The organism is Priestia sp. MDV22-iso46, from assembly GCF_058629175.1.
Window position 1 is genome coordinate 288,358 of record NZ_JBZVWT010000001.1, and the last position, 228,931, is coordinate 517,288.

The following is a 228,931-nucleotide window of genomic DNA, read 5'->3' on the forward strand; positions in this document are numbered from 1 at the left end:
TTTTTATCATCAATGATGCGATTTTTCATTAGAAACAATCGAAAGGAGGAAATGGATAATGAGGAATTCTTCAATAGGTACCTGCGAATCAATAGTAGTCATCATAAATCATGAAGGACGCATTGATACCGTATCTATCAATAATAAACAAACCAGTCACTTATCGTTGTTTCAAGAAAATATGTTATTTGAAGAAGTTCAGTGGAAAAAGGTCTTTACTGCTGCTCCAAGTGACTCTACTCAGTTATTAAGCACCTATGAGGGAAGAACCTTTCTGTTTACTCTTCACCTTGTCCAAGCGAACTCTTACATAAATCAAATCGTGACATTAGCGAATATATCTCAAAGCATGTTTAACCCTTATTCCAATGAAGAACAGCATAAAACTGATGAGTTGATTATGGAATCATCTGCTATGAAACGAATTGGTAAAATTATTGAAACAATTGCTCATGTAGGCTCCACTGTTCTTCTACTAGGTGAATCGGGAGTAGGCAAAAGTCAAATTGCTAAATTTATTCATAGTACTAGTACACGTTCAACGCAGCCTTTTATTTCTGTTAATTGTGGTGCTATTCCAGAGAGTTTAATCGAATCAGAGCTATTTGGGTATGAAGAAGGAACTTTTACAGGCGGAAAAAAAGGAGGAAAGGTCGGCTTATTTGAAGCTGCTCATAAGGGAACAATTTTTCTAGATGAAATTGCGGAATTTCCTTTAAACCTACAAGCAAAACTGCTAGGTGTTTTGCAAGAAAACGCGGTGCGAAAAGTAGGAAGTACAGAGGAAAAAAAAGTAGATGTACGAGTAATTGCTGCAACAAATAAAAATTTACAGGAGCTTGTTGAGAAAAAATTATTTCGTGAAGATTTGTTCTATAGGCTTAATGTCGTACCGCTCACTATTCCACCTCTTAGAGAGCGAGAAAAGGACATACATATCTTAATTGATCATTTTCTTTTTAAATATAATACAAAATATCATCTTCGAAAAGAAATTAATGATGAAGTAAAACAAGAGCTTATCCAATATAAATGGCCAGGAAACATAAGGGAATTGGAAAACACGATAGAAAGAATTGTCGTCACAAATATGACTGAAAAAGAAGTGCTAGAAGAAAAAAATATACGTGAAAACGGTTGGTCATTTTCTCCTAAAGCACCAATGTCTTTGAAAGAAGCTAAAAGACAAGTAGAAAAAGAATTAATTTTAAAAGCTTACGGTGAATACAAAAGTACTTACAAAGTAGCAGAAGTACTGCAGGTTGATCAGTCTACTATTTCAAAAAAATTAAAAGTATACAAAAAAGAAGGTTTTTAAAGAGGTGAAGGGATGCGTCAATTAAAAATTGCATTAGCCCAGCTTAGAAGCAATTTGCATGATAAAAATAAAAATTTAAAGAGAGTTTTTGGAACGATGGAAGCGGCTAAAGATCAAGGTGCGGATTTTGTGTTATTCCCTGAATTATTTTTGACTGGTTTTTTGTTAAATGAACAGGTGGAGGAATTAGCTGAATCAGTAGAAGGAGAATTAATCACGAAAGTTAAAAAATGTGCTAAAGAATTACAAATAGGAGTTATTCTTGGTTTTCCGGAAAGACACCACTTTAAAATATATAATTCCGCTGTATTTATTAATAAGAAAGGTGAGATAGTAGGAACTTATCGTAAAATTCACCTTTTTGATCATGAAAATTCATATTTTACTTCTGGAGATAGTATACCAGTCTTTGATACACCTCAAGGAAAGTTTGGAGTAATGATTACATATGATATGGAATTTCCTGAAGTGGCGCGAATTCTAGCATTAAAAGGAGCCGAAGTCGTCTTTGTTCTTTGTGCGAACATGATTCCTTACGAGCATCATCAGCACGTTTATTTGAGGTCAAGAGCTTTAGAAAATCATATTTTTATTGCAGCTGCTAATAAAGTTGGATTAGAAGATGACTATGTCTATTTTGGTGAAAGTGAAGTTATTAATCCTAATGGGCACTGTGTGTTTAAATCTCTTAATAATGAGGATCTTGCGATTGTTGACATAGACCTATCGTCTTCGGCAAGTTCAAAGGAAATTTTGAACTATTTAGATAATCGAAAGTCAGATTTATACAGAAGAGAAGGGTTATAAGAGCTCTTTATTAAAGAAAGCTGCTATTACTTTTTTACACCAACTAAGCGAGCAGTGTGGCTCGCGGAGCTTGCGTGAATGGTTTTCCCTATTTTTGTTGATGTTTGCACCCAATTCACTTCATCCGGATAATTCGTAATCACTCCGTCACTTTTTGTTTTCCACAAAAATGAAGCCGGAAGCCGCTTGGTTCCAGACCACGGTGATATTTTCATTCCGGCAGAATGGACTTGGTGGATGAGAGTAGGCGTTAGGATGTCATAGGACGGGTTAAAGTAAGTGGCAAAAGCGGCTAATTGCTGAATTGAGTTTGGGTTTGCATCTCGTTCTGAAGAAGTTAGTATGCCTATAGGAACATTTGGGAGAAGCTCATGCATTTTTTTCATGGATGAAACGTTAAAAGACTGAATGATAATGTGATCGAGCTGTCGCTTGTTGATTTCAAAAGCTACTTTTCTTTCAATTCCAGGATAAAGTTCCGGAGCTTTTAACTCTATCAATATACCGATTTTCCCTTGAAATTCATCTAACACTTGTGAAAGAGTTGGAATTTTTTCATTCGTAAAAGAATCGTCTTTCCAGCTTCCTGCGTCCAAGCGCTGAAGCTCAGCGTACGTTAATTCTCGAACGTGCCCGCTTCCGTTTGTCGTTCGGTCTACGGTACGGTCATGCATAATAACGAGTACACCGTCTTTGCTTTGCTGCACGTCAAGTTCAATGTAATCTGCATTCATTTCTAGCGCTTGGTGAAAAGCAGCCATTGTATTTTCAGGTGCGTAAGCAGAAGCTCCTCGGTGCGCAATGTTCGTAAGTTTTTCTTCCGTGCGTGCAAAAGCAGAAGAGGCGATTGAACAGCATAACAAGGCGACGGCGCTTAGACCAGCTAAATATTTTTTCATCACGTTTCTCTCCTATGCGTTGGTATAGAAATAGCGTAACGAAAAAATATGATGCTGATATAGCGAAAGTATGTAGAAAGCGTTGACATTTCGTAAAGAAAAATAGGGACTTTTTCCTGGTGATGTTTACAAAAAATGCGTAAAAGAATAGTGATTTTAATTAAATATTAAGGAAACAGCGCTATAATAAAAGGTGTAAAAAAAGAATAGGAATTTCTTAGAAAATAGTTGTATAATAGGTGAGTCAGTCAATGAAAGGAATGGAACATGGATATTCAGTACATACATACGTTTACGATGCAAACAAAAGAGGAGTGCCGGACGCTTCAGCAAAAGCTAAAAGCACAAATTGATTTAACATCACGCGTCAAAATGGCGCATATACATAACTGTGCTGGTGTTGATGTTGCGTATTGGGAAGAAAACGGCGTATCCTACGGAGCGTGCAGCATTGTAGTGGTTGATTATCAGACGAAAAACGTTGTGGAAAAAGTGCACAGTGTAGGAGAAGTAACGGTTCCTTATCTTCCTGGGTTTCTAGCTTTTCGAGAGCTTCCTTTAATACTTGAAGCGGCTAAAAAACTTCAAGTAGAGCCCGATGTGTTTTTATTTGATGGCAACGGATATTTGCACTATGAGCATATGGGAGTAGCCACACATGCTTCGTTTTTTCTCAATAAACCCACCGTTGGAATTGGGAAAAGCTATTTAAAGATCAAGGGATATGACTACGTTATGCCTGAAGATGCAGCAGGCGCTTATGAAGATATTGTGATTGATGGCGAAGTTTATGGTAGAGTAGTAAGGACAGCAAAAGGAGTAAAGCCTATTTTTCTGTCGTGCGGAAACTATATTGATTTGGACATGTCATATCAGCTCATGATGCATTTTATTTCCAAAGAAAGTAAGCTTCCGATTCCGGTGCGCCTAGCAGATCTGCATACGCATGAGCTGCGGAAAAGGTATCGGCAGTCAACGGGGAAGTAAGCTGTTCATAATGAGTTCATAGTTTCCTTTTATACTGATGGTTGGAATATAGTAGTAGTGTAAAATTATTAAAGAATGAGTAAGGTGATTAAAGGTGAGTTCATTTGTTGCGAGTATTTTAGATTTTCTAACGAGCCTTGGCTATCTAGGTATTGCGCTCGGTTTAATGATTGAAATCATTCCAAGTGAAATTGTACTAGCTTACGGAGGGTATATGATTTCTCAAGGTATGATTAGTTTTCCTGGAGCAGTCATTGCCGGAATTATTGGCGGAACGATTGCACAGTGGTTTTTATATTGGATTGGAGCCTACGGAGGACGTCCGTTTCTTCAAAAATACGGCAAGTACTTATTTATTCATGATAAGCATATTGATCTTGCGGAAAACTGGTTTAATAAATACGGCGCGGGCGTTGTTTTCTCTGCTCGTTTTGTCCCGGTTGTTCGACATGCAATTTCGATTCCTGCAGGTATTGCTAAAATGCCGTTTTGGAAATTTACGTCTTTAACCGTGTTAGCGATGATTCCTTGGTCGATTTTATTTATTTACTTAGGGGGAAAGCTAGGCGAGAACTGGGCGAACATTGAAGACGTAGCAAGCAAATATACGCTTCCGTTTGTAGTTGCGGCATTTGTTATTATTGTTCTTTATTTCGTATTCAAACGCACGCGTACAAAGCGCGTATAAGATCGTTTTTTGACTGAAAGCATGGCAAAAAGCCATGCTTTTTTTGCATGCGCAACCAGAAGCTCTTTTATTTGCTCATGACTTCTTCAAGTGCTATTATTTTTCATACGCACTAAAAAAGGAGACGATTTAACGTGGTACAAGAAATTGTATTAAATGATACGCCTATTCAAGTTTACAGCTATGAACAAGAGATTGTAAAAGGCAAAACGAAAATTTCAGTTGATTTTAAAGTAACAAGTGAGGAATATCATGCTATTACTACACTGTTATATAAAGGCACCTTTCATGTAAATGTCCCGGAAGAAGATCTGGATTTTCAAGGAACGATTCATCAGTACTCCACATCTTTTACAAATTTATATCAAAAAGGACAGGTAGGGGATTTTTCATTAAGTTTAATTGAAGTGAACGAATAAGGAGCAGATGCGTGATGAAAGTAAGTATACTCGACCAATCGCCCGTTTCATCCCATCAGACCCCAGCTGAAGCGTTAAAAGCATCAATGCAGCTGGCCAAGGCTGGTGACAAGCTTGGCTATGAACGCTACTGGATTGCAGAGCATCATGATTTGTCTGGACTTGCCTGTTCGGCTCCTGAAGTGATGCTTGGCTATATCGGCGCACAGACTAATACGATTCGAATTGGATCGGGAGCGGTGCTGCTGCCTCACTACAAGCCGTATAAAGTAGCGGAAACGTATAACATGCTGGCAACGCTGTTTCCAGGGCGCATTGATTTAGGAATTGGGCGCGCGCCGGGTGGATCGGCTGAAGCAACAAATGCGCTGTCGGATAATTTCTTGCAGCAAGTATTTAAAATGCCTGAACTTGTTGAAGAGCTTCTTCAGTTTTTAGACGATAAATTTCCGGCTGAACATGAATACGCAAAGCTTTCAGCTTCGCCGCTGCCGCCGGTCTCTCCCGAACCTTGGCTTCTTGGCACAAGTAAAAAAAGTGCTGAGCTCGCCGCTAGAAACGGAATGGCCTATACGTTTGGACAGTTTATGAGTGAACAAGACGGTTCAGCTATTATTGATCAGTACAAACAGGCATTTCAGCCAAGACAGGGCGGAGATCAGCCCTATGCGATTGTCACTGTATCGGTCATTTGCGCTGAAACAACCGAGCAAGCGCATCTCATCGCAACGAGCTCACTCGTATGGAAAATTCAGCAGGATAAAATGGAAGCAAAAGGCGTGCCTTCTATTGAAGAAGCGGCCAGCTATCCGCTTACAGAAGAAGAAGAGAAAAAAATCAAGAAAATGAAAGAAGCCATGATTATCGGAAATCCAGAAGAAGTACATGAGCGTCTTCAAGAAGTTCAAGCACGCTACGGAGCGGATGAACTCATGCTTGTGACCATTACGCACGATCCGGCTGACCGATTAAAATCATATGAGCTTATAGCAGAGAAATGCAAAAAATAAGAGCCGAATGTCGGCTCTTATTTTTTATGCCCGTAATAGCGTTCGTATAAGTGTTGAAATGCTTCTATGGCATGTAAAAAAGAAGCGGCGTCTTGGCGGTCTTCTATTAACCAGCACGTGGCTAGTACAGAATGAGCGTATCCCCACAGTAAGATTCGTTTTTTACTTACGTTTAGTTCTTTGACAAATATATTGATTCGATGGTCAATTGTCTCTGCCACGTTTGTCTTAGGCAGATGATTTAAAAGAAAAGGGACGATTTCGTACTCTTTTTCTCCAATTAACCCTTTTGGGTCAATTATTTTCCACGCTTCACCAGACTGTAAGATGTTATCATGATGCAAGTCGCCGTGAAGCAGAAAAAGCTGCTGAGAAGTGCGGTTTAATTCAGAGAAAACGGCTAGTGCATTCTGAAGCGTTTCAGAAGAAAGGAAATCAATACCGTTTGGATACATTTGTGTACACTCTCGAAGCTGTTTCTCTCTTTTAATGGCTGTTTCGATAGTGGAGTCTGAGTGCGGCATGCGCCATAGAGATTTCATGAGCCCAGCAGCGATTAACGCAGCTTCGTCTTTATTTGAGAAAGAGGAAAGCGGGCATCCGGGAGACAGCTTTTCGAGCAGTAAAATGCCTTTTTCAGCATCGCTGTCCACTATTTTTACCGTGTTCTCACCAGCTAGTGCTGTCAGTGCTTCTTGCTCATAAAGCAACTCTGAAGGCTCTACAAAAAATTTGACAACTAGTTCGCTTCCATCTGCTTTACGCGCAGGAGCAACAAAGTGGTAAGAAAGAGGGAAGTGAATGTGAATATTGATACGCCAGCGCTCTTCACAGTAGTGAATAAGCTGAGGAAAGTCAGCTAACCACTTTTGACCTTTATGAGAGTGAAGGTGAGTAACGGTGTCACAAAATGTTTGAGGCAGCGTATACATGCGTTTATCTCCTTTGTCGTTTCCAATTTTTTCTGATAAACTCATCATATACAGCCTACATAGAATCTGTAAAGAAAGAGGAGATCGTACACATGAAGAAAAAGAAGGTGAAATCTCCTTGGACTCTCGCGGGGTTTCCGATTTATATCATTGGATTTTCACTTTTACTTGCTGGAGGCGCACCGGAGTGGTTAGAGACAGTGAGTAAAATCATGATTGCTCTTGGAGTCATTTTGCTTATCATTACAGGAATTGATCTTAAAAAACGAAAAAAATCAGTACAAGCCTAAAAAACTGCCAAACGGCAGTTTTTTTATTTGAAGAAAGGGTAACAAGATAACTAGATAAAAATGTTGAATTATTATTCCGTTTGATGTATAAATATAATATAGAAAACAACGGTATTGAGAGGAGAATGAACGTGTCTTACGTAATAAAAAAAGAGGTTCCGTCATTTGAGCAGTTTGCTGCTTTGCATGAAGCGAGCGGATTACATAAAAGTAAAAAAGGCAATTATACAAAAGAACAGCTGTTTGAGGCTGCAGCCAACAGCTGGTTTAGAGTCGGTATTTATGACAATGAACAATTAATTGCATTCGGACGTATGATTTCAGACGGAATTTATCAAGCGCTTATTTGCGACGTGATGGTAGATCCCTCATACCAGAACAAAGGACTTGGAAAGCAAATTATTCAAGAGCTGTTGACGAAGTGCCAAGAAAGCGGAATTGAATCGATTCAGCTGTTTGCAGCAAAAGGAAAGCATCATTTTTATAAAAAATTAGGGTTTCAAGAAAGAGAAGAAGACGCGCCAGGTATGTCGCTTGTTATGTAAAAAAGCTCAGTGATCAATCATACTCACTGAGCTTTTTGTATTATGCCGTTTTTAAAACCGTACTTTTTTGGACTAAATTCCAAGCAACTTTTACTAAATAAACAACAAGCAAAACGTTCAGCATAGACGTAGCAAACATAGAAAATGGATAGGACGTGCTGTTTTGCATATTGCTGTCACCGTATAAAACAAAAAAAGTGTTCATGAAAATACTGATGCTAAATCCAAGGGATAAGTAAAGCAAGTTTTTGTCTTTTAAATAAATATAAGCGAGCAAAGCAAGCGCTGCTGCTGGAAATAAGTAGCGTTCATGCATGCTTGAAGCAAACGTAAATACCCCTGAAATTTGAATAAGCGCTGCAAGAGCGGCGTATTTAAAGCTGCGCCCTTTTATATAAATAAGCCATGAAAAAACAGTTGTCGCGACGATAAAAATAAGTCCCCACGTATGATAGCTGAAAAACAGCAGCGTTGCAGAGCTGTCTTTATAGTTTGCGCCTATTAAACTAAAGAAGTTATAGGCGTTAACAGAGGCATACGGGTATTCTCCAATGGTTGATGAAAATAAATCAATAATCCACGTTGGACTTTTTCCAATTGAAAAAGGCAATAAAATCGCTGCAGCAGTGAAAGCCGCCGTTAAAGCAATGCCGAAGAAATGTTTTACTTGCTTTAGGCGAATGAGTTCAAAAAACAAAATGGGCAGGATAATAATCGCCTGCGGCTTCATTAAGACCGCTGCTGTAAAAATAACGGCTGACGCGTAAATTCTTTTTTCCGTAATCATCACAATCGCTAGGACAATAAGCAAAGTGAAAAATGAATCGACTTGTCCCCAAAACGTTGAATTAACTAAAATGGCCGGATTAAATAAATACCCAATTGCTAACAGATATGCAAAAGAAGGTGCTAAGTATTTACGAGCTAAACGATAGAGTAAATAAGATGTGATGACATCTGCTAAAATAGGCGGGATTTTAATCAACAGCGAAAAATACTGCTGAAAATCCGGTAAACTGCCAACTTTCCCAACGATAAACAAGATATAAATATAAAACGGCGGATAATCGCTCCCGCTTTTAGCGTAGAAATTGGAAAAATGATTGGCCGCAACCGATGCCCAGTTTTTGAAAAGCGACGCATCCATATGAGAGCCTACCCACGGAATCAGCGCAATCCGGATAAATAGTCCAGTGCCAAGTAATGACCATAAAATAACGCGAGAATGCCCTATCGAATGATGCCATTTCTTTTTCTTTAATAATCCGTAAACGAAAGCTGCTGCTATAAAAAAGCCCACCGTATAAAGAGCTAGCGGTGTTTCATAGTCCTTATTAGCTCCTTGACTTCCGGCACCGTTATCCATAGATAGATTATGAAAAGGCGTTACGTGTTCTCCGGAATTGCTAGAGGAAGCGGGACCGTTTCCTGAAGGAAGACGATGATCCCTCGAATTATTATCAGGAGCAGATATACCATTAGTAATCTTTTTTAACTGATAACTTTCTTGAATCGAAAATAAATGTTCTTCTCCTTTGTAGTGTGATAGTGAAACGATACTGAAAACAAATGCTAAAAGAAAAGCTGCCGTTACGATAAAAGCCGTTCTTTTTTGTAGTATGTTCATATAAAATCCTCCGATGACAATGTATCGAATAAGTAGTAGTGTGTCTCCATACTATAAGGGGAGTTGGTGAAAATAAAGTGAAACTTCTTTAATAAAGAGCGGAAGCGAGAGCATAAAAAAACAAGGCCTTAGAAGACCTTGTTTTTTATATTGCTTATAGTACAGCATCAAACTTATTCACTTTCCACTGTGAACCAGATTTATAAAATGTAACGGTGCGTTTTACACTTCCTCCGTCAACCGTTGGAACCGTAAATTGATAAGAGCGAACATCGGCACGCTGATAAGTTAGTTTTACTTTTGCTTTGTTCCACTCTAGCATGCTGAATCCGTCACCGACAGGACGAGCAAGCTTTCCGTTATATGTGATGTAGCGATAATTTGTTAATCCTTTTTGAATAGCACTGTTTGTAAAAGTTTCAGATAAGTAGCTTACTAGTTTGCTTTTTGTATTAAAATCTTGACAAAGATATGAGTACTGAGTGCCTTTATAATTAAATGTTTTTTGAGTACATAAATTACCTTTAGATCCATGAAGTGCATTCCAGAAATGGTTGCTTGCGTTTGCTGCAATTTTTACCGCATTAGTCGTTGATAGATTTTGTGATGCTGCTTGAGCTGTAACTCCTGTGCTTAGTGAAAAGAAAAGAGCAAGTGATGCTAAGATTATTCCAATTTTTTTCATTTCCATTTCCCTCCTACTCATTCATTGAAATATATGTAACATTCATGCTGTTAATATTACAATTGTTACATTTATATTACAATACTTCTTTAAAGAAATAAAGAGTATTTCTTATATATGTTTGAATTATTCCCGTATTTTCTTAAATAAAACGTAGAATTAAAAGAAAACATATAAACAGTATGTCAATTATGTGTCACATATTTCGTCGCTTTCCAAGTTCGTATATAATAGGAATAAACCGACCACTATGCTGATGTAGATAAATAGGTCAGGCACAAAAGGAGAACGTAGACTAATGGGTGTTTCAGAAGTAACATCAGGAATTATTATTACCACTGCTGTAATTGCTATTGTGATTATTACAGTTGGTGTTTTGGCTACAATGATTGCGATTGCGAAGAAAGCAAATAAAAAGTAAGTATGTAGAGGAGAGTTAGTATAGTAACTAATTCTCTTTTTTTTGAAAAAAACCTATCGCTATTTTTATAATAAAAATGCATAAATAACGCGTGCATTATTCATAGAAAAAAGCAGGAAATTTACGTTTTGAAGCTAATAGATACATAAGGCAAGCTGCGCACTTTCATTACAAAAACAATGGAAGGGGTTCTAACAGACTTCAAGTGATATCGCCTATTTTATGTCATAATGAATGATATTCATTAACCCCGCACCTTAGACGCACTTTATAACCAAATAATGAGGAGAGTGGTTGAGTTGCAACGACAAAAAGTAGCAGTGAATGGAGAAAGGTTAAAAAATACGCTTGAACGATTTGCCGATTATGGACGAACACCTAATAACGGTGTAACCCGCTTAGCGCTGTCAGAAGAAGACCGCTTAGCACGAGACTATTTTTGTTCATGCTGCCGTGACCTTGGAATGGATATTAAAATTGACGATCTTGGATGTATTTACGCCACGCTTGAAGGACTAGAAGATAAGCCGCCTGTTGTGATTGGCTCACACATGGACAGCGTAAAAAAAGGCGGAAGGTTTGACGGAATCCTCGGTGTAGTTGCAGGATTAGAGTTAGTAAGAACGCTCGTTGAACATAATATTAAGCCGAAGGTGCCGATTACCATTGTTAACTTTACGAATGAAGAAGGAGCGCGTTTTGAGCCTTCTATGATGGCTTCAGGTATTTTATCGGGCAAATTTCAAAAAGACGTTATGATGAAGAAGACGGATGTTGACGGCGTGACGTTTGAGCAAGCTCTTCAATCATGCGGATATGAAGGCGATACGAGTAACCGCCTTACTGAAGCATCGGCATTTGTAGAATTACATATTGAGCAAGGGCCTATTTTAGAACGAGAAGCCAAATCAATCGGTGTAGTGGAGTGCGTGCTCGGCATGGTATGTTATGAAATTGAAGTTACCGGGGAGTCAGACCACGCCGGGACGACGCCGATGGATATGCGGAAAGATGCGCTTTTTGCAACCAATAATTTAATTGCTGAAGCTCGTCATGAGCTCGGCAGATTAGATTCAAATTTAGTCTATACAATGGGTCGTATGAACGTACTGCCTAATATTCATACCGTTATTCCAAATAAAGTTATTTTTTCGCTTGAAGCGAGACATACGGATGAAGACGTCATTGCGTCCGTGGAAAAGATCATTCAGTCACTGCCTGATCAAGCGGAGCTGTTAGAAGGCTGCGAAGTGCGGGTGACAAAGCTTTGGGGACGCGATACCGTATGGTTTGATAAAACCGTTTGCGATGAAGTGGAAGAATCCGTTCGTTCGCTTGGGTATTCCTACAAGCGAATGGTAAGCGGAGCTGGACATGACGCACAGTTTTTAGCTACCTATATTCCGACGGCTATGATTTTTATTCCGAGCGTAAACGGAAAAAGTCATTGTGAAGAAGAATTTACTCCTTGGGAAGAATGCGAAAAAGGTGTAAATGTACTTTTAGAGACGGTGATTAAGTTAGCTCAGAAGTAACGGAGCAAAAGAGTAAACCTGCGGAGGTTTGCTCTTTTTTAGTGCTTAGAAAGACTGCGAACTATCGCATTGAACTTTTGGTTTATTATGGCTACAATAAATGAGAAGCATGCGGATGGATGTGAAAGAAGGATGTGAAAAAAAGTGAGATGTTCTCACTTAAAGAAATGAAAATTACTATTATTATTGCAGATGATAATTCGTTTATTCGAGAAGGAATGAAAATTATATTAAATACATACGAGGAGTTCGACGTTGTCGCTACTTTAAAAGATGGTCAGGAAGCCGTTCAATATTGCAAAAACCATTCCGTCGATATTGCATTGTTAGATGTAAGAATGCCCGTTATGGACGGTGTAGAGGCTACAAAGCTTATTTCAGAGTTAACGAAAGCAAAGCCGCTTATTTTAACTACGTTTGATGATGATGAATATATTATTGATGCCGTAAAAAACGGAGCTAAAGGCTACTTGTTAAAAAATACAGAACCGGAGCGCATTCGAGACGCAATCAAAAGTGTATTCAACGGACATACGGTTCTTCAAGATGTTGTGCTTGATAAGATTAAATCAAGTTTAAACGCTGCAACTGAGCGTGAGTCAAAAGCGGATATGACACAGTTTACAGAGCGTGAAACGAGCATTATGACGCTTATTGCCAAGGGGCTTTCGAATAAAGAAATTTCTAAAACGCTTTTTATTTCAGAAGGTACCGTAGCAAACTATATTAGTTCGATTTTAAGTAAAACGGGACTTGAGCATCGCACTCAAATTGCTATTTATTATTTAACCGGTAAAGGGAAGTAGGGCTATGGAAGTCGGATTAATGATGACTAAGCTCATCCTTATACTGTTTTTGGCTATTACGTACATTCAGTTTAATTATGTACACTCGATTTCAGCTATTGTGTTAGCACTGCTTCTTTACAGCTGTGTTAATATTGCAGCGTCCATTGTGAAAAAGAGCGTCTTCAAGCGCATGTTTATTGTTATTTCAATTGTCCTTATTCTATATTGTGCGTATAAACTTCATCCTTTGTTTTTTCTTCTTTTGCCGCTAAACCTTTGTGAGCTTGTTGGAGAATCAGTCGTAAAAAAATGGATGGTGCTGCTGCTTGTTTTGCTCCCGATGCTGCTTCTTCCCTCTGACATTAGCGCGCTGTATGTGTTAGTCGCTGCGTTTACTTTCTTTATTTATACAGCAGCAGCTCTCTATCAAAAACGAACGATTAATTATGAGCAAAAAATTGATGAAATGAGAGTAAGTATGCAAAAGCTGCAAAAACACTTGAATGAAAATAAAGAGTATGTGAGGCAGTCTCAATATGCTTCAAAGTTAGAAGAGCGAAATCGATTATCGCAGGAAATTCATGATAAGATTGGTCATTCAATGACAGGAGCGCTTATTCAAATGGAGGCAGCAAAGCATGTGATGAAGCAAGACGAGGAAAAAGCGCTGTCTCTTCTTCAAAATGCGATTACGATTTCCAAAGAAGGTATTGAAGAAATTAGGTTAACGTTAAAAAGTATAAAGCCTCCCGCTGAGCAAATAGGAATCAGCCGGCTTAAATTATTTATTGGTGAGTTTGAGGCTAAGCATAGTATCGCAATGCCTCTTGTATACAAAGGTAATTTAGATCTTATCACGCCTCTTCAGTGGAAAATTATCCATGAAAATATAACGGAAGCTATTACAAATGCCTTAAAATATGCAGAAGCAACGATGATTGCCATTGAGCTTCATGTACTAAATAAAATGGTTAAAGTAGAAGTCAAAGACAATGGAAAAGGGGCTCACTTGTTTCAAAAAGGACTTGGCATAGCAGGGATGGAAGAGCGAGCCGCTTCCATTAACGGAACGGTGATCGTTGATGGGGCAAACGGGTTTTCTGTTACAACGCTGCTGCCGATAGGTGAGAAACTTCATACATAAATAATGAGATTTCTCATGGGAAAAAGGTGAACTTATGCACTGACGTAAGTTTGCCTTTTTTTCATAAAATAAGGATATACCAACACACTAGAGGTGAAATGATGAACGTATTATCAATTCAAAAACTAACAAAGAAATTTGGAGATTTTATTGCAGTAGATAATTTGTCTTTACAAGTAGAAGAAGGAGATATATTTGGGTTTTTAGGAACAAACGGAGCAGGAAAAAGCACAACGATTCATATGGTTGCTAGTCTGCTTCAAAGCAACAGCGGTGATATTGAAGTGCTAGGGAAAAATATAAAGAAACATCGAAATTTCGCAAAGATGAACATCGGGATCGTTCCGCAAGACTTAGCGATTTATGAAGATTTGACAGCATATGAAAATGTGAAGTTTTTTGCCGGACTTTACGGATTAAGAGGATCACTTCTTAACGAACGAGTGGAAGAAGCTTTAGCGTTTGTAGGGCTTTTAGATAAACAAAAGGCTTATCCGAAAAGCTTTTCAGGAGGTATGAAAAGAAGGTTAAATATCGCATGCGCAATTGCTCATCGCCCAAAGCTTATTATAATGGATGAACCGACGGTTGGTATTGATCCTCAGTCGCGAAACTATATTTTAACATCTGTAAAAAAGCTAAATGAAATGGGAAGCACAATCATTTATACAAGTCACTATATGGAAGAAGTAGAAGAGGTATGTACAAAGATTGCCATTATTGATCACGGCAAAATCATTGCGGAAGGAACAAAAGAGCAGCTAAAAGCGATTATCACCGATACAAAAGATATTTGGATTGAAGTAAAAGCAGCGGATGATATAGATTGCAGCGGTCTAAAAGAAATTCCGGGAGTAACAGCCGTTACGTATGAAGATGGAATCATTAAAATTAATTCAAATGCCGAAGTGAATAACTTAAACAAAGTCATTCAGTATTTAATGACGCATCATATCGAAATTAAAGCAGTCAAGGAACAAGCCCCAAATTTAGAGACGGTCTTCCTCACGTTGACAGGGCGCAGTCTAAGAGATTTATAAAAGAAAGGAGGAATAATGAATGAATATTATTGCAATTGCTTTGAAAGAAATGAAAAGTGATCTGCGAGATAAGCGTGCATTTATCTTTATGATTCTTTTTCCGCTAGCTCTTGTCCTTATTTTAGGAACAGCTTTGTCTCAAGCCTTTAATAATGACATGACGATAGATGACAGTTACGTTCTCTACAAAATGGACACAAGTAATGAAGAATATGCTGCCTTTAAGCAGTTTGCTGCAAACGCAGAAAAATCTGGCATTCACTTTAAAGCGTTGAAAAAAGATCAAGATGGAAAAAAAGAAGTAAAAGAGCAGCGCTATACAGCTTATGTAGAAGTGAAAGACCAAGGCATTCATCTCTACGGAAATGAAGAAAACAGCATTGAATTCAACATGGTCCAAGGTATGTTAAGCACCTTTGTTGATAAGTACAATGTGGCTATGGAAGTGGCCAAAGTAAATCCTCAGCAAGTGGATAATCTGCTCCGTGCGTCTAAGCATGACTATATTCAAGAAACATCTCTTCATTCTCAAAAACAGCCAAATTCAATAGACTACTACGCCATTTCAATGACAACTATGATTGTTTTGTACGGATCTATCTCAGCGAGTTATTTAATTAGAGGAGAGCGTATGCGAAATACGGCCAATCGATTAGTAGCCGCTCCGATTAAAACCGCTGAAATTTTTGTCGGGAAAATTTTAGGTACTGTTTTGGTTCACGCCATTTGTGTGTTAGTCGTCATTATGTCGACTAAATATTTTTTTGATGCCAACTGGGGAGATCATTTACTCCTAGTACTGCTGATGTTAGTATCTCAGATTCTTTTTGCCATTAGCTTTGGATTAGGAGTTAGCTACCTTACGAAGACAGAAGCGGCGTCAAGAGCAATTATTATGGTTGTTATTCAAGTGTCGTGTATTGTGGGAGGAACCTATTTTCAAAATGGATCTGGAGAGGGCTTCGTCAATGTATCACCTTTAACCTGGATGAATAATGGACTTATTAAATTGATTTATACAAATGATATCGGCGCTTCTCTTTCAGTTATTGGGTTGAATGTAGGCTTCTCTATTTTATTCTTGGGCATAGCAATTGTGCTTTTGAGAAAAAGAGAGGGGTTATAACATGAAAAATATCATGTGGCTTGTAACAAATATGCTAAGAAATATGCTGCTTAGAAACAAAAGGACGCTTGTGCTTGTTATTGGTTTGCCTATTGCAGGGGTTTTAATGTCCGTTCTTATTTATGGAAATGCAGGAGGGACTTGGGTGAATATCGGAGTTGTCAATCACGACTCAACGGATATTACAAAAGACACCGTTCAGTTTTTAAAAGGGCTGCACAAAACAAATGTTAAAATGCTCACGGACAAAGAAGTGGATCATGAGATTACGTCAAAGAAAGTTGATGCGGTTATTACCTTTGAAAAAGGGTTTTCTGACAGCGTCAAAGCGAACAAACCAGATCATATTACAATCACTTCAATAAAAGGAGCAGAAGTAACGAGCTTTATTAAGTCTTATTTATATCAATATATTGATAATGTTTCTGCGCTGAATCAAGCTGCTGAAGGCGACGATGCTGCGTTTAAACAAATGTATGAGAATTATCAAAAAGCGCCATTCCACGTCTCAACGCATGCCCTTGAAGACAAAGGAACCGATCAAAACATTGTCAAGCAGACAATTGGGTATTTAATTATGTTTATGCTTTTTTCTGCGGTGAATTTATCAGCTCTTATCACAAAAGAAAAAGAGCAGCGAACGTATTTTAGACTGTTAGCTTCGCCAGTTAGTGCAAGGCAATACGTGATATCCAATGTTATTACAAATATGATTTTATTAACTCTGCAAGTAATGATTACACTTGTTTGTATTACGACTCTTTTTCACGTAGATATGAACATTCCCGTATGGCAGCTGTTTTTCATTTTAGTTTTGTTTGGTCTAGTAGCCATCGGCTTGTCTCTTGTAATTATCGCTTTTACAGAAAGTTCAAAAGCAGCGAATGGTCTTCAGACGCTTATCATCACGCCAACTTGTTTACTGTCCGGCTGCTTTTTTCCGCCTGAATTTATGCCGGATGTGATGCAGAAAATAGCCGACTTTCTTCCTCAAACGTGGGTATTAAGTACGTTAAAAAGTGTTCAACAAGGAGCTGATTTAAGCAGCCTATGGTTAAATATCAGCATTTTACTAGCTTTTGCACTCGTTTTTTTCCTGCTGTCTATTTATAAATTAAATCGAAATAATACTGTTCAAAAGTTTATTTAAATGGTAAAGTCAGAGAATACCTCTGGCTTTTTTTGTAATTTTTAAAAAGTTACAAAAAAAGATTGAAAAATATAAGATGAAATTTTAGAATGAAAGAGGAAAGGGGTATACAAAAAGAGAATAAATAGGGGAGAAAAACGAAGTTCATGTTGGTTTTTTGCACAAATAAATGAAATCGCTTACATAAGTCAGCATGAAAATACGGAAGGAGAGATTGTCAGCGAGATAACAAAGGGGGAAAAACAGTGGCAATTTATGAATTACTTGTACCACGGACGGTTTTATATGGAGAAGGATCATTTTCTAAAATTGGGGAGCAGGCTGAACTGCTTGGCACAAAAGCATTGCTTATAAGTGATGACGTTATGGTGAAAGCAGGCAATGTAGAAACTTGCCGTCGTTACTTAGCCGAGACTGGCATGGACTGTGCCGTGTATACAGGCGTAAATTCAGAGCCGACAGATATTCATCTAGATGAGGCGCTTGCCATATGTAAAACGGAGCAGTGCGATGTGGTTATTGCCTTAGGGGGAGGCAGCTGTATCGATACTGGAAAAGCGGTTGCCATTATGATGACAAATGAAGGGCATCTACGAACGTATTTTCAAAATCAACAAGATTTTCAAGATAGTCCTCTTCCTTTGGTTGCCGTGCCTACGACTGCTGGAACAGGCTCAGAAGTGACTAAAGCGACGGTTATTACAGACACGGCGTACGATGTAAAAATGATGCTCGCAAGGCCTCAATTATTGCCTGATACAGCCATTGTTGATCCGTTATTAACTCTATCATGTCCGAAACACGTAACGGCAGCTACAGGAATTGATGCACTCAGTCATGCAATAGAAGCGTATTTGTCTAAAAAAGCACATCCTTTTACAGATTCACTTGCGCTTCAAGCAATTGAGTTAATCATGAAAAATATTCGTCTTGTGTACAGAAATGGAGAAAATGTTCAAGCAAGAAACGAAATGGCCTATGCTTCTATGCTGGCAGGAATGGCGTTTTCAAATTCATCTGTTGCTCTAGTGCACGGTATGTCAAGACCTATTGGCGCGCTATTCCATGTGCCCCACGGTATTTCTAATGCGATGCTCCTGCCTGCGGTTTTGGACTATACAAAAGAGGCTTCAATTGATCGTTTAGGTGAAATAGGACAAGCTCTTTTTCCGAACGTATCATATACAAAAAAAGAAGGAGCAGATGTGTTAATTGAAGCCATCAAGCAGCTTTGTATCGACTTAGAGATTCCTAATCTTCAATCGTGGGGCATTGATCGTCAGCTATTTTACGCGGCGGTTGAGAAAATGGCAGCGGATGCGATTCAAAGCGGAAGTCCTGCTAATCATCCGATCGTACCGACGGCAGAAGAAATTATTCAGCTTTATTACACGTGCTATGAATATGAGTTTGAGTCTGCACTTTATAAAAAATAAGATAAATTTAAGACAAATTGAATAAGGGATGAAAGGGGAAACGTTATGGATTTGCTGATTATTTTGCTGTCTCTGGGGCTTTTGATGCTGGTTGCTTACCGCGGATTTTCAGTTATTTTGTTTGCTCCACTTTGTGCGCTGCTAGCCGTTATTTTAACGGAACCAAGCTATGCACTCCCGTTTTTCTCAAACGTTTTTATGGAGAAAATGGTTGGGTTTATTAAAAACTACTTCCCTGTCTTTCTATTAGGAGCGGTTTTCGGGAAGATGGTTGAAATGTCTGGAGTCGCTGAGTCGATTGCGAAAACAATTGTTAAAGTCGTAGGGGCTAAACGTGCGATCTTGGCGATTGTTTTAATGGGAGCAATCTTAACCTACAGCGGCGTAAGTTTATTCGTTGTTGCGTTTGCAGTTTATCCGTTTGCGGCTAACTTATTCCGCGAAGCGAATATTCCAAAACGATTAGTACCGGGAACGATTGCATTAGGAGCTATTTCGTTTACCATGGATGCACTTCCAGGTACACCGCAGATTCAAAACGTTATTCCAACGACTTTTTTTAAAACAGACATCTATGCTGCTCCGACACTGGGGATTATCGGATCGGTTATTGTCTTTAGCTTAGGTCTTTGGTATTTAGAAAGCCGAAGCAAAAAAGCAAGAAAAGCTGGAGAAGGCTACTACGGATTTAATAATGAACTAGCGGCTGCTGCAGAGCTAGAAAAAGAGTCTGTACCTTCTACAGAACCTAAATATGAACCTAGCGTAGCAAGACAGATTCTTGCATTTGTTCCGCTCGTGCTTGTAGGGGTTGCAAACAAATTTTTTACTGTTTCTATTCCAAAGTGGTATCCAGATGGTTTTGATTTTGCCAAAATTGGCCTTGAAGCGTTCGGAAAAGTAGATTTAACCGCAGTTGTTGGTATTTGGTCAGTGGAATTGGCACTTGTTATTGGAATTATCACAACGATTGCGTATGACTGGAAGAGAGTGACCACCGGTTTCCAAGCGGGTCTTAACGCAAGTATTGGCGGAGCGCTTCTCGCTGCGATGAACACGGGAGCTGAGTATGGCTTTGGAGGCGTTATTTCATCTCTTCCTGGCTTTGTAACCGTTCGTGATGGTATTTCACATACCTTTACAAATCCGCTTGTCAATGGAGCCGTTACGACAAACATTTTAGCCGGTATTACAGGCTCTGCTTCTGGAGGTATGGGAATTGCGCTTAGTGCGATGGGAGATAAGTATGTAGAAGCTATTAATCAATACAACATTCCTCCTGAAGTTATGCACAGAGTTGTAGCGATGGCATCAGGCGGTATGGATACGCTTCCTCATAACGGAGCCGTTATTACCCTGCTCGCTATTACCGGGTTAACCCACAAGCAGTCTTACCGAGATATTTTTGCCATCACTGTTATAAAAACGCTTGCATGTTTCTTAATCATTGGAATCTACAGCTTAACTGGACTCGTATAACCAGTAAAGAGGTTGAGAAAAAAGTAGTTTCGTTGAAGAAAGATCCGAACGATGAATTGTTCGGATTTTTTTATTGTTGCAGTGATTTAGTTGTATATCAAGCTTTTGGCTATAAAACAGATTCTTTGACTTTCTAAACTGTAAGTATTATGATTACACTACTTTCTGCAATACTATATGCCGTTACATTAATTCTTAGCATGTTTATGAAGAAAGGAGAATGACTGTGAAGCTATTTGAAGGAAATTTAAAAGTAGGCGACTGGGTCAAAGGAAAGTCTCGCGACGGTGAACTTATATACGGATATATTAAAACGATTAATCCATCTAAAAAAGCAGCACTAATCAACGTTGTGAAAAGTGATGATGAAAAAATGGTCGGCACAACCATTGGCATGATGGATGAAAAAATAGAAAAGCTGCCCCTTCAAAAAACGGCGCACGAAGAGCAAATTCTTTCATTAATTGATCTCGCGCTGCTAACGAAAGACGAAGCTTGGTTTATTGAATTAACAGCTGAATTAAAAAGATTACAAGATAAAAAGCAAGGCTGACATTCCTAATAAGGAATGAAGGCCCTGCTTTTTTTATTATTCCTAGGGGGAAAAGCAGGAATGGAAAGCAGCTTGCGAGAAGAAGTAAATGACGACATTAAAAGAAAAGGTGATAAAAGATGAGTAAACGTGTCTTGATTTTAACAGGAGATGCCGTGGAGGCTTTAGAAGTTTTTTATCCGTATTATCGCTGTTTAGAAGAAGATATTCAGTGTACCATTGCTTCTCCAGTGAAAAAGAAGCTCCAAACGGTTGTTCATGATTTTCTTCCAGAAATGGAAACATTCACAGAAAAAACGGGATATAAAATTGATTCTCACGCTTCTGTAGATGAAGTGGATCCCGCTGATTTTGACGGACTTATTATTCCTGGAGGACGAGCGCCTGAATATATTCGAATGAACACAAAAGTTCAGGAAATTGCCGCTCATTTTTTAAAAGAAAACAAACCTTTAGGCGTTATTTGTCATGGTCAGCTCGTGTTAACGACGGTTAGAGAGTATCTGCAAGACAGAGAAGTGACAGCGTATCCTGCTTGCCGTCCGGAAGTAGAAGCGGCGGGTGCAGTATTTGTTGAACAGACGCTTCACGTAGACAGAAACTTAGTAACCGGACAAGCTTGGCCAGATTTACCTAAATTTATGAAAGAATTTTTTAACGTGCTAAAAAAAGCTGAAAAAGTGAACGCATAATAAAAAAGCGGGCTGAGAGAAAAGAATTCTTTCAGCTCTTTTAAATGATGATAGGTGAGGTGTAAACAACGTGCAGCTTGTGTCTGAACTTTCAAAGAAAATTATAAAAGAAGTGCAGCTTGTGATGAAAGAACATGTAATTGTAACAGATCCAAGTGGAATTATTATTGCGTCAACAGAAGAAAAACGGGTTGGTTTTTTTCACGAAGGCGCGTGGAACGTGATGCAAAGAAAGCAAAAATTATATATATCCAAAAAAGAAGCAGCGGATTTAAAAGGAGTTAAGCCTGGTATTAACTTGCCTATCAGTTATCAAGGAGAGATTATTGGGGTTATTGGCATTACAGGTACTCCAGAAGCCGTTGAGCCTTTTGCAGATATTATTCGAAGATTAACAGAGTTAATTATTCGCGAGGCATATTACATAGAAACAAAGGAATGGGAAAATAAAGGAGTGGAAGCTTTTTTTCGTGAATGGATTTATAGCCAGCAAGTAGATGCAGAATTTATTGAACGAGGTCATATTTTAGGAGTACAAGTAGACAGTGCTTATTGCTGCACGCTGTTTCAAATTGATTCATCTCTTTCGAAAAAGAAGCAGCAGCAGGTACAAGAAACAATTCGCTACTGGTTTGAAAGACATAAAGCTGACGGAGATTATATCGCAAACTGGGGATATGATCGTTTGCTTTTACTGAAAGAAGCGGTAGGTGAAAAGGCAAGGCAAGGATTTAAAGAAGAATTAAAAAAATGTCAGCAGTACATTCAAGCAAACAACCAAGTTATGATCACTATTGGTGTAGGAAAGCCAGCGGAGCAATTTAATTTGCATGCTTCATATGAAGAAGCGAAAAAAGCGCTTAAAGTGGCTTCAAAACGTCAAACCGTTATTTTTTATGAGGAGCTGCTGATGGACATGATTTTAGAAGACGTTTCTGAACCTGTAAAAAAGGAATTCTTGAGTCGAGTGCTTTCGTCCATTCAAAAAGAAAAAGAGCTTCTCGAAACGCTGAAATGCTATTTAGCCAACGATCAATCGTTAAAAAAAACGGCGTTTGATTTACATATTCATATCAATACGCTTCATTACCGCTTGAAGCAAATGAAAGAACTAACAGACATTGATCCAAAAAGCGTAAAAGGTATCACGCTTTTTCACCTTGCGCTGTCTCTATTAGAGTAAAGTGCGTCCTTCGTTAGATAAACATACAAAAAAAGAGTTTTTAAAGCACTTTTTTTTAGTTCTTTATCTATAGTCCCTCGTTGCTTCTGTAACTATAATAAGAGTAAGAGATACATATAAGGAGGAACGTTATGCTTAATGAACGAACAAAAGCAAAGCTCATTGAAGTTGTAGGATCAGCCAATTTTCAAGATAGCAGTGAAGCAAGACTCGTGTATTCCTATGACGCAACACCTAACTTTCAGTCGCTTCCTGATGCGGTTATTATGCCTGAAAACAAAGATCAAGTGAAAAGAATTTTAACGATATGCAACGAAGATCACGTGCCCATTGTTCCAAGAGGTTCAGGTACAAATTTAAGCGCAGGAACGTGTCCCACGCAAGGAGGAATTGTTCTTACCTTTAACCGAATGAATAAAATTTTAGAAGTTGATGAAGAAAATTTAACGGTTACCGTTCAGCCGGGTGTTATTACGTTAGATTTAATTAACGCTGTAGAGGCAAAAGGTTTATTTTATCCTCCTGATCCAAGCTCTATGAAAATATCAACCATCGGAGGAAACATCAATGAATGCTCAGGAGGATTACGAGGCTTAAAATATGGCGTGACAAAAGATTACGTTCTTGGTCTTGAAGTAGTTCTTGCAAACGGCGACTGCATTAAGACGGGAGGCAAGTTAGCTAAAGATGTAGCTGGATACGATTTAACGAACTTGTTTGTCGGTTCTGAAGGAACGCTTGGCGTTGTGACAGAGGCAATTTTAAAGCTCATTCCAATACCAGAAACAAAACAAACCTTGCTCGCACTGTTTGAAGACATGGATGCAGCTGCTAAGACCGTTTCAGCTATTATTGCACATAAAATTATTCCAGCTACGCTTGAATTTTTAGATCAGCCGACGTGTGAAGTAGTAGAAGATTTTGCACAAGTTGGCCTTCCAACAGATGTAAACGCTGTCTTGTTGATTGAACAAGATGGTCCGCCAGAAGTAGTGAAGCGCGATATTGAAATGATTTCACGCATCTGCACCGAAGGAAACGCTGTATCGGTAAAAGTAGCCGCTTCGCAAGCAGAAGCAGAAGCGTTAAGTACAGCAAGAAGATCAGCCCTTTCTGCTTTAGCACGGATGAAGCCAACGACGATTTTAGAAGACGCAACCGTCCCACGGTCTAAAATTAGTGAAATGGTCAAAGCGATTAATGAAATTGCTGTAACATATAACGTTAAGATCTGTACGTTTGGTCATGCGGGAGACGGAAATCTGCATCCGACTTGTTTAACAGATGCGCGTGACAAAGAAGAGCTTCACCGCGTCGAACAAGCTTTTGAAGCAATTTTTCATAAAGCCATTGAGCTTGGAGGAACGATTACAGGTGAACACGGAGTGGGAGAAATGAAAGCACCGTATTTGGCATTGAAGATGGGCGGAGAAGGAGTAGCTGCGATGAAAGCAATTAAGTATGCTTTGGACCCGCAAGGAATTATGAATCCAGGGAAAATTTTTGCTAAAGACACGAGAAAAAGAGTGGTGGTTCGTTCATGACGGCAACAAAAGACATTCAGCAAGCATTCAAAGAACGGTTAGATTATGACGAGTTAATGAATTGTATGAGATGCGGTTTTTGTTTGCCAAGCTGTCCGACGTATGGCCAAACGAATCAATATGAAGCAGCGTCACCGCGCGGGAGAATTGCTTTGATGAAAGGAGTGGTAGATGGGCTCATTGAACCTGATGAATCCGTTGAAAAGCAATTGAACCTTTGCCTTGGCTGCCGAGCGTGTGAGCCTGTTTGTCCTTCGGGTGTAAAGTACGGGCATTTACTAGAAGAAGCGCGTGATATTATTCAGCAGAAGAAACGACATAAATGGCCGGTAAAAGCGCTCAGGCATATGGTGTTTGAACAGCTTTTTCCGCATAAAGAACGATTAAAAAATGTACATTCTCTGCTTGCTTTCTATCAAAGAAGCGGCTTGCAAAAAGCTGTTCAAAAAACAAACATACTAAACGCCCTTCCTGGTAATCTAGCGCAAATGGAAAAAACGCTTCCGCCTGTGCCAACAAAAAAAGAAATGAAGAAACGGCCTTTTTTATTTGAAGCAGAAGGAACAAGAGAGCGTACGGTTGCTTTTTTTACAGGGTGTTTAATGGATACGATGTTTATGGAAACAAACAACGCCACGATTGTACTTTTACAAAAAGCGGGGTGTAAGGTCGTCATACCAGAGGTGCAGACATGCTGCGGCGCGCTGCATGCGCACGGAGGAGAAAAAGATCAGGCAAAGAAGTTAGCGAAGCAAAATATTATGGCGTTTGAATCCATTCAAGCGGATGATATTGTTCTTAATGCAGGAGGCTGCGGTGCGCTGTTGGTAGAATACGATCATTTATTAAAAGAGGAACCGGAATGGAAAGAAAGAGCAGCGGCTTTTTCTGCCAAAGTTAAAGATTTTTCAGAGATTTTATTGCAGCAGCAGTTTGTGGAAAAACAAAAGTTATCGCTGCCAAGTCAAATTATTACGTATCAAGACTCGTGTCATTTAAGAAACGTGATGAAAACATCCAGTGCACCGAGAAAACTGATCCAAGCGATTAACGGAACGGTGTTTAATGAAATGGAAAATGCGGATCATTGCTGCGGCTCAGCCGGTATTTATAACTTAACGGAACAAGAGATGTCTATGCAAATTTTAGATTACAAAATGGAAAAAGTGAAAGAAACGCATGCACATACGATTGTAACAGCGAACCCGGGCTGTCTCATTCAAATGAAGCTAGGGGTAGTCAGAGAAGGAGTAGAAGAAAGTGTAAGGGCCGTTCATCTTGCAGATTTACTTCTTGAAGCAGTAGAAAGCAAATAAAAAGGCCGGACACGTCCGGCCTTTTTATTATTTGAACAGCTGAGAAACAATTTCGTACGAACGAAGGCGAGCTTTGTGATCGTAAATTTGAGCGTTAATCATCAGTTCATCTGCTTCTGTTTCTTCAATAAACTGTTCAAGCTTGACTTTAATCGTCTCAGGGCTTCCGACAATAGAAGAGCCCAGCTGCTGTTGAAGAGAAGCTTTTTCAAAGTCAGTCCATAGTTCATCCATATTATCCACAGGAGCTTTTAGTTTACCCGGTGTGTTTCGAATTAAATTTAGAAACTGCTGCTGCATAGAAGTAGCCAAACGTTCAGCTTCTCTATCTGTATCAGCAGCGATTACGTTTACACCTAACATTGCATATGGTTTCTCTAAAACGTCGGACGGCTTAAAATAACGGCGATACATGTTAAGAGCTGTCATTGTATTATTAGGTGAGAAGTGACTTGCAAATGAAAATGGCAAGCCTAGCTGTGCAGAAAGCTGTGCGCTAAAACCGCTTGAGCCAAGCAGCCAAATCGGAATATTTAAACCTTGACCCGGAACAGCTTTGACGCGCATCTGACTTTCTGAAGCAGGTTTAAAGTACTCTTGCAGTTCAGCTAGCTGTTCTGGGAAGTCACTGCCGTCGCTTCTGCGGTCGCGTCGCAGTGCTTGTGCTGTCAGCTGATCTGTCCCTGGCGCTCTTCCTAAGCCTAAATCAATACGTCCTGGAAATAGTGATTCAAGCGTGCCAAAATGCTCAGCAATAACAAGCGGAGAATGGTTAGGAAGCATAATACCTCCAGACCCTACGCGAATATGTGACGTGCCTGCAGCTACATGACCAATCACAACAGATGTAGCGGAACTTGCGATACCTGTCATATTATGATGCTCAGCTAGCCAATAGCGGTTATACCCCCATTTTTCAGCGTGCTGAGCTAAATCTAATGTATTTCTAAGTGAGTCAGATACAGTGCCTCCTTCAACTACAGGAGAAAGATCTAATACGGAAATCGGAATATCTTTTAATGCTTTACTCATCAATTTCATCTTCTTTCTTTAAAGACTTCATAGGCCTTGTTATTTCAATGGAATACAAGTATTTTAACAATAATCTTTCGAGTTCCAAAATATTTTGCTTCGGTTATTTTTCTTTAAGTTATTGTTCTTTATTTACACAAGTTTTTAAGAAGCAAAAAGCCTGTATGGCATAAGGCAGAAGCCGCCTCTTTCTATAAAAAGCTGTCATATTTTATAGTAGAAGGGAGGATGAACATGGTTACTTTAAATGAACTAAAAAGCAAGCAGTACGATATGATATACAGTTTAGGCTATAACTGTTTTCCAGGGATATACATGAAAAAATATTTTTTGCGAAAACAAGCGGGCGTGATTGATTGGTGTATTAGCATTTCTCTTTCTCATGTCAATCAGCTGTTGAAAAATCGTTGTAAAGACTTATTTGTATATGAACACTTAACCTATATTAGTTCTTTCGGAGATGGTTCCACGCTTAGACTGCGTGATAAGATGTATCAAATTGATTCTGCTCATGATTTTCCGTCGTCTATTAATACAGAGAATAACTGGCTTTCATATAATGAAGTCAAAGAAAAATATGAACGGAGAACGGAGCGATTTTTAACGTCGATGGAGACCAGTTCTTGTATATTGTTTATTCGTATGGGTGGAACGTATGAAGAAGCGAAAGAATTAGAGCATATTTTAAAGGGAATGGTCAAGAACGATTTCTATATACTGCTGCTGACAAACAGTGAAAAAGAACTTTTATCCGCAGCTAACTGGGACTTGCCTTATACATGTGTCTTACATGCACCTATTTTTTCAATGGATGTGCTGCGCGATGATAAAGTATGGGAAGAGCTCTTAAGCGGGCTTGTTATAAAATAAAAGGAACTCTTTTTGTTTAATACGGGAATGAAAAAGCTCGTTTTTTTCATAGACTTTGTTATATCTGTGTATCAAAGGAGATGAAAAGATGGAGTCCAATGTGCGGAAGGCGATAAAAGAAATTGTATGGCTGCTGCTAGAACAAGACCAGCGCTGGAATGAGTATCTAGTACAGCTGGAGGATTTGAAAATACAAGTGGATTTGAATAGTTCCGCATATGAAGTTCTGAGAAAGATGACGGGTAATTACGAAGTGCTGCTTGAACATATGGATCTCATTCAGCAGTTTGAAAATCATTCTAAAAGTGAAACAGCGCTGAATGACTTAGTTACCATCGTTATGAAGCATTACTCATTAAAAAGTTCATAAGCCTGCTTTGTGCAGGTTTATGGAGTTTAAGCTCTCAATGGAATTCGGTAGAGATAATCGTTTATAATAAGTACATATGGTGATGAAAGGGTGATCGATATGGAAGAGAAACAAGAAATTGTACCCGTTCGTACAGAGGAAACAGCCAAATATTACTCGGAAGAAAAATTTTGGGACAAGCTTAAAAAGTTTGGTAAAAAAGCGGGAGCAAACGTTGTTTATGCCGTATTGCTTTTATACTACACGCTGCAAAAGCCTGATATTCCGCCAAAAGCAAAAGCAGTTATTATAGGAGCATTAGGTTACTTTATTCTTCCTCTAGATTTAATTCCAGACTTCGCAGCAGGAGTTGGATTTACAGATGATTTAGGAGCTCTAGGGCTTGCATTGATTCAAGTTGCCATGTACATTGATGAAGGTGTTAAACTGAAAGCAAAAGAAAAAATTAAAACGTGGTTTTCAGAAGAACACAATTTTTCCATTATTGATGCTAAAATAAAGTAACGTTATGATCGAAATGTAATTATTAAATAAAGTGAGCAAAAGAAGGTGATAGATGAATCATCTTCTTTTCAACCGTTAATATGTAGGTCTTTACGACTATATTAATCCGTTTTATGTAAAAAAAGCAGGATTAAAATATTTTTTTCATTAAAATTTTAATCAATGTAATTGAATAATTGCCCTACAAATGTTAAGTTAAAACATGTTCATAAATTCGTCACAGAAAGCAATATACAAATAAGTAAGATGGTTTGTAAAAACTTTGTGAAATTATGGAACTTTTTAACTGAGAGTTTCAAACTCTTAGAGATTCTTCCTCATCAATCAGAAGTAGCTTTCTTTCGTCACAAGATTAAGCATCTTTCATTTGAAGGTGTTTTTTTTCAGCCTAAGTAAGCCAACAACATGATTGTATGACAAGTTTTTACTAAGGTTGTATAGTTACTGTATTGTATGACAAGTTTTGTGTGATTTGATGTTAAATAAATGAACAGCTTCGAAGTAAATAAATGATTGCAGAAAAACAAAGTCCATGCGTTTTCATGAACCATTATACGTTACTTCATATTTGTAGAGATGTTTAGCAAAAGGGGAGATGAATGGCCTGACGTAAACAATATCCATAGACAAGCCTTAGAAGATAATTATCTTTCTAAGAAAGCAAATTTATATGATTGATTCTAATCTAAACAATGGAGTGTTCAAAAATGGAAATTAGTCAAATCTTTATTATTTTAACCCCAATCTTTTTTGTTATTTTGCTAGGTTATTTAGCAGGGTATTTTAAAAAGTTTGATGCAACAACATCCAAAGGGTTAAATACGCTTGTAACAAAATTTGCGTTACCTGCACATCTATTCGTTGGTATTACAACAACATCAAAACAAACGCTTATTGAAAAATGGCCGTTTTTACTAGCATTAGTTCTTGGTATTATTGGATTTTATGTTCTTTTCTTACTTGTTGCAAAATATGTATTTAAATACTCTTTAACAGGCGCGTCTATGTTTTCTTTAAACTCTACGCAGCCAACGTTTGCGTTTATGGGTATTCCAGTATTAGGTAGCTTGTTTGGCGCGGATGTAGTAGCAATTCCAATCGCAATTACTGGTATCGTAGTAAATGCGATGCTTGATCCTTTAGCAACTATTATTGGTACGGTTGGACAGCGTGAAAGAAGTGAAGGCGATTCAGAAGAAAGCTTATTTAAAGTAACGATTAAATCAATCTTACACGGTCTCTCTGAGCCGTTAGCCTGTGTTCCGTTAATCGCAGTAATATTAGTATTATGCGGCTTCCAAGCTCCAGATTTACTATCAAGCAGCTTAGATCAAATCGGTTCAATTACATCTGGTGCGGCTCTATTCGCAGTTGGGGTAACAATTGGTATCCGTAAAATTCAATTTAGCCCAGCGGCATTTGGTATTGCGATTTTAAAAGTGGCTATTCAGCCGCTTGTAATGTTAGGAATTGCAACAGCAATGGGTCTATCATCAGCTGACATCGTAAAATTAGTATTATTAGTAGCGTTCCCAGGTTCAGCTGTAGCAGCGATGATTTCAGTTCGCTTTGACAGCCTAGCTGGTGAAACAGCTTCAGCATTCGTACTTAGTGCCATTATGTCACTTGTTACATTACCGCTGTTAATTTCTTGGTTAATGTAGTCACATATATCAATATAAAATAAAAAAAGGCTTTGCTATTTTAGCAAAGTCTTTTTTTGTGCATTTATATTTAAAAAAGCTTTAAAAATTCTTGGGCGATTTTGGGAAGATAACTGTCGGTACGCCACGTAACTAAAGGCTCAATTACAAATGGATTATCTTCTATGTTTAAAATTTTAATATGTTCTAGTGAAAAAGAAGATAGCATCGAATAAGGAACAATGGCAGCACCAAGGCCACGACATACTAAATTAAGAAGCATCGCTGAATCATGGCATTCGCATAAAATGTTAGGTGTTATACCCATCTTTTCAAATTCCTTCACAATGCGATTATATATGCTTATTTCCCGGTTTGAGCGAAGAAGAATAAGAGGGAGAGAAGCAATTTCAGCGACTGAAATCTTTTCTTTTGCATAACCACTTTCTTTGGGAACGGCTACAACAAAAACATCTGGTGCAAGTGTTTTTGTTTTGACATGTTTATAAGGTAAGTCAGTAGTAGTGACTGCTACATCAATTTTTCCTTCCGTTAATAATTCGTTTAAGTGAGCTGGCTCGTTTTCATAGATATTAAATGTGCTGTTTGGATACTGTTTTTGAATAAGAGTTAGCTTATCGAGAACCGTTGATGCACAGTAGATTGTACATCCGATTTCAAGTTTTTCATTTGTTACGTTTTTACATTCCTGTACTTCCAATACTGATTTTTCGACCCTTTGCACAATTTCTTTCGCTCGTTTTAAAAAAAGCGCTCCTTCTACCGTTAACAATAAGCGCTTGTTATTATTTCGTTCAAAAAGCAAAAGGCCCAGCTCATTTTCGAGCTGTTTTAGCTGCCTGCTTAAAGGAGGCTGAGCCATATGCAGGCGCTTTGCTGCTTTGGTCACATTTAATTCTTCAGCTATGACAATAAAATAATGCAGCTGTCTTAATTCCACTGTATTCAACTCCATACTTTAAAGGTATTATTATATATTTTATCAATATTTTAATTGTATGGAAAATGAGTGTAAAGTTAAATGTGTAACCAAAGCAGAGAGGAGGAAGAGAAATGAAAATAGCTGTAGGAATCACAGGAGCCACGGGAGCTATTTTAGGTATTCGAATTTTAGAGCTTTTGAAGAAGGCTTCTGTTGAAACGCATTTAGTCATGTCGCCTTGGGCTCATGCCACAATTAAGCTGGAAACACCCTATAGCGTTCAGCAAGTAGAAGCGCTAGCAGATTATTGTTATTCATATCAAGACCAAGCAGCAAAAATTTCGAGCGGTTCTTTTCGCATAGATGGAATGATTGTTAGTCCTTGCAGCATGAAAACATTAGCATCTATTCGAATGGGACTAGCAGATAACTTAATAGCGAGAACAGCAGATGTGATGCTAAAAGAAAGAAAGCCACTGGTGCTACTTCCTCGAGAAACGCCTTTGAATACGATTCATTTAGAAAACATGCTGGATCTTTCAAAAATGGGAGCTATCCTCGTGCCTCCTATGCCGGCATTTTATAACAAGCCTGAGACGATTGAGGATATTGTCACCCATATTGCTGTTCGAACTTTAGATCAATTAGGAATTGAGCTTCCTGAGGCAAAAAGATGGAATGGAATTAAACATTTATCACAAGGAGGAAAATAAACATGGCTTATAAAGACTTTAGAGATTTCCTTAATACGCTACATAAAGAAGGGCAGCTACTGACGGTTACAGATGAAGTGCAGCCTGATCCAGATTTAGGTTCAGCAGGTCAAGCCATCAGTAATTTAGGAGACCAAACGCCGGGATTATTATTTACCAATATTTATGGGTACAACAATGCAAAGGTAGCTCTAAACGTAATGGGTTCCTGGTCAAATCACGCGTTAATGATGGGACTGCCTAAATCAACTCCTGTAAAAGAACAGTTCTTTGAGTTTGCTCGGAGATATGAAAAATTTCCTGTCAAAGTGAAAAGGGAAGAAACAGCGCCATTTCATGAGTGTGAAATTAAAGATGATATCAACTTATTCGACCTTTTGCCATTGTTTCGCTTAAATCAAGGAGACGGCGGCTATTATCTAGATAAAGCGTGCGTCATTTCTCGTGATCAGCATGATAAGGAGAATTTCGGCAAACAAAACGTGGGTATATATCGTATGCAGGTCAAAGGGAAAGATCGTCTAGGCATTCAGCCCGTGCCACAGCATGATATTGCCATTCACTTGAAACAAGCCGAAGAAAAAGGTGAAAACCTCCCTGTATCAATTGCTTTAGGATGTGAACCTGCGATTGTCACAGCAGCCGCTACGCCGCTTCATTACGATCAATCAGAATATGAAATGGCAGGAGCTATTCAAGGTGAGCCGTACAGAATTGTGAAGTCTCAGCTTTCTGATTTAGATGTACCGTGGGGAGCAGAAGTGATTTTAGAGGGAGAGATCTTAGCTGGTGAACGCGAGTATGAAGGTCCTTTTGGTGAATTTACAGGTCATTACTCCGGTGGCAGAAGCATGCCTGTTATCAAAATCAATCGCGTATACCATCGTAAAGATCCTATTTTTGAAAGTTTATATATCGGTATGCCTTGGACAGAAACAGATTATTTAATTGGAATCAATACAAGCGTTCCTTTATATCAGCAGCTAAAAGAAGCATATCCTGAAGAGATTGAAGCTGTGAACGCGATGTATACTCATGGTCTCGTTGCTATCGTTTCAACAAAAAGCCGATACGGAGGATTTGCTAAGGCTGTTGGTATGAGGGCATTGACTACGCCCCATGGATTAGGATATTGCAAGCTAGTTATTTTAGTAGATGAAGACGTGGATCCGTTTAATTTACCGCAAGTCATGTGGGCGCTATCAACAAAAATGCACCCAAAACATGATGTTATAACAGTGCCTAATCTTTCAGTTCTGCCACTTGATCCAGGATCTGAGCCGGCTGGTATTACAGATAAAATGATTTTGGATGCTACAACACCAGTTGCACCGGAAACAAGAGGCCACTATTCTCAGCCTTTAGATACACCACTTGAAACTGAAAAATGGGAAAAAATCTTAACGAATATGATGCAAAAATAAACAAGGAGGAATCGACATGCATACTTGTCCAAGATGTGAAACCAAACAAGCAAACGTAGTATCTAAATCACCAGTTGAAGGAGCCTGGGAAATTTACTTATGCGACGTGTGTTTGTTTACCTGGCGTTCTTCTGAACCTGAGACCATCACCAATCCTGAAAAATACCCTGGACCATTTAAAGTCAATCCAAAAGACGTACCGCTGGCAACGCACGTGCCTCCTGTGCCACCCCGATCTTAATAAGCAAAGGCGGTAAGTAAAATGAATAAAGCAGAGCTGCCAAAAGCCGTGCGCGTATTTTTAAATGGAAAAGACTTAGAAAGAAAACAGCGTGATGCGATGTTGCTATCTACAGTGACATCCGAGGGTTTTCCTCATGTAGCAATGATTAGCGCAGGAGAGCTGATAGCTATTAGCTCTTCACGCGTCAAGCTGTTAGTATGGAAAAATACAACATCTTCAAAAAACATGATACAGAATCATAAGGCAACCGTTACATTAGTTGTTGAAGGAAAAGCTTATTACATTAAATTTTTGCTAAAAAAAGAAGCTCCTGTGTTATCAGGCTATGAGTTATTTACGGGAGAAGTAGCCGCTGTTAAAGAAGATTACGCAAAATATGCAGTTTTAACATCAGGAATTCAATTTCAGCTTCATAATTCCAAAGAGGTACTGAGCCGCTGGAAGCAATCAATTGAGGCTGTTCTTTCTACTGAAAAAACCGATTCTTAAAAATAAGAATCGGTTTTTTAGCTGTAGTGAAATTTTTTCAAATAGCATGCTAGCTGAACTTTTAATAGGTGTTCACTGTTTGTAAATGATATGTTCATTTTTTCTTCAATTTTTTTCAACCGCTGATAGAGTGTATTAACATGAATATGAAGCTGCTTAGCTGTAAGTGAAGCAGAGCGGTTATTATCGAAATACGCTTCTAGCGTTTGCTCTAAAGGTTCGTCGTTTAAATGATTGTTCTTAAGAGGGAGAAATACTTCATCAATAAAGGTTTTTACTTCTTCTTTTGATTGATTAATAAATAGCCGGTTAATTCCTATTTCCTCATACAATATGCATCCATCTTGCTGCTGAGACAGAAGGTAAGAGATAGCTTTTTCAGCTTCACTATAACTTTTTCCTATTTGAGTAAAATGAGAATACCGACTTCCAATACCTATTTTTATATGACATTCATTGTAGTAACGCCATTTTGAGAGTAAATCTTCTAATTGTTTGATAATAGCACGGTGTTCTTCATGAGGATCAAGCGTAAATACAATGGTTACTTTGGTGTCGAATCCGAATACGACCGGTGCTTTTGAGCTGAAAACCGATTTGATGTCAGATACAAGGCGATGAAGGTGTAAGTTTAAGAGCTGCAGGTCCGCTTGTGAACGAATGGTAATGAGAGCGACTAGAATATGCTTTTTTGTATCAATGTTTAGCTCAGCTGCTTTTTGATACAGCAAAGTGGTGTCATAACACGATAAGTATTCACTAAATAATTCATGTGTTCGCTTGTAAAATAAATCAACTAACGTTTGTTTTTTCAGCATTTCTAATGCAATAACAGAGCTGCTTTGTTCGAGTGCCACTTGATCTAGGGAGGAAAGATCTCCTTGATTTGCCTGCATAATAAGTAACCCTAAGAGCGTGTCAATGCCGTGTATGGGGTGAATATACACACTGTGTGCCTCATTGTTTGCCTCAATAGTATAAAAACAAGGCTTTGTATGTGAAAGAAAATGTGTGTGAAATTCAGCTGTTTTTGTGTCTATATCAAAGAATTTCAAGAAGCCATAGGTCTTATTATCAACAAAATCTACAATGGTGACAGGAGATGTAACCATTCGGCGCAATTCGGTAAGTATTGGTTCAATTCCTTTACTTTGAAGTGAAACATTCATGAAGGTGCGATGAATTTGATCGCGACGTATTAAAAGTTCATTTTGTTTTTTTACATCTTCAAAAAGCGCTGAGTTTAAGAGAGCAATCGATACTTGATCGGAAAAGCTTTCTAACAATTCTTTATCCTCTTCATTTAAAAGAGGGGTTGTACCATTTTGATAAATAATGAGTACGCATACCGTCTGTTCTTCCATACAAATGGGGACAGAAATAATAGATTGAATGTTTGTAAACGTATAGGACTGATTAAGATAATGAATATTATCGTCAGTCATAGTAGAAGAATCGCGTAATATATCTTTTAAGTTCGTATACATATAGCTTTTATTATGCTGAAATGTCTTTCCGATAATTCCTTCGCCAACTTTCATTTTCATGTTTTGAATTTCATTGTTTGGCCCCCCGGACCAGGCGCGAGGCAAAAGAAATTGCGTGGAAGAATCAAACATCCACAGCACGCCCATATCCGTAACAGAAATAACTGAAAGAGCATTTTCAAGAATTCTTGTTAATAGATAATCTGAGTCTTGTAAAAGTGAGATTTCCTTAATGCTTTTCATAAGCACGTTTAAAATATGCTCATGCCGCTCTAGCTTTTTTTGCAGCATATAAGGAGAAAAGGTAGCTGATAGCTGTTTTATTTGTGGGGGTGTCCAGTCATGCTTAGCAAATATGCGAACAACAAACGCATAGCGGTTTGGAAAGGATAAGTAAATTTCCTCGAACTCTTCATATGCCGTATGCTTTTGAAAGGAATCACTGCCGTTATGTAGGCTAGTGGGAGGAGTGTAAGTCAGGGATGAGCATGAAGAACTGGAAAAAATCACGTTGAAATTTGCAGAATCAATACTTGCCCAAATCTGATAAGAACTGTTTTTAATAATAGATGTAAGATAACCTTTCATATTAGCTAATAAATCACTCACGTCAACAACCCCTTATAGACTACTTAATGTAAAAAAATACATAGTTATAGTTCTTATTATATAGAAATACACATTGAAAAAATAGTCAGAATTTTTTAATATTTATATAACGAATTAATTTGTTACAAAACATTACATTAAATGGAATAAAAAGGGGATGAGCGCATTTATGCTAGCAAGGTCAAACTGGAAATATGTCATTTTATTTTTATTATTTTTAGGCTGGTCGCTTGGAAACTTAGATCGTTTTATTATTAATTACGCTATTTTAGATATTTCAAAAGATTTACATCTTAATGCCTCTTCTACAGGCATCATTTTAAGCAGTTTCTTTGCAGGCTATGCACTGATGCAAATACCTGGGGGGTGGCTAGCAGACCGCTTTGGATTTAAAAAAGTCATTACAATTGCCGTGCTTTTATGGTCTTTGTTTACGGTGTTTACGGGAATGGCCTGGTCTTTTGCTTCTATTATTATCATTCGCTTTTTATTTGGTTTAGGGGAAGGGAGTTATTTTCCATCTGCATCAAAAGGAATCGCAGGGTGGTTTCCTCAGCAAGAACGCAGTAGAGCCATGTCCTTTTTGTTATCGTCAGGTACGATTATGGGCGTGGTTACACCGATTCTAGCGACGCAGTTGATGCAAACGATAAGCTGGAGAAGTATCTTTTATATCATAGGAGCCATCGGGCTCGTTATTACAGTTCTGTTTGTATTTTTATTAAAAGAAAAGCAGCAGGGAGAAAAAACAGAGACTTCTGCTATTCCAGCTAAGCAGATGACATTAAAAGAAATTGTCAAAACTCCGATGATTTGGAATTTATTTATTGCATACTTCAGTATCTACGCCATTAACTGGGGACTCATGTCGTGGATGCCTACATATCTAGCCGAAGTAAGACATCTGAATTTAACGGACATCGGTTTTCTTTCCGCTATCCCAGCATTTGTAGGTATTATCGGGATGTTTGTTAGCGGCTTTGTTTTAGACAAGCTTCCGGATGGAAAAGACAAGACGATAGCGGCGGTGTTTGGTTTACTGATGGGCGTTTTTCTTTGCTTAATGGCCATTTCACCTAGCGTAGGCATGTTTATCGTTTTTCAAAGTGCAGTCACCTTACTGTTTTCGTTTAATGTGATTTTAATCGCTTCAGCTCCTTTAAAAATGTTGCCTGAATCAGTGGTCGGTTCAGCAAATGGTTTTATTAATACAGGAGCTCAAGCAGCCGGCGTATTAACACCGATGCTCATTGGCTTTTTAGTACAATCGTTTGGGGGGGCGTATAATGCAGCATTTGCTTTATTAATTATCTGCGCTCTTGTCTGTGCTATTTCGTTGTTTTGGATTCGACCTGCAAAAGTGGTAGTGGAAACACAAAATGCTGTTAAATAATGAAGAAAAAAGGAGAGGGTTTCATGGATATTATTAAAGAAGTCGAACAACTTATTGAACAAAAGCGAAACGAGCTAACTCAAATCAGTGATCAAATATGGGAATATGCAGAAACGAGGTTTGAAGAGTATAAGTCGGCACAGCTGATTTGCGACATGTTAGAAAAAGAAGAGTTTACGCTTCGTACACATATTGCCAACCTTGAAACAGGTTTTATTGGAAGCTACGGGCACGGTTATCCGATCATCGCTATTCTGGGTGAGTACGATGCGCTTACCGGACTGAGTCAAAGAGATAAATGTGCAGTAGCAGATCCAGTCAAAAAAAACGGAAATGGCCATGGGTGTGGACATAACCTACTTGGTGTAGGCTCACTAGCAGCTGCACTTGCTGTCAAAGAATATTTAAAAGAAAAAAATGTTCCGGGGACCGTTCGATACTATGGATGTCCAGCCGAAGAAAGTGGTTACGGAAAGACGTATATGGTACGAGAAGGATTTTTTCAAGATGTAGACGTCGCGTTTTCATGGCATCCGGCTACCGTTAATGGTGTTATGCATACGTCATCGAATGCGGTTATGCAAGCAACTTTTAAATTTAAAGGAAGAAGCAGTCATGCAGCTGCTAGTCCTCATCTTGGCAGAAGCGCTTTAGACGCTGTAGAGTTGATGAATATTGGTGTGAATTATATGCGTGAACATATGATAGATGAAGCGCGCGTACACTATGCCATTACAAATAGCGGAGGCATCTCTCCTAATGTTGTTCAAGCAGAAGCGGAAGTGATGTACTTAATTCGTGCTCCGAAGCCATCTCAAGTAAAAGAACTTTATGAACGGGTTGTGAAAATTGCAAAGGGAGCGGCTTTAATGACTGAAACACAAATGGAACAGCAAATTCAAGGAGCCTGCGCTAACCTAATTCCAAATCAAACAATGGAGCAGCTGATGCATAAGCAAATGATGCAGATAAATTTGGCTGAAGTGAAACAAGAAGAAATAGCTTTTGCCAAAGCTATTTACGAGTCTACATCCGCTGAAGATAAAGAAGCAGCAAAAAAACAAGTGGGTTCACTGCTAGACAGAGCTTTAGCGGATCATCCAGTCTTCAACCAAATTGCTCCTATGTCTAAAAATGTTTCCTTCATGACAGGATCAACTGATGTCGCAGACGTTAGCTGGAATGTTCCAACTGCACAGTGCGTGACCGCAACGTGGGCTTATGCTACTCCGTTTCATACATGGCAAGCTGTTGCTCAAGGGAAAACGGAGTATGCCCATGATGCAATGTTATTGGCTGGAAAAGCCATCGCGGCTACGGCAATTGAAATGATAGAAAATCAAGAGCTGATTAGTCAAGCGAAACAAGAGCTGGAGGATAGGCTAGAAGGGGAAAGCTATGAATGTCTTGTGCCTTCGCATATACAGCCACCTAATTACTCAGAAAGTGAGGAGGAAGACTACAGCGTGGTATAAAAAACGAGGCGGGGAAAAACGTATTTTCGTGTAAGGAAGATCCGAACGATGAATCGTTCGGATTTTTTTATTGTTAGGTTGAACGCAGGTTTCATTTATCCCGTTTGTTCGTCTTTAGATTGGATCGATGCAGTTATGGCTCAATCTCTTTTTTTGTTTTCATTAAAAATAAATGGTTAAAAATATATCTCTTTGCTGAACCTAACCCTATCTAATTGTTTAGGAAAAGAGGTAAAAAAACATGAGAGCATATAAAGTAGAAAAAGATGGGTCAATTTCAACTTCACTAAAAGGAAAATCAGTTTTATCCACTTCTTATTTAAATAAAGGTTCTGCTTTTACTGAAGAAGAAAGAGAAAACCTTCATCTGCAGGGACTTCTTCCTCCAATGGTTTTAACATTAGAAGAACAGGTGAAGAGAGCATATGAGCAGTTCAAGAAAGCACCGAATGATCTTCAAAAAAATAATTCGTTGAATGATCTACATAACCGAAACGTCGTCTTATTTTATCGTTTATTAACCGATCATTTAAGTGAAATGCTTCCTATTATTTACACGCCTACTGTAGGTCAATCCATTCAAGAATACAGCCATGAATACCACCGTCCTGACGGACTATATTTATCTGTAAATGAAGCGGATCGATTAAGTGATGCGATTGAAAACTTAGGACTCGACAGCGAAGATATTGATTTGCTTGTTGTAACGGATTCAGAAAGTATTCTCGGCATCGGGGATTGGGGTGTAGGAGGGATAAATATTGCAGTTGGAAAGTTAGCGGTCTACACAGCTGCAGCAGGAATTGACCCAAGCCGCGTACTGCCTGTTGTTCTCGACATGGGGACCAATAACAAAAAGCTTCTTGAAGATCCTTTGTATTTAGGAAATCGTCATGAACGAGTAAAAGGAGAAGACTATAATCGTTTTATTGCTCAATTTGTAAAAGAAATAACGACCAAGTTTCCTAAAGCGCTTCTTCATTGGGAGGATCTTGGGAATATTAACGCGCGTCACATTATGAAAGAATACGGCGATAAAATTTTAACGTTTAATGATGATATTCAAGGAACGGGAGTAATTACTCTTGCAGCTGTTTTAACAGCGGTGCGTATTACAGGAACGCCTTTAAAAGATCAGAGGGTTGTTGTATTTGGACCGGGATCTGCTGGGATTGGGAATGCTGATCGTATTCATAGTGCGATGATGCTTGAAGGGCTGTCTGAAGAAGAAGCATATGATCGTTTTTGGGCATATGATTACAGAGGTCTGTTAACCGAAGATATGGAAGATTTAGCTCCTTTTCAACAGCCGTATGTTCGCCAAAATGAAGAGATTAAAGAATGGGAAAAAGACGATGAAAATAAAATTTCACTGTTGGAGCTTGTCAAGCAAGTGAAGCCAACGATTTTAATTGGAACGTCAGGCGTTACGGATGCTTTTACCGAAGAAGTTATTAAAGAAATGGCAAAGCATGTAGAGCGCCCGGTGATTATGCCGCTTTCAAACCCAACTAAACTTGCTGAAGCTGTTCCGGAAAATATTATAAAATGGACGGAAGGAAAAGCCCTTATTGCAACGGGAAGTCCATTTGAACCCGTTGAATATAACGGGCACACTTATGAAATCGGACAGGCTAATAATGCATTTGTGTTTCCGGGTCTTGGTTTAGGTGCAATTGTGGTTCGCGCTCAAAAGTTTACTGAATCTATGTTTGCAGAAGCAGCCAATGCAGTAGCGCGTATAGCAGAAACAGACACAAAAGGAGATACGCTTCTTCCCAACATTAAAGATCTTCAAAAAGTATCAAAGGCGGTTGCTGTAGCAGTTGCCGATGCTGCTGTAAAAGATAACGTAGCAACTGTTGCCGAGCAAAATGTAAATGAACTTGTAGAAGCAGCGGTATGGCAGCCTGTTTATAAACCGGTTAAGGCAAAAAATGAATGAGGTGAATGATAAATGAGCATAGGTCAAATTTTTCTCATTCTCGCGCCTATCTTTTTTGTCATTTTGCTTGGTTATTTAGCAGGGCACTTTAAAAAATTTGATAAGCAAACGTCTAAGGGGCTCAACACATTAGTAACGAAGTTTGCGCTTCCTGCACACCTATTTGTAGGTGTAACGACAACGCCAAGAAAAACACTCATAGACGAATGGCCGTTTTTAGTAGCGCTGATTTTAGGAATCGTCGGGTTTTATCTCATTATATTGCTCGTCGTGAAGTATGCAGGGAAGCATACGTTAACTGCCTCTTCTATGTTTGCCCTAAACTCAGCTCAGCCAACGTTTGCTTTTATGGGCATCCCAGTACTCGGAGGATTGTTCGGTGCAGGCGCAGTAGCGATTCCAATTGCCATAACAGGAATCGTGGTGAATGCGATTTTAGATCCGCTGGCAACGATTTTAGGAACCGTGGGACAACGGGGGCGAAAAGAAGGGGAAGAGAAAACAAGTTTATTTAAAGTAACGGTTCATTCCATTTTGCATGGTTTATCTGAGCCTTTGGCATGTGTACCGTTAATTGGGGTGATTTTAACGCTTTGCGGCTTTCAGTCACCTAAACTTTTACAGGATATGCTTGATCAAATCGGAAGTATCACATCGGGAGCGGCTTTGTTTGCGGTAGGAGTAACGATTGGAATTGGAAAAATTAACTTCAGTAAAGGCGCGCTTGGGATCGCTGTCTTAAAAGTGGCGGTTCAACCCATCGTTATGCTCGGAATTGCAGTATGGATAGGGCTGTCTTCAGATGAAGTGACAAAAGCTATTTTACTGGTAGCTTTTCCTGGGTCTGCTGTAGCTGCGATGATTGCTTTGCGGTTTGAAAGTTTGGAAAACGAAACCGCATCTGCTTTTGTCATTAGTGCTATTTTATCGTTGATTACGCTGCCGCTTCTTATTTCTTGGCTTATGTAAATAAAAAAACGAAAGAGGAGAATTCCTCTTTCGTTTTAAGACGGAGGATTAATAAGCTAATGCAAATAATCCTTTGATATGAGATAAGTAACGAACGTTACTTGCTTCTTTCATAAGTGATGCTGGTAAACCTTTTAATTGCGTTTTGTTTCCGCCGATTGTACCAATTGCATCTTTGCGTCCAAGACTTCCTAGTGTACCAGAGAAGACAGGAACGAATGATTCCATTGCTCCGCCGCGAATAGCTACTGCTAAGTTCACGCCTACAACTTCACCCATTTGCCAAGCTAATTGAGCAGTAGGTGGGTAAGGGCGACCTTCTGGACCCATTACAACCGCTGAGTCACCAGCAAGGAATACATCTTTATGAGATGTAGATTGTAAGAATTCATTTACAAGTGCACGACCACGGTTTACTTCGATACCTGAGTTAGCAACTACAGAGTTACCTTGAACTCCGCCAGTCCATACCATTGTTTTTGTTTCAATTTTGCTGCCGTCTTTAAGTTCAACAGTTGTAGCATCCATTTTTGTTACAGGTGTACCAGTAACAAATGTAACGCCACGTTTTGTTAAGCTTGATTGAGCGCGCTCTACTAATTCAGCAGGGAAGCCTGGAAGAACTGTAGGAGCTGCTTCTACACAGTATAGAGAAATTTCTTTTGGATCAACACCGTGTTTTAGACATAGGCTTGGCATTAAGTCAGCGTATTCACCAACAAGTTCGATACCTGTTAATCCGCCACCGCCAACTACGATTGTACCGTCAGCTTTATTTTTTGTTTTGCTGTATTCAGCGATACAAGCTTCTACGTGTGCACGTAAACGGTTTGCATCATTTACTGATTTAAGAACGAAGCTGTGCTCTTCTAAACCAGGGATACCGAAGTAAGCAGTTTCACTACCTAACGCTGTAACAAGGTAGTCGTAGCTTAATTTCGTACCATCTTCAAGAGATACTTCACGTTGATCTGGTGAGATTTCTTTTACCGTTGCAATTTTTAAATCAACGTTGTAGTTTTTAAGTAATTTATCAAGTGGTAAAGCTACCGCTTGTTCAGAAACGCCGCCTACAGCTAGACGGTGTAATTCTGTAATGATTTGGTGAGTAGCAAAACGGTTCACTACTGTAATTTTTGCTTCATCCGCACTTAGGTGTTGGCGAGCTGTCATTGCAGTTAATAAACCACCGTAACCGCCGCCTAAAATTAAAATATGTTTTGACATAGTCGATCCTCCGTCCACACTTTTTAATGAAAATTATTTTTGTTTTTCGTTTGTAATGTCTAAATACGCTTGTGCAAAGCGGAATAGTTTTTGAGCTTGTGGATCTTTAAGCATGCGTAATAAACCGAATAAACCGATTGAATTAGAAGCATTTGCTTCTGCACGATCGTTTGCTTCGATTGCAGTAGCTGCAAGACCTTTTACTGTTCCTTCTACTGGCTCGATAAATTCTTTTACTCCACCAAGTAGATCTTCTTTTAATACGTCGTCAGTTAATAATGATTGCGCAACGTCGTAAGTTTTTGTAAGCACCGTTACCATTTCAGATAATTTTGGTAAATTATCTACAAGAACAGTAAGAGCTTCTTGTACTTCAGGCTTTAACAATTGATCTAACACATCCGCTTGACCTTTGTTAACTGCCGCTTCTGTTTGTACAGCAGCATTTTCCTCTGCAGCTGATTTTTGAATAGTTGATTGAGACATGAAAAGTCCTCCTTTGCTGGATACTGTTGCATATGTAGTTCCTAGTTATCTGCTAGACTTTCAAACTACATTGTGAAGTTGTGAAATCTTGCACATAATTCTATTTTAATTTTAATACGAGATAAAATCAACTCATTTTGTTGAAAAAATAAGTGAAGAACCTCGTAACCCTTTGTTTAATAAAAGTTTATAAAAAATAAAGCGAATAAATTGCCTAGGTAAATAAAATTAAAATAGGGAACTAACATGATTCCTCTTCCTACGATAAAACAAATAACGTCATATTTCAACACATAGGAACTTAATATTCTATAAGTATTAAAAAGATAGGGCGCATTTACTATTTAAAGAGTTTTCAAAAAATTACATTGACTTACTATAGTGTTCTACATATAATCATAATATAACATCTTATGTAAGGAGATATAACATGGTTATAGTGGATGAACTTTATCATAATGTGGTCATTACATTGCCTCAATTAAAATTAATTGAATTTATAATGAAGTTAAAAGAAGCTAAAGCACAAGAAATAGAAGATATAAAAACGAAAATTAGTAAATACGAAGAGAAGAAACGTGCTGAAGAAGCTTGGTATCAATCACTATCACCGTTTCGTAAATTTTTTACCGGGCGTCCTTTAAGTCAGCATCAAGCGGTCGAGTATATGGTATACGTAAAGGAACGCTTTAAAAAAATTGATCACCTTAAAGCACAAATGCGAGAACTTCATGAAGTTCTTGAATTAATAAAAGCGGAAAATGAAGAAACAAGTGAAATTACGCTTTCGCCTGCTATTGTACAAGAAATAAAACGATTAAAAAGCAGTGGAGGCGTTGGGATATGAGTGTTAATGAACTAAGTTTAGGGATAAATACAACGTGGGTCGTGTTAACAGCGGCGATGATTTTGTTAATGGAAGGCGGCTTTGCCTTGCTAGAGGCAGGTTTTGTCCGCTATAAAAATAGCGTGAATATTATTATGAAAGTATTCGCTGATATTACAATAGGAACGCTTTGTTTCTATTTAATTGGTTTTGGATTAATGTACGGTGATGATTTAGGTGGAGTTGTCGGTAAAAGCGGTTTTGCGCTCTCAGGTAATTTATCGCACCTTGACATTCCAATTGGGCTTGAAACGTTTTGGCTGTTTCAATGTGCGTTTGTTATTGCGGTCATTTCTATCGTTTCTGGAGCGGTGGCAGAACGAATTAATTTCCGCGCATATCTTTTATATGCGATTTTGATGACTACATTTATTTATCCTATAGCTGGCCACTGGATTTGGGGAGGCGGATGGATTAGTAAGTTAGGGATGCTTGATTTTGCCGGTTCGGCAGTTATCCATGCTCTTGGCGGTTTTTCAGCTTTAGCAGCTGCAATAATGATTGGACCGAGAAAAGGGAAGTTCACGAAAAATGGAATTAGTTCTGTTTCTCTTCCAAGCAATTTGCCGCTTGCATCAGTGGGTGCTTTTTTATTATGGTTTGGATGGTTCGGGTTTAATGCAGGAAGTACGCTAAGTGCCACTGACGTTAGAATTGGTCACATTGCTATTGTCACAATGTTATCAGCAGCAGCAGGCGGAGCAGCTACTTTATTTTATACTTTATTTCGCTACAACCGTTCAGATGCACCTTCTGTAATAAATGGATCGCTTGCTGGACTGGTTGGCATTACGGCCGGGTGCGCTTTTGTTAACACACCATCTGCTATTTTTATTGGAGCTGTATCTGGCTTATTAATGATGGCAGCTACAAACTGGCTCGAAGCACGTCAAATCGACGATCCTGTAGGAGCTTTTCCTGTACACGCTGCTTCGGGAATATGGGGCACGTTGGCTGTGGGCTTGTTTTCTACAGACGGCGGTGTGTTTACAGGAGGAGGCTGGACGTTACTTGGCGTTCAACTTCTTGGGTTAATCGCTCTATGCGCTTGGGGATTTGTTACGACGTGGATAGGGTTAAAGGTTATTTCCTTGGTGGTTCCGCTTCGATCTACGGAAGAAGAAGAAGAAGTGGGCTTAGATATCAGCTACCACGGTATCATGGCAGCTCATCAAGCTCCTGAATTTATTGAATATGAAAACTACTATGCGGAAGTAAAAGAAAAAGCCGCAGATTCGTAATAAAAGGCCGCGCTTTATAACAAAAGGGCGGCCTTTTTATGTGGAAAAAAATAGATGTAAAATACTTGGTTTAAATGATTGAAAAGTCAGAATATTTGTGTTATATTATAAAAAAGCCAAGGAGTTGATTTCTTATGAAAAAGAATTTACTTAATTCACCGCAAAAATCCAACGGAAAGGTGCTTGATGCATTATTCGCTGAGATGATTTTAGACAAGGCGATTGCAGAATTTCGTAAAGCACAGCTAAAAGAAGAAATCGACCGCACGCTATTGATGAAAAATAAAGAAGAGTTTTTAAAACTCTCATCAGAACTTAAACAAATTTCTTAATTACTTACTATACTTCACACACCATCTATTTTTAGGTGGTGTGTTTTATTTTTGAGACCTACTAAAAGGGATTAATTAGTAATAATTATGAATATATTCCTATTTAAAACTTTATTTACATTAATTGTATTGACTTCTTTTATGGATTTTTTTAACATAAACAAGAATTAAAGAGGAGGGGTTTGATTGGGACATCTATTATTAGTAGATAGCTTGATTGCAGGTATTGTTTGCATTGTGTTAGGAATTTTATTTAGAGCTCATAAAACAAGCAAATTTTTGTATGGCATAGGGATTGTGTTTGGTCTTATTTTTGTCATCGGGACGGTCACTCATTCTCCATCTAATACAGAAACTTCATCAGTTACAGCTGAGAAAGTAGAAGCAAATCAAAAAGACAGTAAAGACACGTCAGAACTTAAAGCTCTCGTTACTAACGGAATGACAGATAAGGAATTTCAAAAAGAAAAAGAGAAAGCCGCTTTTCAACAGTCAGACTTAATTGCGTTAGGTAACGGAGAAGTCGGATATGTAATCAAAGCTGAAGACGGTTACGTTGTAGCTGATACGAATGGCGAAACCATTTCAAGCGTTGAAACGTTTAAAACGGCTGATGAAGTAGAACAGTATGAATTAAATGAAGTTAAAAAAGTACATAAAGATGTAAGAGCAGTTGATGCTCATTATACGGCTTCAGATTTAGAAAGCTTAGAAGATTTTGATCAAAAAATTAATGAAGTGCTGAAGCGCGTTAATCTTACAAAAAAGGAGTTTAATGAACTAAAATTAAAGGATGTTAAAACATTAACTTCTCATGAAATAGAAGTAATGAAGGCTATACGTGACTCTGTTTCTCCCCTTACAAAAGATACGCTGCTGCAAAAAACGATCCCTGCTAAAGATATTGAAAAGTATGTAGATGGATCTTATACAGCAGTGGGAGGATATGTAGCTAAAGCTGAAGATGTTCATGATATTACTTCGTACAAAGATTTTGTTGAAAGCTTACGTTTAGATTACACCGATGGTTCAGGCAAAAGGCCGTTTCCTGAAGAAGGATCGACGTACGGTGTAATCAAATTTAAATCGCAAGCGATAAGCCACGTTGATATTCCCTACGGAACTGTGTTCGGAGGAAAAACAACAGACGGACCTCCATGTACGCTTAATGGGTTTACAGGATCTCGAAACGGGGAAACCGTTCCAGAGTTCAAATTTGATAACTATTATCCACCAGCAAACGGAGCGGAACTATACCAAGTGGTAAATGGGGAAGAAGTACTTTTAGCTACCTATGTGGCAGAAGAGAAACGATTTGTACCAGCGGTTGCTAACCCAATGTAAAGGACTGGTTTTTTGTGATTCGAAAAGGTTTGTATGCAGCATATAATGAACGAGATTATGAATGTTATGAAACGGAAAACGGGTGTGTAAAGCTAATTAGCTATGATGAAGGCGATGTAGCAAATGGATTCATTCCATACAATGACACGACTTTTACAAAAGAAGTTCCTCGTGATGCTGTTGAAGAAGTGTTTTTTGTAGCTCCGTATGCTACTTATCAAAATGAAACGTTTGGTGTGTCAGATGCTTCTAATCATCGAGTGCTTTTGACCACATCTGAAAAAGAAAAAGCTGATAAATATCATTTTCAACGTACGGATAAATATCTATACGAAAAACATGTGTTAAGAGAAGAAGTGAAGTTAATGGAGAAAAAACTCCTTATTCATAAGACGCCATAATAAAAAGAGGATGCACTCGCATCCTCTTTTTATTTAATCAATTTTCTTGAAGTGTTTCTGTTCGTATTATCATTTGTACGAAGGAAGGTAATGCCAAGACCGATTAATCCTCCTACAATAGCAGGAACTACCCAGCCGAGACCCACTCCATACATAGGTAGAATCGATGTAAACAGATCGTTTACTGCCGCAATTTTGAATCCAGCAGCATTTAAGCCATCAAATAAACTAACGATAAACGTGAACAGAAGGCTTACTTGGTAAACTTCAGAACGGCCTTTAAATAAAGGATGTAAGAATGTTAAAGCAATTAACACAATAGCTAACGGATAAATAGCTGTTAAGACCGGAACCGAAATAGCGATTAATTCCGTTAAACCAAAGTTCGCTACAACGGCGCTGAATGCTGATAAAATAACAGCAATTAATTTATAAGAAACCCTTGGAAATAGCTTATGGAAGAAAGATGAACAAGATGTTACAAGACCTACACTTGTCGTTAAACAAGCAACGGTAATCATTAGACCTAAAAGAATTCCACCGTAAGAGCCAAAGTAGTAATTTGATACTTCAGCCAAAACCGTACCTCCGTTATCAAGACGTCCAAGCTCTGATACGCTTGAAGCACCCATATAGGACAATGCACTATAAATAAGAGCTAAAATAACGGCAGCGATAGCCGTAGCTTTTGCACAAATTGTGATAATTTGTCGGTTAGTTTTTGCTCCTTTTTCTTTAATTGCATTAATAATAATAATTCCAAAAACGAATGATGCTAGTGTATCCATTGTTAAGTAGCCTTCTTGGAAGCCTTTAAAAAATGCGTGTGTTGTATAAGCTTCGCTTGGTGCTTCAAATTTTCCAATTGGGTTCACGACGGCTACAACTACCAATATTCCAATAAACGTTAATTTAATAGGTGTTAAAACTTTTCCTACTAAATCGACAATTTTCGCAGGGTTTAGCGAAAAAAAGCAGGTAATAGTAAAGAAAATTACCGTGAAAATGATAAGGGGAAGGTGCCCTGAATTTTCTGATAAAAAAGGCTTAACGCCGATTTCGAACGAAACGCTTCCCGTTCTCGGCATCGCAAAAAGTGGTCCGATTGCCAAGTATAAAATTGTAGTAAAGATAATACCGAAAGCTGGATGTACGCGACTAGCTAAAGACTGCAGATCCTCTTTTCCGGAAAAACCAAATGCGAGAACACCTAGAAGAGGTAGACCTACACCCGTTACTAAAAATCCAGCGTTTGCTGACCAAATATTGCTTCCAGCAGACTGACCTAACATTGCAGGGAAGATTAAATTACCTGCGCCGAAGAATAGGGCAAAAAGCATAAAGCCAATAACCACTATAAATGAAAAAGGAACTTTGTTTGACACATTAAAACCTCCAAAATTATAAATGCTTTTTATTATCGTGTTGAATAATTAAAATTTTCAGAATTTTATATTCGAATAATAAAAATAAACATGTATCGTATTATACTAACCTAAAATGCATATTTCAATATAAAATTTTATTTTTTTAATTTATTCGCTGAAATAGCAAAAATAGAAAAATACTTAGCAAAAAAATCTCAATATACAACAATTATTTGATATGATAAAACAGAACCGTGGCTTTTAAAAATTCGCATGTGCGGCCTTACATCCTTTTAGTAAAGAACTGTTTACACAAGGTGCTTTAAGGATGTATATTTATACACGGTTCGCGGAACCGCATATGCTCGATGGATGAAAGTCAACTGTGCGAAAGGAGCAAGAAAGTGAAAAGGTTAGGTCTAGCAACTCAGATTCTAATTGGACTGATTTTAGGCGTAGCTGTAGGTGCTATTTTTTATGGAAGCGATACAGCTATTTCTATTTTACAGCCGGTTGGAGACATATTTATTCATTTAATTAAGATGATTGTCGTACCGATCGTGATTTCAGCATTAATCGTAGCGGTCGCAGGAGTAGGCGATATCAAAAAATTAGGTAAGCTTGGCGGAAAAACAATTCTTTATTTTGAAGTTGTTACAACCATTGCTATTGTAGTGGGGATTATTGCCGCGAACTTATTCCACCCTGGTGCAGGGGTTGATATGGGACATATTGAAAAAAGCGATATTTCTCAATATGAGGCAACGGCAAAAACGTCTGAAAGTACAGGGATTGCTCAAGAGCTTCTTCATATTGTTCCGACAAACGTCTTTCAATCGGTAGCAGAAGGCGATCTTTTACCAATCATTTTATTTTCCGTACTGTTTGGTGTAGGCGTAGCTTCGATTGGAGAGAGAGGAAAACCTGTTTTAGCCTTTTTTGAAGGCGTCTTGGATGCAATGTTTTGGGTAACTAATTTGGTGATGAAATTTGCTCCAGTAGGTGTATTTGCACTTATTGGTGTTAATATTATAAAGTTTGGTGTCGGATCACTTATTCCATTAGGAAAATTAGTGTTCGCCGTTTACTTCACCATGATTTTCTTTGTGCTTGTGGTTCTTGGGATTATTGCTAAAATGGCTGGAACAAGCATGTTTACGCTGATAAAAGTGTTAAAAGACGAGCTGCTTCTTGCTTTTACAACGGCAAGTTCAGAAGCCGTTTTACCATCTCTTATCAAAAAGATGGAAGACTTCGGTTGTTCTAAATCGGTTACATCGTTTGTTATTCCAACGGGCTACACGTTTAACTTAGATGGTTCAACCATTTATCAGGCGCTGGCATCGCTGTTTATTGCTCAAATGTACGGCATCGACCTTTCCATTATGGATCAAATTCAGCTCCTTCTTGTGCTAATGTTAACCTCAAAAGGAATGGCTGGTGTACCAGGGGCATCGTTTGTAGTTGTACTTGCTACACTTGAATCTATGGGCTTCCCTCTTGAAGGCATGGCATTTATTGCAGGAATTGACCGCATTCTTGATATGATGCGTACCACAGTTAACGTAGTAGGAAATGCTTTAGCTGCTATTGTAATGTCCAAGTCTGAAGGCGAGTTTGATAAGCAAAAATCATTAAATTACACAAATGAATTAAAGAAATCAAACATAGCTTAAAACAAAAAAGCCGGGCAGCTGCCCGGCTTTTTTGTTTGGAGCTGCCTGTTATCTTTTTTGAAACATATGGTAAAATAAAAGAAATGAGAGACAAAGGAAGTGTCATAATGACGGAAACTGTTCAGTTAATTAAAAAGCTTGTTTCGATTCCCAGTCCTTCTGGAAATACAGAAAAGGTAATTTCATTTGTCGAAGACTATGTAAAAGAGCTAAATATTCAAACGTATCGCAATCGAAAAGGAGGCTTAGTCGCTACTATTCCCGGTAAAGATACAGATCACCACCGCATGCTGACGGCTCATGTCGATACATTAGGTGCTATGGTAAAAGAAATCAAACCGAGTGGACGTCTGAAAATCGACCTGATTGGAGGGTTTCGCTACAATTCTATTGAAGGAGAATATTGTGAAATTGAAACTTCATCAGGAGAAGTATTTACAGGAACCATCCTTATGCATCAAACATCTGTTCATGTGTATAAAGATGCAGGGAAAGCTGAGCGGAATCAAGAAAATATAGAAATTCGACTGGATGAAAAAGTACATAGCGCAGAAGATATTCGCAGCCTTGGAATTGAAGTCGGCGACTTTGTTTCGTTTGATCCTCGTGTAGAAATAACAAAAAGCGGTTTTATTAAATCTCGTCATCTCGATGATAAAGCAAGCGTAGCTTTATTGCTTCAGCTCATGAAAACAATTCAAGAAGAACAGATCGAACTGCCATACACTACGCACTTTCTCATTTCAAATAATGAAGAAATTGGATACGGAGGAAATTCCAACATTACGCCTCAAACAGTAGAATACTTAGCGGTTGATATGGGTGCTATGGGAGATGGACAATCTACTGATGAATACACCGTGTCTATTTGTGTAAAAGATTCAAGCGGCCCATATCATTACGGTTTGAGAAGGCATTTGGTGGAGCTAGCTAAGCAGCATGATATTCAGTACAAATTAGATATTTATCCGTTTTACGGATCAGATGCTTCTGCTGCTATTCGTGCCGGACACGATATCGTACACGGCTTAATTGGTCCAGGAATTGATTCTTCTCATGCGTTTGAGAGAACGCATCAAGATTCATTGAATCATACGTATAAGCTTCTTTATTACTATGTGCAGTCGAACATGGTTCTGCTTTAAGAAAGGAATATTTAATTAATGTATTTTTATGCAAAATAAAGAACAGGACGGGATCGTGATGTCTGTCCTTTCCTAAAAATGAAGCCGGCTGTCCGGCTTCTTTTTTTAATAAATACTATATATTTTTTTACTGGTGAAGCAACAGTGGGTTAAAAAAGCACCTTTTTTAAAGAGGTACAATACTGCTTAAACCTTTTGTACATTGTGTTCATTTACAGAAGTTAAAATGTTTTTAAATTTTTAAAAGTTTCTTGTGACAAGTTTTGTAGAATGGGTTTTCAAAAGGAAATGGTTTCGGCATAATGTGGATATAGCGATCACTACAATAATCGGAGGCGAATCTTTTCATGTGGGTACTGACGGTATATGCTGGAAAAGAAATGAAAATGTTTGAATTTGAAACTGAAAAACAGGCGAGAGAAGCTTTTGCTAAAACAAATGGCTGTAAAGTTCTTTCAGAAGTTGTGTATTATAATGATCCTCATTTAACATTAGTAGCTATATAATGAAAAAACAAGAGCTGATTTTATGCTCTTGTTTTTTTATAGATACTTGTATCTTCCGAAAAGAATAGAGTTGAAATAAAAAAAAATGTACGCTATGATATGGTAGTTACTTCTATTATTCTGATAGTTTAAAAGGTTCATATATATCAAACAGCAACAGTAAAGATGCCAAGAAGGCTTAATAGGGAAACTGGTGAAATGCCAGTACTGTCCCCGCAACTGTAAGTGTGGACGAACGAGTATAACCACTGTGAAAAAATCACGGGAAGGTTCTCAAGTAGAATGATACACAAGTCAGGAGACCTGTCTTTATTGTGAAGTTTCTATTTCTCCGGGGAGCGGGAAGGGAGACGTTGGCTTAAAGTGGCATTCGTGTACACTCTTACTCTGACGTTTTACCCGCTCGCATATTAGCGAAGCGGGTTTTTCTCGTAGCGTAAAACTACATATCGTGCAAAAAAGGTGCGCAATGTTCACATTGCGTTAAATGGGAAGTCTGGTGTGAAGCCAGCGCGGTACCCGCCACTGTGAAGACGAGCTGATTGCATATGCCACTGTATTCGGGAAGGCGCAATCAAGTGATGAATCGAAGTCAGGAAGCCAGCCTTTTTCTAATGCGAAGCTTACCCTACGGGATATAGGTGGAAGTGCAAAAACTTAGTTTGAATTTTCTGCGCCTCTATCATTGATAGAGGCGCTTCTTTTAGTAAAGGAGCGAATGAGTGTGACGACGTGGAACTTAAATGGAACAAAACATCACGTATTGATTTGTAATGGAAGCAGCTGTATGAGAAAAGGTGGAGAAGAAGCCACGCAAGCTATTCGAAATAAAGTGACGGAACTGGATTTGGATGAAACGGTTCATACAACGCGTACGCGCTGTAACGGACGATGCAAAGATGCTCCTGTAGCTATCGTCTATCCTTCAGGAGATTGGTACAAGCAGGTCACTGAAACCGTGGCTCACCGGATTGTCAAAGAGCATTTAGCAGGAGGCTGCAGTATAAAGGAATCGCTTATTTATGAATGTGATCAAAATGGTTTCGTTTCTCCGGAAAATAGTGACTCCATAGAAGGAATTGACAAAGTAAAAAGTAACGCATAAAGGAGGAGCTAGCATGAAAGGTAAACTGTTAGTTATTGGATTTGGGCCAGGAAGCTTTGAACATATTACACAGCGAGCAAGAGAAGCCATTCAAGAAAGTGATATGATCATCGGTTATAAAACCTATGTGGAACTAATTCAAGGACTGTTAACGAATCAGCAAATTATTAGTACGGGAATGACCGAAGAAGTAAGCCGTGCACAAGAAGCTGTAAAGCAAGCTGAAGCGGGCAAAACCGTAGCTGTCATTTCAAGCGGAGATGCAGGAGTATACGGAATGGCAGGCCTTGTGTATGAAGTGTTGATTGAAAAAGGCTGGAAAAAAGAAACGGGCGTAGAGATGGAAGTAATTCCTGGCATTTCGGCTATTAATTCATGCGCATCTCTCCTTGGAGCGCCCGTGATGCACGATGCTTGTACGATTAGTTTAAGTGACCACCTTACGCCTTGGGAGCTAATCGAAAAAAGAATTGAAGCAGCTGCACAAGCAGATTTCGTAGTGGCTTTTTACAACCCAAAAAGCGGAAGACGAACAAGACAAATTGTTGAAGCGCAAAGGATTCTATTAAAGTACCGTTCCCCTGATACGCCTGTTGGTCTTGTTAAAAGCGCTTATCGTGACCGTGAAGAAGTCGTAATGACCAACTTAAAAGACATGTTAAACCATGAAATAGGCATGCTGACTACCGTTGTTGTCGGAAATTCATCTACATTCTTTTACGACGATTTAATGATTACACCGCGAGGATATCAGCGGAAATATACCCTCAACCAAACGGAGCAGCCGCTAAGACCGCATCAGCGACTTCGAAAAGAAGCAGAACCATGGGCTCTCGATCAAGAAGAGACTGTAAAGCAAACAGCTTCAGCTATTGAAGCAGTTCAGAACACAAGAGAAGAAAAAGCAACTTCACGAGCTCTTGCAGAAGAAGCGCTTCAAGCAATTTTAGGTGAATCCACTTCTGCGGTCGTACACCAGCCAATCGAGTCTATCTTTGAAGTAGCAGTTAGTCCAGGACTTGCAAATAAGAAATTCACGCCTGTTCAAATGACAACACTAGCGGAAGTTGTTGGTGAAAAAGGTACGATGGAGTATACACCTGACCATCAAATTAAACTGCAAATTCCAACGGCCCAGCCGGATATAATCATTGAAAAGCTCCAAGCAGCTTCCTTTTTATTATCTCCGGTCGGAGACGTGTTCACAATCAAAGCGTGTGATTTTTGCGATGGAGAAAAAAGCGATGCTATTCCACATACGGAAGAATTACAAAAGCGCCTCGGGGGAATGGACATGCCAAAAGAGCTGAAGCTTGGTATCAATGGATGCGGTATGGCTTGTTACGGCGCTGTTCAAGAAGATATCGGCATTGTCTATAGAAAAGGTGCGTTTGATTTATTTTTAGGAGCTAAAACGGTTGGACGCAATGCGCATTCAGGTCAAATTGTGGCGGAAGGCATAGCACCCGATGAAATTGTTGAAATAGTGGAGAACATTATCCATGAATATAAAGAAAAAGGTCATCCTAATGAGCGATTTCATAAATTCTTTAAGCGTGTGAAGAACGTTTATGGATTCGACTATCAAGATATAACACCAAAAATAAAAGTAGAACCAGCTCCGTGTGGAGATTAAAAAATAGGAGGACATTATATGAAATCAGTTTTATTTGTCGGTCATGGAAGCAGAGATCCTGAAGGGAACGATCAAATTCGGGAATTTATTTCGACTATGAAGCATGATTGGGACGCATCTATTTTAGTAGAAACGTGTTTTCTAGAATTTGAACGCCCAAATGTAAGTCAAGGCATTGATACATGTGTGGCAAAAGGAGCACAAGATGTAGTTGTAATTCCAATTATGCTTTTGCCTGCTGGACACTCTAAAATACATATTCCAGCGGCTATAGATGAAGCAAAGGAAAAATATCCACACGTAAACTTCGTATACGGACGTCCTATTGGCGTTCATGAAGAAGCCCTTGAAATTTTAAAAACGAGATTACAAGAATCAGGAGAGAATTTAGAAACTCCAGCTGAAGACACGGCTGTTATTGTCTTAGGGCGAGGAGGAAGTGATCCTGATGCAAACAGTGATTTATATAAAATTACGCGCCTTCTTTGGGAAAAAACAAATTATAAAATCGTCGAAACTTCTTTTATGGGCGTGACCGCACCACTGATTGATGAAGGCGTGGAGCGATGTTTGAAATTGGGCGCTAAAAAAGTGGTTATTCTCCCGTATTTCTTATTTACAGGAGTATTAATTAAGCGATTAGAAGAAATGGTGAAGCAGTATAAAATGCAGCATGAAAACATTGAGTTTAAGCTAGCCGGCTATTTCGGTTTTCACCCAAAACTGCAGACAATTTTAAAAGAACGTGCTGAAGAAGGATTAGAAGGTGAAGTGAAAATGAACTGCGATACGTGTCAATATCGCCTCGGCATTATGGAGCATATTGATCACCACCATCATCACGATCATGACCATGATCACGGACACCATCACCACGATCACCATCACGACCATCAACACCGTGAAGATAAGGTCGGCGAGCTAAAATGATTTTATTGTTAGCCGGAACTAGCGATGCACGTGCATTAGCCGTGCAAGTGAAAAAAGCAGGTCATGAGGTTACGGCAACGGTTGTAACCGAAAACGCAGCTATCGAATTACAGCGTGCAGAAGTGAAAGTGAAAATTGGACGTCTCACAAAAGAAGATATGACGGATTTTGTAAACGAACATCGTGTAAAAGCTATTGTGGATGCAAGTCATCCTTTTGCGGAAGAAGCATCTAAAAATGCTATCGGTGCGGCTGCTGAAACATCGATTCCTTACATACGCTATGAGCGGGCTTCGCAGGCTTTTACCTATGACAATATGACGATGGTTTCTACGTATGAAGAAGCAGCAGAAGTAGCAGCTGAGAAAAAAGGAGTTATTATGCTGACAACAGGCAGCAAGACGCTGCAGGTTTTTACAGAAAAGCTGCTTCCTCTTTCAGATGTACGGCTTGTTGCTCGTATGCTTCCAAGGCTGGATAATATGGAAAAGTGCCAGCAATTAGGATTTCCGCAAAAAAATATCATTGCTATTCAAGGGCCGTTTACAAAAGAGTTTGATCGAGCGCTGTATAAGCAATACGGAGTGACAGTCATGGTCACAAAAGAAAGCGGAAAAGTTGGATCTGTGGATGAAAAAGTGGAAGCAGCTAAAGAGTTAGGCTTAGATATTATTATGATTGGGCGACCGAAAATTGAGTATGGGACCGTGTATTCCACGTTTGAAGAAGTGGTTCATGCTTTAGTAAACCAAACTAGGAGTTGATTGAGATGGATTTTCGTACAGAATTTAAACCGTTAACTGTTCAGCCTCAGCAAATTGAAGGGAAAAGTTTTGAAATGATTACAGAAGAGCTTGGGCCTCATCCGTTTACAGACGAACAGTACCCAATTGTTCAGCGCGTAATTCATGCGTCTGCAGACTTTGAGCTTGGACGCAGCATGCTGTTTCATCCGGATGCGATTCAAGCAGGAATTAAAGCCATTCGCAGCGGCAAGCAAGTGGTTGCAGATGTACAAATGGTGCAAGTAGGAACAAACAAGCAGCGAATTGAAAAACACGGCGGTGAAATCAAAGTTTATATTTCAGATCCGGACGTAATGGAAGAAGCAAAGCGCTTAAATACAACGCGTGCAATTATTTCTATGCGAAAAGCCATCAAAGAAGCAGACGGAGGAATTTTTGCAATTGGGAACGCACCCACAGCTTTACTTGAATTAATTCGTTTGATTAAAGAAGGAGAAGCGAAGCCTGGGCTTGTTATTGGTCTGCCGGTAGGATTTGTTTCAGCAGCTGAATCTAAAGAAGAACTTGCAAAACTTGACGTGCCGTTTATTACAAACATCGGGCGAAAAGGCGGCAGTACGGTAACGGTTGCTGCATTAAATGCAATTTCAATTCTTGCAGATCAGGTGTAACGCATGAAGGAAGTACCAAAAGAACCTAAGAAACTCAGAGAAGGCTATACGACGGGCGCTTGTGCAACGGCAGCTACGAGAGCAGCTCTGCTTACGCTAATTTCAGGAGAAGTGCAAGATGAGTCAACGATTTACTTACCTGTCGGCCGCTTTGCTACATTTCATCTTGAAGAATGCGAGTACCGCACAAGCAGCGCTGTAGCTAGCATCATTAAAGATGCTGGAGACGATCCCGATGCCACGCACGGAGCGCTGATTATTTCTGAAGTTTCGTGGTGTAATGGTGCAGACATTATCATTGATGGAGGAGTGGGAGTAGGGCGTGTGACAAAGCCCGGCCTCCCAGTTCCTGTCGGTGAGGCAGCCATTAACCCTGTTCCAAGAAAGATGCTGAAAGAAACGGCTGAGCAGCTTCTAGCTGAATACAATATACAAAAAGGCGTTAAGATTGTCATCTCGGTTCCTGAAGGAGAAGAAATGGCGAAAAAGACATTAAATGCGCGTCTAGGTATTTTAGGAGGCATTTCGATACTGGGGACGCGGGGGATTGTCGTTCCGTTCTCAACAGCTGCTTATAAAGCAAGTATCGTGCAGGCCATCAGCGTTGCTAAAGCGAGTAATTGTGAGCACGTTGTCATTACGACAGGGGGCCGAAGCGAAAAGTATGGAATGAAACAGTTCCCTGAACTTCCGGAAGAAGCATTTATCGAAATGGGAGATTTTGTTGGATTTACTTTAAAACAATGTAAAAAGCAAGGAATGAAAAAAGTGTCGCTCGTAGGCATGATGGGAAAGTTTTCAAAAGTCGCGCAAGGCGTTATGATGGTTCATTCAAAAAGTGCACCCATTGATTTTAATTTTTTAGCAAAAGCGGCTTCTGAGTCAGGCGCTTCTGCTGAACTGGTAGAAGAAATAAAAGGTGCAAACACAGCTTCTCAAGTGGGAGATTTAATGACGCAAAGCGGTCATCATCAGTTTTTTGAAAAACTGTGCGAGTACTGCTGTTTATCAGCATTAAAGGAAGTAGGGGACGGAATCGATGTCGATACGTCTCTTTACACATTAAAAGGAGATTTTTTAGGACAGGCGGTGCAACATGGCAATTAAAATTATTGGAATTGGTGACGATGGGAAGTTAAGTTTGCTTCCTATGTATGAACAGTGGGTGTATGAAAGTGATGTGCTAATTGGAGGAAAGCGTCAACTGGATTTTTTTCAAGATTTCGAAGGAGAAAAAGTAGCGATTGAAGGGGGTCTTTCTCCTCTTGTTGAACGTTTAAAAAACGAAGAAGGAAATGCGGTTGTGTTAGCCTCAGGCGACCCGTTATTTTACGGAATTGGGAGCTATCTTTCTACGAAGCTAGACGTTGAAATATATCCTTATTTAAGTTCTATTCAGCTTGCATTCTCACGTCTAAAAGAGCGATGGCAAGACGCTTATTTTACAAGCGTGCACGGCAGAAGCATGAAGGGACTGGCTCAGCGAATTGACGGCTATAAAAAAGTGGCGATTTTAACCGATGAGCAAAATTCTCCTAGTGCTCTGGCAAACTACTTATTATCATTCGGCATGACAGAATACAAGATGTTTGTGGCAGAGAACCTAGGTGGAGAAACGGAGCGCTGTCAGCTGCTTTCGCTGGAAGAGGCGGCGAATCAACTCTTTTCTCCGCTTAATGTCGTGATATTAAAGCAGGTAGAAAAGAGCCCAGTCTGGCCTCTTGGAATAGAGGACGATGAATTTATTCAACGCAAGCCGGACAAAGGACTTATTACCAAAAAAGAAGTTCGTACACTTAGTATTAGCGCCCTGCAGCTAAAGAGAGACAGCGTCGTATGGGATATCGGAACATGTACGGGTTCAGTCGCAATTGAAGCGGCTAAAATTGCGCGTGAAGGACAAATTTTTGCCGTGGAAAAAAATGAAGCAGACTTAGAAAACTGCAGGGAAAATCTATCGAAATTTCGAGTAGACGCCCACACTGTGCACGGAAAAGCACCGGAAGGACTCAATGAGTTTGCTGATCCTGATGCGGTGTTTATTGGAGGTACAGCAGGAGGCATGGAAACAATTTTAGATGTTTGCTGCAGTCGATTAAATTCAGGAGGGCGCATCGTATTAAATGCCGTAACGATTGAAAATTTAGCAGAAGCGATGAAAGCTTTTAAAGAACGAGGCTTTGAGACTGCTGTTACCCTTGCACAAATTTCGAGAAGCAAGCCCATTTTACATTTAACGCGATTTGACGCTTTAAACCCCATTTATATTATTACAGCCAGAAGAGGAGAATGAATATGATTGGAACATTGTACGGACTTGGAGTTGGACCGGGAGATCCAGAACTTATTACAGTAAAAGCATTTCGTAAATTAAAAGAATCACCTGTTATTGCGTATCCTAAAAAGCAAAAAGGAAGCAAAAGCTATGCCCAAAAAATTATTGATGTCTATTTCAGTGCAAATGAAAAAGATATGCTTGGCCTTGTGTTTCCAATGACAAAAGATCCTGCTATTTTGGAAAGAAAATGGACCGAAACGGTAGAACGAGTATGGGAAAAGCTCGAGGAAGGAAAAGATGTAGCATTTGTCACAGAGGGCGACCCTATGCTTTACAGTACGTTTATTCACATGATGCGCCTGATGCAAGAACGTCACCCTGAAGCTCCGATTCAAGTAATTCCTGGTATTTCATCCATTAATGGAGCTGCATCTCGTTTAGGTATTCCGTTAGCAGACGGTGATGAACACGTAGCAATTGTTCCTGCTCGTGAAGATTATGAAACAATGAAAAAAGTATTAATGGAAAACGACTGCGTCATTTTTATTAAAGTGGCCAAAGTCATCGATTTTATGGTTGGTCTTTTAAAAGAGCTTGATCTGCTTGAAAAAGCGTCAGTGGTGACAAAAGTAACGTCAGATGAAGAAATTATCTGGAAAGCTTCAGAACTAGAAGGAGCCGATTTACAATACTTAACGCTAATGGTGGTGAGAAAATGAAGTTATACATAATCGGAGCTGGACCCGGAGATCCAGATTTAATTACCGTAAAAGGCTTAAAATTACTTCAGCAAGCAGATGTTGTCTTGTACGCTGACTCACTGGTAAGTCAAGAGCTAGTTGCTAAGTCTAAACCAGGAGCTGAAGTGTTAAAAACAGCGGGTATGCATTTAGAAGAAATGGTCGGTACGATGCTTGATCGCATGCGTGAAGGAAAAATGGTTGTAAGAGTTCATACCGGAGATCCTGCTATGTACGGAGCCATTATGGAACAAATGGTACTTTTAAAAAGAGAAGGCGTTGATATTGAAATCGTTCCGGGCGTCAGCTCCGTATTCGCTGCTGCAGCAGCGGCTGAGGCAGAATTAACCATTCCAGATTTGACTCAAACGGTTATTTTAACTCGTGCTGAAGGAAGAACGCCTGTGCCTGAGTTTGAAAAATTAACCGATTTAGCAAAACATAAATGTACGATTGCGTTATTTTTAAGCGCGACGCTCACAAAAAAAGTAATGAAAGAATTTATAAACGCCGGTTGGAGTGAGGATACGCCGATTGTAGTAGTCTATAAAGCAACGTGGCCAGATGAAAAAATTGTTCGCACAACGGTAAAAGACCTCGATGACGCTATGCGAACAAACGGCATTCGCAAGCAGGCGATGATTTTGGCAGGCTGGGCACTTGATCCACACATTCATGACAAAGATTATCGTTCAAAACTTTATGATAAAACATTTACCCATGGCTTTCGAAGAGGAGTGAAGTCGGAATGATTCAACTCCAAGAAGGAAGAAAAGCCCTCATTACACAGCGCGGGGATTATGCTGTCGTGGCCATCACGAAGCACGGCGTAGAAATTGCAAGAAATCTAGGCCGCACTTTTCAGCAGTCTGATGTGTATTACATGAGCAAGTTTGAAAAAGGAGACGAACAAGAGCAGAACATTCAGCTGTTTTCAGGAAGCGTTCGGATGCTTTTGCCTTCTCTTTTTGAATCATATAAAGGACTTATTATTATTATCTCACTGGGAGCAGTTGTACGTATGATTGCACCTATTTTAAAAGATAAGAAAACGGATCCTGCGGTTGTTGTCATTGATGATAAAGGCGAAAATGTCATCAGCGTGCTTTCAGGTCATATTGGAGGAGCAAATGAGCTTACGCGTGAAGTTGCGGCAGCTCTTGAAGCTCATCCTGTTATTACAACAGCATCCGATGTGCAAAAAACAATTCCGGTTGATTTATTTGGTAAGCGCTTTGGATGGGTGTGGGAATCAGCAGAAAAACTAACGCCTGTCAGCGCTTCTGTGGTGAATGAAGAAGAAATAGCAGTGGTTCAAGAATCAGGTGAAAAGAACTGGTGGCATTATGAGCACCCTGTTCCAGCTAACATTAAAACATATTCATCGATTCAGACAGCTCTTGAAGCATCGCCACATGCTGCTTTGGTCGTAACGCATCGCAATTTAAAAAAAGAGGAAGAAGCAATCTTAGAAAACGGTGTTCTTTACCGGCCAAAAGTATTAGCGATTGGGATGGGATGCAATCGAGGGACAAGTACAGCTGAAATTGAAACTGTTATTGAAAAAACGCTTGCTGAACTTCAGTTTTCAATGAAAAGTGTAAAAGCATTATGTACAATAGAGTTAAAGAAAGATGAAGAAGGGCTGTTAGAAGTGGCGTCTAAGTACGGCTGGGAGTTTGTCTATTATTCGCCCCAAGAGCTAAACAGCATAAGTATCCAACAGCCTTCAGATACTGTCTTTAAATATACAGGTGCATATGGCGTTAGTGAACCTGCTGCTATGTTATACAGCGGTGCTGATAAGCTTGAACTTGTGAAGAAAAAGTCAGGGAATGTAACCATTTCAGTGGCACTTATTCCATATGACTAAAGGAGAGAACAACATGTCAAACAGAAGACTCGTCATTGCCGGTACCGGAAGTGGCGTAGGGAAAACAACCCTTACAATCGGGCTGATGGCAGCATTAAGACAAGCCGGTTACAGAGTTCAAGGGTTTAAATGCGGACCCGATTATATTGATCCAACGTATCATACGGCTGTTACAGAACGAACGTCTCGAAATATAGACAGCTGGATGCTTGAACACGATATGGTTAGAGAAATTGTCGCTCGTACTAGTGAAGATGCTGATATTTCCATCATGGAAGGAGTTATGGGATTTTTCGATGGGAAAAATCCGTTAACGAATGAAGGAACAACAGCAGAAATCAGCTTAATCACCAATAGCCCTGTCCTTTTAGTTGTCAACTGTGCTAGTATGGCTAGAAGTGCAGCGGCGATTGTAAAAGGGTTTCAGCAATTTTTACCCGAAGCGAACATCGTCGGGGTGATTGCTAACCGGGTTGGAAGTGAAGGACATTATAAACTTGTTAAGGCAGCGATTGAGCAGGAATGTCATATCCCTGTAGTAGGCTACTTGAAAAGAAACGATGATCTTACGATTCCTGAACGTCACCTCGGGCTCATTCCGTCGATTGAACGAGGAGAGTTAACACCGTTTTTTGAACAGTTAGGAAAGCTTGTTCATGATACAATTGATATCGAAAAAGTATATGAACTGGCTTTAGCTCCTAAAATAGAAATTAATGATCCTATCTTTACAAAGCCGTCCGTACCTCAAGTGAAAATTGCTGTAGCGAGAGATGCGGCTTTTAACTTTTATTATGAAGAAAATTTCGAATTGTTAAAAGCTTACGGAGCAGAGCTTGTAGAATTTTCGCCTTTAAAAGGAGAAACGGTTCCGCAAGATGCTGACGGTCTTTATATAGGAGGCGGATTTCCAGAAGAATTTGCTGAAACGCTGGCTCAGCAAATCGACGTTAAAAATTCTGTTCGAGCAGCCATCCAAAAAGGAATTCCTACGCTTGCTGAGTGCGGAGGCTTTATGTTCTTAACAGATGCTATTGTCACAACAGATGATACATGCCATGAAATGGTGGGGCTTATTCCCGGACAAGTAAGAATGCAGACAAAATTAGCTGCTTTAGGATACCGAGAAGTGACGGGAAAGCCGGGGAATTTTTTATTTAAAGGCGATATACGAGCTAAAGGCCATGAATTTCATTATTCAACCTTTCATTCAGAGAAAGAGTTTTCGCCTGCCTATGATACAAAAGGGATGCGAGGAATGAAAGAAGAAGGCTATATGAACAATAATTTAATTGCCGGCTATACGCACTTTCATTTCGGCTCTTCTACGGAGATGGTAGAAAACTGGGTGGAACAGTGTAAAGCGGTAAAAAAAGAAAGAAGAGATGCCGTGTGACAGTTGGAAAAGTATATTTAGTAGGAGCCGGACCAGGAGATCCGAAGCTAATAACCGTATATGGAATGGAGTGTATTCAAGAAGCAGATGTTATTTTATATGACCGCTTAGCCAACGAACAGTTGTTAAACTATGCTAAAAAAGATGCGGAGCTTATTTTTTGCGGGAAATTACCGGGCAAGCACGGAGTCATCCAAGATCGTATCCACGAACTGCTTGTTGAAAAAGCACTTCAAGGAAAAGTAGTGACGCGCTTAAAAGGAGGCGATCCTTTTGTGTTTGGCCGCGGAGCAGAGGAAGCTGAAGTACTTGCTACTCAAGGAATTCCTTACGAAGTCGTTCCTGGTATCACCTCAGGAATTGCAGCTCCAGCTTATGCAGGAATTCCGGTTACCCATAGAGATCATGCCACTTCTTTTGCGATTGTAACGGGTCATGGAAGAGAAGAAAAAGGAAAAGATTATTTAAACTGGTCAGCGCTTGCTCAAGGAATAGATACAATTGCGTTTTATATGGGTGTTGGAAATTTACCTCATATATGCAAGCAGTTGATGGACCATGGACGAGATAAACATACGCCAGTAGCGCTTGTCCAATGGGGAACGACGAAGTATCAGCGCACCGTAACGGGAACGCTTGCCACAATCGAAGAAATAGCAAAAAAAGCAGAAATTGTTCATCCTGCCATCGTGCTTGTAGGTGAAGTAGTGACAATTAGAGAAAAAATAAAATGGTTCGAAGAAAGAGCGGAAAATATTCTGCTTTAATGTTAAAAGGAGGAGACAATATGACGATTATCTCACAGCTAAAAGAACGAAGAGCGGTACGAGATCATGAAGCACGTGAAGTGGAGCAAGAGAAAATCGAACAGCTGCTTGAAGCAGCGACGTGGGCTCCAAATGACCGAATGAGAGAGCCTTGGAGCTTTTATGTGATTCAAGGAGAAGCAAAAAAGAAGTATGAAGAACTGGCTGAAGTTTATTTAAAGGAGCGCTTTCCTACAAAGCCTCATTTAGTAGAAAGTTCGTTAAAAGCAGTAAAAAATACGCCTGTACATATCGTCGTAACAGCTGACATAGTTGAAGGAGACGAAGAAGCCACTGAAGACAACAAATATGCGGTTTCATGCGCGATTCATTCCATGTGGCTAGCAGCTAAAGAACTAGGTCTTGGATTCGTTTGGAGAACAAGAGGCGTTGGTCTTGTTCGAGACGAGAGGCTGTATGAGTTTATCGGCAAGCCTTCAGGTAAAGTCGTAGTAGGAAACGTATTTCTAGGCTATCCAAATGAAGAGTCTCTTACAAAAATGAAAGAGCCTGCTAGAACACCGTTTACAGAAAAAACAACATGGCTGTAAACTGAAATTCGAAGAAAAAGAGGTTTTTAGATTGAAAGACAAACGGGGTCTTACGTTAATTTATACCGGAGACGGTAAAGGAAAAACAACCGCTGCTTTAGGTCTTGCGTTGCGCGCTACGGGACGCGGACAAAAAGTATTAATGATTCAATTTATTAAATCTCCTCAGCGTACATATGGCGAAAAGCTGATGTTTGACAGAATAGGAATTGAAATGATTCAAACAGGAGTGGGCTTTACGTGGACAAAAACACCGCCTGAACATCGCGAAGCTTTGCAAAAAGCTTGGGCGCTAACGAAGGAAAAAGTCTTCTCGAACGAATATGATGTAGTTATTTTGGACGAGTTAAATAATGCACTGGCTATCGAGAAATTTCCTATTGATGATGTGCTACCGCTACACGAAGTAATTGACCTTATTCAAAAGCGCCCTGAGCATATGCATTTGGTCATTACCGGGCGTTCTGCCAAAAAAGAAGTGATGGATGCAGCAGATCTTGTGACGGAAATGAAGCCTCATAAACATTATTATGATGAAGGAATTCCTGCTGTAAAAGGAATTGAATTTTAAAAAGCCCTCAGTGAAGAGGGCTTTTTTTATTGAGCAGGGGCATCTACTTTTTCAGCTTGCCAGTAAAATTGGCTAATGACATCAGACAGTGCTTTTGCTGTGTTGGTTAATTCGTCAAAGTTATTATCAACTCCGCCCACTTCAATTAAAATCGCATTTTTAGAAACATCTTGATTATATACACCGTTACCGCTGGATTTGTTTTTGCCAATAACTCCGCGGCTTAACCCAGGATATTTCTTTTCAAGACCTTCATGAAGCGCTTTTGCCATCTTTAAGTTTTGTTCAAAGTTTTGATTTGCTTTCCCTAAAACAAACACAACTTTTGCATACGATTTATTGTTAATCTTAATAGTTGTATTATCTTTTCGAAGCGAATCTCGATGCAAATCGATAAAGTAAGTTAAATCTCTATTCTCAGTCATCGCCGTTTCAATTACTGTACGAGACATGGCATACGATTGGTTGGTGTTCCAACCTTTTTCTTTTAATTTCTGTCCAATATTGGTTTGATCTACTTCTGTTCCAATTCCCTGAGCCTCTAAATCTTTTCCTAGCATATTTGCGACTATATTAATATTGGTTTTGCTATCTACAGCTTTATTAGCATCTGGATCACCTTCAAGTCCTAACAGAGGCAAGTAAGATTCCCAGCTGTGCGTATGATAAATATAAAATACCTTTTTTCCGCCAGTTGTATTATTATTTGGAGCATTCGTACCATTGTTTTCTTTAGGTTGCTGAACTTTTGTAGTAGAATTTCTTTCTTTTAGCGTTTCATCTAACGGCGGTGCAGATTCTCTAGGGAAGTTTGTGAAATTTGTGCCTTCACCGGCGATGATAATATTGGAGTCATAAATACTGAATCCAGGAAGTTCTGAACCAAACAAGCTTCTGGCGTCTTCTGCTCGAATACTTGTTGATAACTCTAGCAGTGTAGAAGAAAGACCTGGAGGCGAGTAATTTTTATCAAAAGCCGTTGAAAAATGATGATTTTCCTGGCTCATCAAATAATAAAGGCTTTCTGCTTTATGCCTCGATAACGTTTGATAGACAATAGAAGAATTGAACTGTTCTTTAAATGCTGAGTAGCTCACTAGAACAATGATAGATGATGTCATTAAAACAATGGATAAAATAACAAGAACCATCTTATATGTTAACACTACAAAATTGGCGCGATTACTAGATTTCAATGGCGAAATCTCCTCTCTATGTCAGCATCAGGCTAATAGGTATGAAGGACTTTGCTAATCTAGTAATGATTATATGAATGGAGACTTCTAATTATGATAAGCATTTAATAGAGAAAGTAGTCTTCAAAATCAAAAAAGAAGAATCACGCGAGATATAATCTCATATTCTCCGTGATTCTTCTTCAAATAGACGTCGGATGGTTTCGCCTTTTGGAGTGAGGCTGAATCCTTTTTTCTCTTTTTTTAGCAGCTGATAGTTTTGTAATTCTTGTAAATATGTAACGATGCGCTTGCGCTTTACGGAACTTAACAATCCAAATGCGGGTATTTTATCGAGCTCTTTTTGACGAATGCTGTTAGTAGAAACACCTTCTAAAATTTGTACGTAACTCTGCTGAGTTTCCGTGTTCTTTAAGGTATCTATAAGTGTTAGTAACCGTAGCATTTGGTTTGAATCAAAAGTTATTTGACCGATTTTTAGCGGAGTCGAAAGCAGATCCTGACGCTGCTTATGAAGTTCATTTTCTATCTTAGCGCTTATTTCTGTCAGTTTCTTTTCTATTTCGTTTGGATTCATACAACATGTAAATTTGTTTGTTTCCTGCAGCAGGGTGACATCTGGAAAATTCCATTGTGAAAACCATTGAATGGAACCAACTTCGAGCTTTGCATTCGGTGTTTTTACTTGTAATACCTTTTGAATGAAGGAAAGAAAGGGATCGTTTTCCTGTAAAACTTGTCTTTGATTAAGTTGATAAGTGGTTAGGCTGCACAATTTGTCTTGGATTTCTTTGATGTGCACTTCATGATGCTTTAAAAGACTTTTCCATTTAAAAAAGACCAATAGTTTTTGAATCACTTCTTCATTTTCATCTATAATCTCTTCGAACTGCCGCTGAGTTGTAGCTAAGCGTTTCGCTGCTAGCACTACATTATACTCATCATCGAGTGAAATAGCATCATTTGCAACATCATATGTTACGGCGAGACCTCTGTTTTCTGAAGTTAAGCGAATGATCTCGTTTTCTCCGTGAACAGTTAATACCGTATCTTCCGTATTTGAAAATCCTCTCTCAAAGGCGGTGTAAGGAAGAGATCGAAAAGGTCTCATAATGATTTCAATCCGATTGCGCCAAAAAGCAATTTGCTCAGGGTTTTTCATAATAAAAAGCAAAGGTGATTTTTTTGATTGTTCAATTGCTTCAATCACATCTGCATTTCGATGATAAAGGGAAATGAGCGGATGTTTGAAGAAACACTTATTAATATGTTGAATCCATTCTTCTTTGGAAGAATCATGTATCCTAGCGCAAAACATGTAATCTTTCATAATACTTCCGAGGTAGTTTTCCAACTCATTTTTAGTTAAAACCGTAAAATCTTGAGAATAAAACTCATCATGATGAATAGGAATGCCGCGATTCTTATTATATTCTTTCCATAGAAATGAAGTTGGTTTCCAAAAGTGAGGATAAACGTCTTCATTTTTATCAATTGCGACGGGAAAACCGCCCCTATGACTTCCATATAAGAACGTTTGAAAAAGGACTATATCTTCTTGAGATAACTCATTCATTGCTCGCTCAAAGTAGTCATTTAAACGTCCAAGTAGCCCTTTAGTATGTTTACTTCCTACGGACCGAATCGATTTATTTTTGCGTCCGAGCGGAAGGAATGTTAAGTGGTTGTAAGCTGTAAAATCAACAGGCAAATTTTCTGGTAAAGTCATTTGTCTAACTCCTTTCATTTATTGAGTATTCTACCTATTAAAGAAGAGAAGAAAAAGTTTTAGTGTGTCTTGAATATAAGAGTTATTTTTTAAAATTTTCTGTTAATTAATCTGTAGAAATCAAGAAAAGGGATTCAAAGTAATTTTGAATGGGTATAGTAATAAAAATTTTGACACATATTATCGAATATATATGAATGTTGTCAAAAAAAACAACAAAAGTGATGATTCATCCAAAGGAGGAAGCTTATGGAGAATAAAGGTCCGTTTAAAAAGACGATATCCCTATTAGATTTAACATTGATTGGATTAGGGGCTATTTTTGGCTCCGCTTGGCTGTTTGCCGTTAGCAATGTCGCTACGCAAGCCGGTCCTGCAGGAAGTTTTTCTTGGGTTATTGGTGGAGTTATTATTTTATTAATAGGCCTTGTATACGCTGAGCTAGGGGCTGCCTTGCCTCGTACAGGAGGAATTATTCGATATCCTGTTTATTCACACGGTCATCTTGTAGGCTATATGATTTCATTTATTACTATTGTAGCGTACACTAGCCTAATCGCTATCGAAGTAACAGCTGTGAGACAGTATGTGGCCTACTGGTTTCCAGGTTTAACAAAATCTGGATCTGATTCACCGACGATATCTGGATGGATTCTACAATTTGTGTTGCTTTGCTTATTCTTTTTACTCAATTACTGGAGTGTAAAAGCATTTGCGAAATCGAATATTATTATTTCTATTTTTAAATATTTTGTGCCGCTTACAGTAATCGTAACGCTGGCATTTTATTTTAAGTCAGGAAACTTTACGATGGGAGAGTTTGCTCCCGGGGGGTTTGATGGTATCCAGGCCGCCATTGCCACAGGCGGGGTTATGTTTGCCTACTTAGGCCTTCATCCAATTGTATCGGTAGCTGGAGAGGTGAAAAATCCTCAGCGTAATATTCCAATTGCTCTTGTGATTTGTATCATTCTAGCAGCTCTCATTTATACTGCTCTACAAGTATTATTTATCGGAGCTATTCCATCTGACATAATTAAAGGCGGTTGGTCCGGCATTCAAGATAAATTCTCACTGCCATTTAAAGACATCGCTGTTGTTCTTGGTCTTGGGTGGCTAGCAACACTTGTTATTTTAGACGCCATTTTATCACCAGGTGGTAACGGTAATATTTTTATGAATACAACATCTAGACTTATCTATGCTTGGTCTCGTAACGGTACGCTATTTAAAACGTTTGCTCATGTGGATAAAAAAACAGGGATTCCTCGATCATCTCTATGGCTTTCATTAGGACTTTCGATTTTTTGGACACTGCCATTTCCTTCATGGAATGCACTCGTAAACGTATGCTCTGTTGCGCTTATTCTTTCTTACGCAATTGCACCAATTTCATCAGCGGCCTTTATGGTGAACGCAAAAGATTTGGAAAAGCCTTTTAAATTAAGAGGAATGAGTATAATTGGTCCATTATCCTTTATTTTTGCTTCCTTTATTGTCTACTGGTCAGGATGGAAGACTATTTCATGGCTGTTAACTTCTCAATTGGTTATGTTTGTTATATATTTGATTTTTGCTAAATATGTGCCTAAAAACGAAGTAAGTCTTCGTCAGCAGATTAAATCAACTTGGTGGTTAGTTGCTTATTATATCATCATGCTCTTTATTTCTTATATTGGTTCGTTCGGCGGAGGAAAGGGTTTGATCGATACGCCTGTAGACTTAATTATCATAGCGGTCGTATCTCTTGGGATTTATTATTGGGCTAAATATACGGGCCTTCCAAAAGCGCTTATTGATTACGATCACCATCCTGAACAGGAAGAAAAAGCACCTGTATAACCTGTAAAGCAGCGATATTCGCTGCTTTTTTCTATGTTATTTGAACATGAATTTCTAAAGTTTGTCGTATAATTTAGTAGGAAAGAAGGAATTAGCACATTATTGTTTAATTAATGTAATGTAACCGTTTTAAATCCAACGCTTGGAGGAAGAGTATGATTGAAAAAATAATAAATTCACTTCGAAAGCGGCTGTGGGAAAACAATAATGTTATAGAAGTGTGTAAAAATGAAGGAGAAGTATACAGAACCACTTGTACTTTTTTTGATGGAGTAAGCAAGAATCAACTGAATGTTTTTGAAGAAGAAATGCATGTATCACTTCCTGAAGACTACAAGCAGTTTTTGCAGCTAACAAATGGGTGTAATTTGTTCATTGATGCTGACAAAAAAATAGCAGGGAATCTTTATAGCTTAGAAGATGTAAGAGAAACAGCTTATAAAAGTCAGAGTCTCTATATGACAATTGGGTCTGTTGGAGAAGAAGAGATTATCATTGACTCCAAAAAATCAGCGCACTCTGCATATATAATAGTAAAAAAGCGGAACGCATCGTTTCAAGATGCACATGTATTACATATGAATTTTCAGAAATGGCTGGATTGTTTTATAGTGAGTCAAGGGAATTGTTTTTGGCACTGGAATGAGCTTTGTAATAAAGTTCATTCAACGGACAAAAAGACGACGGCTCAATAATATTATCTTCTCGAACTTAAAAGCAGAGCGTATAATCGTTCTGCTTTTTGTATAGTCATTATAAGCTAGAACAGCGCAGCGATTCTAAAAGGTTATGAGTATGATTGTATAGAAATTGTCTAATGTCTGAGTTGTTGATAAGTTTGGTCCTAAAGCATTAGTCACTCCAGGTCTTGTGCTCGTTATCCTATCTCTTGTACTTTTTAGTCAACTCGCTGCTTCTACGAGTGTAGCTTATGTTGTTGCGCTACACGTGATGATGTTGATTGGTACTTCTATGGTGACGATGCCTGCACAGACTACCGGGTTAAATCAGCTCCCTAAGCAGCTGTATCCTCATGGCACAGCAATAATGAATACATTACATCAAGTGTCCGGAGCAATTGGAACTGCGCTATTTGTCAGTATTATGTCTTCTGGAAAAGAGAGTTACGTAAAAGGGGTAAATGAACCAAATACAGCTTTAGCAAAAGTGAATGGACTGATTTCCGGATTGCAGCAAGCATTTTTTATTGCTACTATCGTTGGAGTGATTGCCCACGTCTTATCTTTTTTTCTAAAACGAACTCAAGCTCCAGAAAATTCTTCGACAGGATTTCCTATCAAATAAACGAGCACACTAGTGTGCCCGTTTATTTATATAGAAGGAAGACGTTCCCAACCGTATGCTTCGTCTTCAACTTTAGTTTCTCCAAACTGACTTGTGCGATTCAAGATTTTTTTGCCGCCTGATTTTTTATAAAACTGAACGGCTTTCTTATTTTTCTTCATAGCCCAAATAATCATAGACGTATATTGCTGATCAGCAAATTCTTTTACTGAATGAGAAAATAGAAGGTGACCAATTCCTTGGTTTTGCACTTCCTTGCAAACGTATAGCGCGTATATTTCAGCACGGGACAAATGAGGCTTACCTGCTGAAAAGCCGACAATCTTTCCTCGTTCATCGATAGCGAGCAAAATAAAATGAGAAGGCTCGGTAAGAAAAAGGGACCATTTTTCTGTACTTTGTTTATAAGATAAGCTTTTTAAATAAGCATCAGGTACTAATCCTTTTTATGTAATGCGCCAGCTGTCAACGTACAGACGGGCAACAGAAGGGATGTGAGAGGAAGTAGCTTTAATAATTTTCATTAAAAAATCTCCTTTTTAAAAATATTAAGGCATATAGTATACCTTTCAGCCTAAGAATATTATGAAAAATAGATCATAATTTTCCAGTAATTCATAAAATGGTAAAAAAGGTGGTGTTCATTCTCACTCTATCACGGTAAAGTGAGAATATACATTTGTTTTGTTGTTTTAATTTTTGCTATATGTATAATGTCTAACGATCTATTTGTTATTCACCTTTACTAGTCTATCAAATAGTTTTGTTAAAGCCAAAGGGGCATAGGGTAAGTAATGTCAATTCAGCTGCGTTTTATTTTAACGTATATCAGTATTGTGTTTGTCTTTATTATTTTGCTTTTTTTATCGGGCTTTCTCATTTTCTTCTCCATTACTGGAGACGCCGATTTTGTAAGAAAACTGTACAGTCACTCCTATGAGTATAAATTGTTAACGCCAGAAGAAGAAAATGCATTCTTAGATTTAAAGTTATTGAGTGAAGAAAAACCGGAGCAGCTGCTGCGGCCGGAGACGGTTAAAAAATATGAATTTGAAAATATTGATATTGTGATTCAAAAAAATACAGAGGTTGTATATGCTTCAGAATCCATTAAAGGAGAAAACCTCCGTAAATACTTGCCAAAGCATCAAAAAAGTAAAGGAAATCATTCGTATCAGCAGGACATGCTGCGCATAGGCAAGCAGTACTTTACATATATCAACCTTGATTTTCCTTTCTCGAATCAAGAAAAAGGAAGCATTTACGTTTTGCGAAAAATCAGCCCTTATGTAGGCATTATTAATCGAATTTTCCCTTTTTTAATCTTTCTACTATTAATTTTAGTAATTGTGATTATTGGATTTTTAAACTATCTTGTTTCAAGAAGCATTATTAAACCCATTCGTGAATTAAAAGGAGCGGCTGAAAAAATAAAACAAGGTGATCTTCACTTTGAGATCTCTGCTAATTCAAAGGATGAAATAGGCGAATTAACGCAAGCTTTTGAAGAAATGAGGCAAAAACTAAAATCTTCTGTTGAACTGCAAATTCAATATGAAGATAACCGAAAGCAGCTGCTTTCAAGTATTTCACACGATTTACGAACTCCTATTACTTCCATTGTAGGATATGTAGAAGGAATTCAAGATGGAGTAGCTAATACGCCAGATAAGCTTTCTAAATATTTGTTAACGATTTCAACGAAAGCAAAAGACATGAATGCGTTAATCGATGAGCTGTTTTTATTTTCTAAATTGGATTTGCACGAAATTCCATTTGTGTTTAAAAAACTTAATATTTCTGCATTTATGGAAAGTTATGTGCAAGAGCTTCAGTTTGAAATGAGCGAACATGATATTGATGTTTTATTTTCTAATGATTCTCTAACGACGCTGTATGCAAAGGCAGATGCTGAGCAGCTGCGAAGAGTTTTAATAAATTTAACAACCAACAGCATTAAATTTATGGATAAAGAAAGAAGAAGAATCGATATCGTTCTTTCTGCTACCGAAAGTGAACTCATTATTGAAGTGAAAGACAATGGCGCAGGGATTTCATCGGAAGCATTAGCGCATATTTTTGACCGGTTTTATCGAGCAGAACAGTCCCGCAATAGCAATACTGGAGGAAGTGGACTTGGACTGGCCATTGCAAAACAAATTGTTGAACGCCACGGGGGAGACATCTGGGCATTAAGTAAGCTTGGCGAAGGAACAAGTATTTTCTTTTCTTTGCAAAAAATGAATGAAAATGGTGATACACATGAAGAAGATATTGTTAATTGAAGATGAAGTAAGTATTGCTGAATTGCAAAGAGATTATTTAGAAATTAACGATTTTGAAATAGAGGTTCAATATAGCGGTGATAAGGGATTAGAAAAAGCGTTAAATGAACATTTTGATCTGGTTATTTTGGATATTATGCTCCCTAAAGTGAGCGGATTTGAAGTGTGTAAGCAAATTCGAGCTGCAAAAGATATTCCAATCATTTTAGTTTCAGCTAAAAAAGAAGAAATCGATAAAATTAGAGGGCTCGGGCTAGGTGCAGATGACTATATTACCAAGCCATTCAGCCCTGGGGAGCTGGTCGCAAGAGTCAAAGCGCATTTAGCGAGATATGAAAGACTCTCTGATAAGCAGGAAAAGCGTATGATTCTTATTCATGGCTTAGCGATTGACACGCTCGCTAGAAGAGTATTTGTCAATGATAAAGAAGTGTTTTTTACAGCGAAGGAATTCGATTTGCTGAAGTTTATCGTTTCTCATCCAAATCAAGTATTAAGTAAAGAACATCTATTTGAAAAAATTTGGGGATTTGATTCTTCAGGAGACATTTCAACCGTAACAGTTCACATTCGAAAACTAAGAGAAAAGTTAGAAGAAAACCCAGCAGATCCTCAGTACCTAGAAACGGTTTGGGGAGCAGGGTACCGGTTTAATATTTAAAAAAAGAGATCGGAACGATTAATCGTTCCGATCTCTTTTTTATTACGTAGTAACGATTCTATGACGAGCTTTAATCTTACTCACGGGAGGTTCGGAAGAAAATATATTTTTTTCACCGATTTTATCATATAGACCGGTTGACTTTAACATTTCTTTTGGCTGGTGCTGTAAGCCGGAAATAACGACTTGGCTATGCGAATCTTTCAAACGTTCGACCACCTTCGATAGTAAAGCTTCTCCAGATGTATCAATAAAGGATACTTGGCTCATTCGAAGCAATAAAACTTTTGGTTTCGCTTCAGCGATGTTATCAAAGGAATCTTCTAATACTTCAGCCGATCCAAAGAAAAGAGATCCTTGCATGGTATATTCCATCAATTCAGATTTGTGAGCGTTTTCAGATGTTTCCGCTAAAACCTTGGAAATCTTCAGTGATCCGCTCATTCGTTTCACGAACATGACAATAGCTAAAAGTAGACCCACGCCTACACCTGTTGTTAAATCGATTGAAACTGTTAATAAAAACGTAGCTACAAGTACAAATGAATCAGCCGACTTGGTTTTTAAAATATGCGCAAATTCTTTACGCTCACTCATATTCCAAGCCACAAACATTAAAATAGGTGCCATACTTGCCAGCGGAATGTTTGATGCATAAGGAGCAAGCATCACAAGGACCAATAAAACAACTAAGCCGTGTATGACTCCTGATAATGGAGAAGCTGCTCCGTTTTTGATATTGGTAGCTGTTCTGGCAATGGCACCAGTTGCTGGAATTCCTCCAAATAGCGAGGTAGCGATATTAGCAATTCCTTGGCCCACAAGCTCTTTATTGCTATTATGCTTGGTTTTGGCCATATTATCAGCAACAACAGCCGATAGTAAAGATTCAATACCTCCAAGCATCGCAATTACGCAGGCAGCTGGAAATAGCATCACGATGTTATCCCATGTTAAATCTGGGAAGCTAAAAGATGGTAGTTTACTCGGAATGGCACCGTAAGTAGAGCCAATCGTTGCAACTTTTCCTGGGAACAGTGTAATGGCTACAAGCGTGGAGACAAGAAGACCTAGAAGGGCACCGGGAATTTTAGGTAAAAACTTTGGCGTTGTAATCACGATAGCTAAACAAATAGCGGCTATGATGACGCTGTAAATGTTAATCGTTGCAATTTTTCGTAGTATTTCAATCATATTTAAATGAAATTCCTCATGTTTTGCAATTCCTTTTAATCCTAAAAAATTAGCGATCTGACCTGAGAAAATAATAATCGCAATTCCTGCTGTAAATCCAATCGTCACAGGGCGCGGAATAAACTTTATAAATTTCCCTAGCTTAAATATTCCGAGAAGCGTAATCATAATTCCAGCCATAAAGCCGGCAATAATGAGGTTCTCATAACCATATTGCATGACAACTCCAAGCAGCACCGGAACAAATGCACCTGTTGGACCTGCAATTTGAAATTTCGATCCGCCTAATATTGAAACCATAATCCCTGCGATAATGGTTGTATAAATCCCGTATTCAGGTCTTACACCAGAAGCGATGGCAAAGGCCATTGCTAAAGGAATAGCAACGACCCCAACAACCAAACCGGCGATAATGTCTTTTTGTAAATGCCGTGCTGAATAGCCTTGAAATCGGTTATCTTTTAGCATTCGATAAAATCCTCCTTCATGAGCTTACGGTTTCAGTTCGGTCTTGGGAATAGCCGTTTACAACAACGTCAAGCTTTCCTGTTGAAGGATGAATAACCATTCCAGAAACAAGCACGTCTTTTGGTAATAAAGGGTGATTTCGAATCATATCCACACTGTTTTCGACACTATCTTCTACACACTCAAACCCAGTCAGCCATGATTCTAAATCAATACCGGCATATTTTAGATTACGAATCTGTTCCATGCTAATCCCTCTTTGTTCAGCAGAGGCTAAAATAGCTTCAGCTTTCATGCCCGTCATTCCACATTCATGATGACCGATGACACATACTTCATCAGCTTGCAAAGCGTAGACGGCAACTAATATACTTCTCATGACGCTGCCAAAGGGATGGGAGATAACAGCTCCGGCATTTTTCACTATTTTTGCATCTCCATTTTTTAGCCCCATGGCTTTAGGAAGTAATTCTAACAAACGTGTATCCATACAAGTTAAGATCACTATTTTTTTGTTAGGAAATTTGGATGTTTGAAAAGCCTCAAATTGATTATTTGTTACAAATTTTTCATTAAACTTTAAAACTTCAGATAGACAAGTCATTGTTTTCCTCCTGCGTTATTTATTTTTAACTTATTTTTTAGTCTAAAGATAAGAGTTAAAAACGAACTAAATAAAATATTAAAATTTTCTTAAAATATTCAGAAAAAACTTATAAATAAATCAAATTTATATGCGTGAAATTATGTAAGCGTATTCTTTATTTGTTTTCACGAAAAATAGGAATTATATGTTAAAATGGTACAAAGTTGGAATTGTCTAAAAGAATGGTAGAGAGGAGGAAGGCAAAAGTGAAGGCTCTTATAGCAATAGGCATTATTTTCTGTTGTTTAGTAGGGTGCAGTTCTAATGCCCAAGTCACCAACGACAAAGAAATGGGGGAGAATATTCAGCAATCCTTTGAAAAAAAAGGTGTGAGCTCAGTGGATGTATCGAAGTTAAGTGATTTTAAATGGGAAAAAGGATATTTATTAACAAACAAAAGCAAGAAAGCCGACGTAGAAAAACTTGTAAACGCACCGGTTAGTGAAGAGGTGATGAAAAAAATATCTGCTGCTAATCAAATGCTTGTGTTTGTACACGAAGGAGAAGTTGTCCGCTATGTAGAACTAACCCAAGATTTCATAGCGCATGATAAAAACCAACTTGAATTTTCATCTGCTCATTCTGAACTAAAATTTAATAAAAAAAGGGAGGGCAAGCCTATAAAAGCAGGAGAAAAAACGTTAAGTTCAGAAGATGCTTTAACTGTAGAATCAATTATGAAACAAATTCAATGGAAAAAAGCTGATTACAGCGTCGCTCTTGATCCAGATGTACAGCTTACTTATGAAGGCGTCGTATACAATGTACGATTCACCGCCGAGAGTGCGGAACTTACTTCTAAAAGAAGAGGAGTATACGGCAAAGTAACAGGAGAAACAGCACAGCAGCTATATGACATATTGATGTAACCTATTGATTTATCAATAGGTTTTTTTGTGCACACATTTTTTAAATTTACATAAAATGTCTTTATATTATTGACATTAACGTTAACGTTAATCTATAATAGTAATATAGAATTAACGTTAACGTTAATGTTAAAGGGAGGTGAAGGGGAAATCATGTATCTAATCGATGACGTGACGAAAATGACCGGTTTGACCAAGCGGGCTCTTCGGTATTATGAAGAGATTGGACTCATTTTGCCCCCGCAGCGCACAAAAGGAAATGCACGGATTTATTCCGAAGAAGAGGTAAAAGAACTAAGAAAAGTAGCAGAAGCAAAAGAAGTTCTCGGTTTTTCTTTACAGGAGCTGCAGCAGTTTATGTCGCTCAAAAGAATGATTGAAGAAAGAAGTGAGCAGCAAGGATTATCAGCGAAAGAGATAACTAAAATAGAAAATTTACTGGAAAATCAAATCAAGATGATTGAATTTAAAGTGGTTAAAATGCAGGCATTTAAAACAGAATTAGAAGAAATGCGAGAATCTGCTATGAAAATACATGAAAAAACAAAAACAAAAGGAGAGATGAAAGAGTGGAAGGACAGCATTCAAATAACCGATTAGGTCAAATTATTACGGTAGTAGCTACTTTTTTAGCATTTATGGGAATCGGGGTAGTAGATCCGATTTTACCGGAGATTGCTAAGCAAATTGGAGCTTCTCATTGGCAAGTAGAAATGTTATTTACTTCCTATTTATTAATGATGGCTATTATGATGATTCCAGCAGGCATCTTAGCATCACGTGTAGGAGACAAGCGTTTGATGGTAACAGGACTTATCATTGTGACGATTTTTGCAGCCTTATGCGGGTTTTCTAACAATATTCCTCAGCTTTCCATTTTCCGAGCAGGATGGGGACTTGGTAATTCGTTTTTCTTTGCAACAGCTATGACGCTGCTTATTGCATTATCAGGTGAAGCAAAAAAAGCAGTAGGATTATATGAAGCTGCGATTGGTTTGGGAATGGCCGGAGGACCGCTTGTAGGAGGCGTGTTAGGAAATGCTTCTTGGAGATTGCCGTTTTTCGGTACAAGTGCTTTAATTTTTATCGCCTTTATTTTAGTATTAACGATTGTTAAACAGCCTACAAGCACTAAGCCTCGTAAAGCAGCGGGTTTTAAAGACATGGTTAAACTTTATAAATTAAAACCATTTACTCAAGGCGCTGTATCAGGCATGCTTTATTACTACGGATTTTTTACAGTGTTAGCTTATACGCCGCTTATTCTATCGATCGGAGCTCTTCAAATTGGCTTTGTTTTCTTTGGATGGGGATTATGTTTAGCTTATGGCTCAGCGGTTTTAGCACATCAGTTAGAAAAAAGATATCAGCCAAAACAAGTGTTACATGTTAGCTTAATTGTTTTTTCACTTATTTTAATTTGTTTATCTGCTTTTGATGCAACATGGTTGCGCATTGTTTTAATCATGGCAGCGGGTCTTGTATCAGGACTTAATAATGCATTATTTACGAGTCATGTAATGGAAGTATCTCCTTATGAACGAGGACTTACATCTGGAGGATATAATTTCTTAAGATGGTTAGGTGCAGCGTTTGCTCCTTTATTATCAGGAGTTATCGGCAATGCCGTAGCGCCTCAAGCTCCTTTTCTCGTAGCAGCGATTCTTGGGTTGCTAGCTTTTGTTATTATGGTTATAAAAGTAAAAACAACTTCTCAAACGAATGAAGCTGTATCTAAATAAACGTTGAAATAAAAGGCTTTTTCTTGTAAAAAGCCTTTTATTTTGTTTTATGTTATAATAGTAAAAACGTTTTTAATTATAAAAATGAAACTTTATACCAACTTGTACGTATACTTTATATGTACATAAATCTTTTTAGGAGCGTGATGCCCATGGCCACCTGTCAAAATTGTAATCATAAATGGAACTGGAGGACAACCTTTAAACAACTGTTAACATTTAGAAACGTTTTAGAATGCCCACACTGTGACAAACAACAGTATATCTCTGCAAAATCCCAAAAGCGATTATCAATCTACTCATTTGCACCCCTTATTATTTGGCTTATTCTCTCACTATTTGACTTTTCCTTTCCATCCATTGTTGTCGCGGAGCTTATTTTCTTCATAGCAGCGGTTATTATGATGCCACTTTCTTATGAAGTAAGCAGCGAAGAAGAACCCTTGTGGTAATAAAAAAACCTTCCGGTAAAACGGAAGGTTTTTTATGCGGCTTTACCGTCTAGCTGTTGTCCGTGATGGCGCTGATAATACACCCACCCAGCATTCAATAGTAGAAGAACACTGGTTGTTAAGAATACGTAAGGAATTCCTTTAGCTCCGGCAATTTGTCCGCCAATGACTGGACCGGCCAAATTCCCAAAGTATTGCGCTGTTTGATTATAGCCAAACATTTTACCTGTAATAGAGTCCGGCACAATTTTCTTCAAATAAGAATTAATAGAAGGTAATAATCCTCCCATTGCGAAACCGAGTAAAAAACGAAGTAAGAATAGCTGCCAAGTACTATGCACAAAGGCCTGCAAGCCGCAAATAATCGCTACGATAAGCAAGCATATTTGAAGCACATTTTGAGGACCCACGCGATCGCTGACTTTGCCAAGTTTTGATGCAGCTAAAATATTTGAAATTCCTGTTGCCGCCACGACAAAGCCTGAAATAAGGGCAAGGTGATCGGTATGAGTAGACAGTTGTTTTACATACAGTGTAACGATTGGCTGAATAGCCATAACCGCAAGCTGCAGCAAAAAAGTTGTAACAAATACACCAATCACGGCCTTTGAATTTTTAAGAGACAGTAACCCAATATTAGATTCTTTCGTCGTTTTCGCCGTCTCTTTTTTGTCTTCTTGAATTAAATTTACAATTAAAAAAGACAAAAACATAAATGCACCCGTCACGAAAAAGACGTGGCGTAGCCCGATTGTATCTCCTAAGTATCCGCCTACTAGCGGTCCTAATAAAGATCCTGATACAGCCCCTGTAGACAACGTACCTAATGCTTTACCGCTGTGCTCTTTAGGTGTCTGAGTCGCTACTAACGTAATGGCTGCAGAGATGAAGCCGGAAACGGCCCCCATTAAAAAGCGCAGTCCGACAAGCTGATAGACATTTTGCACAAAACCAATAGAAGTCATAACAATTGCCATACCCAAGCTTGCGCGAAGGAGCATAAGCTTTCGCCCATATTTATCGGCCAAACTCCCCCATAAAGGAGAAACGATAGCCGCCATTAAAAAGGTAGATCCAAATGCAATACCAGCCCATCTGCTGATGGAGCTTGTATCGTGAACTCCCAGCTTTTCAATATAAAGCGGTAAAAACGGAATAACTAAACTCATCCCGGCTGTGGTGCAAAAAGAACCGAACCAGCAAATGTACAAGTTTCGTTTCCATAATTCCATTCTATTTCCTTCTTTCGTTGTGCCGCATGGCGTGAAAACAACAAAAGAGCGAAACCATACGGCCTGCTCTTTTAGCATATATGCAGCATCTTTTTATCAGTTTAAATTATACCATATATCAGAAATATTTAAAAATAAAATGATTCACTTAGTGAACTATTAACGTGAAATGAAAATAGAAAGATGTGCTGTGTGTACGCTCGGCTTAGAACATAAAGTGACCCTTGGTTCACTTATTACCTTATGCTGTGACAGTGGGGATTATGTAAAGAACTTACGCATCACTGAAAAATGCGTCAGATAATCTGTCCAAAATATACGTTATATCCGCAAATGTTGTCTATTTATCAAATAATGTGTAAAACAACCTGGTTAAAAGAGTGAATTTTCTGTTTTTTAACTCTATATTAAAACTATGTTCTCATTATTCATAATGTGCAAAGTGTTTTAAGGGGGAATTCATATTGGAACAAATGATTAGTACAATAAGTGAAATGATTTGGAGTACGCCGATGCTTTATCTATGTATAGGAGTGGGGCTTTTATTTACTATTCTCACTAGATTTGTACAAGTTCGATATTTGAAAGATATGATTACTTTATTGTTTAATGGAAAAAGTTCTGAATCGGGCGTTTCGTCGTTCCAAGCGTTAACACTTGCTTTATCAGGGCGCGTAGGAGTTGGAAATATTGCGGGAGTTGCAACAGCAATTGCATTCGGTGGTCCAAGAGCAGTTTTTTGGATGTGGTTTATTGCTTTTATAGGTTCAGCTAGTGCATTTATTGAATCAACACTTGCTCAAATTTATAAAGTAAAAGACAAAGGAGAATACCGAGGTGGGCCTGCTTATTATATTGAAAAAGGCATGGGGAAGAAGTGGTATGCACTGATTTTCGCTTTTGCCGTACTGCTAGCTATGAGTGTACTTGGACCAGAGTGCAAGCAAATTCAATTACAGCAGGGTTAAATAATGCATTTTCAATTCCGCCTTTAACGTCTGGAATTGTACTTGTTGTTATTTTAGGATTAATTATTTTTGGAGGCGTTAAGCGTATTGCTGCCGTGGTACAATATGTTGTTCCGTTTATGGCCATTGGATATGTTCTTGTTTCGTTAGTGATTATCGGATTGAACATTCAAGCTTTACCAGGAGTTCTTGCTTTAGTCTTTAAAAGTGCATTTGCACTTGATTCTACGTTCGGCGGAATTATTGGCATGGCTATAGCGTGGGGAGTCAAGCGAGGTGTATATTCAAATGAAGCGGGTCAAGGTACCGGAGCTCACCCCGCGGGAGCAGCGGAAGTCTCACATCCTGCCAAGCAAGGTCTGGTACAAGCTTTTTCAGTTTATATTGATACGCTGCTTGTATGCTCTGCTACAGCCTTTATGATTTTAATTACAGGTTCTTACAGCACCCAAGCGCCAGATGGTTCGTTCATTGTGGATCATTTAAAAGGAGTTGAAGCCGGGCCTCAATATACGCAGCAAGCAGTTGAGACGGTGCTTCCTGGATTCGGATCAGGGTTTGTAGCTGTTTCTCTCGTGTTTTTCGCCTTTACTACGATTATGTCACAGTATTATATTGAGGAAACGAACTTAGCTTACGTAATGAAAGGCAAACAAAATAAAATAGTATCCATGTTCCTAAAGGCAGCTCTTTTAGCCACTACTTTATACGGATCTATCCGAACGGCTGAAGCTGCATGGGTATTAGCAGACATCGGAGTTGGAATAATGGTTTGGCTCAATTTAATTGCAATTTTGATTTTAGCTAAGCCTGCTTTAATAACTTTAAAAGATTATCGCCAGCAGAGAAAACTAGGGATAGACCCTATCTTTTCTCCAAGGAAATTAGGAATTCAAAACGCTGATTATTGGCACGAGGAATATCAGCATGATCAAGATAAGGAAAATGTTTCATAAATCAAAAAAGCCAGCTGGGGTTATCCCGTTGGCTTTTTTGATTTATGAAGAAGCTCTTTTGACCGCTTGAAGATGGTAATGATTCGTTCTTTTCCGGTATAATGTGGCGTGAAGCGTCCTCAATTTATTTTCGTTTGAGCATTTATTTATAATAGAAGACATATAAAAGGACGGTGGTATGTAAATGACTAAAAAAGAAAATGAATCCATTTATATTCAGCAGCATTTAGCAAATGAACGAACGTATTTAGCGTGGATTCGAACGTCTATTGCCACACTCGGCATTGGCTTTGTTGCAGGCGGCCTACATTTCAATTCTGGAAAAAAATTAAGTGAAGCAGCCGATACCCTTATTATTGCTGTTATTATCTTTTCTTTAGCTGCAAGTGCAGGTTTGCTTCTCTTCTCAACCTATCATTATTTTTCAACCCGCAAAAAAATTAACAGCCAAACGTATCAATCTTCTCACGCTTTGGTTATTTTTGTTTTAATGATTATGCTGATGCTGATCGGCGCTCTTATGTTTTACTTTTTTAACATAGCGTAAAAAAGTTTAAGATATAAGAAAGAAGGGAAAGCAGTCCCAGAGAATTTACGGTTTTATGAAAGAAAAAGAAGATCTATTGATATGGTGGTAATGGCAGATGTAATTATAATAATATCTTCTTTATGAACCGACTGTATAATTTTACAGGTTAAATTCTTTGTTAACCGCGGATAATGGAAAAGGAAAGCTTTATAAGCCGAAACTTATCCAATACATGTTGAACATAAAAATTGAATATGAATTTCACTACAGAGTGAAGCGAAAGTAAAGGAGAACGCTGTTATGATTCAAACATCTAAGACCGTTGCCGCTCGTTTTTTTACGGAGCGTTTCTTTGATCAGGCTGCTCAAACAGCCTACTATTTTTTGTTATCTTTTGTACCGTTTATTATCTTTCTTTTTTCTCTGCTGAGTTTCTTTCCAATTGATACAAACAATTTGCTGATATTTATTGAACCATTTACGCCTAAAAGCGCCTACGACGTAATTGAAAGGTCAATTGAAACAGTTAACAATAGCGGGAAAAAAGTTTTATCTTTTAGTTTATTGGCGACTTTTTGGCTCGCATCTATGGCTATACAATCTTTGGTACGCTCGTTAAATGATGCGTATCATATTCAAAGAAAACAAACGTTTTTGCGCGGTTTAATCAATGATTTAATTTTAACTTTTGGTTTTATGGTTGTGGTAGCCATTTCATTATTTGTACCAATTATTGAAGAGGTCATTCGACATTTGGTACTAACAAAAGTCCATGTTCCTGACATATGGTTTCAAAGCTGGACGACAATTAGATGGGGAATTGGGACATTATTTTTATTAGGCTTTTTTATTCTTTTTTACAAACTGATGCCAAGCGCAAGAGTAACGTGGAAAGATGTACTTCCAGGAGCTGTTTTCTCCACGCTAGGATGGCAAGTTGTATCTACCGGATTTGGATACTATGTCCAGTTTGGAAGCTACTCGCAAATCTATGGTCAGCTTGGAAGTATTATTATTTTAATGGTCTGGTTTTATTTAACGGCCGCTATTTTATTAATTGGCGGTTTAATAAACGGTAATAAGTTCATCAAAGCTCACAAGACAACGTATAGAGACGCGGAAAATGACTAGGGAAACCTAGTCGTTTTTTTATATTCAGTTTTACAGTTAGAAAGTGTATCAAAAAAATATTGCGGGTAACTATTGAATATCTCGTTGCCTTCCCTTTACCCACAACAAAAAAGCAGTAGGAGTTCACGTTGAGATGAGGTGGAAAATTGAATAATTTTAATCGGTTTTTAATCGCAATTATTGGAATTGCAGGACTGATTTGTTCCGGTATGTTAGCACTGATGGTTTATAGGGTTCCTCACCTTTCAAACTGGTTAGAAAAGTGGCAGCATCAGGAGTGGTTTTACTACACAATTTTATCAATAAGCGCATTTTTAACAGTTATTTTTATTATTTTTCTTTTAACAGGCATATTTAGCAGACCGCCTAAAAAGAATTTAGCAATTGTAACTGGTGAAGGCAAAATAACAATTTCTAAAGCAACGATCGAATCTACAGCTTTACGAGCAATTAGAAGCTTTCAGGGAATACGCTCTCCTGAAGTCCAGGCATCTATTCATTCTCGCAAAGAAAAAGTTAGTCTGTATATCAACTGTTCGTTGTTTGGACGAGATGGATTACCAACGCTAGGAAAAGAAATGCAGCTTGAAACAAAACGCGCCGTGGAGGCCTTACTCGAGCTTCCCGTTCACTCCGTCCGTATTGACTTAACAGATACACAAACACGAAAGAAAGAGCGTGTTGTGTGATGAAGGAGGGACATAACGGGTACTCCAGATAAATTGATTCCGTACCGTGGCCGAGTACTTGGTATTCTGGCAGGTTTAGTGTTGGCAATTTTGTTATTAACAATTGGTTTTGGTCCCACGCTGCTAATTGTAGCTTTTATGGGAATTGGTTATGTAATTGGGAAGTGGTGAGACGGTCATTTAGACATAAATGCTTGGGTAGGATTCTTTACTAAAGGAAGATAGAAAATCACTTTAAGGGAGATGTTAGTTATGGCAGTTAATGAAACAAATACAGCAGTAAAATCTCAGGAAAATACACATCAAAATACATTAACATTTGAAGATCAAGTTATTAAAAAAATTGCTGGAATTGCAGCTAATGAAATTAAAGGGATTTTATCAATGAGCGGCGGATTTATGAGCGGGTTAACAGATCGCTTCCGCAGCACTGAAGATATCACAAAAGGGATTAACGCTGAAGTAGGAGAAAAGCAAGTTGCCCTTGATTTAAAAGTAATTGTCGAATACGGAAAAAATGTTCCAGCCATTTTCTCTGAAACTGTTAATAACGTAAAAAAATCAGTTCACGAGATGACGGGATTAGAGGTAGTAGAAGTAAATATGCATGTAGAGGACGTAATGACTCGCTCTGAATTTGAAGCGAAAACGGATCGAGACAAAGAGCAGGAGTCAAAGCGTGATCTTGAATGAAATATAAAAGGTAAACACTTCCATTCATCATATATTCTTTGTATGATGAATAAGAAGTGTTTTTTTTATGGGAGGGAGAATTCTATGATTTTGGTTAGTTCCTGCTTAGCAGGTCAAGGGTGCAAATATAATGGAAGCAGTGCCTTAGTTAAGGAAATTGAAGCGCTCGTTGAAAATAAAGAAGCGGTGATGATGTGTCCGGAACTGTTAGGTGGATTTCACACACCTAGAGAACCGGCAGAAATTATAAAAGGAACGGGAATAGACGTAATAAAAGGAAATGCGCGAGTTATTGAACGATCGGGAAAAGACGTCACAGACATATACATAGACGGGGCCTATAAGGCACTGAGCATCGCAAAAGAAATAAAAGCTACTGTTATTGTACTAAAAGAAAACAGCCCTTCATGTGGAAGTGAACATATATATAACGGAGCATTTTCAAATGTTAAAATAGCCGGTGAAGGGGTAACGACTGCGTTGCTAAGAAAGCATGGTTTTATCGTTATGTCCGAATCTCAATTTGCAGCTGAAATGCATGGAGACCAATCATAATCAAAAAAAGCGTACACCATGTGTGTACGCTTTTTTATAAAATTTTATTTACTGTGAAGCGTATCTGCTGTGCTTTCTGTTCGTGTTACCGCATAAAGAGAGCAGAAAAGACCAAGCAAAACAAAAATAGACCCGACCCAGCCGTTATAAATAACAGAGTATTGATTAACGACAATTCCTCCAACATAGGAGCCGATCGCAATTCCTACGTGTGAAATCGCTGCATTAGTGCTGATTAAAATGTCCGACGTTTCGCGTGCACTATGAATAATTAAATTGCTTTGAGCTGGTGAGACCGCCCAGCTGAGCGCACTCCAAATGATCATAAGAAGCAAGAACACAACAAATGGTAAATGAACGCCAAAAGGCATAGCAATCATGCTAACAAAAAAGAGAGCAATCATGGTGATAACAGAAGAAGAAGGGTTCCATCTATCAGAAACAGCTCCTCCAAGTCCTCCTCCTGCCACGGCAGCAAGACCGAAAATACCGTAAATAATGGTCACCATCGTTGTATTTAATCCTAGCGTTTCTTGTAAAAATGGTGTGAAGTACGCATAAAGCGTTAAATGACCCGCAAGTACAAACAATGTTGCTAGGTGAATAGCGAGCATTTTTTTATTCCGTAAAGCTTTTACCTGAGTTTTTAACGGTACAATTGGAGCAGGAGCTAGACGCTCCATTGTAAACCAAACGGTAATCATAATAATGGCAGTCAAAATTGCAATCATAACAAATACTTGACGCCAGCCAAGCGCATTTCCAATCAAAATACCAAGAGGAATACCTAAAACAAGTGAGCCGCTGATTCCCATAAATACGATGCCAATTGCTCTGCCTTGGTATTCAGGTTTTACCATTCTAGAAGCCATTGTGGTAGATAATACAATGATAAAAGAACCGCTCGCAGCAGCAAGAATACGTCCAATTAGTAGCATATAATAGCCCGAACTGTAGGCTGAAAATACATTGCTCAATAAGAAAATAAATAATGTCCACATATAAACTTTTTTACGCTCTATCTTAGCCGTCACATTTAGTAAAATCGGCGCAGACAAGGCATAAACAAACGAATAAATAGAGATTAAATAACCTGCTTTTGCTAATGATACATGAAATGCATCGGCAATTAAGTCTAAGATGCCTCCTAGAATTAATTCGACCGTTCCAACAACAAAGGAAGCAATCGCAAGTATGTAAACTTTTTTATTCATCAAAAAACCCCCTCTTTGAAAAGTTACAACTAGAATAGTAACCTTTTTTAAAAGAGATTTCAATAGGTAATATTAAAAAGGTTACTAATGAATTAGTAACCTTTTTAATATCGCAGTCGAGTAAGCAGCTCCATGATCTCAGGATCTTGAAGAAGCTGCTCTTGATATTTCTTTGTAATATGGGTAAGTGCGACGTCATGATAAAAGAAATCAGCAAAAACTTTTACAAGCGGCTGCGACATGGTTTTTATTGCTTTCCATGTCTCATGTTCAATGCCGGCAAATAAAAGGTAAGCGTCGTCAACAATAATCAACTGCGACGGCTCAAGGTTTTTATGATCATCTATTGGATTTAATGTATGTAAATGTTTGAGGGCAGTCTGCAAGTTTCCTATGGTTAAGACCTCGACGTTTACGCCTTGTTTCTCTTTTTCTTCTAGCAATGAGCGGTAATGTGCTAACTCATCATTCCACGCGGATAAAATAATAGAAGATTCCGCTTCATGAATCAACTGTTCAATGTGAGCAGAAATAGAGGATTTATCTTTTAAACTCCAAACATGATCATCTGTAAACGTTTTTTTAATTTTATATGTTTTTAATTCATTAATGTCATTTTCAAAATCAGCAGTAAGTTTTTGAATGACGGTTTGAAGGGCTACCGCTGAGTAAAGTTTCTTTTTCCCGGACAATGTATTTACTACAATACCTTTATCAATTAAACGATTAAGCACTTCATAAATTTTTGCTTTTGGAACATGCGAATACGTAACAATTGAACTAGCATCCAACGGGCCATCATTCGCAAGCAGCGCTTCATATACTTGACTTTCATACTGAGAAAAACCAAATTTTTGCAGCATAATTTTCTATTCATCATCCTTTCTTTTTTTAAGTATATCACGGTTCGTAAAAGTATTACTAATTGTATCAGATATAATAATCTTATTAAACTATGTTCTAAATAATCATTAAAAATAAGATAAGCTATTAAAGGATCTTTATTACAGTAGAAATATTTTTAACCATATACTTTCTATACTAAAACATTCAACATTGGGTAAAGAAAAGAAAGAGGTGAAAAAAATGAAAAAAAATGAAAAACTACTGTTGAAAAAAATGAACATAAAACAGCAAAGAGAAGTGGCTGCTCAGCTTGAAGACGTACTGGATTCCTTACTGTCCCTTGAAGAAAAATTATGCTCAGCACCTGATAATAGCGAGTGGCTTTCTTTACAAGCTCAGCTTGAAAAAAGAGAACATGAGCTGAAATTCAAGCATAAAATGCTGTGCGAAGAATGGACAGCACTATAAAAGACAGGCATTTTGTCTGTCTTTTATTGCATCTAAATTTTCATCACTCGAATAGGGCTAACCATCAAAATAGCTAAAATAATCATAAGGTAAGGGTTTACGTAATAAAACATACCAAGCAGTGCGATAATTAGAGCTGGAAAAGGAATAGGAAGCCCTATAAAATAACCTATGGTTGGATTTGCACTAAATTTAGCTAATCTTAATGCGCCCATGCTTGGATAAATCATAAAAGCGAGTACGGTTAGCCAAGAGTGGGGAGAAAGAGTATGAAATAGCATTGCAGGCGCTACGCCAAAGCTTATAATATCAGCCAAAGAATCTAGCTCTACACCAAACTCACTGTTAACTTTCAGCTTTCTCGCAATTTTGCCGTCAAATAAATCGAAAAAAGCGGCTAGAAAAATAAAAAGAGCAGCTAAGCGTTCGTAGCTATTCATATTAAAAGCTATGGAAAATACGCCGCTTAGCAAATTTCCAATCGTAAAGAGATTCGGAACCCATTTTAACAGTCGAAGAATCAATGTCATACAACCGCCTTTCACAGTGTGTACGATTAGTGTAACTGTTAAATCATATTATTATGTGAGATGTCAGATAAAAAGAAGGTAGTATTGAAACCTGGCTGTCGTTCCTGTAATATATATCGTATAATACGATAATAACTAAAAATACGATATAAAGGAGCAAGATCATGAAAGTAGAGGAGTTAAACAGCTATTGGACGTCTATTTATTATCATTTGCACTATACGCATCAAGAGAAAATTACACACCAAACAATACGTCTTTTACAGCATATAGATAAATCATCTTCGGTTGGAATAAAAGAAATTGCGGATTATTTACACGTTTCACATAATACGGCATCTGAACACGTAAAGAGAAATATTGATAAAGGGTATGTATATAAAAATAGAGATATACATGATGAAAGAAAAGTAATTCTGCATTTAACAGAAGCAGGAAAAGACCTATTAAAACGGAATTCAAGCTTGGATGAAGAAAAAGTATCAGCTATTTTACGCGAAATGACAGCATCTGAAAAACAGCTGATTCAACAGGCTTTTCAGTTATTGAGTGAGCGTGCAAAACATGTATAGTATCATCAAAATTTTAATGTCGGCTCTTATTATTGCAGGGGTAACAGAAATGGCCAAAAGAGTTCCGACATACGGTGGAATTGTGGCTGCCCTTCCAATTGTGAGCTTACTAAGTATTATATGGTTATCAGTGCAAGGAGAAAAAAAGGAAGTGGTCAGTCAGTTTACACTAGGCGTTCTTTATGGACTGCCAGGCACTATTTTACTACTTGCTGTCGTCTATATTTGCTTAAAAAACTCTCTTCATTTGTTTATGAGTTTATCGATAGGAGTTATGTGTTGGGGCCTGTTTTTAGGCCTTCAAAAGATAGTGGTTAAACTAATTAATACATAAACTATTGGAATTTAATCCAATTTTCTGTAAAATGAAAGTCTAAGTAAAAGATAGGAGCTGAGTAGAGTTGAGTTTAGCAGAGAAAAAGTTAGGAATTGACCGAGTTGTTTTTATCGGCAGAACGTTTGAAGAGTATAGAGCTATGTTTAATTTGAATGAAAAGTATTTAAAAGGAAAAAAAGTGTTAGATTGTGCTAGCGGGGCCTGTTCTTTTACTGCTCATGCCTTGCAGCAAGGTACGGAGGCTACTAGCTGTGATATTGCCTATAAATTTACGGCAGAAGAGCTTGAAAAGAAAGGAAGCCTGGATTTAATTCATACGATGAATCAAATGCAGCACGTGCAGGAACAGTATGTGTGGAAGTATTTTTCGTCTATTGATGATTTAACTGAACATCGAAAAAGAGCATTAAAAGATTGTATTGCTCATATGAAAAAGAACCCCGAAGCCTATCAGTACGGAGCACTTCCTAATTTGCCGTTTCAAAAGAACGAGTTTGATTTAACTCTTTGTGCAAACTTTTTATTTATGTACAGTGACCGGTTAGATTATACGTTTCATTTAGAAGCTTTAAAAGAACTGATACGCGTTACAAAAGAGGAAGTACGTTTGTTTCCTTTAACGAATTTAAGCGGCAAGATTTCTACCTATTTGCGGCAGCTGTTAGAAGAGATTGCGCCTCTAGTAAAAGGAACAGAAATAGCAGACGTCCCGTATGAATTTCAAAAAGGTGCCAATCAAATGCTGAAGATATATGTATAACAAATATAACGAAAGCCGCTTTTAGTTAAAGCGGCTTTTTAACATTCAAACGTTTTTTGGCAGTTTGAGTATGCTTCGTTATGGTTTCAGATCCAAGCGCTTTAGCTAAACCGAACGAAGGCATATTCACATATACTGATTCATAATTTCCTGCAGAAATGACATACGTTTCATGATAAATGCCCACTGCATTCGTTTTTGAAGCCTTTTTATAAAAAGAATTCCAAGCTTTTAAGTGCTGAGGACCTTTGGCATAGGAGGTCAATTGATCAACTGACTCCCAATATTGAATCAGCGTGATGGTTCTTAAATTAAAAGTTCCTTGCAAAGATAAAAATCCAAGGTTTTTGTTTGCATACAATTCGCGAATCATAGGAGGCATTGCTTTAAATACAGGGAACCATTTGTGTACGGCTGTCCATTTATTAATACGCATTCCTATAACAAAGACGACCAAATCCTTACCGGGCTTAGCCATCATACGATTGGAATGAATCATAAATTATGCGCCTCCTCATCATATAATTTATTAATCGTATCTTTGCACCATTCTATCGAAGCACACGTTGTTCGTTTACCGTAGTCTAGGGTAATAAGCCAATACGTTCTGTCGGGAGAAGGGCTGTTAGAAATGCTGTCTTCAATTCCGCAATACATGTGATAACGTTCAGTTAGTTTCTGCTGAGCGTTTTTTAACTGGGAAATTGTGAGCTGCTTTTCTTGCTGACTACTAAAAAAGAGTTTTAACAAAATTTCATTTCTTTCTGAAGGGAGCTGTTTAATAGGTTCACGCAGCCAATCTTGCAGAACTTCTTTTCCTTTAGTTGTTATTACATACTCTTTTTTATCTGGTTTATCAGTTTGAGCAACGGAATTGACCGTTGCTAGTTCATCATTCAAAAGCTTTTGTAAAGTGGGGTAAATTTGGCCATAACTGATTTTCCAAAAATGATTTAAACTTCGATCCATTAACTGCTTAATTTCATAACCAGTTCTGCATTCCGTGGTAAGCAGTCCTAAAATTGCATATGTTGTTTGATTTTCCTTCATTTATTTTCCTCACCTATATCTTTTTGATATATATATTACCATAAACAGGATAATATTCAATAAAAAAACGCGAGAGTTATGCACTCTCGCGTCTAAAAAAAGGTTTGTATTGCTGAACCATCATTTGCGAAGCAGCAATAAATAAAAAGATAAAGCCTCCACACATTAGCAACATGACAGCACCTATTCTCCATAAAAGCTTTGGCATCAGCATATCTCCTTTTTTGAAGTTATTACCTATAGTGTAAAGAATAGCTTGCAAAAATTCTAGTCATAACTAGATATAATTTTATGACTTTTTTAGATTGACTCTTCCTTTGGATCATCTTCATCAAAAATAGGAACTTCCGTATATGTTTCTTCTTTTTCGAAAGCGGAAGAAGAATTTTCTTTTTCCTCTTGTGCAGGTTGTGCAGGCTTCGTTTTTCCAGAAGAAATATCTGATTTAGCGTTTTTTAACTCTTCCATGTCTTTTTGGATTTGGTCCGTGAAATCCTTTGGTATAGCTCCGCTTCCGTATGTAGCTCCGATGTTTAAAGTACCGCCGAGTTCTTTAATGCCAACTTGGCCAATATTATTGTTTTGTTCGTATTTATCAAGAAAAAATTTATCAATATGAATAGGCGGGGGAGCATTTTCTAAGAGTGCGGCTCTTTGGTGAATCGCTTTTACTTCTTCTTGAAGGGCAGACGTTCGTTTTAACATGTCCACCTGTACTTCAGTTAAAAGCGACATGCTGCGCTCTAATGCTGAAACTCTTTCATCTAGTTCGGTCATTCTTTCGAGATAAGGAGCCATTTTTTTCTCTACAGATTGTTCTATCAAGCTAGTTAAATCCGGATAAGGTACAGTTTCTATCTTTTTATCGCGAGGGGGTTGCGTGGAGATCACTTGTTCCAATTGCGCTACTTTTTCCTTTAAAAATTGAAGCTGGTTAGCAATCTCTTTCTTATCTTTTGCATATGCTTGTTCAGCATTTTTATGAGTGCTTCTTTGTGAAGGTGAAGAATCATTGGAGTGCGAGGGCTGAGCCTCCAGCTTTTTTTTGAGCATTATGAGAGAACCAATTTGCGGTTCGAGTTTTAAAAAACGGTTCATGTGAACTTCAAGCGTGTTAATGCGCTTGATTTGATGTTTGAAGTCCTCTAGCTCAGTATGAAGCTGTTGGTTAGTCTGTTTGGGGTTGAAAAATCCTTTCATAGACATTTCGCTTCTCCTCATCTTGGGCTTATTTCCGATGTAATAACAGTTAGATAAATATATATTGGTCCAGTTTGGAAATTCACGTTAAATTCTTTGCGTTTATAAATGCTTATGTGAACTATTGAATTTCATTCACAAAACTACTAAGCCTTATTCAATGTGAATACGTTCTTCTTGGAAAAACTGCCTGTGATAAGAAAGAATAAGCAGTCCATTTTCAAATTTCGCACGCAGATGATGCGCATCCGTAGGTTCTGGCAATTCAATAATTCGGTTAAAGTCTCCAGAAGGTCGTTCTTGTACAACCGGCTGTCCTGTGATGAGAGGATGCGGTGAGCCTTTTAACAAAAGCCGGCTGCCTGAAACAGACACCTGCAAATTTTCTTTTAGATAGCCGGGCAAGTCAGCGATAATAATGATTTCATGTGGGGTAACGTAAATGTCAACAGGTGGAAAATTACTTTTAGAAGCCTGAGGTGCCTGATATGAATCAGGAGCATTCATATCCATATTTTCTTTCATAAATTCGTTAAAAGCAGTTTGATCAAAAACACCGTTCCAAAAGTCATTTGTTTGATATTTTTTAGCAAATTCCATCCACTGCATAAGTTTATCAAAGTCCATATGGTTTCCTCCTTACCACACATCATAAAAAGATGGAATTTGAATATAGTTTGAAAGGGGGGTGGTTTAAATGGCAGGTGCATCTATAAATATTAATATTTTAATGCTAAAGATAAATTCCTTTGAAAATGCGTCTGCAGTAAATATCGGACAGAATTTACTAGCAGACTGGAATAATTCAGATAAAAAAACACAGGGATTTGGGCAAAATTTTGGTGATGATAGCGGCTTTATAGGAACGAGAAGCTGTGTCGATGATCGAGATCAAATTGACAGCCCATCATCTTTTCAAAAAGTGCCCATTTCATAGAAAAAGCCTAATAAATATAGCCAGTTCAGATGCAGGTTATATTTATTAGGCTTCCGGTTGAATGCTAATAGACGAATAGATGAAGATATGCTGCTAGTTGTGCGCAGTAGAGGTAGAGGAAATGAAAAAAATTAAATTACGCTATTTTTAACTGAGTTTGAATCATTTACATCTGAGTCTATAATCCATGAGAACGGAGTTACGTTCGGAGAAAAATCTCCGTTTGATTCTCCCAGACCTTGATTACGTTTATAAGATACGAACACATCAAGCTGCTGATTAGGTCCTATGCTTAAAACGGATGAATTATCCAAAACGTTCACTTTGAAGGCTTGTAAGTTAATGACCATGGGCGAAAAAATCATATGGTTTCCTCCTTATTTATCATTTTTTGTTGCAAATGCATCTACATAATCATTATCTACAGTTTTTTGAGCAGATCCTGCTGTAAAACATTGATCAGCGTGCTGCTGTCCGAAGGCCTGATTTTTCTTTGCTGTGACATATCTTGTAACTTTTGACGTATTTCCAATAGAAATACTGCTTGCTTGATCAGCACTGCGAACGTTCAATTTTCCTAGGTTGATTTTTGTTGAGTCGAATAGCATATTATTCTCCTTTCAAACGACAGTTCTTCTAAGTCTTTAAAAGCTTATTGTAGCTTCTTTGAAAATATGAATAATACATGGATTCATTCAGAGAGTAGAAGTGGTCTACTGTAGCGTATTGTAGTTCTGTGTAAAACGTGAAAAGATTTTAAAACCTCGACAGGAAAAGGAGGGAATAATAAAAATGCACGATATTTTACATGCTGTAAACACATCAACAGTAAAAAGTGTGTTGGCAACGATTGTTCATGTAGAAGGATCCTCATATTTAAAAGAAGGAACGTCCATGCTGTTTCAAGAAAATGGGGAGAACATTGGGATGTTAAGCGCTGGTTGTGTAGAAGCAGATATTGCTGAGCGCGTAAAAGAGTTGTTCGACACTGAGCACGTATTAACCGTTACGTACAATTTGAAAGAAGAAGGTGATGCAGGATGGGGACAAGGAGCAGGCTGCAATGGAATCCTGTATATTCTCCTAGAACCTGTAACTGCGAGGATGAAGAAAAATCTTTTGCGAGTAAAACGTCATTTAGATAACCGAAATCCTGTTTTACATATTAAAAAATTAGAAAAAAACTTTACTCAAACAACCTCTTTTTATGTAGAAAAGACGGGCGAAACATTTGGTGCAAATAGCGACGCATCATCTTTTGCAACAGATGATTGGAATGGGAGAAAGAGCGGTATTCAACTTTCAAATTGCTCCCTGCTCACATATGCTCATCTATATAAACCAAAACCTCGTCTAGTTATCTGGGGAGCAGGTGCCGATGCAAAATATTTAGTATCACTTGCTGCCAATACGGGGTTTTCTGTTACCTTATGCGACTGGAGACCGGCTTTATGTAATAAGGAACATTTTCCGCTAGCAGAGGAAATACATATTGGATTTCCAGAGGAAGTAGACAAACACTTGTCCGTTCAGCGCGATGATTTTGTTGTGATTATGACCCATAATTTTTATCGTGATCAAGAAATTCTGTCGCTATTAAAATCAAAAACTGTGAAGTATATAGGAGTTTTAGGACCTAAAAAGCGAACGCTTCGATTATTGAATACCGATATTCCCTCCCATATTCATTCGCCCGTGGGACTTTCCATAGGAGCGGTAGGGCCGCAGGAAATTGCGGTTAGTATTGTAGCTGAGTTAATTGGAACCCTTCGAATGTGTGATGGGAAAAAGGGGTGAAAATGCCCGTTTTAAATGTTGTAGCTGTTTATCTTGCCGCAGGATCTAGTAAAAGGATGGGCAGCAATAAGCTGCTTCTGCCTTTAGGGAATGAATGTTTAGGTAGTAAAGCTTTACAAGCCGCCGTTTGTTCAAAAGTGAATCATACAATAGTAGTGACAAAGAAAGGCGATAACCTTGAGTGGATTGAACCTATTCTTTTTTCAGAAGCATATCAGCAGAAGTGGAGTCATATTTCTTGTAGTAGCGCCTTAAAAGGTCAGTCAGCGTCTTTAAAGTGCGGATTACAAAAAGCAAAAGAACTAAGTGCTGATGCTGTTATTGTACTCCTAGCAGATCAGCCTCTTATAAGTATCGTGCTGATTAATACATTTGTTTCTCTGTTTGAGAACCATTCCTCCGTTCCCTTTATTTCTTCTTTTTATCAAGGAATCGCCGGAGCGCCGGTTTTATTTTCAAAACAAATGTTTCCAAGTTTGGATAAGCTGCAAGGAGACCAAGGAGCAAGAAAAATAATAAGACAAAACGGAACTGAAAATGGAATATTTTATGAATGTAGCGACGCTTCCCTTTTTATGGATGTTGATACAAAACAAGCGTATGAACGTATTAAAAAGATATATAAAGAGAAATGTAGACGGATTTGATTGACGGAGGTGAAAAGAGTGGAGATTATTGGGAAAAACGTGATTCGAAAAGATGCGTTAGAAAAAGTGACGGGAACAGCTCGGTACACAAATGATTACAGTTTTAAAGGTTCCCTTCACGCCAAAATAGTAGTCAGTCCTTACGCTCATGCAAGAATTCAAGCGATAGACATTCAAGCAGCGATTGCTATTCCCGGTGTTCACGCAGTTGTGACGGGAGAGCATCTGCCGTTAACAGGGGAAGGAGTTCGTGACCGGCGACCGCTTGCATTTGAAAAAGTGCGGTATCACGGAGAAGCCGTAGTCCTTGTAGTAGCAGAAAACCCTGCACTCGCCGAGCGTGCGGCGAGCTCTGTTCATATTCAATATGAGCCGTTATCTGTCGTTCATTCTCCTAGCGCCGCTATTGAGCCAAATTCTCCTTTAGTACATGAAAATATGCACACCTACAAGCACGATGAAACGGTTTATCCAGAGCCCGGTACCAACGTAGCTAACAGAGTTAAAATACGAAAAGGCAATATGGAAGAAGGCTGGAGTAAAAGTGAGCTAGTAGTGGAAGAAACGTTTTCTTTGTCTCCTTCAGATCACGCGGCGATGGAAACAAGAAGCGCCGCTGCTGAAATTCTTCCGAATGGAGTAGTTAAAATTATCACTTCTTCTCAAGCTCCTTTTATGGTGAAAAAATTAATCAGTGAGTACTTTGAAATTGAAGCGGGAAAAGTGATCGTTGAAACACCGCTAGTAGGAGGAGGGTATGGAGGAAAAGCTGCTGTCCAGCTGGAGCTGCTTGCTTATCTAGCTTCAAAAGCTGTTGGTGGAAGGCTGGTTAAAATATTGAACACAAGAGAAGAAGATATGCTCACTTCGCCTGTTCACATCGGTCTAGACGCTAAAATTAAGCTAGGTTGTTCTAAAGAGGGACTCTTGCAGGCTGCTGACATTCTATATTTGTTTGACAGCGGTGCTTATGCAGATAAAGGAACGGATTTAAGTAAGGCTGCAGCAGCTGACTGTACGGGGCCTTATCGTCTTGAACATATCTTCTGTGATTCATTATGTGTATATACAAATCACCCTTACGCTTCCCCTTTTCGAGGATTCAGCCACTCTGAACTATTATTTGCATTTGAGCGTACGATGGACATCCTTGCTAAAAAAGCAGGTATAGATCCTTTGGAATTTAGAGAAAAAAACGCTATTTTACCAGGTGATACTACGCCTACACAAGTCCGTTTGACTTCTAGCAGCGTTGGTAACTTACCAGAGTGTATTCGGCGCTTAAAGCAGCTAATGAAATGGGAGGAAGGGCAGAGAACAGTTCATGAAAACGGCCTTATTACCGCCAAAGGGATTAGCTGCGTCTGGAAAACCTCGACTATTGAAACAGACGCGAGTTCAGGTGTTATTCTAACATTCAATCCGGATGGAAGCGTAAATTTAATGTCTGGCGTTATTGAATTAGGCACGGGAACAAAAACTGTGCTCGCGCAAATCTTGGCTGAAAAACTGCAGATGCGCATGGAACGTATTCATGTGCGAATGGAAGTAGATACTCAAACGACTCCTGAACATTGGAAAACGGTGGCTAGCCGAGGAACTTTTATGGCAGGAAGAGCGGTTTTAGAAGCGGCTGAAGATGTGATTAACCAATTAAAAAAGATAGCTTCTCATATATTCCGAGCTTCTGAAGAAGATATCGAAATAAAACATGAAAAAGTTTTTTTACGGGATGAGCCTCAAACCTCTTTGGACTTTAAAGAAATTGTGTATGGCTACAAATATCCGAACGGAAATGCAATTGGAGGGCAAATCATAGGGAGGGGTAACTATATTTTAAGAGGAATGACCTACTTAGATAAAGAAACAGGAGCCGGGCGTCCGGGGCCTGAATGGACCGTAGCAGCTGAAGGAGTTGAAGTGGAATATAATCCTAGAACGCATCGATATCGTATTGTAAAAGCTATTTCTGTTATTGATATAGGAACCGTGTTAAATGAGAAAATGGCAAGAGGTCAAGTCATGGGTGCGATGAGTATGGGACTATCGTTTGCGGGTAGAGAAACATTTTGGTTTGATTCAAACGGACGTATTTTAAACCCTCAGCTTCGGAAATATCGTCCCCTTCGCTATGGAGAGCATCCGGAGTACGTAGTAGACTTTGTTCATACACCTCAAATAGATGCAGCGTACGGCGCTCGGGGAGTCGGAGAACACGGGCTGCTTGGTATGCCAGCTTCTTTAGGAAACAGCTTAACGGTGGCAGCAGAAACAGAATTAAATCAACTTCCTCTTATCCCAGAATTGATTTGGAGAATGAAAGAAGGGAATGCAAATGATTTCGTTTGACTTTGAATATTATAAACCTGCAAGCGTTTCAGAAGCGATTGCCTTGTTTCAAGAGTTAGAGAATCAAGGCAAACAGCCGCGTTATTATGCTGGAGGCACTGAAATTCTGACATTGGGCAGATTGGGTTTGTTTGTTACCCATGCTGTTATTGATATAAAAAATATACCAGAGTTTCAAAAAGCAGAAGCTGATGAAGACTGGATGATTTTTGGTGCAGGTGTAACGTTGACTGAACTGGAAGAGAAAAACTTATTTCCTTTATTAAGTAAGTCTGCTAGCGAAGTGGCTGATCACACGGCTCGAAATAAAATAACGCTGGGAGGAAATATTTGTGGGCATATCTTTTATCGAGAAGCCGTGTTGCCGCTGCTTTTAACGGATAGTCAACTCGCAGTGGCAGATCTAAGTGGAATAAAGTTCCATTCGATTCACGATCTTTTTCACCGGCGTTTGCAGCTGAAAAAGGGAGAACTTCTTGTTCAGATGTTTGTTGAAACGAAGTATGCTGCCCTGCCATACGTGAGTATAAAAGAACGTCAGCAGTGGGATACAGGCTATCCGTTAGTTACAATAGCGGCGTTAAAAACAGAAGAAAACATTCGAGTAGCTTTCAGCGGGGTATGTTCATTTCCTTTTCGCTCAGCTGAAATAGAAGAAGTGCTAAATCATGAAGAAACGCCATTAGAAGCTCGAATTCAAACTGCTCTTGATTATATACCGGCTCCAATTTTAAATGATGGAGAAGGATCGGATCGATATCGCAAATTTGTGATTAAAAATTTATTGTTTGATATTTTCAAAGAGCTGGGAGGAACGTAATGTGCTAAGAGATGAACGGTATAGAATAACAGTTAAGCTAAAGGTTAATGGGGAAGAAAAAATGGTTGATATCCGAACAGCAGATACGCTGCTTTACGTATTAAGAGAAAAGCTGGGCCTTACCGGAGCAAAACCAGGCTGTTTAAATGGAGACTGCGGAGCTTGTACAGTAGGGATAAATCAGCGACCAATGAAATCCTGCCTCATGTTAGCGGCAGAAGCAGAAGAGAAAGAAATAATGACTATAGAAGGACTGAAGAGTTCACCTATGCAAAAAGCTTTTATTGAACACTTTGCTTTTCAGTGCGGTTATTGTACATCGGGTTTTATTATGAATGCTCATTTGCTTTCCAAACGCCATCCTTCAGGAAGTGACGATATTATAAAGGAGTGGTTAGCTTCTAATATATGCAGATGTACAGGATATAAAGAAATTGAAGACGCAGTAAAATCTGTTTTACACTTTTCGGAGCGCGAGTGAGAAAAGAAAAAGTAGAATTAGAATAACACTTACACGTGTTTAGAATAGTATGTGCTAAGGGTGTGGAGAATGTGGAATGGAAAAGCGGCTTTGACAAAGAAAGGGAACTTATCTTTGCCATTCAACGAGATCTGGATGTAGTAACGGCCATATTATTATTAACTGGCCAAATAACAATTATAGGAGTATTTGTGACACCCGGAGCTTTTCGTGTTTCAGTAGGCGGACCTATTACAGGAACCAGTCGCATCGAAGGAAAAGACGGAAATGTGGGAATTAATATTATTATTGATATGATTGATGTGTTTCTTGCGGCTTTGCTGCTTAATAACCAGATTAATGTGTCGGGCGCCTTTATTTCTTCTGGAAGATTTACCATTAACGTAAGTGGGCCTATTTTTGGCGTTCCCAAAACAGAACCTGCATTAAGTGAACTGAATCAATCCTCTCAATTTTTTCATCGTACGGTATCAAAACATTTTTATGTAAATCCTGACTTAGTTGAAAAATTTACAAAGGACTGATTAAAATGTCATTAACAGATATACCTACAGTAAGACCTTCAGAGACGAGTATTTTTCTTATCGCCCTGCCGCTTATTATTTTTATCTTTTTCTTTACTCAACCAAAAGCATCAGACGTTAAATAATCATGTAGCATAATGGGGGTTTTATCCCTGGGCACACAAGCTGCTTATTTTTCTGTTCGTATCATTGCCTCTTCATTTATTAAGCCCCTAACGCTTTTCTTTTCTGTCATGTTTCATTAAAATGAACATAAACATATATGTAGAGAAAAGAATAATGTAGTGTTTCCTAACGTTATAAAATAGCTTACTATACGAAGAAAGCGTCTATAATAAAAGAAATGAACCTTTTGCGTGGTCAGCTGACGATGCTTTTTATTTTTACAAACTGCAGTGAAGGCAGAAAGGAGAGAATTCGATGAGTTTGCGCGAGCGGCTGCTGTATGTAGCGGAACATTATAAACAAATGGGTGGAGACGTACTTGTAAAACATGAAATAGAAAATATGCTTACACGCAGGCTTCCGATTTCTCTTTATCGATTGGAGCATATAAATCGAGAAGAAATGCGTATATCGGGACAGCACGCTGAAACATTTCCTTACGTGACCCTTGCGAATAAGAATATAGAGAGTGACGTGATGGTCGCGTATTTATTCAGTGAAGACGGTCAGCGCATTTACTTAGTCATGATGAGAGGAGACTCAGAAGAAGGAACTGATTTGAAAGACATTCGATTTTTTACTCCTGAACATGCCCGCGTATTGAAAGATAATCATATTATCATTGGTACAAGCATGGAAGCGAAAAGCTTTGAGGATAGAGTAGCTCTTTACCTTCCTTACAATATAGCAGACTTACCTAGCAATGATCAGCTGCAAGATGACTTGCATTTACTGCTAAGTATGCATGAACAGTATATAAAAACATACGGAATGAGCAAAGAGATGCTGGGAGACAAAGACGCCATCGTCCATATTCATGAGTTTATTAGGAAATCTGGATTTACATATGAACGACATGATATAGCCAACGCCTACTTTGCTTTAAAGACCAAACCGTTTATTGTTTTATCAGGAATGAGCGGGACAGGAAAAACAAAGCTTGCTCAGCTCTTAGCAGATAGTATCGGTGCCACGATTGAAAATGGAAGACAAGTGCTCATTCCGGTTCGACCCGATTGGCACGATAGTTCAGATTTATTAGGATATATTGATTTAAGAGGAGATTTTCGCAGAGGATCGTTTCTGTCGATTATGCAGCAAGCCATTCAGCATCCAGCTTACACATATGTTGCTATATTGGATGAAATGAACTTAGCTCGAGTTGAACATTATTTTAGCGATATTTTAAGCGTGATGGAAAGCAGGAGCTGGTCAAAAGGGAAAATCAAAACGGCTCCATTATTTCCTGGACATAAGATGTTCCGAGATATTTATTTGCCATCTAATCTTCTCATTATCGGTACAATTAATATGGATGAAACAACTCATGGGTTTAGTCAAAAGTTGTTAGATCGTACCAACACCATTGAGTTAAATAAGATTCAACTAGATTCTTTTGATTTTTTAGATGATAGAGATCCGGCTCAGCACGGCATTCAAAATGTACAAATTCAAAGTCAATATGTTCACTTAAAAGATGCGTATGTTGAACATGCTGAGCTCATTCACGAAGTAACAAATGAACTGCTAACCGTCAACGAGATGCTTATAGAAGTCGATCTACAAATAGGTTACCGCGTACGCGACGAAATATGCTTTTATTTGATTTACGCGGTAAAAAGCGGGATGTTTACATTTGATCAGGCGTTTGATTTTCAGATTTTGCAAAAAGTTTTGCCTCGTATTTCAGGAAGCGATGGGTACACATTTGATTTATTAAAAAACCTTTATTATTACTGTACAAATACACTGTTAGATGATGAATTTGAGACAGCTGTCGTAAATGCAGATGGAATGAGATTTCCTAAAAGTGCACGCAAAATAATGGAGATGATGAGACGTTTTGAAGTATACGGATACACGTCATTTTGGATTAATACCGTACGTTGAAATTGAAACTGACACGTGTACGGTGGTTATAAAAGGGAAAAATAAGAAAAAAATAAAATCTGCAGAAGAAGTGATGTTTTTTTCTTGTACAGGAAAAGGAATTACACATGTAAAAGTATTAAATCAAACAAAAGGCATGATGACTTCAAAACCGCCGCTTGAGCCTTTATTTTTTGAAAATGAAACCTATCAAATTACAGTTGTTTCTAAAAATGAAACAAGCCTGTTTGTTAACCACGATTCAAAAGCAGTTGAACAAAGTTTTCAAAGCGTAGGATTTCCCTACATTTTGACGGGAAATATAAGCTTTCAAAATGAAGTAGGGTATTCTACGTTTCATGTTTACAGCGAAAGAGAAAAAGAGCTGTCCTTTACTCTTGAAATTTTCCCCTCAAAGATGAGCTACAAGACAGATTATGTACACATGGTTGATGAAGTGAACGGATACATTCATGATTTGGCATACGATATGCTTCGTAAAACATATATTGAAGCAAAATCTGTTTGGTCTAAGCAAGCAACATGGACGGAATTTTATCATGTTCTCTCTCACTATATGAAACCCTTTCTTCATTCTGTGCGTCAGATTGAAAATCAGCCGTTTCAATCGGTAAAAGTTGAACATGAGCTCATGAGAGGCGATCAAATAAAAAAACAAGATAGCCGTGCTATATCATTTGTCCGAACCCACCCTACCTATCTTGCACCTTCAAGCAGGGGGATTAAAATTAATCGAAATATAAAAGTAGTACCCACAAAAGCGATTGGCACCAGGCATGTGTCTACCTATGATAATCTGGAAAATCAAAGTGTAAAATGGATGATGACGCAGCTGTATCATAAGCTAACTGCACTAATTGACAAATTGATAGAAGATAGATATGTAAAAAAAGAAGCCATATCGGCTTTAGAAACTAATCATACCGAATTAAAAAGACTGTTAAATAATGCGTTTTGGCAACGGGTGAAGACCCTACAAGCTTCAACTCTTCCTTCTACCCTACGGACGGCACCCTGCTACCGGGAAGCAAGCAGATACTTTATGTTCTTAACGCGAGGATTGGCTCTTAACGGAGAGTTTTACCACCTTTCATTAAAAGATATCGCAACTCTCTACGAATACTGGACGTATGTTAGTCTTTTAAAGAAGTTGCAAACTTACGGCAAGCGGATAGAACAAAACATCATGACAACGACAGAACAAGGGTTGAACGTCAGGATGCAGCCGTCTTATCATCGTTTTCAAGTGGGGAAAGCAGAAGCCACGCTATGGTATCAGAAAGCATACCATCATACTCATACCGTTATTCAAAAGCCGGACTTGCTGCTTGAAGTAAAGCAAGGGGAGAAAAAAAGTGTATATCTTTTTGACGCTAAGTATCGTATCAAACCAAATCACGATACGCCCTCTCCTAGAGAAGAAGATATTAATACCATGCATCGTTACCGAGACGCTATTGTAGAGGAAAATGGAATAAAACCGGTACAAACAGCGATTGTGCTTTTTCCAGGGAAAGCAGAGGGCTATAAGCAGCATCATTTTTATAAAAGTATTGAACGTGTTGGAGTTGGTGCGCTGCCTTTTTTGCCGGGAGAAGAAGGGCTAGTAGAAGAATTTATTGAAACTATTTGTACGGTAGAACCACATTTTTTCAGCGCTGAGTAGGTGAATAGGTAGAAAGTGAACAAGTCTTTTTTTATGCGTTGACATAGTGTTAAGTTTTTTATGTTTTGATGACATTTCGAGATTTTAGTTGTATTTTCCTGTTGAATTTTCTAGAATAGTAGAGAATAAAACCGTATCGAAAAGAAGTCGTATCATGTGCAGAGAACGTATCAGGAGGACAACGAAGTGAAAAAGATTCTACTATTCACGTTAGTAGCGCTATTGGCAACTTTTTTTATTGACAGGGTATACAGCGAACGCAACCAAGCGCAACTTCAGCAAACTGTAATCAATGAAATTAAAAAAACAAATCAAAGTAAAGAAGAAGCTTCCATCCTTGATTTTAATGAATTATGTGATTTTAGATGGGATAAAGTATATGTTTTTGGACCGGAAACGACTCGCAGTGAGGTAAATGAAAAGCTGGGCTTCACGTGGTCTGAAGCAAAAGCAAAAGGTATTGGAAAAGATAAAAAAGATAACTTTATTGTCTTTGTAGAAAATAATCAAGTAACGCAATATTTAAAAATACCGGCATCATATGGAACTATTGTTCCTAAGACTTCTGTTGCAAATGAAAGCTAACGAATTTCTTCGTTAGCTTTTTTATGCTTTCTTTTTTAAGGATGAAGTTTTTTTCTCTGCTGTTGATTTTGTCGGGTGTAAAGTAGAAGGATCTATGCTCACTTTTAACATTTCCATTAAATGTCGAATATCTCGTTCTTCGCTTCCGCTGCCTTTTGTAACTTCGCCTTGATTTATTTTTTGTTGAATGACGTTTTGTAAGGCGTCTCGGTAGTTGTTTTTGTAAATAGATGGATTAAAAGAAGTAGATAGCTTATCGATTAATTCCACCGTCACTTGTGTATCACTTTCATTAATGGAAGAAGTACTGGATAAGTTAGGCACATCTGTGACTGAACGAAGCTCTTCTTCAAAATGCATCGTGTGAAGAACAAGAGATCCGCCCACGGAACGAATAATTGCCATTTGCTGTTTGGAATATAAAAATACATTCGCAATACCGACTTTATTCGTTATTTCAAGTGCATTTAATAAAGTATAATAAGCTTTTAGGCTTGTTTCCCCAGGAGAAATATAGTAGGGCTTATCAAAAAACAGGGGATCAATGTCATCTAACGAAACAAAGTGTAACAATTCAACGGCTTTGTTTGCTGCAAAGGGCTCTTTGACACTGTCAATTTCCTGTTGTGAAAGTACAACAAACTGACCGGTCGCGGTTTCGTATCCTTTAACCAGTTCATCGGATTCTACTTCTCGTCCACACGTTTGGCAATGTTTTTCTTGATGAATAGGTGTATGGCAAACGGAGTGTAGCGTGCGCAGCTTTACATCTTTTTCTTCAATTGCTCCGTGCAGTTTAATAGGGATATCAATTAATCCAAAGCTGATTTTACCTTTCCAAGCAGTATGAAGCATAAACGTTCTCCTTTTACTCTTTTTTAGTAGTGTGCCGTAAAATAAATTAGATATCCCATTGTTTTGAAAAGAAGAATATTCTAAAAAAATTATGTGCTAAATAAACAATTAAATAGTTCCAATAAAGCTGCAGAGACAACATCTGCAGCTTTATTGGAACTCAATAGGGACTATTTGCTGATTAGATTCATTTGTCTCATGTTTAGAAATCGTAATTTCAAGGATTTCGTTACTAAATGTAGCGGTAATTTTTTTATTCATCAATGGAAATGGAAAGTCGATTGTACGTTCAACGCTTTCTTCCATTTGTTCTCTTGCAAGCGTTCCTTGCTTTTCATCATGAAATTCTCTAATGCAGTATTTTTTGGCTGTCAGCTGTAAGTGGTCAGCTTGTATCTGAACGATAATATCCTTAGGGTGATACCCTAATAATTCAGCTTCGACAATAAATGATTGTTCTGTTTCAAATAAATCTATACGAACGGAATCATAATCTAAATAACTCATAAAGGGATTTGAAAGCATGACTTCTAACAACTCTTGAAAGCCTTTTACAAACATTTGGTCTGCTGGCAGACGCTTGTTTTTCATTTCTGCGTTCCTCCATTATTTAAACTGTTTCACTTTACTATCATATGCGCGTTTATGTACTTAGTGAACTCCTGCGCAAAGAATAAGCTTGAAGTACTAGCTGTCTTTTCTACGCATAAAAAAGCAAGCTCTGTAGAGAGCTTGCCGCTGTTTTACATATCATGTCCGCTATTGTGTTTTTGGCGAGAATGCTTACGGTTTTTTACTTTATGAGATCCGCTTAGCGGTTCTGGCTGTCCAGAATTGCTTTTTGGCGCATTTCTTCTGATGTCTTTGCTGCTGTTTTTGTTCATAGTTAAAGCCTCCCTTTCACTTATTAGGGTAGGATAGTGACAGGGAATTTATCCAATGAAAAATTCCCCTTTCTAAAAATAGGTTTAACAAAAACAGGAAATGGGAACAGGGAAAAAGCGTCATATATAATGACGCCTTCTCGTTAGATTTCATGGAGTTAAACGATTTTGCTTTTCTAACTAGTGATTAGTATATCCAATAAGAGATTGTTTTATTGATTTTTTTTGCGTTTTTTATTATTTTGTTTCTGTTGTTCCGTTAATGGTTCATTTGAAAACTCTTCATTATAACCCGATCCTTTTCCTTGAGCGCTAGCCGCGTTAGCTCCAGGAATGACGTGGTTTGACTTGCGTTTAGCCATATTGAATCACCTCCGTTTCTAGCATGCGTAAAAATCAATGAAATATGAATTATTAGAAAAATAAAAGGAAGATGGAAAAAGGTTATAAGTGAAACTTATGTTAATTAATAACATTCTTTTTATTTACTTATGTATAATATTATATTAAGATAGATGGTGAAGGGAATAGAGGATGGGGTAAGTAAATCCTTTATACATAGAATTTTAAGGGGGTAAAAGCAATGACTAAAAAAGACGTTTTTAACGCTCGTTCGTCATTCGATCTTAATGGCAGCACATATAATTATTACCGCTTACAAGCTTTAGAGGAAGCAGGTTTAGGTAACGTATCTAAGCTGCCGTATTCAATTAAAGTATTATTAGAATCTGTTCTTCGTCAGGTAGATGGCCGTGTTATTACAAAAGAACACGTCGAAAACCTTGCAAAATGGGGAACAAAAGATATTAAAGATATCGATGTTCCTTTCAAACCATCTCGTGTTATTCTTCAAGATTTCACTGGAGTTCCAGCGGTTGTAGACTTAGCGTCACTTCGTAAAGCAATGGCTGATTTAGGAGGCGATCCTGACAAAATCAATCCAGAAATTCCAGTAGACCTCGTTGTCGACCACTCCGTACAAGTTGATAAAGCAGGTACAGCTGACTCATTACGAATTAATATGGACCTTGAGTTTCAACGTAATACAGAGCGCTATAATTTCTTAAGCTGGGCTCAAAAATCATTTAATAACTACCGTGCAGTTCCGCCAGCTACTGGTATCGTGCACCAAGTAAATTTGGAATATTTAGCAAACGTTGTTCATGCTGTTGAAGAAGATGGTGAATTTGTAGCTTTCCCTGATTCTCTAGTAGGTACTGACTCTCATACAACGATGATTAATGGTATCGGTGTCTTAGGATGGGGTGTTGGCGGTATTGAAGCGGAAGCAGGTATGCTTGGTCAACCTTCTTATTTCCCAGTTCCTGAAGTAATCGGTGTTAAACTTGTTGGTGAATTACCAAACGGCACTACAGCTACAGACTTAGCTTTAAAAGTTACGCAAGTGCTTCGTCAAAAAGGAGTAGTCGGAAAATTCGTGGAATTCTTCGGTCCTGGCGTAGCAGAACTTCCATTAGCTGACCGTGCAACAATCGCTAATATGGCTCCTGAATACGGTGCAACATGTGGATTCTTCCCAGTTGACGCAGAAGCATTAGCATACATGCGTTTAACTGGAAGAGATGAAAAAGACATTCAGGTTGTCGAACAATATACAAAAGCAAATGGTTTATTCTTCACACCAGAAAATGAAGATCCAATTTTCACTGACGTTGTTGAGATTAACCTTGCTGAGATTGAAGCAAATCTTTCTGGTCCAAAGCGTCCGCAAGATTTAATTCCACTTTCTCAAATGCAAACAGAATTCAAGAAGGCTTTAACAGCTCCTGTTAGCAACCAAAGCTTCGGACTTGATGCTAAAGACGTGGATAAAGAAATTACGTTTAAGCTTGCAGACGGTTCAGAAACAACAATGAAAACAGGTGCCATTGCCATTGCGGCTATCACAAGCTGTACGAACACATCAAATCCTTACGTATTAGTAGCAGCTGGTTTAGTTGCGAAAAAAGCGGTAGAAAAAGGATTGGATGTTCCAGCTTACGTGAAAACTTCTTTAGCACCAGGTTCAAAAGTAGTAACGGCTTACCTTCAAAATTCAGGGCTGCTTCCATACTTAGATAAAATCGGCTTTAACATCGTAGGTTATGGCTGTACCACTTGTATCGGTAACTCTGGTCCATTAGAAGCAGAAATTGAAGCAGCGATTGCAGACAGCGACTTGCTTGTAACGTCTGTTCTTTCAGGAAACCGTAACTTTGAAGGACGTATTCATCCATTAGTAAAAGGTAACTACCTTGCTTCTCCGCCGCTTGTTGTAGCATATGCACTGGCTGGAACGGTAGATGTAGATTTACAAAAAGATCCAATCGGTATTGATACAGACGGCAATGAAGTATTCTTTAGCGACATCTGGCCTTCTCAAGATGAAATTCAAGAAGTTGTTAGCCGTACCGTAACGCCTGAATTATTCCGTAACGAGTATGAGCGTGTATTCGATGATAACGAGCGCTGGAATGAAATTAAAACAAGCGAAGATGCGCTTTATACGTGGGAGAATGATTCAACGTACATTCAAAACCCACCTTTCTTTGAAGGCTTATCAGAAGAACCAGGTGAAGTAGAGGCGTTAAATGATCTTCGCGTAGTAGCGAAATTTGGTGACTCAGTGACAACGGATCACATTTCACCAGCGGGTTCAATTGCAAAAACATCACCTGCAGGTCTTTACCTTCAAGAAAACGGTGTAGAGCCAAAAGACTTTAACTCATATGGTTCTCGTCGTGGTAACCATGAAGTGATGATGCGCGGTACGTTTGCAAACATCCGCATTAAAAACCAAGTAGCTCCTGGTACAGAAGGCGGCTGGACAACATACTGGCCAACAAATGAAGTAATGAGCATTTATGATGCTTGTATGAAATACAAAGAGCAAGATACAGGTCTTGTTGTACTTGCAGGCAAAGATTACGGCATGGGAAGTTCTCGTGACTGGGCAGCAAAAGGCACAAATCTTTTAGGTATTAAAACAGTAATCGCTGAAAGCTTTGAGCGTATTCACCGTTCAAACCTAGTATTAATGGGTGTTTTACCTCTTCAATTTAAAGATGGTGAAAGCGCGGATACATTAGGTTTAACTGGAAAAGAAACAATTGCAGTAGCAGTTGATGAAACGGTAAAACCACGTGATTTTATAAAAGTAACAGCAACTGATGAAGCTGGAAACAAAAAAGAATTTGAAGTACTGGTTCGTTTCGATAGTGAAGTTGAAATTGATTACTATCGCCACGGTGGTATCCTTCAAATGGTGCTTCGTGATAAATTACAGTCTAAAACACATGCGTAAGTTATAAAGAAAAAGAGCGGTTCTCGTGAACCGCTCTTTTTTTATGCAAACGCACCGTTTTCGACAAAAAGTGAGAGGGAAATATGCTATATTATAAAAGAAAATGCCCTATAAAAGGATTATTTTAGTAGATATTGCACATATCTATTAGTACATAGATTATCACTTTTTAGAAGAAATAAAGGAGCCGATCATATGGTTAAAAAAATAATTGCGGTCTTGCTTCTAGTAGGATTTCTTAGCTACGCACTTTGGCAAGGGCTTTCTCCAAATGAAGCATCCGATAATTCTAACTTAAGCGAATACAAGGATTTAAATATCAAAAAAGGTGATAGTGCTCGTCAGGCTTCGGGTCAAGCTTATGGGTTGGAACCAAAAGATACAGCGCCTCCGTTTACACTGTCAGATACGAGCGGGAAATCCGTTCAATTATCGGACTTTAAAGGAAAAAAAGTCATTTTAAACTTTTGGGCAACATGGTGTCCGCCGTGTCAAAAAGAAATGCCCGATATGCAAGCATTTTATGAGAAATATGGAAACGATGTACAGCTGCTTGCGGTTAATTTAACTTCGTCAGAAGGCAGTAAACAGGCAGTATCTAAGTTTCTTAAAGAAAAACAGTTTACGTTTCGTGTATTATTGGACGACCAAGATAGTGTAGGGAGTAAAAAATATCGAGTCTCCACCATTCCGACATCTTACTTTATAGATGAAGAAGGGAAAATTGTTCAACGAGTGAATGGTCCAATGACGCTTAAACAAATGGAAAACTTTGCTCAACAAGCAGCGAATTAACTTCGCTGCTTGTTTTATTAAAAATGAAACTTATTTCCTTTACCATCGTATACATAGATAAGTCAGTAAACATGTCAAACTTTCTTACAACTTTTCAAAAAGTATGTTTACTTATCTGACAAATTGGTTACAATATAGATAGTTGTATGATATCAGTTTCTTTAGATTTTTCAGATTTTTCATAAAAATTACATAAAGTAGGTGTTGTGCTCATGAGAAAATTACGCAAACGTTCATTTGAAGAGTTAGTGCAAGAAAATAAAACGCAGCTGTTAAAAGATCAGTCAGAAATTGAACGCATTGAAATGGAAATTGAAAAGCGGTTAGAAGATCGTATGCTTGAAAGAGCTGAATAACTTTAAAGTAAGTTGGTTAGAGTAACGGTGAGGAGGGGATAAGCATGGGAAATCCTAAAAAACAAAGCAAACCTTTTGTTCCGAATCACATCGGCACTCAACCGAGAGAAGCTGGTGGAAATAACGGAAAACAAATGCAAGATACATCCGGCAAGCATCCTCAAGTTATTCAAACCAAAGGTGAATGAATAAAAAGTCGCTGAATTCAGCGACTTTTTATTATTTGAATTCTACCGTGAATAAATAAACGTAAGGATTGCTCGAAATAAGCTCTTTAACAACTTCTCCATCGTCGGTTGAAAGCGGAGCAACTCGTATGCCACTGCCAGCGTCACCAAATAAAGCAGCAACTGGATATGTTTTATTCATTTTTACCGTTTGTTTTTTCTCTAATCCAGTAAAGGAATAGCCGTTCATTTTTTTTGGCTTTTCCGCTTCTATTCCTAGGTTTGTATCGTTGCTGCCTACATTAAACATAACTTTATGAGCATCATCATCGATTTTATATGTAATAGCAAACATGTCAAATTCTTTTGAAACGGTCAACCCTCCTGAAAATAAAGGTTGTTTGGCTTTCCCCTTTTCATAATAAGTGGCTTTTACATAAGCTTCTTTTGCGTGATTAGGAGCTTTAACATCGTATGCAATAATATTGCTTTTGTAGTCTAAATTTGTCACGGCTAACATTTTTTCTTCATGTTTTGAGTAATGATGAGGCTTCATAGAGGCACTTGCTGTCAATTTTGATGCCAATGAAGTTTGCGACATAAAAAATACGGCAAGCACTGCAATAAAGAGGACGCTTAGTACTGCTATCATTCGTTTGGTCATAGAGATTCCCCCTTTGTATGTATATATTACCATATTATGTATGTTTTATATATGTATTTTAAATTAATTATAATTATATTATGTAAACTAAAATCATTTTTTTCCACTTATAGAGATGAACAAATCCGGCATACTACAATTGTAACAAAGTTATTTTGAGGAGGAAGATACAATGGCATGGAATAAACCGAATCCAGACGATCGCAGTGATAACGTTGAAAAATTACAAACAATGGTGCAAAATACAATGAAAAACATTGAAGAAGCAGAAGAAGCTGCTGCATGCAGCACTGAAGAAGAACGTCAGCGCATTCAGCAAAAAAATCACAATCGCGAAGTAAGTATCGAAGCAATGCGCAGCGAAATAAAAGATGAGTCAGAAGCTCGTCAAAATGGTTACGAAGGTACGATTTAATAAATAAAACAGCGACAATAAGCAGCTAAAAATAAACGGTTTTAGCTGCTTTCTTTCTATATTTTTTTAGTAAGGTCAATAATAATACAAACTAGCGAAGAGGTTTATGTAGGTGAAAAAGCACGTGAAAAAGAAAGTAGTAAGGATTTTGGTCAGTTTACTTGTCGTCTTGATTATTGTGGGCTCTTATCAAACGCATAAGCCCTTGCCTAAAGGAGTTTCATACGAAAGTAAGCCCCACAAAGTAGAAGATGTATTTCTTTTATCAGACCTAACGTATCAAGACCAGCAGACATCTGTTTCTGAACAACATATTTTTCAAGCAGTTACGAATGTGATTGATGACGCAAAAGCTTTTATTATTATGGATATGTTTCTATTTAACGGCTACTATAACCAAGGCGAAACGTTTCCTCACCTTAGTGATACGCTTGCAAGTAAGCTGATTGAAAAGAAACGAAAACATCCTAATATCGCAATCGTCTTTATTACAGATGAAATCAATACAACCTACGGCTCACATGATTCAAAGTGGTTAGATTCACTGCGGCTAAACGGAATCAAAGTGGTGCAAACCAATTTATCTAAGCTCAGAGACTCCATTCCACTGTATTCTTCAGTGTGGAGAACTTTTGTTCAGTGGTTTGGTGAAAAAGGAAACGGATGGATAACAAATCCGTTTGGTACCAATGCGCCTAAAGCGACGGTCCGTGCTTATTTAAAGTTGTTAAATGTAAAAGCTAATCACAGAAAAGTAGTAGCAACAGATCAAAGCGTTATTATCTCTTCTGCCAATCCTCATGATGCAAGTTTTTATAATTCTAACATGGCCTTTGAAGTAAAAGGGAATATCATTGGAGATGTGGTGAAAAGTGAACAAGCGGTGTCAGATTTTTCTTATGGAGGAAAGTTACCTCGGTATAAGAAAAAAGAAAAAGAAAAGGGAGACCTATATGTTCAGCTGTTAACAGAAGGTAAAATCTATAAGCACGTATTACATGATTTACATCATGCTAAAAAAGGCGACGATGTATGGCTTGGCATGTTTTATCTTGGAGATCGCGACGTAATAAAGGCGCTTTTGAAAGCTTCCAAACAAGGAGCAAACGTACGATTAATTTTAGATCCTAATGAGAATGCGTTTGGAAGAAAAAAGTTTGGACTGCCTAACCGCCCAGTAGCAGCAGAACTTGTAAAAAAATCCAAAGGAGATATTAAAATTCGCTGGTATCATACAGGGAAAGAACAGTATCATTCTAAAACTTTATTTATTCGAAACAAAAAAAATGCAACTATTATTGCAGGAGCAGCAAATTTCACAAAACGAAATTTGGCTGACTTGAACTTAGAAACGGATATTAAAGTATCAGGACCTTCTAACAAAAAGGTTATGACCGAACTAAACGCTTATTTTGACCGCTTATGGACAAATAAAGACTACACATATACACTTCCTTATAAAAGGTATGAAAATAAAATGACGCGGCTGGAAATGCTGATATATCGCATTCAAGATGCGCTTAGTCTTACAACATATTGAGTAATAACCAAACTAGTAGGAGTATATTCTCCTTATATGGTAAGATAAAACAGGAACAGTGCAAGAGGAGGTAGAATCATGCTAGTATCGAAGAAAGAAATCGAAGTGCGCTATGCAGAAACCGATCAGATGGGCGTTGTGTATCATGCTAACTATTTAGTATGGATGGAAATAGGTCGAACGCAGTTTATTAGTGATTTAGGTTTTAGCTATGCACAAATGGAAAGAGACGGTGTGCTGTCGCCAGTTATTGATATACAGGCTTCATATAAAAAGCCGCTTCATTATGGCGAGACAGCTGTAGTACATACTTGGGTTGAGAACTATGATGGTCTACGCGTTGTGTACGGCTACGAAATTTTTAATTCAAATGAAGAACTTGCGTTAGCAGGAACATCGTCACACGTATGTGTGAAAAAAGAAAACTTTAAGCCTATTTCGATTCGCCGTAATTATCCGGAATGGCATAAAGCCTATGAAGATGCCAAAAAGCAGGGTTAATCGCAAGAATAAAAAGCATCGATAAATCGATGCTTTTTTCTTACGCTTCGTAATGAAAGTCAGGTTCTTTTGTTTCTTCATTATAATTTACGGTCAAATCATGACCATCAAAGTACCAAAGGTCTTCATCTTCTACGAAGAATGTTAAACCGTCAACTTTTGTTTCAACGCCAACGTTTTTAGGAGAATCTGTGTTTACACCTAAAGAAAAACCTTTTTGAACGTTGCTGCATCCGCCGTAGCGAACAAAAAAGCGAATTGTTTCGTTTCCTTCTAGCATCATTTCATCTTTGTACCACGTAGCTGCTGCTTCTGTTACTGTTAATTTCATTAATTATGCTCCTTCCAATATTGCGAATACATTTATTATAGTAGAAAGGTAGATAAATTACCAATATATACGAATCCAGCTAGGAAGGAATGAGATAAAATAAAATAAAACGATTTAATATAGAGGTGAAGGCTTCATTTCTATATTAAATCGTTTCATTCTTTCATTTGAAATCATATTGTTTTCCAATGGTTTCCCAGCAGTGAACGCAGTAGCGGCTTCCTTCTAGCTGTGAATCCATTTTCTTATTTCGTTTGCAAATAGGGCATTTTTTCTTCACATCATTCACCTCCTTATTTTAGTATCAGTATAACTAATAAATAAGAAATGTATTCGCTTACAAAACGGTTATAAAAAAAGAAATAAGAGGAAGCTTCTCTTATTTCTTTTTACCTGACAAAAATGTGACTTTCGGTTCTGTTTTATTAAGAATTCGGGTAATGTTTGCGCGGTGTCTGTAAATGACAAAGGCTACAATTAAACCAATAATCATAATAAGCATGTAGTCTTGCTTAAATAGCGTGTAGATAAAAGTTAATACCCCGGTAACCATTGATGACAATGATACATACTTCGTTATGTATAAGCAGATAAAAAAACATAATAGTACGAAAGCAAATAAAAGAGGTTCATAACATAAAATCACTCCGGCGGACGTGGCAACAGCTTTCCCGCCTTTGAATTTCGCGAAAACAGGAAAAATATGACCAATGACAGCAAATAAACCAATAAAGAGAATGTTTTGATTCGTATCAAATAAAAGCGGTAAAGAAGCTGCTAGGGTTCCTTTTAGAATGTCTCCAAGCGTAACGATAATTCCGGCTTTTACGCCCAATGTACGAAATGAGTTGGTGCCGCCTAAATTGCCGCTTCCATGCTCTCGTATATCGATGCCGTATCCTAGTTTTCCAACAACTAGTCCAAAAGGAATAGAGCCCAAGATATAGGCAAGAATAGGTAATAAATAATTCATGTTTGAAAGCTCCTTTATTTCTATATCGTTTCTATTTTACCATGAGATACTTAAAAAAACATAGCTAGTTTTGGGTGAGAGACAATTATTTCAAAAAAAGAAGACGTTTACAAAAATAGAGAAAACGGGTACTATATGCAGGAAATCAACTGTAAATCGCGAATGTTGTTCAGTACATATTATATAGCTAAGAGAGGTAATAGACATGTCCATTAAAATTCCTTCCCGTCAAGAGCTTGGTAAAATATTAAAAAAAAGCAAGCGCATTGCTGTAGTAGGTTTATCAGATAACCCTCATCGAACGTCTTATATGGTTTCAGAAGCCATGCAGCAGCAAGGTTACGAGATTATTCCGGTGAACCCGACAATCAACTCAGCGCTCGGCGTAAAAGCCGTATCTTCATTAAAAGAAATTGAAGGGCATATTGATATCGTTAATGTATTTCGTCGCTCTGAGCATTTGCTTGAAGTTGCAGAAGAGTTTTTAGAAGTAGATGCAGACGTATTTTGGGCACAATCTGGTTTAATTAATGAAGAAGCATATGACCTGCTCGCTAAAAAAGGGTATACTGTAGTTATGGATCGTTGTATAAAAGTTGAGCATGCTTTAACAAAGTAAGATCTATAAGCAGAACAACCAACCCATGCACACTGCTTGCATGGGTTTCACCATGCGTTGAAATAGTAAGAGAGTTTCCGCTACAATAGACGTTAGACAGCTAGCTTTATAATGCTTATAATCCATGAATACACAAGATATTGCTTTTATAATACGGAAATTTGTGCTAAAATCTTGTAAGTACGCAAAAATAGAAACATACGTTCTGTTGATGCGAACACTATAAAATTAAAAGATAGGATACATGATCATTTATTCTTAGACACGAAGCGCAAACGTTTGTGTTTCATACATAATGTAGTAATGTTCGTTGTGATGAAAGGGGTAGTATGAATGGCTCGGAAACAACAATTTAATTATAATGAAGATGCAATTCAAGTACTAGAAGGATTAGATGCCGTTCGTAAACGTCCTGGTATGTATATTGGAAGTACGGATACACGAGGTCTGCATCATTTAGTATATGAAATCGTCGACAACTCTGTTGATGAAGCTCTAGCAGGCTACGGAGAAGAAATTATTGTAACCATTCACAAAGATAATTCAATTTCTGTACAAGATAAAGGTCGAGGTATGCCAACGGGCATGCATAAATTAGGAAAACCAACGCCTGAAGTTATTTTAACCATCTTGCATGCAGGAGGTAAATTCGGACAGGGTGGATATAAAACAAGCGGAGGCTTACACGGAGTAGGTGCATCTGTTGTAAATGCGCTGTCTGAATGGTTGACTGTAACCATTCATAGAGATGGATTTATTTATGAACAGCGTTTTGAAAATGGAGGAAAGCCGGTTACGACGCTAGAAAAAATAGGAAAAACGAAAAAAACGGGAACAACGATTCATTTCAAACCGGATGCCACGATCTTTTCAACAACTGTGTATAATTATGACACGCTTTGTGAACGGCTCCGCGAATCGGCTTTTCTGTTAAAAGGATTCAAAATAGAGTTAATCGATAAAAGACATGATCGTCACGATATCTTTCATTATGAAACAGGTATTCAAGCCTTTGTTTCATATTTAAATGAAGAAAAAGATTCACTTCATCCAGTCGTCTTTTTTGAAGGGATTCATCATAATATTGAAGTTGAATTTGCCTTTCAATTTAATGATGGTTATTCTGAAACCATTTTATCATTTGTTAATAATGTTCGTACCAAAGATGGTGGAACGCATGAGTCCGGTGCAAAAAGCGCTATGACGCGTGCATTTAATGAATACGCCCGTAAAGTAAGCCTGCTAAAAGAAAAAGACAAAAACTTAGAAGGAACGGATATACGAGAAGGCTTAGGAGCCATCGTTTCCGTTAGAATACCTGAAGAGTTGCTTCAGTTTGAAGGTCAAACAAAAGGAAAGTTAGGTACAAGTGAAGCTCGTTCGTCCGTAGATGCAGTTATTTCTGAAAAACTTGCCTATTTCTTAGAAGAAAACCCAGACGTAAGCTCTCTTCTTGTAAAAAAAGCAATCAAAGCTGCTCAAGCGCGTGAAGCAGCACGAAAGGCGAGAGAAGACGCAAGAAACGGGAAGAAACGAAAGCGTCAAGAAACCGTTCTAAGCGGGAAGTTAACGCCTGCGCAATCAAGAAATCCTCAGCGAAACGAACTGTACTTAGTCGAAGGGGATTCCGCCGGAGGTTCAGCAAAACAAGGAAGGGACCGCCGCTTTCAAGCTGTGCTGCCACTGCGAGGGAAGGTTATCAATACCGAAAAAGCCAAGCTTCAAGATATTTTTAAAAACGAAGAAATTAGTACGATCATCCACGCGATAGGCGGAGGAGTAGGAGCAGATTTCACCATTGATGATATTAACTACGATAAAATAGTCATCATGACCGATGCGGATACGGATGGCGCTCATATTCAAGTGCTTCTGCTAACGTTTTTCTACCGCTATATGAAACCGCTTGTGGAAGCAGGAAAAGTATTTATTGCTCTTCCACCGCTCTATAAAGTAAGCAAAGGGTCAGGTAAAAAAGAAGTGGTTGAATATTCATGGAGTGACGAAGAATTGCAAGGTGCTATCGATAAGGTAGGAAGAGGGTATATGATTCAACGCTATAAAGGTCTCGGTGAAATGAACGCAGATCAGCTTTGGGAAACAACAATGAACCCAGAGACGCGTACGCTGATTCGTGTCCGTATTGATGATGCTGCTCGCGCTGATCGTCGTGTGACCACTTTGATGGGCGATAAAGTAGAACCACGCAGAAAATGGATTGAAAGCAACGTAGCGTTTGGGTTAGAAGAAGATCCAAATATTTTAGATAATGAAAATGTATTAACGGTCGCAGAGGAGGACGTACAATGACACAAACAGAACGCTTTTTAGATTTACCTCTTGAGGATGTACTAGGCGACCGTTTTGGTCGATACAGTAAATATATTATTCAAGAGCGTGCACTGCCGGATGCAAGAGACGGGTTAAAACCCGTTCAGCGCCGTATTTTATATGCAATGCACGTAGATGGGAATACAGCAGAAAAAGGCTTTCGCAAGTCAGCCAAAACTGTAGGGAACGTAATTGGTAACTATCACCCTCATGGTGATTCATCTGTATATGATGCCATGGTTCGAATGAGTCAAGAATGGAAAGTTAGAAATGTATTGATCGAAATGCATGGAAACAACGGAAGTATTGATGGAGATCCCCCAGCAGCAATGCGTTATACAGAAGCTCGCCTTTCATCGATTGCTGCAGAACTTCTACGAGATATTGACAAACAAACGGTTGAGTTTGTGTCTAACTTCGATGATACAAGCAGCGAACCAACTGTGTTACCGGCTATGTTTCCTAACTTGCTAGTAAATGGATCCACGGGTATTTCAGCTGGTTATGCTACAGAACTTCCGCCTCATCATTTAGGTGAAGTAATTGACGCAACGATCATGCGAATTGATAAACCAACGTGTACAATTGAAGAGTTGATGACGGCTATTCAAGGTCCTGATTTTCCTACGGGAGGAATCATTCAAGGGGTAGACGGGATTAAGAAAGCCTACGAGACAGGTAAAGGGAAAATTATTATTCGCGGAAAAACGGAAGTGGAGTCCATTCGCGGCGGAAAACAGCAAATTGTCATTACAGAAATTCCGTTTGAAGTAAACAAAGCTAACCTTGTTAAGAAAATGGATGAGCTTCGTTTAGATAAAAAAGTGGAAGGCATTGCTGAAGTTCGCGATGAAACGGATCGTACCGGTCTGCGCATCGTAGTAGAATTAAAAAAAGATGCAAATGCTCAAGGAGTACTTCACTATCTTTATAAAAATACGGATCTGCAAGTACCTTATAATTTTAACATGGTTGCTATTGCTAAAAAGCGACCAAAGCTTATGAGCTTGGCTAACATTCTTGATGCTTATATTGATCATCAAAGAGAAGTGGTAACAAATCGTTCTAAATACGAACTGCAAAAAGCACGTGAACGTGAACATATTGTAGCGGGATTGATTAAGGCACTGTCGATTTTAGATGAAGTTATTGCGACGATTAGAGCTTCTAAAGATAAGCGCGACGCTAAAAATAATTTAATTGCCAAATATGAATTTACAGAACCTCAAGCAGAGGCGATTGTATCGCTTCAATTATACCGTTTGACAAACACGGACATCACAGCTCTACAAGCGGAAGCTGAAGAGCTAGGTGCTAAAATTAACGAGTTAGAAGAAATCTTACATAGCGAGAAAAAACTTTTTAATGTAATCAAAAAAGAATTACGCCGTGTAAAAAAGCAATACAGTACAGAACGCCGCTCAAAAATTGAAGCGGAAATCGAAGAAATTAAGATTAATCTAGAAGTGATGGTTCCATCTGAAGAAGTGATGGTGACAGTCACAAAAGACGGATACGTAAAACGAACAAGTCTTCGTTCTTACGCCGCGTCTAACGGGCAAGACTTCGGTATGAAAGATACGGACCGAATTTTAGCGAAGTATGAAATTAATACAACCGAAACCCTTCTCATCTTCACAAACAAAGGGAATTATTTATATATGCCAGTGCACGAACTTCCGGATATCAGGTGGAAAGACATGGGGCAGCATATCATGAACATTGTTCCAATTGATAAAGAAGAGCAAATTGTACGGGCGATACCGGTGAAAGAATTTAAAGAAAATCAGTATCTGCTTTTCTTTACGAAAAATGGTATGGTCAAAAAATCAGAATTACTTCAATATAAAGCACAGCGCTACTCCAAAGCTCTTGTCGCCGTTAATTTAAAAGGCGATGATGAAGTAGTCGATGTATATCAAACCGATGGTAAAAAACAAGTGTTTATTGCCACTCGCTCTGGCTACGGACTGCGTTTCCGGGAAGAAGAAATAAATATTGTAGGAACTCGCGCTTCCGGTGTGAAAGGAATTAACTTAAAAGACGATGATTATGTTGTAAGCGGCGTTATCTTCGATGAAGATGAAGCTTTATCAACTGAATTATTTATCGCCACGCAGCGAGGAGCTGTGAAAAAGACAAAAATTACTGAGTTTGAAGAATCAGCACGAGCAAAACGAGGGCTAGTGATGGTCCGAGAACTAAAATCTAATCCGCATCAAATTGCAAAAGTAAAAGCAATCTCTAAAGAACATTACATGATAGTGGAATCATCTAAAGGTCAAATCGAGCAGGTTGATCCGTCTACAATGCGAGCTAGCGACCGATACAGCAACGGTTCATTCGTATTGGACCAAAGCGAAGCTGGCAATTTAGTTGATGTGTGGCTGGAAGAAAAATAACAAAAAAGTAGTAAAGTTTTTAACGCTTTACTACTTTTTTTGTTTAATATTTTTAAATTAAACTATGTTCTAAATGAATAATATAAAAACTTCCCTACTCCTTAACCCAAATAAACATCATACACCTCCTACACAAGCCTCTAAGAAACTTTTGAATGTTCCAATTGTCCTAAACATATATATAAAAGAACATCTAGGAGGTGTTATAGATGAACTATTTTATTCACGTAACTCCTAAGACTAAACTCTTTGTTCGGGATATTGGAAAAGGGGAACCCGTTCTTTTCCTCCACGGGTGGCCTGTTAACGCTAAAATGTACGAATACCAATTTACCACGTTGCCGGCCCGCGGTATTCGATGTATCGCTCCTGATCTTCGCGGATTCGGAAAATCAGATGCGCCTTTCACCGGCTATTCTTACAATCAATTAGCGGATGATATTCGAATGTTAGTAGAAAGACTGGAGCTTAAAAATTATACGCTCGTAGGCTTTTCTATGGGGGGAGCCATTGCCATTCGATATATGAGCAGACATTTAGGATATGGCGTGAAGAAGTTAATTTTATTAGGAGCAGCGGCTCCTAGCTTTATTCAAAAAACTGATTTTCCATATGGACTTCCTTCTGAAGAAGTAAATACAATTATTCAAAATACGTATAGAGATCGTCCTAACATGCTTGAAGAGTTTGGCAAAAAGTTTTTTAATCAGCCTATTAGCTCAGCTTTTAGAGGGTGGTTTCAAGATTTAGGTTTAGAGGCATCCGGTCATGGAACGATTAAAACTGCGGTGTCTTTACGAGACGAAGACTTGCGAGAGGATTTGAGTCAAATTTTCGCTGAGACATATATATTACACGGAAAAAAAGATCAAATTTGTCCATTTGATCTTGCAAAAGTTATGAATCGTCATATTTCATTTTCTACACTTCTTCCATTTGAAAATAGTGGACACGGTCTTTTTTATGATGAACGTGAGAAAGTAAATGACACTCTTATTGAACTCATTGCTAAAAGCTCAGCCTATAAGTAAGGATATACATTTAAAACCGAATTGGCAGCCAAATAAAAAAAGTAAAAAACCGGCACCTAACGTAATGAAGCGAAGAAGCTTAGGCGTAATAAATTTTCTTGTAAAATGAATGCTGCTGGCAATATTTAAATTCCAAAGAAGGATGCCAAAGATAATAAAGAAACTGTGAAAAAAGACAGATAGCCACGTTTGACTTTGGAGGCTTTCGCTTAAGCTTGACCCAAATACACCAAACCAAAACAAAATATTTAAAGGGTTCATAAGAGCAATGAAGAAACCTGTAAAAAACGACTTATCTCTTTTAATAGAGGGTTTGTTTACATCTATTGAAAAGGAACGAGAAACAGCTTGTTTCATACTTTGAAAGCCAACAAATGTGAGCATGACAAAACCAGTTGCATACAGGGAAACAGTAACAGCCTGCATCTGAACAAAGGGCGTTAACCCTATTAAAATGAGGAGCATAAATAAAATATCAGCCGTCATGCCTCCTAAACCAACTAGCCAAGAAGCCCAAAATCCTCTTGTCAACCCTTTTTTAATCATCTCTATATTAATTGGACCTACCGGTGCTGCGAGACTAATACCTAGAATTATTTGTTTTATAGCAATCAAAAACCACTCCACAAACACAGCCTCCTTTCTAACTTGTCCAATAGTAGCTTATATATATATAGATTAGAGTTTTATAATTTAGAAGCGGCATTTAGTTAAAAATGCTCATAAACTTTCTTTTCTTTAATACACATGTAACGTTGAGTTCCATAAGGAGGGTTTTAATGGCATCAAAAATGCTTTTTCGAGCCAATGAGATTTTAGAGTCAACGCATGTCCCGTTTTGGGGAAAAGATGCTTTTCAATATTTCCAAAGCGATATATTATCAGAAGAAAATCCATTTCCTTGTATATTAGGGGTAGAAGGCTTTAAAAAAGATTTACTGCGTTTTTCATTTGTGACTACTCCTTATAACTACCAAGATATTAGGAATGCAGCGTCGGCACTTAGAGAATACATAGATACGTTCAAGACCATAGGTCGCTATACATCTTTTGTGTTATTCTTTAAGCCTGAACATAAAGAACGATCAATGGAAGAGTACGAAACGATGTTTTGGGATACGCTGACGTTTCTTCATCAAATTGATCAAAAGAAATGGCCGCAAGACATTCCAAAAGATCCAAAAGATCCATTATGGGAATTTTGCTTTCACGGAGAACCTATTTTTGTCGTATGTAATACGCCTGCTCATTCTTTTCGTAAAAGCCGTAAGAGCAGAGGATTTATGATTACATTTCAGCCTCGGTGGGTCTTTGAAGGTATGACAGGAGATTCAAAAATAGGGCGGCACGTACAAAAGGTGGTCCGCGATCGGTTAAAAACATATGATGACGTATCAGCTCACCCTGAGTTAGGATGGTATGGACAGCAGGGAAACCGAGAGTGGAAGCAATATTTTTTACATGATGATAACAACTATACTACCGGACAGTGTCCGTTTAAATTAAAAAGGAGTGAGCAGCATGGACGTAAAAAAAGCCTCTATTAAAAAAGGAGTTGGCGGAAAGTTTGAAGAAGTAGTTAAAGAACTGCTTCCGGCGTATACTGGATACGTTGAAGTACAGCACGATATTGCTTTTCAAACGCACCCATCTCATACGCATCCAACTGATGAAATTCTTCATATACTTGAAGGATCTATTTATTTTACAGTTGAACGTGATACGGTTCTATGTCAGGCAGGAGATCGGATACATTTACCGAAACAAACGGTTCATTCTTCAAAAGCCGGTCCTGATGGGTGCACATACGTTATTTCCATTTTAAAATAAAGACGAAAGAAGATGATGCTTATGCTACGTTCCCGACCAGTGCTGCTGCTTATCGATGTACAAGAAGGATTTTATTCACCCGAGTGGGGGGAAAGAAACAATTTAGATGCAGAAAAACATATGCTGACGCTGCTGCAAGCATGGAGGCGCCAAGATTATCCTGTCATTCACGTACAGCATGCATCAGGAAATCCAAATTCTCCTTTACACCCAAGTTCGAAGGGGTTTCAGTTCAAAGAAGGATTTGGTCCACAAGAAGATGAATACTTAATTCGCAAACACGTGAACAGCTGCTTCATTGGAACAGAGCTAGACAGTTATTTAAAAGCAAATGGCTATGATACGCTTATCTTAATAGGACTAACTACTAATCACTGCGTCTCTACGACTGCTCGCATGGCTGGAAATCTAGGGTACAGGACGTACGTTGTAAACGATGCAACAGCTTGCTTTGATTGTATGTCCTACGATGGAAAAACAAGGCTTCCTGCAGAAGATGTACATACATTCGCATTGTCTTCTTTGCATGAGGAGTTTGCAACGGTCGTTTCTACAAAAGAGACACTTCAAGTTCTTCAAACCTTTCAATATGCTCAAAATCATAACTGATGTGCATGCGCACATCGGTTTTTTATGTAGATTATGTTTATTAAAAGAAGTAAAATAAAGATAATTCTATACTATAAGGAGTTTGTACATATGATCATTCGTTATGCTAAAGAAGAAGATTTACCTATGCTTGTTGAAATTTATAACCAGTCTGTTCAAACAAGTGCTGCTACTTTTGATTTAACGACTGTAACAGTAGAGCAAAGAAGGAGCTGGTTTGATAATCACATTAGCAATGAACTTTTTCCGCTTATTGTAGCGGAAAAAGATGGGGTAGTAGCGGGCTATGCTTCGCTTTCTTCTTATCGAGATAAAGAGGCGTACATTCAAACGGTAGAGCTGTCGATTTATATTGATAAAAACCAGCAGGGACATGGCATTGGAAAACAGCTTATGAAGCGGATTTTGGAATTAGCTAAAGAACTCAACCATCACGTTGTCATTTCAGGGATTACAAAAGGGAATGATATCAGTGTCAAAATGCATGAGCAATTTAATTTTACATTTTGCGGAGAATTTAAAGAAGTAGGCTGGAAATTTGATCAGTGGCAAGATGTGCTTTTTTATCAGCTTATTTTATAAGATGTATGACACCTTTACACATTGTAACGTTTTAGTTTCGTGTGTAAAGGTTATTAACATAATAAGTCGTTTTATTATGTTAATACGAAAGGTGTTAGCTATCATGAATACACATTTTCAATATCAGCATCTAAGAGCTATTCCGAAAAGATGGTCCAAAAAAGAGCTGCATATCCAGCTGAATAGAATCAAGCACAATTCTGAACTATCTACTATAGCAGCAGATCTGCTTTTTCATCTGTTAGAATGTACCCATTCGGGCCTTCAAACTAAACAAGAAATCATAGACTACATCCAAAGCATTCCTACTCATCAACTTCCATCTTTTGTAACCCATTTAAGCAGGTTAATTCAGCATATTTATTATATAGAAGCTGCTGATTACTGTAATCGTCCCCTCAAAGGTTATATGCTTGTTATGAAAAACCAGCCCGCCCATATATCTCTTCATTTTGCTGATCAGATCACATAAAAAAGCTCTCTATTCAAAAGAATAGAGAGCTTTTTTTATTCGTATTTTTTCACTGTTACTTGACATTCTTTTAACGGGATAAGTTTCGACTTTTTCGTCCATTTGTATCCTAACCAAACAATTAAGAATAAAGGCAGTCCGATATAGGAAACAAGTACACCGTACCAGTCAATCGAGTCACCCATAAACGCCGAATAGTTTTGGCCTAAAATAACAACGGCACATAAAATAAAGGCAAAGATAGGGCCAAACGGGAAAAGTTTTGCATGATATGGAAGTTCACTCAAATCATGACCTTGGGCAACAAATGCTCTTCTAAAACGATAGTGGCTGATTGCAATTCCTAACCAAGCAATAAAACCAGACATACCAGAAGCGTTAAGTAACCACGTGTATACCGCACCGTCTCCAAAAAATGAAGCACCAAATGCAAGTGTACCGACAAGTGCCGTTGCGATCAAAGCATTAACCGGAACGCCTCGTTTATTTACTTTTGCTAAGAACCTCGGTGCTTTTCCATCTTTCGCTAAGTTCCACAGCATACGCGTAGAAGCATACATACCTGAGTTACCAGCAGATAAAACGGCTGTTAAAATAACGGCATTGATAGCTGATGCTGCAAACGCCAGACCTGCTCGTTCGAATATTAGAGTAAACGGACTGACCCGCACATCATCACTTGCTAATGAATCCGCTGTGTATGGAATAAGCATCCCAATAACAAAAATAGCTAAAATATAAAATAACAAGATGCGCCAGAAGACTTGTTTAACTGCGCGAGGAACCGTTTTTTCCGGATCTTCACTTTCTCCAGCTGCGACTCCAAGCAACTCTGTTCCTTGGAATGAAAAACCAGCAGCCATAAAAATACCTAAGACAGTAAAGAATCCACCGTGAATGGGTCCATCACCAAGCGTGAAGTTTTTAAAACCTGGTGCTTCATTGTTAAAGATACCAAAAATCATCATAATACCAATAACTAAAAAGATGATAACCGTTACTACTTTAATTAATGAAAACCAAAATTCAGATTCGCCAAATCCTTTTACAGAAAGGTAGTTAAGCCCAAACATAATTAATAAAAACAGGGCACTCCATAAAATAGAAGAAGAGTTTGGGAACCAAAATTTCATAATAAGGGCTCCAGCAGATAATTCAGCTGCAATTGTAATAGCCCAGTTATACCAATAGTTCCAGCCGAGAGCGAAACCAAAGGATGGATCTACAAACCGAGACGCATACGTACTAAACGAACCAGCTTCAGGCATATAAGCTGCGAGCTCCGCCAGGCTGGTCATCAAAAAGTAAACCATGACACCAATAATAGCGTAAGCTAAAAGCGCTCCCCCAGGTCCTGCTGTGTGAATTGCTCCACCACTTGCTAGGAATAAGCCGGTTCCGATGGCTCCTCCTAATGAAATCATCGTTAAGTGGCGAGATTTCAACCCACGTTTTAATTCTTGCTGCTCTTGCATAGATAAATACTCCTTTCGAATGTACGGAAAGAGACGGGATAACATAAAAAAAGCCCGCAGTATATGTGCGCGCTTTTAAATCTGAAAACCGCGTCAACCTTCCGTGAAGATAGCTCTTCACATCACTTGCATGATGTGACAGTTCTGTTCCTGTTCGGAGACAGCCCCAGCTTAAATCAACAGAGAAGTGATCTAAACTTCGGCAATTTTTCCTTTCAAGCAACATCCTCAATGTTCTCTGCATTTCCGTTGCTTTACTATTAAAAACTGCGACCTCTACCTCATCGATTAGGATGAGGGTTTTTTATATTCATTTGACATAAAAGAAGTATATCAAATACTAAAACGATTGTCATTATAAAAAATAGATTCAGAAAATAGAAACATCTTTGAAATCTCTCGAATCTATTTTGTTACATATGGTATAATAAATGTTGTCATAATACTACATAAATATCCGAACGTACCACAGGGGGAGCCGCCGTGCTGAGAGTGAACAAATTGTTCAGACCCTTCGAACCTGTTAGTTAACGCTAGCGTAGGAATGTGGGAATAGTAGCATATATTTGCTTACTCCTGTGTAAACCGTTTGATATGAATGATTCAAAAACAGGAGTGAGAAACGTGAATAAAGCATTACCCTTACAGGCTAAAATTGAAATAGCTATTTTTGCAGCATTAGCACTTCTACTTGATCTTTTGCCTTCCATTAAGATTGCAACGGCTGTGAGTATTTCGTTCTCCATGGTGCCCATTTTTATTATGTGCTTTCGCTGGGGAGTAAAAGGCGGGGCTCTATCTGGTCTATTATGGGGGCTGTTGCAGTTGGCAACAGGAACGGCTTATATTTTAACAGCGCTGCAAACGTTTATTGAATATATTGTGGCTTTTGCTTTTATAGGTTTTGGAGGTGTTTTTTCGCAATCTATTAAAACAAATTTAGCTAACAATAACAGATCAAAAGCTTTTGTTTTGATTGTTTTATCCCTTGTTATCGGCAGCTTCGCACGGTATTTCTGGCACTTTATTGCGGGTATTATTTTCTGGGGATCATACGCGCCAAAGGGCATGTCCGCTCTGTGGTATTCTTTTTCAATGAACGGGATTTCAATGGTAGGGTCACTAATTGCCTGCTTAGTCATTCTTTCACTATTAATTCCATCCGCATCAAGAATGATTGTAACTAAATCACACTCATAATAAAAAAGACTAAATCTACCAAGATTTAGTCTTTTTGTCATTTGTCACCTTTGTTTACACAAAAGTGTGTCAGGTTTGATAACATAGTTAGTGAAATATTCAAAAAACTGTTTTATGATAATCACCATATTCAAACGAGATAAGGGATTGATAGCATGCTACAGAAATGGATCACGAGCATAGGTTTAGATATTGGAACAAGCACAACAAAACTGATTGTAAGCAAGCTGCTAATAGCAAATCAACAAAATCAGTTTACGCTGCCAGGCTGTCAAATTATTGATCGTCGCGTAACGTATGCAAGTTCTATCTATACCACCCCTATGCTAAACGATGTTGAAATCGATGTTCAAAGATTAACGGTACTACTAGAACAAGAGTATAAGAATGCAGGAATCTCCTTAGATCAAGTGGAGGCGGGCGCTGTAATCATTACAGGAGAAACGGCTAGAAAGCAAAATGCAGAAAGTATCGTTCACTATCTAGCCGAACATGCTGGGGGTTTTGTTGTTGCAACAGCCGGCGCTGACTTGGAAGGAATATTAGCAGCAAAAGGATCAGGAGCAATCGAACGTTCTGCTGAAACAAATGCAGTAATTGCCAATATTGATGTAGGAGGAGGCACTGCTAACATCGCTTTATGTCAAAATGGAAAAGTGATAGAAACGTTTACACTGCATGTAGGCGGGAGATTAATTCGACTAAATGAAGACGGTCTTGTTACCTACGTTTCGTCTCATTTAACTGAATTTTTGAAAAATAATTCTTTAACACTGCGAGAAGGTGAAAAAGCAACATTTGAAAAGCTCTCGTCTATCTGTCAATTACTAGCTGAAGAAACCGTGAATTATGTAAAAGCGCTGAATCAAAATTCCTCGCTGCTCGTTTCTCCTCATACAAGATCTTCTATACCTCCTGAAACGATCATGGTTTCAGGAGGAGTAGGAGCAATGATGGAGAAGCAAAAGCCAAAAACAGTGAAGGAAGTGGCCATACACGGGGACGTTGGTCCGCTTCTAGCATATCATTTTCAATCCATCCAAGTATCTCAAGCCGCTGAGACAACGCGCGCTACTGTCATTGGAGCTGGTATGCAAAATACAGAAGTTAGCGGATCAACCGTATACATTAAGTCTAAAAAACTGCCGCTGAAAAACATTCCGATTATAGAAATACCCGTACAGCCAGAGGAGGAGTGGAATCCGCAGCTGTTTCAAGAAAGAGCTCGAGCGTCATGTATGCAGGCTTCAACTATTTTCAGTGCAGAAGATCCTCCCGTTGCTATTGCTTTATCTCATTTTCCTTACTGCAGCTATAAGATGCTGCAAGAATTAGCAAAAGTAATAAGCGCTGAATTTATTGCTTGTTTTAAGAGAGCTAAGTGCCTCGTTGTTTTATGCGAGCAAGATATTGCAAAAGCCTTAGGACAAGCACTAGCTAAACAGAGAAAAGAGTTAGAAATTATTTGTTTAGATCAAATTGATTTTACACACGGAGATTACATCGATCTAGGGTTACCAGTAGCTGGAGAAGCAATCTCTGTTTCCGTTAAAACGCTCGCTTTTTCATCCTAATCCACTAAATATACAAGGAGGAAACGATGTTTAAAACTACAAGATTATTAGGAGAAACATTTTTATTTTATAGCTTAAAAGAAATCATGGCCAAAGCAAACGAAGAACGTTCTGGAGATCAGCTAGCAGGAATTAGCGCCGAGTCAATGAAAGAACGAATGGCAGCCAAACAAGTTCTAGCTGATATCACACTTGCTGATATTCGAAACTACCCGCTGCTCAGCGCAGATGAAGACAACGTCTCGGCGTTAATCGAAAGTCAGATTGATTCATCTGTTTACGATGTGATCAAAAATTGGACAGTAGGAGATTTAAGAGAATACATTTTATCCGATCAGCATACCGGAGAAGACCTTCTTGCGCTTAGCAAAGGATTAAGCAGCGAAATGATTGCGGCAGCTACTAAAATTATGTCCAATTTAGATTTAATTCAAGGAGCAGCCAAAATAGAAGTGCAAACTACTTGTCAAACGACTATCGGCCAAAAAGGCGTATTGGCTTCAAGAGCCCAGCCTAATCATCCTTCAGATAACTTAAAAGGAATGAGAGCATCTCTCTACGAAGCGTTAAGCTATGGAATTGGGGATGCGGTTATTGGAATTAACCCCGTTATTGACACAACGGATAATATCTATGCGCTTTTAAATGAAACAAAAAATATAATCAATGAATGGTCCATCCCTACTCAAAACTGTGTGTTATCACATGTAACAAGTCAGATGAGAGCAATCGAAAAAGGAGCATCCGCGGACTTGATTTTTCAAAGTTTAGCAGGAACAGAAGCCGGTAATGACTCATTTGGGATTTCACTGTCTATGCTCGATGAAGCAACAGCGTTAATTCATGAAAAAGGTACAGCAAAAGGTCCGAACCGCTGGTATTTTGAAACAGGACAAGGTTCTGAACTGTCAGCAGAAGCTCACTATAATATTGATCAAGTAACGCTCGAAGCTAGATGCTACGGCTTAGCTCGTCACTACAAGCCTTTCTTAGTTAACACGGTTGTTGGATTTATTGGACCTGAATATTTATATAACAGCAAACAAGTCCTACGAGCTGGGCTAGAAGATCACTTTATGGGCAAAATGCACGGCTTGCCTATGGGAGTAGACGTATGTTACACCAATCACATGGATGCTGATCAAAATGACATGGATAATTTAAGTATGCTTCTAGGAACAGCTGGAGTGAACTTTGTCATAGGAGTGCCCATGGCTGATGACTGCATGCTAAACTACCAGTCTCTTAGTTATCATGACATCGCAACGGTACGTAATGTGTTAGACCGTAACCCAACGCCGTTATTTCAAAAGTGGCTTGAAGATCAGCGTATTATGGAAAACGGACGCTTTACATCTAGAGCCGGAGACCCAACTATTTTTATGAATTTGATTTAAGGAAGGTGCTTACTATGATACCAAAGTCAAATCGCGATCCGCTTGAAACACTTAAACAATTTACCCCTGCCCGCATAGGTGTCGGCCGTACAGGAACAAGGCCGCTAACAAAAGACGTTTTATCTTTTCGCACGGATCATGCTGCAGCCGTGGATTCTGTATATGGAGCAGTTTCAGAAGATATTTTAGCTGAGTTTAACCTTTTCACTGTGAATACACGCGTGAAGTCAAAAGAACATTATTTAAAACGGCCGGATCAAGGAAGGTTATTAGCAGATAACGCTAAGAAAGAAATTTTTAAAAACTGCGTGCAGCAGCCTGATGTACAAGTAGTAGTCTCAGATGGACTGAGTGCCAAGGCAATCGAAGAAAACATAAGCGACGTGTATCCAGCTTTAATTGACTCCCTGCAGTCATATGGGCTTTGTATCGGGACTTCATTTTTTGTAAAAGGGGGACGAGTTGCATGCATGGATGAAATTGGCGAGATCATAAAGCCAAAAGCACTTGTGCTATTGATTGGAGAGCGACCTGGACTGGTCAGTGCTGAATCAATGAGTGCTTACATGTGCTATGAACCTAGCAAAGGCAAAAAAGAGTCTGATCGTATGGTTATTTCTAATATTCATAAAAGAGGGACGCCTCCTATTGAGGCAGCCGCACATATCGGTACCATGATTGACAAAATGATCAAGCAGCAAACAAGCGGTGTACATCTTATTGTTTAAACATCAAAAGGAGGAGAACGTATGGCGTTACAAAAACAATTAAAACCTATTCATTTATGGGCTATTTCAGTGGGCATGGTTATTTCAGGACAATACTTTGGGTGGAATTACGGGTTTGAACAAGGCGGGATTATTGGGCTTGCAATCGCAACCTTAATTGTAACCGTGTTTTACACAACGTTTATGTTCAGTTATGCAGAGCTTTCAACATCTATCCCGCAAGCCGGCGGACCTTCAGCTTATGCAAGAAGAGCACTTGGACCTTTTGGGGGATATATCGCAGGAATTGCCTGCTTGCTTGAATTTATTTTTGCTCCCCCTGCTATTGCAGTGTCAACAGGAGCATACCTACACTTCCTTATTCCAGCCGTTAACCCTGTATACGCAACGGTAGGTGCCTTTATTTTCTTTGTTTTATTAAATTTAATCGGGGTAAAAGAAGTAGCGGTGATTGAGCTTACAGCTACCATTGTTGCACTAATTGGTTTATCTATTTTTTATGTAGCTGGTTTGCCTCATGTACAAACATCGAATATTTTTAATGATCATTCATTTATTAACGGGCCAAAAGGGGTACTAGCAGCTATTCCATTCGCTGTTTGGTTTTATCTGGCAATAGAAGGAGGAGCAATGGCAGCGGAAGAAGTGGAAAATCCTAAGAAAAACATTCCTAAAGGATTTATTGGAGCGATTATTACTCTAGCAACCGCAACGTTGTTTACACTATTTGTAACAGCAGGACTTGGCGAAGGAAGCGGGAAGCTAGCCGATTATCCACTTCCACAGGCACTGTCTTCTGTATACGGAAACGGCATTTCAACCGTTGTTGCTATTATCGGCCTATTCGGTTTGATTGCTAGCTTAAACGGAATCATCATGGGATTTTCAAGACAAACCTATGCGCTTGCACGAGATGGGTACTTCCCTAAATTTCTTGCTAAAACGAATAAAAAAGGAGTTCCTGTCGGCGGTTTGTTGATTCCGGGAGCAATCGGCGTGATTTGTGCAGGATCTGCAACATTTGCCAATGCACTTATTATCTTATCCGTGTTCGGGGCAATGATGATGTACTGCATCAGTTTAGTTTCTCTTTTTATTTTACGCAAAAAAGAACCTAACTTGTCTCGTCCTTTTAAAGTAAACTACCCGGTCGTGCCAAGCATTGCCTTAGTATTAGGGATTCTGTGCTTGTACAGCATCATAAAATACAGTGTTCTTACAACAAATTTAATGCTGTTTGGCGTTTCTCTACCTTTAATTTATGTGATTCTTGGAATTTTCCTTCTTTCAATTATTTACTATGTCTTATATGGCTCTAGACAGCTCAAAAAAGAAGCAGCCAATTCATATCGAGAAGCATCCATTAAATAGGAGGAAAAACGGCTCGCTGTAAAGGCAAGCCGTTTTTCTTGTAAAATTAAAGGGTTGAGCGTTTTTTTGTAGAATGATATACTAGGTCTGTTTGTTGGAAGAATATACATACATTTATATTAGATAAAGAAGGGGCAATTATGATGAACAAACGTAATACAATCATTATCACGGTTGTTTCATCTATTCTGTTATCAGCCTGTCAGCAAGAAGAAACATTAAAAGACGGAAATACAATGATAGTAGAAAAAGATGCAAAAAAAGTACTAAACGAACCAAAAACACAGGTAGAAAGCATTCAATCAATTGATTTAAATAAAGAAGCAATGAGCGGGAAATTTATTACAGCCTGGATGACTGATTACTTTTCAGCGTTTGGAAAAGCAGTGGATCAAAACTCCTTTGATGATTTAAAAGCTTTTTTGAAAGCGGACAGTTCTTTTTATAAAGAGCAGAACCTTCTTGTTGAAAATTTCACACGCCAAGGCATCGAGCAGAAGAAGCAAACATTTCATATTGTCAATTGGTATGAAGAACCTAACCATGTGTTCAAAATACAAACCCACGAGGAAAGCTTATTAAAGCAGCCGAGTAAAGATCCTTACACTAAAATTTGTGACCGCCTTTATACAGCCGTTTATCAAAACGATACGTTAAAGTTATCGAGTGTAGAACCATTTGACTTTTCATCTAAACCAAATGCAAGCACTGAAACTCCCACTACACAAACAACAGATTTACACGACTACGATGGAAAATGGACCACTGGCAATGATAACGGATCTCCTATCATTCAATTTCTTGCTACATCCAACTCGGAAGCAACGATTAAAATAAATTCGTACCAGCCACCTAGCAAAATCCGCGTGTCAACCGTTGAACAAAAAAATATTCGCTTTGAAAATAACCAAGCAGCCATTAAATATGAAAATGATGGACAAGGAAATAAAGGAACAATTGTCATTACGCTCAAAGAAAATTCCATCTCGTTACTTGCTAAAACAGAACAAAATAAAAAGGCAAAGTGGGGAATTCCAAGCGGTGATTACGTGCTCGATACGTTTGAGAATTAAAGATCATTTTAAAAACAGACTAAATTCGGCATTGAGGAGGACACCTTATGCATAAAAAATGGACGATTGCATTCGTTCTACTGCTACTAATGGTTTTGACAGCCTGTGAAGAAAAAGAGACAGTTAAGTTATCCAAACCAACCGAACCTTCCTCAGATGAAGTGATCCCAAAAGATCAAGCTAAGTCATCTCTTCCTCCTGATCTTGTATCAGAAAAAAAAGCAGAAAAAACTGCGGTTGAGACGATGAACAAAATTTCAAGTACCTATAAAGAATTAGGCCAAGAGTACGAATGGGAAAATGAATCTAACCCTGCTGATTATGAAACGCTAAAAAAAGCGTTAACGCCATACGCAACTTCATCTTTAATTGCAACAAAGCTAAAAAGTATTTCTACTAATTATTACTGCAAAGAATGCAATATGAGCTTTTTTCCTGATGTAACTCATCTTATTCGATTTGAACTTATTAACAATCACGCTGGGCAATTTTCGGTCTCGGCTATTGAGCCAATTAGTAAAGAAGGAAGCGGTGGACTGACCATCTACATGAATTTTAAATACGTCAATAAGCACTGGAAGTTAAATGAATGGGATGAAGTTACCTATCATCAAAAATACCTCAACATTACGGCCGATGAATATATCGAATACGTGAAGTCAATTAATCCTTCTAGTGATATTTCATACCAAGGTGAAACAACCCGTACAAACGAAAAAGGGGAAAAGGAAGAAATCTTGGTTTTCAAAGAGAACAATACAAAGTATGCCATCAGCAAAAACAGCTCTCAGCGAATCGACGATTTTAAAGAAGATAAAAAAGAAAAAGAAGAGAAGGAAGAAAAAGATTTTAATTTAAAAAGCATCCAAAAAGTTGATCAAGAAACAGCGGATATTTTTATTGAACATTATTTGCGAGATTTAACAAAGTCCATTAACACGAATAAATTCGAACACGTACAGCCTTATATCCAGCGGGATAGTGTTTTGTGGAATGATCAAAAGCAGCTTGTGAAAATGCTGTATGAAAGAGACATTCGAGAAGAACTCGTTGATTATTCGGTATTAGACGTGGAATCTGTGAGTGAAGAAGAGGGCGAAGCGGTCTATACAATCCAAACGAAAGAAGTCATTTCAATTACAACGAACGGTCAAAGTCAGGAAAAAGAGTATTATCGAACCTATACCGTTTCCTACAGCAATAAACAGCTGCACCTGACTAAAATTGAATCACTTTAAAAAACATCACGCTCTGCGTGATGTTTTTTATTTACAAATAAGTTCGCAGGATATTAAGATAATTCTTTCCGATCATCTGCTCTTGGCAGTTTTTCGATCCATCCTTTTTTGATCATTATTCGCCCAAAAGAAGAGATGGTTTTTAAATCCCTTAAAATAGAAGCATCACAATGTCCGGCTACGTCTATTCTCATACTAGTTATCATAGCCGCAGCATAATATGTAGTAGCTAAATGGAACAAAAATCCTGCATGAAATACCATTAGTTTATCAGAAAAAGGGGCTACGTCAGAATTTGTAATTTCAGCATCCATCAAGCGCGGAGACTGCAGGTTTTCTTGTTGAAGTAAGGAAGAAAAAATGTTTATATTCTTACTGGCTGTGTGCGAACATTCCTCCATAAAGCTATGGATATCTTTATCTTTCGTTACCTGTTTGAAGCCATTCACAAGCGCTTTAGCTGCGATACTCTTTTTTAAGTTAAAATAAATATTTCCAGCTTCCATTGAGTTCAGCTGTCTTTTGTCTCCAAATAGGTCCATGACATATCCCCATTCTGTAATCGAGTGACCTCTTTCTGTTTTAGAAAAGTAGGGAGATCGTTGATAAATCCCTTTTGATATAAGAATTTCAATAGATTTATTATAAAGGTCCATCGCATCAATATTGCACTGATAATAATGGTCACGTATATCTTTGCGTGCTGAAACACTAAAAGATATACTATATCCAGCTAATCCATGCATAGTCATTTCGTGTATATATACTAACCAAAAGGTGTCCGTAAACAAAGGAGGAGCATCTAGATTTACATCTTTATCAGTAAAGCCAATCGGCAAATCTAATTTTTCAGCTTTAAAAATATCTCTAAGCACGTGCAAATGTTTTTCAGCCAGTTCTAAAGTAAATTCAAAAAGAGAATAAACCTCAAGGTCTTTGACCTTTGCTAACACATATTTACTAATACAAACAGACATGGTGTCTTGGATGTATTGTGTCCATAAACTTGTAATTTCTGATGACGTCAATCTAATTTTCTGATTTTCCAAAGTCGGTACCTCCAATTATTACCTAAACTCCTACTAGTGTTCCCAAAACATCACTGTTTAACACAGCGTAAAATACTTTAGTTAACTAACGCAAGATAACTCTTCCTTATCAAGCGTTCATATGATAAAGTAGAGAAATAAACAGAAAACAGAATTTATTTTACATATAATGGATTTTTGTATTAAAATCTTTAAAAACTGACTTTCTAAATTGAGTTTTGAGAGGTTTTTAAAAACTTTTAATGGTATTTGTTGCGAATTTATAAAAAATCGTTATATCGAATCCTAGATCATTTAAAAGGGATATCGTTGTTTTTAATCATTAGGAGGGGTAAAATGGAAGAATTTGAATTGTCGCCTGCGAAAAATTCGTTTCGCCAACTAAAAGAGCAGTGGGAAGAGGCAGAGCTGTTAGATGAAGATAACAACTTGAATTTAAAGCACATTTCAGATGAAGAATTTATTCAGCTCTTTTTTTCAATGCGTATTATCAAAAAATCACTTTCTCCTCATACAATCAGATCTTACAATCAAGACATGAAAACGATTCTGTCTTTTTTCTATGAACGAGAGATTACATTAAAATCGATTGGATTTATGGAAGTCAAATTATTTAATGAAGAAATGATGAATCAATATGCCAATCGCACCGCTGCAAGAAAACTAGAATTTTTTAGAAGAATGCTAGAGTTTGGACACGCTACTCATTTTTATCCTTCGCTGTATACGACGTGGATTGAAAAACCATCTATTTCTAAAGGACATTACAGCGACAAGGAAAAACAAAATCGCACCGAGTACCGAGAGCTAACCGACCGCGAAGCCCAGGTGATTGTAAATGCGTTAGAATCAGTCGTGCGCATTCGTCAGCATGAAAAGGAATTCAAAGCGCGCAATCGCTTAATGGGAATGCTTTTGTATATGAGTGGAATGCGTTCAAGTGAACTGCTGAGTTTAAATTGGGGAAGCTTCCGCGAAGACCGTCGCGGAAATTTGGTTGTAGATGTGATTGGTAAAGGAAAAAAAGAACGAACGATTCCTGTGTTTGATGATGTGAAAGAAACGCTTTTCACTTACCGTCAAGCGTTAAATGAAAGCACTGAACTAAGTCCTTTTGACACCGACCCGCTTTTTTACTCCATTAAAGAGTACTATCGTACCGGCGAAAAGAAGCGATTATCCTATACAACGTTGTATCGAACGATTAAATCAGCTGTTTATAAAGTAAAAGGAAACGCGTCTATTTCTCCTCATTGGTTTCGTCACACCTTTATTACAAACAGTTTAGCTAATGACGTTCCGCTTGCTGTTGTGAAGCAAGTAGTAGGGCATTCTTCTATTGCTACAACGAACGTTTATCTTGAAAAACTTCAAGAAGATACGGTATACGACGCGTTTCGAAAATCGGGTTATCGCTAATTACTTATAATATTTTTATGTAAACTAAAAAACATATATTTTCATTTTTACTGCTTATGCGTATGAAATAAGTTGTATAAATGAATAAGTTACTTTTCCTACAATATAATGGTAGAAAGTCGATAAAGGAGGGAGCTACCTATGACGGCTAAACATCCGCTTCACTACCATTTCGGAGAAGTAACGGAGCTTTTTCATTACATATACGAAGTTTGTGAAACAGCAGGTATTTATATTGACTGGAGCGGAACAGCCCAAACCGTTCAGCTATATCGAAGCGAAGAATCTTTTTTATCCGGAGAACGCTACATCGGAGCGATTCAGTATGAGGGAAGCAATCAGTTTCAAAAAAGATGGCCTTCTACCGTCAGTTTGAGATTTCGACGTGCGAACTTGTCGTTTATTTTAAAATATTGTTTAGAACAAATTGAAGACTACCGCAAAGACACGAACAAAGAACCCTTCATTAATCCAAATGCAGAATCCATCGCGTTTAAATTCACCTCTTTAACAGATGAAACCAAACAAGTGATTTCAAAAATCAAAGAAGTACTATGCATCGCCAACTACGTGTAAAACCCCGCAGAATGTTAGCTGTGGGGTTTTGGGTATTTAACGCAGGTCTTCTGCGTCTTGAAGCAATTGCTCGGCGCGGTATTCAAGTTTTTGTAAAGTTTCGGTATAAATTTTTACCTGCTGTTCGTTTAATTCGGACGTCAATTCGAAAAATACCTGCTCCACAGCAGGCGTTACGTCTGTTTTTAAACGCAGGCCGTCTTCTGTTATTTGAATAAAAAACGAGCGGCGATCTTCTGGATTTCTGATACGCTGAATCCAATTTTGTTTTTCTAGTAAATCTAAAATTTTAGTCAGCGTCGCTTGATCCTTATCCGCTCGTTCAGCTAATTGTTTCTGCGTACTATATTCAGCTTCTGATACGCGTTTTAAAACGGTCCACTGTTCTGGCGTAATCCCAAAAGGGCGCAAGCGTGCGGCAACTACTCTGCTTAAGCGCTTACTTGTACGAACTGTGGGAATGCCGAATATTTCTTCTAACGATTCCATATAAAACCTCCTGCATACATACATGCTGTGATTATATCAGCTGTTTTTATTTCTGTAAATTTGTTTGTAAAGAGGACGCTTTATAAAAATAAATTTACAGAATAAATCGCAAATACACTAGACTTATTGTGTGTATCCTTGTAATCTAGTGTAAGAATAGTTAAACTTTTTCAAAAACAGTAGGGGGTACACACATCCATGATTAAAGCGGTATTTTTCGACTTAGATGACACGCTACTTTGGGATCAAAAAAGCGTAAAAGAAGCATTCGTTGCAACATGTACATATGCAAGTGAGAAATATAATTTAAAACCTGAAGAACTAGAAGAAGCGGTGCGTAAGGAAGCAAGAGAATTATATGCTTCGTATGAAACCTATGAGTTTACGCAAATGATTGGCATTAATCCATTTGAAGGATTATGGGGAAATTTTTTAGACGATCATGATGAATTCCGCAAAATGAAAGATATTGTTCCTACTTATCGCAAAGAAGCTTGGACTCGAGGTCTTCGTGCCCTAGGAATTCACGATGATGCTTTTGGAGCAGAGCTAGCTGAGCGTTTTCCATTAGAGCGCCGCAAAACACCGTTTGTATACGAAGAAACGTTTGAAGTACTTGATCAATTAAAAGGAAAGTACAAGCTGCTGCTGCTAACAAACGGTTCACCTGACTTACAAAATACCAAATTAGATATTACATCAGAACTAGTTCCATATTTTGATGAGATTGTGATTTCAGGTGCATTTGGCCGCGGTAAGCCTGATCCATCTATTTTCGACCATGCTTTATCACTTATGGATTTAAAGAAAGATGAAGCGATTATGGTTGGAGATAATTTAATGACAGATATACTGGGTTCTTCTCGCGTTGGAATGAAATCTGTATGGATTAATCGTCACGATAAAGAGCGAAATGAAGTCATTCCTACTTATGAAATTACCCATTTAAGTGAACTGCATTCAATTTTAGATGAACTAAATTCATAATACGAACAAACAAAAAAGAGGCGGAAATCGTCTCTTTTTTGTTATAAAAATAAGCACAGCAGTCTTTGCAGGTCCTATATCCGTTCCAAATCCCACTGACTTCATTCACATTGTACTAATCTTATCCTTGATTCCCAGATAAATACCATATAGCATAGTATATAGACTAGTCATTGGAGGAATAACATGAAGAAAATAGTTACCAGAAGCCTTGTAGCTGCTGCTTTGTTCACAAGTCTCGCCGCTTGTGAAGACAAACAAGGCGATACGCACGTCACTTACAAAACCCCTCAACCTAAACATGCCCCGGGAACAGACACCATTTCAGCAACAGATGAAACGATGGCCCCTGTAAGTCGGGTAGCTCAAGAAGATGAAACCGATGATCGATTAGCATTTGGAGAACGATCAAAACACGGTCAATATTATGTGTCCACAACGGATGCGCAATTTTATCCTGTTAAAGGAGCTAAACAAGTAAACACCCAGTACATTGTCGTATCCGTTCAGTTTCAGCGAACACCTAATGAACATTCGACTGTAGTATTAAACGACACAACGTTTACATTACAAGATACAGTAACTCATCAAACTTACGAACCGTCTGATGGAGGGAATTTATCGACAGAAACCCCGCACACCCTGTGGACAGCTTTTTCATTACCGTCACTATCTGACGATGAACCACTTAACCTCGATGTTGCATTTAAAATTCCAAAAAAGGCCAACCATACGTATAACCTGTTAATTACACAGCAATCAGAACGAGCGGATGTGTTTAAGTTTGAAGAAGCCAAACAGAATTATTAACTACATAAAACGTCTATCTTTTGCTTTATAGAAAAAGAAGGCGTTTTTTTATAAAATAATCTTGTTTTCCATAAAAAGAGCAAATGATACTACAACCCCTGAATAAAAAGAAGGAATATACAAGGGAAGCGGAGCAAACGATAGACACAAAAAGAAAAAAAGAAAAAGAGAATAGACATAAAGCGCGTTAGTGTAGTCAAGTTCAAAAAGAACGTGTATCATTGTAACTGCTGGTAACAAAAGATAGACATAAAATATAAATAAAAAAGTTATGAGAAAGGAAAAGGTGCGTACATCACGTTAAAGACATATGAATCATAAACATACAAAAACAACTACTGAATTTAGTAATAAAAAAATAAACATGCATTTAAATAGAAAGCTATCAGCCGCTATTATAGCTGCGTTTCTTTTTACTTTACTTTTTTGTTTTATGCCAGGTATAAAAGAGTCAATTCCCAATTTTTCTATTAAAAAAACCAGTCCGCATTTCATTGATTTATTTCCTTTATACCTTTTATTTTTTACACCCTTCTTTTTAATAATGGGGACGTTAGGCACGGTTATCGTTGATTTATTAGTCAGTGCTTTTGTAAAAGACCGTAGTAAAAAAATTGATTTTATCATGTCATTCATATTTCACGCCATTTTTGGGTTATTAATGTTTGAATTCGGAATGATGGGCGTCATTCTTATTTTTATTGTTGATCGCATTCTTTCAATCCGTAAAGAAAACTATTCTTATTTATCCCCACTGGGTTGCTTAGTACTGTCGGCCATTATTGGAACTCTCGTCTACTTCATTTTTACTATCGTTTAATAAAAAATAATAAAAAAGAGACCCAATTGTTAGACTATATCTAACTTTTTAGGGTCTCTTTTTTGTTTTTTCTTGAAAGTTTGATTTACTATGCTATCGTTTGATAAATCAAAAAGATATTTAAACAAATGACTAATGCAGCTATCACCCAAGCTACAGTGGTTGTTGCTTTATGATTAACCAATCCGCCCATGATTTTTTTATTACTCGTAAACATAATAAGAGGAACGAGCGCAAAGGCAATTCCGAACGATAAAATAACTTGACTGACAACTAGTGCACTTGTTGGATTTACGCCCAATCCGATAATCAAAAGCGGCGGAATAATTGTAATGAACCGGCGAAGATATAAAGGAATTCTGCGTTTAATAAATCCTTGCATGATGACATCTCCAGACATTGTTCCGACCGAAGAACTTGAAAGTCCTGAAGATAATAATCCAACTCCGAACGCAATAGCTGCAAAGGGACCAATTAAATGTTCAAATTGTGTAAAAGCCACGTCCAAATCTTGCACGTTTAGTCCGTTTTTAAAGAATAGAGCGGCTGCGACAATCAGCATGCTTGCATTAATTGCACCAGCGATAATCATGGCAATCACAATATCAATAAATTCAAAGCGGAAAATCGCTTTTTTCTCCGATTCTGTAGTTCCTACCACGCGGCGCTGCGTAAGAGCTGAGTGCAAATAAATCGCGTGTGGCATAACTGTAGCACCCAAAATCCCAGAAGCTAACAGCACGCTGTCTGTTCCGTGAAACTGAGGGACAAATAAGCCGTGGACAACACTTGCGCCGTCTGGATGCGCAAGAAACATTTGAGTCCCAAAAGCTAATACCACAATAAAAACCATCGCCGCAATAGCTGCTTCTAGCAGTCGAACACCTCGTCTTTGTAACTCTAAAATAGCAAAAGAGCCTACCGCTGCGATAAGTGCAGCTGGGAACAGAGGAATATGAAATAATAAATAAATTCCAAGAGCAGCCCCAATAAATTCTGCTAAATCCGTCGCCATAATGACCAATTCTCCTTGGATCCAAAGCCCAAAAGAAACGAAGGACGGGAAGTGTTCCTGTGCTATCTCGGGTAAATTCAAGCCCGTTGCAATCCCTAATTTAGCTGATAACGATTGAATTAAGACAGCCATTAAGTTAGAAATTAATACAACCCAAAGCAGCATGTATCCGTATTGAGAGCCTGCTGCAATATTAGTAGCAAAATTACCTGGGTCAATATAAGCAACCGCTGCGATAAAAGCAGGCCCTAAGAAAGGTAATAATCGCTTAATTCCTTTTGTTTTACCCGACAATACGTCTTGAGCACTTAGCTGCATAGCTGATAATGCTTTACTGCCGTTTTGATCTTTCATGTCTAGTGCTCCTTTCTTTGATGAACAATAAATAGCCTAAGCTAATTTTTTTATATGAAGTATAAAATGTTTCCTTAATGCAAATTATATGCTAGCAAAGGTTCTTTTGACAATAAAAAAGTTTAGCAAAAAATATAGATCATCTTCAGCTGTTTTTTATCCCGTTTGGCACAATTCTTTAAATGCACAGCCGTGACAGGAGGCAGGCGTATCTGTTTGAGGGAAATGCTCAAGCGGAAGAGGCTGATTTACCTCTGAGTCTTCCAAAAAAGTTTTCATATAATCAATGCTTGTATCAACTTGCTGAAGAACAGCTTCAATTTCGTGAAGAGTAAGCTGATACGTACGCGCACTGCCTGAAAGCAAGTATTCGTTTCGGACTTTTATCTGATCAACGGAAATATTATATTCAGCTAGCACGTAGAGGGCGTATATCGCCAGTTGAAACAAATCATCTTTTGTTTGTTTACTTATTTTCCAATCAACAATCGTAAATTCGTCTGTGACTGGATTTTTAAAAAGAGAATGAAAAGGCGCATATACTTTATGATCATACACATTTATAGAACGAAACGACTGATGAGGCTCCACTTCTAAAAAAGGTGAAGATACGATGTCGCAAAAAGATTTACTTTGTAAAAAGTGATGTACACAAATGTGTACCCGTTTTTGCATGTCTTTAAGGTCTTTTTTAGAAATATAGCCGTTTTCGTAGAATTCTAAAAGCATCTTATACTGAGCAGGCTTATGATACCAAAGCTCTCCATAGTCAGTAGAATCACGCAGTGCGTTATTTAGTAGCTGCTGCACTTTCTCCGCTAAGTTCCGTTCATTTGGGACAAGCTTTGTAGATGTATAGTCAGAAATGGCCTCTGTAATCACTTGACGCACGGCTTGTCCGGCGTACATAGATAAAGTGGAAACCTTTTTTAAACGATAAGCGCTCTGAGACTGCGCAGAAGCGCTGTCAAGCCATCCGTTATGTGAGACATAATAATGATATGCATACTTTCGGTTGCACTGTGTGACCATTTTATGTCTGGAGTACGACCATGAAAATTCAGGGAAATCAGTGATTTGAAACAAGCTATTCACATCCTTTTTCAAAAACTGCGTATAGGTTGGTCTATTAGTATATTCGTACATGAGTTAAAATAGACTGAAAATGTAGAGAGTGAATAGCTACGCATGCATATTATTTTGTGGATTCTCGCGAAATATGTATAAATAGAAAAAACTATTTAAAAATTGATTGCTTTTTTCTGTGGCGGATGTTATATTAATAAAGCGATGAGCTAATTTGTGTAAGTCGAAGGACATGCTTTCGAGCTAAACGTGTGAATGTGGTCACACGGTCCCCGCCACAAACGCATCAAAGACGTCCTACGTGGACGTCTTTTTCATTTTATAAAAAAGAGAGCTTATGCTCTCTTTTTTTGTGTGAGATTATTTACTGAAGAAGTTAGGGTTTTTATTTGAATGCTTCACTATATTTTTAATACTTCTTTTTCACCGTTTTTTATTCCATACATCGTTTCCTACTTGCAACAAGAGTTTTCTTATCCGATTTTCTCGACCAAACATAAATATATAAAAACTTACTGTATTTGCACATTTGCCGCATATTGCATTGTTCCTCTTGTAGAGTTAATCGCAATATCAACAACGTACAAACCTTGATTTTTAGGAACCTTAAATTCATTATTTTTGACAAACAGCTTGGTTTTTTCACCGTTATCTCTCCATATATGCACACTCACACTACGAATATAAGCACCGTCTAAGTTCGAAAAATGGAGCTTAACCAATTGTTGCTGCTGCAATGGGATACTTTTTTGCTGCGATATGTATGTATATAAATCATATACATTTATTTCTTTTTTTGTTGTTGAACGGCCGTTTGACCAGTTAATAGAACCTTTGTGAAGGTGATAGGTATGTTCGTTGACCGCAAGCGCAGCTTCAGGTTTGTTTTGATCGTATTCTTCCTCTAGAAAGAAAGCACTGTTCTTAAGTAAAAGTAAGAAGAACACTATAACAGCTCCTAGACCGCTTAAGACATATACACCACATTTTGCGGATTGTACTTTCATAATAATTTCCTTTCATAGACCAATAATTAAGGAGGATATGTACATGAAATTTCCACTTTTTCTATTTTAAACGATTACAAGTAAAATTACATTTATTGCTTTCTTTCTTCATGAAAAACAGGATAATAGTCATATGTTTTCTATAAAAGGTCTCCTTAGATCAAAATCAAACCCATAGAAAAGGAAGAAAAATGGAAATTAAAAGAGGGAATCTAAAAAATTTACAGAAGTTGATAAGTGATTTAAAATTATACAGAGGAAAAAAGCATTTCAAAAAAAGGGAGATTAGTAGGTTTTTTGTTCTACTTCCGCTTCTTAAAAAGTCGTATTTTTCGTAAGAAACTGTAAAGCTATATTTTATAAAGGTGAACCAATACATATACAAACAAAAGGGACACACAAAAAGGGGGATCAGCATGCAAATTAGAGAACTAGAATTACATGATGCTGCAAACTTTGTAGATTTGCTTAAACAGATTGAAGAAGAAAGTAAGTTTATGCTGTTTGAAAGCGGAGAGCGAAAGCTGAGCACAGATCAGCAGGAGAAAAACATCGAAATCTTTAAGCAGCAGCCAAACTCTACGATTATTGTAGCAGAAGAAAACGAGATGCTTGTGGGATATATAGCTGCAACAGGGGGGGAAGCTAACCGAAACGCTCACATCGCTTCTCTAACATTAGGTATTCGAAAGACGTTTCAAAATCAAGGGATTGGGACAGCTTTAATCGGTGCACTTGAAGAATGGGCGAGAGAACACCGTATTCATCGTCTTGAACTGACAGTCGCTATACAGCATGAAAAGGCTCTTTCTTTATATGACAAAGGAGGATTTGAAATTGAAGGAACAAAAAAACATTCACTGCGAATTGGCGGTTTGTTTATTGATGAGTACTATATGTCTAAATTGCTCAACTAAAAAAGAAACGACGTTTAAAGACGCCGTTTCTTTTTTTAGCTTCCTCTATAAATTTGGTATCCCCACGGTGACACAAGCAAAGGGACGTGATAATGTTCTTGTTCAGAAGACAATCCGACTCGAACAGAAACCTGATTTAAAAAGGGGGGATTTGTTGTTTGGACCTCTTGTTTTTTATAATATTCCCCAATATGAAACAGAAGTTCATAATCTCCTGATTCAAACGCTTCAGAAGAGAAGAGCGGAGTTACTAACCTCCCGTCTTCATTTGTAGTACCGTGTGAAATTTTTATTCGTTTACTTTCCGACTGAATATGATAAAAATCAACTTTGACAAAAGCAGCCGGACATCCGTGGGTAAGATCTAAAATATGCGTTGTGATTTTAGTCATGCTCGTTTCTTTGTCTCCTTATCTTCAGTAATTTTATCAGTTAAGCGAAAGAAAGCAATTTTATATACTTCTTCTAACGCTGTATCAAACTCTGTTTGCTCAGTATTTAGTAAACGACTTTGCATTGCCTCGTAGATATCTTCTTTTTGTTTGCCTCGTACTGCCAAAATAAAAGGAAAAGGAAACTTCTCCATATACGTTCCATTGAGAGAAGAAAACTGTTCATACTCATCTTGCGTTAAGTTTTGTAAGCCTGCTTTGGTTTGTTCTTCGGTAGAAGCAGATGTCATGGCAATATTTTCACCTAGATTTGGATGAGCTTGCAGCAGCTGCAGCTGTTTTTCTACAGATGCTTGCGCTACAATTTCTTTCATCATGGCATGAAGTTGTTCAACGGAAGAGAAAGGGCCTTTAGAATAAGCCTCTTCTGCAACCCAAGGTGAATGTTCAAATATATCACCAACTAGTGAAACAAAATGCTGCTTGCTAAGCTGATTTACATACTGTACGGATACGTTATTCATACTACACCACCTTTATTTTATTTCTGAATAATCTGTCTTCTCCAAAGAGACAGAAGGTACTTTTCGTTCAATTGATGCGTTAAAAAAGAGATTTAATAAAATGGCAGCCAAACTTCCCGTAATAACTCCATCACTTACAATTACGCGCAAAGCATTTGGGAGCTGAGCGAATAAATCAGGTACCACCGTTACACCAAGGCCGAGTGAAAGAGAGCACGCAATAATCAGCAAATTTTCTTGTTTGGACAAATCAACAGCACTTAGCATTTTGATGCCTGATGAAATAACTAAACCAAACAACACGACCATTGCTCCTCCTAAAACAGGGGTGGGAATAATGGTTGTAAAAGCAGCTATTTTCGGAACAAGCCCCAGTAATATGAGAATGAAGCCGGCTACTACCACTACATTTTTTGTTTTCACTTTCGATAATTGAACCAGTCCTACATTCTGAGCGAATGTATTGTAAGGGAAAGCATTAAATAGCCCTCCAAGAACAATGGCGATTCCTTCGGCACGGTAGCCTTTTGTAAAATCCTTTTCCGTTAATTCCCGATCACACAGCTTTCCTAACGCTAAAAATACGCCTGTAGACTCAATAATAATGACCAAGCATACGAGAATCATTGTTAAAATAGGGCCGATTTCAAAAGTAGGCATCCCAAAATAAAAAGGAGTGGGAACGTGCAGCCAAGAAGCTTCATTAAAATTAGTGAAATCAACTTTTCCCATTAATACAGCGGCTATTGTTCCGGCTACAATTCCAATCAATACAGAAAGAGAACGAAGAAAACCGCTGAAAAATCGATTTAAAATTAAAATAAGCGCTAGAACACCAAAAGAAAGAAGAAGATTAGAAAGAGAACCAAAATCTTTGCTTCCCACTCCTCCTGCCATATTTCGGACAGCGGATGGTACAAGCGATAAACCAATCATCGTCACAACCGTTCCGGTGACAACGGGAGGGAAAAATTTAATAATTTTGCCTAAAAAACTTGCTGCCAGTACGATGAAAATACCACCGGCAATAATCGCTCCGTAAACAGCGCTAATTCCATATTGAGTTCCAATTGCAATCATAGGAGTCACCGCTACAAATGAGCTTCCGAGTACAACAGGAAGACCAATACCAAACCACCTGTTCGTCCATGCCTGCAGCAGCGTAGCTAGTCCGCATGTTAGTAAATCAATGGCCACAAGATAGGATAAGTCATGGGCATTTAAATTCAATGCGCGCCCCACCATCAGCGGAACGAGAATGGCACCCGCATACATAGCGAGTACGTGCTGTAATCCCAATGAAGCTAGTCGAAACGGTCGATTTTGGTTATTCACCTAAAAACCTCCTTTAATTATATCACATGTAATGTCAATAAATATTACATTTATAATAATACATTAATAGTAAAATGTTTTTTAAGGGATGTCATTAGTTAAGTTGACTAAAAATAGAGGATTCGATATCTACTTTTTTACAATATATAGAGAAGTAGGTAAGCTATCTTGTAAAAAGATGTTACATTAATTTTTAGTACCAACTCTTAATAGTAAGTGATATAATTTTTGTATATATTTTCAAATAATAGAGGGAAGAGGAAATGTTTATGTATAATCTTGCGGCTCACGTATGGAAATTTTTATTGAAAAGAAGAGGTAAGCTTTACATAAGGAATAAAGAGTCTTTACCAACAGACACAGGTTTTGTGATCGCTTGTTCGCATAAGGGATGGGTAGACGTTGTAGCGCTTGGTGCGGCTATTTTGCCTCACCAAATTCATTTTATGGCAAAAAAGGAGCTTTTTAATCATATACTCACTAGTAATGTATTAAAAAAACTCAACGCATTCCCAGTAGATCGTAACAACCCGGGACCCAGCAGCATTAAAACACCTATTAAATTAGCAAAAGAAGGACATATCGTCGGGATTTTTCCTAGCGGCACGCGAACAGAGGAAGACGTTCCCTTAAAAAGAGGAGCAGTCACTATAGCGAGTATAGCAAAGGTTCCTATTGTACCCGCGGTTTACAAAGGACCCGCAAATGTAAAAGAACTATTTTCGAAGGTTCCTATTGTTATCTCCTTTGGAAAACCTATCTACCTTGGAGAAGATAAACTGACAAAAGATCGCCTTGCCGACGTGTCAAACCATTTAACAGCTTCAATTCGTGCGTTAGAGGAAACAGCAAGATAACTTCATAGTGGAGGTGCATCATGAAGGATTGGGTACAGAGAAAGTTAAACGATGTAATTAGTGATGATGTGCAGGCAAAAATGAAAGAAAAGATGGCTGAAAGTGGCGTAACCGTTCCTATATCCGCTTCTATGCTCATGCGAATTTTTCAAAAGCAAATGACAAAGCAAGATCAAATTCAGCAATTCTCTATTTCATTTCAAGACTCCTATATTCACGTGAATGGAATTATTAAAAAATTTCTGGTGAGAATTCCATTTTCCATTGTGCTAGAACCTCTTGAGGCAAAAGAACGTACGCTTCTATTCAAAATCCATGAAATGAAACCTCTTAATCAAAATTGGATCAACTATCGAATTTTTCACAAGCCGCCTGTTACTACGTATGAAGAAAAACAAATTCATATCAATCTCAATGAAATTGATAAAGTGAAGGTCATTCCAGTAGGGAAAATCAAACAATTTTCAATACAAGATGAAAAGCTTCGAGTGAAAATTGGTTTATAAATAGTTATAAATAAAATGTAGAAATAGTTTTTTTAGAAAGAAAACCTTTTCAATTCAGCACTTAATTCGATTAGGTGCTATTTCTTTATAATTTTTATAAAATTTTTAGAATTTTTCGTCTCTAACTATTGTGACACTCTTCCCTAAAGTTGTACAATGTAACTTATATAGAGGTTTAAGCGAAAAACCCGTAAATATAAAGAGCAAGGAGAAACAACTATGACAACTTATTCAATCGATGTAACACTAAGTCAAACAAAAAAAGAAAAGCCGCAATCTGATCAATTGCAATTCGGGAAAGTCTTTACGGACCATATGTTCATTATGGATTATACAGAAGGCCAAGGATGGCACGATGCTCGTATTGTCCCTTATCAACCTATCACATTAGATCCGGCATCCATGATCTTTCATTACGGGCAGTCTGTTTTTGAAGGACTAAAAGCATATGTAACAAAAAAAGAGCAAGTATTATTATTTAGACCAGATGAGAACTTCAAACGTTTAAATAAATCAAACGATCGTCTTTGTATTCCTCATGTTGATGAAAACTTAGCGCTAGAAGCGTTAAAGCAGCTGATTAAAATTGACCGCGAATGGATTCCTACTGCTGAAGGTACATCACTATACATTCGCCCGTTTGTCATCGCAACAGAGCCTTACTTAGGAGTAGCGCCATCTGACCGCTATCAATTTATCATTATTCTTTCTCCAGTTGGTTCATATTACAAAGAAGGGATTGCTCCTGTAAAAATTGCGGTTGAAAGCGAATTTGTTCGTGCTGTAGCCGGAGGGACAGGGACAGCTAAAACAGGCGGAAACTATGCTTCAAGCTTAAAAGCTCAGCAGCTTTCTGACTCAAAAGGCTATTCACAAGTACTGTGGTTAGACGGAGTTGAACGCAAGTACATTGAAGAAGTAGGAAGCATGAATATTTTCTTCAAAATCGATGGAGAAGTAGTAACGCCATCTGTGAACGGAAGCATTTTGGAAGGAATTACGCGTAAATCTATCATTGAGCTGCTAAAACACTGGGATATGCCTGTAACTGAGCGCCGTATTTCTATGGAAGAAATTAAGCAAGCTTATTCCGAAGGCAAACTAGAAGAGGCATTTGGAACAGGTACAGCTGCAGTTATTTCTCCAATTGGCGAACTATTTTGGAATAACGAGAAAATGGTCATCAACGATGGAAACACAGGAGAAGTATCACAAAAACTGTATGACACTCTAACAGGTATTCAAAATGGTACAGTGGAAGACCCATTCGGCTGGGCAGTGGAAGTAGAATAAATTTCGGTAGCCGAATATCTTTTTACGTAAAAGAAGCGGACAGCTCCCGCTTCTTTTTTTATTGCCGAATAGTCCAAAAGAAACGAGTTATTTTTTTGAATATTTAGAACTGTTTATATACTTTTATTGTAAAATAAAATATAATTTTCCTTATAAAAGCAATACTTTGTCTTTATTGAAATTCACAGCATTACTTATTCGTTATAAGGGGGAACAAAATGCTTTTTTTATCACATGATGAAAAAATTAAACAGCTGGCTTCACACTTAGCTGAACGACTCGAAGGAGAATTAAGCCAAGAAACCTCAGATGAACAAATGCACGTGCTCATCGGCTATTTGTTTGCTTCTCATTTAATCGAGCACCGTCCCACGGGTTATTACGTAAGGTCTCAATACCCTGAGCAGCTAAAAGATTTATATGAAACTTTACACGTCCATCAATAAATTATCTCTTCCTCTTTTGTCCTATATCGTGTAGAATTTTAGAAAATATATGATTTTCTAGTTGATGGCAGAGCTAGGATATAGCGAGGTGTGGCATTTACCTTTAAATGATTAAGTAATGGCTTTAGAGGTGAATAATGTTAGCACAGATCAAAGAAATGAGTTTAGATAAAAATCGTCGTAATCCACATTACCGCGTATTGTTGCAGTGTCCAGACGGGAGTGAACTATTCATTCACTTTAATTATACATACCGATCAAAAACATATTGGTCAAGAGATGTATATTACAACAATGTTCATAAAAAATCTCAGCTTGCTTGGTATACCCAAAGCGTAGAAGGAATGACGGCTCAGCAGTTTCTTGAAGAGCTAGGAGCCAAAGTAAATGAACATTTCGATTTTACACTGCGACGATAACCAAAAAAGGACAGAGTAATGTATATTCTCTTTTTTTGAAATGAAAGGCGGAATGTTCATGGCGCAAATTGTAATGTGGATGTTTTTTATCGGTCCTTGGCTATTGCTTTTTGCAGTGGATAAAGAGCGAGTGAAGCGGTATATGGCTGTATAACTATTTGGAGTGGTATTGTTAACGATGGTTTTTCAAATTGCAGATGACTTTAACTGGTGGGAAGTGAATAAAACTCTTTTTTTTTTCGTTAATATGACGCCTTTTCCTTTTGGCATATTTATAATAGGCACGCTTTTTATTTTTTTTTTTACCTATCCTGGCTTTTGGATGTTTATGATTATCAACGCAGCATTTGATTTGTTTCAAGCATTTGTTATGAATCCTATTTTTGAAAAGCTAAATATTTATACACTGAAGGAAATGAATCATTTTTTATTATTTGTACTAATGATGGTTGTTGCTGTTCTACTTTTTCTTTATCAAAAGTGGCAAGATACTGCGTTTAAGTTATCTATCAAGTAATAGAGAGACGGGTTGTATTTTATCGCTAACTTTTATATAATGAACGTATAAAACCCTCTATTTATATCGGAAATAGAGGTGTTTTTACTATGAAAAAGATACAAAATGGCAAAATATCTGCGGATGAATATCATTTTTCGCAAAAAAATTAAAATAATGTAAAAGTTTATGTTAAAATGGCAATGTTGCGTGAACGAATTAACTAAATTTACGCAAGAATGCTATTTACATACGTAAGAAGGAGAGAGATTTAAGATGGCAAAGACGTTAATTTTTGGACATAAAAATCCTGACACAGATACAATCTGTTCTGCAATTGCATACGCTGATTTAAAGAATAAATTAGGTGTAGACGCTGAACCAGTTCGATTAGGCGATATTAACGGTGAAACGCAATTTGCTCTTGAAAAGTTCAACGCTGAACTACCACGTTTCGTTGATGAAGTATCTAAAGAAACAAATGAAGTTATTTTAGTGGACCACAACGAACGCCAACAAAGTGCAAACGATATTGATCAAGTTCGTGTGCTTGAAGTAATTGATCATCACCGTATTGCTAACTTTGAAACAGCAGATCCTTTATACTATCGTGCAGAGCCAGTTGGATGTACGGCAACGATCTTAAACAAGATGTATAAAGAAAACGGCGTAGAAATCGAACCTAACATCGCAGGTCTTATGCTATCAGCTATCATTTCTGATTCTTTATTATTCAAATCACCAACTTGCACAGACCAGGACGTTGCAGCTGCTAAAGAATTAGCGGAAATTGCAGGCGTAGATGCAGAAGAGTACGGATTAGCAATGCTGAAAGCTGGAGCTGACTTAGGCGATAAAACAGCTTCACAATTAATTTCATTAGATGCTAAAGAATTCAGCATGGGTACAAGCAAAGTAGAAATTGCACAAGTGAATGCAATTGACGTAAACGACGTTTTAGTACGCAAAGTTGAATTGGAAGAAGCTATTACTAAAACAATCGAAGAAAAAGGATTACAATTATTCCTTTTAGTTGTTACAGATATTTTAAACAGCAACTCTACTGCATTAGCATTGGGTTCTGCTGCTTCAAAAGTAGAAGAAGCATACAACGTAACGCTTGAAAACAATACAGCTGTCTTAGAAGGCGTTGTATCACGTAAAAAACAAGTAGTGCCTGTATTAACATCTGTATTTGCTTAATAAAAAAAACGGTTCGTGTCTAGACACGAACCGTTTTTTTGTCCATTTGCACGTCAAGCCAATTTAGTATATCTTCTATCACTTCATCTTTATTTAATTCATTAAGCAACTCATGACGGCACTGTGTAAAAAAGCGGTAGCTTACGTCCTGCAATCCGGCTTTTTTAAAGTCGTTATATACTTTGAGTACCCCTTTTGTATAGCTGCCTACTGGGTCATGTTCTCCAGATATTAAATAAACAGGCAGGTTTGATAGTACTAGCTTTATATTAGCTAAGTTAGAGATTTGTTTGATTCCTGTTAATAAGTCATAGAAAAATCCCGCTGTGAAAACTCCTCCGCAGTAAGGGTCATTTACATATAAATCTACAGCCTCATTATCTTGACTTAACCAGTCAAAAGGTGTTCGAGCAGGATGAAAGGATTTGTTATACTGTCCAAAAGAAAGTTTATCAAGCAATGGACTAGCAGATCGTAATCCTTTTCTTTTTTTCTCTATTGTCGCAGCTAATATGCCGCCCTTCAGTGAAAGGGAAGGAATGCTGCCAGTACCTGAGAGCATCACACCATAAATGTGCTCTGTATTCAATTGAATATATCTTCTCGTTAGAAAAGAACCCATGCTGTGACCGAAAAGAAAGATTGGTAGACCGGAGTGTTCCGTTGAAATGTGATTAGTCAGAGCAATCATGTCGTAAACTACGGTGTCAAAACCATTTTCTTCAGCAAAAAAACGCTTTTCTTCATCTTTTAAAGCTGTTTGACCGTGACCGCGGTGATCATTTCCATATACGATGTAGCCATGTTGAGTTAATACATTAGCAAAGTATTCGTAGCGTCCAATATGTTCGGCCATCCCATGGGCTATTTGAACAACGCCTTTTGCAGAATTGTTTTCAACATCCCATTTTTGTGCAAATATTTCTTTTTCCTGATGACCTCTGTAATAAAAGGATTGTTTCATGCTCAGCATCCACCTTCCGCCTCCCCTTGTAAAATAAGGGATATATGTATATATTATACTAATTTATGCGGGTGATTTTACTATTTTGAAATAAAAAATGATTATTTTGTCATAAACCTTTACAAACCTTTATGTGATTTGTTAAATTAGTATTTATATTAAAAATTATTAAATAATTTAAAAAGATTCAGTTTTTAATAGGTTAGATGAATACGGAGGGAATTATTGTGGCAGAATTAAGAAGTAACATGATCAAAAAAGGATTCGACAGAGCACCGCACCGCAGCCTACTGCGTGCAGCTGGTGTAAAAGAAGAGGATTTCGGCAAACCGTTTATTGCGGTTGTCAATTCATATATTGATATTGTACCAGGTCATGTTCACTTGCAAGAGTTTGGTAAAATCGTAAAAGATGCGATTCGCGAAGCTGGTGGCGTACCTTTTGAAATGAACACTATCGGTGTAGATGACGGTATTGCGATGGGACATATCGGTATGCGCTATTCATTACCAAGTCGTGAAATCATTGCTGACTCAGTTGAAACGGTAGTATCTGCTCACTGGTTTGATGGAATGGTATGTATTCCAAACTGTGATAAAATCACGCCTGGGATGTTAATGGCTTCATTACGTCTGAATATTCCGACAGTTTTTGTTAGCGGCGGACCAATGAAGGCTGGCGTAACGAGCGACGGTCGTAAGATTTCTCTTTCTTCAGTATTTGAAGGCGTAGGAGCTCATCAAGCTGGTAAACTTGATGATAAGGGATTACTTGAATTAGAACAATTCGGCTGTCCGACATGCGGATCTTGTTCAGGAATGTTTACAGCGAACTCAATGAACTGCTTAGCTGAAGCGTTAGGACTTGCTTTACCTGGAAACGGTACAATCTTAGCAGTTGCTCCTGAACGTAGAGAATTCGTTAAGAAATCAGCTAAACAGCTTATGGAATTAATTAAATTAGATTTAAAACCACGTGATATCGTAACAGAAAAAGCAATCGACAACGCGTTTGCTTTGGACATGGCGTTAGGTGGTTCTACAAATACAGTTCTTCATACGCTAGCTCTTGCGAATGAAGCTGAAATTGAGTATCCATTAGAGCGTATTAATGAAGTGGCAGAACGCGTGCCTCACTTGGCAAAGCTGGCTCCGGCTTCTGATGTATTTATTGAAGACTTACATGAAGCAGGAGGCGTATCAGCTGCTTTAAACGAGCTATCTAAAAAAGAAGGGGCTCTTCATTTAGATACTATGACAGTTACTGGAAAAACGCTAGGTGAAAACATTGCCGGATGCGATGTAAAAGACTATAATGTTATCCATCCAATCGATAAGCCGTTCACCGAAAAAGGCGGACTTGCTGTATTATTTGGTAACTTAGCTCCAGACGGCGCGATTATTAAAACAGGCGGTGTTCAAGACGGCATTACTCGCCACGAAGGACCAGCAATTGTATTTGAGTCTCAAGACGAGGCGCTGCACGGTATTGCTAACGGCAAAGTAAAAGAAGGACATGTCGTAGTCATTCGTTATGAAGGACCAAAAGGCGGCCCGGGAATGCCTGAAATGCTAGCTCCAACTTCTCAAATCATGGGAATGGGACTAGGTGCAAAAGTAGCTCTATTAACGGACGGACGCTTCTCTGGCGCTTCTCGTGGATTATCAATTGGCCACGCATCTCCAGAAGCTGCTGAAGGCGGCCCGCTAGCATTTGTAGAAGATGGCGACCACATCGTGATTGACATTGAAGATCGTTCGATGAATGTTCAAGTTTCTCCAGATGTTTGGGAAGAACGAAAAGCAAACTGGAAAGGCTTTGAGCCAAAAGTGAAAAAAGGCTATCTTGCAAGATATTCTAAACTTGTAACTTCTGCAAGCACAGGCGGAATTATGAAAATCTGATAGTACAAAAAAGGCTCTCAGTAGAGAGCCTTTTTCTTTACTGAAGTAACTGTGTACAAGAAGATTTTTAAAACGTAAATTCTTTTTTCATTATAACGTGTGGAATACCGTCTTCCATAAATACATCAGAAACAGTCTTATACCCTAATTTATGATAAAATGATTCAGCTTGAACTTGACCGTGAAGCTTAGCTTGAGTTAATCCTTCTTTTTTCGCTGCTTCTTCCAAGCTGGCCACCACTTCTTTTCCGAGCCCGTATTTTCTAAATTCCTTTAATACGCATATCCGCTCTATTTTGGCGTAATCGTCTACTATGCGGAATCTACCAGAAGCTGCCGGTTCATTGTTATAGTAAATCAACATATGTTTTGCCGTTTCCTCATGTTCATCAAATTCATCTTTTAATGGCACGCCTTGTTCTTCAACAAACACTGTTTTACGTATATGAAATACTTCTTCAAGCTGCTCTTTTGTTGTAACTTGCTTAATTTTCATTAAAATCCTTCCTTTGCTGCGAATTTATGATTCTTTTTTGTATAATAAAGATATCTGATATGAAAGAGTATAAAGGAAAAACAAAATGTTGTAAATGCAACAAAAAAACAAACAAGTGAAATATTACATACATGATGTTTTAATTTCTCGCTGTTTGAACTGTATCAGTAGCATTAAATTTAAATGCTGAGCGAAATATAATCAAAAAATAGCGCTTCAGCTTTTAACAAACTTTAGAAAGAATTAAAATCAACTGGAACATGTTACAAAAGGAAAGAAAATGTATTATGAAGCGCCATGGCTCTACATAACTTGTAAAAAGAGAAATATTCACAATAGTAGTAGGATGAAAAAGGGGAATGTATCATGCAAATAACCTTAGTGTATAAAGATGAGCAATCGAATAAATTTTGGAAAGTTGAAAGAAGAGACAGCAAGTTAGTCATTCACTTTGGAAAAGTTGATACAGCCGGTCGCATGCAAGTAAAAGAGTTTGCTTCCGCAGAAGCTTGTGAAGCGGAAGCTGAAAAGCTGATTCGTGCAAAATTGAAGAAAGGGTATAAGCCTTTAACTTGTTCAATGCAAGTAATGAAAGACAGCACGATGTCAGAGGATCTCTTTTGGGAACTGATAAAAAAGGCGAAGACAAAAATAGATGTCGACGAGCAAATGGAATGGCTCCGCTCAACGCTAGCAAAGCGTTCTGAAAAAGACATTTTCCGCTTTGATCAGCTGTTAAATCAGCATTTTGATCAATCCTATACTTCTTCATTGTGGGCAGCAGCTTATATTGTAATGGGCGGTTGTTCAGATGATTGTTTTGATTATTTTAGAGCGTGGCTTTTATATCAAGGAAAAGACATTTATTATAAAGCAATTGAATCTCCTGAGACGATGATTTCTGTTCTTCAACCACTAGAAGTAGAAGGCTATGCTCCTCAATTAGAAGAATTACTTGCTGTAGCGTGTGAAGCTTATGAAGAAAAGACAGGTTTAGATAACGACTACTATTATGATAAATATGACCAGTTTGATCCAATGTGGTACGATGAGCAAGATTTGGATCTTGATTGGGATGAAGATGATGAGGATGGTTTACAGATGCGATTCCCTGTGCTTTGGAATCGCTATTGGAACAATCATCTCGAATATTAAAAAGAGGAGATGAAAACCTTTAAACAGATTTTCATCTCCTCTTTTCTTATTTTGATAGAGTACGTGAAGGACCGGCCGAAGACAGTTTTGTTTTTTTGTTTAGCATACTGTTCATAATCATTCCGATTACGATTACCATCATACCAGCTAAAGCTATCCCTGTTGGCACACGCCCATTTAATAAAAACACTTCTCCAAACACTGTAAAAATCATGCTGCCCGATTGAGTTGCTTCGACAGCTCCCAGCAAAGCTAAATTTTCTTTTGCCAAGTCTGTTGCGTGAAAGAACGTCATTGTCGCAATTACACCTGAACTCATCGCTAATATAAAAGCTTGCGAAAACTGAGGAGCTGTTGGCATACCAGTTGTATAAAATCCATATATCGCATAGATGATACTTAGCGGTATACTGCCGATAGCCATACCTAAAACACGTTGAAATGTATCTAATTTCCCTTTGCAAACTTCCATCATTTTTCGATTTCCAAGCGGATATAAAAAAGCAGCCATGACGACAGGGAGAAAACCCAACACAAACTGTGAAAGCGTGATGTTTTCAGCTTCTTTAACTTGCATGAGAACCACACCCGCTAAAATAAACGTTGAAATACCAAGCGTTTTGAGTGGAATGTTTCCTCTTACTTTTTTGTTTCCGTCTGCAGTTTGAATCGTTACATAGAAAAGTGGAGAAATGAGCGCACCTGCCAAGATCGTTACTTGCCACGTTCCAGCTATGAGCCATGACGGTCCAAAAAGTGAAGAAAAACTTAATAATGAATAAAATCCAATTCCTGCAAGAGTTCCCCAGCCTAACCAAGCGAAAGGATGCTTTTTCATTTCCATCCATAATGGTGTAAACTTCTTTTGTACAAGTACTAAAATGAGTAAAATAGGTAGTGCTAATAAAAAACGAAGAGATGCTGTCCAAGCCCAGCTTGTTCCAGATACATTCATGGCGCGATTCACAATAAATGTAGCAGAAAAGAACATGGACGAGAGAAGCCCCCATAAAATTGCTTTCATACTTTTTCCTCCTAATTAATAAAAATACCTAAATATATATTATAGTATACTTAGATACAAAAAAAGTGTACCATAATATACAAAAGAAAGGAAGGTAAAAATGCATTCAGAAGAAATGATGAAAAAGGTAGGCAACGAGCTTAGAAAAATAAGAACACAGCGAGAATTCACACTCGATGAATTAGCAGATAGGACGGGAGTGAGCAAACTTACGTTAGGGAAAATTGAAAGAGGGGAGACTAATCCAACCCTAGGAGTAATGTGGAAAATAACAACAGGTTTAAATATCCCTTTAACTAAATTAGTGTCAGTAGAACCTTCAGTGGCTGTATCTAAGTGCGGAGAAGGTTTTTCTCTCAAAGGACCGGACGAAGCGTGGAAAGTAGAATTTATTTTTCAAAATCAAATAGATTCAACTATTGAAATGTACCGAGCCTTTCTTTCTCCTCTCGCTACATACTGTCCCGAACCTCATCATAAAGGATTAATTGAAGTAGCAACGGTAATGGAAGGAAGAATCGAAATGAAAATAGAAGAAGAGCTATACGAGCTAAAACAATTTGACTCTATAAAATTTGAAGGAAGTCATGTACACTCATACAAAAATCTTGAAGAACGTCCCGCTGTTCTGCATTTACTGCTAAAATATGAGGAGTAAAACGGCAGAGCCGCAGTAAAACGAACCATAAAAAATGATTCGTTTTACTGCGGCTCTAAGAGCTGTTTATTCATCAGCTTGTTTTGATAACTAATGTATTTCTTCACCCTGATGATAATTAATGAATATTCTTCAATCAAACGGTGGATAGATTGAACCATACACTCTGGGTAATGATGTTTTTTCTGTAAATATACTTTATACTTTCGAATTTGTCTTTCGAAATATAAAATAACTTGTTCAGGTGTTTTTACCAGTAAAGATTGCATGTATTCATTTACTTGCGTTTCAAGAAACGAATAGCGATTCGTGATAAAAAATGTCTTCATCTTATTTTCCTCCCTATATGTTAGTGGTACAAAAAAGAAACCCTTGTGCTAGGATTTCTTTTTTGCTTTTTATTTGAATCAGATGTGCGCAACTTTTAGGCACTGATACTTGAAATCGAAGACTGTCTATATTTTTTTATTTTGCATTTTATATATGTAGGCGTTTCGCCGAAAAGATTTGCTACATGTGCAATAGCTCCATAATACGTTTTAGCATCCATCATTTCTTTATTCACAATATAGTCATACAGGGATGATTCAATATCATCAACAAAAGCTAAAATGTGACGCTTTTCGAATAGGAGTTGATAAAGTTCATTAATTAAGTATGGGCTTTGATCAAATTTGTCTTGAAGCTGCTCTACTCGGTACTTTGTCATAGGCACTTCACACAAGATAATGTATCGTAACTCTTCTAAAAATAATTTATTCATCTTTCTCACATCCCTATTCTGTTAATAATTATATAATAGCACTATGCCTTCATATTTGGAAGCGTTTTCAATGTATTAATTTTAATATTTTTTTCTTCTCATTTCCTTTCGTTTTTTCTTTTCTTACGTGAATTATCTGTAGTATAGTTCGTTTTACGTAAAGACTCTAGCTAATTGTTAAACTACCTGACATACTTTTTGAAATTTTTATTATTGATGTCAAAAACTCTTACATACCTAAGCGTAAACACCTTAAAAATAACGTCCTATGAGCCGGAATCGTCTTTAATTGTGATAAAATAAAAAATGGAAAATACATCATATAGGAGAGAGGCTATGGAAAAAGATCATATTTCAGAGCTTAAGATTTTAAAAGACATTGCCGAGATTTTAAATGAAGGCACTAATTTACATACAATGCTTCACGATGCTCTTTTAAAACTGCTGCAAATAACAGATTTACAAACAGGATGGATCTTTTTTATTGACGAAAATGGAAAACATGAGATGATTGCCGCTCAGCATTTGCCGCCGGCTTTATTAAATAAAACCGCTCAGCCTATGTGTAACGGAAGCTGCTGGTGTGTTGATCGGTATATGGATGGCCGGCTTCAAAAAGCGTCTAATATTATGGAGTGCAAGAGACTTGAAGATTCCGTCATTCATGAGTGGGGGGATACACACGACATTACCCATCACGCAACGGTTCCTTTACAAGCAGGGGATGAGCGCTTTGGATTATTAAATGTAGCTGCCCCTCATAAAATTCATTTTGAACAGCGAGAGCTTGATTTATTAGGATCCGTCGCTCTTCAAATTGGCACGGCTATCAAGCGGATTAAGCTGACTCAATCTCAGCAGGAGGTAAAGCTTATTGAAGAAAGAAACAGACTGGCAAAAGATCTTCACGATTCTGTTAATCAACTGTTATTTTCAATTAATGTCACAGCCAAAGCCGGAAGCAGCTTAGCGAAAGATGTGCAGTTAAAAGAGACTTTTTCCTTAATCCAAGAAACCGCTCAGCATGCTCAAGTGGAAATGAAAGCATTAATTTGGCAGCTTCGTCCTCAAGGGTTAGAAAACGGCATTGTCAGTGCGTTAAAAAGCTATGGTCAAATGCTAGGTCTTAACGTAACAGAACAAATTAAAGGTGTGTCGGTTTTGCCTGCTGTGATTGAAGAGACACTGTGGAGAGTCGGCCAAGAAGCTTTTAATAATTGCCGAAAGCATGCGGGTACAGCAGATGTACATTTAAACGTAAATATAAGCAGAGAACAAGTGATTATGAAAGTCCAAGATAGCGGCAATGGGTTTATGTATAGTGCTTCAGCAGAATTGCCGACGCTTGGATTAAAAACCATGCAAGAGCGAATAAAAAGATTAAATGGAAAACTATCTGTTACAAGCAGCATAGGAAACGGAACGGTTGTGGAAGTATCTATTCCTCTTTCATAACAGAAAGGAGCGCATATGAAAATAAAGATTCTAATCGCAGATGATCACCACGTTGTCCGAAAAGGGCTTGTCTTTTTCTTACAGACGCAGCCAGACTTAGAAATTGTAGGAGAAGCTTCTAACGGAGAGGAAGCTTTAAAGTTAGCGACATCCCTAGAACCACACATTGTTTTAATGGATTTATCGATGCCGGTTCTCGATGGAATCGAAGCAACAAAAGAATTAAAAAAACAAGCACCGCATATACAAGTCATGATTTTAACAAGCTTTTCGGATCAAGACCATGTGATACCGGCACTAGAAGCTGGAGCTTCAGGCTATCAGCTAAAAGAAAGTGACCCAGATGAACTTGTAGCAGCTATTCGAAAGCTAATGAACGGAGAAAATCAGCTTCATCCAAAAGTCACCACACACTTGCTAACACGCTTAACTAAAAGCAGCGAAAAGAAAGTCAATTTTATTGACCACTTAACAAAACGAGAAAAAGACGTATTAAAAGAAATTGCAAAAGGAAAAAGCAACAAAGAAATCGGTGTTGCCTTACATATTACGGAAAAAACAGTAAAAACACATGTATCTAATATTTTATCGAAGCTTGGGGTTCAAGACCGCACGCAAGCTGCTCTATATGCTGTGCAGCACGGAATTTCCTAACCTACGACTTTAGTTGTAGGTTTTTCTCTGTGCTTCTCCGTCTATATTGGTAGCTTTCTTTCTATCAATAGCATGACGAAAAAAAGTTCAATCATCCCTATACTATACGTATAACCAAACGACAGAGGAGTAGATAAACATGAACATACTTATTATGAATGGAAGTCCTAGAGAAACAGGTCGAACAACACAAGTGACGAGAGAGCTTCACAAAAGCTATCAAAGTTCTTTTCTAGATTTAAGCCAATTATCGCTTCCTATATTCACAGGTGAACCTCATCAGTATGAAACAGAAGAAGTACAAGAGCTAATTGAAAAAATAGAAAAAGCAGATGGTATTTTACTTGCGACGCCCGAGTACCACGGAGCTATGAGCGGAGCGTTGAAAAACGCATTTGACTTCTTAAACAGTGCGTATTTTGCGCATAAGCCCGTAGCACTTTTAGCAGTATCAGGAGGAGGAAAAGGAGTCATTAATGCTTTAAATAACCTTAGAACCGTTACACGCGCTTTGTATGCGAATGTTCTATCTAAGCAGTTGGTATTAGACCCTGCAGACATCTTGGAAAAAGGGACTTTACGAAAAAACGCAGCTAACGGAATTCATGAATTAGTTAATGAGCTGACTCTGTATACACAAGTGTCTAAGCAAATTTTAGAAGCTAAGCAAAATGTTTGATGAAGGCGCTCCATAAAGACCGGCGCTTTCAGGCCGTAGTAGCTGCTAATGTTTTATCCTCTATCGGCTCCGGTATTACGATGCTTGCCATTCCTTTACTGTTAGTTGCATCTCCACATGGAAATAGATTATTTGGCACGATTATGCTGATTATGACGGTGATTAGCTTTATGGCTACTCCTTATATAGGTGTTCTTATTGATCGAATGTCACGAAAGAAACTGCTGTTAACCGTAGAATTGATAGGTTTTATCACGGTCATGTTATTTGTAATCGTCGGTTTTGTTACCGATTATTCAACGATTCACTACGTAATTTTGTACGGAACCGGAAACCTTTACTACACGTTTTTTTATCCAACGATTTTTGCTTTAAATCAAGAAGTTTTTTCAAAAGATGCGTTTCAATCATTAAACAGTATCATGGAAATACAAGGTCAGCTATCGAGTATGCTTGCAGGCGCTATAGCGAGTCTAGTCATTACTCGTTGGTCGCTTCAGTGGATTTTAACAGTAGATGCAGCTACGTATATAGCTGCATTCCTTTGTCTATGGAGTATTCCATATAAACAAAGCAGTGAACGAAGCGACAAGAAACACACTGCCATGAAAGAAGGTTTAACATTTATAAAAGAAAATCGCTCCGTCTCTATTTTTTTACTGCTTTCTTTTATGCCTTTCATCGCTGTGATGATGACGAACTATTTATTTCCTATTTATCTGACTCAAGAATTAAAAGCAAGTCCAGCAGCATATGGAATTGAAAGTGCGGTATATGGTTTCGGGGCATTAACGGCAGGGGTATTCATCGTATCTATTATGAAAAGAACAGGCACTGAGCTAGCCGTTATGCTTAATATAAGCCTTTTTGCACTCGGCATATCTATCCTCTTCTTTATGAAACTTCTGCCGATTTATTTTTCTATTGTGTTTCTTCTTGCTTTTGCAAATGCAGGTACAAGAGTAGCTCGAAATACGTTTATGATGCAAAAAATACCGAATATCATCGTGGGAAGAGTCGACAGCTGTTTTCGCTTTATTACGTTAGGAATTCGGATTTTACTGATTTTCTTCTTTACGTACGTTACGGCTAACGATCGTATAGGACTGGCTTTTTTAGGGCTGAGTCTACTTTTATTATCATCGGCTGGAGCGGGCTGGATACTCTACAAAAGAAAAAAGCGAAAACAGTCTGCATTGCTTAAGAGTGTTTTATAATGTCTGTTGCATGTTATAATAGAGAAATTGACAAATAATGTTCAACGTTTATGACGTTGAACATTATTTGTTCTGAATAGAAATTAAACAGAAACAGCATTGACTGTTATGCGATTGGAAGATTGTGAAGCGATGATAAATAAAACATTAAACAAAGAACAATTAAAAGATTCGTACTCAAGCAGAACGTACTATAGAGGACACACGTATTACAAGCAGGGACGTGTGCTCGACTTGGAATACAATGAACAGACCACTACGTGGACAGCAGCCGTTCGAGGGGCGGAAATGTATACGGTAATGGTTGAACAAAAAGGAAATTCTTTTTATTCATTCTGCGATTGTCCTGCTTATCACGAGTTTTCAGAATGCAAACACGAAGTAGCTGTTTTATTAACCATTTGCGATGAGCGAGCAAAGCCGCAGCCAATTAAAACGAAGCCTTTTCGCCAAAGCAAAGAATACGAGAATGTAAATCATTTTATCGACTTATTTTCAAGCTATCAGCAAACAATAAGCGACCACAGAAAATATGCAGATAAAGATCCGTTGAAAGTGGAATTTGTTTGCAAGTCTTACTCAGAAGAATTTTTACGTTCAGAAGGAATGTACGTGGCGCTTGAAATGAAAGTAGGCGTCGACCGGACGTATGTAGTAAAAAACATTCAAGAATTTTTAACAGACGCTAAAGAATTCAAAACTCACGAATTTACCAAGCGCTTCGAATATGACCCGGCGGAACATTTTTTTATAGAAGAAGATAGGAAAATCATTGAGCTGCTGATGGATATTATGACAAATGAATCATTTTATAAAAATTCTTATTCCATGTATCGTTCGTCTGCAAATAACAGAGAACTAATCATTCCCTCTATCATAGCCAAAGAGTTATTTCAATTGCTCAAAGATCGGAGCTTTATATTTATTCATGACGGGCACTCATATGAAAATATTATCCTTGCTGAAAGCTCAGCTCCTTTTTCGTTTCAATTAAATAAGCACCCGGCAGCTGGATTTGAGTTAGACTTTACTGAACTTCATCAAGCTTCATTTTTTGATCGATACGGGTGGCTATTTTTAAACGGGACGTTTTATGAGCTATCTCAAGATCAGCGTATGCTTCTTGAAGGGCTTCGAAAAACGGCGCCTTTGAAGCCAGTCGTACCTATAGCAGAAGAGCAGATGGGCAATTTTTTATCACACGTCGTTCCAGGACTAAAAAAAGTGGGAAAAGTGGATATCGCAAAAGAAGTATCCCATCAGATTATTGCACCTGAACTAAAAGCAAAAGTATTTATTGACCAGGAAGATGAACAGCTGTTTGTGACGCTTCGGTACCACTACGGAGAGATTTCAATTAATCCATTTTTACCTCAACCTGAAAAGTACGATAAAATCTTAATACGAGATTTAGAAAAAGAAGACCGCGTGATGGATTTAATTGAAACAGCTCCTTTAAACATTTATAAAAACCAGCTGTATTTAAATCAAGATGAATCATCTTTATATGAATTTTTGTTTCATATTGTTCCAAAGCTTGATGAAATAGCGGATGTGTATATTACAGATGAGATGAAAGATTATGCTTATACGGATTTTTCTGCGCCAGTAACAACGGTTGACATCAAAAACAGCAATGGATTATTAGAAATTAACTTTGATTTAGGAGGCATTAATCATCAGACCGTTCAAGCTGTTTTAAAATCTGTTTTAGAAAAGAAAAGCTATCATCGTCTAGATAACGGTGCGTTTATTCCTCTTGAAAATGAAGGCTTTGAGCATATTCAAAATCTGTTCCGTGAGCTGAACGTAACCGAGAAAGACTTAAAGGATAACTCATTGCAAGTACCTTTATACAGAGGGATGCAAGTGGAAGAGATTATGAGTGCGGGTGATAAATCAGCTGCTAAGTTTGGCTCAGCATTTAAAAGGTTACTTACACAGCTCAAATCCCCAGAGGAAATGGATTGGGAAGTACCGGAATCCTTGCAGGCATCACTGCGTGATTATCAGTACAATGGGTTTAAGTGGTTTAAATCTCTGGCTCACTACTCTTTAGGAGGCGTGTTGGCTGATGATATGGGGCTTGGAAAAACGCTTCAAAGCATTGCCTATATCCTATCTGAAAAAGAGCTTGATGAAGATAGCAGTGCTTTTTTAATTGTTGTGCCGGCTTCCTTGATTTATAACTGGCGCAACGAATTGGAGAAATTTGCACCGAATTTAACGGTTCAAACCATTACAGGAACGCCGAGCGAGCGTGAGGAGAAGCTAAAACGCACAGCTGACGTATGGATCACATCTTATCCAACGCTGCGTCAAGATATTGATTTGTATCAGCACCTTCATTTTCATGCTTTAATACTAGATGAGGCTCAGAGTATTAAAAATCATACAACGAAGACAGCAGTAGCTGTTAGGACTATTTCAGCTAAAAAACGTTTTGCGCTGAGCGGTACCCCTATTGAAAACTCACTTGATGAGCTTTGGTCAATTTTCCAGACCATTCTTCCTGGTTTATTTCCAGGGCTTCGCCAGTTTAAAAACATGTCATCGGAGCAGGTCAGTCGAATTGTAAGACCATTTTTACTGCGACGAGTAAAAAAGGATGTGTTAAAAGAACTGCCTGATAAAATTGAAACAACTCATTTATCTGAGCTGACTAAAGAACAAAAAGAGTTATATGTAGGCTATTTAGAGCAATTAAAATCATCTTTAGCCGGTGAAGATTTTAATAAAAACCGAATGAAGATCTTAGCGGGATTAACAAGACTTCGCCAGATTTGCTGTCATCCGTCTTTATTCGTTGAAAATTACGAAGGGTATTCAAGCAAATTAGAGCAGCTGCTTGAGATTACAAGAAGTGCGGTTGCCAATGGAAAACGCTTGTTAATCTTTTCTCAGTTTACAAGCATGCTTCACATTATTCGAGAAGAGCTTCAAAAAGATAATCTCTCATACTTTTATTTAGACGGTCAAACGCCATCAAAAGAACGAGTGGAAATGGCGGATCGGTTTAATAATGGAGAACAAGACATTTTCTTAATTTCATTAAAAGCCGGAGGCACAGGCTTAAATTTAACGGGAGCCGATACGGTTATTTTATATGACTTATGGTGGAACCCGGCGATTGAAGAACAAGCGGCAGGCCGTGCACACCGCATTGGGCAAAAAAATGTTGTGCAGGTCATCAAGCTTATTTCTCAAGGAACCATCGAAGAAAAAATTTACGGCTTGCAGCAAAAGAAAAAAGAACTCATCGAACAGGTTATTCAGCCGGGAGAAACAATGCTTTCCAGTTTGACAGAAGAAGAGCTGCGAGAACTGCTTAGTATGTAGCAAAGGATGTGTGAGGAATGAAAAAATGGGCGTTTGTATCAGATTTTGATGGAACAATTTCAAAAAAAGATTTTTACTGGATTGTGATTGAAAAGTATTTTCCAGAAGGCGAAGAACTTTTCCACCGATGGAAAGCAGGAGAAATGAAAGATATTGATTTTTTATCTACTGTTTTTCAATCCATTCACCAGGAAGAACCGAAAATTTTAGAAGAAGTAGCGAATATTCCAATTGATGAATACGTGCCCGCTTTTATTAAGACTGTTCAGAAAAACGGCGGGGATTTTTATATTTTAAGCGCTGGAACAACGTACTATATTAAACCGATTTTAGATAAATACGGTGTTGAAAAAGTGGAAGTTTATTCGAATGAAGGATATTTCCATCAAAACAATGTTCACTTGCGTCTAGACCCTGCTCACAGATGGCATTCAGAACGCTACGGCATTGATAAATCTGCTGTTATTCAAGAACTAAAAGAGACATATGAAACGATTTATTTTGCTGGAGACAGCGAGCCGGATTCACATCCGGCAAAATATGCAGATGTCACATTTGCAAAAGATTCTTTGCAGGATTTACTGCGCGAACAAAACGTTTCATTTGTTCCAGTTGAGACATTTAAAGATATTGAGCGGTATTTAATGCAGCACAATGTGATAAGCAAGACATAAAAACAGCGGTATTATTTGATTACTTCAAATAATACCGCTGTTCCTATTCCGCCTCCGCTCCCTAAAGCAGCTATTACATATCGCACGTCACGGCGCTTGCTTTCATAAAAAAGACGCGTGGCTAAAATAGCTCCTGATGCTCCGTATGGGTGTCCCAGCGTCAACGCTCCTCCGCGAATATTTACTTTCTCTTCTGATATCCCCAGTTCTTGCATACAAGCAACAACTTTAACGGCAAAGGCTTCATTGATTTCAAATAAGTCAATGTCATCTATCGTAAGAGAATTTCGCTTCAAGATATTTTTAATCGCAGAAACGGGCGCAATAGCAGGGTATAGAGGCGACACGCCTGAAATATCAGCGTCTATAAAACGTAAAACGGGCTGAAATCCTAAGGCGCGTGCTTTTTGCTCTTCCATCACAAGTGTAACGCAGGCCCCGTCATTAATTCCACAGCTGTTGGCTGCAGTGACGGTACCGTCTTTTTTTAAAAAGACGGGGCTGGCTTTTTGAAGCAGCTTTGTTAGGTTTCGGTTTTTCATAAACGCTTCATCATGCATCACATTTGAAAGAGGAAGCGTTTCTTCTTCAAACAATCTCTTTTCAAAAGACTCCCAGCTTCTTTCATGGCTTAAAAGAGCATACCTATCCTGCTGGTCTTTAGATATATTGTATTGCTGGGCTACGTTTTCTGCTGCGATCCCCATTTCAGGGTCACCAATTTTATCAGGAGAAAAACGTGCTCTTTTTTCAAAAGGAGAAGTACTTGTACTTTCAACTCCTCCAGCTAAATAACACGTTCCAGCGCCAGCTTTTATCAAATAGCTGGCCATTCGAATAGCCTCTAAGCCCGCTCCGCACTGACGATCAATGGTCATTCCCGGGATAGAAAAAGGGAGCTCTGCTTCTAAGGCGGATAGTCTAGCTACATTTCCTCCTGGACCTACAACATTGCCTAAAATAATGTCATCAATTTCATGCTCGATTCCAGCGCTAAGCTGTTTTAATAAAGGAGCCGCTAGCTCTTGAACGCGAAAATTTTTAAATGCGCCGTTTTCTTTTCCAATCACTGTACGCTTCGCTTTTACAACTGCTGCTTGATACATGGTCATCACTTCCTTACATAGAAGCCGTTTTAGAACGGCCAGGTACCGCTACTGCTTTTCGAACTTTTGTAATTAAATACGCCGCGACCGCTGCTTTTATGAAGTCACCCGGAAGATAAACAAAGCTTAGCTGAAGGGACTTCAGAAACGGAATGTGAAGCTGCATTGCTTGTATAGGAATGCCGCATGCGTATACTAACACAATGCCAAATAACACATTTACGGCAAATGCCTTTGCAACCGTTACATTTTTAAATCGTGACAGAGTCCAGCCAATAAAGAAAGCTGCAAACACATAGCCAATGATATACCCAGCACTCGGACTCAAGAATACCCCGATTCCTCCGCGCCCTCCAGCAAGTAAAGGAACGCCAGCTGCTAGCAAACACAAAAAAAGAAATTGACTTAAAGCTCCTAGTCTAGCTCCAAGAATTCCTCCCGATAGCATAACACCCATAGGCTGAAGGGTAATTGGAACGGGTGTAAAGGATAAAAAAATAGGAGGGACGAGGCCTAGAGCTCCCATTATAGCCGTGAATAATGCAACGTACGTCATATCTTTTGTTTTCATCGTAAACCTCCGCTATGTATGATAAAACATGACTATCGTATCTTATAAAACTCAAATTAGTCAACTTAATTTTTATATAAGTTTACATTTTTGTTTTCTCAAACGTACATTTACGATACACTAAAAGTAAAAGAAAAAGGGAGTTTAAGCAGTAATGAAACGAATTGAAGAACTAATTTTTTATCAGTGTCAACAAACGCCTGGCAACCTGGCACTATCGGATTCTATTAATAAGCTAAGCTACGGTCAAATGTGGGATCATGTATGCAAAGCCGAAAATCAGCTGCAGGAAAAAGGGATGGAAAAAGGGGAGATCGTTGCGTTAAGTATGCCAAACAATGTAGAAGCTGTTGTGTCATTTTTAGCGATTTTAAAAGCTGGTGGAATTGTGATGCTTTTACATAATGAGTTAACAGAGGCGGAAGTGGATACCTATTTTTCTATTCAATCCCCAAATTGGCTATGGAACACATCTTCTTTAACTAACACAACAAAAGAAAAACCAATCCTGCCCGTACGGCGAGTGAATGCACTGTCCGATTTATTTTTATTTGGATTTACCTCTGGATCAACAGGGAGACCAAAAGGATTTGTAAAATCGCATTATTCTTGGTCTTCATCATTTCAAGAGTGGTCCGATATATTTTCTTTAGAGCAACACGACAAAGTGCTTGTTCCTTTACATATCTCGTATTCTGCCCAGCTTTACCCAGTCTTGCATGCGCTTTGCAGCGGCATGCACGCTATCATGCTAGAATCGTTTACACCTTCGGCTGTTTTTAACAAGGAAGCTAGCTGTATGTCTATTACACCCGCATTAATTTCTCCGTTGCTTCGTTATGTACAAAGCAGACCAAAAGAAAAACGACTTCTGCCAAAAACCGTAATTTCAGTAGGCAATAAATTATCTCCTTCCGTTCGAAAGAAATTTTTACAAGCGTTTCCTAATGCCTATCTGTATGAATATTACGGATCTTCTGAAATGGGATTTGTTACGGTGCTTTCACCACATACAGCTGAAACGCTGCCTCATACAGTAGGCTATCCTGTTGACAGCGTAGACGTTTTAATCCTGAACGAGCGTGGAAAAGAAGTAGAAAAAGGAGATAAAGGAACACTATTTGTGAAAACAACTCAAGCATTTGAAGGGTTTGTTAAGGACAGCGAAGAAACGAACCGCTCATTTTTTAACGGATATGTTACGTCGCATGATATTGCGGTTCAGCTTCAAGACGGAAGCATTACCATCGTAGGAAGAGACAAAAACGTGATTAAAAGCAGCGGAAGCTTAGTGTATGCTGAAGAAATCGAAGAGTTGCTTTTGCAAATACCCGGCGTTAGCGAAGCAGCCGTTTTTAGCGTAGTAGATGCTGAACGTTCAGAAGTAGTCGGTGCAGCAATTGTCTTAGAGAACGTTTCTCTTTCTGATGTGAGACAAGCACTGACAAAACGAGTATCTGCTTATAAAATCCCGCGCGTATGGAGAGTTTTAACGTCCTTTCCGCGAATGAAAAATGGTAAAATTGACAAAGCAACGATATACAGCTACTTTGCAGAGAAAGAAGGGAAGACATATGATTTCATTTGAACCTATTACAGCTGACACGATGTATATTGTGTCAGAGATTATCAATTCAAACGAAGCTTATAACGTGTTAGAAAACGGCAAAAAAGAGCGGGGTGAAGAAGAGCTTTTTAAAGAATACATGAACGAAAAAAAAGACAGTTACTTTATAAAAGCCGACGATACATACGTAGGGGTTATTGATTACATGAAACAAAACCCAAACGATGACCATCCGTGGATTGGAGCATTTATCATTCATAGCGCCTATCACAATTTCAGTTTCGGAACGCAGGCGTATCTAGCGTTTGAAGACAAGCTAAAAGAAGAGGGAGTTTCCGTTCTACGCCTTGGCGTTCTGTCTCAAAATCCTAGAGCCAAGCTGTTTTGGGAGCGCCTTGGTTTTACGCATTATGCCACTAAGCCGCTTCATCATAATCAAGTTAACTGCTTGGGAAAAGAGATATAAAAGAAATCCGTGGGTTCATCCACGGATTTCTTTTATATTATTTTGTTAAAACCGTCGCATTCGCCGGAATCACAAGCTGATTTTTGACTTTCTTAGCACCTTTTTCACTAGCAAAAATCAATTTACCTTCCGCTGCTACAGATACTCTTACAGGTTGATTTGAAATATTATGATACACGCTAATCGAGTTGCCATTATACGTACGGCTATAAGCAACAACTTCTTTACTGTCTACTGAAATAGATTGAAGCGTTCCTTTTACTAACTCTTCGTGCTGTTGACGCACACGAATCATTTCACGGTAATGATTTAACAAAGAATCCTTTTGTTTTGTTTGTGCTTCTACTGACACACCGTTGCCGCCTTTGTTATATACAGGCGTTTCCCAGCTAGTTTGTCCAAGTCCGTTTCCTTCGTACCAGCGGAACGGTTCACGGATTAACTCATCAGGCTTTTCACCGGTCATGCCGATTTCTTCACCGTAATAAATATACGGGTTGCCAGGAAGCGTAAGTAAGATAGAAGCAGCTGATTTTGCTTTGTTCACATCGCCGCTCAGCTCACTCATGACGCGGTTTTGGTCATGGTTGGTTAAGAAAATGCCGTCAATTTTATTTGGATTGTATGATTTGAACAGCTCATCAGTTGCCGCTGCTGCAGTAGCGATTCCTTGATCATTTCCCGCTTTTACAGAGCTGACAATTTTTCCTGCTAAATCAAAGTTAAATAAAGAATCAAGCGATTGATAGTAAGGGGCTACCACTTCCGGCTGATCCCATACTTCACCCGTTAGATATACGTTAGGGTTTTCTTTTTTCATCGCATCTCTAAACTCATTCCACCAAAGGATATTTTTCTTAGCGCCTTCAGCTGTTTGACCTTTAAAGATATGAAGGGCAGCATCTAAGCGGAAGCCATCAACGCCTTGCTTTAGCCAAAACTTTCCGACGTTAATCATTTCTTTTCTTACTTCAGGGTTATCGTAATTTAAGTCAGGCATTCCTTCCCAGAACGTTCCGTAAAAATACTCTCCGTTTGGAGCTTTATGCCATACTTGCTGTCCCCAAGATCCTTTTTCATTCAGGTCGGTATTTTTATCAGCCCAAATATAGTAATCTCTGTACTTGCTGTTTTTATCTTTTAACGCAGCTTGAAACCAAGGGTGTTCACTGCTCGTATGATTCACAACGAGGTCCATAATAACTTTTACGTCTCGTTTGTCTGCTTCTTTCATCAGTTTGCGAAAATCTTGCAGACTTCCATACTGCGGATCAATATTATAATAGTCCGTTACATCATATTTATGATAGCTAGGAGAAGGGTTTACGGGCATCATCCAAATCCCGTTTACTTGAAGATCATTCTTTGTATGAGAATTGCCGTCATTTAAATAATCCAACTTTTGTGTCAGACCTTTTAAATCACCATGTCCATCTTTATTTGCATCGTAAAAAGAGTTTACATACACCTCATAAAAGACACCGTTTTTATCTGCTGCTTCAGACTTACCTTTATGTACGGTTTCGGCGTGAACGCCTGTTGATAAGCTAGCAGCCAGCGGCAGTGTTAGTGCTAAAGCTGTCCATTTTTTTCCTTTCATCGTTTCATCCCCTTTTTTTGCAATCGTTTGCATAAATTGACTACAATTGAAATATAGCACCTATTTGAAAACGATTACAACGAAAATTTCATTTTGATTATTTTGAACTAGTAATTTTTCTGACAACCTGTTTGTTTACTGCGTCTAATGACATTGAGCGACTGCGTTATATTAAGGCTATAGATAGAAGATAGCAATAAAATAAGGGATTATTATCCAAGTGAAAATAATGACTATGTCAAATATTCTGACAATGTTGTTGTTCAATTCATCATCTCGTGCTAAAATCCAAATATAACTGAAAAATGGTACTGTAGTTCCGAAAAACGGAACTTAAAGTATTGATGCAGATAATAAAGCTTGAATTTTATTTACTATCTGCAAATGATTACGCTTACATTAAAGGGGTTAAGGGGGAAGAATGCATTGAGTAAAGTAGATTTAAACTGTGATTTAGGGGAAAGCTTTGGTGCTTATCGTATTGGCAATGATGAATCCATTTTAGAGCACGTGACGTCTGTGAACGTAGCCTGTGGATTTCATGCAGGGGATCCGAGCGTCATGAGAAAAACGGTAAAATTGGCCGCTGAAAAAAAAGTGCAAATTGGGGCTCATCCTGGTCTGCAGGACCTTATCGGTTTTGGACGCAGAAACATGAATATTTCACCTCAGGAAGCCTACGATATCGTGGTCTATCAAATTGGGGCATTAAACGGTTTTTTGCAAGCGGAAGGGTTATCGATGCAGCATGTAAAACCTCACGGTGCACTATATAACATGGCTGCTAAAAACAAAGCGTTGTCTGAAGCAATAGCAAAAGCTGTTTACAACGTAAATCCTGAGCTGATTTTGTTTGGGTTATCTGGAAGTGAGCTGATTCAAGCAGGTAACAGAATTGGCTTAAAAACGGCTAACGAAGTATTTGCAGACCGTACCTATCAGTTAGACGGTTCTCTCACTGCTCGCACAGAACCAAATGCTTTAATTGAAAATGATGACGAAGCTGTTTCTCAAGTTATTACAATGGTGAAAGAAGGGAAGGTAAAATCTCAGCAGGGCAAGGATGTAGAATTGCAGGCAGATACGATTTGCATCCATGGAGACGGAGCTCACGCACTTGAATTTGCCCGTCATGTCAACCGTTCTTTACGAGCATCAGAAGTGGTAGTTAAGGCTATTTCAAAATAAAAACTACATACAATCAGGAGGAAGATGATATTGGAGCCAATTAAAAAATCAACACCTCAGCAAAAACTTTCGGCTGCGCCTAAAGTAAACTGGACGTTAATGCTTGGAGCCGCTTTTTTAATGGCCACATCGGCTATTGGACCAGGCTTTTTAACTCAAACTACTGTATTTACACAAAATTTAGCTGCAAGCTTCGGATTCGTTATTTTAATTTCAATTATTCTTGATATCTTTGCTCAAACCAACGTATGGAGAATTATTGCTGTTTCTGAAAAACGCGGACAAGAAATCGCCAACATGGTATTTCCTGGATTAGGATACGTGCTCGCTATTTTAATTGTTATTGGAGGACTTGCTTTCAATATTGGAAATATTGCCGGTGCCGGGCTTGGATTAAATGCGATTACGGGTATTTCTCCAACAGCCGGCGCTGCGATTAGTGCAGTTATTGCCGTGCTAATCTTCGTTGTAAAAGAAGCTGGAAAAGCAATGGATCGCTTCACGCAAATTGCAGGTTTTGTCATGATTGGGCTAATGCTATACGTAGCTGCTACCACTTCACCTCCCGTTGGAGAAGCTGTAGTGAAAACTTTTGCTCCTGACAAAATTGACATTATTGCGATCGTTACGCTTGTTGGAGGAACAGTCGGTGGTTATATCACCTTTGCTGGCGGACATCGTCTTTTAGATGCCGGCGTAAAAGGCATCGATTCTTTACCTCAAGTAACAAAAAGTTCTGTAACAGGAATTCTCATCACTTCTGTTATGCGAATCGCGTTGTTTTTAGCTGTACTTGGCGTTGTGTCTAAAGGTTTACAAATTGACCCAGCCAATCCTCCAGCATCCGTGTTTCAGCTCGCAGCGGGAAAAGTCGGTTATAAAATCTTTGGTATTGTTATGTGGTCTGCCGCTATTACGTCTGTGGTAGGAGCTGCTTATACATCCGTTTCGTTTATTCAAACGTTTAGTGAAAAACTTAATAAAAACTCAAACTGGATTATTATTGGATTTATTATTATTTCAACTCTGTCGTTTGTCTTAATTGGAAAACCTGTAAAAGTTCTTCTTTTAGTTGGAGCAATCAATGGATTAATTCTGCCGATCGCTCTTGGGACGTTACTGGTTGCTGCTTACAAAAAAAGCATCGTTGGCGAGTATAAACATCCTTTATGGCTTACCATTTCTGGTGTACTTGTCGTTATTGTAATGGCTTTAATGGGCGGCTATACGTTAATAGATCAACTTCCTCAATTATTTAAATAAAACAATGTGCCCGCACGTAAGTTGCGTGCGGGCAATGATGGGAGATAGAAACATGACAACCCTTTCACAACTAACTCCAGCTGAACTTCGTCAGCAAATCCGTAACAATCAGCTTATTCAACCAACAGCAGGCATGGCAAACGGCTATGCTCAAGCTAATTTAGCTATTTTACCAAAGCAACAAGCTTTTGACTTTCTATTGTTCTGTCAGCGTAACCCTAAATCGTGTCCTCTTTTAGATGTCACAGACGTTGGATCTCCGGTGCCAAAATTCGCAGCTCCATCCGGAGATATTCGTACAGACATTCCAAAGTATCGAATCTATGAAAATGGGGAACTAGTAAAAGAAGTAACCGATATCACAGATTACTGGACAGAAGATATGGTTGCTTTTCTTATCGGCTGCAGCTTTACATTTGAACACGCGCTTTTAAACAACGACATACCTGTTCGTCACATTGAAGAAAACTGTAATGTTCCTATGTATAAAACAAATATTTCATGCGCTGAAGCGGGAATATTCCACGGCTCGACGGTAGTTAGTATGCGTCCAATTCCTCAGCAAGACGTAGTGCGGGCAGCCCAAGTAACTTCACGTTTTCCAGCTGTGCACGGGGGGCCTGTTCACATTGGAGATCCGGCTGCAATAGGGATCCAAGACCTGCACTCTCCGGATTTTGGTGATGCTGTTTCGATTAAGGAAGGGGAAGTGCCCGTATTTTGGGCTTGTGGTGTAACTCCTCAAGCAGTAGCAATGGCAACAAAACCTTCTATTATGATTACACATGCTCCGGGGCATATGTTTATCACAGATATTCGAGATGAAAAACTAGGTGTTTTATAAAAGAAAGAGGTGTAGATATGAATCAAACCGTAACAAAAGCGTCGGCTGTTATTTCTCCGCTTGGCGACTCAGCGCTTGTTATAACGTTTGGAGATAGCATTCAGTACGACATTCATAAACAAATTAAAACGTGTAAAGATTCGATAGAATTAAATCCTTTCCCTGGATTTGTTGAATGCGTGCCGGCATTTACAAATCTTACAATTTTCTATAACCCTCTTGAAGTTGTAGCAGCCGTGGAAAAAAAGCAGAAGAAGGAATTTGTTTCTCCTTTTGAAGTAGTGTCTTCTATCGTTCAAAGTAAACTAGAAAACGAACAGACAGAAAAAGAATTAGACCATCGTACGGTTTCCATTCCAGTTTGCTACGGAGGCGATTATGGACCTGACCTTGAATATATCGCTCGTCACCATAACTTAACAACTGAAGAGGTAATTAGTATTCATTCTGAAGGTGAATACTTAGCGTACATGATTGGGTTTGCTCCTGGATTTCCATTTCTAGGAGGATTATCTGAAAGAATTGCTACACCTCGCCGGCCGTCTCCTCGCACCTCTATTCCTGCCGGTTCGGTTGGTATTGCGGGAATGCAAACAGGAGTGTATCCTATTTCTACTCCTGGAGGATGGCAGTTAATTGGTCAAACGCCTATTAAACTGTTTTTGCCGGAACAAAATCCCCCAAGTTTGCTGCAGGCTGGAGATATTATAAAATTCGAGCCTATCTCTAAAGAAGAGTATCAAGAAATGCAGGCAAAGGAGGGGGAGAAATGAGTATGCGAGTCAGTAAAGCCGGGTTATTAACGAGCATTCAAGATTTAGGCAGAAGAGGGTTTCAGCAGCACGGTGTGATTGTAAGCGGTGCAATGGATTCTTATTCCCTTCGAATTGCTAATTTACTAGTTGGTAACGATGAAAAAGAAGCAGGACTTGAAGTTACGCTAATGGGGCCTACCCTTGAAATAGAAAGTGATTGTTTAGTAGCAATTACCGGAGGAGATTTAGCTCCTTCGGTCAACGGAAAGCTAGTCCCGATGTGGAAACCTTTATTTATTCCAAAAGGAAGCACTTTATCATTTGGTCCTTGCAAAACTGGGTGCCGTTCCTATCTATCTGTAGCAGGAGGATTTGCTATTGATGAAGTGTTAAATAGTAAAAGTACGTATTTAAGAGGTGAAATCGGGGGCTACAAAGGAAGAGCATTACAAACAGACGATGTTTTACCTCTATCTGTTCCTGCTGTTTCAAAGCCTGCTTTTCTTTCAAATGAACTGATAAACGGAGTATATACTTCTTCATGGTCCGTAAATTATAAGGAACTTGTTCATTTTACAAAGAAACCAGGTGTCCGTGTTATTAACGGCAGTCAATACGATTTATTTACAGCTGAAAGCAAAAGTCATTTTACGAAAGAGCCTTTTAAAGTATCGAATCAATCAGATCGAATGGGCTATCGAATGGATGGACCTTCTCTTCAGCTTCAAGAAAAAAAAGAGTTATTGTCCGAAGCTGTTTCAAAAGGTTCTGTTCAAGTCCCGCCGGATGGAAATCCCATCATCCTGTTAGCAGACCGTCAAACCACGGGGGGATACCCTAAAATTGCTCAAGTCATCACAGCGGATTTACCGCTTTTAGCTCAAGTAAAGCCTGGAGAATCCATTTACTTTTCTCACATTTCGCTTCATGAAGCAGAAAAAATCTATTTAGATAAAGAACAGATGCTTCAAGAATTGAAGATTGCTGTTAACCTTGCGTCAACTAAATAACACAAAACGGGAGTGACAAGAAATGATAAACGTACGTGAATTGCAAGAAGTTGTTTTATTAATGAATGAATCTGGTATTCAAAAGCTCCATATTGAACATGAAGGAACAAAAGTTGTCATTGATAAAGCAGGAATTCCTTTAGAGGACACAGCTGTTACAGAAGTGAAAACAGATGAAGTAAAAGCCGCTGCCACTGAGCAAGCGCCTCAAGATTCTATGTCTGTAAACGCAGCAGACAATAATGAAAAGCAAATTTTATCACCAATGGTCGGAACCTTTTACGCCAAGCCAGAAGCAGACGCCGATCCCTTTGTTCAAGTAGGACAAACCATTGAACATAAAGATGTTGTATGTGTGATTGAAGCGATGAAGCTGTTTAATGAAGTCGATGCGGGAATGGAAGGAGAAGTGCTTGAAATTCTTGTGAAAGACGGGGATGTTGTTGAGTTTGGACAGCCTTTATTTACCGTAAAATCACGCTAAAGTATACATACTGTCAGGAGGAGTCATTATGTTTAAAAAGATCTTAATCGCAAACCGCGGCGAGATTGCAGTTCGTATCATTCGGGCTTGTAAAGAGATGGGGATTGCAACCGTGGCCGTGTATTCAGAAGCAGACAAAGATGCACTTCACGTGAAGCTAGCAGATGAGTCATTTTGTATTGGCAAAACGTCTTCTAAAGAAAGCTACTTAAACATTCGTAATTTGCTTACCGTAGCGCAAGTAACCAAGGCAGACGCTATTCATCCCGGCTATGGGTTTTTAGCTGAAAATGCTGATTTTGCTGAGATGTGTGAATCCTATGATATTACCTTTATTGGTCCAAAAGCGGAAGCCATCCGTAAAATGGGGGCAAAAGCTGTAGCGCGAGATACAATGAAACAAGCCGGCGTGCCTATTGTACCTGGCACGGAAGGACTGATTGAAGATAGCAGCACCGCTATTCCAGTAGCACGAGAAATAGGCTATCCAATCATCGTAAAAGCCACAGCGGGCGGTGGCGGAAAAGGAATGCGTCTAGCTCATAGCGAAGAAGAGCTAGAAAAAGCCATTCGTCAAGCTCAGCATGAAGCAGAAACAGCCTTTGGAAACGGCGGCGTATATCTTGAAAAGTACCTAGAAGAGCCAAAACACATCGAAATTCAAATCATTGCTGATGAAGAAGGGAATGTGGTTCATTTAGGTGAACGAGATTGTTCGATTCAACGCCGTCATCAAAAATTGGTAGAAGAAGCTCCGTCTCCTGCGGTAGATGAAAACCTTCGTGCTAAAATGGGCAAAGCGGCGGTCTCGGCAGCTAAAGCAGTTGATTATACAGGTGTCGGAACAGTCGAGTTTCTGTTAGATAAGCACGGGCATTTTTACTTTATGGAAATGAATACACGAATTCAAGTTGAACACCCCGTTACAGAACTTGTAACAAACATTGACTTAATTAAAGAACAAATTTCAGTAGCAGCAGGCTACCCGCTATCATTTTCTCAGCAGGATATTCAGTTAAAGGGATGGGCAATTGAATGTCGGATCAATGCAGAAAATCCGGCTAAAAACTTTATGCCTTCCCCTGGAAAAGTCGAGATGTATTTACCTCCTGGCGGCTACGGGGTTCGTGTAGACAGCGCCGTTTACCCAGGCTATGAAATTTCCCCATTTTATGATTCAATGGTGGCGAAATTAATTGTAACGGGGAAAGATCGAAATGAAGCGATTCAACGAATGAAACGCGCGCTCGAAGAATTTATCATTATAGGTATTCATACAACCATTCCTTTTCATTTAGAATTACTGAACCATCCTTCTTTTAAGGAAGGGGATTTTACAACCAAATTTCTAGAAAGTAACCCTATTTCAATTAAAGAACTAGAAACGGTGTAAGAAAGGAAAGTGCTCTTATAAGGGAGTGCTTTCCTTTTTTTCTTCATGTATAATAAAAAGAACATATCATTAGCTAGTAAGCTATACGTCTATTAAATACATGTATTCGCACAAATAAGGGAGAAGGTTTTATGCAAGCTAACAATAAAACAGTGGTTAAATCCATGCAGATTCTCACGCTTTTTATCAAGCACCCTAAGCTGACCTTCACAGAAATGATGGAATATTCAGGCGTTCCGAAAACTTCTTTGCACAGGATGGTTGGTTCGCTTGAAGAGATGGGATTTTTAACAAAAGACGAGCAAGGATACTATTCGCTAGGACTTTTATTCTTGCAATTTGGTCAGCTAGTGGCTAATCGCTTAGATATTAGAAATATCGCAAAGCCTGTAATGGAAGCGCTCCGAGATGAAGTAGAAGAAGCGGTTAATTTAATTGTACGAGATGGGAATGAAGCTATGTATATTGAAAAAGTAGATACGCTTCATCCAGTGCGTCTTTATACATCAATTGGAAGGCGTTCACCTCTTTATGCAGGAGCTTGTTCACGCATTATCTTGGCGCATTTACCCGAAAAAGAACAAGAGGAATATATTACTCAAACGGAGCTAGCTCCAATAGGTATTGGAACCATTACAGATCAAAAGAAGCTAAGAAATGTATTAAAAGAAGCAAAAGAAAAAGGGTATACCATTAGCACCTCTGAATTAGAAAACTTTACAACATCCGTGAGCGCGCCGATTGTAAATCATCAAAATGAAGTGGTTGCAGGCATTAGCGTAGCGGGAATTGAAGCGAGATTTCAAGGAGACAGACTGCCGTTCATTATTCAAAAAGTAACAGAAGCGGCGAGCCTAATTTCTGAAAAACTCGGTTATCAAGGATCATTAAAGTAGCATACATAGAAAAATGGAGGTAGACCATTGAAACGATTAGAAGGAAAAACAGTCGCACTCGTAGGTCAGCGTAAAGTAGAAGAAATCAGCAAAATTGTTGAAAACCTTGGCGGGATCCCGCTTGTACGACCTGCACAAGGAACAATCTTTTTAGATGACACACACTTAGAAGCAGATATTAAAGAACTGGTAAAAGGAAATTATGATTGGTTTATTTTTACGACAGGCGTCGGGACGGAAATTTTGTATAAAACAGCAGATAAGCTAGGACTGGCGGATGAATTTCTGTCTTCTTTAAAAGCAGCTAATATTGCTGCACGCGGGTATAAAACCGTAAATATGTTAAAAAAGCTCGGTGTTACTCCAACCGTTCGAGATGATGATGGAAGTACAGCGGGACTAGTCAGGGCACTTCATTCATTTTCTTTTGAAGGAAAGCATGTAGCGCTTCAGCTTCACGGAGATCCTGCACCAAAATTGATTGACTTTCTATCGAATCAAAAAGCCCAATTTAAAGAGATTTTACCGTATCAGCATATTCCGCCAAAAGCAGAAATCATGGAACAGCTTATAAACGAATTAATAAGCGGAAAAATTGATGCTGTTAATTTCACAAGCGCTCCGCAGGCCCGATTTTTATTTTCGTTTGCAAGAGAACACGGACAAGCTGATCACATTCGAGAACTCTTTAAAAGCTCTGTAGTAGCTGTATCCGTAGGAAAAGTAACCGCTGCTGCTTTAAAAGAAGAAGGAGTAGATCGTATTGTTATTCCTGATCAAGAAAGAATGGGAAGTGCAATTGTAGCTTTAGAACATTATTATCAGCAGCGTGATTAACAAAAGGCCTTCTCGCCTCACAGTGAGAAGGTCTTTTGTATGACTTCATCCAAGCGTTGTCGAATATTGTTTGATAATTACCTATCACTCTCTTTTTAAACACGTGCAAACGACAGATAAACATAGATTTGTTACTATTTCAGAAAATCATTTTCAAATATTGTAAAAATAGTAGAAAAAGGTAAAAAAACAGATGTAGATGTTAAAAAATTGTTACGTTCTCTTTAACAATAACTTATATCCAACCAGCTTTAAAAATCTTGATCGCCTATTTTATCATGTTAAAAACAGTGCTGTGTAAAGCCCGGTAGATTATTTATTTTAACAGGGATATAAAGGTGTATTTTTGCAGGTGAAAGATGAATGTATACACAAGCGTTAATTGTTACACTACTGAAATACAATTGTAATATTGTTATTCTTTTTTTCAACGTTTATCGTGGTATAATTTTCGTAGATTTTCATTAGCATATTTAGCTATTTATCGACAAATACAGTGAACTTTACATAAATTGTAAGACTTTTATACATATTGATACATAATTAGAAATTACTAGTTTAACAGAGCAAGAAAGCGGAGGAATTCATATTGAAAAAGAAAATGCTTTTACTTAACACAACGGTTTTATTAGGCCTGGGAGGAGTTTTATCAACTCCAACGTATGCCTCTACCATTCAAGATATGGAATCGCAAAAATCTCAAATTCAAAATCAGCGTCAAGATGTGCAATCTAACATCAAAGCAGCTTCTGATGAATTGACACGCCTTCAAGCAGAACAAGATCAAATGAAAGCACAGCTTGAGCGATTAACAATAGCAGAAGAAGAAAATAATAAAAAAGCCCAAAAAACAGAAGCCGATATTAAAGAAACGTCTAAACAAGTAGAGCAGCTTGAAAAAGAAATTAAGCTGCTTCAAGAAAAACTTGAAAAGCGAAACGATATTTTAAAAGATCGTGCACGTTCCCTGCAAGAAAGCGGCGGTAACGTAGAGTATTTACAAGTTTTACTTGGTTCTTCAAGTTTTGGTGATTTTGTAGACCGCGCGCTAGCTGTTTCGACTATTGTAGATGCAGACCGTGGTATTTTAAAAGAAACTAAAAATATGCAAGACGAATTAAAAACAAAACAAGCGGATGTTAAATCTAAGCTTGCTAGCTTAGAAGACATGAAGGCGGAACTGGATGAAATGACTGTCCAGCTAGCAGCTCAAAAGAAACAAAAAGATGCACTGGCAAAAGAACTAAAAGATAAAGAAGCAAAAAATGAAGAACTAAAAGCTTCTCTACAAGCAAAAGACAGCTCTCTTGCAAATGAACAGTCTACGCTTGAACAAAATATTAAAGATCAAAAAGCTGCAGAAGAAGCAGCAAGAAAAGCAGCAAGAAAAGCAGCTGAACAAGCGGCTAAAGAGGCAGCTAAGAAAGCAGCTGAGCAAGCTCAAAAAGCAGCGGCTGCACCAGCTGAAAAAGCCGATTCATCGTCTGCTAAGGCAGAAGCACCAAAAGCAAGCAGCAATGATGTGGCACCTACAAGCGCTCCGGCTCCAAAAGCTAGCAATGTTGTAACAGTAGGAAACCGCTGGATTGGAAACTCTGCTTACGTATTTGGCGGAGGACGCAGCCAGTCTGATATTAGCCACGGTTTATTTGACTGCTCGTCATTTGTACACTGGGCATATTCTCAAGTAGGCGTTAACCTTGGACCTCTTGGATCTGTAAGTACAGAGACGTTAAAGCATGCTGGAACACAAGTGTCTTCTAGTCAAATGCAACCTGGCGATCTTGTTTTCTTCGATACATATAAAAAAGACGGCCACGTTGGCATTTATGTAGGAGGCGGCAAGTTCATCGGTGCTCAAAGCTCAACAGGTGTTGCAATTGCAAACATGAGCAGCGGCTACTGGAAACAAAAATTCAACGGACGCGTAGTTCGTATTTAATAGGGTATAGTAAAAAGAAAACATCCAATTTGGGTGTTTTCTTTTTACATTGTAAGGAGCGTATGACTATGAATTCTATTTTTGATCACATACAACCCAACTTAGATATTTTATTTGTCGGTTTTAATCCAAGCATCCGTTCCGGGGAAACGGGGCATCATTTTGCGAATCCAACCAATCGTTTCTGGACGATTCTTCATAAAGCAGGTTTGACAGATCGTAAATATCATCCGGAGGAAGATCACTCGCTGCTCCAGCTAGGATACGGTTTAACCAATATTGTAGAGCGTCCTACAAAGGCAGCTGATGAGATTACAAAAGAAGAATATGCAGAAGGCAGAGAAATCTTAAAGAAAAAAATAGCTACATATACGCCTAAAATCGTTTGTTTTGTTGGAAAAGGTGTCTATCAGCAGTACAGCGGGCGCAAGCAAGTAAAGTGGGGTAAACAAGAGAAATCGATGGTATCAGGAATAATGGACTTTGTTGCCCCGTCTTCAAGCGGGCTCGTTCGAATGAAAGTAGATGAAGTAGTCGCCATTTATGCAGTGCTTCCGAAGCTGCTGCGTACATTAAAATAGAGAAAGCCTCAAGGCTTTCTCTATTTTGTAAACGAAATATCAATTTGAATAATTTCTGATCGGCTCCCGATTCGAAGCGGAGGACCCCAAAAGCCAAATCCTGAAGAGACAATGGTATGCAGTTGATTAGTTTGCTTGTAGCCCCAATCAATTTCAAATAACCGCTTGGTGATTAAATGATTAGGTGCCATTTGCCCTCTGTGAGTATGACCGCATAGAAGTAAATCTACGCCTGCTTGTTCCGCTTCTTTTAAAGAAAGCGGCTGATGATCCATTGCAATGACAGGTAGGGAACGATCCGTTTCACTCGCTAAATCGAAAAAGCTGTCTCGTTTTTTGTCCGTCTTGTCTTTTCTTCCTATTAAATACAAGCTATCACCTATGTTTAACACTTCATCCATTAAAATAGGAATGTTCATTTCTTTCATTCTTTCCACAAACTGAGGGATCTTCCCGCCGTAATACTCATGGTTTCCTAAAATTCCATATGTGCCTAAAGGGGCTTTTAGCTGTTTCATCATAGAATCCATTTCTTTTTTAAAGAATACGTGGGGATCATCGTCAATAATATCTCCAGGAAGTAAAATAAGATCCGGCTGTATCTTTTGTACATGAGTGATTAACCGCTGCAAATGTTTTTTGCCCGACAATGTGCCAAAGTGCATATCAGATGCTACAGCAATGCGAAGGTTTTTCCGATTCGTCTTTTTAGCAAGTGAAATCGTGTATTTTCTTACCACAGGACTGTAAGCATTATACGTACCATAAGCAAAAATGAATAAAAAAGCGGCAATCATGAAAAATCCAATTGAATCGATAGCTGTAGAAAGTGAAGCGCCTAGAAGAGTAAGAATATATACGGCTAGATTACTTATAGGAAGCAAAAGCACCGAATATTGAGTAAATCCTAACCAGTACGATCCCACAATTTTAAATATGCTCACTTGTTGAAACGCACGACTGATGATAAAGGAATAAGCAAAAAAGACAACGATCACCGTAAGAATCCATTTGTTTTCCACTTCAAACATTGTGTGAAGCCACATCCAAGCGTTCCATCCGATGTACAGAACGAATAAATTATATAAAATAACAACTAAAATAGACCTTACTAACACACTTACTTTCATACGCTAACCTCTTTTCTTTCATCTGTAATTCCACTATAGCTCATTTTTATTGCTTCAACAAAATTTTATCTCTTCTTCTTATCAATAAAATTTTTGCTTGTCACACAAACGAAAAAACACACCTGTTTTAGAGGTGTGTTTTTTGTATTAATGATGGTGATGCGCGTGGTGAAGGCTGCTAATCACAAATTCAGGCTCTGGAACGTGGAAATATTGAATCCATACGCCTTCTAAAAATTTCTCGCGTTTATCTAAAATGATATCGATATCTTTATCTGTTTTTACGATTTCATCATGTTCAGTCGGCGTATCAAATTTCCAATCATAATGCGCGTGATCACCGTGGTCGATAGTTACATATACACGAATCATTTTTCCTTGACCTTCTGGGCTAGCCAACGCATTTTTTAACACTTTTGCTGCGTTTCGATTAATTTTTACTTCCATTTTGAAAACTCCATTCTGTAACTTAGTATGTAACGTATTTTCGCAAACTTAAACGAAAAAGAGAAATTTTTTGCCTGACGCTCCGTATAGAGTTGCTTCATTCCAACGTAATACGCTACACTACACCATATTGAATGAAAAAGGAGCGTATCATAAATGAAGATTGTTATTTTAGGTGACACTCATATTCCAAAAAGAGCGAAACATTTTCCGAAAAGACTCCTAACCGAACTGAAAACAGCTGATGCTATTATTCATACTGGAGACTTTCAAACGATAGATGTATACAATGACCTGCGTGTGTTTGCTCCTGTACACGGGGTAATTGGAAATGTAGACAGTGAAGAGCTTCAGCAAGTACTTCCATCTTCATTACTTCTTCCGTTCGACGACGTTACGATTGGTGTAACCCACGGTCATGGCAAAGGAAAAACGACTGAAAAACGTGCGCTTTTGGCATTTGAACATGAACAAGTTGACGCAATAATTTTCGGTCACTCTCACATTCCTGTTCATAAGCAAATTGGTGATATTACGTTGTTTAATCCAGGTTCCGCTACTGACAAGCGGCGTAAAAAGCAATTTTCGTTTGGACTGCTGTACATACAAAAAAACACGCTGCATTTTGAACATGTTTTTTATGATTCTAAGGACTAAAACAAGAGAGGGCTCTTGTTTTAGCATTTTTACGTTGTATGGTCTAAATGAGCAATATATTCGTGAAGCTTATTTTCTTCGTAATCATTTAAGTCATGCATCGGAATAACCTGCTGAGTTTGAGGATCCGTCCCTCTTACTTCTGCAATTTTTACTCCTTCTTTATAGATATTAAAAATATCTTTTTCTTCCCCGCGCTGAACCTTTTCTGTTTCAAACATTGAAAAAGACTTGCTGTTTTTACTTTCTTCCATTAAAATCACCTACTTTTTTTATCGTACTCTTATCTTTTCACACCCATTGTTAATTATGTATACACTCGATGACTAAAGGAATATGAAGTCTTGCCGATAGAAAGAAAGTGCACGATCACTTTTAACTACGGAGAGAGAGGCTACATAGCATGGAGAGAGTAAGAAAAAAAAGGTCCCTTAATAACTTTAAGACAAAGCTGGTGCTAGCATTTGCAGCGATCTTATTAGTGCCATCTGTTACGATAGGTGTATCAGCTTACATAACGGCGAAACATGAAATTGAAAACCAAATTATTAACACAGCACAGCAAAATGTACAGTCCATTAATTCAGTGATTGACGATACCATTGGACCAAAAATTCATGATGTAGAGTTTTTTGCATCAGTGGTAAACAACGAGCGCTACAATGAAAAAGATATGGCTACTTTAAGCAAAGATTTTAACTTATATGCTTCGCTTCATCCAGAAGCCGTCAGCATTTTTACAGGAAATCAGCACGGGAAGTTTATTCAATCGCCTAAAAAAGTGATACAAGCAGGCTATGATCCCAGAAAACGAGATTGGTACAAGCTAGCCATGCAAAACAAAGGAAAAACAGTTGTCACTGAACCTTATCCATCAGCCTCTACAGGTCAGACCGTTATTACTGTAGCAAAAACAACGGCGGATGGCACAGGGGTTATTGCTTTAAATTTAGATATAAGCCGCATCAATAAAGCTGTCAGCAAAGTAAAAATCGGAGAAAAAGGATATCCATTTCTTTTGGATGGAGAAAGAAAATATATTGTTCACCCTACGGAAAAAGCAGGTACAAAAGCGACAGATTCTCTTTTTGACAAGCTTTATGCAAAGAGCTCCGGGTCTTTTGATTATACCTTTAACGGGGATGAAAAAAAGATGGTCTTTACTACAAATAAAACAACAAGCTGGAAAGTTGCAGGCACTATGTACTCATCAGAAGTTAGTGAAGCAGCACAGCCTATCTTTTACAAAACACTATTTATTATTGTAGCTTGTCTGATAATCGGGAGTCTTACCATTTTTGCGGTGTTGCAATCGATTATTAAACCGCTCAAACAGCTTAAGAATCAGGCTCTGAGCGTTAGTGAAGGAGATCTAACAACAGCGATTATCGTCAATTCAAAGGATGAAATCGGCGAGTTAGGGTATGCTTTTAGTCAGATGCAAAACAATCTTCGCACATTAATTCAAAATGTTGAAATGAGTGCAGAACAAGTGGCTGCTTCTTCAGAAGAGCTAACGGCCAGCTCACAGCAAACGAGCGCTGCGACTGAACAAGTATCGGTTGCGATACAAGAAGTGGCTTCTAGCGCGGAAAAACAAACGGCTGTTATTGACCAAAATGCAGCTTCTTTAGATGAGATTGTCCAAGGAGTTTCTACCATTGCCAAGCGTACAGAAATTGTTTCTCAGCTATCAAATCACACAACGTCTGAAGCTGTAGAAGGCGGAAAAGCCGTGAGAGAAACGGTCGAACAAATGGAATCCATTTCTCAATCCGTCGAGCTGTCTAATACAACGATTCGTACTTTGTTTCAACGTTCAAAAGAAGTTGGAACCATTTTAGAAGTAATCAGCGGCATTGCTGCTCAAACAAATTTACTAGCCTTAAATGCTGCAATCGAAGCGGCACGAGCTGGAGAACATGGAAAAGGGTTTTCCGTTGTAGCAGCGGAAGTGAGAAAGCTGGCAGAACAATCACAAGTGTCCGCGTCTCAAATTTCTGAGCTTATTCAAGCGATTCAACAAGATACTCAGGAATCTGTACATACAATGGAGCAAGTTACAAACAAAGTTGAAGAAGGACGAACAATATCACAAACGGCTATTCAAAAATTCGAACAAATTCTAAGCAGCATGAATGAAACGACTCCGCAAGTAGAAGAAGTTGCTGCGACTGCTCAGCAAATTTCAGCAGCGGTTGAAGAAGTGGCCCGTACAGCGGGTGAAATGGCGATCCTTGCTAAAGGAAATGCAGCTACATCTGAAGAAGTGGCTGCATCAACTGAAGAACAGCTGGCTTCAATGGAGGAAATTGCTGTTTCCGCACAATCTCTGTCTCAAATGGCAGAACAATTAACAGCGCTCATTAGCAAATTTAATTTGTAAACTTTCGTCAAATCGTCATAGACCTCTTTTATATTGGAAAAAGTAGAACATACACACATGAAAGAGGTGACAGTATCTGATGGAGCAAACAAAAATGACCTTTGAGCCAGCTTCAATTAACGATGATATGCATGCGAAGCTTAAACAGCTAGAAGAGCAGTTTCAACAAACGTTAGGAAAAAGAGTAGCTTTAGTTGCATACGAAGCTGAAAAATAAAGAAACAAAAAAAGAAAAGACCCAGTGTCTTTTCTTTTTTTGTTTCAATAAGGTTAACATACATTAAATTACAAATTTTTTCATATACTTTCTCAAAATAAGTTGTAAATTAGTGTAAAATTACACTTTTATAGTGTTATTTCACTTTTTATATGGTATAATTTCACAGAAATAAAGAAAGGAGCTTACAGTTTAGAATGAAGAAAAACGTGTTGTTAGGAACTTTTTTATCTTTTTATCTAGTAGGTTCATATGCCTCCTATCATATTTATAAACAGCAGCAAAGCCACCCTGTAACGGGGGATGTTGCTCGGCTTCTTCCTACAAAAGTCAAAGAAATAAAGCATGGAACAACTGAAAAACAGCTGAAAGATTGGGTGAAAACCGCTTCACAGCATCATGAAAAAATAGCGATTGCAGGCATGCAGCACAGCCAAGGAGGGCAGACGTACTATCCGAATGCTATTATATTTGATATGAAGCAGTACAATAAAATTATAGATTACAAGCCACGTCAAAAAGAAATTACGGTTCAAAGCGGGACAACGTGGAATGATATTCAGCAATATATACATAAAGACGGTCTTGCTCTTCAAGTTATGCAATCACAAAATATTTTTACCGTTGGAGGTTCTATTAGCGTGAACGTACACGGCAGAGATATTCGATACGGTTCTTTAATGGATACGGTAAAATCTATGCGTCTCCTGCAGGCGGACGGATCTATTATCGAAATTAGCCGGAAGAAACACCCTGAGCTGTTTTCTTTAGTAAACGGAGGATACGGGTTATTTGGAGTCATTTTAGATGTGACGCTTCGTTTGACAGACGATGAATGGTATGAAGATGAAGTTATTCGCTTAGATTATAGGCAGTATACAGCTTATTTTAAAAACTACGTACAGCATAATCCTGACGTTCGTATGCATATGGCGCGTATTTCTGTTTCTCCTAATCAATTACTAACAGATATGTACGTCACAAACTACCGTTTATCTTCTCAAAATACTTCTACTGCAAACGAACCGCTCAAAACAGAAAAAATAGTGGCACTTCCTAAATTTATGCTAGGGCTGTCTCGGTACAGTGACTGGGGAAAAGATATGTTGTGGGAAACACAAAAGGCTTATTTCTTAAGACAAAATGGACGGCCTGAAACAAGAAATAATGTTATGCGTTCTGAAAGTGATTTTATGGAATACGAAAGTGCTAGCCGAGCGGAAGTTTTACAGGAATACTTCGTTCCGGTTGATGAATTTGCTTCTTACATCGATGATTTACGCGAAGTGTTATCAACAGAGAAATTAAATTTATTGAACATTACCGTTCGCTATGTAGAGAAAGACAATAAAGCAGTCATGTCTTATGCAAAAGACGACATGTTTGCTCTCGTTTTACTTATTAACCAGAAAAAAGACCATCAAGGCATCTCTGATACACAAAGGGTTGTCAGAAAAATGGTAGATGTTACGCTTCAGCATCAAGGAAGCTATTATTTGCCTTACTACGGCTACCCAAGCAAGAAGCAGTTAGAAGAGGCTTACCCTCATACCACCGCCTTTTTTAATTTAAAAAGAAAATATGATCGGAACGAAACGTTCGTTAATTTATTTTATAAGGAGTATGGAAAATGACGTACAAACAACTCTTACACTCACAAAGCCTGATGATTACCGCAAGCAGTATTGTTTTTCCTTTTTACCTTTTACTGCTTCGAAATCTTGGCGATAGTTATTCACAATTTGGCTTAGCTTACGGAATTTTCGCTTTAACCGCAGCTTTGAGTCACCCTTTAATCGGTTCATGGAGTGACAGAGTAGGAGAAAAGCGCTTGCTTCTTTTATATACGTTTGGGATGGCGGTTGTTATGCTTGTGATTCCCGTTCTAACAACTATCACGCAGGTGTATATCATTCAAGTTATAATGGGGCTACTTGGAGCTCTTCAAAAAACAGCAGAAAAAATAGCGTTATCTAGGCAGATAGATCGTGCTCATACGGGAAAACAAGTAGGACACTATCATTTATGGACCTCTATATGGGCAGCTTTAGCCGTAATTGCAACAGGGTATATCATTGATTTTCTTACAATCGGCAGCCTTTTTTACATCACTTCGTTTATGTATGTAGCGGCAGGGGTATTAATATGGCAAAAACCAAAAACAATCGAGCTTGAACGCCACCATTCGCTATAAAAGCATATATGGACAGGTCACTTGGATTTTTTAGTTCGTATTATAAGATACTATAAAAAATTTATGTTCTCCCGATATAAGTACTGAAAGGAGAAACGTTTATGCAAGGTATAAGTATATCAGGGCAAGATGCATGGTCTTCTATTATAGTATCGTTCGCTATTTTCATCATTATATGGGGTCTGATTCCAGGCTTAACTATAAAGTATGTATGTAAAAGTCAAACACTAGGTATAGCAAGTTTTTTTATTGGTATTGCCTATGGGGTTAAAGCGGGTCATTTCCTTATTTAAATACGGTTTGGCGTAAGTAAGCTTGGACCACTATTAGCTAAGTGGTAATCCCTTTTGTTTCCTGTTATTTTTTTAGAGCAATTCTCTATAATAACAGTTAAAGAGGTGAATCCGATGACAGATAACAATGTTGGGTTTGGAGTTAGCGGAGGCGAAGAGACTAGAAAAAAGTCTACTGTTTCTAGTGAAGCTCCTATATCTAATGATGGACAACAAAACCAAAAACAAGATAACTACGAAAAGCTTAGCCATCAACTAAATTCATTATCTGATGATGAATTTAGAGCAGATCGTGATGAAGATTAAGGGTTACCTATCAAAAAAGAATATTTAAATTAAATAAAGTATTATGAAAGTAAACTAATTGGATTCCATGACTTTAACATGATAGCATTAACTACTGGTACAAACATACCACTTGACTATTTTGACATGCTATTTTGTCAAAGTTCTTAGTTATTTCTTTGATAACTGAGAATCCATTTGTAACCTTTAAGTAGAGATATAAAGGTAATCCTTCACTTTAATAAGTGAAGGATTACCTTTATCATTTCGTAATGGTTTTGCGATTGTTTGGATTAACGGGGATAAAACAGATACATTGTATACAATGTAAACGTCGTCATGTATAATGTAACTTATTCTTAGTTGAAAACTTGAATGAGCAGGATAGACATACTCGAGATAAGCGGGGGCATACACCAGTGTCTAAGAAAATACATGATTTTAATGATATTATCCGAAAACTGCGCAAAAAACTTTTTGGAAAAGGTCCAGAACGAATTCATACTGTATTTGTTCAAAATATGGCTATTTCAACTTTGTACGGCAACTTAACGCCAGCTGAACAATTTATCGCGAGAACAACCGAAGGTAAAGAGACGGTACATATGGCAAGAACAAAGCTTATTCAAAACCTGTACGCTTCATCTCCTCCAGAGGGGCTTGAAGACTTGTTAGGAGCTAAGCTGGAGTACTTATTTTCTGATATCAAAGTAGAAGAAGATATCGCTGTTTCTGTGTTTGTGTTTGAAACCAATATTCAGTAGAACAACGTAAAATACATAATTTAATTAAATGAAAGAGAAGTAGGATCTGCTTGTTTTTTATTTGATTTTATTATAGATAATGATGACTGATATACTGTAAAGAAAGTGCAGGATTATTAGGCGGCATTCAAAAACCTTGTGTAAAAGGTGTTTTTGAGTGCTGCCTTTTTTAGTTAAGGAGGAGTTTTATGGCATTTCACAAGCCGGATAAAATGTTAAACATCGCTTTAGAAGCAGGGATTTCAAAAACGAAGCTATCCCTTTCTTCCATTCTCATGCTTGGGTTTTTAGGAGGCGCGTTTATTGCGCTTGGCTTTTTACTAGATGTACGCGTAATTGGTAATTTACCAGCTGAATGGGGAAGTTTATCGAATCTTTTAGGGGGTGCCGTCTTTCCTGTAGGTCTTATGCTGGTTGTACTTGGGGGAGCGGAGCTTATTACAGGGAATATGATGTCTGTTTCCATTGCCCTGTATGCAAGAAAAATTTCACTTCGTCACTTGCTTCATAACTGGTTTTGGGTCACGCTTGCTAACTTTTTAGGTGCCGCATTTATCGCATATTTCTTTGGACATATTGTAGGTTTAACAGAAACAGGGCCTTTTTTAGATAAAACGGTAGCAATTGCTCAAGCTAAAATTGATGAATCGTTTTTTAAAACGCTTATTTCCGCTGTGGGCTGCAACTGGCTTGTATGTTTAGCTATTTGGCTTTCATACGGTGCTGAAGATGTTACGGGGAAAATTCTTGGTATTTGGTTTCCTATTATGGCATTTGTTGCGATTGGCTTTCAGCACGTTGTAGCCAATATGTTTATTATTCCCGCTGCTATTTTTGCAGGTCACTTTACTTGGTTTGATTTTATGACAAATATTGTCCCTACCTTTATTGGAAATATGATAGGTGGAGCTGTATTTGTAGGTCTTATTTATTTTTCTTCTTATCAACAAAAACAAAAAGAACAATTAAAAAAAGCTTCTTAAGCGGTTTTATCAGTTGTCATTAAAAAAAAGCAGTCTCTTAGTAAAGAGGCTGCTTTTTTGATAGTGAAAGGTGAAAAAATGTATTTTTAACAATTTTTAACAATTTATGTATGATAACATATAAATCAATTAAGGTTGGGTAAACGTTCGAATTCGTTTTTTTATTTTCATAATAATATTATGGTTAACTAGATGATAAGGAATACATGCATAAGGGAGAGAAAGAAAGATTGAATATTGGTATAGGGTTAATTCTACTATCTGTCGCACTACTATTTCTTATATCAGGAATGTTTTTACGCAAGAAGAGAAAAAAGGTATGTAGCAACAGTTTGTTAATCGCAGGAACATTGATTTTATCAGCAAGTCTATTATTACTTACTGGTTTATATGATCCATACGCAAATCATATTTAATAACTTACTAACGGAGAGTGAAGAAATTGAAGTTCATGTTTGCTGTTTTATTGATTATATTTGGCAGCATTTTAGTTGGGTTGACTAGTAACAGTCTAGGCGCGACAGGTAATAACATCATGTATTTAGCTGGAATTGGGTGCCTTATAGCAGCTATTTTTATAGCAAAAGGCAAAAAAGATACCAAAAGCCGTACAAAAAAGGAATGCGGTGTTTAATCACGCATTCTTTTTTGATGTAAGCAGCTCTAATTCTTTGTCGCCCACTTTTTCTTACGATTATTATAAAATAGAGAGTAACAGCTATACATACAGCAGTAAGGTGGTATTTAACAATGAAACAATCTAATAAAACAATCGGCATTGCAGCGCATGTGGATGCAGGGAAGACTACGTTTTCCGAGCAGCTTCTTTATCATACAAAAAGTATTAAACAGCGAGGAAGAGTTGACCACAAAGACTCCTTTCTTGATACCCATGCGATTGAAAAAGAACGAGGAATTACGGTATTTGCCGATCAAGGAACTTTTTCATATAACGGTTCTACTTACTATTTAATTGATACGCCGGGCCACGTCGATTTTTCACCTGAAATGGAACGTTCTATTCAAGTGATGGACTATGCCATTGTTATCTTAAGTGCAGTAGAAGGAGTCGAAGGCCATACAGAAACAGTTTGGCAGCTGCTTCAAAAACATCGTGTGCCCGTATTCTTTTTCATCAATAAAATCGATCGTGTAGGAGCAGATCCTGAACGTGTTATAAATGATATTAAACACAACTTAACTCCCGATGTTTTTGACATAACGTCAGAGCTTCTAGATGGCTCGTTAAGTGAGGAACTTATTGAATTTATAGCTGAAAAAGATGAAGAGCTTCTAGATGCATTTATGGAAGGTAAGAATGATCAAGCTTATTGGAGAGCGGCTATGCAAAAGCTTATTCAAGGCAATCAGCTTTTCCCGTGTGCGAGTGGTTCAGCTTTACAAGACATGGGTATTAAAGAATTTTTAGAGAAGGTTGATTTGTTAACAGAAACTCGCTACTCGAAGGAAGAAGCATTTTCAGGGCGTGTATATAAAATTCGGCACGATGAAAACGGCATGCGTATCACGTTTATCAAAGCTCTTAGCGGGACACTGCAGGTGCGTGATGAAGTGGCTTATGAAAAAAACGGAGAGCTATACGAAGAAAAAATTACTCAAATTCGCGCTTATAACGGAAGCACATTTAAAAACGTTAATGAAGGTTCAGCCGGCGAACTTTTTGCAGTTACAGGATTGTCTTCAGCATCGATTGGAGACGGTCTTGGAACGTTAAAAGAAAGCCGGTCCTACGAACTTTTGCCTACGTTAAAATCAAAAGTTGTTTTTGAGCCTTCTGTTCATCCAAAAGAAGGAATTAAACTTTTTCGATTATTAGATGCTGAAGACCCTTCTTTACATGTGACGTGGGAAGAAAGGACTCAAGAACTTCATATTCATGTGATGGGAGCAATTCAGCTTGAAGTTCTCGAAAAACTGATAAAAGAACGTTTTAATATAAACGTACAGTTTGAAGAACCAGAAATTTTGTACAAAGAATCCATTCAAAATACAGTGATGGGCTACGGGCATTTTGAACCGTTGAAACACTATGCAGAAGTTCATTTGAAAATAGAAGCAGCGGAACGAAACAACGGAATTACTTTTGAAAATGCTTGTCACGCCGACGATTTGTCCGTTGGGTATCAAAATCTAGTCCGTCAGCATATATTTGAAAAGCCGCATCACGGTTTGCTGACAGGTTCGCCTATTACTGATATAAAAGTGACGTTGTGTACCGGACGAGCTCATAACAAGCATACAAGCGGAGGAGATTTTAGAGAAGCAACGTACCGAGCATTACGACAAGGGTTAGAAAAAGCCAAAAACATTGTGCTGGAACCGTATTATGACTTTAAAATTAAAGTAGATATTGATCAAATGGGAAGAGTATTAGCTGATGTTCAAAGCGCACACGGTCGCTTTGATTCTCCTGTAACAACCGAAAACAAAGCGATTATTACAGGAAAAGTTCCTGTTGCTACTTTTATGACCTACGGTTCGACGCTAGCATCTTTTACGCATGGAAAAGGAGCGATGTCTCTATTATTCGGAGGGTATGAACGCTGTCATAATGAAGAAGAAGTTATTGAACGAATCCGCTACAACAAAGAGGCGGATCCCGAATACAGTTCATCCTCCGTCTTTTGCGCCAAAGGACAGGGCTATACGGTTCCTTGGAAAGAAGCAGAGGAAAAAATGCACTGTTTATAAAAAGCACTGTAGCAATCGCTACAGTGCTTTTTCGTAATGGTCTTTCATTAGTTATTTTCTTCATATCTTTACAATAAAAACCACATTATAGTATGGTTTACTTATATTTCTAAAAAAGAGGTGATAGAAACGTGGATGCCACTGTTAAAACAACTAAAAGTGGGATAATAGGTGGGATTCTTGGAGGGATTTCACTTTTATATGTCATTATTAATACTTTATTGATCCTTAACTTTTTTACAGGACTTATTGCGGCTGAAAAGCTTCAAGGACTGCCTATTATCGCACCTATCTTTTTAGTTCCGCTCATGATTGTTCCTGCAATTATTGGTTTCTTTATAAAAAAAGACAAGCTCTGTCTATGGGCGATTATTTTAAATATCATCTTGTTTCTTGTACCAATTAGCTACCCTGTCATCGGTACATTAGTATTTGGCCCTTAATTAAAAAATGAACAAACTTTATATTGAAGTTTGTTCGTTTTTTAATATCATATAACCACTAACCACTATTGAGCCGGAGCAGTAGCTGTACTGCTGTTTTCGTCTTTCACCATCATCCTTACGCCTTGTACAACCGCAATTCCTTCCCACTTATCAAGATCAGGTTCGAGAAATTCTAAAGCAAACGTGTGGGGACGTAATGACAGAAAAGAAGAGAGTTTGCGGACTTGAATGATAGGAACGCCGGAACGCAAAACGTCGAATTTGCGATCTGTTATATTCCCCGTAATTTCATATGTATCGCCATCGTTTCTGATATAAAGATACTTCTTTTTAAAAAAAGTGAATTTCCGTTGAATCATGCCAACTTCATTTCCTTGATGATCAGAAATAATCAGCTTTGGCATGAGGGTAAACATTTAGAATATATTACCATATTTTTTACCCTTTGAGTTGTGCCAAGCAGATTTTTATGAGTATCACTAAATAAAGGTCACCCTTATGTGCTGCGGATAATGAAAAGAATGAAAATAGGTTTCAAAGCTCATAATGTGTAAAGGAGACCTGCTTGTTATAACACCAGGTGAACGTAAAGCAATTTGTTAGATATACATAAGGAGATGATACTTTATGCCTCAATGGCACCCACATCGTGAACAAAAAAATTTACCTGATGAATTTCCTGTTAATCCGCTTTTTTCTCGACAAGGAGAAGTGACGATTCCAAGACTGCGTATCGGTGATCAAGGTATGCTTCCGGAAACGGCTTATCAAATCATTCATGACGAAATTGCTTTAGACGGAAATGCCCGCTTGAATTTAGCTACGTTTGTTACTACGTGGATGGAGCCTGATGCAAAGCGTTTGTACGGAGAATCTTTTGATAAAAATATGATCGATAAAGATGAGTATCCGCAGACAGCGGCTATTGAAGAGAGATGTGTACGTATTTTAGCGGATTTGTGGAATTCACCTAATCCTGATACCACGATGGGCGTTTCTACTACAGGTTCATCTGAAGCATGTATGCTTGGTGGACTAGCGTTAAAAAGACGCTGGCAGAAACTGCGTAAAAGTAAAGGGCTATCAACGGACCGCCCCAATATTGTATTTAGTTCATCGGTTCAAGTGGTATGGGAGAAGTTCGCAAACTATTGGGACGTAGAGCCTCGTTATGTGAACATTAATCCAGATCATCCTTATTTAGATGCAGAAGGCGTGATTAATGCGGTTGACGAAAATACAATTGGCGTCGTACCGATTCTTGGAGTCACGTATACAGGGGGTTACGAACCAATTGCTGCTATCGCAAAAGCATTGGATGAGTTACAGGAAAAGACAGGATTAGATATTCCTATCCACGTAGACGCTGCTTCTGGAGGTTTTATCGCTCCGTTTCTTCAACCAGACCTTATCTGGGATTTCCGCTTGCCGCGAGTAAAGTCCATTAACGTATCGGGACACAAGTACGGTTTAGTCTACCCTGGTTTAGGGTGGGTGATTTGGAGAGAAAAAGAAGACTTACCTGAAGATCTTATTTTCCGCGTTTCTTATTTAGGGGGCAACATGCCAACTTTTGCGCTCAACTTCTCTAGACCAGGAGCACAAGTTCTTTTGCAGTATTACAATTTCTTGCGTTTAGGTAAAGATGGCTATTATGCCGTGCAAAAAACCTCCCAAGAAAACGCGCTGTTTCTCAGCAAAGAAATTGGAGAAATGGAAGCATTCGAAATTATCGCCGATGGTTCAGATATCCCAGTGCTTGCTTGGAAGCTAAAAGAAGGATACACGCCAAACTGGACTCTTTATGACTTGTCTAGACAATTACGCACGTATGGATGGCAAGTGCCTGCTTATCCACTCCCAGCAGACATGGAAGAAATCACAATCATGCGCATTGTTGTTAGAAATGGGTTTTCAAGAGACCTTGCTCATTTATTTATGGTTAATTTCAAACAAGCCGTTGAATTTCTTAACTCGTTGGATAGACCTGTTCTTAAAGACACGAAATACGACAATGGATTTCATCATTAACATCTGTTACGAAAACACAAAGCCGTGTTCTGAAAAAAGTATATGGCTTTGTGTTTTTTTATGCATAAAAAGATAATTTTTTCAAAAAATTCCATAAACAACACAAGAAAATATTCTTATATTTTCTTAATTTTGGTATAATAACCCCTAAGGTTTTGTGGTTCTTTAGAATTATGTAAAACCTAAAAAAAGATAAAAAAAGGGGATAATAGTCTATGAAAATGTTGAAAGTTGCTTTTGGTATTCCATTATTAGCTATATTGCTAGCAGCCTGTAGCGATGAGTCCAGTGAAACGGTATCGCAAAAAGAAGAGACTACAGAGAAATCAACAGCGGTTCATACTAAAGAAAATGGCAATAAAACGGCTGTAAAAGAATCATCGCCGAATACATTACAAACAAAAGCATCCACAATTAAAAAAGCTGTTAATTCTAAAGAAGCTGATCGTGATTACTTATTAAACGTAATGAATGGTTATCAGTACATCCAAGTAGGTGACAATCAATATATTTACTATGGCATTAATCAAGAGCAAAATGTTTTTTGTATGATGGAAGTTAATTTTGACGCGATTGGTGATTATGTAGAAAACATCAATTTTGTTGATAATGCTTCAGAAGAACAAATTGCTTTGCTTCAAAATCAAATACAAGAACAACAAAAGCAATTATCTGACCTTGAACAGCAGCAAATGGAAAAGGAATTAGATGATTACTATGCACAGCTAGAAGAAGACCGACAAAAAGAAGAAGAGGCGCAGGCCAAAGCGGATGCAGAAGCTGAAGCTCAGGCAGAAGCAGATCGTAAAGCGGAGGAAGAACGTTTAGCAGAAGAAGAAAAGAAACAGCAGGAGGAAGAGGAAGCTCAGGCAAAAGCGAACGAGGAAGAAGCTCAGGCTGATTCAGAAGATGAGGCCCAAACGGAATCAGAACCAGAGCAAGAAGAAGATACAGAAGCAATTGAGGAAGAGGAAACAGCCGAACAAACAGTTTCCCAAGAACAAGCTATCCAGCTGGTTCGTGATCAGCAAGGCATATCTGAAGATTCACCTCTCCTTGTAGCATATGATCACGTTGACGACTCAGGAAACTATATTATCCATGTTTATGAAAATGTTGTTGATAATGAAGAAACAGGAGAAGGGCATACAGCTACACAAGGGTGGTATCAAGTAAGTCCTAGTGATGGGTCAATTACTGATGTTACGTTAGACGGTTACCAATAAAATAAGCTGTTTATTAAACATAAAAAGAGCGATACAAAACCTCAAAAGTAGCTATTATATATACTTTTGGGATTTTAATTCCTGTTGACTATAAATTGTAATAAAATGGATTTTTTCAAAAATTAAAACGTAGTAACTAACGTATAGAAAAGTTTTTTCTCTATCTTTCAAAAGAACAAAAAATGTTAGATACTGACACTCTTAAATACAACCGATATATGATTTATCTATGCTTCATTTTATAGTTCATTTCACTTTCGTAAAGAGAAAGTACATTATAAAACTAAACATCTTTTCCTCCACAGATATAAAAATAGTAAAAGATTTAGAGGAAGACAGCCCCATTAAAAATGGCTGTCTTTTTTTGTCGGAATTTGAATATAGAATTATATGGTTATGTTAAAAATTAAGTAGTATGATAGTCGTAGTTATAAAGTAATTACATATGGTTAAGGGAGAGATTAAATGAAGAAAAAGGGTATCATCTCATTATTATCTGTAGGTTTACTAGCTTCCTCATTATCAGTAAGCACAACTCAAGCAGCTGAAAATAACTATGAGTCTTCAAAGAAAACAATTGAAAGCCGATTGAAATCTGATAAACCGTTAAATCATAATGTTATTAATCCCTATGCGCTAAGGGAAATTAAAGAACAAACTTTAATTACATTAGAAACACCTAAAGGTTTTTCTACGAAAAAATTTAATGCATCAAGTGCAAGTATTAAGGGCAGTAGTGGTCAGCCAATGTATGAAAGTGAGCCTAATGATGATTTCAAAATAGCAGATACACTACTAAACGAGAGAGTAACATTTGGACAATTCGACGATACTCTTGATATAGATTTTTATAAGGTGAACGTATCTGGAAAAGGGACTTTACTAGTAGCGGGTGGAACAGATACTACTTCCAATATCGATTTACTATTTTTAGCAACTGAATATGAATATCAAGATCATGGTTATTTAGAATACTTAGGTTCTGAATATGATGATGGAGTGGAAGTGCAAGGATATAAAGTTAATAAAGCGGGCACGTATTACATACCTGTTTTAGATCTAAACGGAAATGATTATGATGCTATATATGGAATCTCTACTCAATTTGAAGCTGACAAAGATACTGTTGCGCCAAATAAACCTACTGTTAATAAAGTAGACAATAACGATAAAGTTATAACTGGTAAAGCGGAAGCAGGTTCAACTGTAACTGTTAATGTAGGTAAAAAACGAATTGGGTATGCAAAGGCAAGTTCAAAGGGATCATTCTCTGTTAGTATTCCAGTTCAAAAAGCAGGCACTACGCTGAATGTAACTGCTAAAGATAGTGCGGGAAATGTAAGTAAACTTACCTATATAACAGTTGTAAAAGCTGACGTTACTCCACCAAACAAGCCAGCAGTTAATAAAGTAGATGATAATGATAAGGTTGTGACAGGAAAAGCAGAAGCTAACTCTACCGTAACTGTTAATATAGGGAAGAATAGAATTGGGTATGCAAAAGCAAATTCAAAGGGATTATTCTCTGTTAGTATCCCTATACAGAAAAAAGGAACTAAATTAAACGTAACTGCTAAAGATGCTTCGAATAATGTAAGTAAAGTTACGTATGTAACTGTTGTGAAACATTAAAATTGATAAACTGTTTAGATTATCTGCGATGCATTAAGTGGTAAATAAATCCAATAATAATCACAAAAGCTAAAATCAGACTGTTAGGATAGCAGGATAGCTAGTATTATAAGCAGACCAATTGCGTCTGCTTTTTTATTTAGGTAAAATACATAATTACGTAGTAAGTACACTTATTTAGACCTAATTAAGGCCTAAAACTTTATTATTAATAATGGAAGATTATAATGATGATTATGTTCTTGAGAGTTTAAGGAATGAACAGGAACAAGGGGATAAGGAAAGAGCTAAATTATGTACCAAAGAGAACGGATTTTCATCCTCTCTTTAAAGAAAGCTGGTTTAAAGGGTATAGAGTGCTCTCATCTAAAATGATAATTTTCGATGAATATTCGAGATGTTCATTATAACAAAGCAACAAATTATGATAAAAATCCAGTAAAAGACCGACATAAAAACTATTTTCCTCTGAAAACATACCAGAGCGATTGATAAGAATATTTTCGTATTTTTTAACAATTCTTTGAGTTCTCTTTATAATTTTTAACGCATCTTTCATTTTATATATTTCATTTAACTCTTCCGCAAATATGTGGAGGTCTTTTTGTATGGTAGTTCTAAGCGCTGCATTCATTTCTTTAATGTTCTGGGGCACTTCTTCCAGAATAAATTGTTTTATCATAATGAAATCAGACTGTACTGGCTCGTTCAAAAAGCTTAGGTAAATGCGAAGAGTGTTATACGCATCATACATCGGATTGTGCTTTTTACCCTCAAACTGCAAATTATATAAAGCTAACCCATTTTCTACTGATACGTTATTTTCAGAAACACGTTTTGTAAAAATTTCTTGAAAATCAACATAACGCTGTTCTATTTTCTTTATAGTAGCAAGAGAGATTTCGTGCTTTGCCGCATCTATTTTTAAACGGGATAAATCGCTGGTAGACCAGGAGAAAAAACGGGATTTTTTAATTCCGCCAATCCAGGTTAAAAAGTCTTCAAAAACATTTTTAAAATTACTTGCACCGACTAAATCAGTATCTTTAATACCGGTTAACTCTTTGCAAAAGCGGCTTAAGGACACTCGTTTTGTAGGTTGAATATAACGATCAAAAAACTCAATGTCTTCTGTCTCGATATTGTACTTCACCGCGCCGAGCCGAATTGCTTCCATATCTTCAAACGGCATTCCTTTGTTTGAACACAGCATTTCAAAATCAAAAAAGATAAATTGTTTTACATCTGCCATATTCTATGCTCCTCTCTCTAACAGGTTATTATAAGGGAATAGGTATGAAAGAGGAAGAACCAATAAGTTCCAAATCCTGAGGATAACAATGGATTATTTCAAAAGGCTAGGGGACGCTTATCAGTTTCTAGGTAGCGGAAAAGTTTTTCAAGCTCTTCGAAGGACATATAAACAGGAAGTTCTTTGTCTGATTTTGGCGCTTGGATATTAGCAGTGAAGTCTGACTTCATATAATTTTCTTTTAAGCAATATTGCCTAAGTGGCTTGATATACGACGTTGTAACGTTTCGATGATTAATTACTTAATTCTATACAAAACGACGTACACTTGAAGATGTAAGGTCATCCAAATCAAGTGAGCGATTATTTTCTTATAGGAATTCTCGATAAAGCCTTAAAGCAAGCAAACGAGTAACCAAGACAAAGCAATAGGTGATATGTATTCCAAGGGTCTAAGAGCAAGGGAGACCGCAATGATTTTATTTCTTTTTCTAGTTTACATAATATATATTCTAGGAACCAATAGATAAAACGTAAATTCTGTCTCATTGCAAAAGTATACTTATGATAGTGAGACAGAATTTAAAAATGAGATAGGGTTTGTGTTTATTTAATTTAACTCACTAAACTAATTATTAGCAAGATTTGTTCTAATTGAACAAATGTGGGTATGATTTTATAGAATGCATATTGATTTCAACAGATTGTTTTTAAGTTTGATCAGTTCGACTTATATTTATAGATTTTGAAAAATAAATGAGTTTACTTGTAGGATTTAGATTTTATGCTCATTTATTTTTTCTCATCGTATTCTCAATGAACTCTTTGCAAATTGATAAAATCTGTTTACGTTTAATATTTTAAGGATTTATTTGCTACAGAACGTATATTTTTCATTTAGTACATATGTTTGCATTTTATGGATTTTTATTCATTTACAAAAGTCAAAACCTCGTATTTTCTGTAATAAAATACAGTAATTAGTATTTTTATTCTATCTGATTCCTTGTTAAAATCATTGAAAACCCCTTTCTTATCAGCTTTTTAGTGATTTTAGTTGTAGTTTCCTTTTTCATCGGGTATAATATTAAACAAATAGATGACGGTATAAATTGGATGTCATTATCCAGTTTTAAAGGAGCGATACTTATGAACATTACAATTTATTATGGAAATCATGAAGATAAAACAATTCATACAATGGATTGTCACGTAGATATCGATTTAGATGATGAAGATATGGTAGCTTTAACAGAAGCTCGTTAATGAATATATAAAAGGCTGTGGATGCTTTTCATCTGCAGCCTTTTATTTTTTGCTCTCCCTCTCCTCTTTAACTTCTACTAACCGCTACGTTTTAGAAACCTTAGTTACTTTTATTATAAAATTTCAAATTCTCCGTTAACTTCTCTTTACTTTTCGACACATTTTTTGTATCATTAGATAAGAACGTATGTTCGTTTTATTTTTATCGTATTGATGATTACAAGGAGTGTGTTTGAATGACGGTACGAAAAAGAAAAAGAAAGAAGCTCCCTCCTACCCTATCCAATACAGGCTTTATTGGATCAACGTTTGCTGATACAGATGAATTAGCACGCAATGAATATCACTTTCCTCGTAAGCAAATGAAAATTACCCATCATGTCTTAGATGCCTTGCTTCAAGGGGCAACGCACTTATTTCAACAGCATAAAGTTGAAGCCGCTATCTCATGCGTGTATCTTCCTAAGTACAAGAAGATTGGTTTAGTCCTTTCTAAACAACCTTTTGGCCGCAATGAAGGCATTGGGTATTTTATTAATTACTTAAAGGAAATCGGACATATTGAGTGGGATGAAAAAACGAAAGACTACGAAATACATAATACGAGTTTTATCGGCGTGGTATTTGCAGATCTAGAAAAAATTGCTAAGTTCACCTTTGACTTTGAGCTGGAATTGCTGTCAAAGTTCGTTAAAGACTTAATTATTCCTGCTAAAGAGCTGTTCTTGCAGCATAATGTAAAAGCGTATCTCTCAGGCGTTGAAAATGAAGATCAGCATAAAGTAGGGTTTGTTTTATCGATCAAGCCTTATGATGAACGTAAGGAAGCAGACTTATATTTTGTGGAGTATTTAAAAGAACGTGGTTTATACGAAGAGGACGAGTCTGAAGAAGAGCTAGTACCTATTCATACAAAATGGAGCTTATTTAAATAATATACGTTATACCCGCTGTCTTAATAAGATAAGCGGGTCTTTTTTTGCTTTTTTACTAAAACCCAAAACAAATTAGTAGCAAGTACTAATAGTTAGTAATATAATAATAGTAATGATAAAAATCATTGATATCTATAATATAAGGAGTCGTTTTTATGATTCAACTAAAAGATTTAGTTCCAAGTGAACATTACAACTTAACAGAGGAAATTGAAAAACATGCATCCGATCAGCTTGCGTTAAAGTGGCAGGACGCTGACGGTGCACGTGAAGAAATTACATATAACCAGCTGTTAGCAAAAGCCAATAAAGTGGCAAACGGGTTAACAGAGCTAGGTTTAACAAAAGGCGATCACGTTTTAGTTATTGCGCCTCGCCTTATTGAATCGTACGCTATTTACTTAGCATGCTTAAAAGCAGGTATTATTGTAATTCCTTCTTCAGAACTATTACGCGCAAAAGATATCCAATATCGTTTACATCACGCTGAAGCAAAAGCGATTATTTCTTACCATCCTTTCTGCAATGAGATCGATAAGATTGAAAACTTCCCTACTTCTCTACAACATAAAATTACGTTTGGTGCTGATGTTACGTCATGGACGCGCTTAGAGTCAGTTACGGCGGATGCATCAGAACAGTTCCAAGCAGCTAAAACAACTAAGGATGATACGGCATTCCTTCCTTATACATCTGGTACAACAGGACAGCCAAAAGGCGTTGTTCATACTCATGGATGGGCTTATGCTCACCTTCGTATCGCAGCTGCTGAATGGTTAGATATTAAAAAAGGAGATACGGTATGGGCAACAGCAGGTCCTGGTTGGCAGAAATGGATTTGGACTCCGTTTTTATCTGTACTTGGACAAGGTGCAACAGGCATTATCTATAACGGACGTTTTGAACCTAAAAAGTTTTTAGAAATTTTACAGGATGAAAAAGTAAACGTACTGTGCTGCACGCCAACAGAGTACCGTTTTATGGCTAAAATTGATGAGCTTGAACGTTTTGACCTATCTCACCTTCATAGCGCTGTATCTGCGGGAGAACCGCTAAATGAAGAAGTGATTAATGTGTTTAAAAAATATTTTAATATCCAAGTACGTGATGGATACGGTCAAACAGAGAATACTCTTTTAATCGGTACATTAAAAGGTGTAAAAACAAAGATTGGTTCAATGGGTAAACCGATGCTTGAAGGATTTGTAGAAATCATTAATGAAGACGGCGAACCTTGTAAGCCTGGAGAAGTTGGAGATATTGCCGTTCGTAGAGACCTCCCTTCTCTTTTCAAGCACTACTATAAAGACATGAAGCGCACTGAGAAAACGTATAAAGGAAACTACTATTTAACAGGTGACCGCGCTTCTAAAGATGAAGATAACTATTACTGGTTCCAAGGACGCGGAGATGATATCATTATCAGTTCCGGCTATACAATTGGGCCATTTGAAGTTGAAGATGCATTAATTAAGCATCCAGCGGTGAAAGAATGTGCCGTTATAGCTAGCCCAGATGCTGATCGCGGCCATGTTGTAAAAGCGTATGTTGTTCTTGTCGATCATGTAAAAACAACAGATGCAGGGTTTATTAAAGAGCTGCAAAATCACGTAAAGACTTTAACTGCACCTTACAAGTATCCTCGCGTAATTGAATTTATTGATGAATTGCCAAAAACTAATTCAGGTAAAATTCGACGTGTGGAACTTCGTGAACGCGAGCAACAAAAAGCATAATAAATGAAAAAAAGACGTATCTGTTAGGATACGTCTTTTTTTATTAGATAGCATGCTGTGAAGTACGGACATCTACCGTTAAAACACCGGTATTTACGTTTGCGTACGCTTTAATGATAACAGGGTAATCTTTGTTGTTTGTGAACTTAAAATCAGGTCCTCCCCACGATACGGTTGCATCTCTTCCTGCAGGTACATAACCTACATGTTTTGAATGGTGAGACCTAGCTGTCACTTGAAGACCAGCGCCGTCAATAGCATTGAATAGCGTAGAAGATGTTTGGCAGATCCCTCCGCCAATTCCCATCACCAGCTGTTTGTTGATAATTTCAGGAGCAGGCTGATAGCCTCTTTCTGCTGTGCGCTCCCCAACTGTTTGATTATAAGAAAATGAATCTCCAGGACCTAATACAACGTTATTAATCGCTTCTGCGGATAGCTGAACATTTCTGTTTCGGCTTGTATCACTTGGACGAAAACGTGTAGAATACGAAGCTAGCGATACATCAGCGATCCCTTGAGCAGATGCTGCCGTTACATTTGGAGCGGTTTCGTAAATCGGAACCTTTACATCCAATTGTTTCGTATTTAAGTTCTGCAGATTTTTAACAAGCTCTGCTTCTTTTAAAATGATTTGTTTGGACCCGCCGGTTAACGATCCATTTGCATCCATTTTTATGTTTTGCATAGGCGTGTCGATCCCTTTTGCCAGCTCAGACGCTAATTGCTTAATTTCTTGGTCGTATACGTCTTTATCCTTGTAATGAACCGGCTTGAATTCTTTCATTACTTTTCCTGTGCGGGAATCTTTCAGTTGATACGTTAGGTCTTCGATTTTAAGGACTGGTTTTTTCTTTTTCTCAGTCTTTTTTTCTGCTTTTTTCGCTGCTTGTTTTTGTTCTATCGCAGCTGTTTGCTTTGCAGAATGGTTTGTATACATGCTGTACGCAATAAACGCACTCACAATTGTAGCGCCAAGCAAAAGCGCTCCTAAGACTTTCTTCATGTAATTGAATCCCCCCATATCTCGGCTTTACCTCAATATGTTTTTTCTATAAAAATATGTATACATTCATTTTATACAAACATCCTATAAAAGACGATCTGCCAAAGTGAATAATCACCATTTTTTATATTTTTTTCTTTGTTCAACACATGAGGTAAAGCGGAATGATGTTCATAGACCCCATTTTTTCTTATGAACTCAATAGAAAACAAATGTTGTATGCGTTTCCTGTTATTACTATTCTTATATATAATAGCACGAAAACAAGGATTTTTTAACGAATTATGGTAATTATTTTAAAATTTTTCTGACAATTTTCGCGGTGTTGTTCATTTTTCTATGGGCATTATACATGGTATAATGGTAAAAATGGAATTTGTTTTATGAGGAGGATTTACGCTTGACTGAACGTTATAGCAAAGAAGAGATTAGTCATCAGCTAGAAAGTATAGATCATGTAAAAGAAGCTCTTTTAAAATATAAAAACACCGTAATCGGTGAGAAATATGATTTGCTTCCCTACCATTTAACTTCAACAAAAGAAGCAATCTTAAAGACCATTCACGATAAAAAAAGCTGTATTGTTAGCGATATCACAAAAGTACTTGGACTCTCACCTGGTGCTATCACCATTGTATTAAATCAATTAGAAGATGATGAGCTTGTGAATCGTATTTATAAAAAGCAAAACCGCCGAAGTGTGTGGGTAGAGTTGACGGAAAAAGGCGAAAAAGTTGTCGAAATATTGCAAGCTACTCGTGTCGATTTTTGGTCAGATTTACTTTCACACTTATCAGAAGAAGAAAGAGATCAATACTTTCACATTATGAAAAAAATATCTCAAAAATTACAGCAATAAATATAAAAAAAGCGGCTATAAAGGCCGCTTTTTTATTATGCGTGTGCTAAGGCTTGTTTTTTCACTTCGTTTTTCAACACTTTTCCTACGCTGTTTTTAGGAAGTGATGAAACAAATACAACAGTTGGCACTTTATATGGTGCTAATCGTTCTTTACAGAAGTTCACTACATCTTCTTCAGTTAAAGCAGATGCTTCTTGTTTAACAACAAATGCATATGGAACTTCGCCGTACACATCATCAGGCATGCCGACAACTGTCGCTTCTAACACACCATCTGCTGCTAGGACAACTTCTTCTACTTGATCTGGGTAGATGTTGTCTCCTCCATATACAATTACATCTTTATAGCGTCCTTCAATGTAAAGAAATCCGTCTTCATCTAATCGACCTGCATCGCCCATCGCTAGCCAGCCATCTTGTAAGACAGCGTTTGTTGCTTCTTCGTTTTGCCAGTAGCCTTTAAATAGATAAGGGCTTCGTACAAGTACTTCACCTTTTTCTCCAGTTGGAACTTCTTGACGTGTTTCGGGGTCTACAATTTTAACTTCCACATGTGGAGCAGGTTTTCCAGCAGAGCTTACTTTCTTCCATCCCATTTGAGGATGCCATGAACTGATAATCCAAGCTTCTGTGCTTCCGTACCCTTGAGCTAAAATCATTCCGTTACGATCATATTGTTCAATTAAAGACTCTGATACTTTTGTTCCGCCTGACACAGCAAGTTTTAGAGGGAAATCATAGTGATCTCCTTTTTCAAGCTCTTCTACAATGTATTTTAATGCAGGTGGTAGTGCAAACAGCATTTTAATGTTTTCTTTTTCAATTACTTCAATTACTTTAGCTGGATCTGTTTCTTCAGAACATACCATTGTGTTTCCTGTGTTAATGCACATAAATAAAATGCTCATCGAACTCATGTGGAAGAATGGATGAACAAACAAATAGCGCATGCTTTTATCAATATTTGCACGTTCTTCCTGTCCGCCAGAATTTAAAAAGGCACTTACCGATCCGTGTGCAATCATACATCCTTTTGACTTACCTGTTGTACCTGATGTAAACATCATCAATGCTAGATCTTCAGGAAGTACTTCAGGAAGTGCTTCTGGCGTGTTTGTGTTATACGCTGAGAATTGAGTTGTAAATTCTTTTGCATCCTCAATTTTTAACGTAAAACTAAGTCCATCCGTTTGTTCCGCTTTTTCTAATACAGACGTAAATTCATTGTGGTGGATAATCGCTTTTAACTGTCCGCTCGTAATAATGCTATCAAGCTCATAAGGTGTCATGCTCTTACTTAATGGAACAACGACTGCTCCCACTTGTAAAATCCCCATTGTAACGACTGGGTAAGCAATGCTTGTATGAGCTAAAACACCAATACGGTCTCCTTTTTGAATTCCTTTCTCTAAGAAGTAATGAGACAATTGATTTACTTTTTCATGAAATTCATTAAATGTATAACGTTCATTATGTTCAACTAGTGCTTCATGTTGAGGAGAAATCTCTGCACGTTCTGCGACTAAGTATTGTAATGTGTTCATTTTATCCTCTCCTTTGTCCGCTCGGACTAAATATTTCGTTTATGAATATTTTAATGACTAAAACATAATAACAAAAAATTTTTCCGAAGTAAAAGTTTAAAATTATCAAAATGTGTTTATATAGGTTGTATCGGGAAATGTTAAAAGAGATACTGTTTTTAAGAAGTGTTGTATTACCAAGGGTTTGAGATAATTTTACAAAATTTAAATAGTTCAGACACTGGGTTTAACGAACTATTTTTTTCCTTTTTTTGTTTGTAAATTAGTTTTTATTTCTTGTTTTTCATTTTTTTAATATATTTTCTTACTTTCCCCTTATTCACCGGATTTTGAGCTCATTTATTGAATGAAAACGGTGAATATGAAACAATAATATATAAGCATTTGGATTTGAAAGGAGCAAATTTAGACATGAAAGTTCTTGTAATTGGTGCGAATGGTCAAGTAGGCAAACATATTGTAAACATTTTGAATGAAAGTGATGTGCACACTGTACGTGCGATGGTTCGTAAAGAAGAACAAGCAAAAGAACTTGAGGCAAGAGGTATCGAAACGGCTTTTGCAAGCTTAGAAGGCACTGTACATGAAATTAAGGAAGTGATGAAAGGCTGTGACGCCGTTATCTTTAGCGCAGGATCAGGCGGAAATACAGGCCATGATAAGACACTTTTAATTGATTTAGACGGTGCGGTAAAAGCGATGGAAGCTGCAGAAGATTTAGGTATTAAACGATTTGTGATGGTAAGCGCACTTCAAGCACATCACCGTGAAAACTGGAATACTTCACTAATTCCTTACTATGTAGCCAAACATTACGCGGATAAAATCTTAGAAGCAAGCGGATTAACATATACAATTGTTCGACCAGGCGGATTGTTAAACGAACCAGGAACAGGACGTGTAGATGCTGGGGAGAACAAAGAGCGCGGATCCATTCCTCGCGAAGATGTAGCGCGTGTGGTAGTGGAAACGTTGAGTGAAGATCATACATTCGGACGTTCTTTTGATTTAGTTTCAGGCGATACGCCTATCGCAGAGGCTATTCAATCTATTTAATATAAAAAAAGCAGCGAATACGTATTCGCTGCTTTTTATTTATCATTTAATACATGTACTAAATGATAAATCACTTTTGCTGTCAGTCCCCATATGACTCGATCTTCATAGTAATAAAAATGTTCTTCCATCTCTCTTGTTTGCCAATTATAATTTTCACCACCGATAATCGCGTCATAAGGAAAATTATGTTCGGGTTCTACCCTGAAATGGATATTGTGTATATCAGGTTCGGTACGTTGGAAAAAAGAAAGAGGCACGGTAAATACTTCTGCTACTTCCGAAGGATTCGGTCGAAGTTCAAGCGACTCATCAATAAAACCTACATAAGGATAAATGATTGTTCCGAATTGAGAAACAATATAATCTAAAGCTTGTACTTGCTGAATAGATTCAGGCGTAATCCCTAACTCCTCGGATGTTTCACGGATAGCCGTTTCTTTTTCGTCTGCATCCGTCTTCTCGACACGCCCTCCTGGAAAACAAATTTCTCCGGGCTGTCTTCGTAAATCGAGCGCTCTTACCTCAAATAAAACATGTAGTTCCCCTTGTTTTTCAATAAGCGGAACAAGAATACCGAAGCGAGAAAACTGCTCCATCCCAAGAATTGTCGGTATCCGATTTTCTAACTTAGCTATAATACGGGATGCATCCATACGTCCACTTCCTTTCACAAAATGAATTATCAAAAGAATAGCGAGTTGTAAGCTACGATGTCAACTAACCTGCAAAAGAAAGCTGTTATCTTTAGTATATGAAGAGATCCATTCAATTGACACTACAATTGATAAAAATATATAACATGAATATAAATAAAAGCAGATAGCATCGGCTACCTGTCTTTTTGTTTTGTTTTTAACAACCCATAAATAAGTAAAAAGAATGCAACCACACTGATAAGCAATCCTCCTACTTGCTTATCAGTGAGTCCAAAACGAAGCTGAATCCAAAAGATAACCAAGCAAATCAAAATGACACTGGTAGCTAAATAAAAGTAAATACTGTAGAAAAACGGATTCGTTCTTTTCCGTTTGTAGACAAGTAGTGAGATGCCTATATACGTACCCAATAGTGTGAGTAATACAACAACTTCCGTTAATGTTCTCACCGCATTCTCCCCTCTCCCTTTTTTCTTCTATACCCCGTTTCTTCTTTCATCAAAAGGAAGTTTGACTAAGGTATTTACAAAAAAAGCCCTTATGCCATAAAGCGGTTTCCTTCAATACACTTGCTTTTATATATCAAGAGCAAAGGTAATGACCGCTTCACAAGCTAACTCGCTGTCTACAAATGCTTTTCCTTTTCCTCTTACAATCTTTCCGCGCTGCTTGAGAACCTCAAATTCTAAACGCAGTGTATCTCCTGGCCTTACTTGACGCTTAAAACGACATTCGTCTATTCCTGCTAAAAAAGCAAGTCTTCCTTTTTGTTGGTCATCCGCAGCCATGGCAAATCCACCGAGCTGAGCAAGAGCTTCTACAATAAGTACCCCTGGCATTACCATATAGTCGGGAAAGTGGCCTTTGAAAAAAGGTTCATTTGCTGTTACTTGTTTGATTCCTACCGCAAGCTTTCCTTCTTCTTGCTCTAAGATGCGATCAACAAGTAAAAAAGGATAGCGGTGTTGAAGGGTATGTTTTATTTGTTTTATATCTTTCATATGTATCGCTCCTTTTTCTTATAATAAGGGGTCCTTACCGTCAAATGCAGGAAACGTATCTGGATGAAGAAGCGGCGCGAGTTTTTTTAACCCTAACAGCAACCTAGGTGAAGGACGACAATACAGCCATTCTTCTAGTACATATACGCGATGTTCTTTGATGGCAGACATGTCAGACCAGTTCGGTCTCTTGTGTAAAATCGTTGGATTCACTTTGTTTGTCTGTACGCCCACCCAAGCCAAACACACATGAAGTGGATTTCGTTTGAGCACTTCTTCCCAATCACTCTGTACATTTGCTTCTTTATGATCAGCAAATATATTTTCTCCTCCCGCTAACTCACTAATTTCAGTCAGCCAGTTTGCTTTGCCAGGAGTAAAGACAGGTTTTGGCCACCATTCCCAGTATACAGTGGCTTTTTCATCAATTTGATTTGCAATCCCTTTATATGTAGAAAGAAACTGATCATAACGCTTTAACAGTTCAGCTGCTTTTGTTTCAATGTTTAATCGCTGACCTAAATCCTGTAGATTTTGACGGATATCTTCTAGCGAATTAGGATTATATACGACATAAGGAAGCTTTCGTTTTTTTAGTTCTTCAATATTTCGCTCCATTCCAGGAACGCTTAGTGATGCTAGGACTAAATCGGGTTTAGCTTCTTCCACCGCGTCCATATTAATAGATAAATCGGGACCTAAACGCGGCAGACCTTGAATAGACTGCGGCCAATCGGAATAATCATCTATTGCTACGAGCAAATGCTCACATTTTAAATACGCTATTAGTTCTGTATTGCTTGGACAAAGCGAAACAATTCGCATAGTTCCCCTCCTGCATTCATTTCTTTTTTTCTATTATACAATAGATCCACATATAAAAAGCAGAGACTTTCACTGAAGTCCCTGCTTGTGGTGCTCTCTCTTATCCGCCCATCGCGTGATAAAAGAAGTAAAAGAAACCTAAACAGCCAAGTGAACTAATGCTTGTAGTTAAAATGCCGATTGAAAGCAACACCTGTCCGTCTTTTTTTTGTTTGTATCGCAGCATATAATAAAAAGCTAAACAGGTGCCAAGAAGTAAATAAATAGCCCATATGTAAGGTAGATTCTTTAGCTGAAAGATGTATCCTTGATTAAATAATAAACAGTAAATAAAAAAAAGATTTACGATAAAAAATATAGGAAGTACACTTTTCTTCATCTATTAAACCCTCTTCTATTCTTTATTTTCTGCTATAGTTGCTCTGTTTTGATTTCTCAGTTCATCCCGTATGTCACGTAAATATTGATTTCTCTCTTTCATTCGCTTTAAAACTATAACGATAACAGCTATAATACCAGCAATGATTCCTATATAAAGAACTCCAAACACTAAGATAGGTACTACACCCCAAAGCTCCATCTCATTCCTCCTATTTTTTAGTTATTACCTTATTTTACCGTATTTTGTAAGGATGTCACGTCTTTTATCCATGAAAAAGGGAGTTTGAATATACATTCAAACTCCCTAAAGAGATAATAAAAAATAATATTTATTATAGCGCTTTGCTTTTGACACTCGCTCCCGTTCCGAAGAACTTATCAAAAATTTGATAAAGAGCAGACAGGCCAACTAACCAATAAATCGTTGTTACTAACCAATCCCAAGAGCCAAATAGCTCTTCTACTACATTCACGCCTAATGCTACAGCTAACCAATTTAAACCGCCTAAAATCACAAGAAGAGTCGTTAAACCTGAAAGAAATTTCACGTTGTCACCTCCTTGCGAACTGCATTAGGAAAAGCAGCTCATGTTACATCTTATGCGCTGTATAGATCAGTATATGCATAGGCGCTATGTAAAATAGTTATAAAGAATATGTGATTTATTCTTTTTTATTTCCTTATTGTGCAGCTGCAGCTTTCCCAATTTGCTTAATCGTTTCTACATGCATCGCTTCGTGATAAAAGCTGAATAAAAACGTTTCACCAACTGTTGTAAAGTTGATGCCCGCTTTGTTTGTAAAAGGTGTGATCAACTGTTTGTCAAACTGCTGAGGCATGAACTCTTTAATACGATGTGCTTGATCTTTCAACACATTCGCAATTTCTTCAAGAGAAGGAGCAGCCTCCGTCCAATCGGCAGGTTTTGTTCCTGCGCCGAAAAAGCTTTCATAACTCTCGGGCGTTTGCATCGCTTCACCAGCTAAGCCAAACACAAGTTTTTCTTGAATAAAGGCAATGTGTCCAAGATTCCAGCGGATATTGTTATTGAATCCTTTTGGTGTGATGTCCGCTGCCTCTTCTATTGTTTTTTCGAGGATACTAATCGTAATTCCTCTTACAACGTCCATATGTTTTAAAATCATGTTTTCCATCGTCTAATCTCTCCTTACGTTGTCGTATTAGATAAACTATTCAATGTCTATTGTGCACAAATTATCCCTTAAATGCCACTCATAACATTTAAACCTGAAAATAAAAGAAAACTCAAAAGAAACATCCCCCTATATAAAAACTAGGGGGATGTTTTAAGCAGAAGACTTCAAATTTGAGACAGGTCCTTTGTTTGGCTTCGGTTTTAGCTGACCTAGCTTATTTTTTAGATAATCTTTTAATGCGCCGCGTTTTCTCTTGCGTCTTTTATCACGATTTTTAATGGGAATCTCCTCCTTTCCTTTTAGTTTTAAGACCTGTGTATTAAATGGATTCTTCTTTTATACATAAAATCCTTTTGAATTCTCAAATTTACCTTCATGTAATTCTTTCCTTTTTACAAAAAAAGACCAAAGTATCAAACCTTTGATCAATCAAGCTACATACGTAATCGACCCAATAGTGGAAATAATAGCGCTGTTTCTGTCGTACCAAACAACGGGTTCGTATCTAACTGCAAAATAACTGAGGTGAGCGGTGTGAAGCCTGACAATTTCATCTGACAGGTAAGCTGATTGCTTTGCGTCGTCTTTTCTCTTTAAATTTAACACTTCAATAATTCTTTCCCGGGTCGTAATTCCAATTCCATGACCAAAATATAGAGTTTCATCTAATACAATTGTGTTTTCACCTTTCCACTGGGGAGTATCAGGGTTATAATCAGGATTTTTAAAATACGCACAGTCTCCGGGCAAGTAGTCAGATCCTTTATAACCATGGAGCTCAAGATCTTCATCATATTGCCAATCGTGTAAGTAAAGATCAGCAAAAAGCCTGTTAAAGTTTGCTTTTCCAATATTATTTAATACAGCTTTGTAAAAGATGATGATAACAGCCGTCGCGCACTCAAACGCATATTCGTGTCCGTTGTAAAAAATATCATCGATGGCCTGATGAGGAGAAACGGTAGGCAGTAGCTGAAATCCTCCGTTATCGGTTCTTTTCCAATACTTTTCGTTACACCTAGAACGTGCAAATGTAGCAAACCTGGCACCGCTTTTGCGCAGCAACACAGACGATTCAATAATTTGTAATTTAACAGATACATCAAAATCAAGCTGGTCAAATGTAGCATACTCATACACTTCCCTATAGGCATCCATCTGTTTTAAAATGTCTGCTTTTTCTTTTGTTAACGAACTATTATTTAGATCACTTATTTTCACAATTTGTTGGTTAACTTTAATCATAGACGTTCTCTCCTTTACAGAAAATGATATCAATCACTTTCTCTAACAGGATATTGATAAAAAAAGATTTTGTGTATCTTCATTTATTTAAAATCATGAAGATTAGAAAAAACGATGAAAGAAAGTAATTTAACCAATAATCTTTTCCTTTGTTCCTTTTTGTCCTTTTGTAACTTTTTTAAATATAAAGCGAGCAACTAACACGTACAGTGGTAATACAATAATGACGGCAATAACATTTAAAATCCAAGGTATTGTCCCCATAAAAACGTTTGAAGATGCTTTATCATACCAGCTCACAATAAGTATTAAAAAGAAAACACTGGATATAAAAGTACTTATATATCCCTTCTTATAGTTTGTACTTCTCACAGCAACAACAAAGCCAATTATCAATGAAATGCCTGCTGCAATTAAGATAAAAATCAAAAATAAGTTTGCTACCTTTTGAACGTCCATTAGTTCCCTCTTTCTTATAAAATTTTCACTCCAGAATCTTCGTTACGTCACTTATAAAAAAAGTAAATTTGAGTACTTTAAACTCCCTAAAACAATTAACGCCCTTTTCTAGATACAATTCCTACAGTATTTTGATTAGACGCTTCATTTTGTTTTTGATTAAAAGTTACTATTAAATTGTATATGAAAATCAACAAACCACACCCGACTATAACCCAGCGCATACTTCCTTGGAATGCAGAATTAAAAACGTTTGCTAAAGCTATTACAAGTCCTGTTGACATGTTAAGATAATTCCAAAACAAGTAAATCGCTCCTTCTTAACCATGTTCTCTTTAAATTAATCATTGCTTCTTCTTTTCTTAGGTCTTAATATAAATTCGTAGATAAACCAATAAATTAAAGGAAACAAAACAATAACGAGAAACCCGTTTTCAGCTGGTATATATTTATAGATTAATAGCATAATAATTGCAAATACAAGGTAAGCTATCCAAAATCCTTTATCTCTTTTACGCATAATTACCACCTCTCTGAACTGAAACAGCGTCCCATATAACGTCTAACGTATTTTCTATATACACAACCAAATTCTTTCTTAAAAGTATGTTATTAGCGAACGCCATACCAAGATAAGCCTAATTTTTAAATCTAGGCTTATCTCGATACTACCTATTTAGCAAGAAATACTTCTTCATTCACATTTTCAAAAAACGACTTTAACCTAGAAAAGTCTTCCTTGTTTCCCCGTGTAGAGAAAACTTCTTGCTCACTATGAACAACAACCATCGTAAGAGTTGATTTGAAAATTGTAAGGATTTGCTTTCCTGTTTTTATTTCTCTAATTTTATTAAATGGGATATGGAATACAATAGGCAGCTTAGAGAAAACTTCTCCGTAAAAAAGTAGGCTTTTTTCTGTATAAGCTAAAACACCTCGAATAGGTACAGAATTTCCATTTGGTACACCTACAAGTCCCGAAAATCCCCTTTCACATTCATAGTAAGTTAAAATAGATTCTCTAATTTCTTCGTCGCTATCTATCTTTTCTTTGAACTCTTTAGTTGCTCTCTCTTTTAAACTCATACTATCCCCCCCTAAAAAACTCACTTCTTTTTAACGTACACCTAACTAAATTTTATAATAATTACACTTTTTTGTGAATTTCAGGTATCTGCCACCTAATTAATCTTTCTAGTTAAAATAATTCATACAAAAAAGTGCTTGGATATTTAAATACACAAGCACTTTTTATTAATCTCCCCAAACTCCAAAAACTTTATAGGAAGGATACGTTTTTGGAGCTACAGAAGGTTTACTAAGCGCGTAATCTTCTTCAATTTTTACATTAACAAATTATCACATTTTTATTTTACTTGTTTTTCTAAATATGTTTTAATTATACACTAGTAACTTCTTAATTTGATGCGTAAGAACTCTACCAGTTACACTTGGTTATTTGTGTAACTACGCTCTTATAATTAAGAGAAAGGAAAATGCTAATGGCCTTCGTGAAAAAAATAAACATCTCGTCCGAAGCTAAATCAATGGGTATAGACTTCTATGTACCTTTTTTAATTATTTTAATTGCAATACTTTATACGTGCTTTTCCCCTGATCTAGAAAGCCTTCAATATATATCAAGAATAATAGAATTTGTTGTATGTCCTATAGCCGCTTGGTGGTCCGTATACTTATTTTTAGATCACTCTGTTGATAAAGATAAAACAGCTGAGTTAACACCTAACTTCTCGACACCTATTTTGTCTTACGGCCTTATTAGAGTGACATCTTTCTTTCTTATTTTTCTAGCGGCATTTTTTGTATTACTAATTTCTATTACATTAAGGTACCCTTATCCTTACATATCATTATTTAATTTAACTATTATTTATGTTCCTCAAACTGTGTTGTACTGTTACTTAGGATTTTTCCTTATGGTATTATCACGAAACATTGCTATTCCGCTATTTATTTTATTAACATATATAGCGGCCAAGTATTGGACTACTAGGGACATTCCGGTATATAACGTAATGTCATTTTCTATAGATATGCAGTTGTATCCAAGGATTATCCTATTAGCTGTAAAGAATATTGCATTAGCTCTTGCTTTAGCGATTGCAGGACATTTCATTTTGGTCAGACGAAAGAAGATATAAATATTAGTATATACTAAAAAAGCTGAGCTCCTATCTACACTAGATCTCAGCTTTTTTATTTCTTGAATGGGCCCAGTTACAACATCGAAAGACTTAAAAGACATTAATTTACTTGCTCAACATATCAAACTTCGATTCTATTGTTTTTGCTATGCTTATTCATTATCCGTGAAAATCACCTGTATTTTGATTTACAGTTACGTAAGCGTTGTCTCCCGTATTCGTTTCCAATGCTTTTATAGCGGCTCGGTGTAACGTGATAACCTTCATATAAATCTTTCTCGAATTTATCAACCCAAGCTCCTGACGGACGATTTATAACGTCACTTTTTGTTTCACTCTTATTTAAGTATTGTCAGGTGTTGGTGCACTCTAAACAAAACAGGTGACCTGAGTAAGTCACCTGTTTTATTAGCTCTCAAATAATTCTTTTTTCTCTTCCTCAGAAAACCCCGTGAAAAACTTCTTATGTAACCTCAGGGACCTCTCTTTTTTAGGAAGTATTTTTTCAAACCACGTTACTGCCATCGGTGTATGTTCAGGATGAACGTTAACTTTTTCTAAAAACCATTCATATTCCTTCACTGTTTCATCTGTTAAAAGTTGAATGTCTTTATTTCTGCTTTTATAATCTAGCTCAGCAAGTTCCATTGCTGTTATAGGAGTATCTATATTCTTTACTACTCCAAATTCGGAAGGCATTCGTTCCCCATTTATAGACGCGAAAAAATGTATGTATCTAGGTAATCTAAAAAGTCCCTTCTTTGTGTCTTTTTTTCTTGCTATATAGAGCCAATCTCCTTTATTAGCAAAGCAGTTTAATTCAGGATCCTTAAATGCAATTAACATTTTTTTATGTTTTTTCATAGTTGGCCTCCATTTCAGACGTTTTTAGTACTCAGGCTTAGCTACACCTAAATTCGATTCAAAATCAGTAAGGTACATGCGGGCTCCGTTATATTTCTCTTCTTCTTCATAGCCATAATTATTACTTGTGTACGGATTGTTAACAATGTTTTTATATGATCTGATGGTTTTTAATTGAGTATCCAAAGAATAATCAAAACCTTTCATTGCTGTTTCTAACTCTTCAAGCTGTTCCTTACTAAAAGCATCTCGATGCTTTTGTAATTCATCTTTTATTATATGCAGTTTGTATACTGGTCCGTTTGTTATGTCATTAACTGTAGGTTTTATATCTCTATTAATATCTTCTTGAGAAGAATGGAGGTGGTCGTAGAAGAATGATATACCTAGATCCTTGCCGTCATCCCAACCTCTAGTGGCCTCTATAACCGAATGCATATTTTTCATCATTGTCACTTTATATATTGTTTTAGGGGAAGTGTATTTCGTATAAGCTTTTAAAGCCTCTTCTCCATTTAGTTTATCAACATCTTTTCCAAGGTTATTGATACTTATTTCTAACTCGTCATTATTCATTTTATTAACCTTTGCAGTACTGTTAACGGACGTAGATAACAAATTAAAATCATTTTTATAACTTTGAAACGTTTTTTCTATGTCCACATCTTTATTAATAAGACGATCACATTCATTTTGGAGAAACGTTAACTCTATTTTTATTTCTTTTTGAGCTTCTTCTTGTTTTGTGGTTTTGTTAATTGATTCTTTTGAGGTACATCCCATTAAACTAAAAGCCACAGTTAGAACAGCTGCTCCTGCTGCTATCTTCCTTGAATTCTTCATTGTGAAACTCCATTTCTTTGTTGTTTAACTTTTACATACTGAACAACTATATCACATAAATGGATTATTTTAACTGTTTATATTAAGATAAAACTTAAAGAAGTTAATAAAATGGGGGCCTGTATGAAAAAATTATATTCTGTATTACTCGCATCTCTACTATCAGCAAGTATATTAACGGCTTGTTCAGAAACGAAAATAAACGGTAAAAAAGACGGAGAATTCTATTTGAGTGAAGATGAAGCTTTTGAAAATGCAAAGAAAGAGTCTACTGGAATACAAGATATTATCGGTGAAAGTAAATATGTAGACAATGAAAAGATTGTTATTTACACAATTAAAGAAAAATCGAATATAGGTGTTGGGACAGCTACATTAACTCAAAAGGATCAAAAAATCCGTTGGTATTTTAATGGGAATCCAGCTATTATCAAACAATCAAAGGGAAATACAGATATCACTAGTGAAATAACGACTCCAAAAGGTGTAAAGTACGATTTTTATGCCGGTACCCCAATAAAATCAAATATGACAATTGAAACCCGTACCGATACTGAAGTAGTCCCTCATATTGATAAAGAATATGATATTTATTACTACCTCTCCCCCGTTCCAAGAAATTAAGCAGCAATTTTTTATTTTTTACTAGTCGCAACTAAGGGGGACATTATATATGAAAGTGTTTATAAAATTATCTCTGTTTACGTTTATTATCGTTGGATTATCAGGGTGTATAGGCGAGGAATATGACTTCTCTCCCCCTACGGTTACATTATCGGCCAATGATGTTGTGGATGTTGAACTGAAAGAAACTAATGTCGATTGGCGCGGCGAAGAAGGAAAACAGTACAGAAAGGAAACAAATACAAGGAATAGTATAAATAGAGCTAAAAAGCAGCAACAGCTAGCTGTAGCCCCTGAAACACCAGGAAATTTAAGGTTTGATAGCGAAGATTTTCTTGTTAATGACATTAGTTCTTATACAATAAGCACTAGTAATACGAAGCAAGATATTAGAATAAACGAACAAGATAGAACTTTTACGTTCCCAAAGAAAAAAGGGAATTATGTTTATGTGCTAGAACTTCAAACTGATAGAGGCTACGCGCAATATGTGGGGAACGTTGTTGTTAAATAACATAGAAACTAATAAAACCTAACCTCTACAAAGAGATTGGGTTTTATTAATATTATAATATTCTACTATATCTACATGAGAAGTCACTTATTATCATTAGTAAGCTCTATAGAAAGATCTTGTCCAGATATTTTTTGACTTGTACAAGCATTGATACTACTACAGAAAGAATTGTTTTATAATCTATAACAAACTTCCCTGGATCCATTAATAGCAGAATTAATGTCACTAAAAGTCCCATTACAATTCCACATATTACTCCAATCGTAATATATAAATTCACCTGTGAAAGAATGACTTTACGAATGGATTTTGGCGTCATGCCCATCGCGCGTAAAACAGCAAATTCTTTTCGTTTTGAATAAATATTATTTGCCAATGAATTAAATACTCCTACCATGGTAGAAACAACCAATGTGGCAATAACAATTATAAAAATTCCCCAACGCTGATAAAACATTTCGTTTGCTTCTTTAACAGATTGATCATAGCTGCTTACCTTTAATTCGGGATACTGGCTTTTTAAGCCCTCAATTTCTTTTACAGCGGCCTTTACATTCTTTGAATCCACATATAATCGATAGAACTCTAAATCTTCAAAGTTGTTCTTTAAGTCTAAAAATGCTTGGTTATGGTCAAGAAGGTGGTCAGGTGTAGCGGATATTACATAATCGCCTTTAGGTATTATTTTTTCTGCTATATAAAATCCGTTTTGATCTTGGGCGTATAATCCTAAATGTATTGTCTGTCCTAATTTTAAGTTATTCTTTTCAGCAAACTTTTTTGAAAGTACAACCCTGTTATTTGAAGTTGTTTTTTTATTGTAAGGAAACTGTTCTAACAGACCTTGTTGTTGTAACCTTTTAATATCGATTACCGAGTAATTAACACCTGTGTTGTTTTCAGACGTTAGAAGTCGAGCTGTACTTTGAGAACTAATATTACCAACACTCTTTACATTTGGTAACTCTTCTACCTTTTTAGTCAGTTCTTCGGTATCTATCTTTAAGTTGTCAGAACGAGTTTCCACAATAATGGGCATTACATATTCTTTTTTTAAGTGAGCTAGTCCATTAATTTGTATGGTTCTAAATGTAATTGACCCAAATACAGTAATGATCATTAATCCGCATATTATTAAGATAATTATTGTGTTTTTTCTAACTTGAGGAATTAGGTTTTTAACCGCAATATAAAATTCTTTGCCAAATACTTTTTGTCCATATGGTAAAAACCATTTTAATCCTTTAGTCACTAGGATAGGAAAGATTAGTATAAAGGCAAGCAAGACTAAAATAACTGTAATTAGTAACATCCCAGGTCCGTATGTGCCTCTTGTAGGAAATACCTGGCTTCCTATAACTAAAAATAAGGACAGTGCTAATAGTACCTTAAAAGCTACTATTCTTGTCTTTGAAAAACCATAGTTAATTTTCTCGTTCTTCTGCATTGTTTTTAGCGGCAATACTTTTGTACTACGATAAGCTGGAATGAGTAAAAAGAATTGAATAATAACAAACATTACAACTGTAAGGATAATGGCAGTACCTACGTTAAAGTCAGATGGAGAGGAAGATATTTTCGACACTTTTCCTAACCAGCTATATAAGTACCTTTGACTGCAAAAGGTTAACAAAAATCCTACACCTGTGCCTACGGTGTTTATAATGGTGCTTTGAAGTGTTATAATCTTGCTAATCTGTTTAGCACTGGCTCCTATTGAACGCATAATGGCTAACTGATTCCTCATCTTGTAAAGCAAAAGCTCAAAGTTTGAAATGAGAATAAGAGACGTGATAATTAACACTAATGCCGATAAAACAACAATAAATGTATGTAAGGATTGTAAATTATTTTGCACACCTGCATCTTGTTCAGCTATATCAATACGTAAGTCCTTGCTATAAGATTTTATACGATCGGCCAACTTTAAGGCGCTCTCATTCTTGTGTGCCTTCATTAATAAATAAGTTGCTTCTGCGCTGCTTTTTTCTTTTGCTTGAATATAGCCTTTTACGTTTTTTTGATTAAGTATTAGCATATCCGGTGCTACTCCAGTAGCGGATAAATCTTTTACCGTTTCTGCTAATGTGTATGTTCTGTTTTCAATAAGGACTTTATCTCCAATTTTTATGTTTAAAGCTTTGGCTAAGCTCTTATTCATTGCCACAGAGCGGCTGTTTAGAGGTTTGGAAAAGTGATACCGACTTTTAGCTAAATAATCGTTTTCAACACCTACTGTATAGACAGAGGTATTTAGTTTATTTAGATTCAAATGAGCAATAGATACTTTTGATACCTTATCTACCATTTTATCCTGGTGAATTTCTTCCACTAAAGTTGATGTCAAAATTTTGCCTTGATCCATATCAAACCCTACGGACAAATCCATCTCACCGTAAGTTTGTTTTAATTGACTTTTTAATGTGTCCTGCGCATTAAAAGAGAATAAAACCATACTAAGTACAAGCATCGTAGAAATAGCTATACTTACAATAGATGAAAACACTATAAATTTATTGGACTTAAATAAACGAAAAGCTAAACCTCGTAGTGTTTTCATATCTTAGGACTCTCGACTTTTGTAATAAGCTTAAACTTCTCTAGTATATGATCTAAATCACTATTTCCGCTACAGATATATTTATCGACAATAGAGCCATCATGAAAGAATAGAACGCGATCTGCATAAGTAGCTACATTAGGGTCGTGAGTAACAAGAAGTATGCTTTGGCTAAGTTCGTTTTTTGTGGTTACCAGTGTGTCTAGTATGACTTCGGAAGTATTAAAATCAAGGTTACCTGTAGGCTCGTCTGCCAGAATAATAGGTGGTTCAGTTATAATTGCCCTTCCTATAGCTACGCGCTGCTGTTGTCCACCTGACAGTTGTACAGGGCGGTGTTTTTTCCAAGCTGTTAAGCCCAAGAGCTCAACAACGTTATTTACTTTTAAATCAATTACATCCGATGTAAGTCCCTTTAAAACGAGCGGCAGAGCTATGTTTTCTTCTACAGATAAATCCTTTAATAAGTGGAATGATTGAAAGATAAATCCAATATTATCTCGTCTGTACGCTGAAGCTTGAGGTTCTTGGAACATATCTTTTGAAAGCATTCCTTTTAATTTAATAGTTCCACTAGTTGGTTCATCGAGTGCTCCTAAAATGTTCAGCAGCGTACTTTTTCCTGAACCACTTGTGCCCATAACAGCAACCATTTCACCTCCCCTTAACTGAAAGGATATATCATTTAGTGCAGTAACTTCATAGCCCTCTCCTCTATAAACTTTAGTTAGATCTTTTACCTCTAAAATATGTTGATTTTTCACGTCTTCACCTCGAAGTAAGTTTCTTTTTCTGTAGTAACAAAGTAGTTAACTCCTTTATCACATCTCCTTTTGTAAATTTCTACTATATCTAGTACGTTTCAAAACAGGAATAGTTTTACATTTTGAAGAAAACAGGTAAAAAAGTTTTAATTATGTATAATAAACACGAAAAAAGAAGAGTCGTATTTGACTCCTCTTTTTTTAAAATTCACGTAGATTTTTCCCATATTTACCCTTATGTCTTGTAGTCCAATACGTAAACTATTATACTTATTTTAGTAAAAATTCATAAAAAAGGAAGGGTAGAGAAGTCATGCCCCTAAACCCATCACACCATCCTATTATTCTATTTGATGGTGTGATGGGTTCAATTTGTCATCAAGCGGGATTTACGTGCTCTGTTTCGTTTTGCATCGCTTCAATCCGATACTGCGGGAACCTTGCTGAGTCAGCATAACTATGAGCATCCACCACTTCAATCGGTCATTCTTCTTATGAACGGGAATCTTTACACAGAGTCTACGGCCATCCTACATATTGTCCGCCGGCTTCGGGGGCTCATTCAACTGATGGCGTGTTTCCGAGTTGTTCCCGTATTCATTCGAAACCCACTCTATCGTTTCATCGCACGTAATCGGTATAAGTGTTTTGGAAAACAAACGTCATGCATGTTGCCAACCCCTGAAACTAAAATGCGATTTTTGGATTAAGCATACAAATGGAGGAAAACAATGCGTTTATCAACAAAAGAGAAATTTCGTTTAAGTATTCTTGCGACCCTAAGGTGGACCATGGCCATTACGTTTCTTATTTATGGAATGGCCAAAATCTACCCAGGACAATTTATAACAGGTGATTTCGTGTTCGATTCAACAAAAGATTCTGCTATGAAACTGGCGTGGTATTTCTTTGGGTATTCCGATTTCTACAACTATTTTATTGCCACTGGCGAATTATTAGCTGCATTTTTATTGGTGATTCCGCGTACCGCAACACTAGGGAACATTATTTTTCTCCCCATTATTGCCAACATCACCGTCCTTAACTATTGTTTCAACATTCCTGCCAAAGTGGTGTGTGTTCCGCTGCTTGCAATGAGCTTGCTATTAGTATTGATGGAATATTCAAAGTTAAAAGGCATCTTCTTTGTCAACACTGCTACCCCAATGCAGAAAGTAGACGTTCAATCATCCGAAAGGAAGGTGACCGTTAAATGATCGTCTTTCTTTTGCCGCCCATTATCTTCGGTTTGGCATGTACCTATTATTTTGGTCTTCGAAAAGAAGACTGAACACAGACAATTCCTATTTTGTTTTGACTAGTAGTTACGGAAACCAGAGAAGTTCTCCATAAGATACTAAAAATAACTGCTGCAGGTAAGCTAATAAAAGCGCAACTTAATGCTACTTTTCAAAAACAATAAAAAAGGCAGCAGCTCAACTTATGAGCTGCTGCCTTTTATTTATAGAAACACAGAAAGAACCTTTTAACGATACCAAATCGTTTTATCTTGATATGGAATACGTTTTGATGAAGCTTCTTTATTAGGATGTCCGACGTAAATTAAGCCTAAGAGCTTATCGTCTTCTTCTAGAGATAAAAAGTCATTCAGTTCTGTCTGATAGACAATTTCACCGGTTCTCCAAATTGTAGCCAAACCTTGTTCTTCCGCTACTAATAGCATATTTTGTATGCCTGCTGCTACGGCAGAGATTTCTTCAATTTCAGGCACTTTTCCAGAAGGACTTACTGCTACAGCAATAATGACAGGAGCGCGAAGCGGTCCTTTTTTTGCTTTTGTTGTTTTTTTCAACGCTTCTTCTTCACTTAAGTGAGCAGTTTTTTGCTTCATAATACGTTCCATTTCGTCTCCTAAACGAACGCGTGAATCCCCTGTAAACACTCGGAACTTCCAAGGCTCTGTCTTTTTATGGTTAGGAGCCCAAGTGCCGGCTTCTAACATAAGGTTAATAGCATTTTCTGATA

General features: G+C 37.9%; 244 protein-coding genes, 2 pseudogenes and 4 riboswitches (1 of these 250 cut by a window edge). Of the genes and pseudogenes, 169 read left to right on the forward strand and 77 right to left on the reverse strand.

Translation table 11 applies throughout. From position 1 onward, the window contains the following. Positions 1-58: 58 nt before the first annotated feature. Positions 59-1,318: a sigma-54 interaction domain-containing protein gene (locus AC4NPH_RS01510; RefSeq protein WP_098598642.1), complete on the forward strand. Its 1,260-nt coding sequence runs from the start codon at positions 59-61 to the stop codon at positions 1,316-1,318. Between the two features lie 12 nt (positions 1,319-1,330). Continuing rightward, entirely contained in the window at positions 1,331-2,125 is a 795-nt protein-coding gene (locus AC4NPH_RS01515; RefSeq protein ID WP_057236064.1) for a carbon-nitrogen hydrolase family protein, read from the forward strand. 26 nt (positions 2,126-2,151) lie between these two features. Here the strand turns inward: AC4NPH_RS01515 and AC4NPH_RS01520 are convergent, their stop codons facing one another. Further along, positions 2,152-3,024 carry a glycerophosphodiester phosphodiesterase gene (locus AC4NPH_RS01520; RefSeq protein ID WP_098196574.1) on the reverse strand — a complete coding sequence of 291 codons (873 nt, stop codon included), beginning with the start codon at positions 3,022-3,024 and terminating at the stop codon, positions 2,152-2,154. Positions 3,025-3,291: 267 nt separating this feature from the next. Here AC4NPH_RS01520 and AC4NPH_RS01525 point away from each other — a divergent pair, with 267 nt between their 5' ends. The 4 genes from AC4NPH_RS01525 to AC4NPH_RS01540 all read left to right on the forward strand — a co-directional run bounded on the left by AC4NPH_RS01525 (position 3,292) and on the right by AC4NPH_RS01540 (position 6,128). Next, positions 3,292-4,011, forward strand: coding sequence for an endonuclease V (locus tag AC4NPH_RS01525; RefSeq protein ID WP_013057366.1), 720 nt, complete (start codon positions 3,292-3,294; stop codon positions 4,009-4,011). Between the two features lie 94 nt (positions 4,012-4,105). Continuing rightward, the gene (uptA, locus tag AC4NPH_RS01530) at positions 4,106-4,699 is read left to right on the forward strand and encodes an undecaprenyl phosphate transporter UptA (protein ID WP_013057365.1); all 594 of its coding nucleotides are present in this window, start codon (positions 4,106-4,108) and stop codon (positions 4,697-4,699) included. 134 nt (positions 4,700-4,833) lie between these two features. Continuing rightward, positions 4,834-5,118, forward strand: coding sequence for a DUF3219 family protein (locus tag AC4NPH_RS01535; RefSeq protein WP_098314987.1), 285 nt, complete (start codon positions 4,834-4,836; stop codon positions 5,116-5,118). Between the two features lie 14 nt (positions 5,119-5,132). Then, the gene (locus AC4NPH_RS01540; protein ID WP_055992823.1) at positions 5,133-6,128 is read left to right on the forward strand and encodes an LLM class flavin-dependent oxidoreductase; all 996 of its coding nucleotides are present in this window, start codon (positions 5,133-5,135) and stop codon (positions 6,126-6,128) included. Between the two features lie 17 nt (positions 6,129-6,145). Here AC4NPH_RS01540 and AC4NPH_RS01545 read toward each other — a convergent pair whose 3' ends face one another. After that, a complete protein-coding gene (locus AC4NPH_RS01545; RefSeq protein ID WP_255286316.1) occupies positions 6,146-7,108 on the reverse strand; it encodes an aminoglycoside phosphotransferase family protein in 963 nt (320 codons plus the stop codon). Between the two features lie 44 nt (positions 7,109-7,152). Here AC4NPH_RS01545 and AC4NPH_RS01550 point away from each other — a divergent pair, with 44 nt between their 5' ends. Together AC4NPH_RS01550 and AC4NPH_RS01555 are read left to right on the forward strand one after the other, a co-directional pair. Continuing rightward, a complete protein-coding gene (locus AC4NPH_RS01550; RefSeq protein ID WP_098314985.1) occupies positions 7,153-7,350 on the forward strand; it encodes a hypothetical protein in 198 nt (65 codons plus the stop codon). Between the two features lie 125 nt (positions 7,351-7,475). Next, on the forward strand, positions 7,476-7,895 hold the full coding sequence (locus AC4NPH_RS01555) for a GNAT family N-acetyltransferase (protein WP_155660366.1): 420 nt from the start codon (positions 7,476-7,478) through the stop codon (positions 7,893-7,895). Between the two features lie 40 nt (positions 7,896-7,935). Here the strand turns inward: AC4NPH_RS01555 and AC4NPH_RS01560 are convergent, their stop codons facing one another. Further along, positions 7,936-9,522, reverse strand: a complete 1,587-nt coding sequence (locus AC4NPH_RS01560) for an MptA/MptB family glycosyltransferase (protein WP_013057359.1) — start codon at positions 9,520-9,522, stop codon at positions 7,936-7,938. Between the two features lie 154 nt (positions 9,523-9,676). Further along, the gene (locus AC4NPH_RS01565; protein ID WP_013057358.1) at positions 9,677-10,213 is read right to left on the reverse strand and encodes a DL-endopeptidase inhibitor IseA; all 537 of its coding nucleotides are present in this window, start codon (positions 10,211-10,213) and stop codon (positions 9,677-9,679) included. Between the two features lie 292 nt (positions 10,214-10,505). On the opposite strand from AC4NPH_RS01565, the gene AC4NPH_RS01570 reads away from it, so the two are divergent. The 14 genes from AC4NPH_RS01570 (at position 10,506) to AC4NPH_RS01635 (ending at position 25,614) form a co-directional block, all read left to right on the forward strand. Then, positions 10,506-10,628: a hypothetical protein gene (locus AC4NPH_RS01570; RefSeq protein ID WP_013057357.1), complete on the forward strand. Its 123-nt coding sequence runs from the start codon at positions 10,506-10,508 to the stop codon at positions 10,626-10,628. A gap of 299 nt (positions 10,629-10,927) precedes the next feature. After that, positions 10,928-12,163 (forward strand): Zn-dependent hydrolase, encoded by a 1,236-nt coding sequence (locus AC4NPH_RS01575; protein WP_013057356.1) that lies wholly within the window; start codon positions 10,928-10,930, stop codon positions 12,161-12,163. A 167-nt stretch (positions 12,164-12,330) separates the two neighbouring features. Further along, positions 12,331-12,969 (forward strand): response regulator, encoded by a 639-nt coding sequence (locus AC4NPH_RS01580; protein ID WP_013057355.1) that lies wholly within the window; start codon positions 12,331-12,333, stop codon positions 12,967-12,969. 4 nt (positions 12,970-12,973) lie between these two features. Continuing rightward, on the forward strand, positions 12,974-14,095 hold the full coding sequence (locus tag AC4NPH_RS01585) for a sensor histidine kinase (protein ID WP_098196569.1): 1,122 nt from the start codon (positions 12,974-12,976) through the stop codon (positions 14,093-14,095). Positions 14,096-14,196: 101 nt separating this feature from the next. Then, on the forward strand, positions 14,197-15,135 hold the full coding sequence (locus AC4NPH_RS01590) for an ABC transporter ATP-binding protein (RefSeq protein ID WP_013057353.1): 939 nt from the start codon (positions 14,197-14,199) through the stop codon (positions 15,133-15,135). Positions 15,136-15,154: 19 nt separating this feature from the next. Next, the gene (locus AC4NPH_RS01595) at positions 15,155-16,261 is read left to right on the forward strand and encodes an ABC transporter permease (protein WP_063671759.1); all 1,107 of its coding nucleotides are present in this window, start codon (positions 15,155-15,157) and stop codon (positions 16,259-16,261) included. A 1-nt stretch (position 16,262) separates the two neighbouring features. Next, positions 16,263-17,411, forward strand: coding sequence for an ABC transporter permease (locus tag AC4NPH_RS01600; RefSeq protein ID WP_098314983.1), 1,149 nt, complete (start codon positions 16,263-16,265; stop codon positions 17,409-17,411). A gap of 245 nt (positions 17,412-17,656) precedes the next feature. Further along, a complete protein-coding gene (locus AC4NPH_RS01605; RefSeq protein ID WP_053487329.1) occupies positions 17,657-18,847 on the forward strand; it encodes an iron-containing alcohol dehydrogenase in 1,191 nt (396 codons plus the stop codon). A 45-nt stretch (positions 18,848-18,892) separates the two neighbouring features. Continuing rightward, positions 18,893-20,326: a GntP family permease gene (locus AC4NPH_RS01610; protein ID WP_053487328.1), complete on the forward strand. Its 1,434-nt coding sequence runs from the start codon at positions 18,893-18,895 to the stop codon at positions 20,324-20,326. 220 nt (positions 20,327-20,546) lie between these two features. Next, positions 20,547-20,879, forward strand: coding sequence for an IDEAL domain-containing protein (locus AC4NPH_RS01615; protein WP_155660365.1), 333 nt, complete (start codon positions 20,547-20,549; stop codon positions 20,877-20,879). Positions 20,880-20,998: 119 nt separating this feature from the next. Beyond that, a complete protein-coding gene (locus tag AC4NPH_RS01620) occupies positions 20,999-21,571 on the forward strand; it encodes a DJ-1/PfpI family protein (RefSeq protein ID WP_013057347.1) in 573 nt (190 codons plus the stop codon). A gap of 70 nt (positions 21,572-21,641) precedes the next feature. Then, positions 21,642-22,754 (forward strand): CdaR family transcriptional regulator, encoded by a 1,113-nt coding sequence (locus AC4NPH_RS01625; protein ID WP_013057346.1) that lies wholly within the window; start codon positions 21,642-21,644, stop codon positions 22,752-22,754. Between the two features lie 131 nt (positions 22,755-22,885). Beyond that, positions 22,886-24,298: a glycolate oxidase subunit GlcD gene (glcD, locus tag AC4NPH_RS01630; RefSeq protein WP_029322166.1), complete on the forward strand. Its 1,413-nt coding sequence runs from the start codon at positions 22,886-22,888 to the stop codon at positions 24,296-24,298. Continuing rightward, positions 24,295-25,614, forward strand: coding sequence for a (Fe-S)-binding protein (locus tag AC4NPH_RS01635; RefSeq protein WP_029322164.1), 1,320 nt, complete (start codon positions 24,295-24,297; stop codon positions 25,612-25,614). Before glcD ends, AC4NPH_RS01635 begins: the two co-directional genes overlap by 4 nt. Positions 25,615-25,641: 27 nt before the next feature. On the opposite strand, the gene AC4NPH_RS01640 is transcribed toward AC4NPH_RS01635, so the two are convergent. Then, the gene (locus AC4NPH_RS01640) at positions 25,642-26,646 is read right to left on the reverse strand and encodes an LLM class flavin-dependent oxidoreductase (RefSeq protein WP_029322162.1); all 1,005 of its coding nucleotides are present in this window, start codon (positions 26,644-26,646) and stop codon (positions 25,642-25,644) included. Between the two features lie 234 nt (positions 26,647-26,880). On the opposite strand from AC4NPH_RS01640, the gene AC4NPH_RS01645 reads away from it, so the two are divergent. The 4 genes from AC4NPH_RS01645 (at position 26,881) to AC4NPH_RS01660 (ending at position 30,054) form a co-directional block, all read left to right on the forward strand. Next, positions 26,881-27,516, forward strand: coding sequence for a DUF1796 family putative cysteine peptidase (locus AC4NPH_RS01645; protein ID WP_491938542.1), 636 nt, complete (start codon positions 26,881-26,883; stop codon positions 27,514-27,516). Between the two features lie 88 nt (positions 27,517-27,604). Beyond that, positions 27,605-27,886: a hypothetical protein gene (locus AC4NPH_RS01650; protein ID WP_013057341.1), complete on the forward strand. Its 282-nt coding sequence runs from the start codon at positions 27,605-27,607 to the stop codon at positions 27,884-27,886. Between the two features lie 99 nt (positions 27,887-27,985). After that, entirely contained in the window at positions 27,986-28,390 is a 405-nt protein-coding gene (locus tag AC4NPH_RS01655; RefSeq protein WP_013057340.1) for a YkvA family protein, read from the forward strand. Positions 28,391-29,097: 707 nt separating this feature from the next. Beyond that, positions 29,098-30,054, forward strand: coding sequence for an AEC family transporter (locus AC4NPH_RS01660; protein WP_029322155.1), 957 nt, complete (start codon positions 29,098-29,100; stop codon positions 30,052-30,054). Positions 30,055-30,124: 70 nt separating this feature from the next. Here the strand turns inward: AC4NPH_RS01660 and AC4NPH_RS01665 are convergent, their stop codons facing one another. Beyond that, positions 30,125-30,994, reverse strand: coding sequence for a LysR family transcriptional regulator (locus AC4NPH_RS01665; RefSeq protein WP_013057338.1), 870 nt, complete (start codon positions 30,992-30,994; stop codon positions 30,125-30,127). A gap of 113 nt (positions 30,995-31,107) precedes the next feature. On the opposite strand from AC4NPH_RS01665, the gene AC4NPH_RS01670 reads away from it, so the two are divergent. Genes AC4NPH_RS01670 through AC4NPH_RS01685 form a run of 4 tightly spaced genes read left to right on the forward strand, consistent with a single transcriptional unit; the run spans position 31,108 to position 33,846 of the window. Then, positions 31,108-31,689 carry a non-oxidative hydroxyarylic acid decarboxylases subunit B gene (locus AC4NPH_RS01670; RefSeq protein ID WP_013057337.1) on the forward strand — a complete coding sequence of 194 codons (582 nt, stop codon included), beginning with the start codon at positions 31,108-31,110 and terminating at the stop codon, positions 31,687-31,689. A gap of 2 nt (positions 31,690-31,691) precedes the next feature. After that, positions 31,692-33,113 carry a non-oxidative hydroxyarylic acid decarboxylases subunit C gene (locus tag AC4NPH_RS01675; RefSeq protein ID WP_013057336.1) on the forward strand — a complete coding sequence of 474 codons (1,422 nt, stop codon included), beginning with the start codon at positions 31,692-31,694 and terminating at the stop codon, positions 33,111-33,113. 16 nt (positions 33,114-33,129) lie between these two features. Beyond that, positions 33,130-33,354 (forward strand): non-oxidative hydroxyarylic acid decarboxylases subunit D, encoded by a 225-nt coding sequence (locus AC4NPH_RS01680; RefSeq protein WP_029322150.1) that lies wholly within the window; start codon positions 33,130-33,132, stop codon positions 33,352-33,354. Positions 33,355-33,375: 21 nt separating this feature from the next. Beyond that, positions 33,376-33,846, forward strand: coding sequence for a pyridoxamine 5'-phosphate oxidase family protein (locus tag AC4NPH_RS01685; protein WP_053487326.1), 471 nt, complete (start codon positions 33,376-33,378; stop codon positions 33,844-33,846). A gap of 17 nt (positions 33,847-33,863) precedes the next feature. Here AC4NPH_RS01685 and AC4NPH_RS01690 read toward each other — a convergent pair whose 3' ends face one another. Next, positions 33,864-35,942: a helix-turn-helix domain-containing protein gene (locus AC4NPH_RS01690; RefSeq protein WP_098314981.1), complete on the reverse strand. Its 2,079-nt coding sequence runs from the start codon at positions 35,940-35,942 to the stop codon at positions 33,864-33,866. A 169-nt stretch (positions 35,943-36,111) separates the two neighbouring features. On the opposite strand from AC4NPH_RS01690, the gene AC4NPH_RS01695 reads away from it, so the two are divergent. The 5 genes from AC4NPH_RS01695 to AC4NPH_RS01715 all read left to right on the forward strand — a co-directional run bounded on the left by AC4NPH_RS01695 (position 36,112) and on the right by AC4NPH_RS01715 (position 41,724). Then, positions 36,112-37,335 carry an MFS transporter gene (locus tag AC4NPH_RS01695; protein ID WP_098314980.1) on the forward strand — a complete coding sequence of 408 codons (1,224 nt, stop codon included), beginning with the start codon at positions 36,112-36,114 and terminating at the stop codon, positions 37,333-37,335. A gap of 23 nt (positions 37,336-37,358) precedes the next feature. Continuing rightward, on the forward strand, positions 37,359-38,810 hold the full coding sequence (locus tag AC4NPH_RS01700) for a M20 family metallopeptidase (RefSeq protein WP_098314979.1): 1,452 nt from the start codon (positions 37,359-37,361) through the stop codon (positions 38,808-38,810). A gap of 48 nt (positions 38,811-38,858) precedes the next feature. Further along, positions 38,859-38,990, forward strand: a complete 132-nt coding sequence (locus tag AC4NPH_RS01705; protein ID WP_255286077.1) for a hypothetical protein — start codon at positions 38,859-38,861, stop codon at positions 38,988-38,990. Between the two features lie 61 nt (positions 38,991-39,051). Then, complete coding sequence (locus tag AC4NPH_RS01710; RefSeq protein WP_013057330.1) at positions 39,052-40,755, forward strand: NAD-dependent malic enzyme; 1,704 nt, start codon at positions 39,052-39,054, stop codon at positions 40,753-40,755. A gap of 12 nt (positions 40,756-40,767) precedes the next feature. Then, positions 40,768-41,724, forward strand: coding sequence for an AEC family transporter (locus AC4NPH_RS01715; protein WP_013057329.1), 957 nt, complete (start codon positions 40,768-40,770; stop codon positions 41,722-41,724). A gap of 48 nt (positions 41,725-41,772) precedes the next feature. Here AC4NPH_RS01715 and AC4NPH_RS01720 read toward each other — a convergent pair whose 3' ends face one another. After that, positions 41,773-42,951, reverse strand: coding sequence for an NAD(P)/FAD-dependent oxidoreductase (locus tag AC4NPH_RS01720; RefSeq protein WP_013057328.1), 1,179 nt, complete (start codon positions 42,949-42,951; stop codon positions 41,773-41,775). Positions 42,952-42,984: 33 nt separating this feature from the next. Next, positions 42,985-43,437, reverse strand: coding sequence for a DUF1641 domain-containing protein (locus AC4NPH_RS01725; protein WP_013057327.1), 453 nt, complete (start codon positions 43,435-43,437; stop codon positions 42,985-42,987). A gap of 430 nt (positions 43,438-43,867) precedes the next feature. Between AC4NPH_RS01725 and AC4NPH_RS01730 the strand changes: the two genes are divergently transcribed. From AC4NPH_RS01730 to AC4NPH_RS01750, 5 genes are all read left to right on the forward strand, one after another. Continuing rightward, a complete protein-coding gene (locus AC4NPH_RS01730; RefSeq protein WP_013057326.1) occupies positions 43,868-44,284 on the forward strand; it encodes a hypothetical protein in 417 nt (138 codons plus the stop codon). Then, positions 44,281-45,564 carry an ammonium transporter gene (locus AC4NPH_RS01735; protein ID WP_025751686.1) on the forward strand — a complete coding sequence of 428 codons (1,284 nt, stop codon included), beginning with the start codon at positions 44,281-44,283 and terminating at the stop codon, positions 45,562-45,564. The genes AC4NPH_RS01730 and AC4NPH_RS01735 overlap by 4 nt, the downstream gene beginning before the upstream one ends. Before the next feature lie 134 nt (positions 45,565-45,698). Further along, entirely contained in the window at positions 45,699-45,896 is a 198-nt protein-coding gene (locus AC4NPH_RS01740; RefSeq protein ID WP_013057324.1) for an IDEAL domain-containing protein, read from the forward strand. A gap of 186 nt (positions 45,897-46,082) precedes the next feature. Then, complete coding sequence (locus AC4NPH_RS01745; protein WP_053487320.1) at positions 46,083-47,240, forward strand: hypothetical protein; 1,158 nt, start codon at positions 46,083-46,085, stop codon at positions 47,238-47,240. 14 nt (positions 47,241-47,254) lie between these two features. Further along, a complete protein-coding gene (locus AC4NPH_RS01750) occupies positions 47,255-47,641 on the forward strand; it encodes a UCP033725 family protein (protein WP_491938543.1) in 387 nt (128 codons plus the stop codon). Between the two features lie 29 nt (positions 47,642-47,670). Here AC4NPH_RS01750 and brnQ read toward each other — a convergent pair whose 3' ends face one another. Continuing rightward, positions 47,671-49,026, reverse strand: a complete 1,356-nt coding sequence (brnQ, locus tag AC4NPH_RS01755; RefSeq protein WP_013057321.1) for a branched-chain amino acid transport system II carrier protein — start codon at positions 49,024-49,026, stop codon at positions 47,671-47,673. Between the two features lie 386 nt (positions 49,027-49,412). On the opposite strand from brnQ, the gene AC4NPH_RS01760 reads away from it, so the two are divergent. The 17 genes from AC4NPH_RS01760 to cobO all read left to right on the forward strand — a co-directional run bounded on the left by AC4NPH_RS01760 (position 49,413) and on the right by cobO (position 65,638). Continuing rightward, positions 49,413-50,684 carry a cation:dicarboxylate symporter family transporter gene (locus tag AC4NPH_RS01760; protein ID WP_029322137.1) on the forward strand — a complete coding sequence of 424 codons (1,272 nt, stop codon included), beginning with the start codon at positions 49,413-49,415 and terminating at the stop codon, positions 50,682-50,684. Positions 50,685-50,791: 107 nt separating this feature from the next. Continuing rightward, positions 50,792-51,829, forward strand: a complete 1,038-nt coding sequence (locus AC4NPH_RS01765; protein ID WP_029322135.1) for a M42 family metallopeptidase — start codon at positions 50,792-50,794, stop codon at positions 51,827-51,829. A 347-nt stretch (positions 51,830-52,176) separates the two neighbouring features. Continuing rightward, on the forward strand, positions 52,177-52,335 hold the full coding sequence (locus AC4NPH_RS01770) for a hypothetical protein (RefSeq protein WP_013057318.1): 159 nt from the start codon (positions 52,177-52,179) through the stop codon (positions 52,333-52,335). Positions 52,336-52,481: 146 nt separating this feature from the next. Then, a riboswitch (cobalamin riboswitch) is annotated at positions 52,482-52,660 on the forward strand. Positions 52,661-52,778: 118 nt separating this feature from the next. After that, positions 52,779-52,958, forward strand: a riboswitch (cobalamin riboswitch). A 101-nt stretch (positions 52,959-53,059) separates the two neighbouring features. Continuing rightward, complete coding sequence (locus tag AC4NPH_RS01775; protein ID WP_013057317.1) at positions 53,060-53,440, forward strand: (2Fe-2S) ferredoxin domain-containing protein; 381 nt, start codon at positions 53,060-53,062, stop codon at positions 53,438-53,440. 13 nt (positions 53,441-53,453) lie between these two features. Continuing rightward, positions 53,454-55,076, forward strand: a complete 1,623-nt coding sequence (cobJ, locus tag AC4NPH_RS01780; RefSeq protein ID WP_057273287.1) for a precorrin-3B C(17)-methyltransferase — start codon at positions 53,454-53,456, stop codon at positions 55,074-55,076. Between the two features lie 18 nt (positions 55,077-55,094). Next, positions 55,095-56,006 (forward strand): sirohydrochlorin chelatase, encoded by a 912-nt coding sequence (locus tag AC4NPH_RS01785; RefSeq protein ID WP_057273286.1) that lies wholly within the window; start codon positions 55,095-55,097, stop codon positions 56,004-56,006. Beyond that, complete coding sequence (gene cobK, locus AC4NPH_RS01790; protein WP_491938544.1) at positions 56,003-56,770, forward strand: precorrin-6A reductase; 768 nt, start codon at positions 56,003-56,005, stop codon at positions 56,768-56,770. Before AC4NPH_RS01785 ends, cobK begins: the two co-directional genes overlap by 4 nt. 5 nt (positions 56,771-56,775) lie before the next feature. Continuing rightward, positions 56,776-57,423, forward strand: coding sequence for a precorrin-8X methylmutase (locus AC4NPH_RS01795; protein ID WP_013083415.1), 648 nt, complete (start codon positions 56,776-56,778; stop codon positions 57,421-57,423). Between the two features lie 3 nt (positions 57,424-57,426). Next, positions 57,427-58,530, forward strand: coding sequence for a cobalt-precorrin-5B (C(1))-methyltransferase (locus tag AC4NPH_RS01800; protein ID WP_028413119.1), 1,104 nt, complete (start codon positions 57,427-57,429; stop codon positions 58,528-58,530). Then, positions 58,520-59,716, forward strand: a complete 1,197-nt coding sequence (locus AC4NPH_RS01805; protein ID WP_063671746.1) for a bifunctional cobalt-precorrin-7 (C(5))-methyltransferase/cobalt-precorrin-6B (C(15))-methyltransferase — start codon at positions 58,520-58,522, stop codon at positions 59,714-59,716. The genes AC4NPH_RS01800 and AC4NPH_RS01805 overlap by 11 nt, the downstream gene beginning before the upstream one ends. 2 nt (positions 59,717-59,718) lie before the next feature. Beyond that, positions 59,719-60,420, forward strand: a complete 702-nt coding sequence (cobI, locus tag AC4NPH_RS01810; RefSeq protein ID WP_029322123.1) for a precorrin-2 C(20)-methyltransferase — start codon at positions 59,719-59,721, stop codon at positions 60,418-60,420. Further along, positions 60,417-61,193, forward strand: coding sequence for a precorrin-4 C(11)-methyltransferase (cobM, locus tag AC4NPH_RS01815; protein ID WP_013057309.1), 777 nt, complete (start codon positions 60,417-60,419; stop codon positions 61,191-61,193). Before cobI ends, cobM begins: the two co-directional genes overlap by 4 nt. Next, positions 61,190-62,314: a cobalt-precorrin 5A hydrolase gene (locus tag AC4NPH_RS01820; protein WP_013057308.1), complete on the forward strand. Its 1,125-nt coding sequence runs from the start codon at positions 61,190-61,192 to the stop codon at positions 62,312-62,314. The genes cobM and AC4NPH_RS01820 overlap by 4 nt, the downstream gene beginning before the upstream one ends. 13 nt (positions 62,315-62,327) lie before the next feature. Continuing rightward, positions 62,328-63,710 (forward strand): cobyrinic acid a,c-diamide synthase CobB, encoded by a 1,383-nt coding sequence (locus tag AC4NPH_RS01825; protein ID WP_013057307.1) that lies wholly within the window; start codon positions 62,328-62,330, stop codon positions 63,708-63,710. Continuing rightward, positions 63,707-64,477: a uroporphyrinogen-III C-methyltransferase gene (cobA, locus tag AC4NPH_RS01830; protein ID WP_491938545.1), complete on the forward strand. Its 771-nt coding sequence runs from the start codon at positions 63,707-63,709 to the stop codon at positions 64,475-64,477. The genes AC4NPH_RS01825 and cobA overlap by 4 nt, the downstream gene beginning before the upstream one ends. 20 nt (positions 64,478-64,497) lie before the next feature. Beyond that, positions 64,498-65,067, forward strand: a complete 570-nt coding sequence (locus tag AC4NPH_RS01835) for a nitroreductase family protein (protein ID WP_063671744.1) — start codon at positions 64,498-64,500, stop codon at positions 65,065-65,067. A 31-nt stretch (positions 65,068-65,098) separates the two neighbouring features. Next, positions 65,099-65,638 carry a cob(I)yrinic acid a,c-diamide adenosyltransferase gene (cobO, locus tag AC4NPH_RS01840; RefSeq protein WP_013057304.1) on the forward strand — a complete coding sequence of 180 codons (540 nt, stop codon included), beginning with the start codon at positions 65,099-65,101 and terminating at the stop codon, positions 65,636-65,638. Positions 65,639-65,664: 26 nt separating this feature from the next. Here cobO and spoIIP read toward each other — a convergent pair whose 3' ends face one another. Continuing rightward, on the reverse strand, positions 65,665-66,834 hold the full coding sequence (spoIIP, locus tag AC4NPH_RS01845; RefSeq protein ID WP_029322119.1) for a stage II sporulation protein P: 1,170 nt from the start codon (positions 66,832-66,834) through the stop codon (positions 65,665-65,667). Positions 66,835-66,994: 160 nt separating this feature from the next. Further along, positions 66,995-68,563, reverse strand: coding sequence for an RQC-minor-2 family DNA-binding protein (locus tag AC4NPH_RS01850; RefSeq protein WP_098590221.1), 1,569 nt, complete (start codon positions 68,561-68,563; stop codon positions 66,995-66,997). Positions 68,564-68,812: 249 nt separating this feature from the next. On the opposite strand from AC4NPH_RS01850, the gene AC4NPH_RS01855 reads away from it, so the two are divergent. The 3 genes from AC4NPH_RS01855 to AC4NPH_RS01865 all read left to right on the forward strand — a co-directional run bounded on the left by AC4NPH_RS01855 (position 68,813) and on the right by AC4NPH_RS01865 (position 71,710). After that, positions 68,813-70,405: an APC family permease gene (locus AC4NPH_RS01855; RefSeq protein ID WP_429582229.1), complete on the forward strand. Its 1,593-nt coding sequence runs from the start codon at positions 68,813-68,815 to the stop codon at positions 70,403-70,405. A 155-nt stretch (positions 70,406-70,560) separates the two neighbouring features. Continuing rightward, positions 70,561-71,100 carry an SMI1/KNR4 family protein gene (locus AC4NPH_RS01860; protein ID WP_013057300.1) on the forward strand — a complete coding sequence of 180 codons (540 nt, stop codon included), beginning with the start codon at positions 70,561-70,563 and terminating at the stop codon, positions 71,098-71,100. A gap of 175 nt (positions 71,101-71,275) precedes the next feature. After that, a complete protein-coding gene (locus tag AC4NPH_RS01865) occupies positions 71,276-71,710 on the forward strand; it encodes an MFS transporter (RefSeq protein WP_231101737.1) in 435 nt (144 codons plus the stop codon). A 26-nt stretch (positions 71,711-71,736) separates the two neighbouring features. Here AC4NPH_RS01865 and AC4NPH_RS01870 read toward each other — a convergent pair. Then, positions 71,737-72,090: pseudogene (locus AC4NPH_RS01870) on the reverse strand (GNAT family N-acetyltransferase); the annotation flags it as partial. A gap of 414 nt (positions 72,091-72,504) precedes the next feature. On the opposite strand from AC4NPH_RS01870, the gene AC4NPH_RS01875 reads away from it, so the two are divergent. Together AC4NPH_RS01875 and AC4NPH_RS01880 are read left to right on the forward strand one after the other, a co-directional pair. Beyond that, positions 72,505-73,995, forward strand: coding sequence for a sensor histidine kinase (locus tag AC4NPH_RS01875; protein WP_055992799.1), 1,491 nt, complete (start codon positions 72,505-72,507; stop codon positions 73,993-73,995). Further along, positions 73,973-74,656: a response regulator transcription factor gene (locus AC4NPH_RS01880; protein ID WP_252298517.1), complete on the forward strand. Its 684-nt coding sequence runs from the start codon at positions 73,973-73,975 to the stop codon at positions 74,654-74,656. The genes AC4NPH_RS01875 and AC4NPH_RS01880 overlap by 23 nt, the downstream gene beginning before the upstream one ends. 42 nt (positions 74,657-74,698) lie before the next feature. Here AC4NPH_RS01880 and AC4NPH_RS01885 read toward each other — a convergent pair whose 3' ends face one another. After that, positions 74,699-76,318: a SulP family inorganic anion transporter gene (locus AC4NPH_RS01885; RefSeq protein WP_029322105.1), complete on the reverse strand. Its 1,620-nt coding sequence runs from the start codon at positions 76,316-76,318 to the stop codon at positions 74,699-74,701. Between the two features lie 16 nt (positions 76,319-76,334). Then, the gene (locus tag AC4NPH_RS01890; protein WP_029322103.1) at positions 76,335-76,922 is read right to left on the reverse strand and encodes a beta-class carbonic anhydrase; all 588 of its coding nucleotides are present in this window, start codon (positions 76,920-76,922) and stop codon (positions 76,335-76,337) included. A gap of 248 nt (positions 76,923-77,170) precedes the next feature. Here AC4NPH_RS01890 and AC4NPH_RS01895 point away from each other — a divergent pair, with 248 nt between their 5' ends. The 4 genes from AC4NPH_RS01895 (at position 77,171) to AC4NPH_RS01910 (ending at position 80,027) form a co-directional block, all read left to right on the forward strand. Continuing rightward, entirely contained in the window at positions 77,171-77,833 is a 663-nt protein-coding gene (locus AC4NPH_RS01895) for a hypothetical protein (RefSeq protein WP_097812509.1), read from the forward strand. A 153-nt stretch (positions 77,834-77,986) separates the two neighbouring features. Beyond that, entirely contained in the window at positions 77,987-78,433 is a 447-nt protein-coding gene (locus AC4NPH_RS01900; RefSeq protein WP_013057292.1) for a MerR family transcriptional regulator, read from the forward strand. Next, complete coding sequence (locus AC4NPH_RS01905; RefSeq protein WP_491938546.1) at positions 78,403-79,575, forward strand: MFS transporter; 1,173 nt, start codon at positions 78,403-78,405, stop codon at positions 79,573-79,575. Before AC4NPH_RS01900 ends, AC4NPH_RS01905 begins: the two co-directional genes overlap by 31 nt. 152 nt (positions 79,576-79,727) lie before the next feature. After that, on the forward strand, positions 79,728-80,027 hold the full coding sequence (locus AC4NPH_RS01910) for a TIGR04104 family putative zinc finger protein (RefSeq protein ID WP_028413131.1): 300 nt from the start codon (positions 79,728-79,730) through the stop codon (positions 80,025-80,027). Positions 80,028-80,059: 32 nt separating this feature from the next. Here the strand turns inward: AC4NPH_RS01910 and AC4NPH_RS01915 are convergent, their stop codons facing one another. Next, positions 80,060-81,259: a multidrug efflux MFS transporter gene (locus AC4NPH_RS01915; protein WP_029322080.1), complete on the reverse strand. Its 1,200-nt coding sequence runs from the start codon at positions 81,257-81,259 to the stop codon at positions 80,060-80,062. A 512-nt stretch (positions 81,260-81,771) separates the two neighbouring features. Between AC4NPH_RS01915 and AC4NPH_RS01920 the strand changes: the two are divergent. The 7 genes and pseudogenes from AC4NPH_RS01920 (at position 81,772) to AC4NPH_RS01950 (ending at position 86,780) form a co-directional block, all read left to right on the forward strand. Next, positions 81,772-83,183: pseudogene (locus tag AC4NPH_RS01920) on the forward strand (alanine/glycine:cation symporter family protein). Positions 83,184-83,367: 184 nt separating this feature from the next. Then, positions 83,368-83,730 (forward strand): YidH family protein, encoded by a 363-nt coding sequence (locus AC4NPH_RS01925; protein ID WP_013057288.1) that lies wholly within the window; start codon positions 83,368-83,370, stop codon positions 83,728-83,730. A gap of 282 nt (positions 83,731-84,012) precedes the next feature. Continuing rightward, on the forward strand, positions 84,013-84,843 hold the full coding sequence (locus tag AC4NPH_RS01930) for a YihY/virulence factor BrkB family protein (RefSeq protein WP_013057287.1): 831 nt from the start codon (positions 84,013-84,015) through the stop codon (positions 84,841-84,843). Positions 84,844-84,989: 146 nt separating this feature from the next. Beyond that, a complete protein-coding gene (amaP, locus tag AC4NPH_RS01935) occupies positions 84,990-85,532 on the forward strand; it encodes an alkaline shock response membrane anchor protein AmaP (RefSeq protein ID WP_013057286.1) in 543 nt (180 codons plus the stop codon). Positions 85,533-85,565: 33 nt separating this feature from the next. After that, a complete protein-coding gene (locus AC4NPH_RS01940) occupies positions 85,566-85,703 on the forward strand; it encodes a DUF2273 domain-containing protein (protein ID WP_194719131.1) in 138 nt (45 codons plus the stop codon). Between the two features lie 81 nt (positions 85,704-85,784). Continuing rightward, positions 85,785-86,225 (forward strand): Asp23/Gls24 family envelope stress response protein, encoded by a 441-nt coding sequence (locus AC4NPH_RS01945; protein ID WP_013057284.1) that lies wholly within the window; start codon positions 85,785-85,787, stop codon positions 86,223-86,225. Positions 86,226-86,309: 84 nt separating this feature from the next. After that, positions 86,310-86,780, forward strand: a complete 471-nt coding sequence (locus tag AC4NPH_RS01950; RefSeq protein ID WP_097812507.1) for a 2-thiouracil desulfurase family protein — start codon at positions 86,310-86,312, stop codon at positions 86,778-86,780. A gap of 44 nt (positions 86,781-86,824) precedes the next feature. On the opposite strand, the gene AC4NPH_RS01955 is transcribed toward AC4NPH_RS01950, so the two are convergent. Further along, on the reverse strand, positions 86,825-87,994 hold the full coding sequence (locus AC4NPH_RS01955; protein ID WP_013057282.1) for an MFS transporter: 1,170 nt from the start codon (positions 87,992-87,994) through the stop codon (positions 86,825-86,827). Between the two features lie 104 nt (positions 87,995-88,098). Continuing rightward, on the reverse strand, positions 88,099-88,857 hold the full coding sequence (locus tag AC4NPH_RS01960; RefSeq protein WP_013057281.1) for a TrmB family transcriptional regulator: 759 nt from the start codon (positions 88,855-88,857) through the stop codon (positions 88,099-88,101). Positions 88,858-89,080: 223 nt separating this feature from the next. Between AC4NPH_RS01960 and AC4NPH_RS01965 the strand changes: the two genes are divergently transcribed. Beyond that, positions 89,081-89,308, forward strand: a complete 228-nt coding sequence (locus tag AC4NPH_RS01965) for a hypothetical protein (RefSeq protein ID WP_016764339.1) — start codon at positions 89,081-89,083, stop codon at positions 89,306-89,308. 32 nt (positions 89,309-89,340) lie between these two features. On the opposite strand, the gene pssA is transcribed toward AC4NPH_RS01965, so the two are convergent. Beyond that, on the reverse strand, positions 89,341-89,832 hold the full coding sequence (gene pssA / locus AC4NPH_RS01970) for a CDP-diacylglycerol--serine O-phosphatidyltransferase (RefSeq protein WP_170959531.1): 492 nt from the start codon (positions 89,830-89,832) through the stop codon (positions 89,341-89,343). Positions 89,833-90,002: 170 nt separating this feature from the next. Here pssA and AC4NPH_RS01975 point away from each other — a divergent pair, with 170 nt between their 5' ends. From AC4NPH_RS01975 to AC4NPH_RS01985, 3 genes are all read left to right on the forward strand, one after another. Beyond that, positions 90,003-90,410 carry a MarR family winged helix-turn-helix transcriptional regulator gene (locus AC4NPH_RS01975; protein WP_013057279.1) on the forward strand — a complete coding sequence of 136 codons (408 nt, stop codon included), beginning with the start codon at positions 90,003-90,005 and terminating at the stop codon, positions 90,408-90,410. Further along, positions 90,403-90,744, forward strand: a complete 342-nt coding sequence (locus AC4NPH_RS01980; RefSeq protein WP_041816570.1) for a DUF3147 family protein — start codon at positions 90,403-90,405, stop codon at positions 90,742-90,744. The genes AC4NPH_RS01975 and AC4NPH_RS01980 overlap by 8 nt, the downstream gene beginning before the upstream one ends. 67 nt (positions 90,745-90,811) lie before the next feature. Next, positions 90,812-91,507, forward strand: coding sequence for a class I SAM-dependent methyltransferase (locus tag AC4NPH_RS01985; protein ID WP_013057277.1), 696 nt, complete (start codon positions 90,812-90,814; stop codon positions 91,505-91,507). 25 nt (positions 91,508-91,532) lie between these two features. Here AC4NPH_RS01985 and AC4NPH_RS01990 read toward each other — a convergent pair whose 3' ends face one another. The 5 genes from AC4NPH_RS01990 to AC4NPH_RS02010 all read right to left on the reverse strand — a co-directional run bounded on the left by AC4NPH_RS01990 (position 91,533) and on the right by AC4NPH_RS02010 (position 94,384). After that, on the reverse strand, positions 91,533-92,006 hold the full coding sequence (locus AC4NPH_RS01990) for a DUF4188 domain-containing protein (RefSeq protein ID WP_013057276.1): 474 nt from the start codon (positions 92,004-92,006) through the stop codon (positions 91,533-91,535). After that, complete coding sequence (locus AC4NPH_RS01995) at positions 92,003-92,557, reverse strand: PadR family transcriptional regulator (RefSeq protein WP_013057275.1); 555 nt, start codon at positions 92,555-92,557, stop codon at positions 92,003-92,005. The genes AC4NPH_RS01990 and AC4NPH_RS01995 overlap by 4 nt, the downstream gene beginning before the upstream one ends. A 76-nt stretch (positions 92,558-92,633) precedes the next feature. Beyond that, a complete protein-coding gene (locus tag AC4NPH_RS02000; protein ID WP_013057274.1) occupies positions 92,634-92,765 on the reverse strand; it encodes a hypothetical protein in 132 nt (43 codons plus the stop codon). A gap of 92 nt (positions 92,766-92,857) precedes the next feature. Beyond that, positions 92,858-93,763, reverse strand: a complete 906-nt coding sequence (locus AC4NPH_RS02005) for a dynamitin family protein (RefSeq protein WP_013057273.1) — start codon at positions 93,761-93,763, stop codon at positions 92,858-92,860. Between the two features lie 147 nt (positions 93,764-93,910). Then, on the reverse strand, positions 93,911-94,384 hold the full coding sequence (locus tag AC4NPH_RS02010) for an Hsp20/alpha crystallin family protein (RefSeq protein ID WP_013057272.1): 474 nt from the start codon (positions 94,382-94,384) through the stop codon (positions 93,911-93,913). A gap of 70 nt (positions 94,385-94,454) precedes the next feature. Between AC4NPH_RS02010 and AC4NPH_RS02015 the strand changes: the two genes are divergently transcribed. Beyond that, positions 94,455-94,694, forward strand: coding sequence for a hypothetical protein (locus tag AC4NPH_RS02015; protein WP_013057271.1), 240 nt, complete (start codon positions 94,455-94,457; stop codon positions 94,692-94,694). Positions 94,695-94,825: 131 nt separating this feature from the next. Here the strand turns inward: AC4NPH_RS02015 and AC4NPH_RS02020 are convergent, their stop codons facing one another. Together AC4NPH_RS02020 and AC4NPH_RS02025 are read right to left on the reverse strand one after the other, a co-directional pair. Beyond that, positions 94,826-95,059 (reverse strand): hypothetical protein, encoded by a 234-nt coding sequence (locus tag AC4NPH_RS02020; protein WP_013057270.1) that lies wholly within the window; start codon positions 95,057-95,059, stop codon positions 94,826-94,828. A 12-nt stretch (positions 95,060-95,071) separates the two neighbouring features. Then, complete coding sequence (locus AC4NPH_RS02025; protein WP_013057269.1) at positions 95,072-95,302, reverse strand: hypothetical protein; 231 nt, start codon at positions 95,300-95,302, stop codon at positions 95,072-95,074. Between the two features lie 184 nt (positions 95,303-95,486). Here AC4NPH_RS02025 and AC4NPH_RS02030 point away from each other — a divergent pair, with 184 nt between their 5' ends. The 9 genes from AC4NPH_RS02030 (at position 95,487) to AC4NPH_RS02070 (ending at position 105,618) form a co-directional block, all read left to right on the forward strand. Further along, complete coding sequence (locus tag AC4NPH_RS02030) at positions 95,487-96,491, forward strand: XdhC family protein (RefSeq protein ID WP_013057268.1); 1,005 nt, start codon at positions 95,487-95,489, stop codon at positions 96,489-96,491. 2 nt (positions 96,492-96,493) lie between these two features. After that, the gene (locus tag AC4NPH_RS02035; protein ID WP_013057267.1) at positions 96,494-97,138 is read left to right on the forward strand and encodes an NTP transferase domain-containing protein; all 645 of its coding nucleotides are present in this window, start codon (positions 96,494-96,496) and stop codon (positions 97,136-97,138) included. An 18-nt stretch (positions 97,139-97,156) separates the two neighbouring features. Further along, complete coding sequence (locus AC4NPH_RS02040) at positions 97,157-99,487, forward strand: xanthine dehydrogenase family protein molybdopterin-binding subunit (RefSeq protein ID WP_013057266.1); 2,331 nt, start codon at positions 97,157-97,159, stop codon at positions 99,485-99,487. Then, on the forward strand, positions 99,474-100,307 hold the full coding sequence (locus AC4NPH_RS02045; RefSeq protein WP_098598347.1) for an FAD binding domain-containing protein: 834 nt from the start codon (positions 99,474-99,476) through the stop codon (positions 100,305-100,307). The genes AC4NPH_RS02040 and AC4NPH_RS02045 overlap by 14 nt, the downstream gene beginning before the upstream one ends. 1 nt (position 100,308) lies before the next feature. After that, positions 100,309-100,788 carry a (2Fe-2S)-binding protein gene (locus tag AC4NPH_RS02050; RefSeq protein ID WP_013057264.1) on the forward strand — a complete coding sequence of 160 codons (480 nt, stop codon included), beginning with the start codon at positions 100,309-100,311 and terminating at the stop codon, positions 100,786-100,788. 71 nt (positions 100,789-100,859) lie between these two features. Continuing rightward, entirely contained in the window at positions 100,860-101,312 is a 453-nt protein-coding gene (locus AC4NPH_RS02055) for a hypothetical protein (RefSeq protein ID WP_029322049.1), read from the forward strand. A gap of 420 nt (positions 101,313-101,732) precedes the next feature. Continuing rightward, on the forward strand, positions 101,733-103,367 hold the full coding sequence (locus AC4NPH_RS02060) for an MrcB family domain-containing protein (RefSeq protein WP_053487313.1): 1,635 nt from the start codon (positions 101,733-101,735) through the stop codon (positions 103,365-103,367). After that, positions 103,321-105,033: a DUF2357 domain-containing protein gene (locus tag AC4NPH_RS02065; RefSeq protein ID WP_491938547.1), complete on the forward strand. Its 1,713-nt coding sequence runs from the start codon at positions 103,321-103,323 to the stop codon at positions 105,031-105,033. The genes AC4NPH_RS02060 and AC4NPH_RS02065 overlap by 47 nt, the downstream gene beginning before the upstream one ends. Before the next feature lie 186 nt (positions 105,034-105,219). Next, on the forward strand, positions 105,220-105,618 hold the full coding sequence (locus AC4NPH_RS02070) for a hypothetical protein (RefSeq protein WP_013057259.1): 399 nt from the start codon (positions 105,220-105,222) through the stop codon (positions 105,616-105,618). 21 nt (positions 105,619-105,639) lie between these two features. Here AC4NPH_RS02070 and ku read toward each other — a convergent pair whose 3' ends face one another. The 4 genes from ku to sspO all read right to left on the reverse strand — a co-directional run bounded on the left by ku (position 105,640) and on the right by sspO (position 107,719). Further along, positions 105,640-106,473, reverse strand: coding sequence for a non-homologous end joining protein Ku (ku, locus tag AC4NPH_RS02075; RefSeq protein ID WP_013057258.1), 834 nt, complete (start codon positions 106,471-106,473; stop codon positions 105,640-105,642). Between the two features lie 150 nt (positions 106,474-106,623). After that, complete coding sequence (locus tag AC4NPH_RS02080) at positions 106,624-107,064, reverse strand: Hsp20/alpha crystallin family protein (protein WP_013057257.1); 441 nt, start codon at positions 107,062-107,064, stop codon at positions 106,624-106,626. Positions 107,065-107,216: 152 nt separating this feature from the next. Then, complete coding sequence (locus tag AC4NPH_RS02085; protein ID WP_013057256.1) at positions 107,217-107,357, reverse strand: small acid-soluble spore protein P; 141 nt, start codon at positions 107,355-107,357, stop codon at positions 107,217-107,219. A gap of 212 nt (positions 107,358-107,569) precedes the next feature. Beyond that, positions 107,570-107,719 carry a small acid-soluble spore protein SspO gene (sspO, locus tag AC4NPH_RS02090; RefSeq protein WP_013057255.1) on the reverse strand — a complete coding sequence of 50 codons (150 nt, stop codon included), beginning with the start codon at positions 107,717-107,719 and terminating at the stop codon, positions 107,570-107,572. Between the two features lie 221 nt (positions 107,720-107,940). Between sspO and acnA the strand changes: the two genes are divergently transcribed. The 4 genes from acnA (at position 107,941) to AC4NPH_RS02110 (ending at position 112,000) form a co-directional block, all read left to right on the forward strand. Then, positions 107,941-110,661: an aconitate hydratase AcnA gene (gene acnA, locus AC4NPH_RS02095; RefSeq protein ID WP_063671698.1), complete on the forward strand. Its 2,721-nt coding sequence runs from the start codon at positions 107,941-107,943 to the stop codon at positions 110,659-110,661. A 195-nt stretch (positions 110,662-110,856) separates the two neighbouring features. After that, the gene (locus tag AC4NPH_RS02100) at positions 110,857-111,456 is read left to right on the forward strand and encodes a TlpA disulfide reductase family protein (RefSeq protein WP_013057253.1); all 600 of its coding nucleotides are present in this window, start codon (positions 110,857-110,859) and stop codon (positions 111,454-111,456) included. Positions 111,457-111,668: 212 nt separating this feature from the next. Further along, entirely contained in the window at positions 111,669-111,812 is a 144-nt protein-coding gene (locus AC4NPH_RS02105) for an FbpB family small basic protein (RefSeq protein WP_013057252.1), read from the forward strand. Positions 111,813-111,856: 44 nt separating this feature from the next. Continuing rightward, the gene (locus AC4NPH_RS02110; protein WP_013057251.1) at positions 111,857-112,000 is read left to right on the forward strand and encodes an acid-soluble spore protein N; all 144 of its coding nucleotides are present in this window, start codon (positions 111,857-111,859) and stop codon (positions 111,998-112,000) included. 31 nt (positions 112,001-112,031) lie between these two features. Here the strand turns inward: AC4NPH_RS02110 and AC4NPH_RS02115 are convergent, their stop codons facing one another. Beyond that, positions 112,032-112,643 carry a hypothetical protein gene (locus AC4NPH_RS02115; protein WP_491938548.1) on the reverse strand — a complete coding sequence of 204 codons (612 nt, stop codon included), beginning with the start codon at positions 112,641-112,643 and terminating at the stop codon, positions 112,032-112,034. A gap of 172 nt (positions 112,644-112,815) precedes the next feature. Between AC4NPH_RS02115 and tlp the strand changes: the two genes are divergently transcribed. The 3 genes from tlp (at position 112,816) to AC4NPH_RS02130 (ending at position 115,099) form a co-directional block, all read left to right on the forward strand. Next, the gene (tlp, locus tag AC4NPH_RS02120; RefSeq protein ID WP_013057249.1) at positions 112,816-113,058 is read left to right on the forward strand and encodes a small acid-soluble spore protein Tlp; all 243 of its coding nucleotides are present in this window, start codon (positions 112,816-112,818) and stop codon (positions 113,056-113,058) included. 112 nt (positions 113,059-113,170) lie between these two features. Further along, positions 113,171-114,598, forward strand: a complete 1,428-nt coding sequence (locus AC4NPH_RS02125; protein ID WP_098196539.1) for a phospholipase D family protein — start codon at positions 113,171-113,173, stop codon at positions 114,596-114,598. Positions 114,599-114,676: 78 nt separating this feature from the next. Beyond that, on the forward strand, positions 114,677-115,099 hold the full coding sequence (locus AC4NPH_RS02130; RefSeq protein WP_098196538.1) for a YbgC/FadM family acyl-CoA thioesterase: 423 nt from the start codon (positions 114,677-114,679) through the stop codon (positions 115,097-115,099). A 40-nt stretch (positions 115,100-115,139) separates the two neighbouring features. Here the strand turns inward: AC4NPH_RS02130 and AC4NPH_RS02135 are convergent, their stop codons facing one another. Next, a complete protein-coding gene (locus tag AC4NPH_RS02135) occupies positions 115,140-115,430 on the reverse strand; it encodes a HesB/YadR/YfhF family protein (RefSeq protein WP_013057245.1) in 291 nt (96 codons plus the stop codon). A gap of 379 nt (positions 115,431-115,809) precedes the next feature. After that, positions 115,810-116,403, reverse strand: coding sequence for a glycerol-3-phosphate 1-O-acyltransferase PlsY (gene plsY / locus AC4NPH_RS02140; protein WP_013057243.1), 594 nt, complete (start codon positions 116,401-116,403; stop codon positions 115,810-115,812). Between the two features lie 205 nt (positions 116,404-116,608). On the opposite strand from plsY, the gene AC4NPH_RS02145 reads away from it, so the two are divergent. From AC4NPH_RS02145 to AC4NPH_RS02160, 4 genes are all read left to right on the forward strand, one after another. Then, the gene (locus AC4NPH_RS02145) at positions 116,609-117,022 is read left to right on the forward strand and encodes a CoA-binding protein (RefSeq protein WP_013057242.1); all 414 of its coding nucleotides are present in this window, start codon (positions 116,609-116,611) and stop codon (positions 117,020-117,022) included. A gap of 333 nt (positions 117,023-117,355) precedes the next feature. Continuing rightward, positions 117,356-119,332 (forward strand): DNA topoisomerase IV subunit B, encoded by a 1,977-nt coding sequence (parE, locus tag AC4NPH_RS02150; RefSeq protein ID WP_013057241.1) that lies wholly within the window; start codon positions 117,356-117,358, stop codon positions 119,330-119,332. Further along, positions 119,329-121,755, forward strand: coding sequence for a DNA topoisomerase IV subunit A (parC, locus tag AC4NPH_RS02155; protein WP_013057240.1), 2,427 nt, complete (start codon positions 119,329-119,331; stop codon positions 121,753-121,755). Before parE ends, parC begins: the two co-directional genes overlap by 4 nt. A 209-nt stretch (positions 121,756-121,964) precedes the next feature. Beyond that, entirely contained in the window at positions 121,965-122,786 is an 822-nt protein-coding gene (locus tag AC4NPH_RS02160; protein ID WP_013057239.1) for an alpha/beta fold hydrolase, read from the forward strand. Here AC4NPH_RS02160 and AC4NPH_RS02165 read toward each other — a convergent pair. After that, positions 122,772-123,413 (reverse strand): LysE family transporter, encoded by a 642-nt coding sequence (locus AC4NPH_RS02165; RefSeq protein WP_053487310.1) that lies wholly within the window; start codon positions 123,411-123,413, stop codon positions 122,772-122,774. The genes AC4NPH_RS02160 and AC4NPH_RS02165 overlap by 15 nt on opposite strands. A gap of 152 nt (positions 123,414-123,565) precedes the next feature. Between AC4NPH_RS02165 and AC4NPH_RS02170 the strand changes: the two genes are divergently transcribed. The 5 genes from AC4NPH_RS02170 (at position 123,566) to AC4NPH_RS02190 (ending at position 126,279) form a co-directional block, all read left to right on the forward strand. Next, entirely contained in the window at positions 123,566-124,333 is a 768-nt protein-coding gene (locus AC4NPH_RS02170; RefSeq protein WP_063671688.1) for a YqcI/YcgG family protein, read from the forward strand. After that, positions 124,308-124,616 carry a cupin domain-containing protein gene (locus AC4NPH_RS02175; RefSeq protein WP_098196536.1) on the forward strand — a complete coding sequence of 103 codons (309 nt, stop codon included), beginning with the start codon at positions 124,308-124,310 and terminating at the stop codon, positions 124,614-124,616. The genes AC4NPH_RS02170 and AC4NPH_RS02175 overlap by 26 nt, the downstream gene beginning before the upstream one ends. A 21-nt stretch (positions 124,617-124,637) precedes the next feature. Beyond that, on the forward strand, positions 124,638-125,225 hold the full coding sequence (locus AC4NPH_RS02180; RefSeq protein ID WP_013057235.1) for a cysteine hydrolase family protein: 588 nt from the start codon (positions 124,638-124,640) through the stop codon (positions 125,223-125,225). 90 nt (positions 125,226-125,315) lie between these two features. After that, entirely contained in the window at positions 125,316-125,807 is a 492-nt protein-coding gene (locus tag AC4NPH_RS02185) for a GNAT family N-acetyltransferase (RefSeq protein WP_013057234.1), read from the forward strand. Between the two features lie 103 nt (positions 125,808-125,910). Next, positions 125,911-126,279 (forward strand): hypothetical protein, encoded by a 369-nt coding sequence (locus tag AC4NPH_RS02190; RefSeq protein WP_041816569.1) that lies wholly within the window; start codon positions 125,911-125,913, stop codon positions 126,277-126,279. Between the two features lie 35 nt (positions 126,280-126,314). Here AC4NPH_RS02190 and AC4NPH_RS02195 read toward each other — a convergent pair whose 3' ends face one another. Next, the gene (locus AC4NPH_RS02195) at positions 126,315-127,754 is read right to left on the reverse strand and encodes an amino acid permease (RefSeq protein WP_013057233.1); all 1,440 of its coding nucleotides are present in this window, start codon (positions 127,752-127,754) and stop codon (positions 126,315-126,317) included. A gap of 102 nt (positions 127,755-127,856) precedes the next feature. Beyond that, positions 127,857-128,041, reverse strand: a riboswitch (Lysine riboswitch). Positions 128,042-128,215: 174 nt separating this feature from the next. Beyond that, positions 128,216-128,316, forward strand: a riboswitch (TPP riboswitch). A 32-nt stretch (positions 128,317-128,348) separates the two neighbouring features. Here AC4NPH_RS02195 and thiT point away from each other — a divergent pair. The 7 genes from thiT to AC4NPH_RS02230 all read left to right on the forward strand — a co-directional run bounded on the left by thiT (position 128,349) and on the right by AC4NPH_RS02230 (position 136,335). Continuing rightward, complete coding sequence (gene thiT, locus AC4NPH_RS02200) at positions 128,349-128,954, forward strand: energy-coupled thiamine transporter ThiT (protein WP_049787051.1); 606 nt, start codon at positions 128,349-128,351, stop codon at positions 128,952-128,954. Between the two features lie 155 nt (positions 128,955-129,109). Continuing rightward, complete coding sequence (locus AC4NPH_RS02205; protein WP_061859799.1) at positions 129,110-130,528, forward strand: ethanolamine ammonia-lyase reactivating factor EutA; 1,419 nt, start codon at positions 129,110-129,112, stop codon at positions 130,526-130,528. A 26-nt stretch (positions 130,529-130,554) separates the two neighbouring features. Next, complete coding sequence (locus tag AC4NPH_RS02210) at positions 130,555-131,925, forward strand: ethanolamine ammonia-lyase subunit EutB (protein WP_491938549.1); 1,371 nt, start codon at positions 130,555-130,557, stop codon at positions 131,923-131,925. Between the two features lie 14 nt (positions 131,926-131,939). Continuing rightward, the gene (eutC, locus tag AC4NPH_RS02215) at positions 131,940-132,653 is read left to right on the forward strand and encodes an ethanolamine ammonia-lyase subunit EutC (RefSeq protein WP_013057229.1); all 714 of its coding nucleotides are present in this window, start codon (positions 131,940-131,942) and stop codon (positions 132,651-132,653) included. 21 nt (positions 132,654-132,674) lie between these two features. Continuing rightward, a complete protein-coding gene (gene eat / locus AC4NPH_RS02220; RefSeq protein WP_491938550.1) occupies positions 132,675-134,024 on the forward strand; it encodes an ethanolamine permease in 1,350 nt (449 codons plus the stop codon). A gap of 140 nt (positions 134,025-134,164) precedes the next feature. Continuing rightward, positions 134,165-135,097: a TcaA NTF2-like domain-containing protein gene (locus AC4NPH_RS02225; RefSeq protein WP_098196534.1), complete on the forward strand. Its 933-nt coding sequence runs from the start codon at positions 134,165-134,167 to the stop codon at positions 135,095-135,097. A gap of 47 nt (positions 135,098-135,144) precedes the next feature. Next, positions 135,145-136,335, forward strand: coding sequence for a TcaA NTF2-like domain-containing protein (locus tag AC4NPH_RS02230; protein WP_063671676.1), 1,191 nt, complete (start codon positions 135,145-135,147; stop codon positions 136,333-136,335). Between the two features lie 53 nt (positions 136,336-136,388). Here the strand turns inward: AC4NPH_RS02230 and AC4NPH_RS02235 are convergent, their stop codons facing one another. Beyond that, complete coding sequence (locus tag AC4NPH_RS02235) at positions 136,389-137,384, reverse strand: DUF3231 family protein (RefSeq protein WP_240530770.1); 996 nt, start codon at positions 137,382-137,384, stop codon at positions 136,389-136,391. A gap of 336 nt (positions 137,385-137,720) precedes the next feature. Between AC4NPH_RS02235 and AC4NPH_RS02240 the strand changes: the two genes are divergently transcribed. Together AC4NPH_RS02240 and AC4NPH_RS02245 are read left to right on the forward strand one after the other, a co-directional pair. Continuing rightward, positions 137,721-138,803 (forward strand): tyrosine-type recombinase/integrase, encoded by a 1,083-nt coding sequence (locus tag AC4NPH_RS02240; protein ID WP_013057225.1) that lies wholly within the window; start codon positions 137,721-137,723, stop codon positions 138,801-138,803. Positions 138,804-138,944: 141 nt separating this feature from the next. Further along, positions 138,945-139,379, forward strand: coding sequence for a hypothetical protein (locus AC4NPH_RS02245; protein WP_013057224.1), 435 nt, complete (start codon positions 138,945-138,947; stop codon positions 139,377-139,379). Positions 139,380-139,415: 36 nt separating this feature from the next. On the opposite strand, the gene AC4NPH_RS02250 is transcribed toward AC4NPH_RS02245, so the two are convergent. Beyond that, positions 139,416-139,868, reverse strand: a complete 453-nt coding sequence (locus AC4NPH_RS02250; protein ID WP_029322006.1) for a MarR family winged helix-turn-helix transcriptional regulator — start codon at positions 139,866-139,868, stop codon at positions 139,416-139,418. Positions 139,869-140,066: 198 nt separating this feature from the next. Between AC4NPH_RS02250 and AC4NPH_RS02255 the strand changes: the two genes are divergently transcribed. From AC4NPH_RS02255 to AC4NPH_RS02265, 3 genes are all read left to right on the forward strand, one after another. Beyond that, positions 140,067-140,855 carry an HAD family hydrolase gene (locus AC4NPH_RS02255; protein ID WP_013057222.1) on the forward strand — a complete coding sequence of 263 codons (789 nt, stop codon included), beginning with the start codon at positions 140,067-140,069 and terminating at the stop codon, positions 140,853-140,855. Positions 140,856-141,041: 186 nt separating this feature from the next. Next, positions 141,042-141,665, forward strand: a complete 624-nt coding sequence (locus tag AC4NPH_RS02260) for a hypothetical protein (protein ID WP_240530769.1) — start codon at positions 141,042-141,044, stop codon at positions 141,663-141,665. Positions 141,666-141,975: 310 nt separating this feature from the next. Continuing rightward, positions 141,976-142,485: a hypothetical protein gene (locus AC4NPH_RS02265; RefSeq protein ID WP_013057220.1), complete on the forward strand. Its 510-nt coding sequence runs from the start codon at positions 141,976-141,978 to the stop codon at positions 142,483-142,485. An 88-nt stretch (positions 142,486-142,573) separates the two neighbouring features. Here the strand turns inward: AC4NPH_RS02265 and AC4NPH_RS02270 are convergent, their stop codons facing one another. The 3 genes from AC4NPH_RS02270 to AC4NPH_RS02280 all read right to left on the reverse strand — a co-directional run bounded on the left by AC4NPH_RS02270 (position 142,574) and on the right by AC4NPH_RS02280 (position 145,947). Then, a complete protein-coding gene (locus tag AC4NPH_RS02270) occupies positions 142,574-143,854 on the reverse strand; it encodes an Nramp family divalent metal transporter (RefSeq protein WP_029321999.1) in 1,281 nt (426 codons plus the stop codon). A 156-nt stretch (positions 143,855-144,010) separates the two neighbouring features. Continuing rightward, positions 144,011-144,940 (reverse strand): PD-(D/E)XK nuclease family protein, encoded by a 930-nt coding sequence (locus AC4NPH_RS02275; RefSeq protein WP_013057218.1) that lies wholly within the window; start codon positions 144,938-144,940, stop codon positions 144,011-144,013. 512 nt (positions 144,941-145,452) lie between these two features. After that, on the reverse strand, positions 145,453-145,947 hold the full coding sequence (locus tag AC4NPH_RS02280) for a hypothetical protein (protein ID WP_013057217.1): 495 nt from the start codon (positions 145,945-145,947) through the stop codon (positions 145,453-145,455). Positions 145,948-146,363: 416 nt separating this feature from the next. On the opposite strand from AC4NPH_RS02280, the gene AC4NPH_RS02285 reads away from it, so the two are divergent. Further along, positions 146,364-146,864 (forward strand): GNAT family N-acetyltransferase, encoded by a 501-nt coding sequence (locus tag AC4NPH_RS02285; RefSeq protein ID WP_013057216.1) that lies wholly within the window; start codon positions 146,364-146,366, stop codon positions 146,862-146,864. Between the two features lie 35 nt (positions 146,865-146,899). Here AC4NPH_RS02285 and uraH read toward each other — a convergent pair whose 3' ends face one another. Genes uraH through AC4NPH_RS02300 form a run of 3 tightly spaced genes read right to left on the reverse strand, consistent with a single transcriptional unit; the run spans position 146,900 to position 149,115 of the window. After that, positions 146,900-147,256: a hydroxyisourate hydrolase gene (gene uraH, locus AC4NPH_RS02290; RefSeq protein WP_013057215.1), complete on the reverse strand. Its 357-nt coding sequence runs from the start codon at positions 147,254-147,256 to the stop codon at positions 146,900-146,902. Continuing rightward, on the reverse strand, positions 147,253-147,780 hold the full coding sequence (gene uraD / locus AC4NPH_RS02295) for a 2-oxo-4-hydroxy-4-carboxy-5-ureidoimidazoline decarboxylase (RefSeq protein WP_013057214.1): 528 nt from the start codon (positions 147,778-147,780) through the stop codon (positions 147,253-147,255). Before uraD ends, uraH begins: the two co-directional genes overlap by 4 nt. Before the next feature lie 12 nt (positions 147,781-147,792). Next, a complete protein-coding gene (locus AC4NPH_RS02300) occupies positions 147,793-149,115 on the reverse strand; it encodes a nucleobase:cation symporter-2 family protein (protein ID WP_013057213.1) in 1,323 nt (440 codons plus the stop codon). 269 nt (positions 149,116-149,384) lie between these two features. Here AC4NPH_RS02300 and AC4NPH_RS02305 point away from each other — a divergent pair, with 269 nt between their 5' ends. The 7 genes from AC4NPH_RS02305 (at position 149,385) to AC4NPH_RS02335 (ending at position 154,335) form a co-directional block, all read left to right on the forward strand. Beyond that, positions 149,385-149,972, forward strand: a complete 588-nt coding sequence (locus AC4NPH_RS02305; protein WP_013057212.1) for a lysophospholipid acyltransferase family protein — start codon at positions 149,385-149,387, stop codon at positions 149,970-149,972. 20 nt (positions 149,973-149,992) lie between these two features. Beyond that, positions 149,993-150,478 (forward strand): hypothetical protein, encoded by a 486-nt coding sequence (locus tag AC4NPH_RS02310; protein WP_013057211.1) that lies wholly within the window; start codon positions 149,993-149,995, stop codon positions 150,476-150,478. A gap of 219 nt (positions 150,479-150,697) precedes the next feature. Continuing rightward, complete coding sequence (locus AC4NPH_RS02315) at positions 150,698-151,771, forward strand: branched-chain amino acid aminotransferase (RefSeq protein ID WP_013057210.1); 1,074 nt, start codon at positions 150,698-150,700, stop codon at positions 151,769-151,771. Positions 151,772-151,989: 218 nt separating this feature from the next. Beyond that, a complete protein-coding gene (locus AC4NPH_RS02320; RefSeq protein WP_063671674.1) occupies positions 151,990-152,217 on the forward strand; it encodes a hypothetical protein in 228 nt (75 codons plus the stop codon). Between the two features lie 137 nt (positions 152,218-152,354). Further along, positions 152,355-152,636 (forward strand): hypothetical protein, encoded by a 282-nt coding sequence (locus tag AC4NPH_RS02325; protein ID WP_029321983.1) that lies wholly within the window; start codon positions 152,355-152,357, stop codon positions 152,634-152,636. Positions 152,637-152,805: 169 nt separating this feature from the next. Beyond that, positions 152,806-153,153 carry a hypothetical protein gene (locus tag AC4NPH_RS02330; protein WP_255286317.1) on the forward strand — a complete coding sequence of 116 codons (348 nt, stop codon included), beginning with the start codon at positions 152,806-152,808 and terminating at the stop codon, positions 153,151-153,153. Between the two features lie 255 nt (positions 153,154-153,408). Then, entirely contained in the window at positions 153,409-154,335 is a 927-nt protein-coding gene (locus AC4NPH_RS02335) for a manganese-dependent inorganic pyrophosphatase (RefSeq protein WP_013057209.1), read from the forward strand. A gap of 19 nt (positions 154,336-154,354) precedes the next feature. On the opposite strand, the gene AC4NPH_RS02340 is transcribed toward AC4NPH_RS02335, so the two are convergent. Beyond that, a complete protein-coding gene (locus tag AC4NPH_RS02340; RefSeq protein ID WP_491938551.1) occupies positions 154,355-155,299 on the reverse strand; it encodes an alpha/beta hydrolase in 945 nt (314 codons plus the stop codon). Positions 155,300-155,526: 227 nt separating this feature from the next. Here AC4NPH_RS02340 and ilvD point away from each other — a divergent pair, with 227 nt between their 5' ends. Further along, positions 155,527-157,203: a dihydroxy-acid dehydratase gene (gene ilvD / locus AC4NPH_RS02345; protein WP_013057207.1), complete on the forward strand. Its 1,677-nt coding sequence runs from the start codon at positions 155,527-155,529 to the stop codon at positions 157,201-157,203. Between the two features lie 67 nt (positions 157,204-157,270). Here the strand turns inward: ilvD and AC4NPH_RS02350 are convergent, their stop codons facing one another. Next, a complete protein-coding gene (locus AC4NPH_RS02350) occupies positions 157,271-157,699 on the reverse strand; it encodes a GNAT family N-acetyltransferase (RefSeq protein ID WP_013057206.1) in 429 nt (142 codons plus the stop codon). A gap of 366 nt (positions 157,700-158,065) precedes the next feature. Between AC4NPH_RS02350 and AC4NPH_RS02355 the strand changes: the two genes are divergently transcribed. Further along, positions 158,066-158,854 (forward strand): DUF4240 domain-containing protein, encoded by a 789-nt coding sequence (locus AC4NPH_RS02355; RefSeq protein ID WP_013057205.1) that lies wholly within the window; start codon positions 158,066-158,068, stop codon positions 158,852-158,854. 46 nt (positions 158,855-158,900) lie between these two features. Here the strand turns inward: AC4NPH_RS02355 and AC4NPH_RS02360 are convergent, their stop codons facing one another. Continuing rightward, a complete protein-coding gene (locus tag AC4NPH_RS02360) occupies positions 158,901-159,878 on the reverse strand; it encodes a DMT family transporter (RefSeq protein WP_098196531.1) in 978 nt (325 codons plus the stop codon). 100 nt (positions 159,879-159,978) lie between these two features. Here AC4NPH_RS02360 and AC4NPH_RS02365 point away from each other — a divergent pair, with 100 nt between their 5' ends. Continuing rightward, positions 159,979-160,536 (forward strand): helix-turn-helix domain-containing protein, encoded by a 558-nt coding sequence (locus AC4NPH_RS02365; RefSeq protein ID WP_013057203.1) that lies wholly within the window; start codon positions 159,979-159,981, stop codon positions 160,534-160,536. A 44-nt stretch (positions 160,537-160,580) separates the two neighbouring features. Here the strand turns inward: AC4NPH_RS02365 and AC4NPH_RS02370 are convergent, their stop codons facing one another. Together AC4NPH_RS02370 and AC4NPH_RS02375 are read right to left on the reverse strand one after the other, a co-directional pair. Further along, positions 160,581-160,865, reverse strand: coding sequence for a hypothetical protein (locus tag AC4NPH_RS02370; protein WP_013057202.1), 285 nt, complete (start codon positions 160,863-160,865; stop codon positions 160,581-160,583). 95 nt (positions 160,866-160,960) lie between these two features. Further along, positions 160,961-161,299: a hypothetical protein gene (locus tag AC4NPH_RS02375; RefSeq protein WP_013057201.1), complete on the reverse strand. Its 339-nt coding sequence runs from the start codon at positions 161,297-161,299 to the stop codon at positions 160,961-160,963. Between the two features lie 336 nt (positions 161,300-161,635). Here AC4NPH_RS02375 and AC4NPH_RS02380 point away from each other — a divergent pair, with 336 nt between their 5' ends. The 6 genes from AC4NPH_RS02380 (at position 161,636) to AC4NPH_RS02405 (ending at position 169,317) form a co-directional block, all read left to right on the forward strand. Continuing rightward, positions 161,636-162,754: a GAF domain-containing sensor histidine kinase gene (locus AC4NPH_RS02380; protein WP_013057200.1), complete on the forward strand. Its 1,119-nt coding sequence runs from the start codon at positions 161,636-161,638 to the stop codon at positions 162,752-162,754. A 15-nt stretch (positions 162,755-162,769) separates the two neighbouring features. Beyond that, positions 162,770-163,408 carry a response regulator gene (locus AC4NPH_RS02385; RefSeq protein WP_013057199.1) on the forward strand — a complete coding sequence of 213 codons (639 nt, stop codon included), beginning with the start codon at positions 162,770-162,772 and terminating at the stop codon, positions 163,406-163,408. A 139-nt stretch (positions 163,409-163,547) separates the two neighbouring features. Beyond that, positions 163,548-164,087 (forward strand): NADPH-dependent FMN reductase, encoded by a 540-nt coding sequence (locus AC4NPH_RS02390; protein ID WP_491938552.1) that lies wholly within the window; start codon positions 163,548-163,550, stop codon positions 164,085-164,087. Then, the gene (locus AC4NPH_RS02395) at positions 164,087-165,304 is read left to right on the forward strand and encodes an MFS transporter (RefSeq protein ID WP_013057197.1); all 1,218 of its coding nucleotides are present in this window, start codon (positions 164,087-164,089) and stop codon (positions 165,302-165,304) included. The genes AC4NPH_RS02390 and AC4NPH_RS02395 overlap by 1 nt, the downstream gene beginning before the upstream one ends. 132 nt (positions 165,305-165,436) lie before the next feature. Continuing rightward, entirely contained in the window at positions 165,437-168,643 is a 3,207-nt protein-coding gene (locus AC4NPH_RS02400) for a DEAD/DEAH box helicase (protein ID WP_098314964.1), read from the forward strand. Positions 168,644-168,660: 17 nt separating this feature from the next. Then, complete coding sequence (locus AC4NPH_RS02405; RefSeq protein ID WP_098277906.1) at positions 168,661-169,317, forward strand: MtnX-like HAD-IB family phosphatase; 657 nt, start codon at positions 168,661-168,663, stop codon at positions 169,315-169,317. 11 nt (positions 169,318-169,328) lie between these two features. Here AC4NPH_RS02405 and AC4NPH_RS02410 read toward each other — a convergent pair whose 3' ends face one another. Both AC4NPH_RS02410 and AC4NPH_RS02415 read right to left on the reverse strand, forming a co-directional pair. Further along, positions 169,329-170,423 carry an acetyl-CoA C-acyltransferase gene (locus tag AC4NPH_RS02410; protein WP_491938553.1) on the reverse strand — a complete coding sequence of 365 codons (1,095 nt, stop codon included), beginning with the start codon at positions 170,421-170,423 and terminating at the stop codon, positions 169,329-169,331. A gap of 13 nt (positions 170,424-170,436) precedes the next feature. Beyond that, complete coding sequence (locus AC4NPH_RS02415; protein ID WP_098287543.1) at positions 170,437-170,994, reverse strand: biotin transporter BioY; 558 nt, start codon at positions 170,992-170,994, stop codon at positions 170,437-170,439. Positions 170,995-171,148: 154 nt separating this feature from the next. Here AC4NPH_RS02415 and AC4NPH_RS02420 point away from each other — a divergent pair, with 154 nt between their 5' ends. Beyond that, positions 171,149-172,582: a class I adenylate-forming enzyme family protein gene (locus tag AC4NPH_RS02420; RefSeq protein WP_098314963.1), complete on the forward strand. Its 1,434-nt coding sequence runs from the start codon at positions 171,149-171,151 to the stop codon at positions 172,580-172,582. Continuing rightward, positions 172,569-173,027, forward strand: coding sequence for a GNAT family N-acetyltransferase (locus AC4NPH_RS02425; RefSeq protein ID WP_098196530.1), 459 nt, complete (start codon positions 172,569-172,571; stop codon positions 173,025-173,027). Before AC4NPH_RS02420 ends, AC4NPH_RS02425 begins: the two co-directional genes overlap by 14 nt. A gap of 37 nt (positions 173,028-173,064) precedes the next feature. Here AC4NPH_RS02425 and AC4NPH_RS02430 read toward each other — a convergent pair whose 3' ends face one another. Continuing rightward, on the reverse strand, positions 173,065-174,660 hold the full coding sequence (locus tag AC4NPH_RS02430; RefSeq protein WP_098314962.1) for an alpha-amylase family glycosyl hydrolase: 1,596 nt from the start codon (positions 174,658-174,660) through the stop codon (positions 173,065-173,067). 393 nt (positions 174,661-175,053) lie between these two features. On the opposite strand from AC4NPH_RS02430, the gene pxpA reads away from it, so the two are divergent. From pxpA to mug, 11 genes are all read left to right on the forward strand, one after another. Then, positions 175,054-175,815, forward strand: coding sequence for a 5-oxoprolinase subunit PxpA (pxpA, locus tag AC4NPH_RS02435; protein ID WP_013057189.1), 762 nt, complete (start codon positions 175,054-175,056; stop codon positions 175,813-175,815). A 24-nt stretch (positions 175,816-175,839) separates the two neighbouring features. After that, on the forward strand, positions 175,840-177,078 hold the full coding sequence (locus AC4NPH_RS02440) for an NRAMP family divalent metal transporter (protein WP_098196528.1): 1,239 nt from the start codon (positions 175,840-175,842) through the stop codon (positions 177,076-177,078). Between the two features lie 52 nt (positions 177,079-177,130). Next, positions 177,131-177,922, forward strand: coding sequence for a putative hydro-lyase (locus AC4NPH_RS02445; RefSeq protein ID WP_013057187.1), 792 nt, complete (start codon positions 177,131-177,133; stop codon positions 177,920-177,922). Positions 177,923-177,939: 17 nt separating this feature from the next. Beyond that, the gene (pxpB, locus tag AC4NPH_RS02450; RefSeq protein ID WP_098314961.1) at positions 177,940-178,695 is read left to right on the forward strand and encodes a 5-oxoprolinase subunit PxpB; all 756 of its coding nucleotides are present in this window, start codon (positions 177,940-177,942) and stop codon (positions 178,693-178,695) included. Continuing rightward, a complete protein-coding gene (locus AC4NPH_RS02455; protein ID WP_098314960.1) occupies positions 178,692-179,687 on the forward strand; it encodes a 5-oxoprolinase subunit C family protein in 996 nt (331 codons plus the stop codon). Before pxpB ends, AC4NPH_RS02455 begins: the two co-directional genes overlap by 4 nt. A gap of 22 nt (positions 179,688-179,709) precedes the next feature. Further along, positions 179,710-180,171, forward strand: a complete 462-nt coding sequence (gene accB, locus AC4NPH_RS02460; RefSeq protein ID WP_491938554.1) for an acetyl-CoA carboxylase biotin carboxyl carrier protein — start codon at positions 179,710-179,712, stop codon at positions 180,169-180,171. Positions 180,172-180,199: 28 nt separating this feature from the next. After that, a complete protein-coding gene (gene accC, locus AC4NPH_RS02465; protein WP_013057183.1) occupies positions 180,200-181,564 on the forward strand; it encodes an acetyl-CoA carboxylase biotin carboxylase subunit in 1,365 nt (454 codons plus the stop codon). Positions 181,565-181,695: 131 nt separating this feature from the next. After that, positions 181,696-182,460 carry an IclR family transcriptional regulator gene (locus AC4NPH_RS02470; protein WP_013057182.1) on the forward strand — a complete coding sequence of 255 codons (765 nt, stop codon included), beginning with the start codon at positions 181,696-181,698 and terminating at the stop codon, positions 182,458-182,460. Positions 182,461-182,487: 27 nt separating this feature from the next. Then, on the forward strand, positions 182,488-183,297 hold the full coding sequence (locus tag AC4NPH_RS02475; RefSeq protein ID WP_098196524.1) for a uroporphyrinogen-III synthase: 810 nt from the start codon (positions 182,488-182,490) through the stop codon (positions 183,295-183,297). A 589-nt stretch (positions 183,298-183,886) separates the two neighbouring features. Further along, positions 183,887-185,239 (forward strand): coiled-coil domain-containing protein, encoded by a 1,353-nt coding sequence (locus tag AC4NPH_RS02480; RefSeq protein WP_098901039.1) that lies wholly within the window; start codon positions 183,887-183,889, stop codon positions 185,237-185,239. Positions 185,240-185,307: 68 nt separating this feature from the next. Then, positions 185,308-185,820, forward strand: a complete 513-nt coding sequence (gene mug / locus AC4NPH_RS02485) for a G/U mismatch-specific DNA glycosylase (protein WP_098314959.1) — start codon at positions 185,308-185,310, stop codon at positions 185,818-185,820. 20 nt (positions 185,821-185,840) lie between these two features. Here mug and AC4NPH_RS02490 read toward each other — a convergent pair whose 3' ends face one another. Both AC4NPH_RS02490 and AC4NPH_RS02495 read right to left on the reverse strand, forming a co-directional pair. Then, positions 185,841-186,950 (reverse strand): metallophosphoesterase, encoded by a 1,110-nt coding sequence (locus AC4NPH_RS02490; protein WP_098196522.1) that lies wholly within the window; start codon positions 186,948-186,950, stop codon positions 185,841-185,843. A 147-nt stretch (positions 186,951-187,097) separates the two neighbouring features. Beyond that, positions 187,098-187,397 carry a hypothetical protein gene (locus tag AC4NPH_RS02495; RefSeq protein ID WP_013057177.1) on the reverse strand — a complete coding sequence of 100 codons (300 nt, stop codon included), beginning with the start codon at positions 187,395-187,397 and terminating at the stop codon, positions 187,098-187,100. A 156-nt stretch (positions 187,398-187,553) separates the two neighbouring features. Between AC4NPH_RS02495 and AC4NPH_RS02500 the strand changes: the two genes are divergently transcribed. Next, positions 187,554-188,054 (forward strand): metallophosphoesterase family protein, encoded by a 501-nt coding sequence (locus tag AC4NPH_RS02500; RefSeq protein WP_098314958.1) that lies wholly within the window; start codon positions 187,554-187,556, stop codon positions 188,052-188,054. 29 nt (positions 188,055-188,083) lie between these two features. Here AC4NPH_RS02500 and AC4NPH_RS02505 read toward each other — a convergent pair whose 3' ends face one another. After that, the gene (locus AC4NPH_RS02505; protein WP_014459961.1) at positions 188,084-188,308 is read right to left on the reverse strand and encodes a hypothetical protein; all 225 of its coding nucleotides are present in this window, start codon (positions 188,306-188,308) and stop codon (positions 188,084-188,086) included. Between the two features lie 149 nt (positions 188,309-188,457). Between AC4NPH_RS02505 and AC4NPH_RS02510 the strand changes: the two genes are divergently transcribed. The 11 genes from AC4NPH_RS02510 to AC4NPH_RS02560 all read left to right on the forward strand — a co-directional run bounded on the left by AC4NPH_RS02510 (position 188,458) and on the right by AC4NPH_RS02560 (position 198,331). After that, entirely contained in the window at positions 188,458-190,440 is a 1,983-nt protein-coding gene (locus AC4NPH_RS02510; protein WP_057273229.1) for a methyl-accepting chemotaxis protein, read from the forward strand. A gap of 79 nt (positions 190,441-190,519) precedes the next feature. Beyond that, positions 190,520-190,657: a hypothetical protein gene (locus tag AC4NPH_RS02515; RefSeq protein WP_014459963.1), complete on the forward strand. Its 138-nt coding sequence runs from the start codon at positions 190,520-190,522 to the stop codon at positions 190,655-190,657. A gap of 197 nt (positions 190,658-190,854) precedes the next feature. Next, complete coding sequence (locus AC4NPH_RS02520) at positions 190,855-192,291, forward strand: FAD-binding oxidoreductase (RefSeq protein WP_061859808.1); 1,437 nt, start codon at positions 190,855-190,857, stop codon at positions 192,289-192,291. After that, positions 192,288-192,851 (forward strand): MFS transporter, encoded by a 564-nt coding sequence (locus tag AC4NPH_RS02525; RefSeq protein ID WP_013057173.1) that lies wholly within the window; start codon positions 192,288-192,290, stop codon positions 192,849-192,851. The genes AC4NPH_RS02520 and AC4NPH_RS02525 overlap by 4 nt, the downstream gene beginning before the upstream one ends. A gap of 101 nt (positions 192,852-192,952) precedes the next feature. Further along, positions 192,953-193,144 (forward strand): hypothetical protein, encoded by a 192-nt coding sequence (locus AC4NPH_RS02530; protein ID WP_041816567.1) that lies wholly within the window; start codon positions 192,953-192,955, stop codon positions 193,142-193,144. 114 nt (positions 193,145-193,258) lie between these two features. Next, positions 193,259-193,450 carry a hypothetical protein gene (locus AC4NPH_RS02535; protein WP_013057172.1) on the forward strand — a complete coding sequence of 64 codons (192 nt, stop codon included), beginning with the start codon at positions 193,259-193,261 and terminating at the stop codon, positions 193,448-193,450. Positions 193,451-193,848: 398 nt separating this feature from the next. Then, on the forward strand, positions 193,849-194,193 hold the full coding sequence (locus AC4NPH_RS02540; protein ID WP_013057171.1) for a Na-translocating system protein MpsC family protein: 345 nt from the start codon (positions 193,849-193,851) through the stop codon (positions 194,191-194,193). A 188-nt stretch (positions 194,194-194,381) separates the two neighbouring features. Continuing rightward, a complete protein-coding gene (locus AC4NPH_RS02545; RefSeq protein WP_013057170.1) occupies positions 194,382-195,176 on the forward strand; it encodes a formate/nitrite transporter family protein in 795 nt (264 codons plus the stop codon). A gap of 451 nt (positions 195,177-195,627) precedes the next feature. After that, positions 195,628-195,810: a hypothetical protein gene (locus AC4NPH_RS02550; RefSeq protein WP_491938732.1), complete on the forward strand. Its 183-nt coding sequence runs from the start codon at positions 195,628-195,630 to the stop codon at positions 195,808-195,810. 116 nt (positions 195,811-195,926) lie between these two features. Further along, on the forward strand, positions 195,927-197,888 hold the full coding sequence (locus tag AC4NPH_RS02555; protein ID WP_098196519.1) for a GTP-binding protein: 1,962 nt from the start codon (positions 195,927-195,929) through the stop codon (positions 197,886-197,888). A 131-nt stretch (positions 197,889-198,019) separates the two neighbouring features. Next, complete coding sequence (locus AC4NPH_RS02560) at positions 198,020-198,331, forward strand: YnaG family membrane protein (protein WP_013057166.1); 312 nt, start codon at positions 198,020-198,022, stop codon at positions 198,329-198,331. Positions 198,332-198,396: 65 nt separating this feature from the next. On the opposite strand, the gene AC4NPH_RS02565 is transcribed toward AC4NPH_RS02560, so the two are convergent. Continuing rightward, on the reverse strand, positions 198,397-198,738 hold the full coding sequence (locus AC4NPH_RS02565; protein ID WP_240530765.1) for an LURP-one-related/scramblase family protein: 342 nt from the start codon (positions 198,736-198,738) through the stop codon (positions 198,397-198,399). 223 nt (positions 198,739-198,961) lie between these two features. Here AC4NPH_RS02565 and gad point away from each other — a divergent pair, with 223 nt between their 5' ends. The 3 genes from gad to AC4NPH_RS02580 all read left to right on the forward strand — a co-directional run bounded on the left by gad (position 198,962) and on the right by AC4NPH_RS02580 (position 203,223). Continuing rightward, the gene (gad, locus tag AC4NPH_RS02570; protein WP_098196518.1) at positions 198,962-200,365 is read left to right on the forward strand and encodes a glutamate decarboxylase; all 1,404 of its coding nucleotides are present in this window, start codon (positions 198,962-198,964) and stop codon (positions 200,363-200,365) included. 215 nt (positions 200,366-200,580) lie between these two features. Further along, positions 200,581-201,591 (forward strand): hypothetical protein, encoded by a 1,011-nt coding sequence (locus AC4NPH_RS02575; protein WP_098196517.1) that lies wholly within the window; start codon positions 200,581-200,583, stop codon positions 201,589-201,591. A 465-nt stretch (positions 201,592-202,056) separates the two neighbouring features. Further along, complete coding sequence (locus AC4NPH_RS02580; protein WP_057273222.1) at positions 202,057-203,223, forward strand: Ig-like domain-containing protein; 1,167 nt, start codon at positions 202,057-202,059, stop codon at positions 203,221-203,223. Between the two features lie 316 nt (positions 203,224-203,539). Here AC4NPH_RS02580 and AC4NPH_RS02585 read toward each other — a convergent pair whose 3' ends face one another. Beyond that, positions 203,540-204,475: a 3'-5' exonuclease gene (locus AC4NPH_RS02585; protein WP_098196516.1), complete on the reverse strand. Its 936-nt coding sequence runs from the start codon at positions 204,473-204,475 to the stop codon at positions 203,540-203,542. Positions 204,476-205,977: 1,502 nt separating this feature from the next. Here AC4NPH_RS02585 and AC4NPH_RS02590 point away from each other — a divergent pair. Together AC4NPH_RS02590 and mbcS are read left to right on the forward strand one after the other, a co-directional pair. Then, positions 205,978-206,676 carry a hypothetical protein gene (locus tag AC4NPH_RS02590; protein ID WP_013057158.1) on the forward strand — a complete coding sequence of 233 codons (699 nt, stop codon included), beginning with the start codon at positions 205,978-205,980 and terminating at the stop codon, positions 206,674-206,676. A gap of 155 nt (positions 206,677-206,831) precedes the next feature. Beyond that, positions 206,832-208,412: an acyl-CoA synthetase MbcS gene (mbcS, locus tag AC4NPH_RS02595; RefSeq protein WP_098196515.1), complete on the forward strand. Its 1,581-nt coding sequence runs from the start codon at positions 206,832-206,834 to the stop codon at positions 208,410-208,412. A gap of 43 nt (positions 208,413-208,455) precedes the next feature. Here the strand turns inward: mbcS and AC4NPH_RS02600 are convergent, their stop codons facing one another. Further along, the gene (locus AC4NPH_RS02600) at positions 208,456-209,418 is read right to left on the reverse strand and encodes a VanW family protein (protein ID WP_013057156.1); all 963 of its coding nucleotides are present in this window, start codon (positions 209,416-209,418) and stop codon (positions 208,456-208,458) included. Positions 209,419-209,818: 400 nt separating this feature from the next. On the opposite strand from AC4NPH_RS02600, the gene AC4NPH_RS02605 reads away from it, so the two are divergent. Beyond that, positions 209,819-210,277: a MarR family winged helix-turn-helix transcriptional regulator gene (locus AC4NPH_RS02605; protein ID WP_013057155.1), complete on the forward strand. Its 459-nt coding sequence runs from the start codon at positions 209,819-209,821 to the stop codon at positions 210,275-210,277. 35 nt (positions 210,278-210,312) lie between these two features. On the opposite strand, the gene AC4NPH_RS02610 is transcribed toward AC4NPH_RS02605, so the two are convergent. Next, the gene (locus AC4NPH_RS02610; protein WP_029321906.1) at positions 210,313-211,824 is read right to left on the reverse strand and encodes a class I adenylate-forming enzyme family protein; all 1,512 of its coding nucleotides are present in this window, start codon (positions 211,822-211,824) and stop codon (positions 210,313-210,315) included. 411 nt (positions 211,825-212,235) lie between these two features. Here AC4NPH_RS02610 and AC4NPH_RS02615 point away from each other — a divergent pair, with 411 nt between their 5' ends. Next, positions 212,236-212,880: an SDR family oxidoreductase gene (locus AC4NPH_RS02615; RefSeq protein WP_013057153.1), complete on the forward strand. Its 645-nt coding sequence runs from the start codon at positions 212,236-212,238 to the stop codon at positions 212,878-212,880. 35 nt (positions 212,881-212,915) lie between these two features. Here AC4NPH_RS02615 and AC4NPH_RS02620 read toward each other — a convergent pair whose 3' ends face one another. From AC4NPH_RS02620 to AC4NPH_RS02680, 13 genes are all read right to left on the reverse strand, one after another. After that, positions 212,916-213,536 (reverse strand): NUDIX hydrolase, encoded by a 621-nt coding sequence (locus tag AC4NPH_RS02620; RefSeq protein WP_013057152.1) that lies wholly within the window; start codon positions 213,534-213,536, stop codon positions 212,916-212,918. 176 nt (positions 213,537-213,712) lie between these two features. Then, positions 213,713-213,988: a hypothetical protein gene (locus AC4NPH_RS02625; protein WP_013057151.1), complete on the reverse strand. Its 276-nt coding sequence runs from the start codon at positions 213,986-213,988 to the stop codon at positions 213,713-213,715. Positions 213,989-214,114: 126 nt separating this feature from the next. Then, positions 214,115-214,540 carry a 3-hydroxyacyl-ACP dehydratase FabZ gene (gene fabZ, locus AC4NPH_RS02630; RefSeq protein WP_013057150.1) on the reverse strand — a complete coding sequence of 142 codons (426 nt, stop codon included), beginning with the start codon at positions 214,538-214,540 and terminating at the stop codon, positions 214,115-214,117. Positions 214,541-214,558: 18 nt separating this feature from the next. Then, the gene (locus AC4NPH_RS02635; protein ID WP_013057149.1) at positions 214,559-215,365 is read right to left on the reverse strand and encodes a cobalamin-binding protein; all 807 of its coding nucleotides are present in this window, start codon (positions 215,363-215,365) and stop codon (positions 214,559-214,561) included. 100 nt (positions 215,366-215,465) lie between these two features. Further along, positions 215,466-215,744: a hypothetical protein gene (locus AC4NPH_RS02640; protein ID WP_013083263.1), complete on the reverse strand. Its 279-nt coding sequence runs from the start codon at positions 215,742-215,744 to the stop codon at positions 215,466-215,468. Positions 215,745-215,759: 15 nt separating this feature from the next. Further along, positions 215,760-215,945, reverse strand: a complete 186-nt coding sequence (locus tag AC4NPH_RS02645; protein ID WP_013057147.1) for a hypothetical protein — start codon at positions 215,943-215,945, stop codon at positions 215,760-215,762. A gap of 133 nt (positions 215,946-216,078) precedes the next feature. Then, the gene (locus tag AC4NPH_RS02650) at positions 216,079-216,294 is read right to left on the reverse strand and encodes a DUF378 domain-containing protein (RefSeq protein ID WP_013057146.1); all 216 of its coding nucleotides are present in this window, start codon (positions 216,292-216,294) and stop codon (positions 216,079-216,081) included. Between the two features lie 133 nt (positions 216,295-216,427). Beyond that, positions 216,428-216,901: a DinB family protein gene (locus AC4NPH_RS02655; protein ID WP_057273215.1), complete on the reverse strand. Its 474-nt coding sequence runs from the start codon at positions 216,899-216,901 to the stop codon at positions 216,428-216,430. A 432-nt stretch (positions 216,902-217,333) separates the two neighbouring features. After that, positions 217,334-218,149 (reverse strand): protein-glutamine gamma-glutamyltransferase, encoded by an 816-nt coding sequence (locus tag AC4NPH_RS02660; protein ID WP_013057144.1) that lies wholly within the window; start codon positions 218,147-218,149, stop codon positions 217,334-217,336. 129 nt (positions 218,150-218,278) lie between these two features. Then, positions 218,279-218,608 carry a hypothetical protein gene (locus tag AC4NPH_RS02665; protein WP_013057143.1) on the reverse strand — a complete coding sequence of 110 codons (330 nt, stop codon included), beginning with the start codon at positions 218,606-218,608 and terminating at the stop codon, positions 218,279-218,281. Positions 218,609-218,703: 95 nt separating this feature from the next. Then, positions 218,704-218,913 carry a hypothetical protein gene (locus AC4NPH_RS02670; RefSeq protein ID WP_057273214.1) on the reverse strand — a complete coding sequence of 70 codons (210 nt, stop codon included), beginning with the start codon at positions 218,911-218,913 and terminating at the stop codon, positions 218,704-218,706. Between the two features lie 35 nt (positions 218,914-218,948). Then, a complete protein-coding gene (locus tag AC4NPH_RS02675; RefSeq protein ID WP_029321895.1) occupies positions 218,949-219,128 on the reverse strand; it encodes a hypothetical protein in 180 nt (59 codons plus the stop codon). A gap of 152 nt (positions 219,129-219,280) precedes the next feature. Then, a complete protein-coding gene (locus tag AC4NPH_RS02680; RefSeq protein ID WP_057273213.1) occupies positions 219,281-219,694 on the reverse strand; it encodes a hypothetical protein in 414 nt (137 codons plus the stop codon). A 416-nt stretch (positions 219,695-220,110) separates the two neighbouring features. Here AC4NPH_RS02680 and AC4NPH_RS02685 point away from each other — a divergent pair, with 416 nt between their 5' ends. Next, complete coding sequence (locus AC4NPH_RS02685; protein WP_240530764.1) at positions 220,111-220,770, forward strand: hypothetical protein; 660 nt, start codon at positions 220,111-220,113, stop codon at positions 220,768-220,770. A gap of 162 nt (positions 220,771-220,932) precedes the next feature. Here the strand turns inward: AC4NPH_RS02685 and AC4NPH_RS02690 are convergent, their stop codons facing one another. The 3 genes from AC4NPH_RS02690 to AC4NPH_RS02700 all read right to left on the reverse strand — a co-directional run bounded on the left by AC4NPH_RS02690 (position 220,933) and on the right by AC4NPH_RS02700 (position 222,480). Next, positions 220,933-221,064 (reverse strand): hypothetical protein, encoded by a 132-nt coding sequence (locus AC4NPH_RS02690; RefSeq protein WP_255286319.1) that lies wholly within the window; start codon positions 221,062-221,064, stop codon positions 220,933-220,935. Between the two features lie 117 nt (positions 221,065-221,181). Beyond that, on the reverse strand, positions 221,182-221,637 hold the full coding sequence (locus AC4NPH_RS02695) for a hypothetical protein (protein WP_029321889.1): 456 nt from the start codon (positions 221,635-221,637) through the stop codon (positions 221,182-221,184). A gap of 24 nt (positions 221,638-221,661) precedes the next feature. Further along, positions 221,662-222,480, reverse strand: a complete 819-nt coding sequence (locus AC4NPH_RS02700) for a hypothetical protein (protein ID WP_098196511.1) — start codon at positions 222,478-222,480, stop codon at positions 221,662-221,664. Positions 222,481-222,603: 123 nt separating this feature from the next. Here AC4NPH_RS02700 and AC4NPH_RS02705 point away from each other — a divergent pair, with 123 nt between their 5' ends. Both AC4NPH_RS02705 and AC4NPH_RS02710 read left to right on the forward strand, forming a co-directional pair. Further along, positions 222,604-223,104: a hypothetical protein gene (locus tag AC4NPH_RS02705; RefSeq protein ID WP_098196510.1), complete on the forward strand. Its 501-nt coding sequence runs from the start codon at positions 222,604-222,606 to the stop codon at positions 223,102-223,104. Positions 223,105-223,153: 49 nt separating this feature from the next. Next, positions 223,154-223,618: a hypothetical protein gene (locus tag AC4NPH_RS02710; RefSeq protein ID WP_013057139.1), complete on the forward strand. Its 465-nt coding sequence runs from the start codon at positions 223,154-223,156 to the stop codon at positions 223,616-223,618. Positions 223,619-223,724: 106 nt separating this feature from the next. Here AC4NPH_RS02710 and AC4NPH_RS02715 read toward each other — a convergent pair whose 3' ends face one another. Both AC4NPH_RS02715 and AC4NPH_RS02720 read right to left on the reverse strand, forming a co-directional pair. Further along, a complete protein-coding gene (locus tag AC4NPH_RS02715; RefSeq protein WP_255286320.1) occupies positions 223,725-226,181 on the reverse strand; it encodes an FtsX-like permease family protein in 2,457 nt (818 codons plus the stop codon). Next, positions 226,178-226,945 (reverse strand): ABC transporter ATP-binding protein, encoded by a 768-nt coding sequence (locus AC4NPH_RS02720; protein ID WP_013057137.1) that lies wholly within the window; start codon positions 226,943-226,945, stop codon positions 226,178-226,180. The genes AC4NPH_RS02715 and AC4NPH_RS02720 overlap by 4 nt, the downstream gene beginning before the upstream one ends. Before the next feature lie 398 nt (positions 226,946-227,343). On the opposite strand from AC4NPH_RS02720, the gene AC4NPH_RS02725 reads away from it, so the two are divergent. Next, positions 227,344-227,655, forward strand: a complete 312-nt coding sequence (locus tag AC4NPH_RS02725) for a thiol-disulfide oxidoreductase DCC family protein (RefSeq protein ID WP_328230518.1) — start codon at positions 227,344-227,346, stop codon at positions 227,653-227,655. Positions 227,656-227,676: 21 nt separating this feature from the next. Continuing rightward, entirely contained in the window at positions 227,677-228,162 is a 486-nt protein-coding gene (locus tag AC4NPH_RS02730) for a hypothetical protein (protein WP_098196508.1), read from the forward strand. Between the two features lie 269 nt (positions 228,163-228,431). Here the strand turns inward: AC4NPH_RS02730 and AC4NPH_RS02735 are convergent, their stop codons facing one another. Beyond that, a protein-coding gene (locus tag AC4NPH_RS02735; protein WP_098196507.1) for a nitroreductase family protein crosses the window boundary here: on the reverse strand, positions 228,432-228,931 show its 3' portion. Its footprint extends 61 nt past the window's final position; 500 of the gene's 561 nt are visible here — the last part of the coding sequence; its start codon lies off the right edge, out of view; its stop codon occupies positions 228,432-228,434.

What these genes read in the sequence shown, in the direction of transcription:
- AC4NPH_RS02535 (WP_013057172.1), top strand. Translation starts at nt 193,259, where the DNA reads ATGACAGATAACAATGTTGGGTTTGGAGTTAGCGGAGGCGAAGAGACT.
- AC4NPH_RS02035 (WP_013057267.1), top strand. Translation starts at nt 96,494, where the DNA reads ATGCCCGTTTTAAATGTTGTAGCTGTTTATCTTGCCGCAGGATCTAGT.
- AC4NPH_RS02160 (WP_013057239.1), top strand. Translation starts at nt 121,965, where the DNA reads ATGAACTATTTTATTCACGTAACTCCTAAGACTAAACTCTTTGTTCGG.
- AC4NPH_RS01955 (WP_013057282.1), bottom strand. Translation starts at nt 87,994, where the DNA reads ATGAATAAAAAAGTTTACATACTTGCGATTGCTTCCTTTGTTGTTGGA.
- AC4NPH_RS01565 (WP_013057358.1), bottom strand. Translation starts at nt 10,213, where the DNA reads ATGGAAATGAAAAAAATTGGAATAATCTTAGCATCACTTGCTCTTTTC.
- AC4NPH_RS01585 (WP_098196569.1), top strand. Translation starts at nt 12,974, where the DNA reads ATGGAAGTCGGATTAATGATGACTAAGCTCATCCTTATACTGTTTTTG.
- fabZ (WP_013057150.1), bottom strand. Translation starts at nt 214,540, where the DNA reads ATGAAAGATATAAAACAAATAAAACATACCCTTCAACACCGCTATCCT.
- AC4NPH_RS01675 (WP_013057336.1), top strand. Translation starts at nt 31,692, where the DNA reads ATGGCTTATAAAGACTTTAGAGATTTCCTTAATACGCTACATAAAGAA.
- AC4NPH_RS02130 (WP_098196538.1), top strand. Translation starts at nt 114,677, where the DNA reads ATGCTAGTATCGAAGAAAGAAATCGAAGTGCGCTATGCAGAAACCGAT.
- AC4NPH_RS01765 (WP_029322135.1), top strand. Translation starts at nt 50,792, where the DNA reads ATGACGGAAACTGTTCAGTTAATTAAAAAGCTTGTTTCGATTCCCAGT.
- AC4NPH_RS01595 (WP_063671759.1), top strand. Translation starts at nt 15,155, where the DNA reads ATGAATATTATTGCAATTGCTTTGAAAGAAATGAAAAGTGATCTGCGA.
- AC4NPH_RS01925 (WP_013057288.1), top strand. Translation starts at nt 83,368, where the DNA reads ATGACTAAAAAAGAAAATGAATCCATTTATATTCAGCAGCATTTAGCA.
- AC4NPH_RS01540 (WP_055992823.1), top strand. Translation starts at nt 5,133, where the DNA reads ATGAAAGTAAGTATACTCGACCAATCGCCCGTTTCATCCCATCAGACC.
- AC4NPH_RS02410 (WP_491938553.1), bottom strand. Translation starts at nt 170,423, where the DNA reads ATGTATCAAGCAGCAGTTGTAAAAGCGAAGCGTACAGTGATTGGAAAA.
- AC4NPH_RS01695 (WP_098314980.1), top strand. Translation starts at nt 36,112, where the DNA reads ATGCTAGCAAGGTCAAACTGGAAATATGTCATTTTATTTTTATTATTT.
- AC4NPH_RS02255 (WP_013057222.1), top strand. Translation starts at nt 140,067, where the DNA reads ATGATTAAAGCGGTATTTTTCGACTTAGATGACACGCTACTTTGGGAT.
- AC4NPH_RS02500 (WP_098314958.1), top strand. Translation starts at nt 187,554, where the DNA reads ATGAAGATTGTTATTTTAGGTGACACTCATATTCCAAAAAGAGCGAAA.
- AC4NPH_RS02615 (WP_013057153.1), top strand. Translation starts at nt 212,236, where the DNA reads ATGAAAGTTCTTGTAATTGGTGCGAATGGTCAAGTAGGCAAACATATT.
- AC4NPH_RS02315 (WP_013057210.1), top strand. Translation starts at nt 150,698, where the DNA reads ATGACAACTTATTCAATCGATGTAACACTAAGTCAAACAAAAAAAGAA.
- AC4NPH_RS01885 (WP_029322105.1), bottom strand. Translation starts at nt 76,318, where the DNA reads ATGCTAAAAGATAACCGATTTCAAGGCTATTCAGCACGGCATTTACAA.
- AC4NPH_RS02710 (WP_013057139.1), top strand. Translation starts at nt 223,154, where the DNA reads ATGAAAGTGTTTATAAAATTATCTCTGTTTACGTTTATTATCGTTGGA.
- AC4NPH_RS01855 (WP_429582229.1), top strand. Translation starts at nt 68,813, where the DNA reads ATGGAGAATAAAGGTCCGTTTAAAAAGACGATATCCCTATTAGATTTA.
- AC4NPH_RS01740 (WP_013057324.1), top strand. Translation starts at nt 45,699, where the DNA reads ATGAAAAAGAATTTACTTAATTCACCGCAAAAATCCAACGGAAAGGTG.
- AC4NPH_RS02030 (WP_013057268.1), top strand. Translation starts at nt 95,487, where the DNA reads ATGCACGATATTTTACATGCTGTAAACACATCAACAGTAAAAAGTGTG.
- AC4NPH_RS01980 (WP_041816570.1), top strand. Translation starts at nt 90,403, where the DNA reads ATGTATAGTATCATCAAAATTTTAATGTCGGCTCTTATTATTGCAGGG.
- AC4NPH_RS01995 (WP_013057275.1), bottom strand. Translation starts at nt 92,557, where the DNA reads ATGAAGGAAAATCAAACAACATATGCAATTTTAGGACTGCTTACCACG.
- AC4NPH_RS01930 (WP_013057287.1), top strand. Translation starts at nt 84,013, where the DNA reads ATGATTCAAACATCTAAGACCGTTGCCGCTCGTTTTTTTACGGAGCGT.
- AC4NPH_RS02260 (WP_240530769.1), top strand. Translation starts at nt 141,042, where the DNA reads ATGAAGAAAATAGTTACCAGAAGCCTTGTAGCTGCTGCTTTGTTCACA.
- AC4NPH_RS01555 (WP_155660366.1), top strand. Translation starts at nt 7,476, where the DNA reads ATGAACGTGTCTTACGTAATAAAAAAAGAGGTTCCGTCATTTGAGCAG.
- AC4NPH_RS01655 (WP_013057340.1), top strand. Translation starts at nt 27,986, where the DNA reads ATGGAAGAGAAACAAGAAATTGTACCCGTTCGTACAGAGGAAACAGCC.
- AC4NPH_RS02635 (WP_013057149.1), bottom strand. Translation starts at nt 215,365, where the DNA reads ATGCGAATTGTTTCGCTTTGTCCAAGCAATACAGAACTAATAGCGTAT.
- AC4NPH_RS01960 (WP_013057281.1), bottom strand. Translation starts at nt 88,857, where the DNA reads ATGCTGCAAAAATTTGGTTTTTCTCAGTATGAAAGTCAAGTATATGAA.
- eutC (WP_013057229.1), top strand. Translation starts at nt 131,940, where the DNA reads ATGATACCAAAGTCAAATCGCGATCCGCTTGAAACACTTAAACAATTT.
- AC4NPH_RS02490 (WP_098196522.1), bottom strand. Translation starts at nt 186,950, where the DNA reads ATGAAAGTAAGTGTGTTAGTAAGGTCTATTTTAGTTGTTATTTTATAT.
- AC4NPH_RS01715 (WP_013057329.1), top strand. Translation starts at nt 40,768, where the DNA reads ATGAGCATAGGTCAAATTTTTCTCATTCTCGCGCCTATCTTTTTTGTC.
- AC4NPH_RS02585 (WP_098196516.1), bottom strand. Translation starts at nt 204,475, where the DNA reads ATGGCAGATGTAAAACAATTTATCTTTTTTGATTTTGAAATGCTGTGT.
- AC4NPH_RS01730 (WP_013057326.1), top strand. Translation starts at nt 43,868, where the DNA reads ATGGTTATAGTGGATGAACTTTATCATAATGTGGTCATTACATTGCCT.
- AC4NPH_RS02240 (WP_013057225.1), top strand. Translation starts at nt 137,721, where the DNA reads ATGGAAGAATTTGAATTGTCGCCTGCGAAAAATTCGTTTCGCCAACTA.
- AC4NPH_RS02305 (WP_013057212.1), top strand. Translation starts at nt 149,385, where the DNA reads ATGTATAATCTTGCGGCTCACGTATGGAAATTTTTATTGAAAAGAAGA.
- AC4NPH_RS02645 (WP_013057147.1), bottom strand. Translation starts at nt 215,945, where the DNA reads ATGGAGCTTTGGGGTGTAGTACCTATCTTAGTGTTTGGAGTTCTTTAT.
- AC4NPH_RS02405 (WP_098277906.1), top strand. Translation starts at nt 168,661, where the DNA reads ATGAAAAAATGGGCGTTTGTATCAGATTTTGATGGAACAATTTCAAAA.
- accB (WP_491938554.1), top strand. Translation starts at nt 179,710, where the DNA reads ATGATAAACGTACGTGAATTGCAAGAAGTTGTTTTATTAATGAATGAA.
- AC4NPH_RS01860 (WP_013057300.1), top strand. Translation starts at nt 70,561, where the DNA reads ATGATTGAAAAAATAATAAATTCACTTCGAAAGCGGCTGTGGGAAAAC.
- AC4NPH_RS02360 (WP_098196531.1), bottom strand. Translation starts at nt 159,878, where the DNA reads ATGAAAGCAATTTTATGGGGGCTTCTCTCGTCCATGTTCTTTTCTGCT.
- AC4NPH_RS02205 (WP_061859799.1), top strand. Translation starts at nt 129,110, where the DNA reads ATGCTACAGAAATGGATCACGAGCATAGGTTTAGATATTGGAACAAGC.
- AC4NPH_RS02270 (WP_029321999.1), bottom strand. Translation starts at nt 143,854, where the DNA reads ATGAAAGATCAAAACGGCAGTAAAGCATTATCAGCTATGCAGCTAAGT.
- AC4NPH_RS01580 (WP_013057355.1), top strand. Translation starts at nt 12,331, where the DNA reads ATGAAAATTACTATTATTATTGCAGATGATAATTCGTTTATTCGAGAA.
- AC4NPH_RS01785 (WP_057273286.1), top strand. Translation starts at nt 55,095, where the DNA reads ATGAAATCAGTTTTATTTGTCGGTCATGGAAGCAGAGATCCTGAAGGG.
- AC4NPH_RS02495 (WP_013057177.1), bottom strand. Translation starts at nt 187,397, where the DNA reads ATGGAAGTAAAAATTAATCGAAACGCAGCAAAAGTGTTAAAAAATGCG.
- AC4NPH_RS02020 (WP_013057270.1), bottom strand. Translation starts at nt 95,059, where the DNA reads ATGATTTTTTCGCCCATGGTCATTAACTTACAAGCCTTCAAAGTGAAC.
- AC4NPH_RS02145 (WP_013057242.1), top strand. Translation starts at nt 116,609, where the DNA reads ATGTCCATTAAAATTCCTTCCCGTCAAGAGCTTGGTAAAATATTAAAA.
- AC4NPH_RS02310 (WP_013057211.1), top strand. Translation starts at nt 149,993, where the DNA reads ATGAAGGATTGGGTACAGAGAAAGTTAAACGATGTAATTAGTGATGAT.
- gad (WP_098196518.1), top strand. Translation starts at nt 198,962, where the DNA reads ATGCCTCAATGGCACCCACATCGTGAACAAAAAAATTTACCTGATGAA.
- AC4NPH_RS02370 (WP_013057202.1), bottom strand. Translation starts at nt 160,865, where the DNA reads ATGAAGACATTTTTTATCACGAATCGCTATTCGTTTCTTGAAACGCAA.
- AC4NPH_RS02600 (WP_013057156.1), bottom strand. Translation starts at nt 209,418, where the DNA reads ATGAAGAAAGTCTTAGGAGCGCTTTTGCTTGGCGCTACAATTGTGAGT.
- AC4NPH_RS01680 (WP_029322150.1), top strand. Translation starts at nt 33,130, where the DNA reads ATGCATACTTGTCCAAGATGTGAAACCAAACAAGCAAACGTAGTATCT.
- cobI (WP_029322123.1), top strand. Translation starts at nt 59,719, where the DNA reads ATGATTGGAACATTGTACGGACTTGGAGTTGGACCGGGAGATCCAGAA.
- AC4NPH_RS02530 (WP_041816567.1), top strand. Translation starts at nt 192,953, where the DNA reads ATGCAAGGTATAAGTATATCAGGGCAAGATGCATGGTCTTCTATTATA.
- AC4NPH_RS02005 (WP_013057273.1), bottom strand. Translation starts at nt 93,763, where the DNA reads ATGTCTATGAAAGGATTTTTCAACCCCAAACAGACTAACCAACAGCTT.
- AC4NPH_RS02440 (WP_098196528.1), top strand. Translation starts at nt 175,840, where the DNA reads ATGATATTGGAGCCAATTAAAAAATCAACACCTCAGCAAAAACTTTCG.
- AC4NPH_RS02680 (WP_057273213.1), bottom strand. Translation starts at nt 219,694, where the DNA reads ATGAGTTTAAAAGAGAGAGCAACTAAAGAGTTCAAAGAAAAGATAGAT.
- AC4NPH_RS02195 (WP_013057233.1), bottom strand. Translation starts at nt 127,754, where the DNA reads ATGCAAGAGCAGCAAGAATTAAAACGTGGGTTGAAATCTCGCCACTTA.
- AC4NPH_RS02265 (WP_013057220.1), top strand. Translation starts at nt 141,976, where the DNA reads ATGAATCATAAACATACAAAAACAACTACTGAATTTAGTAATAAAAAA.
- AC4NPH_RS02420 (WP_098314963.1), top strand. Translation starts at nt 171,149, where the DNA reads ATGAAACGAATTGAAGAACTAATTTTTTATCAGTGTCAACAAACGCCT.
- AC4NPH_RS02660 (WP_013057144.1), bottom strand. Translation starts at nt 218,149, where the DNA reads ATGATTAAAGTTAACCAACAAATTGTGAAAATAAGTGATCTAAATAAT.
- AC4NPH_RS01945 (WP_013057284.1), top strand. Translation starts at nt 85,785, where the DNA reads ATGGCAGTTAATGAAACAAATACAGCAGTAAAATCTCAGGAAAATACA.
- AC4NPH_RS02685 (WP_240530764.1), top strand. Translation starts at nt 220,111, where the DNA reads ATGGCCTTCGTGAAAAAAATAAACATCTCGTCCGAAGCTAAATCAATG.
- AC4NPH_RS02705 (WP_098196510.1), top strand. Translation starts at nt 222,604, where the DNA reads ATGAAAAAATTATATTCTGTATTACTCGCATCTCTACTATCAGCAAGT.
- AC4NPH_RS02225 (WP_098196534.1), top strand. Translation starts at nt 134,165, where the DNA reads ATGATGAACAAACGTAATACAATCATTATCACGGTTGTTTCATCTATT.
- AC4NPH_RS01795 (WP_013083415.1), top strand. Translation starts at nt 56,776, where the DNA reads ATGGATTTTCGTACAGAATTTAAACCGTTAACTGTTCAGCCTCAGCAA.
- AC4NPH_RS02085 (WP_013057256.1), bottom strand. Translation starts at nt 107,357, where the DNA reads ATGAACAAAAACAGCAGCAAAGACATCAGAAGAAATGCGCCAAAAAGC.
- AC4NPH_RS02395 (WP_013057197.1), top strand. Translation starts at nt 164,087, where the DNA reads ATGAAGGCGCTCCATAAAGACCGGCGCTTTCAGGCCGTAGTAGCTGCT.
- AC4NPH_RS01560 (WP_013057359.1), bottom strand. Translation starts at nt 9,522, where the DNA reads ATGAACATACTACAAAAAAGAACGGCTTTTATCGTAACGGCAGCTTTT.
- AC4NPH_RS01990 (WP_013057276.1), bottom strand. Translation starts at nt 92,006, where the DNA reads ATGATTCATTCCAATCGTATGATGGCTAAGCCCGGTAAGGATTTGGTC.
- AC4NPH_RS01875 (WP_055992799.1), top strand. Translation starts at nt 72,505, where the DNA reads ATGTCAATTCAGCTGCGTTTTATTTTAACGTATATCAGTATTGTGTTT.
- AC4NPH_RS02445 (WP_013057187.1), top strand. Translation starts at nt 177,131, where the DNA reads ATGACAACCCTTTCACAACTAACTCCAGCTGAACTTCGTCAGCAAATC.
- AC4NPH_RS02320 (WP_063671674.1), top strand. Translation starts at nt 151,990, where the DNA reads ATGCTTTTTTTATCACATGATGAAAAAATTAAACAGCTGGCTTCACAC.
- AC4NPH_RS01890 (WP_029322103.1), bottom strand. Translation starts at nt 76,922, where the DNA reads ATGACTTGTCTATCTGAAGTTTTAAAGTTTAATGAAAAATTTGTAACA.
- AC4NPH_RS01915 (WP_029322080.1), bottom strand. Translation starts at nt 81,259, where the DNA reads ATGGAATTATGGAAACGAAACTTGTACATTTGCTGGTTCGGTTCTTTT.
- AC4NPH_RS02580 (WP_057273222.1), top strand. Translation starts at nt 202,057, where the DNA reads ATGAAGAAAAAGGGTATCATCTCATTATTATCTGTAGGTTTACTAGCT.
- AC4NPH_RS01725 (WP_013057327.1), bottom strand. Translation starts at nt 43,437, where the DNA reads ATGTCTCAATCAACTATTCAAAAATCAGCTGCAGAGGAAAATGCTGCT.
- uraD (WP_013057214.1), bottom strand. Translation starts at nt 147,780, where the DNA reads ATGAATAACGTATCCGTACAGTATGTAAATCAGCTTAGCAAGCAGCAT.
- AC4NPH_RS01570 (WP_013057357.1), top strand. Translation starts at nt 10,506, where the DNA reads ATGGGTGTTTCAGAAGTAACATCAGGAATTATTATTACCACTGCTGTA.
- cobM (WP_013057309.1), top strand. Translation starts at nt 60,417, where the DNA reads ATGAAGTTATACATAATCGGAGCTGGACCCGGAGATCCAGATTTAATT.
- AC4NPH_RS02700 (WP_098196511.1), bottom strand. Translation starts at nt 222,480, where the DNA reads ATGAAGAATTCAAGGAAGATAGCAGCAGGAGCAGCTGTTCTAACTGTG.
- AC4NPH_RS01610 (WP_053487328.1), top strand. Translation starts at nt 18,893, where the DNA reads ATGGATTTGCTGATTATTTTGCTGTCTCTGGGGCTTTTGATGCTGGTT.
- AC4NPH_RS02000 (WP_013057274.1), bottom strand. Translation starts at nt 92,765, where the DNA reads ATGCCAAAGCTTTTATGGAGAATAGGTGCTGTCATGTTGCTAATGTGT.
- AC4NPH_RS02015 (WP_013057271.1), top strand. Translation starts at nt 94,455, where the DNA reads ATGGCAGGTGCATCTATAAATATTAATATTTTAATGCTAAAGATAAAT.
- AC4NPH_RS01650 (WP_013057341.1), top strand. Translation starts at nt 27,605, where the DNA reads ATGGAGTCCAATGTGCGGAAGGCGATAAAAGAAATTGTATGGCTGCTG.
- AC4NPH_RS01660 (WP_029322155.1), top strand. Translation starts at nt 29,098, where the DNA reads ATGGAAATTAGTCAAATCTTTATTATTTTAACCCCAATCTTTTTTGTT.
- AC4NPH_RS02715 (WP_255286320.1), bottom strand. Translation starts at nt 226,181, where the DNA reads ATGAAAACACTACGAGGTTTAGCTTTTCGTTTATTTAAGTCCAATAAA.
- AC4NPH_RS01685 (WP_053487326.1), top strand. Translation starts at nt 33,376, where the DNA reads ATGAATAAAGCAGAGCTGCCAAAAGCCGTGCGCGTATTTTTAAATGGA.
- AC4NPH_RS02245 (WP_013057224.1), top strand. Translation starts at nt 138,945, where the DNA reads ATGACGGCTAAACATCCGCTTCACTACCATTTCGGAGAAGTAACGGAG.
- AC4NPH_RS01735 (WP_025751686.1), top strand. Translation starts at nt 44,281, where the DNA reads ATGAGTGTTAATGAACTAAGTTTAGGGATAAATACAACGTGGGTCGTG.
- AC4NPH_RS02555 (WP_098196519.1), top strand. Translation starts at nt 195,927, where the DNA reads ATGAAACAATCTAATAAAACAATCGGCATTGCAGCGCATGTGGATGCA.
- mug (WP_098314959.1), top strand. Translation starts at nt 185,308, where the DNA reads ATGAATTCTATTTTTGATCACATACAACCCAACTTAGATATTTTATTT.
- acnA (WP_063671698.1), top strand. Translation starts at nt 107,941, where the DNA reads ATGACTAAAAAAGACGTTTTTAACGCTCGTTCGTCATTCGATCTTAAT.
- AC4NPH_RS01525 (WP_013057366.1), top strand. Translation starts at nt 3,292, where the DNA reads ATGGATATTCAGTACATACATACGTTTACGATGCAAACAAAAGAGGAG.
- AC4NPH_RS02210 (WP_491938549.1), top strand. Translation starts at nt 130,555, where the DNA reads ATGTTTAAAACTACAAGATTATTAGGAGAAACATTTTTATTTTATAGC.
- AC4NPH_RS02180 (WP_013057235.1), top strand. Translation starts at nt 124,638, where the DNA reads ATGCTACGTTCCCGACCAGTGCTGCTGCTTATCGATGTACAAGAAGGA.
- AC4NPH_RS02170 (WP_063671688.1), top strand. Translation starts at nt 123,566, where the DNA reads ATGGCATCAAAAATGCTTTTTCGAGCCAATGAGATTTTAGAGTCAACG.
- AC4NPH_RS02520 (WP_061859808.1), top strand. Translation starts at nt 190,855, where the DNA reads ATGAAGAAAAACGTGTTGTTAGGAACTTTTTTATCTTTTTATCTAGTA.
- AC4NPH_RS02185 (WP_013057234.1), top strand. Translation starts at nt 125,316, where the DNA reads ATGATCATTCGTTATGCTAAAGAAGAAGATTTACCTATGCTTGTTGAA.
- eat (WP_491938550.1), top strand. Translation starts at nt 132,675, where the DNA reads ATGGCGTTACAAAAACAATTAAAACCTATTCATTTATGGGCTATTTCA.
- AC4NPH_RS01720 (WP_013057328.1), bottom strand. Translation starts at nt 42,951, where the DNA reads ATGTCAAAACATATTTTAATTTTAGGCGGCGGTTACGGTGGTTTATTA.
- AC4NPH_RS01975 (WP_013057279.1), top strand. Translation starts at nt 90,003, where the DNA reads ATGAAAGTAGAGGAGTTAAACAGCTATTGGACGTCTATTTATTATCAT.
- AC4NPH_RS02115 (WP_491938548.1), bottom strand. Translation starts at nt 112,643, where the DNA reads ATGACCAAACGAATGATAGCAGTACTAAGCGTCCTCTTTATTGCAGTG.
- cobK (WP_491938544.1), top strand. Translation starts at nt 56,003, where the DNA reads ATGATTTTATTGTTAGCCGGAACTAGCGATGCACGTGCATTAGCCGTG.
- AC4NPH_RS01600 (WP_098314983.1), top strand. Translation starts at nt 16,263, where the DNA reads ATGAAAAATATCATGTGGCTTGTAACAAATATGCTAAGAAATATGCTG.
- AC4NPH_RS01820 (WP_013057308.1), top strand. Translation starts at nt 61,190, where the DNA reads ATGATTCAACTCCAAGAAGGAAGAAAAGCCCTCATTACACAGCGCGGG.
- accC (WP_013057183.1), top strand. Translation starts at nt 180,200, where the DNA reads ATGTTTAAAAAGATCTTAATCGCAAACCGCGGCGAGATTGCAGTTCGT.
- AC4NPH_RS01670 (WP_013057337.1), top strand. Translation starts at nt 31,108, where the DNA reads ATGAAAATAGCTGTAGGAATCACAGGAGCCACGGGAGCTATTTTAGGT.
- AC4NPH_RS02380 (WP_013057200.1), top strand. Translation starts at nt 161,636, where the DNA reads ATGGAAAAAGATCATATTTCAGAGCTTAAGATTTTAAAAGACATTGCC.
- AC4NPH_RS02590 (WP_013057158.1), top strand. Translation starts at nt 205,978, where the DNA reads ATGACGGTACGAAAAAGAAAAAGAAAGAAGCTCCCTCCTACCCTATCC.
- AC4NPH_RS02335 (WP_013057209.1), top strand. Translation starts at nt 153,409, where the DNA reads ATGGCAAAGACGTTAATTTTTGGACATAAAAATCCTGACACAGATACA.
- AC4NPH_RS01910 (WP_028413131.1), top strand. Translation starts at nt 79,728, where the DNA reads ATGGCCACCTGTCAAAATTGTAATCATAAATGGAACTGGAGGACAACC.
- AC4NPH_RS02470 (WP_013057182.1), top strand. Translation starts at nt 181,696, where the DNA reads ATGCAAGCTAACAATAAAACAGTGGTTAAATCCATGCAGATTCTCACG.
- AC4NPH_RS02110 (WP_013057251.1), top strand. Translation starts at nt 111,857, where the DNA reads ATGGGAAATCCTAAAAAACAAAGCAAACCTTTTGTTCCGAATCACATC.
- tlp (WP_013057249.1), top strand. Translation starts at nt 112,816, where the DNA reads ATGGCATGGAATAAACCGAATCCAGACGATCGCAGTGATAACGTTGAA.
- thiT (WP_049787051.1), top strand. Translation starts at nt 128,349, where the DNA reads ATGAATGATTCAAAAACAGGAGTGAGAAACGTGAATAAAGCATTACCC.
- AC4NPH_RS02665 (WP_013057143.1), bottom strand. Translation starts at nt 218,608, where the DNA reads ATGGACGTTCAAAAGGTAGCAAACTTATTTTTGATTTTTATCTTAATT.
- ku (WP_013057258.1), bottom strand. Translation starts at nt 106,473, where the DNA reads ATGCTTCATACTGCTTGGAAAGGTAAAATCAGCTTTGGATTAATTGAT.
- sspO (WP_013057255.1), bottom strand. Translation starts at nt 107,719, where the DNA reads ATGGCTAAACGCAAGTCAAACCACGTCATTCCTGGAGCTAACGCGGCT.
- AC4NPH_RS01805 (WP_063671746.1), top strand. Translation starts at nt 58,520, where the DNA reads ATGGCAATTAAAATTATTGGAATTGGTGACGATGGGAAGTTAAGTTTG.
- AC4NPH_RS02080 (WP_013057257.1), bottom strand. Translation starts at nt 107,064, where the DNA reads ATGAAAAACAAGCGTCTGCCAGCAGACCAAATGTTTGTAAAAGGCTTT.
- AC4NPH_RS02430 (WP_098314962.1), bottom strand. Translation starts at nt 174,660, where the DNA reads ATGCAAACGATTGCAAAAAAAGGGGATGAAACGATGAAAGGAAAAAAA.
- AC4NPH_RS02230 (WP_063671676.1), top strand. Translation starts at nt 135,145, where the DNA reads ATGCATAAAAAATGGACGATTGCATTCGTTCTACTGCTACTAATGGTT.
- AC4NPH_RS01835 (WP_063671744.1), top strand. Translation starts at nt 64,498, where the DNA reads ATGACGATTATCTCACAGCTAAAAGAACGAAGAGCGGTACGAGATCAT.
- AC4NPH_RS01550 (WP_098314985.1), top strand. Translation starts at nt 7,153, where the DNA reads ATGAAGAAAAAGAAGGTGAAATCTCCTTGGACTCTCGCGGGGTTTCCG.
- AC4NPH_RS02355 (WP_013057205.1), top strand. Translation starts at nt 158,066, where the DNA reads ATGCAAATAACCTTAGTGTATAAAGATGAGCAATCGAATAAATTTTGG.
- AC4NPH_RS02375 (WP_013057201.1), bottom strand. Translation starts at nt 161,299, where the DNA reads ATGAATAAATTATTTTTAGAAGAGTTACGATACATTATCTTGTGTGAA.
- AC4NPH_RS01770 (WP_013057318.1), top strand. Translation starts at nt 52,177, where the DNA reads ATGTGGGTACTGACGGTATATGCTGGAAAAGAAATGAAAATGTTTGAA.
- AC4NPH_RS02655 (WP_057273215.1), bottom strand. Translation starts at nt 216,901, where the DNA reads ATGGAAAACATGATTTTAAAACATATGGACGTTGTAAGAGGAATTACG.
- AC4NPH_RS02400 (WP_098314964.1), top strand. Translation starts at nt 165,437, where the DNA reads ATGATAAATAAAACATTAAACAAAGAACAATTAAAAGATTCGTACTCA.
- AC4NPH_RS02455 (WP_098314960.1), top strand. Translation starts at nt 178,692, where the DNA reads ATGAGTATGCGAGTCAGTAAAGCCGGGTTATTAACGAGCATTCAAGAT.
- AC4NPH_RS02010 (WP_013057272.1), bottom strand. Translation starts at nt 94,384, where the DNA reads ATGGACTTTGATAAACTTATGCAGTGGATGGAATTTGCTAAAAAATAT.
- AC4NPH_RS01900 (WP_013057292.1), top strand. Translation starts at nt 77,987, where the DNA reads ATGTATCTAATCGATGACGTGACGAAAATGACCGGTTTGACCAAGCGG.
- AC4NPH_RS02280 (WP_013057217.1), bottom strand. Translation starts at nt 145,947, where the DNA reads ATGAAAGTACAATCCGCAAAATGTGGTGTATATGTCTTAAGCGGTCTA.
- AC4NPH_RS02610 (WP_029321906.1), bottom strand. Translation starts at nt 211,824, where the DNA reads ATGAACACATTACAATACTTAGTCGCAGAACGTGCAGAGATTTCTCCT.
- mbcS (WP_098196515.1), top strand. Translation starts at nt 206,832, where the DNA reads ATGATTCAACTAAAAGATTTAGTTCCAAGTGAACATTACAACTTAACA.
- AC4NPH_RS01590 (WP_013057353.1), top strand. Translation starts at nt 14,197, where the DNA reads ATGAACGTATTATCAATTCAAAAACTAACAAAGAAATTTGGAGATTTT.
- AC4NPH_RS02415 (WP_098287543.1), bottom strand. Translation starts at nt 170,994, where the DNA reads ATGAAAACAAAAGATATGACGTACGTTGCATTATTCACGGCTATAATG.
- plsY (WP_013057243.1), bottom strand. Translation starts at nt 116,403, where the DNA reads ATGAATTATTTATTACCTATTCTTGCCTATATCTTGGGCTCTATTCCT.
- AC4NPH_RS01850 (WP_098590221.1), bottom strand. Translation starts at nt 68,563, where the DNA reads ATGACTTTACCAGAAAATTTGCCTGTTGATTTTACAGCTTACAACCAC.
- AC4NPH_RS02060 (WP_053487313.1), top strand. Translation starts at nt 101,733, where the DNA reads ATGAGTTTGCGCGAGCGGCTGCTGTATGTAGCGGAACATTATAAACAA.
- AC4NPH_RS02515 (WP_014459963.1), top strand. Translation starts at nt 190,520, where the DNA reads ATGGAGCAAACAAAAATGACCTTTGAGCCAGCTTCAATTAACGATGAT.
- AC4NPH_RS02045 (WP_098598347.1), top strand. Translation starts at nt 99,474, where the DNA reads ATGATTTCGTTTGACTTTGAATATTATAAACCTGCAAGCGTTTCAGAA.
- AC4NPH_RS02190 (WP_041816569.1), top strand. Translation starts at nt 125,911, where the DNA reads ATGAATACACATTTTCAATATCAGCATCTAAGAGCTATTCCGAAAAGA.
- AC4NPH_RS01965 (WP_016764339.1), top strand. Translation starts at nt 89,081, where the DNA reads ATGAAAAAAAATGAAAAACTACTGTTGAAAAAAATGAACATAAAACAG.
- AC4NPH_RS01950 (WP_097812507.1), top strand. Translation starts at nt 86,310, where the DNA reads ATGATTTTGGTTAGTTCCTGCTTAGCAGGTCAAGGGTGCAAATATAAT.
- AC4NPH_RS01700 (WP_098314979.1), top strand. Translation starts at nt 37,359, where the DNA reads ATGGATATTATTAAAGAAGTCGAACAACTTATTGAACAAAAGCGAAAC.
- AC4NPH_RS02675 (WP_029321895.1), bottom strand. Translation starts at nt 219,128, where the DNA reads ATGCGTAAAAGAGATAAAGGATTTTGGATAGCTTACCTTGTATTTGCA.
- AC4NPH_RS01710 (WP_013057330.1), top strand. Translation starts at nt 39,052, where the DNA reads ATGAGAGCATATAAAGTAGAAAAAGATGGGTCAATTTCAACTTCACTA.
- AC4NPH_RS01645 (WP_491938542.1), top strand. Translation starts at nt 26,881, where the DNA reads ATGGTTACTTTAAATGAACTAAAAAGCAAGCAGTACGATATGATATAC.
- parC (WP_013057240.1), top strand. Translation starts at nt 119,329, where the DNA reads ATGACACAAACAGAACGCTTTTTAGATTTACCTCTTGAGGATGTACTA.
- AC4NPH_RS01545 (WP_255286316.1), bottom strand. Translation starts at nt 7,108, where the DNA reads ATGATGAGTTTATCAGAAAAAATTGGAAACGACAAAGGAGATAAACGC.
- AC4NPH_RS01800 (WP_028413119.1), top strand. Translation starts at nt 57,427, where the DNA reads ATGAAGGAAGTACCAAAAGAACCTAAGAAACTCAGAGAAGGCTATACG.
- AC4NPH_RS01640 (WP_029322162.1), bottom strand. Translation starts at nt 26,646, where the DNA reads ATGAGTAAAGCATTAAAAGATATTCCGATTTCCGTATTAGATCTTTCT.
- AC4NPH_RS02385 (WP_013057199.1), top strand. Translation starts at nt 162,770, where the DNA reads ATGAAAATAAAGATTCTAATCGCAGATGATCACCACGTTGTCCGAAAA.
- AC4NPH_RS02730 (WP_098196508.1), top strand. Translation starts at nt 227,677, where the DNA reads ATGCGTTTATCAACAAAAGAGAAATTTCGTTTAAGTATTCTTGCGACC.
- glcD (WP_029322166.1), top strand. Translation starts at nt 22,886, where the DNA reads ATGCTTAATGAACGAACAAAAGCAAAGCTCATTGAAGTTGTAGGATCA.
- AC4NPH_RS01510 (WP_098598642.1), top strand. Translation starts at nt 59, where the DNA reads ATGAGGAATTCTTCAATAGGTACCTGCGAATCAATAGTAGTCATCATA.
- AC4NPH_RS01620 (WP_013057347.1), top strand. Translation starts at nt 20,999, where the DNA reads ATGAGTAAACGTGTCTTGATTTTAACAGGAGATGCCGTGGAGGCTTTA.
- AC4NPH_RS02525 (WP_013057173.1), top strand. Translation starts at nt 192,288, where the DNA reads ATGACGTACAAACAACTCTTACACTCACAAAGCCTGATGATTACCGCA.
- AC4NPH_RS01705 (WP_255286077.1), top strand. Translation starts at nt 38,859, where the DNA reads ATGAATCGTTCGGATTTTTTTATTGTTAGGTTGAACGCAGGTTTCATT.
- AC4NPH_RS02250 (WP_029322006.1), bottom strand. Translation starts at nt 139,868, where the DNA reads ATGGAATCGTTAGAAGAAATATTCGGCATTCCCACAGTTCGTACAAGT.
- AC4NPH_RS02390 (WP_491938552.1), top strand. Translation starts at nt 163,548, where the DNA reads ATGAACATACTTATTATGAATGGAAGTCCTAGAGAAACAGGTCGAACA.
- parE (WP_013057241.1), top strand. Translation starts at nt 117,356, where the DNA reads ATGGCTCGGAAACAACAATTTAATTATAATGAAGATGCAATTCAAGTA.
- cobJ (WP_057273287.1), top strand. Translation starts at nt 53,454, where the DNA reads ATGAAAGGTAAACTGTTAGTTATTGGATTTGGGCCAGGAAGCTTTGAA.
- AC4NPH_RS01635 (WP_029322164.1), top strand. Translation starts at nt 24,295, where the DNA reads ATGACGGCAACAAAAGACATTCAGCAAGCATTCAAAGAACGGTTAGAT.
- AC4NPH_RS02505 (WP_014459961.1), bottom strand. Translation starts at nt 188,308, where the DNA reads ATGGAAGAAAGTAAAAACAGCAAGTCTTTTTCAATGTTTGAAACAGAA.
- AC4NPH_RS01515 (WP_057236064.1), top strand. Translation starts at nt 1,331, where the DNA reads ATGCGTCAATTAAAAATTGCATTAGCCCAGCTTAGAAGCAATTTGCAT.
- AC4NPH_RS02565 (WP_240530765.1), bottom strand. Translation starts at nt 198,738, where the DNA reads ATGCCAAAGCTGATTATTTCTGATCATCAAGGAAATGAAGTTGGCATG.
- AC4NPH_RS02575 (WP_098196517.1), top strand. Translation starts at nt 200,581, where the DNA reads ATGAAAATGTTGAAAGTTGCTTTTGGTATTCCATTATTAGCTATATTG.
- AC4NPH_RS02285 (WP_013057216.1), top strand. Translation starts at nt 146,364, where the DNA reads ATGCAAATTAGAGAACTAGAATTACATGATGCTGCAAACTTTGTAGAT.
- AC4NPH_RS02350 (WP_013057206.1), bottom strand. Translation starts at nt 157,699, where the DNA reads ATGAAAATTAAGCAAGTTACAACAAAAGAGCAGCTTGAAGAAGTATTT.
- AC4NPH_RS02550 (WP_491938732.1), top strand. Translation starts at nt 195,628, where the DNA reads ATGTTTGCTGTTTTATTGATTATATTTGGCAGCATTTTAGTTGGGTTG.
- AC4NPH_RS02545 (WP_013057170.1), top strand. Translation starts at nt 194,382, where the DNA reads ATGGCATTTCACAAGCCGGATAAAATGTTAAACATCGCTTTAGAAGCA.
- AC4NPH_RS02135 (WP_013057245.1), bottom strand. Translation starts at nt 115,430, where the DNA reads ATGAAATTAACAGTAACAGAAGCAGCAGCTACGTGGTACAAAGATGAA.
- AC4NPH_RS02025 (WP_013057269.1), bottom strand. Translation starts at nt 95,302, where the DNA reads ATGCTATTCGACTCAACAAAAATCAACCTAGGAAAATTGAACGTTCGC.
- AC4NPH_RS02325 (WP_029321983.1), top strand. Translation starts at nt 152,355, where the DNA reads ATGTTAGCACAGATCAAAGAAATGAGTTTAGATAAAAATCGTCGTAAT.
- AC4NPH_RS01520 (WP_098196574.1), bottom strand. Translation starts at nt 3,024, where the DNA reads ATGAAAAAATATTTAGCTGGTCTAAGCGCCGTCGCCTTGTTATGCTGT.
- AC4NPH_RS02175 (WP_098196536.1), top strand. Translation starts at nt 124,308, where the DNA reads ATGGACGTAAAAAAAGCCTCTATTAAAAAAGGAGTTGGCGGAAAGTTT.
- AC4NPH_RS02510 (WP_057273229.1), top strand. Translation starts at nt 188,458, where the DNA reads ATGGAGAGAGTAAGAAAAAAAAGGTCCCTTAATAACTTTAAGACAAAG.
- AC4NPH_RS01825 (WP_013057307.1), top strand. Translation starts at nt 62,328, where the DNA reads ATGTCAAACAGAAGACTCGTCATTGCCGGTACCGGAAGTGGCGTAGGG.
- AC4NPH_RS02100 (WP_013057253.1), top strand. Translation starts at nt 110,857, where the DNA reads ATGGTTAAAAAAATAATTGCGGTCTTGCTTCTAGTAGGATTTCTTAGC.
- AC4NPH_RS02425 (WP_098196530.1), top strand. Translation starts at nt 172,569, where the DNA reads ATGATTTCATTTGAACCTATTACAGCTGACACGATGTATATTGTGTCA.
- AC4NPH_RS02105 (WP_013057252.1), top strand. Translation starts at nt 111,669, where the DNA reads ATGAGAAAATTACGCAAACGTTCATTTGAAGAGTTAGTGCAAGAAAAT.
- AC4NPH_RS01615 (WP_155660365.1), top strand. Translation starts at nt 20,547, where the DNA reads ATGACTGTGAAGCTATTTGAAGGAAATTTAAAAGTAGGCGACTGGGTC.
- AC4NPH_RS02620 (WP_013057152.1), bottom strand. Translation starts at nt 213,536, where the DNA reads ATGGATGCATCCCGTATTATAGCTAAGTTAGAAAATCGGATACCGACA.
- AC4NPH_RS02695 (WP_029321889.1), bottom strand. Translation starts at nt 221,637, where the DNA reads ATGAAAAAACATAAAAAAATGTTAATTGCATTTAAGGATCCTGAATTA.
- pxpB (WP_098314961.1), top strand. Translation starts at nt 177,940, where the DNA reads ATGAATCAAACCGTAACAAAAGCGTCGGCTGTTATTTCTCCGCTTGGC.
- uraH (WP_013057215.1), bottom strand. Translation starts at nt 147,256, where the DNA reads ATGACTAAAATCACAACGCATATTTTAGATCTTACCCACGGATGTCCG.
- AC4NPH_RS01880 (WP_252298517.1), top strand. Translation starts at nt 73,973, where the DNA reads ATGAAGAAGATATTGTTAATTGAAGATGAAGTAAGTATTGCTGAATTG.
- AC4NPH_RS02365 (WP_013057203.1), top strand. Translation starts at nt 159,979, where the DNA reads ATGCATTCAGAAGAAATGATGAAAAAGGTAGGCAACGAGCTTAGAAAA.
- AC4NPH_RS02340 (WP_491938551.1), bottom strand. Translation starts at nt 155,299, where the DNA reads ATGAAACAATCCTTTTATTACAGAGGTCATCAGGAAAAAGAAATATTT.
- AC4NPH_RS02640 (WP_013083263.1), bottom strand. Translation starts at nt 215,744, where the DNA reads ATGAAGAAAAGTGTACTTCCTATATTTTTTATCGTAAATCTTTTTTTT.